Genomic DNA, 224,418 nt, shown 5'->3' with positions numbered 1-224,418 from the left:
AGCAGCGCGGGTTCGTCGCCGCGCCGGGTGGCGAGCGTCATCGCCAGCGTCAGCCCGCGGCGCTCGACCATGCCCCCCCGCCAGCGGAACAGCAGCACCGCGAGACGCCGCGCCGCGGCCGGCGGGGCGAGCGTGCGCGCGGCCAGATCGGTCTCGATCGTGCCGAGCGTGGCCGCGGCGCGCTGTTCGGGATCGCCGGTGCGTGCGGCCAGATCGAACCAGCGACGGCTCGTCGCGGCGGCGCCGAGCGCACGGTCCGCCTCGCCGTGCAACAGCGCGGCCGCCGCGTCGGTCGCCGGGATTCGATCGAGCCAGTCGCGCGCCGGGCCGGGCCTCCCTGCGTCGATCGCCGCGCGCGCGGCGGCGAGGATGAAGGGGCGGCGCGCCTTGGCGCCACGCGCGTTCAGCGCGGGCATCGCACAGCCGAGCACGCCCAGCGCCGGCGCCGCACGACCCGCCTCCGCCAGGATCCGCATCCGCCACAGACAGGTCTCGGGATCGGTCGCGAGCGCAGGGTCGTCGAGCGCCGCGATCGCCGGATCGGTCCGCCCGAGGCGCCCGAGCGCGACGCCGCGCGCGCGCCGCCACGCGGCGACCTTTGCAAGCCCGATATCGTCGGCTGCCATCACGTCGAGCACGCCGAGCGCCTCGCCGGCGCGGTCGCGCGCGATCAGCGCGACCGCATAGCGCCAGCGTGTCGCCTGCCGCGTCGCGGGCGTGGCGGTCGCGAGCGCCGCCCAGGCCGCCTGCTCGCTCATCGCGGTCCAGGCGGTGCGCGCCGGCGGCAGCGGCTGCGCGGCGAGCTCGGCGGCAAAGGGTACAGGCGCCGGGCGGGCGGGGGCGGGTGGCGACGGTTGCGCGGGCGTCGGCGTGCCCGGGTGGGGCGTGCTCGGGTGCGGCGCGCTCGGATGCGACGGTTCGGCAGCGCGCGCGGGATGCGGTCCGGCCAGCCCCGCGCCGATCGCCAGCGCGATGGCGAGGCGGATCATGCGAAGGCCAAGGTCACCGCGACCGCGGCGGCGGCGGCGGCGCCAAGGAACAGCAGCGCGAACACGATCGTCGCGACCCTGTTGCCTGCAGCGGCATGATGACCATCGCCCGGTCCGGCCGCGGGCATCGGCGCGATCGCCGTTGCATCGCCGCGCCGGCGGGCGTCCGTCTCGGCACCGTTCGCGACGATCCTGACGCGCGCGGGTTTCTGATCGTGGCTCACTTGCGCTCCATCCCTCCGCTATCCTCCTATTATAGAGGCAAAGACCTGCGGATCGTCGGCATCGGCCGGCATTCGGGGCGACGTCCCGACGAAACCACAAACCGGAGCCCGAGCGATGCGCACCCGCCCTTCCCCCAAGCAGATCGCGCTGCTGATCGCGGCGCTGCTGACCGCGCCGGTCATGGCACCGGGCGCCGCGGCGTCCGAAGGGGGCGGGGCGGAAGGAGGGGGGGCGGAAGGTGAACCCGTACGGCCGTCGCCGCTGTTCGTGATGCTCGATCCACTCGACGTGCCGATCGTCGAAGGCGATCGCGCGGACGGACGGCTGAAGGTCAAGCTCGTGCTCCAGGCTGCGGATGTCGCGGGCGCGGGGGCGATCGAGACGCGTCGGCCCGAACTGCGCGAGGCGGCGCTGGTCGCGTCGATCGAATTCGCGCGGTTGCATGCCTCCGCGTCGACGCCGGTCGATGCACGGCGACTGGCGCAGGACGTCTCCACGGCACTGCGCCGGGTCGATCCGACGATCGCGGCGGTGTTGCTGGTCGAGGTGGCGGCGCGCCGCGCCTGATCGCGCTCAAGTCCGCGCGCTGCGCCGAACCCCGGCCCGGCGTGTCTCAGGCGTTGGCGTTCAGCCCGTGCCGCGTCGCGCGGGGGCGGGTCGGCAACGGGGTGACGTCGGCCACGAGCTCGGGCCGGCCGGCGCGACGGCAGGCGAAGTCTTCGATTCGCGCGCCGGTGATCCGCGGCGACAGCAGCAGCAGCGCGATGCAGTCGGCGATGTCGGGATCATGCTCGCTGCCGATCGTCTCGACGACGTCGTCGAGCGTCATGCCCGGCGCGGTCAGCGCACAGGCCGCCGCGGCGGACCACAGCGCATGCGGGTCGGTGACCGAGAGCGACAGCGAAACGCGGTAGTCCATGACCTCATCCTCTCCGGCCGTTCGTGGCTGGCCCGCCCGCCGGTTCGCCCGCCGGTTCGCTCGACCCTAGTCGAACCGGGCCGCACGGCTATTAAGGGATTACCCGTATCCAGGCGCGCCGCCTCCTGAAAACAGGCATGAAAAAACCGGGATGGCCGATCGGCCACCCCGGTTTCCACGACCCCCCGCCGATGTGCTTGGGGGACTTGGCGGGATCGTGTCTCGTACCGGCTTACCGGAACAGCGAGGTGATCGTCTGCGGTGCCTGGTTGGCGATCGACAGCGCCTGAACGCCAAGCTGCTGCTTGACCTGCAGTGCCTGCAGCTTCGCCGATTCCTTGGCCAGATCCGCGTCGACCAGCTTGCCGACGCCGCTTTCGATCGCGTCCGACAGCTTGCTGGTGAACGTCATCTGTGCGTCGATCTTGCGCGACCCCGAGCCGAGATCGCTCAGCTTGGTGTTGAGCGAGCTGCCCAGCGTGTCCAGGGTATCGACCATCGCCTTGGCCTTGGCAGCCGTGTCGATTTCCGAATCCTGGCCGAGCACGCCGGTACCCACGCCCGCGGACGCGGTTTCCGTCGCCGGCAGGTCGATTTCCTGGTTGGCGATGGAGAGCGTATCGGGATCGTAGGTGTCGGTGCCGGTTGCCTTGTTGGTCAGCGACTGCAACGCACTCACGGTGCCGCCGCCGGTCTTGAGCAGGTTCGTACCGTTGAACTCGGACGAATCGACGATCGTGCTGATCTGGTCGCGAAGGGCGGTGAAGTCCTTGTTGTACGCAGCGCGGCTCTCGTCGCTGATGCCATCGTCCGACGCCTGCTTGGCGAGCGTCTTCATCTGGTTGACGACGTCCGAGATCTGCTCTGCGCCTGCGACCGCAACGTCGGCCACGCTCTTCGCCCGGCTGAGCGAGGAGTTGACCGCCTTGAGGCCACCCAGATCGCCGCGAAGGCCCTGGGCAATCGTGAAGGCTGCCGAATCGTCCTTGGTCGATGCGACGTTCAGGCCGCTGTTGATGCGGCTCTGGACGACGGACAGACCCTTGCTGGTCTCGTTGAGGGCCTGGAGGGCCGCCATCGCGCCAACATTGGTGTTAACGGACATTCCCATGATATTCTTCCTTCTGGAATAGTCGGTCGCTTCTGCGTCCTTGAGCCGTACGGCGGCTCGCCGACGGAGCGGTCAGATCCGACCCGCTCCTTATTCTGGGAAGAAATCCGGGTAGTTGGTCGCGCTGCGCGGATTATTTGCAGCGTGGGCACGCGCCTCAGAACGGAAAGAGGGCGTCGTAGATCTGCTGGCCCCAGCGTGCCTGCTGCGCCTGCGTCAGCTGGCCGCGGCCGCCATAGCTGATCCGTGCCTCGGCGATCTGCGTGTGGCGGATGCTGTTGTCGCGGCTGATATCCTGCGGGCGGACCATGCCGGTCACGATCAGCTCGCGCAGCTCGTAATTGACGCGGATCTCCTGGCGGCCGCGGATCATCAGATTGCCGTTGGGCAGCACGTCGGTGACGATCGCCGACATCGTCATGCTGATTGTTTCCGACCGGCTGATATTGCCCGATCCGTTGAACTGCGACTTCGAATTGCCGGCGATCAGCGGATCGGGCGTCGCGACGCCGAGCCCGAGTGCTGCGGTCAGCCCCGCATTCTCGGAGCCGCCGCGCGTGCGTGCGGTCGTGTTGCCGACCTCGGCGCGGTCCTGAACGTTGATCCGCACGGTCAGGATGTCGCCCTTGCGCGCGGCGCGCTGGTCGCCGAGAAACGCACCAGCGCCCGCGCGGAACAGCGATGCGTCGGGGGGCGCCAGCGCCAGCGGCGGCGCGGCCGGGCGACGGCTCGGCTGGCCGAGCGAATCCTCGGTCAGCGGGGTGTCGACCGCAGTCATCTCGCTGAGTTTCGGCGCCTTGCCGATCGTCTTGAGCTGGCCGATCGTGCCGCAACCCGACAGGGCGGTCGCGCCGGCGAGGATCAGGAACATCGTCGCGGGTCTGGTCATCGCATGTCTCCTCATTGCGCAGCGACGCGGACGCTGCCCGCGCCCGTGACGACGCCATCGACGCTGTGGTTGGTGGACAGCGCGACGACGCGGACGACATCGCCCATGCCGCCCGCCGCCAGCGCCCGCGCCGCGGTGGTGATCGCAAACCCGCGACCCTGGAGCGACAGCGTCACCGCCTCGCCGCGGCGCACCAGCCGGGGCGCGACGAGATCGCCGGCGCGGACCATCGTGCCGGCGGGCAGCGCGCGCACCGCTTCGCGTCCGCTCGCCGCATCCGCCGCCAGCACGCCGCGCGCGGCGACTGCGGCCCGCGGCTGGAGTTCGAAATCGGCCGCGCTCAGGATGTCGCCGCGCGCGATCGCGCGGGTGAGCACCGCGACGGGCGTCTCGGCGGGATCCGCCGCGTGTGCCGGGAGCGCGATCCCCGATGCGAGGAGGAGCGCCAGGGCGATTGCCAGGCGGCTCACCGGAGCTGGCTCGAGGTCGCGAGCATCTCGTCCGCGGTCTTCACCACGCGGCTGTTCATCTCATAGGCGCGCTGCGCGGTGATCAGCGCGGTGATCTCGGACACCGGGTTGACGTTCGACGCCTCGACAAAGCCCTGCAGCGTGTCGCCAAAGCCCGGCTGGCCCGGCGCGGCGACGGTTGGCTGCCCCGACGAGGCGGTTTCGAGGAAGAGGTTGCCGCCCTGCGCCTCCAGCCCCGCCTCGTTGACGAAGGTCGCGAGCTGGATCTGGCCGACGGTCTGCAGCGCGGGATCGTTGGCGAGCTTGACCTGAACCTCGCCGGTCTTCGAGATCGCGACGTCGACCGCCTCGGGCGGGATGACGATCGCGGGTTCGACGCGGAAGCCGTCCGCGGTGACCAGCTCGCCCTGTTCGGATAGCTGGAACGATCCGTCGCGGGTGAAGCCGATCTGCCCCGAGGGCAACGTCACCTGGAAATAGCCGCGCCCCTGGATCGCGATGTCATAGCGGTTGCCGGTCTGGTTGGGCGCACCCTGTTCGGTGATGCGGTAGACGCCACCGGTCTTCACGCCCGCGCCGATCTGGATCCCGGTCGGCACCTTGGCCTGGCCGTCGCCGCCTGCCGCCGAACCCGGGCGCGTCTCCTGCTGATAGAGCAGGTCCTGGAACGCCGCGCGCTGGCGCTTGAACCCGGTGGTGTTCATGTTGGCGATGTTGTTCGAGATGACGTCGACGTTCGTCTGCTGGGCGAGCATGCCCGTGCTGGCGATGGAAAGCGTGCGCATCGGTCGCGGCCTTTCTTGGAGAAGTTGTGGGAAGCGTCAGCTGATCCGGCCGAGCCGGTCGATTGCGCGGCGGCGCATGTCCTCGATGTCCTGCGACATTTTCATGCTCGACTGATAGGCGCGCAGGATGTCGACCATCGACGTCGTCTCGACGATCGCCTCGACGTTCGAGCCCTCGACCCCGCCGGTCTTGAAGCTGGTTTCCGCGGCGGCGAGCTCGCGTCCGCCGGTCGCGGCCATCAGCCCGTCGCCGCGCGGTGACACGCCGCGCTCGTCGTCGAACACCGTCACCGCGATCCGGCCGAGCGGGCCGTCCTTGGCGGTCACCGTGCCGTCGGGCCCGATCGACAGCGTATCGAGCTGTTCGATCGGCACCGCGATCGGCGCGCCGCCCTCGCCGCGCAGACGCAGCCCGCCCGCGGTGGTCAGCTCGCCGTCCTGGTTGATCTTGATGAAGCCCGCGCGCGTATAGGCGGTGCCGCCGCCCGGCGCCTCGACCGCCAGATAGCCGGGGCCGTCGATCATCAGGTCGAGCGGGTTGCCGGTCGACTGGAAGCCGCCGGCCACCGTGTCGTGCATCGCGCCGTAATCGAGCACATAGGACGTCGTGCGCGCTTGGGCGATCGTCCGCGCGGCGGGCGTCTCGTCGCGCGCGACATATTCGCGGAACACCGGGCGTTCGCGACGAAAGCCCGTGGTGTTCATGTTCGCGATATTGTTCGCCGCAACGTCCAGACGCCGCTTGAGCGCCTGTTCGTGACTGAGCAGCACATAGGAGGAGATGTCCATGCCGGGCCGTTTCCGAAAAATCGTTTTCCTGGGCCGCTAGGCAAAAACTGCCTGCCGCCCGTCCTATAATAGGCGGGAAAGCAGGTGCCCGGTGCGCCGCCGCCGCGAAAACACACGGAGCGGCGGCGAGGCGGAAGGGCCCTGGCGACACGAGAAAAGGGGCCAGCGTGGCAGAGGACAGCAGCATCGAGCCGGTCGAGGGCGAAGCGCCCGTCGCGACACCGGCCAAGCGCAAGATCACGCGCAAGACCGCGATCCTCGCCGCGGTTGGGGGCGTGGTGCTGCTCGGCGGCGGCGGCGGTGCGTATATGATGCTCGCGGGGGGCGCGCCTGCCGAGACCGAGGCTGCGGCGGAAGGTCATGGCGGCGGCGGCGGCGAGGCGCATGCCAAGGGCGGCGGGGAAGAGGGCGGCGAGGGCGGCGCGCACGAACCGTTCGACGTGCCGCCGATCATGGTCAATCTGCGCTCGGCGGACGGCGCACCGCATTTCCTCAAGGTCCATGTCATGCTGCTCCCCGGGCCCAAGGCGACCGAGGAGAGCCTGAAGGCGAAGCTGCCGCTCGTGCTCGACGCGTATCAGCCGTTCCTGCGCGAGCTTCGGCCCGAGGATCTGGCCGGCTCGGCGGCGGTGTTCCGGATCAAGGAGGAACTGCTGCTGCGGACGCGCGAGGCGGTCGGCGAGGGCGAGGTGGCGGGCGTCCTCATCCAGGACCTGATCCAGCAATGAGCGGCGATTTCATGGAATTCGACGATTTCGCGCTGCCCGATCCGCCCGCGCCGGGGGTGGTCGGCGGCGCGCTCGACCAGGCCGGGATCGACGCGCTGTTCGGCGATGTCGGCCCGGAGCGGGCGCGCACCGGATTGAAGGCGGTCATCGAATCCGACGTCATCAGCTATGAACGGCTGCCCATGCTCGAGGTCGCCTATGACCGCATGGTGCGGCAGTTCGCGACCTCGATGCGCAACCTGACCTCGGACGCGATCGACGTCAGCCTCGAGGAGGTGACCTCGATCCGCTTCGGCGATTTCATGGGGCATGTCGCGCTGCCCGCGATGATCGGCGTGTTCCGCGTCGAGGAATGGCGCAACTACGGGCTGATCACGGTCGAATCGGGCCTGATCTACGCGGTCGTCGACGCGCTGCTCGGCGGGCGGCGCAGCGGTGCGCGGCCGGTGATCGACGGGCGCGGCTTTACCGGCATCGAGACCGGGCTGGTCGCGCGGATGCTCAATCTGGCGCTCGACGATCTCGGCGCGGCGATGCGGCCGATCACGCCGGCAACGATGACGCTCGAACGGATCGAGACCAGCCCGCGGTTCGCGTCGATCGCCGGGCCGACCAATGTCTGCACCATGGCCACGCTGCGCGTCGACATGGACGGGCGCGGCGGCTGCTTCAATGTGCTGCTGCCCTATGCGACGATCGAACCCGTGCGCTATCTGCTCGCGCAGCGCTTCATGGGCGAGGCGCTCGGCCCCGAGAACATCTGGGGCGCGCACATGGCCGCCGAGATCCGCAACACCGAAGTCGCGATCGACGTCGTGCTGGGCGAGACGCTGATGACGCTGGGCGATGTCCGCGCGCTCGCGCCCGGACAGACGCTGACGCTCGGCCGGCGCCCCGACGATCCGCTCGAGGTGCATGTCGGCGGCGTGCCGCTCGCGCGCGCGACGATCGGCCAGCGCCGCAACAATATCGCCGTCAGGCTTGCCACCGATGTCGCCAGAGGACCCCTGAAATGAGTTTCGCCACCGTCGCCAACCTCGCCACGATCATCCTGTGTGCCGCCGTCCTCGTGCAGAGCGTGCGGATGATGCGCTCGCTCCACGCGGTCCGCAGCAGCGGCATCGCCGAGATGGTCGCCGCGCTCGACACCGCCACCGGCGAAGCGCGCGCGGTGCTGTCCGAGCTCAAGGCCGCGCTCGGCGCCTGCGCGGACACCACGCGACCGCTGGTGGAGAGCCGTGCGATCGCCGAGGAACTCGCGGTCATGATCGGCATCGCCAACGCGTCCGCGGACCGGATCTCGGAGGTCGCCAACGCCGCGCACCGGCGCGGGACGCCGGCGCCGAAGCGCGGTGCCGCCGCGCCTGCCGCGCGCCGGGTGGAGGATGCCGCGTGATCGGCCGCCCCTCACTGCTCGTGCTGACCGCGGCGTCGGCCGCGCTGGCGGGCGTTGCCAATGCGGTCGGGATGGCGGGCGCGGACGCGCCGGTGCCGCCGTCGCGGCTGGGCGTCGCGATCGCCGAGGACGGCAATGCGCGCGACAAGGCCGCGACGCGCCGCGGCCGCACGCTCGACCTGCGCGAACAGGCGGTGCGTGCGGCGGAGATGCGGCTGAAGGCGAGCGCGGATGCGGCTGCGGCACCGCCGGCGTCTGCCGCCAACGCCGCCCCGGTGCCCGACCAGTTCGACGAGCTCGCGCGAATCTACCAGGCGATGAAGCCCGCGGCGGCGGCGCTGGTCATGGAACAGCTCGAGCTCGACGTGCAGATGCGCGTCGCGCAGCGGATGCGCGAACGTTCGACCGCGATGATCATGGCGGCGATGACGCCGAAGGGGGCAGCGGCGCTGACGATGGCGCTTGCCCGGCGCCAGGCGGCGCGGCCGGCAAAGACCGCGGCGGCCGCCGCCACGGGCGGCGCGTCGCCGGCGTTGCCGCGCACGCGCTAGCGGCCGCTAGCAGCGGCGTTCCGATGGGGCCAGCCGGCGATGTCGGCAAATGAGAGCAGCGTGTGAAACGCATAGCCCGCCTGGTCGTCGCGCACCCAACGCACCGTCGCGTTGCGCGGCGGCAGGCCGGGAATCGCGATCCGGACCAGGGTGCCGGGCGCGGGCGGGCGGGCATGGATCAGCCGACAGCCCGATTGCGACAGGTCGTGCAGCCGGTGGACGCAGGGCCGTCCCCCCGCCCAGACCAGCGCGGTGCCGGTCGCGGGAAGCCGCGGTGCGCGCGGTTGCAGCCGAAGGTCGCCGCCATTGTGGCGCAGCACCGCGCCGACGTCGATCGGCGCATCGAATTTCACGCCCAGCTTCGTGCCGTTGCTCCAAGCGACCCGCCCGGCGATACGGATGAAGTTGCGCAGCTCGATCGTGACCGCGTCGCCGGGGGCGAGCGCTGCGGTACAGTCGACCCCCAGGCCGCTGGCTGAGATATTGCGCGCGCGACAGACATGCTCGCCCGTCGCCGCGATCAGCCGCCCGAGCAGCAGGATCCGCGTCAGCCGGTGTTCACGCGCGACGTAGCTGTTGGCCAGTGCGTCGCGAGGCTCGGTCACGCCGGCTCGGCCTTGGTGATCGCCACCTTCCGAACTGCACCGCGCCCGAACACCTCGATCGCGGCGGCCTGGACGACGCGCTGGAGCCCGGCGACGTCGGGCAGCATCCCGTCGCGCCCGGCGGCGAGCGGCGCGCGATAGGTGCGCATGTTGATCGCATGGCGCAGCAGCGGCAGGCGTTCGCCGATCTCGGCCGCCTTTTCGGTCGCGACCTCGAGCCCCGCATCGAACCGGACATAGCCCGCCAGCCGCCCGTCGCTAAGCACCAGCGGCGCCAGCACCTGATCGACGGGGACGAACTGCGTCTCGACCGGGGCCGGCGCGGCCGCCGCGCTGCCGGACTTGGGCGGATGCGGCACGACGAACCGCGTGGTCGCGATCGCGGCCGCACCGCCGACGCCCGCGCCGGCGAGGATGAGGAGCAGGGCAAGGACAAGACGCTTCATCATCGACGGCTCAGAACCTGAAGCTGGAATCGGTCGGCAGCGCCGATGCGCTGGCCTTGGCGACGATGGTGATGCGGCGATTTTCGGGGCGATCGGGCTGGTCGGGATAGACCGGCCGGGTGTCCGCCATCGCCACCATCTCGGCGAACCGGCCGGCGGGCAGTCCCGCGGCGATCATCGTGGTGCGCGCGGCGAGCGCGCGCTCGCCCGACAGCCGCCAGTTGCCCTCGCCCCCGCTCGCATCGGTATGCCCCTCGATCGCGATCGGCGCGGCCGACGTCGCCAGCTTGCCCGCGACCCGCGCGAGCATCGTGCGCGCAAAGTCGTTCAGCTCGGCGGTACCCGGGCGGAACATCGAATGCCCCGCCGTGTCCATCAGGCTGATCCGCAGCCCGTCGCGATCGGGCTCGAAGCGCGTCGCGATCCGGGCGCGTTCGGCGGGGGGCAGCGTGTCGATCGCGATCCGCATCTCCTGCGCCAGCACGCGCAGCGACGCGTCGGGGATTGCCGCGGTGCCGCCGCGCGCGACCACCGCGACCGTGTTCGGGGTATCGCCGCCATGCGCCGGCCGCGCCCCCGCGCTTGCCCCGCTGCCCGATCCGCTCGCGCCGCCAGCGCCGCCTTCGGGGCCGCCGCTGCTCGGCGTGAAATATTCCGCCAGCCCCTTCAGCCGCGCCTTGTCGGGACTGCTGATCAGCCAGAGCAGCATGAAGAACGCCATCATCGCGGTCACGAAATCGGCATAGGCGACCTTCCACGCGCCGCCGTGATGCCCGCCGCCGACGCGCTTGATCTTGCGGACGATGACGATCGGCCGGTCATTGGCGGGACGCGCAGCCACCGGGTCAGGCGCCCTGGTCGAGCGCGGCGCGCAGCCGGGTCTGGATCGCGCTCAGCCGCACGGGCGCGACCGCATCATGCGAGCCGAGGCCTGCGGCGAGCCGGTCGAGCACCGCCGCGCTCTCGTCGGTATGTTGCGCGAGCAGGTCGAACGCCTGAAGCTGGTCGACATAGTTGGCGGCGAAATGTTCGTCGCAGACCAGCAGTTCGGCGAGCTGTTCGATCAGCTTGCGGACGTGGCGCAGCTCTTCGGCGAGGGCCGCTTGCAGCAATGCCGCGAGGAGGTCGGGATTGGCCATGATGTTTCGCAAACCGTCAGAGGGAGGGGAGCAGCGCCGTTCAGAACAACTCGAGTTCGCCGCCCGCGAGCGCCATCGGCGCGGCGAGGGTGGGCACCGGTTCGGCGACGAAGATTGTCCGGCTCTTGCCTTCGAACGGCAGGAACTCGATCCGCCGTGCGCGCGTGCCGCCGACGTCGACATGGCCGATGGCGATGCCTTCGGTCTCGATGAAGCGGCGGGCGAACCGCGCGTTGCTCGATCCGATATTGCCGAGCCCGGCGATGATGTTCGCGCCGCCATAGATGTGCGCGCGCAGATTGCGCCGCGTCGACCCCGCCTGCATCATCGCGTTGATGAGCAGTTCCATCGCATGGATGCCGTAACGTTGCAGATCGCTGGGTGCGAGCTGCTGGTCGACGCCGGGTTCGCCGAGCAGGAAATGGTTCATGCCGCCGACCTGCGCCACCGCATCGTGCAGGCACACCGCGATACACGAGCCGAGCAGCGTCGTGATGATCGTGCCGGGCCGTGAGACCGCGATATGCTCGCCCTGGATGATGGTGATCCGCTGCATCAGGACAGCGCGCCGAACACGCGCTCGATCTTGTCCTTGAGCGACGCCGGGGCGAACGGCTTGACCAGATAGTTGTTGACGCCCAGCGCCGCCGCCTTCTGCACGATCTCGCGGTCCGAAGAGCCGGTGAGCATGATGAAGACGGTCTTGCCGATCACCGGATCGGTGCGCACCGCCTCGAGCAGCTGCAGGCCGTCCATGTCGGGCATGTTGAAGTCGGAAATGATGAGGTGGACGCGGTCGGCGCGGACCGCGGCGAGCGCCTCGGCCGCATCGCCCTTGTCGCGCACGTCGCGGAAGCCGAGGTCCTGGAGCGAGCGACGAATCATCGCGCGCATGCTCGCCTGGTCGTCGACCACCATCACTTTGATCTGGGATGCAGCAGGCATCGTTAGGTTCCGTTTCTACTTGCCGCACGCCGCGAGGATCGCCTCGGGCAGTGCCGCCAAACTGAGTTCACGCTCGATCGCGCCGAGCGCCGCCGCGGCCCGCGGCATGCCGTAGACAACGCAGCTGTCCTTCGACTGGCCGAAGGTGCGCGCGCCGGCGTGGCGCATCGCGAGCAGCCCCTGCGCCCCGTCGCAGCCCATGCCGGTCAGGATCACGCCGATCGCGCCGGGACAGCGTTGCGCCACCGACTGGAACAGCACGTCCGCGGCGGGCCGGTGACCGCCGACAGGATCGGCCGCGAACAGCCGGATGCTGCGCGTCGTCGTCCCCGCCAGCTCCATGTGCATGTCGCTGCCCGGTGCAATATAGACGGTGCCCGGGACGACCGGGCTGTTGTGCGTCGCTTCCGTCACGGTCAGCCGGCATTCGCGATTGAGCCGATCGGCAAAGCTCGCGGTGAACGTGCCCGGCATATGCTGGACGACCAGGATCGGCGGGCAGTCGGGCGGCAGCGCGCCGAGCAGCGAGAACAGCGCCTCGACGCCACCGGTGGAGGCACCGATCGCGATTACCGCATCGCTGCGGGTGCGCGCGGCGGCGGGCATCGCGACCGGACGCGACGGGGTGCTCGCCCGGACCGAGGATCGCGCCGCGGCCTTGACCGTGTCGCGCAGCAGCTGGGCATTGCGCGCCAGGTCGGCGGGATCGCCGGTCGGCTTGGCGATGCAGTCGACCGCGCCGAGCCGCAACGCCTCGATCGTCACCGCCGCCCCGCGCGCGGTCAGCGTCGAGCACATCACGACCGGCATCGGCCGCAGCCGCATGATCCGTTCAAGGAAGGACAGGCCGTCCATCCCCGGCATCTCGACGTCGAGCGTCAGCACATCGGGTTCGAGATCCTTGATCATCGCGCGCGCGACATTGGGTTCGGGCGCCATGCCGACGACCTCGATCTCCGGATCGGCGGACAGGATCCGCGCCAGCGCGACGCGGATCGCGGCGCTGTCGTCGACGATGAGGGTGCGGACGCGCGCCATCACGCCGCCCCGCCGGGCTTGACGTAGATCGTCTGGCCACAGCTTTCCATCACCGTGGTGGCAGGGCCGACCAGCCGCTCCGAATGGCCGATATACAGATGCCCGCCCGGCAGCAGCATCTCGACCAGCCGGTGCTCGAGCTCGGCCTTCGCCCGATCGTCGAAATAGATCATCACGTTGCGACAGAAGATTGCGTCGTAGCGCTGGCGCATCGGCCAGGCCTCGAACAGGTTGAGCACCCGCGCGGTCACCATCTCGCGCGCTTCGGGCGCGATCTCGAAATCATTGCCCGCGGGCCGGACCCACGCGCGGCGATAGGCGTCGGGGATCGGCGCGACGACCGAGTCGCTGTAGACGCCGCGCTTCACGCTCTCGACCACATGCGGGGCGAGATCGGTCGCGAGCAGCTTCACGTCCGCGCCGCGCAGCCATCCCGCGCTCGCCCGGTCGGTCCCGAGCAGGCACATCGCGATCGAATAGACCTCCTCGCCGCTCGAACAGCCGGCCGACCAGATCCGTACCGGGCGCGTGCGCGCGGCGGTCTTGATCGCGGGCATCGCGACGTTGCGGAAATGCTCGAAATGGTGGTTTTCGCGGAAGAAATGCGTGTGGTTGGTCGTCAGCGCGACGACCATCGCGGCGCGCTCCGCCGGATCCTGCCCGACGAGCCGGACATAGTCGCGGAACGTCTCGAGCCCGTGCATCCGCAACCGCCGCGACAGCCGCCCATGGACGAGCGTCTTCTTGGCGATCACCAGATGGATGCGCGCATCGCTCTGCATGATCGCGGCGATCGCGTCGAATTCGGCGTCGCCCAGCGGCGGACCGCCGGGCAGATCCGGGTTCGGCGTGGCCAGGGGGGCGAGCATCGTCGTCACGCGGCGAGATCCAGGTGGCGGGTCAGGCTCAGCGCGTCGAGATCGAGCAGCAGCACCATCACGCTGTCGCCGTCACCCGCGCTGCTCGCCTCGCCGGTGCGCGTCTGCGTCTTGACCAGCCCGGCGATGACGCTGGCCTCGCCGATCTCGACCTCGGGCGCGGGGCGGATGTCGCTGTCCTTGATCAGGACGATGTCGGCGACCTCGTCGACCAGGAAGCCGGCCTGCTTGCCCGCGATGTTGACGACCAGGATGCACGAGCGCGCATGGATCACGCTCGGCGCCCAGCCCAGCCGCTCGGCCAGGCCGACCACGGGCACGACCGTGCCGCGCAGGTTGGTGACGCCCTTCACGAAGCTGGGCACGCCCGGCAGCGGGGTCGGCTCGTCCCATTCGCGGATCTCGATCAGCGACGCCATGTCGATGCCGAAGGTCTGCTGACCGAGCGAAAAGGTGACGATCTTGCGTTCGCCCGGGGTGTCGATCGTGCTCATGCGGCCAGTCCTTTCGTGACATAGCGGTTGGGGGTCTGCGCGGCCGGTCCGACCAGCGCTTCGATATCGAGGATCAGGGCGATCGAACCGTCGCCTAGGATAGTGGCACCGCCCAGCCCGCGGATCGGGTGGAGATTGCGGTCGAGGCTCTTGATGACGACCTCGCGGCGATCGTCGATCGTGTCGACGAGCAGCCCGACATGCCCCGCCGTCTCGGTCTCGACGATGATGACCAGCGACTCCTCGGGCTCGCGCGTGTCATTGGCACCGAGCCCGAAGGTGCGGGCCAGTCGCCGCACGGGGACGTAGTTGCCGCGCAGTTCGATGACCTCGCCGGTCGTCGTGGTCGGCTTGACCTGGCCACGCTCGGGCTGGACCGTCTCGACCACATTGGCGAGCGGCAGCACGAAGCGCTGGCCCGCCAGCCGCACGATCATCCCTTCGAGGATCGCCAGCGTCAGCGGCAGGATCATCGTGAAGGTCGTGCCCTTGCCGGGGGTCGAGCTGATCTCGACCCGGCCGCCCAGCGCCTCGACGTTCGAACGGACCACGTCCATGCCGACGCCGCGGCCCGAGATGTTCGAGATGGTGTCCGCGGTCGAGAAGCCCGGCGCGCAGATCAGCTGGTCGATCTCCTCGTCGGTCATCACCGCATCGGCGGCGACCACGCCCTTTTCGACCGCCTTGGCGAAGACGCGCGCGCGGTCGATGCCGCCGCCATCGTCGGCGACGCGGACCAGGATCCGCGCGCCGCGCTGCTCGGCGGACAGGCGGATCAGCCCCTCGGCGGGCTTGCCGTTGGCGAGCCGGACCGCGGCGCTTTCGATCCCGTGGTCGACCGCGTTGCGGATCATGTGGGTCAGCGGGTCGCCGATCTTCTCGATCACGCCCTTGTCGATCTCGGTCGTCTCGCCGCTGGTCTCGAGCCGGACCTGCTTGCCGGTCTCGGCGGACAGGTCGCGCAGCATTCGCGGCACACGGCTGAACGCCTGGCGGATCGGCTGCGCGCGCAGCGACATGACCGTATCCTGGATCTCGCGCGTCAGGCGGCTGAGCTGCGGCAGCTCGACCCGCTCCTGGTCCTTGGGGCTCAGCCGGTCGGCGAGGATTGACCCGCGGATCACGAGCTCGCCGACCAGATTGAGCAGCATGTCGAGCTTGACCAGTTCGACGCGAATGCTCTGCTGCGGCGGCTCCGCGGTCCGGGTGGGCTCGGGCTTGTCCTCGGTCGTCCGTGCCGGCGCGATCGTCGCCACGGGCGCCGGGGCCGGCGTCTGCGCGGGGGCGGGCGCAGGGGCGGGAGCGGGGGCACTCGTCGCGAGCGCGGGCGGTGCCTCGACCGCCGCGGGGGCCGCGGGCACCTGTTGGTGCGGGGCGACCTCGACGATCGATCCGGGCGCGACGAAATCGAACGAGTCGAGGATCGCTTCCTCGGTGACGCCGGCGGGCACACGGATCGTCCAGCCGAAATAGCTGCGCTCCGGATCCAGATCGCGCAGCGGCGGAAGCGCGGTCTGATCGACCGTCTCGACCACGCCGCCCATCATCTCGAGCTCACGGATGATCAGCAGCGGCTCGCTGCCGTTCGCCAGCGCGGCGTCGGAGGGGACGAACCGAACGATCCAGTCGGCGGGCGCCATGAGCTCGGCCGATGCCGCATCGTCGATCGCGACGGGCTCGAACCCGAACGGATCGAGCGGCTCGAGCGCGACGGTGACGGGCTCGAAGCCGAACGGATCGACGTCCGCCACCGGCGCGGGTTCGACCGGCGCGGTCGCGACCGGCGCGGGCGCGGCGTCGGTCTGCGCATCGGGCGCGCCGCCATTGGCGAGGATCGCATCGAGCGCCTCGAGCACCGCGGCGTCGTTGGGCAGCCCGGCATGACCCTGGGCGAAGGCGACGTGATCGGACAGCACGTCGAACGCCGCCAGCATGACGCGCGTCACGCCCGCAGTCGGCGCGATCCGGCCGGCGCGCACTTCGTCGAGCACGTTTTCGAAGCGGTGCGAAAAGGCGGTCAGCGCGACATGCCCGAATGCGCCGGCGCCACCCTTGATCGAATGGACCGCGCGGAACACGCCCGCGATCGTCGGTGCGGAGACGTCGCCCGCATCCATCGCCGACAGTCCCGCTTCCGCGGTCGCCAGCCCCTCGGCGCATTCCTCGAAGAAGATCGCCTGGATATCGTCGAGATCGTCGCTCATGGGCACACCCGACGGATCGCGGTGCCGAGCTTGGTCGCGTCGAATGGCTTGGTGATCCAGCCGGTCGCGCCCGCCGCGCGCGCACGCGCCTTCTTGTCCTCGGAGAATTCGGTCGAGAGTACCAGGATCGGCACGCCGCGGAACTCGGGTTTCGCGCGCACCGCCTCGATCAGCTCGAAGCCGTCCATCTCGGGCATGTTGATGTCGGTGATGAGCAGGTCGGGCTTGACCTCGCCCATGCGCTCCAGCCCGTGACGGCCGTCATTGGCCGCCTCGATCGTGTAGCCCTGCGCGGTCAGCGATGCCTTGAGCAGCATGCGCATGCTCGCGGAATCATCGACGGTAAGGATCGTCTTGCTCACAATTGGTCGTCCTTCTGGGTGTCGTCCGTCTCGATAAGGCCGATCGCCCCGGCCAGCTGACAGCGCCTGACGCGGTCGACAAAGGCGGGGCTGGGATCGGTGATCGTGAAGCACTGGCCGTTGCCGAGCGCCTCGTGGCGCGCGGCGACCAGGATCTGCAGCACCGCCTGGCCGACGCTGTCGACGCCGCTCGCGTCGACCTCGATGCTGCCGTCGAGATCCGCCGCGAGCACGAGGCGGACGCGGATGTCCTCCGCCGCGACCGTGCCGCAATGCGCGGGCAGGCACAGACCGCGCCCGGGGGCGGGGGGAGGCTGCACGTCCGACTCCAGGGGGGCGTCAGGCAGTAGCTGGGGCATGTTGGGCCTCTTCGAGAGCTGTCTCGAGTTGCTGGAAGGTCGGCGCCTTGGCCGACGGGGTCATGCGGCGGCCGATCTCGACCGCGATCTGCGTCGGCAGGCCCTGGGCATGGGCGACGATCGCGCTCTTCACGATCAGGAACGGCTTGCCATCGGCGTCGATCGTCTCGAGCAGCTTCGCCGCGAGCGGACCGACCAGGCAATAGGCGAGCAGCACGCCGAGGAAGGTGCCGACCAGCGCGCCGCCGATCATCGCGCCGAGGATCTCGGTGGGCTGGTCGATCGACCCCATGGTCTTGATCACGCCCAGCACCGCGGCGACGATGCCGATCGCGGGCAGGCCGTCGGCCATCTGCTGCAGCGCGTGCTGCGGCGCGAGCTCCTCGTGGTGATGCTTCTCGATATCGTTGTCCATCGCCTCGGCGATCTGGTGTGGATCCTCGAAGCTGACGGTCATCATCCGCAGGTAATCGCAGATGAAATCGGTCAGGTGATGGTCGGCGAGGACGCGCGGGAAGCGCGAGAAGATCGCGCTGTCGCCCGGCGCATCGAGATGCGGCTCGATCGCGGTCGGCCCGCCCTTGCGGAAGGTCGAGAGCAGGGTGAACAACAGGGTCAGCAGGTCGCGGTAATCCGCTTCCTTCCACCGGTCGCCCTTGAACGACCGCATCAGGCCCTTGCCGGCCAGCTTCACCGTCGGCATCGAATTGGACACCAGGAACGCGCCGATCGCCGCGCCGGCGATCGCCAGCATCTCGTGCGGAAGCGCGTGCAGGATGATGTCCATCTTGCCGCCCGACCAGATGAAACTGCCGAACACGCAAGCGAGGATCACGATAAGGCCGACGCCGTTTAGCATAGGTGCGATCACTCTTTCGTGGGGGACGACGTACCCGGTCTTATAGGATGCGGGGGGGACGCCCGGTCCGGGGCGGGCGGCTTTTCTCCGGGTCGTGCGCGAATGCTTATGCCGCCGCGCGGCGACCACGGAGCGCGCGCGCGTCCTACTATGGCGTCATGTTCCTAAGCGGAGTTCCCATGTCCCTGACCGCCTATCACCGCGCGCGCACCATCACGGAGACGCCGCGCGCCGCCGAATATCGCCTGATGCAGCAGGTGACTGGTGACCTGATCCGCGCGCGCGAAGCCGGGCTCAGCGGCGTGACGCTGACGCCAGCGCTGTTCCGCAACCGCGAGGTGTGGAGCGTGCTGTCGAGCGCCTGCGCGGCGCGCGGCAATGCGCTGCCCGAGGGCCTTCGCGCGTCGATCGTGTCGCTCGGCCTGTGGGTCGACCGCTATACCAGCGACGTGGTGGCCGGGCGTGACGGCGTCGACGCGCTGATCGAGGTGAATTGCGCGATCATCGAGGGGCTGCAGCACGCCGTGACGCCGGCCTGACGCCCCACTGCCAATTCCGACGAAAACACGACAGAGCCCGTGTCCACCATCGCGGCGGACACGGGCTCTGTCGTTTTGCGCCCGGGACACGCCGGCGTCCGGGGTTGCTCATGGAACCGGGAACGAGGCCCGGTCCAAACGCGCGCGCCGTGAATGATCGGGGCGCGCGCGTCTGGTTCGTAAAATCAGAAACTGTTCCAGTCGTCGTCGCCGCCCGCATAGGCGGCCAGCGGGGTCGACGGCAGTGGTGCGACCGGCGAGCTGTACGGCGCAGGCGCGCCATGGGGGGCAGCGGCCACCGGTCCTGTATCGACCGCGCGGTCGTATGCAGGCGCCGCCGCAACGGGCGCGGCACTGGCCCGGGCTGGCGTCGCCATGCGCTGCGTCCGCGCGCCATCGCGGCCGTCGATGCGGAACTGGGCCGCCTGTTCGGTCAGCCCGCCGACCTCGCGCGCCAGATTGCGCGCGGCGGCGGAGGTTTCCTCGACCATCGCCGCATTCTGCTGCGTCGCCTGGTCCATCGTCCCGATCGCTGCCGAGATCTGCGTGATCGCGGCGGACTGCGCCTGATTGTCGGTCGCCATCGTGCCGAGCAGTTCATGCACCTGGCCGACATCGTCGGAGATCGCGGACAGCGCGCCATCGACCTTCTGCACCGCCTCGACCGCGGTGACGATATCGGTCTGCGTCGTGGTCAGCTGGTCGCGCGCGCGCTTCGCCTCTTCCTCCGAGCGCATCGCAAGCGCCGAGACGAGATCGGCGACGACCGCGAAACCGCGCCCGGCATCGCCCGCGCGGCCCGCCTCGACCGCGGCGTTCATCGCCAGCACGCGCGTCTGGAAGGCGATCTTGTCGAGCCCTTCGATCACGCTGTCGATCCCCTTGGCGCTGTCGGCAACGCGGCCCATCGCCTGGACCGCCTCGTCGGCGACGGTGCGGCCGCCGCCGACCGTGGCGATCGCCTGGTCCGCGCGCGCGACCGTGCTGGCGGCGGCGATGGCGGAGGCCTTGAGCCGGCTGTCGATCTGCGTGACCGACGCGGCGGTTTCCTCGAGCGACGCGGCACTCCCTTCGGTCCGCCGTGCGAGATCCTCCGACGCCTGCGCGATCTCGCCCGACCCCGTCCGGATCGTCCGCGCGGTTTCGGACACCGCGCCGATCAGGTCGCGCAACTTGCCCAGCGCGTCGTTGAAATTGGTCTTGAGCGTGGCGAATTCCGGCGGGAAGTCGGCGGTGATCGACGCGGTCAGATCGCCCCGCGACAGCCCGGAAAGATGCTCCGACACGGTCTCGACGACCTGCTTCTGCGCCGCCTCGACCCGCGCCTTTTCGGCATCGGCGGCGATCTTGGCGATGCCGGCCTCGCGGAAGGTCTGGACCGACCGCGCCATGCCGCCGATCTCGTCGCCGCGCGCCTGGCCCTCGACCTCGCGCGAGAAATCGCCGCCCGCCATCTGCGCCATCGCCTCCTGAAGCCGCACCAGCGGCCCGGTGATCCCCGACCGCGTGACGACGATCGACAGCATGATACCCGCGATCACGCTGCCGATCGCGGTGATCAGCAGCGTTCGCGAGGTCGACGTGGCGTCCGCGGTCAGCGCCGCGGCCTGCGCCTTTGCGATGCCGGTGCGGGTATCGGTCAGCTGCCGGTTGGTCGCGATCAGCGCAGCGACCTTCGGGTTGGCGGCGTTGAGGACGCGCATCGCGTCGTCGTTGCGATTGGCGAGGCCGAAGGCGACCGCCTGTGCGGTCAGCCGGTGGAGGTCGTCGATCGCGTCCGCCAGCGCCGCGACCCTAGGCGCGAGTTCGAGTTCGCGCGCTGCCACGCCCGCCAGCCGGGTTCTGGCGGACCGGTACGACGCCTCGGCATCCGCCGCCGCGGCGCGCGCGTCTGCGCTGCGCCCGTCGAACGACACGGTGCGATAGGCGGCATAGACCATTTCGGTCGCCTCGCGCGATACCCGCGCCAGTTCGACCGCGCCGGGCAGCGTCCTGGTCACCAGCCCGGTCGTCGCGCGATCCGCCGCGCGAAGCCGCTGCGACCCGTTCCAGGCGAGGAACAGGCTGACCGCGCTGATCACGAGCAGCAGCGTGATGATCTTGGTCGAGATCCTGAAGTTATTCAGAAACGTCATCGAAGGTCTCCGGAATTGGTCCCCGTCGGCCCGCCGCGGCGGCGCGCGGGGTCACAAGCTGTTGTTGAGCGCGATCGGGGTGGGCTGGTCGGCGTGCGACAGCGTGCCGGACGCGCGATAGACCATGCTGCGCCCGCCCGAGAGGCGCTTGGCCTCCGCGGTGATCGCCGCCATCAGGTCGTCGCACAGCGCGATCCGTCGCTCGAGCAGCGTCGCGTTGAGCGTCAGCTTGTCGAGCACGCCCGCGAGCAGCATCGCGCTGCGCTCGCAGTCCGCGTCGTCCGGCCGCACCCTGTCGGCGGCGCGGTCGCGCAGCAGCCGACCCTGTTCCGCCTCGATCAGGCCGACCATCCGCATCTTGGCGGCGACGAGTTCGGGCGGCAGCAGGTCGAAGCCCGGCGTGCCGAGCCGGTCATTCTCCTCGTCGAGGATGAGGTCGAGCGAGAGCAATGCTTCGTCGAGGTCGTGGGTCACGCGGCGGATCCTTCCTGCAGGGCGATGATCTGTCTGAGGACCGCGGGGGCCAGGCCGACGCCGCCCGCCGCAGCGATCGCGGTGCCGAGCTTTTCGGCCAGCACGCCGCGGAACATCTCCTCGCCATGCCCACCGGAAAATGCGCCGTCGGTCTCCACCGTCGCCATCATCATCTGCGTCATCTGGCCGAGGAACACCGCCTCGAAGCTCTTCGCGGTCTGCGCCGCCTTCGAGTCCGGGACGGCCGACGATGCGGGTGATGCGGGAATGGGTGCGATCATTGTACGGCGATCTCGGCCTGGAGGGCACCTGCCGACTTGACCGTCTGCAGGATGGTGATGAGGTCGCGGGGCGACACGCCGAGCGTGTTGAGTCCTGCGACCAGCGATTGCAGCGAGGCGCCCTCGACGATCGCGAGCGAGGCGCCACCGCCGTCGTCGACGCCGATCCGGGTGCGCGGCAGGACCGCGGTCTGGCCTTGCGACAGCGGCGCGGGCTGCGACGCGACCGGCGTCTCGCTGACGGTGATGGTCAGCCCGCCCTGCGCGATCGCGACCGGGCTGATCCGGACGTCGGCGCTCATCACCACCGTACCCGACGCCTCGTTGATCACGATCCGCGCGGGCTGGTCGACATTGACGGGCAAATTCTCGATCTCGCCGAGCAGGTCGACGACATCGCCGGCAAAGCCGCCCGCCGCCGCGATCTCGACCGTGCCGGGGTCGAGCACGTGCGCGGTCCCGGCAAACCGGCCGTTGATGACGCCCGCGATATGCCGTGCGGTGGTGAAATCGGGGTTCTTGAGCGCGAGCTTGAGGCTGGTCGCCGAGCGCAGCGCATAGGGCACCTCGCGTTCGACGATCGCCCCGCCGGCGATCCGCGCGGAGGTCGACACGCCGCGGCTGATGCTCGCGCCCGCGCCCTGCGCCTTGAAGCCGGAGACCGCGACGGGCCCCTGCGCGACCGCATAGATATTGCCGTCGAGTGCGCGCAGCGACGATACCAGCAGCGTCCCGCCCTGCAGGCTGCTCGCATCGCCGATCGCCGACACCTGGACGTCGATCGTCGAGCCGGCGCGTGCGAAGGGCGGCATCGTCGCGGTGACCGAAACCGCGGCGACATTGGCGGGCTTCATCTTGGCGTCGCGCACGTTGACGCCCATCCGCTCGAGCATCGCCTGCAGCGTTTCCTCGGTGAAGGGCGCGTTGTTGGTGCGGTCGCCGGTGCCCGGCAGGCCGACGACCAGGCCATAGCCGACCAGCTGGTTGGTGCGGACATTCTGGATGTCGACGATGTCCTTCACGCGCGACGACGCGGACGCCGCGGTCGTCGCGGCACAGGCCAGCACGACCGACAGGATCGCCCGGGCATGTCGCCGGGCATATCGCCCGACATATCGAGCGCGCGAAAGGGGCATGCGGCGGGACCTCGACACCGTTGAACTCTGCCAGACTTATAGGATAGGCTGCGCCGTCACGGGCTGGCCGGGGATGAAATGAGGATCGACACGCTCCCCGTTCTGCTGCGGCAGGCGCTGCTGGCGACTTTGGCTGGCCGAAGCGCTGCGGACGGTACGGGGTTCTCCGCCACCGCCGCGACGGGCTCCGATCCGGTCGGCGGCCCCGCGCCGCGGCCGGTCGCCGCGATGCCGCAGCCGGCGACCTCGGTGCAGATGCTGGTCGCGCTCGCGGCGATCGATCCCGCGGTCGAACGGCGGCGCCGGCAGGCGGTCGCCGCGGAGCGGGGGCTGACGCTGCTCGACCAGCTCGATCGCGAGGTCGCGCAAGGGGCGGCGGCCCCCGAGGCGCTCGTCGCGCTGGCGGCCTGGACGCGCGATTTCACGCTGCCCGAGGATCCGCAGCTTGCCGATATCGCGCGCGCGGTCGAGCTGCGCGTCCGCGTCGAGCTCGCCCGCCATGACGTGATCGCCTGACCCTCAGGCGCGGGCGCGGGCGATCCGCATGACATAGCCGATGATCTCGGCGACCGCGGCATAATGCTCGGCGGGGATCGGCTGCTCTATCTCGACCGACGCATGGAGTGCGCGGGCGAGCGGGCGGTTCTCGACGATCGGCACGCCCGCCTTGGTCGCCACCTCGCGGATGCGCAGCGCGACCGCGTCGACGCCCTTGGCGACGACGACCGGTGCGCCGCCCTGGGCATGGTCATAGCGCAGCGCGATCGCATAATGGGTGGGGTTGGTGATGATCACGCTCGCGTCCGGCACCGCGCTCATCATCCGGCGCCGCGCGCGCTGCATCGCGATCTGGCGGATCTTCGCCTTGATCTTCGGGTCGCCCTCGCTGTCCTTATACTCGTCCTTCAGCTCCTGGAGCGACATCTTGAGCTTGTTGAACCAGCTGCGACGTTGATAGACGAAGTCGAACAGCGCGAGCGCGACGACCGGAATCGCGACGCTCTTGACCAGGATCACGACCAGCCCGCCCGCGACGCCGCCAAGCTCGGCCGGATCGATCCCGACCAGCGTGTCGAGCGCGGCGGCATGCGGCCACAGCACCGTCACCGCGATCGCGACGATCACCGACAGCTTGGCGAGCGTCTTGGCGAATTCGATCAGCGCGCGCAGGCCGAACAGCCGCTTGGCCCCCGATACGGGCGACAGCTTGCTCAATTTGGGTGCGACGCGCGACCAGGACAGGCTCGGGCGGCCCTGGACCAGCCCGCCGAGCAGCGCGAATGCGACCAGCGCGGCGAAGACGGGGGCGAACACCGTCGCCAGCTGGCTGAACAGCCCGGTCGCGAGCGCCTGTGAGCCCTGCGGATCGATGCGGAAATCGTCCGCGCGACCCCATAGCCGCACCAGCATCGTCGCAAGCCGCGCGAAACCGTCGACGCCGAGCCCGCCCAGCACGACCAGCATCGCGGCGAAGATCGCGGCATGGCGCATTTCGGGTGCGCTCGGCGTGTCGCCCTTCTTGCGTGCATCGGCGAGCCGTTTTTCGCTCGGGTCATGCGTCTTCTGGTCCTTGTCGGCCATGCGGTCAGCCCCAGCCCGTCTGGATCCACTGCGTCATCGCCTCGGCAAAGCCCGTCAGCATCGCACCGAGCAGCGTCGCGAGCAGCGCGAGCCCGAACAGCAGGTTGACCGGCTGGGCGACGAAGAAGATCTGGATCGCGGGCGCAAGTCGCGCGGCGAGCCCCAGCGCGACGTTGAAGACGATCCCGTAGACGATCATCGGCGCCGACAGCGCGACCGCCAGCGCCAGCGACCGGCCCGCGGTCGCAACCGCCAGCGCGGAGAAATCGCCGGCGGCGGGGACGCCGCCGATCGGGAAGCTCGCATAGGAGCGGACCAGCGCGGCGATCCACAGGTGATGGACGAGCAGGCCCATGCACACCACGCTCGCGGCGACGCCGACCAGCTTGGAGACCACGCTCGCCTGGCCGCCCTGCGCGGGATCCGCGACGATCGCGGAGGTCAGGCCGATCTGGAGGCTGACGATCGACCCTGCGGTCGCCATCGCCAGGAACATCATCCGGACCAGCGCGCCGAGCCCGAGCCCGGTGGCGAGCTCGACCAGGATCAGCCCCGGTAATGCGGTCGTGTCCTTCGCGGCGGGCAGTGCGTAGGGTGACAACAGGCCCCACAGCCCGAGTGTCAGGCCGAACGCGATCATCAGCCGGATCCGGCCGGGAACAGCCTCTTCCGAAAAGACGGGCAGTAGCATCAGCACCGCACCGACGCGCGCGAACAGCAGCAGGAACGCGCTCGCCTCGATCGGCAGGCCCTGGAGGTCGGGCATCAGCCGGCGACGATGCGATCGGCGACGAGCGCGGTGAAGCCCGCCAGCGCATGGCCGATCATCGGCAGCGTCAGCAGCAGCGCGATGCCCGCCGCGACCAGCTTCGGCACGAAGGTCAGCGTCTGTTCCTGCACCTGGGTCAGCGCCTGGACCAGGCTGATGACGACGCCGACGATCATCGACACCAGCAGCAGCGGGCCGCAGATGGTGAGGAGCAGCATCATCCCCGCGCGGGCGATGTCGATCGCGACGGCCGGCGTCATGTCAGATCTGCAGCCGCATGATTTCGGAATAGGCGCTGACCATCCGGTCGCGCACCGCGACGACGGTGTCGAGCGCAGTCTCGGCCGCGCCCATCGCGGTCACGACGTCGATCAGGTCGCCCTTGCCCGCGACCTGCTTCACGCCCGCACTCTCGGCGGTGCGCAGCGCGGCCGCGGTGGTGCTGACGAGCGATTCGACCATGGTGCCGAACCCGCCCGCGCCCTTGGGCGTCGCGGCGGCGGCAGTCTCGCCGAGCCCGCCAATCCCCTGTTCCGCGCCGACACCCAGCGCGCGACCATAGGCCGTCATCGCGTCCAAAGCTCCGATAGACATCGCGTTTCCTTATTTCAGCAGGTCGATGGTGCGCATCGTCAGCCCCTTGGCGGCCTCGATCGCGTTGAGATTGGCTTCGTAGGAGCGCTGCGCCGCCTTCATGTCGGCCGCCTCGACCAGCGCGTTGACGTTGGGGGTCAGGACATAGCCGGTCGCATCGGCGGCGGGGTTGCCCGGCTGGTAGCTGCGCGCGAACGCGGTCTTGTCGGTGTCGATCGCCTGGACCTTGACGCCCGTCGCGCCGGTGGCACGGTCGACATCGGCGCGGAAGCTCGCGACCTTGCGGCGATAGGGATCGCCGCCCGCGGTCGATGCGACCGAATCCGCATTGGCGAGATTCTCCGCGATCACCCGCATCCGCCGCGCCTGCGCCTTCAGCCCCGATGCGGACACCCGCAACGACGTATCGAGATCCATGATCCGTGTTCCCCGGGGCGCGGCCGGCATGGCGGCGGCGCCGTTGTTCGCTGTTGGGTATTCGCTGTTCGCAATCATCATAGGCAGAACTTGCCGCCCCCGGTCGCCACCCGGCATTTTCTTCCGGGTGCGCCGCACGAAAACCGCGTCCGGCGCCGGCACCCGGCAAGATTTTCCTATCATGGGGGCAGGAGGAGCGACCCCATGTCCGTGCTCGAAGATATCCAGATCGAGGTTTCGATCGTGCTGGGATCGGCCAAGGTGCCGATCCGCCAGATCCTGAACATGAGCCGCGGGGCGATGATCCCGCTCGATTGCGGCCATGACGAGCCGACCCAGGTGTTCGTTAACGGCAAGGCGGTCGCGACGGGCAAGATCTATGTCCATGAGGACGTGATGTCGCTCGAGGTGACCGAAGTGCTGCGCAGCGGGCGCGCCTGATGGAGATCGTCGCGGTGCTGCGCACGCTGGGCGGGCTGGGGATCGTCCTCGGGCTGCTCGCGGGGGCGCTATGGGCGGTCCGCCGCTATGATATCGCGCTGCCCGGCCGGATCGGCCGCGCGGTCCCCGACCGGCGGCTGGCGCTGGTCGAGCGCGTGGCGATCGACGCGCGGCGCTCGCTCGTGCTGGTCCGCCGCGACGGCTGCGAACATCTGTTCGTGCTGCTGCCCGACCGGGTCGCGGTGCTCGAGACGGGGATCGTCCGTGACGCGCCGCTGTCGTTCGCGGCCCAGGTCGAAAAGGTCGCGGCCGATGCGTAGGCGCCTGCTCCTGCTGCCCGCGCTCGTCCTCCTGTCCCTGCCGTCGCCTGCGATCGCGCAGACGGTGGCGGGCGCGCTCGGCGACGGGCCGCTCTCGGCGCGCGCGATCCAGCTCGTGCTGATGCTGACGGTGCTCAGCCTCGCGCCCGGCATCCTGATGACGGTGACGTCGTTCACGCGGATCGTCGTCGCGCTGTCGCTGTTGCGCAGCGGGCTCGGCGCGCAGGGCGTGCCGCCCAACCCGGTGATGATCAGCCTCGCGCTGTTCCTGTCGATGTTCGTGATGGCGCCGACCTTCGAGACCGCGTGGCAGCAGGGCGTGCAGCCCTATACCGCGGGCCGGATCACCGAGACGCAGGCCTTTGCCAAGACCGCCGAGCCGTTCCGCGTCTTCATGCTCTCGCAAGTCCGCGACGACGATCTCGCGCTGTTCAACCGGCTGGGCAAGACCGCGGCGGCGCCGCGCGCGCAGACCGGTCTGGCGACGCTGGTCCCCGCCTTCATGATCTCCGAACTGCGGCGCGCGTTCGAGATCGGGTTTCTGCTGCTGCTGCCGTTCCTCGTCATCGATCTGGCGGTGGCGGCGGTGCTGATGGCGATGGGGATGATGATGCTGCCGCCGCCGACGATCTCGCTGCCGATGAAGATCATCTTCTTCGTGCTCGTCGACGGCTGGGCGCTGGTCTGCGGGTCGCTGGTGCGCAGCTTCGGGACCTGAACGCCGCCGCCGGATTACCCGGCGGACTGGAGCTTCGTCAGCAATGCGATCGGGATCTGCGCGCCGTTGACGCCGAGCGTCAGATTGCCGTTCTCGGCGATCACTTCGCTGATCGTCCCGCTGGTGGTGACCGACACCGGCACGTCCGCGCCCGACGCATCGACGGCGGCGATCGACAGCGAATAGGGGCCGTTGGCCGCGCGCGATCCGTCCGCCAGCCCGCCATTCCACGTCACGCTACCGCTGGTGGCGGGGTCGAGCGCCATCGTCGCGACGGTCTTGCCCGATCCGTCGGTGATCGTCGCGGTCAGCGCGGTGACGCCGCGCGGCGCCGAATAGGTCCAGCTCGCCCCCGTCTCCGCGCTCAGCCCGGCGACCGTCGAGTTGAACTGCCCGACATGGCCGATGAAACCCGACGCCTGCGCCATGTTCTGCGTGGTGAGCTGCGCCAGGATGTCGTTCAGCTTGCTGGTCTGCTGGATCGTCTGCTCGACCTGCGAGAATTGCGCGAGCTGCTGCGTATATTCGGTCGAATCCATCGGCTTGAGCGGATCCTGGTTCTGCATCTGCGTGGTCAGCAGCTTCAGGAACATGCTGTAGTCGGCGGACGCGCCGCCCAGCGTCGGCCGGGTCACGCTGGCGCCGAGCGCGGACGTCGTCGAAAGGCTCATGATCATAGTCCTCAGGCGGTGAGATCGACGCGCCCGCTGGTCCGCAGCGGGCGATAGATCGGGGTTTCGGCAAAGCCTTGATACTCGGTGTCGGCACGCCGCTGCCGCGTCTGGGGCTGGCGCGGGTCGGCGCCGGGCTGGCGCTGGCCGGGATCGTTGCCGCCGGGCGTGCGTGTGTCGAACCGCAGGCTCTGCGCGTCCGACCGGAGTCCGGCATCGGCCAGCGCGCGGCCCAGATCGCCGCTCTCGCGGCGCAGCATCTCGAGCGCGCCCGGCGTGTCGGCGGTGACGACCGCGCGCAGCGTACCCGCACCGTCGAACGACAGCCGGACCTCGATCCGGCCGAGGTCCTTGGGGTCGAGCCGGACGGTGATCGTCTCGGGCTTGCCCGCGACCGCATGGTGCGCGATCGCGACGCCCATCTCGGCCCCGAACCGGCCCGGTCGGGCTGCGACGATGGTCGGTGCAGCAGGCTGGTCGTCGCGACCGGATGGCATGAAACCCGCGTTCAGGACGCCAGCCGTGCCGGCGGGCTGTTGGGATGAAGCGCCCGGATCCGGCGGGCGGACGGCTGCGTCCGGCACGGCGGCGGACGGCGGGGCCGTGACGACCGGCTCGCGACCGGGCTGGGCGGTGTCGGCGCCAAGATGCGGGCGGGGTACGGCGCCCGCCGCTTCCGGTACCGCCGCCCCCGGTCCCGCCGACACGCCGATCACGTCCACCGGGTCGGTGGTGGTCGAGGACCCCGGGGGGCCATGGTCGCGCGTGGCGGCGAGTGGGTTTTGCGGCGCTGCCGACGGAGCGGCAGCCACGGCCGGGTTCGGCGCGCCGTGCCGCGCGGCCGACGGGTCGATGGGACTTGCCGGGGCGGGAGCAGGGGCAGCCAGGGGGGCCGCAGGTGTGGCAAGGGATAGGGCAGCGGTCGTTGCGATCTTCTCGCGTCGCGCGACCGGTCGCGGACGCGTCGCGGCCGGCCGGAGCGTCCCGGTATCGCGCGCAGGCGTCGTCGCGGTCGTCGTCTCCGCGCGCGCGACCGCGGGGCGTGCATCCGGGGTGATGGCCGGCGCTGTCGGCTGGGCCGTCTGGAGCGGTGGCGCGTCCGTCCGCGCCGATGATGGGTCCGGCGTGGGCGGCGCGACGAGCGGCTCCCCGGGCGGCTCTGGTTTCTCGTGCGCGGAGGCCTCGCCCAGCGGGTCGACAGGCAACGGCTCAGGATCAGCGGATTGCGTGGTCGGCGCGCTCGCCGCGACCGGAGGCGGGGTGTCGAGGAGCACGGGATCGAGCGAAGCGGGGGCAGGCGGTTCAAGCGCCGCCGCTGCGACCGGGATCATCGCTGCGGGCACGGGCGCCGCGCCCGGCGGTGTCGGCGCAGGGGCGATCGTCACGACCGGAGCGGGCAGGGGGGCGGGACCGGGCCGCGCCATGCCGGGCTCGACGATCGCGCCGGCGGCCGCGTCGATGCGCGCCAGCACGTCCGCGAAGCCCGGTGACCCGGCAAGCTCGAGCGATCCCGGCGCACCCAGACCGGGCGCACCCAGACCGGACGCGGTCGGACCCGCCGGGGTAACACCCGTTGAGGGCAGGCTCGTTGGAGCCAGGCTCGGCGTCAGCGGCCAGCCAGATGTCGCGATCATCGGCATCGTCGTCCTTCCGGCCCATTACCGGCCATCAGCGCATTATAGACGGCCCGCGGCCTCACCCGACGGTGCCGAGCGAGCGAATTCGCGCGCGGGCATGGATTTCGTTCTGCGACAGCACGACGGTCGCCGGGCGGACGCGCTCGATGATCGAGCGGACGAACGGGCGGATCGACGGCGTCGTCAGCAGGCAGGGGATCTCGCCGTCGCCCGCCAGCCGGTCAAACGTCTCGCGGATCGCGCCGAGAAACGCCTGGAGGCTCGACGGCGCCATCACCAGCTGGCGGTCGTCGCCCTGGCCGACGATGCTGTCGGCGAACGCCGCGTCCCATGCGCTCGACAGCGTGACGATCGGGATCGCCCCGTCGCGCGACTGCTGCGCGGAAATCTGCCGGGCGAGCCGGCCGCGGACATGCTCGGTCATCTGGGTGATGTTCGCGGTCAGCGGCGCGGCCTCGGCGATCCCCTCGAGGATCGTCGGCACGTCGCGGATCGAGATCCCCTCGGACAGCAGGTTCTGCAGGATCCGCTGCACGCCCGAGATCGAGATGCGGCCGGGCACGATGTCTGCAACCAGGCTCTTCGACTCCGCGTGCACCTCGTTCAGCAGCTTCTGCGTCTCGGTATAGCTCAGCAGGTCGGCGATGTTGTCCTTGACCAGCTCGGTCAGGTGGGTGGTGATGATCGTCCCGCAATCGACCACGGTCAGCCCGCGCAGGCCCGCCTCGTCGCGCAGCTCGCGGTCGATCCACAGCGCGGGCAGGTCGAACACCGGCTCGCGCGTCGGTTCGCCCGGCAGCGCGAGTGCGCCGCCGCCGGGATTGATCACCAGCAGCCGGTCGAGCCGGATATCGCCGCGCGCCGCCTCGGTCTCCTTGATGAACACGACATATTGGTTAGGCTGCAGCGCCATGTTGTCGATGATCCGCACCGCGGGCAGCACGAAGCCATACTCCGCCGCCATCTGCCGGCGCAGCGCGCGGACCTGGTCGTCGAGCCGCGGTTCGCGCTGCGCATCGTTGATGATCGGCAGCAGGCCATAGCCGATCTCGATCCGCACCGCGTCGATCGCCAGCGTACGCGAGATCGGTTCCTCGACCGCGCGCTCCTCCGCACTCGCGAGCGCCTCTTCCGCACGCAGCCGGGCCTGCTCGGCATCGGCCTTGCGCGACAAGGCCCAGCCCGCCCAGCCGCTCAGCCCCGCGAAAATCGCGAACGGCACGAACGGCAGGCCGGGCAGCAGCGCGAGCGCGCCCATCAGCGCCGCGACCATCCCGAACGCCTTGGGGAAGCGCCCGAGCTGATCGCCGAGCGCGGCGCCGGTCTTGCCCGCGACGCCGCCCTTCGACACCAGCAGGCCGGCGGCGATCGACACGATCAGCGCGGGGATCTGGCTGACCAGCCCGTCGCCGACGGTCAGCAGCGTATAGCTGTGGAACGCCTCGCCGAACGGCACGCCGTGCACGCCGACGCCGATGATCAGCCCGACTAGCACGTTGATCGCGGTGATCAGCAGGGCTGCGACCGCATCGCCCTTCACGAATTTCGACGCACCATCCATCGCGCCGTAAAAGCCGCTTTCGGCCTCGACCTCGGTCCGGCGTTCGCGCGCCTGGCGTTCGTCGATCGTGCCGGCGTTGAGATCGGCGTCGATCGCCATCTGCTTGCCGGGCATCGAGTCGAGGCTGAACCGCGCAGCGACCTCGGCGATGCGGCCGGCGCCCTTGGTGATGACGACGAAGTTGATGACGATGAGGATCGCGAAGATCGTCAGGCCGATGATCGTGTCGCCGCCGATCAGCAGGTCGCCGAACGCCGCGATCACCCCGCCCGCCGCCTCCGGCCCCTCATGGCCATGCGCCAGGATCAGCCGCGTCGAGGCGAGGTTGAGCCCGAGGCGCAGCATCGTCGCGATCAGCAGGATGGTCGGGAAGGCCGACAGCTGGAGCGGTTTCTCGATGAACAGCGCGGTCATCAGGATCATCACCGACAGCGTGATCGACAGCGCGAGGCCGAGGTCGAGCATCCAGCCGGGCATCGGCAGGATCAGCATGCCGATGATCGCGATCACCCCGACTGCCAGCGCCATGTCGCGGTTCGCGCCGATCCGCTGGACCAGCCCGGCCAGGCCTGCCGAACCCCCGCCCGTGCCGCCGCGAGTACCCCCGGCTGCGCGCATTTCGCCCGCCCGGCTCATTGTGCGGGGGCGACGGCGATGCCCGCCTCGATGAAGGTCTTGAGCTTGTTGCGCATCGTCCGCACCGAAATGCCGAGGATGCCCGAGGCGGAGGTGCGATTGCCGTGACAGCGTTCGAGCGTGCGCAGGATCAGCGCGCGCTCGACCTCCTCGACGGTCCGCCCGACCAGGCTCGCGACCTCGACATTGGCGACCGCGGTCAGCCGTTCGCCATTGGCGAGCACGAGGTCGGCCGGGCCGATGGCGGCGCCGCGCGACAGGATCAGCGCGCGCTGCACCACGTCTTCCAGCTCGCGGACATTGCCGGGCCAGGCATAGCCGTCGAGCAGCGCGAGCGCGTCGGGATCGACGCCGCCGGCAGACCCCTGCGCTGCGCCGCGCGCGAAATGCGCCGCGAGCAGCGCGGCGTCGCCCGGGCGTTCGCGCAGCGGCGGCACGCGGATCTCCGCCCCGGCCAGCCGCGCGAGCAGGTCGCCGCGAAACGCGCCCGCGGCGACACGGTCGGGCAGGTCGGCGGCGCTCGTCGCGACGAGGCGGACATCGTCGGCGCGGCGCAACCGCTCGACCAGCCGCGCCTGCGCCACGGGGGCGAGCCGGTCGACGTCGCGCAGCACCAAGGTACCGGTGCGCGCCTGGTCGATGCCGCCGATCCGCCCCGGATCGGCCTCCGTCGCCACGCCCGGCTCGCGGCCGAACAGCGTGGTCTCGACGATCTCGCGCGCGTCGTCGCCGCAGCCGATCGACAGGAAGGGCAGGCGGGCGTCATGTGCAGTATGCAGCGCCCGCGCGAGATGCGCCTTGCCGCTGCCGCGTTCGCCCAGAATCAGGACGGACGTGCGCGCCGGCGCCAGCGCGGCAAGCGCCGCAGTCGCGCGCAGGAACGCCGGCGCCTTGCCGATCAGCGTCGTGTCGGGCGCTGCGGCGACCAGCGCGAGCGCGGCGGCGATCAGCTCGCGCTGCGGCGGCATCGGCACATAGTCGCACGCGCCCGCGCGGATCGCGGCGACCGCGCGTTCGGCGGGCGCATCGATCCCGCACGCCAGCACGGGCAGCGCGAAGCGTTCGTGGCGCAGCCGCGACAGGAACCCCGCGACATCGGTCTCGACGTCGATCATCACCAGCGCGCGATGTTCGCGGCGCAACCGGACGAGCGCGAGATCCGGCGTGTCGGCCATCGCGACATCCGCGCCCGCCTCGCGCGCCATCTCGGCGGCCAGCCGCAATTCGGTTCCCGGCGCGCCGATCAGCAACAGCCCCACGTTCAACAGCGGCTCCATCGCGCTCAACGGTCCTGCCGGACGATTTCGGTCAGCGTGATGCCGAGCGAATCGTCGATCAGCACGACCTCGCCGCGCGCGATCAGCCGGTCGTTGACGAAGATGTCGACCGGCTCGCCGACCTTGCGGTCGAGCTCGATCACCATCCCGACCTTCAGCCGCAGCAGCTCGCCGATCGGGATGCGCGACCGGCCGAGCACCGCCTGGACGCGCACTGGAACGTCGAACACCGCATGGAGCTCGGGTTCGTCCGCGCTCGCGCTCGCGCTTGGCGTGGCCGCGGCGGCAGGTGCGCCCGGCAGCTGCATCGTCGGCGCGCCGTCGGGCAGGATGTCGTCGAACTCGTCGAGGAACGCGACCGGATCACCGGGGGCGATCAGGGTCGGCGTATCGGTGGCGGGCGTATCGCTCATGCGCGGCTCCATCATGCGTTCATCCACTGGCGGATCACCGAGGCGGATTCGGGGGTGGACGTTGAAATCGTGTCGCCGACGCGTTGCAGGATCGACAGCTTGACCCGGCCATCGACCTGGTCGAGCGCGATTTCCTGATCGAGCGCGGCGACCGGCTCGCCGCCGGGGCCCTCTGCGTCGATCGGCGTGCCGTCGGGTCCGGTCAGCGCGGCGGGCTGCGGCGTCTGGCCGCGCAACAGGATATCGGCCTTGGCGAGATCGCCCGCGTCGCCCGCGCCGGGTTTCGACTTGAGCATGCGCAGCGCGACCAGCCCGACCGCGGCGATCAGCAGCAGTTTGACGAAATCGGCGATCCCGCCCGCGGGCAGCATCGCCAGCCAGCCCTCGTCCGTGTCCGCAAGCGCCGGGTCGCCCGCAAACGCCATGCTTTCGATCACCACGCTGTCGCCGCGCGCGCTGTCGGCGCCGACCGCGGTCTCGACCAGCCGGGTCAGCCGCTGAATCTGCGCGGCGGGCAGGCCCTTGGCGCCGCCGTCGATCATCACCGCGACGTTCAGCCGCTTGATCCGGCCCGGCGCGCGCAGCACCACGCTGTGCGTCTTGCTGTTCTCGTAGGTGATGTCCTCGGACGTCTCGTCATGCGCCTCCTGGCGACCGCCGCTCGTCCCTGCGGCGGGGGGAGCGTTCTGCGCCTCGGGCAGCTGCTGGCCGACGCTGGCGAGCGACGTGGCGGGATTGGTCTCGGCATTCTGGTCCTTGCCGTTGACCGTGACCTGGTGCGCGACGACCTGCTTGTCGGGATCGAACATGTCCGATTCCTCGCGCGTCTGGTCGCGGTCGATCTCCGCCGACACTTCCGCGCGGACCTTGCCGTCGCCGACGATCGGCTTGAGCAGCGCCTCGACCTCGTCGCGCAGCTTGCCCTCGACCTGCGCCTGGCGTTCGTCGGCCGCGCCCGATCCCATCACCCCCGCCTCGCCCGCGCGCGCCAGCAGCGCGCCGGTCTGGTCGACCACCGAGATCGCCTCGGGGGTCAGTTCCGCGACCGAGGACGCGACCAGATGGCGGATCGACTGGACCGCCTCGGCGGACAGCCGGCCGCGCGTCTTGACCGTGACCGCGGCGCTCGCCTTGCTCGTCGACGTCGCGAACATCGCGCGTTCGGGCATGACGATGTGCACGCGCGCGCGCGTCACGCTCTGCAGCGTCTCGATCGAGCGGGCGAGCTCGCCCTCGATCGCGCGCGTCTCGTTCATCTTGGCGCGGCTCGCGGAGACGCCGAACGGCTCTTCCTGGTCGAGCACGTCATAGCCGATCTTGCCGCCGAGTTTCTCGCCCGCCATGCTCATGCGCAGCGCCGCCAGCCGGTCCTCGGGCGCGAGCACCGCGGTGCCGTCGGCGGACAGCGCGAAGGGCACGTTCTGCGCCTTCAGCTTGTCCGCCATCGCCTGCGCGGCGGCGGGATCAAGATCGGTGTAGAGGAACGCCATCCGGCTCTCGCCGCCGCGCAGCGCGACGAAGGCGAGCGCGGCCAGCAACGCGATTGCCACCCCGCCCATCATCATCAGGCGCTGGCGCCCCAATTGTGCCAGTCCGGCGCGAAGCTGCTCCAAGCGATCCCCCATGGTTCTCGCGTTCATTATAGGCGGCGCGAGGGGCGGACATTTTTGCCGGGCGGACAAATTTGCCTAGTGGCGTGCAGGCTCAGTCCGGTTGGGTCGGAGCAGCCGCAGTTTGCGCCTGCGCGAACGCCGCGCGGACGGCGTCGGCGCGCTGCGCGGCGTCGAGGACGACCCCGCCCTGGTCCCAGTGGATATGACTGTCGCCGATCGGCAGAGTCGGATCGGCGACGATGCTGATCGCCAGCCGGCGGCGGTCGCCCGCCTGACGGACCGCGACCCGCCGCGTCATCTCGTCGACCAGCTCGGGGTGGACCGCGACCTCGATCTCCTGACCGCGCACGACCTGGCGCAGCACGCGGCCGATCGCGTCGTCGATCGCCAGCGCGGGCGGCACGGATGCCGCGAGCAGTTCGGCGGCGGTGGCCGCGATCGACGCCGCGGCCTGCGCCGCCTCGTCGGCGAGCCCCTCCAGCTGCGCGTCGATCTCCTCGATCGCGCCGTGCAGCGCGTCGGTCGCGGCGAGCAGCCCGGCCTCGCGGTCCGCCCGCGCCGCGGCAAGCCCTTGCGCAAAGCCCGCGTCGTGCGCCTGCGCGGTGGCCGCGGCGCGCTCGGCGGCGGCCAGCGCGCATTCGGCCTCGAGCGTCGCGATACGCAGGCGCAGCGTGACCGGATCGTCCGAATCGCTCGGCGTCTCGACTGCGGGAAACACCCGGTCGAACGCGAACGGGCGGATGTGGAAGGCGGCGTCCATCGGTCCTGCCTCAGACGATCATCGTGTCGTCGCTCTTGGGATCGACGAGCATGATCTCGCCGCGATCCGCCAGCGACTTGGCCAGCCGGACGAGCGCCGCCTGCGCCGCGTCGCAATCGCGCGCGCGGACCGGGCCCATCGCTGCCATGTCCTCGCGCATCAGCTTGGCGGAGCGTTCGGTCATCGTGCTGAGGAACAGCGTGCGGATCGTCTCGGGCGCGCCCTTCAGCGCCAGCGCCATCTCGCGCTTGTCCGCCTGGCGGACGATCGTCCCGATCGCGGCGGGCAACAGGCTGCCGAGATCCTCGAAGGTGAACATCAGCGCGCGGATCCGTTCGGCGGAATCGGGCGCGGATTCGTCGAGCGCGGACAGCATTGCCTCCTCGGTCGACCGGTCCATCGCGTTGAACACCTCCGCCATCGCCTCGTGCGGGTCGCGGCGCTGCGCGCGCGACAGGTTGTTCATGAATTCGTTGCGCAGCGTCTGCTCGACCTGCTGCAGCACCTCCTTCTGCACCGTCTCCATCCGCAGCATCCGCTGGACGACGTCGATCGCGACGTCCTTGGGCAGTTCGCCGAGCACGCGCGCGGCGTGATCCGATTTCAGCTTCGACAGGATCACCGCGACCGTCTGCGGATATTCGTTGCGCAGATAGGCGGCGAGCACCGCCTCGCTCACGTTCGACAGCTTGTCCCACATCGTCCGCCCGGCGGGACCGCGAATATCCTCCATGATCTCGCGCACGCGGTCATTGGGAAGGATCCCCGCGAGCAGCCGCTCGGTGGTCTCGAACGATCCGTGCAGCCGGTTCATGCTGCCGACCTCGCCCGAAAACGTGACCAGCAGATGTTCGGCGACGGTCGCGGGCACGCGGCCGAGCTGTGCCATCGCGGACGACAGGTCCTTGATCTCCTCGACCGACAGATGTTCCCAGATCGGCGCGCCATGTTCCTTGCCGAGCACGAGCATCAGCGCGGCGGCGCGTTGCGACCCGGTATAGCGCTTCATCTCGATCGGCTCGGACGGGGCCACCATCATGTTCATCCTCGGGTCTGCTCCAGCCTGTGCATGCGATGGGCGATCGGCACCGCCGCCGCCATGGTCGTCCTATTATAGGAGGAACGACACCCGGAGCGGACGACACGCATGGCGGATCTATCGAGCGGACTGATCGGTCTGGGCCTGCTGACCGGGACCAGCATGGCCGACGTGGCGTCGTCGGCGGTGACGATCGAGACGCGCGCGCAGCGCCGGGCGCGGCTGCAATTCACCACGCCTGCGACCACCCCGCCGTGGAAGATCAGCGCGACGCCGCCCCCGGTGCGCAGCCAGGTCGCAGCGATCACCGCGCTCCGGTCGATCATCGACCGCGCCGCGCCGGGCGGCAGCGGCCCGCTTCCCGCAGACGTCCAGACCAGCTTCATCAGCTACAAGGCACTCGACCGGCTCCGCATCCTTGCCGAGACCGCAGCGGGCACGACCACCGGCAGCCGCGACCGCGCCGCGTTGCAGAAGACGTTCGACCGCGGGCTGGCCGATCTCCAGACCTATCTCGGCTCCGCCCCCTCCGATCTGGTCGACCTGTCCTTCGGCAGCATCGCCCGCCAGGTACAGAGCGTCGCGGTCGCCGCGCCGGCATCGCTCAGCGCGACGACGATTGCGGGCAAGGGCATCGTCGCGGCGCGCGATGCGGTCCTTCCCGGGGTCGCGGGGACCGAGACGCTGCGCATCGGGCTGTCGACGACGACGAGCGCGGACAGCATCCTCGTCGCGCTCGACGGGGCGACGACGCTCGACGGCATCGCCGACCGGATCAACGCCGCGATCGCCGCGGTCCCGCGCCGCGATGCCGCAGGCGCGGTCGAACTCGACGCGCAGGGCGCGCCGGTGCCGCGCTGGGAGGTGCGGATCGAACCCGCCAAGACCGGCGATCGCTGGGGGCTGTCGATCACCCGCGGCGGGTTCGAGACGGTGGCGATCGATCAGGTCGGGGCGGGCGACGCGCTGATGATCGCGCGCGGCGTCGCGACGCCGGTGACCGCCAGGCCGCCCGTCGCGCCCGCCACGGCCGCGCCCGCCCCGGTCGTGAGCGTGGCGATCGGCCGGATCGACGACCCCGCGGGCACGATGACGCGGCGCAGCTTCGCCACCATCGCCGCAGTCGACACGGCGGCGACCGAGCGGCTGAAGATCGCTGCCGACGCGGACAAGACGGGCAAGACGAAGGCCACCACGATCGCCGCCTCGGTCGGTACCGCGGCGATGGCGACCGACGCGCAGGGCTTCAGCTATATCGTCGGCACCAGCGCGGGCGATCTGGGGGCGAACCGTGCGGACGGCGCGGACGATCTGCTGCTGACCAAGGTCGACAGCGAGGGCGCGGTGGTCTGGACGCGGATGCTCGGCACCACAGGCAGCGCGCGCGGTGCGGCGGTGACGATCGGTCCCGATGGCGGCATCGTCGTCGCGGGCACCGTCGCGGGCGGCTTCGACGGCGGCACCAGCGACGGCGACATGCTGGTCGCGAAATATGATGCGCAGGGCGACGAACGCTTCGCGACGCTCGTCCGCGCGACCGGCCCGCAACAGGCGGCGGCGGTCGCGGTGGCGTCCGACGGCACGATCTATGTCGGCGGGCAAAACGGCGCGGCGGACGGGGAGGCGGTGATCACCCGGATCGACGCGACCGGCCGCGTCGGCGAACGGCGGGTGATCGACGATGCGGGGAGCGTGCGCGGCCTGGCGGTCGCCGCCGATGGCGCGCTGCTCGCGCTGACCGCCGAGGCGGGGCGCGCGGTGCTGCGACGGATCGACGGTGCCGCGCTGTCGAGCGATCTCGCCCGGCTCGATCTCGGGCGCGGCGATGCGCGCGCGCTCGCGGTCGCGGCGGATGGCGGAATCGCGGTCGTCGGCGCGGCGGACGCGGCGCTCGACGGCGTGCAGGTCAATGCCCGCACCGGCGGCCGCGACGCGTTCGTCGCGCGCGTCGATCCCGCACTGCAGACCGCGGCGATCACCTATCTCGGTACCAGCGCGGAAGATCAGGCGGACAGCGTCGCCTGGCTCGGCGGCGCGATCCATGTCGGCGGCCGGACCGCGGGCGTGCTCGACACCGCCCGCACCGGCGACGTCGACGCGTTCGTCGCTAGGATCGATGCGGCGACGGGGGCGATCGCCGCGGTCCGCCAGTTCGGCACCGCGGGCACCCGCGCCGACGCGGTCCAGGTCAGCGCCGCGCCGGGCGGCAACAGCGTGCTCGGCGCGCTCGGGCTCCACCGCGGCACGCTGACCCCGACCGACTCGGTCACGCTCGAGGCGCAGACCGCGCTGCGTGCGGGCGATTCGTTCGCGATCCGCGTCAATGGCGGGCCGCCGACCGCGATTCTCCTCACCGATACCGACACACTGACGACGCTCGCCGACCGGGTCCGCCGGCTGGTCGGTCGTCGCGTCGGCAGCGTGACGACGCCGACCGCGAAGGACGGCCGGTCGCTGCGGGTCGACCTGAAGCCCGGCAATGCGGTCGAGTTCGTCGCCGGGCCCGTCGGGCGCGATGCGCTGGCCAAGCTCGGCCTGCCCGCGCGCCGGATCACCGCACCCGCCGCCGCCGATCCGGCCGCGCCGCGGATCCGGCCGGGCGGCAGCTTTGGGCTCGACCTGACCGCCACGCTGCGGATCGATACGCGCGCCGACGCCGCTGCGGCGCTCGCGCGGATCAAGCAGGCGATCTCGTTCACCCAGTCCGCCTATCGCTCGCTCTACTGGGACGACACCAAGGCGCTGCTCGCGAACGACACGCCCAAAAGCGGCCGCAAGCCCGGCTCGACCGCGATCGAGCAGAAACAGACCGCCAATTACCAGGCCGCGCTCTCGCGGCTGTCCAGCCCCTCGACCAGCTACGGATTCTGATCATGCCCCAAGGCCCCTCGATCCTCGCCGGGATCACCCGCGAGATGAAGCATCTCGCCGAACGCCAGCGCGTGATCGCGCAGAACATCGCGAACAGCGAGACGGTCGGGTTCAAGGCGCGTGAGGTCACCGCCCCCGACTTCGCCGACCTGCTCGCCGCGCAGGGCGAGGGGGGCCGGCGCGCGTCGATTGCGCGGCCCCGGGTCCAGCTTACCAGCGGCATGACCGCGCTCGGCGCGCGCCCGCCGCGCACCGGCAGCAGCATCGTCGTCGACTCCGACGTCAGCGAGATCAAGCCCGACGGCAACAGCGTCACGCTCGAGGATCAGTTGCTCAAGCTGGGCAAGATCCAGGCAGATTTCGCGACGATGACCAATCTCTACCGCAAGCAGCAGGGGTTGCTGAAGGCGGCGCTGGGTCGCGGCGGCTGATCCCACGCGCGCCCGGTCAGGGGAAACAGGCGGCGACGATTGCGCAGACGTCCGCGGCCGGCAGGCTGTCCAGCGCCACGTCATAGGCAGGGTTGAGGCTGTAGCCCTGCAGCGCGCCGGCCCGGTCGACCGCCACCGACAGCACGCGGTACGCCTCGACTCCCTCGGGCACGTCGCCCGTGCCGTCGCGGACCAGCGCAAGGCCGCCCGCCAGCGCCGGCCGGTCGGGATCGGCGATGACGATCGATTGCCCGGGCAGCCCCCCGCCGAGCGTCGCGGCGCCGGTGCGCAGCGCAAACGCCCTGGGGCCGACGGTCACGGGCGCGGGAATCGTCGTGCCGGTCGGCGTCCGCGCGATCCGCCCGCCGCCGATCGGCGTACCATAGACCGCAAGCACGGGCGGGGGCACCTGGGGTGGCGCGGTGGCGGTGGCGTCGCGCAGGTCGCGATCGAGCGCGGCGATCCGCTGCCGTGTCCGCGCGATCCGCTGCGCCTCGCCCGGGATCGCCGCGAGGAATTGGTCGAGCCGCCCGCTCGCATGCTCGGCGACCAGATAGGCGCGCAACGCCGCCTCGTCCGCGACGCCGAACAGCCTGCAGAGCGCGGCGACGGTCGGGGCATTCCAGCGCGCCAGCCCCTTTTGCGCGTTTTCGAGCCGCGACAGGATGACCGGGGGAATGCCGTGGCGCGTATCGATCAGCCCCGCGGTCAGCGCGGGGTCGGCGGCACGGCGCGCCCGGACTGCGGCGGCGAGCAGCAGCGCGCCGCGCGCCTCGTCCGCGTCGTCGAGCGCGGCGCCCTCGGCAAAGGGCGCGAACCACTGCGCCATGTCGAAACCGGGCGCGTCGACGTCGATAAGCAGCGACCCCGCCTCGACGTCGAGCGCGGCGGCGATCCGGACCAGCTCGTCGGCACGCGGCCAGACCTCGCCCCGCTCGATCTTCGACAGGCGGATATAGGATATTTCGGGTATCGTGGCGGCGAATGGCAGCAGCGCGAGCGCGCTGTGACGCACGCGCATCTCGCGCAGGCGATTGGGAAACACGATGTGGCGATAGCGGTCGACGATGACCGGGTGAGGGGACTCGTCACGCTGCGGCCGTGCGTCCCCGCCGATCGGAGGCGTACCGCGTCGACCGTCCTTGCTCATCCCGACCCTTCCTATGTGGAGCGTGCCGGATCCTGTAGAGCGATTGGCGCGGCGATCAATCCGTCGCGGGCGCCTGCAATGGGGTCAGTGATCACCGGCACCCGCACCGCGCCGGGCGCTGAGCAGCGCCCAGGGCCCGTGCGCGGCGAAGTCGAGGATCGGTGCGGCACGCGGCGTTCCGCGAGGGGAATGCCCGCGCGCCGCCGTTGCGCCCCCCGCCAGGTCGAGCAGCCAGGCGCCGCCATCGTCGCCGCGAGGCGGCGGGGACGCGCTCAGCGCCACGCCGACGCCATCGGTGACGATACAGGCGCCGGTCAGATCGGGCGTGCACAGCCCGGCCGCGGTCAGCATGCCGAACAGCGCGTCGGCGGCGATGCAGACCGCGTCCATCGCCGGACCGCAGATCGCGCTCTGCCACAGCTCGCGGGTACGCGCCGCGCATTGCCGCAGGCGGTGGTCCCAGACCAGCACCGGCGCGCGCCCGCCCCAGCCGTCGCTCGGGATCGCGATCGCGAGCAGCGCGGTGTCACTGAGCTGGAGCAGCCCGGCCGCGATCGTGGCAATGTCATGCGCCGCCAGCGGATCAAGTCCCGCTGCAGCGGTGACGGGTTCGATCCGCGTGCGGTCTGCCGGACTCGTCCGGGGGAGCGCGGCGATGGGCGGCGGGGCAAGCTTTCGAACCAGCGTCACGGGCGTACCTTTAGCGAGGATAGCCTATTCTAGGACGAATCTCTGGCCCGCCATTATCGAAATGGTCATAAATTCATTCAGCCCGCATGGTCGGCGAGGCCGGTGGCGCCACCGGCGCGGCGCCAGCGCGAGGTGATCGCCCCGGCACCCATGCCGGCACAGGCCTCGTCGGCGAAGCTCGGCATCGCGCGGGCGAGATCGGCGATCGTCCCCGCGGCGCGCTTGGCGAGCTGGCGCGAGCGTTCGCGGATGACCGCGTCCTCGCTCTCTTCGCGCACGCTGCCGCCCAGCCGCCGCTCGATCGCGTCGCGATGTTCGGCGATCTTCTCCTCGAGCGCGGCGAGCTCGGCGGGATCGATCGGATAGAGCGCAGAGCGTAGGCGAGGCTGGCCGGGCAGCGCGGCGCGCCGCGGCTCGGCGGCGCGCGCGCGACGCCGCAGCTGTTCCATCCCCGTGCTGCGCAGGTGATCGAGATATTGCGTGATCAGCACCGTGCGCGTCTTGTCGGCGAGATAGGCGGCGGCGGCGGACTCGGTGCGGTCGAGCGCCTCCTCGTCGACGAGCAGCGATTCCATCGCCACGTCCTCGCCATCGGTGTTGCGCGCGGGCGCGCTCAGCGACACGGTGACCGCGGAAACCTTGCGCGCCGACGGCCGCTGGTCGGTCATCACGCGGAAGCGCAGGCCCTGCAGCTCGCCGCGCAGCTGCCAGTTCACGAACGTGGTGAACTGCGCCTTGGCGGGGTCATAGGCCTGGATCGCGCGGTGCACGCCGATCGCGCAGCATTGCTCGGCATCGTCCCAATGCTGCGTCAGTCCATATTGGCGGATGAAGTGGCGGATGCGCGGTGCGATCAGCTTGAGGATGGTTGCGAAGGCCCGGTCGGCATGGACACGCTGGCGGTTGGTCTGCGGCGCGCCCTCGGCGGGCGTGTTCGCGATGACGAGGGCAACGGCGTCTTCCAGTGCGGCGGTAATCTTCGACATCAACAGTCCCCCAAGGAAAACCGGCGGCGATGAGAAGCGCGTCCGGTGATCGCATTTTGGGACTGGGCGGTTTAATATCCTGTAACCCATCCTATACGCAAAACTACCTATCCTATGGATTGCGGGGTCGGGCGCGCGAACCGTTCGGGGCGCACCTGCCGGTCGAGATAGACCAGCATCCAGTCGCGATGCGCGGCGGTCGCGTCGCCGGTCTGCGCGATCCTGCGCCCGCTCGCATGGCTGCCGATCTGCGCGTCGAGCAGCGTCTTGGCGCGCGTCTGGCACAGCCCTCCGTCGCGCATGAACCGGATCGCGTCGCCCAGCCCCAGATGATGGCCGAGATAGGCGAGCCGCGCGATGCCGCGCGTGTCGTCCGCACCGATCCCGGCTCGCTGAAGCCCGTCGAGATTGCGCCGGGCATAATCGGCGACGCCGTTGATCGCCGCGGTCGCGTCATAGCGCAGCGCGAGCAGCGCGCCGCGCGCCTCCGCCTGGACCCGACCGCCACGCAGCCATCCGCGCGCCTGCGCCTCGCCGTGCAGCCAGGTCCCGGGGGTCTCGGCCATGCCCTGCCAGGTGCGGGTCAGGAACTGGCCTAGTCCCGCCGCGCTCGATCGGGGGTTGCGCGAATAGAGTTTCCAGCCGCCGTCGCTGGTCTTGGCGGCCTCCGCATCGACGATCGCGGCCAGCGCGGCGGGCGGGATCCCGGTCCGCGCCGCCGCGGCATCGATGCAGTCGCCATAGCGCGCATTCGCCCCGAAGCTGCATGGCGCCCGCGTATCGGAGGATACCGAGCGGGGGGCAGGGTCGCTCCGCCACGACTGCGGCGCGCGCGGCGCGACCGCGGACGGTGGCGATACGGCGGGCGGCCCGGGCCGGGCGGCAGCGGCGGCAGTGCCGCGCGCCGCATGTTCACGGGCGAGCAGAGTCAGCAGCGCGTTCAGCTCGCTGTCCTGATCGCGCGACTCGGCGGACGAATGGCGGTCCGGCGCGAATGCCGCCGCGTCGCTCCGCGGCGACGACGCATCTGCGCCGAGCGCGGCCTGCCACAGCCGCTGCGACAGCTCGGCCTGTGCCGCGCCATACAGGATCGACGCGCGGCGGGACGGGGGCAGCGCCTCCAGCGCCGAGGCGGGGATCATCGCGCGGCGGCGGCGATCGCCGCGCGGCGACGGCCCTGCGTGCCGGCCGCGTGCCGTGCGCCGGTCCGGTCGTCGAGCACCGCCTGCTCGGCCGCATCGCGCGCACGCGCGGCGTCGGCATGGAACGTCGCCACCGCGCCGTCGAGCGCCATCTGCGCACCATAATGCTCGACCGCCTTGCGCCGAAGCGCCTCGAGCTGGACATGCGCGGCGGCACGCGCCGCCGCCAGGCTCAGCTGCTGGTCGCGCGCGCGCGCGAAGAAGGGTTCGGTGCCCAGCCGGTGGTCGTGCGCGACGATCGCGCTCTCGCGCATCACGGCGCATTCGATCGCGATCCGCGCCTGCTCGATCCGCTCGAGCTCGGCGACGATCGCGCCGATCGCGGTGCGCACCGCATCGAGCCGGCGCTCGGCGATCCGCAGCGCGGTGTCATAGGGGGTCATGCGGCATCCTCCATCGCATCCTGTGTGGCATCCGCGGCGAGCAGGGCGGCGAGCCGGGCGAACCCGTCCTCGGCGCCGCCGCGATCGCGCTTGCCCTGCGTCAGCAGCGTCTCGATTCCGGGGGCGATCCGGATCGCCGCATCGACCTCCGCGCTGCTGCCCGCGGCATAGGCGCCGAGCCGGACCATCTCCTCCATGTCGCCATAGGTCGACAGGATCCGGCGCGCGGCGAGCCGGACCGTCTCCTGCGCCGGCGCATGGCAATGCGGCAGCGTGCGCGACACCGACTTCAGGATGTCGATCGCCGGATAGCGACCGCGCTCGGCGATCCTGCGGGTGATGACGACATGCCCGTCAAGGATCCCGCGCACCGCGTCGGCAACCGGTTCGTTGTGATCGTCGCCATCGACCAGCACCGTGAACAGCCCGGTGATCGACCCCTGGCCCTCTATCCCCGGCCCCGCGCGTTCGAGCAGCCGGGGCAGCTCGGCGAAGACCGACGGGGTATAGCCCTTGGTCGCGGGCGGCTCGCCGCTCGCCAGCCCGATCTCGCGCTGCGCCATCGCGAACCGCGTGACCGAATCCATCAGGCACAGCACGCGCAGACCCTGGTCGCGGAAATGCTCGGCGATCGCCAGCGTCGTCCACGCCGCCTGGCGTCGCATCAGCGCGGGTTCGTCCGATGTCGCGACGACGACGACGCTACGCGCGCGGCCGTCGGGCCCCAGATCGTCCTCGACGAATTCCTGCACCTCGCGGCCGCGCTCGCCGATCAGCCCGATCACCGCGACGTCGCAGTCGGTCCAGCGCGCGAGCATCGACAGCAGCACCGACTTGCCCACCCCCGATCCGGCGAACAGCCCAAGCCTTTGCCCCTGGCAAAGCGGGACGAACACGTCGAGCGCGTGGACGCCGGTTTCCAGCTTGGCGCCGACCCGCGCGCGGTGCGCAGCGGCGGGGGGCGCGGCGCGGATCGGCCGTCGCTGCAGTCCGTCGGGCAACGCGCCGCGTCCGTCGATCGGCCGGCCGAGCCCGTCGACCATCCGCCCGAGCCAGGCGTGATCGGGGCTGAGCGAGACCTGTTGCGCCGCGAGCACCGCGCGCGCGCCGGTGGCCAGCCCCTGCGGATCGCTGAACGGCAGGCAGTGCGCGACCCCGGCGTCGAGCGCGGTGACCTCCGCATCGAGCGGACCGCCCGGCAGCATGATGCGCAGCCGCGATCCGATCTGCGCCGCGCCGGCCAGCCCCGCCACCTCGATCAGCGCGCCGCGGACCGACGTGACCCGGCCATAACGCTGCTCGATCGCGACATCGCCGAGCGCGGCGAGCGTCGCGGCGCGCATCCGGCGGGGGGCATCCGCCGCCGCTCCCGCGCCGGCCGCCGTCACGCGGCGGCGGCCTGCAGCCGGCCGAGCGCCTCGGCCTCATAGGTGATGAGCGTCCGGCACGTCGCGAGCGCGCGGTAATAGTCGCCGGTCGCGACCAGCCGGGCAAAGCTCGCACAGGCCTGTTGCGCGGCCTCCGCCTCGAACGCGTCGAACAGTTCGGCGAGCCGCGCGACCACGTCGTCATGATGCGCGGGGCGATGCCGCTCGTCGATATAGGCCATCATGCAGGCGAGATAGAGCCGCCGCGCGGGCGTGGTCGCCGCGTTCGGGGTCATGATCTCGCGTTCGCGCAGGATCGACACCGGATTCTCGATGATCAGCTCGCACCGCTTCGCCGCGCGCATCACCGCGCCGTTGACCACCAACCGCTCGCCGTCCCGTACCGTGATCCGCAACGTCATCGCGCCGCTCCCTGTCGCTGTTTCGATAGTTATAGGATGGATGCGGGGCGGCAGGGCGCGCCCGGCAGTTTTTGCCGCCGCCGCGGCTCCGGCTGCAACCTCGAGGCACGGCATGACAAATTCCCGCGGGCCGCGACCGGGAGGGGGTGGCGCACGCCTATAATCCGTGACGAGGGGGCCGTGCGCCCCGCCCGACGGGAGATTACCCACCGTGAGTCTATATTCCGCTTTGTTCGCCGGCGTGTCCGGTCTGAGCGCCGAGTCCAGCGCGATGGCATCGGTCGCCGACAACATTACCAACATCAACACGGTCGGCTACAAGGCGGTCGACAGCCAGTTCAGCACGCTGGTCGGCGATGGCCGCAAGGGCAGCGTCTATGCCGCCGGCGGTGTCGCCGCGCAGCCGCGCGCGCTGATCTCGAAACAGGGTCTGCTCCAGGCCTCGGCGAGCTCGACCGATCTGGGCATCGACGGCCAGGGCTTCTTCGTCACCCGTACCGGGATCGATGGCGGAACCAGCGTCGCACTGACACGCGCAGGCTCGTTCGCGCCCGACAAGGACGGCTATCTGCGCAACACCGCGGGGCTGTACCTGCAGGGCTGGCGGCTCGACGCGACGGGGGGATATACGAACACCGGCACGGTCGCCTCGCTCGAACCCGTGCGGGTCAGCGACCTGACCGGATCGGCGGCAGCGACCAGCCGGCTCCAGGTCCGCGCCAATTTCCAGGCGACCACGACGCCGCGCCCGGGTCATGTCACCGGCACGATGGCGACCGGTGCCGAGACGCCCGACTTCAGCCGCGCGTTCGACGTCTATGATCAGCAGGGCAATGCGCACCGCGTCACGCTGGGCGTGGTCAAGACGGCCGCGAACCGCTGGGCGGGCGAGCTCTACGTCACCCCCGCGAGCGATGTCACCGCCGCGAACGGCCTGCTCAGCTCGGGCGCGATCGCCTTCAACCCCGATGGCAGCCTCGACCTCGCGAACAGCGATGCCGCCTTCTTCGCGCCGCTCGCGCCGAGCTGGACCAATGGCGCGGGCGCGCAGCCGATCGCGCTCGATTTCGGTGCGGATGGCGGGCTGACCGGGTTCACGCAGTTTTCCAGCCCGTCCTCGGTGATGAGCTCGACCGTCGATGGCGGGCTGCTCGGCAACGTCTCGTCGATCAGCGTGACGCGGGCCGGCGAGGTCAGCGCGCTGTTCGAGGACGGGACGAGCCGCGCGATCTTCCAGCTGCCGATCGCGACCGTGCCCAATCCCGACGGGCTCAGCCGGACGACGGGCAACGGCTTTGCCCTGTCCGACGATTCGGGCGGCATCGCGATCAACCCGCCGGGTGTGCTCGGCGCGGGGTCGATCGATTCGTTCAAGCTCGAGGCCTCGACCTCGGACCTGGCGCTGGAGTTCACCAACATGATCCGCTTCCAGCGTGCCTACAGCGCGTCTTCGAAGATCATCACGACGGTCGACGACATGCTCCAGGAAGTCAGCAACCTGAAGCGATGACGACGGCCGTGCGTGAAGGAACATCGGCATGTCGCTGAGCGAAATCCTGTCCTCCGCCCTGTCGGGGCTCGGCGCGTCGCAGGCGGGCATCCGCACGGTCTCGAACAACATCGCGAACGTCAACACGCCGGGCTATGCGCGCGAAACGGTCGCGTTGCAGACGGGGGTCACCGCGGGCCGCGTCAACGGCGTGGTGGTCGGCGAACCCGGCCGCGTCGCGGACAAGTTCCTCGAAGCGACCGTCTATGGCCGCAGCGGCGATGCGGGCCGCGCCGAGGTCGAGGCTGGCTATCTCGACCGGTTGCAGTCGCTGCTCGGCGCGACCGGGTCCGAATCCGCGCTGCCCGCGCGGCTCGACGCGATCGCCGCGACCGCGACCGCGATGGCCGGCGCCAATGGCGGGTCCGCGGTCACCGCGCCCTTTGTCGGCATGGTCGAGGACGCGATCGGATCGATGCGCCAGCTCGGTCGCGACGTCGACGTGCTGCGCGGCGATATCGAGGGCGAGGTCGGTGACACGGTCGAGCGGGTCAACGCGCTGCTGCGCACGGTCGACACGCTCAACGATTCGATCTTGCGGCTGCAGGGGCTGGGGCGCAGCGCGTCGGGCCCCGCCGACCGCCGCACGACCGCGCTCGAGGAGCTCAGCGCGCTGATCGGCATCACCGCGCGCGAACAGCCGAGCGGGCGGGTGACGATCGATACCGCCTCGGGCGTCCCGCTGCTCGACCAGCGGCTGCGTCAACTCTCCTATCCGGCGAGCGGGGTCGGCAGCGCGCAGCCGGTCTATCCGACAATCGACGTCCGGTTCGCCGAGGCGGACGGAACGCTCGGCGCGGCGACCGGGACGACGCTCGACACGCCGGCCATGGGCGGGCGGCTCGGTGGGCTGCTCGACCTGCGCGACCGGCAGTTGCCGGCGTTCTCGGCGCGGGTCGAGACGCTGTTCGCGGGGCTCGCGCGGACGATCAACGCCGCGTCCAACACCGGGTCGGCGGTGCCGCCGCCGGCGATACTCACCGGCCGCGCGACCGCGCTGACCGGTGGCGACCGGCTGGGGTTCACCGGCGCGGCGCTGATCGCTGTGACGCGCTCGGACGGCACGATGGTCGCCGGCACCACGCTCGACTTCGACGCGCTCGGCGCGGCCGCGACGGTCGACGATGCGATCGCGGCGATCAATACCGGCCTGGGCGGTGCGGCGACCGCGTCGTTCGCCAACGGCACGCTCACCATCGCCGCGACCGGCCCAGGCACCAGCGTCGCGGTCGCGCAGGACACCGCGCGGCCGAGCGCGCGTGCCGGCATCGGCCTGTCGCACTATTTCGGGCTGAACGACATCGTCCGCAGCGACACGAGCATGCTCGTGCCGTCGGGCTTCACCACCGCCGATCCGCATCGCTTCGCCGCCGGCGAGGCGGTCGATTTCGCGTTGCGCGATTCGTCGGGCCGGCTGGTCGCGCGCTATGGGCTGACGGGGGCGACGGGGCCGACCTATGGCGACCTGATCGACGAGCTCAACGCCAGTCCGCTCGGCGGCTATGGCCAGTTCGCGCTCGACGATGTCGGACGCCTGCGGTTCTCGGCCACCCGCGCCGAATCGGGGGCAATGCTCTCGGTCCTGTCCGACACGACCGACCGCGGCGGCACCGGACGCGGTTTTGCAGCGATCACCGGGCTGGGCGCGGCGGGGGCGGGGCTCGACAGCGCCGGGGTCCGCCGCGACGTGCTCGCCGACCCGACCCGCCTGCCGCTCGCCCGGCTCCAGCCCGTCGCGGTGGGAACGAAGGCGCTGGGGCCGAGCGACCGGCGCGGCGCGACCGCGCTGGTCGATGCGCTGGCGGGCGCGGTCGATCTCGGCGATGCGGGGACGATGACGATCGCGCGTTTCTCCGCGGTCGTGCTGGGCGATGCGGGATCCGCCGCGTCGCGCGCCACCGATCGTGCGGACCAGATGGGCGCACGCCGCGACGACGCGATCAACCGCCGCGACAGCGTCTCGGGCGTCAATATCGACGAGGAGCTCGGCCAGATGGTCGTGCTCCAGAACAGCTATGCCGCCGCCGCGCGCGTCATGACCACCGCGAGCGAGATGTACGACACGCTCCTCGGCATGATCAGATAGGACCAGCATCGATGACCCGCATCGCCACCATCCCGCTCCAGCGGACGCTGACCGACGCGGTCCAGAAGGCGCAGCAGCGGCTCGCGCAGACGCAGCTGCAGCTCAATTCGGGCAAGAAGGCGAAGGACCTCGCCGATCTCGGCAGCGCCGCGGTCCGCACTTTGTCCGCGCGCAGTGCGCTGTCGATGCAGGCGGCGCAGAGCGCGGCGACGACCCGGCTCGGCACGACCTTGTCGCTGTACGAGGCCAATATCACCGCGATCGACACGATCGCCGGCGATCTGCGGACACAGCTGATGACCGCGGTCGGCACCGGCGCGACGCCCGCGCTCGGCAGCGCGATCGAAAGCGCCTTCAGCCAGTTCCGCTCGGCGCTCAACGCGACCGACGGCAGCGAGCCGCTGTTCGCAGGCGCGCAGGGCGACGCGATCCCGTTCAAGCCCGCGACGCTCGCCGAGACCGCGGGCACGACGACGCAGGCCGCATTCGGCAATGACGACGTCCGCGCCTCGGCGTCGATCGGCGGCGGCGCGACGCTGACCTACGGCGTCACCGCGAGCGAGCTCGGCGACGGCGTGCTCGCTGCGTTCCGGACGCTGGCCGAGGCCGGGCCGATCGGCGCCAGCCCCAGCGCGGGCCAGGCCGCGGCGCTCAAGACCGCGATCGCGCAGCTTGACGCCGCCTTGCCGCAGATCCGCGGGCTCAACGCCGCCAACGGCCTTCGCCAGGCGCAGATCGAGACGCTCGGCGCGCGCGCGGCCGATCGCGCCGCGCTGCTCGAGAAGATCGTCTCGGACAATGAGGATGCGGATTACGGCCAGATCTCGATGGATCTGATGCAGCGCAAGACGATGCTCGAGGCGAGCTATTCGGTGTTCGGCAAGGTCGCCGGCCTCAGCCTCGTCGCCTATCTGCGCTGACGCCGGCGGCTCGGGCACCCGGCGCCGCAGCGGTTGCGCCTGCCGCCCGCGCGAATTACGGCGAGCTTTTCCCGTTCGGTCTGGAGACCTCCCCTTGAGCACGCCTACCTATGACGTCGTCGCGATCGGCAATGCCATCGTCGACATTCTGAGCAGCGCCGACGACGCCTTCATCGCCGAGATCGGTGTCGCCAAGGGCTCGATGCAGCTGATGTTCTCGTCGGAAGAAGCCGATGCGCTCTACGCCAAGATGGGGCCGGGCATGGAAATCTCGGGCGGGTCGGCCGCCAACACCGTCGCCGGCGTCGCCGCGCTCGGCGGCAAGTGCGGTTTCATCGGCCAGGTCGCCGACGACCAGCTCGGCCAGGTCTTCGCGCATGACGTGCGCAGCATCGGCATCGAGTTCGCGACCCCGGTCCGCGCCGGCGACCCGACCACCGGCCGCTGCCTGATCTTCGTGACGCCCGATGGCCAGCGGACGATGAACACCTTCCTCGGCGCGGGCCAGTATCTGCCCGCCGCGGCGATCGACACCGCGATGATCGCCGACAGCGCGATCCTGTATCTCGAGGGCTATCTCTGGGATCCCGAAGAGCCGCGCGCCGCGATGCGCGCCGCGATCGATTGCGCGCGTGGCGCCGGCCGCAAGGTCGCGTTCACGCTCAGCGACGTGTTCTGCATCTCGCGCCATGGCGGCGATTTCCGCCAGCTCCTGTCGGACGGGCTGATCGACATCCTGTTCGCCAATGAGAGCGAACTCGCGGCGCTTGCCGAGACCGAGGATTTCGACGCGGCAGTCGCGAAGATCTCGGCCCAGGTCCCGACCCTGGTCGTCACGCGCGGCGAACACGGTGCCTGCGCGATCCAGAACGGCACGCGCGCCGAAGTGAAGGCCGAGCCGATCGCCAAGGTCGTCGACACGACCGGCGCGGGCGACCTGTTCGCGGCGGGCTTCCTCCACGGCCAGGCACAGGGCCACGACCTCCACGCCTCGCTGAAGCTCGGTGCGGTCTGCGCGGCCGAGATCATCAGCCATGTCGGCGCCCGCCCGATGGTCGACCTGAAGGCGCTCGCCGCCAAGCATATCGGCTGACGAACCGAACCGTCATTCCCGCGGAGGCGGGAACCCATATTGGCCGGCCGCGCGATAGACCCGCAACCGCTGGAGGATAGGGATCCCCGCCTTCGCGGGGATGACGCCTTTGGAACTAGGCACAAAAAAAGGGCCGCGGGAGTTTCCTCCCGCGGCCCTTTTTGCTGCGTCCCGGATCAGTGGCTGCCCGGGGGCGCCATGTCGATCGGCTCGCCGCCGTCGGCCATGCCGCGCCCGAGATAGCTCTTGCGGTAGCCATAGAGGAAATAGATCACGAGGCCGACCGCGCCCCAGATCGGCAGTACCGCCATCGCCTCATAGGGAAGCGAGAAGTACAGCCCGATGCAGCCGACGATCGTCAGCGGCGCGACGATCCAGGCCGCCGGCGTGCGGAACGGACGATGCCGGTTCGGCTCGCGCTTGCGCAGGATCAGCAGCGCGATCGCGACCATCATGAACGCGTAGAGCGTGCCCGCATTGGCGATGTCCGCGAGCTGCCCGACCGGCAGGAACGCGGCGGCGAACGCGACGAACACGCCGGTGATCGCGGTGACGATGTGCGGCGTCTTCCACTTGGGATGCACGCGGCTCAGCACTTCTGGCAGCAGGCCATCACGGCTCATCACGAAGAAGATGCGCGTCTGGCCGAACATCAGGATCAGGATCACCGACGGCAGCGCGAGACCGGCGGCATAGCCCATCCAGTTGCCGACATTGGCATAGCCGACCTGACGCAGGACATGCGCCAGCGCCTCGTTCGAACAGACCAGCGCCTGCGCGTTGGCGGGGATCAGGCAGGCGCGGGCGAGCTCGGCCGACCCGGTGGTGAACGGCACGCCGTCGGCGCCGAACAGCGGCTGCCCGCCGATCGTGCCGATCGCGCCCGCTGCGACCAGCATGTAGAACACGGTGCAGATGCCGAGCGAGGCGATCAGCCCGATCGGCACGTTGCGCTGCGGATCCTTGGTCTCCTCGGCCGCGGTCGAGACCGCGTCGAAGCCGACATAGGCGAAGAAGATCGTCGCCGCCGCGCCGACCACGCCCAGCCCGTTGCTGCCGAGGATGCCGGTGGGGAGGAACGGCTCGAAATTGGCGCCATGCGTCTTGGGCAGCGTCAGCGCGACGAACGCGGTCAGCGCGACGACCTTGATCGTCACCAGCACCGCATTGACACGCGCGCTCTCGGTCGTGCCGATCATCAGCAGCCAGGTGATCAGCAGCGAGATGACGACCGCGGGCAGGTTGATGAACCCGCCCGGCATGTACGGCCCGTGCGACAGCCAGGTCGGGAGTGTTATCCCGAACGTCTCGTGCAATATCGAGCCCGCGAAATAGCCGGACCAGCCGACCGACACGGCGCTCGCGGCCACCGCATATTCGAGGATCAGCGCCCAGCCGACCGTCCAGGCGAGCAGCTCGCCCATGACCGAATAGGTGTAGGTATAGGCGGAGCCCGCGACCGGGGCCATCGCCGCGATCTCGGCATAGCAGAGGGCGGCGACGACGCAGACCGCGCCGGCGACGACGAAGCTCAGGATCATGCCCGGCCCGGCCTTCTGCGCGGCGGCGGAGGTCAGCACGAAGATGCCCGTGCCGATCACGCAACCGATGCCGAGCATGGTTAGCTGGAACGCGCCCAGCGATCGGTGGAGCGATTTCTTCTCCGCCGTCGCCAGAATGGCGTCCAGTGACTTAACGCGACCAAAAATCAATTCGGTTCCCCCCGGGGGTTGTGAGGGCCGGTTCACTGGCCCCCTTGCTCAATCCGGGAAGCCTAATGGCAATTTTATTACGCGCAATCCTTTAGTGGCGGAAAGCCGCTATCCGGCCAGCATCGGGCCAAGCGGACGTCCGCCGAAGACATGAACGTGCAGATGCGGCACCTCCTGATGCCCGTGCTGGCCGATGTTCGCGAGCAGGCGATAGCCCGGTTCGACCAGCCCCGCGGCGCGCGCGACCGTCCCGACCGCGCGGATGAACCCGGCAATCTCCGCATCGCTTGCACGCGCGGAGAAATCGTCCCACGAGACATAGGCGCCCTTGGGGATCACCAGCAGATGCGTCGGCGCCTGTGGGTTGATGTCGTGGAACGCGATCGCGAAGTCGTCGTCATAGACGCGGTTCGACGGAATCTCGCCGCGCAGGATCTTCGCGAAGATATTCTGGTCGTCATAGGGCTGGGTGGCGTCGATCGGCATGGGGCTTGCTCCTTTCGGGGCATCCTACCAACCTTCGTCATCCCCGCGAAGGCGGGGATCCATATCCTCGGCGGATCACGATCAACGCGCGCGGCCCGCCGGTCTGGGTTCCCGCCTGCGCGGGAATGACGAAGCTGCCAGGTCAGCCGGTCCGCGCGGCCTTCTCGACCAACCCGCCGACCCCTTCGCGCCGCTCCAGCTCGGCCCGCACATCGTCGAGGCTCAGGCCGGCGTCCGCCAGCAGCACCGCGAGATGGAACATCAGGTCGGCGGCCTCGGGGACGATGCTCGCCTCGTCGCCCGAACAGGCCGCGATCACCGTCTCGACCGCTTCCTCGCCGAGCTTCTGCGCGATCTTGGGGCGGCCGCGCGCGAACAGGCTGGCGGTGTAGGAGGTGTCGGCGGGCGAATCGCGGCGCGCGCGTATGGTCGCCTCCAGGCGATCGAAAACGGGGTCTGCCATGCCGCGCGTGCTGACGCAGGCGCGCGGGCGGGTCAATCCTTTGCGCGCGGCGGCCGCTTCAGGAACCGCTTGCGCAGCGCGCGGCGGACCAGCCAGACGCCGATCGCGGCGACCGCGAACAGCGCGATGTCCGACGCTTCGGGGCCGGTGCGCGGATGCACCACGCCGCTATGCCCCGACTGCACCGCGACCAGCGGCAGCGTCGCCATGCCGGTCAGGCCGACCGCAGGGGGGTCCGCACCGGGATCCCCGCAGCCGCCAGCGCGGCGTGCGCGTCGCCGATCGACGCCTGGCCGAAATGGAAGATCGATGCGGCGAGCACCGCGCTCGCATGCCCGTCGCGGATCCCGGCGACCAGATCGTCGAGCCCGCCGACCCCGCCGCTCGCCACGACGGGCACCGCCACGCGGTCGGCGATCGCGCGGATCAGGTCGAGGTCATAGCCGCTGCGCGTGCCGTCGCGGTCCATCGAGGTGACGAGCAGTTCCCCCGCGCCGAGCTCGGCGAGCTTCACCGCATGCGCGATCGCGTCGATCCCGGTCGCGCGCCGGCCGCCATGCGTGAACACTTCCCAACCTTCGCCCGAGCGCCGCGCATCGACGCTCGCGACGCAGCACTGGCTGCCGAAGCGCTCGGCGATATCGGCGACGAGCTCCGGCCGCTCGACCGCGGCGGAGTTGACCGCGACCTTGTCCGCGCCCGCCAGCAACAGCGCGCGCGCATCGTCCGCGGTCCGAACGCCGCCGCCGACCGTCAGCGGCATGAAGCACACCGCCGCGGTCCGCCGCACGACGTCGAGGATCGTGCCCCGGCCCTCATGGCTCGCGCCGATATCGAGAAAGCACAATTCGTCCGCCCCGGCGGCGTCATAGGCGCGCGCCTGCTCGACCGGATCGCCCGCGTCGCGCAGCTCGACGAAGTTCACGCCCTTCACGACGCGGCCATCGGCGACGTCGAGACACGGGATCACGCGCGCGCGGACGGTCATGGGTGTGCTCGAAGAATCTGTTCACGCGGAGACGCGGAGACGCGGAGACGCGGCGAAGCCGCTAAGATTGGTTCACGCGAAGGCACAAAGGCGCGAAGAGGGAGAAGGGCAGAGCAGGACTTCTGCTTGCTCTTTGCGCCTTCGCGCCTTCGCGTGAACCCATATCTGCCTGCGGCGCCAAAAGACTCTCCGCGTCTCCGCGTCTCCGCGTGAACCCTCATGCCGCCTTCGCCACGCTCAACGCCGCCGCAAGATCGAGCCGCCCGTCGTACAACGCCCGCCCCGTGATAACGCCCTCGACGCCATCACGGACATGCAGCGCCAGCACGTGGATCTCGGCGATCCCCTTCACCCCGCCGCTCGCGATCACCGGAATGTCGACCGACCGCGCGAGGTCGACCGTCGCCTCGACGTTGCACCCCTTCAGCATCCCGTCGCGCCCGACATCGGTGAACAGCAGCGACGCCACGCCCGCGTCCTCGAACCGCCGCGCGAGATCGACCGCGCTGGTGGTCGAGACATCGGCCCAGCCCTTGGTCGCGACCATGCCGTCCTTCGCATCGACCGCGACGACGATCCCGCCGGGGAAATCCTTCGCCACGCCGCGCACGAAGTCGGGATCCTCGAGCGCCGCGGTGCCGATCACGACCCGCGACACGCCCAGATCGAACCAGCCCTCGACATTGGCACGCGTCCGGATCCCGCCGCCGAGCTGCACATGCCCCGGAAATTGCGAAACGATCGCGCGCACCGCGTCGCCATTGACCGAAGCCCCTGCAAACGCGCCGTCGAGATCGACGACGTGCAGATGCTCGGCGCCTGCGTTCGCGAACAGCATCGCCTGCGCCGCGGGATCGTCGCCATAGACGGTCGCGCGGTCCATATCGCCCTCGGCGAGGCGGACGACTTGCCCTGCCTTGAGGTCGATCGCGGGGAAAACGATAAGGCTCACGGCCGCCACTCCAGAAAACGTTCGAGCAAGGCCAGACCGTAGCGCTGGCTCTTCTCAGGATGAAATTGCACGCCGATCATCGTGTCGCGGCCGATCGCCGCGGTGACGGGGCCGGCGTGATCGGTGGTTGCGAGCACGTCGGCGCCTTCAAACGCGAAGCTGTGCAGGAAATATGCCTCGCCCGGTTCGATCAGCGGATGCGCGGTGGCCGGCACGACGTCGTTCCAGCCCATATGCGGCACCTTCGCGTCCATCGTCCCCGGCTCGAGCCGCCGCACGCGCCCCGGCACCCAGCCGAGCCCGGCATGCGTCCCCATTTCCTCGCCGGCCTCGGCCATCAGCTGCATGCCGACGCAGATGCCGAGGAACGGAGCGCCCTCGTCGCGCACGCGCCGGTTCAGCGCCTCGACCATCCCCGGCACCGCGCGCAACGCGGCGGCGCACGCCCCGTAAGCGCCGACGCCGGGCAGCACGATCCGCTCGGCCTTCGCGACGACGTCCGCGTCGGCGGTGACGATCAGGTCACTACAGCCCGCGGTGCGCAGCGCGTTCTCGACCGAATGCAGGTTCCCCGCGCCGTAATCGATCAGCGCGAGCGTCACAGCATCCCCTTGGTCGACGGGATCGCGTCGGCCTTGCGCGGGTCGATCTCGATCGCGGTGCGCAGTGCGCGCGCGACGCCCTTGAACGCGGCCTCGGCGATATGGTGGTTGTTGGTGCCGTACAGCGTCTCGACGTGCAGCGTGATGCCCGCCGCCTGCGCGAAGCTGTGGAAGAAATGCTCGAACATCTCGGTGTCCATGCCGCCCAGCCGGCTCTGCGAGAACAGGTCCTTCCAGACGAGCCAGGGCCGGCCGGAGATATCGAGCGCCACCCGCGTGAGAGTCTCGTCCATCGGCGACAGCGCGTCGCCGTACCGCGCGATGCCGCGCTTGTCGCCGAGCGCCTGCGCGAACGCCTGGCCGATCGCGATGCCGGTATCCTCGACGGTGTGATGCTCGTCGATATGCAGGTCGCCCTTGGTGCGGACGTGCAGGTCGATCAGCGAATGGCGCGAGAGCTGTTCGAGCATGTGGTCGAAGAAGCCGACGCCGGTCTCGACGTCGTAAACGCCGGTCCCGTCGAGGTTGATGGTGACGTCGATCGCCGTCTCGGCGGTGGAGCGGGAAATCGTGGCGGTGCGCATGCCACCTCCCATAACGTGCGCCACGACGCATGCAATCTTGACCGCCATCCGAATACCGCTACCCAAGGGGAATGAGTGATGGACTGCCCGATAGCCTGATTCCGTACGACGAGATCGTGCAAGAAGCCCTGCGTGCCGTCGTCGGCCGCGTGCTCGGTTCCGTGTCGGAGGCCGGCGGGCTTCCCGGCGAGCATCATTTCTACATCACCTTCAAGACGCAGGCGCCCGGCGTCGACATCCCCAAGCGGCTGATCGAACGTTTCCCGGACGAGATGACGATCGTCATGCAGAACCGCTACTGGGATCTCGTCGTCGACGACGAGCGCTTCTCGATCGGCCTGTCGTTCAACCAGGTCCCGTCGAAGCTGGTCATCCCCTATTCGGCGATCACCGCATTCCAGGATCCCGCGGTCAGCTTCGAACTGCGCTTCCAGGCGCAGGAGGGCGCGGACGATTCGCTCGGCGAGCATGACCCGGCCGAGAATGACGGCCCGACCGCGGTGCCGATCGAAGACGGCTCGAACGTCGTCGCCGTGGATTTCAAGCGGAAGAAGTGAGCTGGAGCGAGGCGATCAGGCAAAGCTGATCGCCGGTCGCACAGCGACGCGAACGGCCGGCCGACGCGCACCGCGCGGTCGACGACATGGGATTTACTCCCATGTCGGCCTTCTGCTCTACGCCGCCATACCGGAACAAGCCCGGCATGACGGCGTAGGTAGGTTATGACCAACACCCGCACAGAAACCGACTCGATCGGCCCGATCCAAGTTCCCGCCCAGGCCTATTGGGGCGCGCAGACCGAGCGATCGGTCGAGAATTTCCCGTTCGGCACCCGCGAACGCATGCCGATCGAGATCGTCCACGCATTGGCGCTCGTCAAACAGGCCGCCGCCCGCGTGAACCGCACGCACGGCCTCGACGCCACAATCGCCGACGCAATCGACGCCGCCGCGCAGGAAGTCATCGACGGCACGCTCGACGACCAGTTCCCGCTCGTCATCTGGCAGACCGGCAGCGGCACCCAGTCGAACATGAACGTCAACGAGGTCATCGCCGGCCGCGCCAACGAGGTCCTCACCGGCACGCGCGGCGGCAAGTCGCCGGTCCACCCCAATGACCATGTCAACATGAGCCAGTCGTCGAACGACAGCTTCCCGACCGCGCTCCACATCGCCGCCTCGCTCGCCGTGACACGCCGGCTCTTTCCCGCGCTCGACCGGCTGCGGACCGCGCTGCAGGCGAAGGCGGATGCGTGGACCGACATCGTCAAGATCGGCCGCACGCACCTGCAGGACGCGACCCCGCTGACGCTCGGGCAGGAATTCGGTGCGTATGCCAATCAGGTCTATCGCTGCGGCCGCCGGATCGAGCCGGGCGTCACCAACGGCACCAACCGGCTCGCGCAGGGCGGCACCGCGGTCGGCACCGGGCTCAACGCGCCCAGGGGGTTCGCCGAGGATTTCTGCAAGGCGGTCTCCGACCTGACCGGCCATCCGTTCATCCCCGCCGAGAACAGCTTCGAGGCGCTCGCCTCGAACGACCCGCTCGTCCATCTGTCGGGCACGCTCAACACGCTCGCGGTCGCGCTGACCAAGATCGCCAACGACATCCGCCTGCTGGGCAGCGGCCCGCGCTGCGGCTTTGGCGAGATCGACCTGCCCGCCAACGAGCCCGGCAGCTCGATCATGCCCGGCAAGGTTAATCCCACCCAGTGCGAGATGCTGACGATGGTCGCCGGCCAGGTGATGGGCAATCACGTCGCGGCCACCATCGGCGGGATGCAGGGCCATCTCGAACTCAACGTCTTCAAGCCGCTGATCGGCGCGAACGTGCTCCGCTCGATCGACCTGCTCGCGACCGCGATGGAGGGCTTTGCGGAACGCTGCGTCGACGGCATCGAACCCAATCGCGACCGCATCGCCGACCTGCTCGACCGCTCGCTAATGCTCGTCACCGCGCTCGCCCCCGAGATCGGCTATGACGCCGCGGCGAAGATCGCCAAGCACGCGCATGCCGAGGGGCTGACGCTGAAGGAAGCCGGCCTCGCACTCGGGCTGGTCGATGCGGAAACCTTCGACCGTGTCGTGCGGCCCGAGTCGATGCTCGGCCGCTAACGCCTCCCCCGACCCCGTTCGTGCTGAGCGAAGTCGAAGCACCGTCGCTTGCGGCACGCCCTTCGACGTCGCTCAGGGCGAACGGGGGGAGAAGGGGCGCACCTGCGGGAACCCAAACGCGGTTCGCGCGCTAACCCGCCACACGCGAAGGAGAAATTACGTGGGCGCAACGACCATAGGCGCACTGATCGGCGCAGGCATCGACTCGCTCAGCGGCGATGACGGCAATGCGGACGGCGCGATCATCGGTGCGGTCACCGCCAACGTGCTCAAGATCGTCGTGCCGCTGGCCGTGACCTACGCGATCGGCTGGGCGGTGCTGCGCGGTACAGCGGAACTCAAGGACCAGGTTTTCGGAGAGGTTAAGTCATGATCGGACGTATCATCAGTGCATTGGTTGGCCGCGAAATGGGTCGGCGCAGCGGCGGCAGCGGCGGCACCTCGGGTGCGGTTAAGGGCGTGGTCGCGATGAGCGTGCTGCGTCGCATGGGGCCGCTCGGCATGATCCTCGGCGGAGGCTATGCGGCCAAGAAGGCCTATGACCGCAACCGGGCGCGCAAGTCGGGCTACTGATCCGCCGCCAGAATGACACGCGCGGGCTGTGCATGGGTTGACGCCCATGCGCAGTCCGCGGCAAGGGCGCGCATGCCCCATACACTTCCGTCCGACCCGCATGGTTTTCGTCGCCGCGGCGTCCTGTTCGTCCTGTCCTCGCCATCGGGCGCCGGCAAGTCGACGATCGCGCGCCGATTGCTCGCCGACGAGCATGAGCTGGAGATGTCGGTCTCGGTGACGACCCGTGCGATGCGACCGGGCGAAGTCGACGGCAAGGACTATCATTTCACCGATCTCGAGGGCTTTCGCGACATGGTCGCGAAGGACGAGTTCCTCGAATGGGCGCATGTCTTCAACCACCGCTACGGCACCCCGCGCGCGCAGGTCGAGGAGATGCTGGCGGCCGGCAAGGACGTGCTGTTCGACATCGACTGGCAGGGCGCGCAGCAGCTGTTCCAGATCGCGGGCGGCGACGTAGTCCGCGTCTTCATCTTCCCGCCGTCGATGGAGGAACTCCACCGCCGCCTCACCAGCCGTGGCACCGACTCGACCGAAGTGATCGACGCCCGCATGTCGCGCGCCGCGAACGAGGTCAGCCACTGGGACGGCTATGATTACGTCCTGGTCAATGACGACGTCGACAGCTGCATCCGCGGCGTGAAGACGATCCTCGCCGCCGAGCGCCTCAAGCGCTCGCGCCAGACCGGCCTGATCGGCTTCATCCGCCGCCTGACGCGCTGACCCCCCGTCATCCTGGATCGGGTCCAGGATGACGAAAGCCTACAGCATTCCCAGAAACGCCACGCCGCGCGCGAATTCCTGGCGCTTGAGCTCGCGCAGCTGCGCCGCCTGCCAGTCCTCGCCCCACATCTCGATCGACCAGTCCTCGTCGATCCCCGCCGCCGCCCAGGCCGCATCGCCGTCGATCTCCCCCTCGACCAGCGCCAGCCCGATCACCAGCGACCCCGTCAGCGTGACGACCGGCGACAGCCCGGCAAGGTGGAAATCGTCATGCGCCGCGACCGCCTCGTGCAGCCGCGCGATCGTCGCGGGAGCCTGTGCGACGTGCATCACCCCCGCCGTCACCGCGAACGTCACGTCGTACCGCGCGCGCGCCCAGTCGAGCAGCGGGTCCCAGCGCGCTGCCTGCCGCTCGACCAGCGGCGGCGGCCCGTCCGCGCGGTAGCAGAGCAGGTCGCTCTCGCCATAGGCCGCCAGCCGTGCGGCGAACTGCGCCGGATCGTTCGCGATCGGATCGGTCGCGGCATTGGCGAGGCCGGTCAGCGGCATCGTCCGCGGATCGATCGTCTCGCCGACGCTGCGCCATTCCTCCGCGACCGCCTGCGCCAGCGCATCGGTCGGCAGCGCGAGCGGCCGTCGCCCGGGGGTGCGGACCGGCTTGCCGTCGAGCGTCACCACGCGATCCGCATCGATCGCGACGTCTGTCCAGAATCTCTTCATGCGTCCTGTCCGGTCATTCGGTGGGCGTGCGCCAGCGCTGCGCCAGGCTGCGCGGCACGATCGCGATCATCGCCATCGCCGACAGCACGATCGCGGTGCCGAGGATCTTCGGCCCCCAGCTATAGGCGCGCGCGATCAGCACCAGCCCGAGCACCGCGCCCGCCACGCCAGCGAGCCGCACGCCGACCAGCACGAACCAGCGCCGCTGCGCCAGGCGATCGGCCTCCGTCACGATGCGCTCACCAGATGACGCAGCGCCGGCACCGTCTCGGCAACGACGTCCGCGCCGGCCTCCGCCAGTTCGTCGACCGCGTGATAGCCCCAGGTGACGCCGACCGCCCGTGCGCCTGCCGCGCGTGCCATCGCCATGTCATAGCTCGTATCGCCGATCATCGCGGTCGTCGCCGGGGTCGCGCCCGCCTCCTTGATCGCCGCGAACAGCATCGCCGGATCGGGTTTCGACGGATGCCGGTCCGCGGTCTGCAGCGTCACGAACCGGTCGGCGATGCCGTGCGCGGCAAGGACATGCGCGAGCCCGCGGTCCGACTTGCCCGTCGCGACGCCCAGCATCCAGCCATCATCGGCAAGCGTCGCCAGCACGTCGGCGATCCCCTCGAACAGCGGCTCCTCGATCAGCTCGCCGCTCGTCCGCATCGCATGGAAGGCGGCCTTGTAGTCCGTCGCGAGCGTGCGGTGCAGCGCCTCGTCGCCCTGCGGCACCAGGATCTGCATCGCCTCGACCAGGCTGAGCCCGACGATCCGCCGAATCGCGGCGCGCGGCGGCGGGACGAGCCCGGCCGTCTCGAACGCCCGCTCGCACGCGACGCAGATATTCGCCTGACTGTCGACGAGCGTCCCGTCGCAATCGAACACGGCGAGGCGGATCATGAGATTTTCCAGCACATCCCCGTCTCGTAGATCAGCCGGGCGAACGAGGGAACGCCAAACCGGAACGCGCATCGTCAAGTTCCCCCGCAAGGCGGGGGCTCGGACCCAAGCGGAACTGCCGATCATGCCCCCTGGACCCCCGCCCCCGCGGGGGAACGAGTAGGCGGGCAGAGCCCCACCGTAATAACCACCCCGGCGAAGGCCGGGGTCCAGTTGGGCGACGTTGCTAACGAAGCGCAGCACCCGGCTACTGCAACCTCCCCAACTGGACCTCGGCCTTCGCCGGGGTGGTATTCGGTATGGGGCGAGGTTGGTCCGCGAGATGACCGCGACCCCCGCCTCCGCGGGGGAACGAGTAGGCGGGCAGAGCCCCACCATAATAACCACCCCGGCGAAGGCCGGGGTCCAGTTGGGGGACGGTGCTAACGGCGCGCAGCACCCGGTTACTACAACCTCCCCAATTGGACCCCGGCCTTCGCCGGGGTGGTGTTGGAGTCGGGCGAGGTCGACCCGCTAGATCACCGCGACGCCGGCCCGCTGCAGGGCCAACTCGGCTCGCCCGCCGCGTTCCTGTCCTCGACCACATCGCACATCTGGTGCTCGGCACGATGACCGGAGGCGTTCGACGGCTGTTGCGGTAACGCTCGCGCTGATCCGTTCCCCCGCGGAGGCGGGGGCCCAGGACTCAAGCAGCGCTGCCGATCATGGCCCCTTGACCCCCGCCCCCGCGGGGGAACGGGTAGAGGGGCACCCAACAATCACCACCACCCCGGCGAAGGCCGGGGCCCAGTTGGGGGACGGTGCTAACGGCGCGCAGCACCCGGTTACTGCAACCTCTCCAACGGGACCCCGGCCTGCGCCGGGGTGGTAGTGGATATGGGCGAGGCCAACCCGCTAGATCACCGCGCCCCAGGCCCACTCCTAGGCCCACTCGGCTTCCCCCCCGGGCGCCCCCGGCCACCAGGCTTTGCACCCTCGACCCGCGGCCCACTCCGCGGCGCGCCGAACTTCGACCCCGCGCCCGTCCGCGAACCACCCGTCTTCGGCCCCGCAGGCTTGCCCCCCGCGGTCTTCTCCTCGACCACACCGCGCCCGCGACGTTCGCCGCGGCGTTCTTTGCGGACCGACTTCGCATGCGCCCTGGCGCGCGACTTGATCTCCTCGCGCGACGGCGCGGTCTTCTCGTCGAGCACCAGTGCATCGCCGAGCGACTCCTCGAAGCCCAGCTGCTTCAGGCTTTCCGCGAAATGCGTCGGCAGGTCGGCGGTCACGTCGATCGAGCCGCCATCGGGATGGTCCACCTTGATGCGGCGCGCATGCAGATGCATCTTGCGCGAGATGCCGCCGGTCAGGAACGCCGCCGCGCCGCCATATTTGCCGTCGCCGACGATCGGATGGCCGATCGCCGCCATGTGGACGCGCAGCTGGTGGGTGCGGCCGGTAAAGGGCTGCAGCTCGACCCAGGCGGCGCGGTTGCCCGCGCGCTCGATCACGCGGTACCGGGTCCGCGCGGGCGCGCCCTCGGCTTCGTCGACATGCATCTTCTCGCCGCCGGTGCCGGGCTGCTTGCCGATCGGCAGCTCGATCATGCCGTCCTCGATCGACGGCACGTCGACCACCAGCGCCCAATAGACTTTCCGAGCAGTCCGCCCCGAAAACGCCTTGGCGAAGAACGCCGCCGCGCGGCTCGTCCGCGCCACCAGCAGTGCGCCCGACGTATCCTTGTCGAGCCGGTGGACCAGCTTCGGCCGGCCCTCATTGTCATATTGGAGCGCATCGAGCAGCCCGTCGACATGCTGCGTCGTCTTGGTGCCGCCCTGCGTCGCCAGGCCCGGCGGCTTGTTCAGCACGAAGGCTTGGAAATCCTTGTGGATGACCATCGCCTGCGCGGCTTCGGTCTCCTCGTCCGACAGGATCACGCGCTCGCGCACGCGCCGCGGCGCGTCGACGTCGGCGGTGGCCTTGTCGGCTTCGGGCGGCGGCACGCGCAGCATCTGGCCCGCCGCGATCCGGTCGCCCGGCGTCGCGCGCGCGCCGTCGACGCGCAGCTGGCCGGTCCGCGCCCACATCGCCACCGTCGTGAAGCTCGTTTCGGGCAGGTGCCGCTTGAACCACCGGTCCAGCCGGATGCCGTCATCGTCGAACCCGACGTTGAACTCGCGGAAATTCGTATCGCTATCGTGTTTGCCCGCAGTCATGCGACGGCCCTTACTGCGGAGAGACCCGCGAACAACGCGGCGATCGAACCGATCACCGACACCAGAACATAGCCGAGCGCGAGGCCCGGCGCGCCACGCTCGATCATCGTGACGACGTCGAGCGAGAAGGAGGAAAAGGTCGTGAACCCGCCGAGCACGCCGACGCCGAGCAGCAGTCGCCAGCCCTCGGGCGCCGAATGGCGCGCGAGCACGCCGACGAGCACGCCCATCAGCAGCCCGCCGACAAGGTTCACCGCCAGCGTGCCGAACGGATAGCCGGCACCGAGCAGCGCGGTCATCGCGCGCCCGGTCAGATAGCGCGCGCCGGATCCGACCGCGCCACCGACCATGACATAGAGAAGGGGAGACATGCCCGCGCCCTAGCGCGAATCGCGGAAAACGGAAAGCCGCGCTTGACGGGCATGCGCGGCGCTCGCCCTTGGACACGGCGGCGTCGCTCAGTGCCCGGCGTTGGAGACCAGATCGACGTCGCTGACGCCCCCCACGCGCGGCGTGACATACACCCTATAGGCATCGCCGCCGCGCATACCGCCGAGCACGTGCCGGCGGCCATCGCTGCGGTGGTCGGCCGAATAGCCCGTGTCGGCGGTGCGGGTATAATAGAAGTCGAGCAGCCGCTGCGGCGTCGCCCGACTCGAAAAATGCACGACGCGCAGCCGGCAGCCGGCCTGGTCGGAACCTGCCGCCTCCGACAGCTGTGCATCGGGATAGAGCGGCAGGTCGGCGGGCAGGCGATTCGCCCAAAGCGCGGAATAGCCGATCGTCCGCGCGCACGCCGCTGCGTTCGGAAACGTCTGCCGCTCGGCCAGCGCGCCCAGCGTCAGCGCCGCGTCGGCCTGGCGGCAGGCGGGACAGTCACCGGCAGCAGCGGGCGCGCGTTTCAGCGTGCGCGGATCGACCGTATCGGCGCGGCGGCCCGCTTCCTCGGGTGGCATCGCCCCGCCCATCGGTTCGGGCGGCGGGCGGATCGCGTCGTCGTTCGACGACTGGGTCAGCGTTGGGTCGACGATGATCTGACCCGCGAGCGCGGCGTTCAGCGCCGGGTCGCCCGCATTGCCGTTGCTGAGGGCCGCTTCGAGGCTCGTCGGGTCCTGCTGATCGACCGCGGGCTCGCCGCACGCGATCAGCGCGAGCGGCAGGGCAAACGCTAGGGCGGGCAGGCGGATCGTGCGGGCGGAACGGGTCATCACCCGCCATCAATGCCGGAGCGCGAGTGAAGAAAGCGTTGTCGCGGTACGCTTGGTCGGCCGGCCCGCGATCTTGCCTGCGACCCGTCGAGACGCCATGTTTGGGTCATGCTCAACCTCGTCTCGATCCTCATCGGCCTCGTCACCCTTGCGCTGGGTCTCGTTGCCTTCTTCCCGCTGCTCGGCTGGATGAACTGGCTGGTCATCCCGATCGGCATCGTCGGCGCTGCGGTGGGTGCGCTGTCGTCGAGCAATGCCGGGCGTAATCTGAACATCGTGCTGATCATCATCTTCACGCTGCGGCTGATGCTCGGTGGCGGAATCATCTGATCTCAGGAGTCTTGGGGTCAGCGGCAGCGGATCCGGCCGCGATCGACCGACCGGCCGGGCAGCGCACCGCCGCGGGTATCGACCAGCGTGCCGATCAGCCGTGACTCACCGCGTGCGATAATATTGCCGAGCACGCCGCCGGCCAGCCCGCCGGTAATCAGCCCGGTCGTCCCGTCCTCGCGGCGGCAATAATAGCGGCCGTCGGCGCCGCGATACAGGCGATCCGCGCGGCTCAGCCGGCGCACCGCATAATAGCGGCCATCGCGAAAATACCGGTCCGCGAAATAGCCGCGCTGCCCTGGTTCGGGGCGATCATGATCATAGGCGCGGTACCGCTGCCAGTCGCCGGCGTCGCGTCGTGCGCCGCCGGCGATCGTCTGTCCACCAGCCGCGGCGGCACCGACGACCCCCGCCTCAAGCCCCGCACCGAGCAGGACGAGGGCGATGGTCGCGGCGATCCGCATGCCGGCGCGTCGATCAGGCAAGCGTGTGGTCGAGCGTGATGTCGGCGTTCAAGACCTTCGACACCGGGCAGTTCGCCTTGGCATCCGCCGCGATCGTCGCCAACTCGTCGGCCGAGATGCCCTCGACCTTCGCGTTCAGCGTCAGCGCCGACTTGGTGATCTTGAACCCGTCGCCATCCTTGTCGAGCGTCACCTTCGCGCTCGTCTCGAGCGTGCCCGCCTCATAACCCTTGGCCGCGAGCGCGAAGCTCAGCGCCATGGTGAAGCAGCTCGCATGCGCGGCGGCGATCAGTTCTTCGGGGTTGGTGCCGGGCTCGTTCTCGAACCTTGTGTTGAAGCCGTACGGCGAGTCGGACAAAACGCCCGACTGCGTCGAGACATGGCCCTTGCCGCTCTTGCCGAGGCCTTCATAGCTGGCCGAACCGCTGCGTGTCGTCATTTTCGGATCCTTCGAAACATGAAAAAGGGCGCCGCGGTTTCCCGCGACGCCCCCCTTCAACGCATCAGTCCGCAATGCGGTGCGTGGTTTAGCGGCAACGACGATTATTGTTGCTCGTGCCCTTGTCGATCGCGCGACCGGCCAGGCCACCCAGGACCGCGCCGCCGAGCGTGCCGACCGTGCGGTCGCCGCGCGTGTCGACCGTGCGGCCGAGGAGCGCGCCACCGACGCCGCCGATGATCGTGCCGGTCGTGCCATTGCTCTTCTTGCAATAGGTCCGGCCGTCGCGACCGCGCCATTCGCGCTTGCCGCGCTGCGCATCGGCGGCCGAGATCGGCACCGCGAGCGTCGGCAGGACGAGGGCGGTCGCGCTGAGTGCCATGATCAACTTACGCATAAAATCTACTCCCGTTTGTAATGATCTGTGTCCGTAACGGCCGGCGTTTACCCCCGGTTGCATGAACCCAAAACAACGTCGCGTTCATCTTCGCTCCGGGCATCCTGGGTCGTGCAGGGCACGCAATCTGTCCCCGTTATCCACAGCAAGTTATCCACAGGCTGTGCACAAAAGGATAAGAACCGGCAAAATTGTGCCTCGCACACGGGCTGTCCGGGCACTTTTCCCCGTTATCCACAAAGAATTATCCCCGCCTGTGGATAAGTTCGTCCTCAGCCGGGAAATCGCGCAAAATCCGGTCGCGGCTGCACCCTCGCTTGTGTCGTGCGCCACAGCGGCTAGGCCGGGGGGATGCTGCCCGTTACGATCCTGTCGCCCGACGTCCTTCCCGCCGCCGCGCGCTGGCTCGATCTCGCCGGGCTCGCGGTGTTCGCCGCCTCGGGCGCGCTCGCCGCGGCCAAGCGGGGGCAGACCGTCGTCACCGCGATCTTCTTCGGGCTGATCACCGGGGTCGGCGGGGGCACGGTGCGCGACCTGCTGATCGACGCGCCGGTCTTCTGGGTGCACGACGCGCGCGCCGCCAGCATGTGCCTGATCGTCGCGCTGGTGATCTGGATCACGCCCGAACGCTGGTGGCGCGACGAGGCGCTGGGCTGGTTCGATGCGATCGGGCTCGCCGCCTATGCGGTGTTCGGTGCGGCCAAGGCGCTGGGCTATGGCGTGCCGCCCGTGCCCGCGGTGCTGATGGGGGTGATGAGCGCCTGCTTCGGCGGGATCATCCGTGACGTGCTCGCGGGCGAACCCTCGATCCTGATGCGCCCCGAACTCTATGTCACCGCGGCGGCGCTCGCCGCGGCGAGCTATGTCGGCCTCGTACTGCTGGGCGTGCCGATCGGCTGGTCCGCGGTCGTCGCGGCGAGCGCGGGGTTCAGCCTGCGCGCCGCCGCGATCCGCTTCCACCTCGCGCTGCCCGCCTATCGCGCGCGCCGCTAGTCCGCAGTCAGCCCCGCACGACGCCGACCTCGGCAAAGCGGCGCGGCTCGACCGGTGGCACCGCCGCGTCGTTCAGCGCGCATTGCCAATGGCCGACATCGATCCACTGGCCGTTCTTGTACCCGACCGCGCGGTAGACGCCCGCGCGGCGGAACCCGACCGATTCGTGCAGCCGGATCGACCCGTCATTGGGCAGCGCGATCACCCCGATCGCCTGGGTGAAGCCTTGCGCGCGCAGCGTGTCGATCAACGCCTCGTACAACAGCCGCCCCGCACCCTGGCGCTGCGCCGCATCCGCGACATAGACTGTGGTCTCGACGACGAAGCGATAGGCGGCGCGCTCGCGGAACCGTCCGGCATAGCCGAACGCGATCACCCCGCCCGCATCCCCCACCGTCGCGACCAGCCAGGGATAGAGCCCGTCCGACGCCGCCATCCGCGTCCGCATCTGCCGCGCGTCGGGCGCGTCCGTCTCGAACGAGACCGTCCCCACCAGCACGTGCGGCGCATAGATCGCGGCGATCGCGGCGGCGTCCTCGGGCCGCGCCGCCCGGATCGTGATGGCCCCGGCCGTCCCGATCGCGGGCGACGCGCCCGGCATTACAGGCCGATCCGCGCGAGCAGCAGGTCGAGCAGCCGCGCGTCGCCGCCATCGCCGGCACTCGGGCCGATGCCGCCGCATTCGAGGCAGCGTGCCTGGATCGAGCCCGACGTCGCCAGCCGCTTCATGTCGCCGACCGCACGCGCGACCATCTGGCGGCGGTCGAGCGCGATCCGGCCGAACGCGTCGCTGCCGGTCGTGGTGTCGTCGTCGCCCGTGTCGAAACCGGCGGCGAGCTGGGCAAGCACGCCCGGTGGCTTTTCGAGATATTCGGCATGGATCTTGGCGGGATCGAGCTTGGCGCGGCGGGCGGCCTCGGCGATCGCGTCCTTCAGCGTGCCGAACCGGTCGACCAGCCCGATCTGGCGTGCGGTGCCGCCGTCCCAGACCCGGCCCTGGCCGATCGCGTCGACCCGCGCCGGGCTCAGCTTGCGCGACGCGGCGACGCGCGCGATGAACTGGCGATAGCCATTCTCGATCCCCGCCTGGATCAGCGTGTCGAACATCGGCGTCGTGCCGGCGGTGATGTCGGGCTGCCCCGACAGCGGCGTCGTCTTCACGCCGTCGGTGGTGACGCCGATCTTGGCGAGTGCGGTTTCGAACGTCGGGATGATCCCGAAGATGCCGATCGACCCGGTGATCGTGCCGGGTTCGGCGAAGATCACGTCGGCGGGCGTCGACACCCAGTATCCGCCCGACGCGGCGAGCCCGCCCATCGACACGACCACCGGCAGGCCCTTCTTCTTGGCCTCGAGGATCGCGAGCCGGATCCGTTCGGACGCGAGCACCGACCCGCCCGGCGAATCGACGCGCACGACCAGCGCCTTGAGGTTCTTCTTGGCGAGCCCGTCGAGCATCGCCTTCTCGATCGTCTTGCCCGCCGCGGTGCCAGGGCCGCCTTCGCCGTCGACGATATCGCCCGCCACGGTCAGTACGCCGATCGCGTCGCCGCCGGTCGGCAGGGGATTGGCCTTGACCCAGGAATCATAGGTGATGGTGTTGAAACTGCCCGCAGGCTTGCTCGTATCGGCGCCCGCGATCGCGGCGACGCGCTTGCCGAACGCGGTACGGTCGCCGAGCTTGTCGACGATCCCTGCGCGCAGGTTCGCGGTCGCGATGTCGCCATTGGCGGCGAGCACGAGTGCGTCGGGACGCGCGAGGAACTGCGCGATCTGCGCCTTGGGGCGGGCCTTGGCGACCGCTTCGCGCCACTGGTCGTACAGCGTACCGTACAGCGCCTGGCTCGCCGCGCGCGCATCGTCGCTCTGGTCGGTGCGCGTATAGGGCTCGACGAACGACTTGTAGCGGCCGACGCGGTAGACATGCGTCGTGATGCCCAGCTTGTCGATCAGCCCCTTATAGTAAAGCTGGTTGCCGCCCGGTCCCATGAACAGCGTGCCGCCCAGCGGATTGACCCAGACCTCGCTCGCATTGGCCGCCAGCCGGTAGCTGCCGTCGGTATAGGCGGTCGCATAGGCGAGCACGGGCTTCTTGGCGGCGCGGACGCGCGCGATCGCGTCGCCGATCTCGCCCAGCGCGGCGGGATAGGCCCCGGTAAAGCCGTCGAGATCGAGCACCAGCGCCTTCACCCGGCCATCGGTCCGCGCGGTATCGATCGCGCGCACCACGTCGCGCAGGCGGAACTGCTTCGGCGTATTCTGTCCCGACAGCGCGGCAAAGGCGGCGGGCTCGGCGGGCTGCTCGACGATCGAGCCGTTCAGGTCGAGCACCAGCGCGCCGTCCTTGATCGCCTTGGTCCCCGGCCGCGCATTGAGCGCCGCGAAGACCAGACCGAAGAACAGCAGCATCGCGATCAGGACGAGTGCGTCCTTGATCCCGACCAACAGCTTCCATGCGCCGCGTACCAGCTTCACCTGCGTCTCCTCATACCGGCACGGCCGGTTGGTGCGATGCCGGCAACGCCGGTTCACCGTCGACGATAGCCGCGTGTGTCATGCGGGAGCAATACGCTTATCTTTGGCACGGCGGTCGCCCGCCGGCACCGGCCCCGCTCCCCCCGGCCCCGCACGCCCCGGCCCACGCGCCCCGCCACCCCAATCCCGTCATCCTGACGAAAGTCAGGACCCAGCCCAGCAGGACAGCGCCCCGTAACCCTGGATCCTGACTTTCGTCAGGATGACGAACGGGGAAGGGCAGGGCCGCCAACCCCGCCGCAACGCTCTCCAAACAACCCGCCGCCCCGATCACACCGCACCCCCACCTCAATCCCGTCATCGTGACGAAAGTCAGGATCCAGAGCCAAGCAGGACAGCGCGCCGCAACCCTGGGTCCTGACTTTCGTCAGGATGACGGAGGCGGGGCGGATGGCGGGGGTGGAGACGCTCAACCCCGATCCTTCCCAAGACGACCAAGGCATCGGCCAGTCAGCCCCGCCAGCCCGCCCGCGCCCCGCCGCGCCCCCGCACACCACCCGCACAGATCCCAGGTGTCCCACGCCGCAAATCCCGCTAGGGGCGGCCGGGTGATCGAACCCGTTCCCATCGCCACCGGCCCGGCGCCCGCCGATGCCCGCGCCGAGTTTCGTGCGCTGCTGCGGCTCGCCACGCCGCTGGTCGGGGCGAACCTGATCCAGATGGCGGTGTCCGCGGTCGACGTGATCTTCGTCGCGCGGCTCGGCACGGTCGATCTTGCCGCCGCGACGCTCGGCGTGTTCGTCTTCAACCTGCTGATGTTCGCGCTGATCGGGCTGACCAGCGCGGCGGCGCCGCTGATCGCCGCCGAACTCGGCCGCCGCGCGCATGCCGTGCGCGAGGTCCGGCGCAGCGTGCGGATGGCGCTGTGGCTCGGGATCCTCGGCTCGCTCCCCGTCATCCTAGTCCTCACGCAGGGCGAAACGCTGATGCGGCTCGCCGGCCAGGACCCGGAGGTCGCGCGCCGCGCCGGCCGGTTCATGACGATCATCGCCTTTGCGCTGCTGCCCGGCGTGCTCGCGGGCGTTATGCGCACCGCGGCGGCGGCGCTCGGCCGGCCGGGCTGGGCGTTTCTCGTCACCGGGCTTTCGCTGCTCGTCGGCATCGCGGGCAACTGGCTGCTGGTGTTCGGCAATCTCGGCTTCCCCGCGCTCGGGCTGGAGGGCTCGGCGCTCGCCAGCGTCGCCAGCCTCGGCGTGATGATGATCGCGTATGGCGTGATCCTGACGACCGACCGGCGGCTGCGGCGCTTCCACCTGTTCGGCCGCTGGTGGCGGACCGAATGGTCGCGCTTCCACGAGATCGTCCGGCTCGGCACGCCGATCATGCTGACCTGGATCTTCGAAGGCGCGCTGTTCGGCGGCGCGGCGCTGCTGATGGGGCTGATCGGCGTCGCGGAGGTCGCGGCGCATGCGATCGCGCTCAACATTGCCGCGGTCGCGTTCCAGGTGCCGTTCGGCGTCGCGCAGGCGGCGACGATCCGCGTCGGCATGGCGTACGGCGCGCAGGACCGGGTCTGGATCACCCGCGCGGGCAATGTCGCGCTGGTCGTCGGGATCGGCTTCATGGCGGCCAGCGCGCTGCTGATCTGGGCGGTGCCGCGGCTGATGATCGGCGTCTATGTCGATCCCGACTTGCCGCAGAACGCGGTCGTCGTCGCGCTCGCGCTGCGGTTCCTCGGCGTGGCCGCGGTGTTCCAGCTCGTCGACGGCGCGCAGGCGGTCGCGGCAGGCGTGCTGCGCGGGTTGCAGGACACCCGGACGCCGATGCTGATCGCGCTGTTCGGCTATTGGGTGATCGGCTTCGGCACCGCGATCCTGCTCGGCTTCCGCACGCCGCTTGCGGGCGAGGGGGTGTGGTGGGGGCTGTTCGCAGGGCTCGCGGTCGTGTCGGTGCTGCTGCTGTGGCGCTGGTCGCGGCGTGATCGGCTGGGGCTCGTCCTGACCCGCGGAATGTAACGATTGACGCGATTTTCGATTGGACGCCCGTTGACGATGCCGGGGACGCGGCACATATGACGGCTGTTGGCACTCGATATCGTCGAGTGCCAGAAATCTGTCACAAACCTAAAGGACATGGATCCCATGAACTTTCGTCCGTTGCACGACCGCGTGCTGGTGAAGCGCCTCGAAGCCGAAGAGAAGACGGCTGGCGGCATCATCATCCCCGACACCGCCAAGGAAAAGCCGCAGGAAGGCGAAGTCGTCGCCATCGGCACCGGGACCCGCGCCGAGAACGGCACGATCACCCCGCTCGACGTCAAGGCTGGCGACAAGATCCTGTTCGGCAAGTGGTCGGGCACCGAGGTCAAGGTCGACGGCGAAGATCTGCTGATCATGAAGGAATCGGACATTCTGGGCATCGTCGGCTGACGCCGACGTGGCCTGGACCGCCCCTTAGGGCTGGTCCGGACCGCGCTCAAAAATACCGTTTTCGTCTCAACATTCACAACATTCGTTTGAAAGGGTAGCTGACATGGCTTCCAAGGACGTAAAATTCGGTCGTGACGCGCGCGAGCGCATCCTCCGCGGCGTCGACATCCTCGCCGACGCGGTCAAGGTGACCCTGGGGCCCAAGGGCCGCAACGTCGTCATCGACAAGAGCTTCGGCGCACCGCGCATCACCAAGGACGGCGTCACCGTCGCCAAGGAGATCGAGCTCAAGGACAAGTTCGAGAACATGGGCGCGCAGATGCTGCGCGAAGTGGCCTCGAAGACCAACGACATCGCCGGTGACGGCACGACCACCGCGACGGTTCTGGCACAGGCCATCGTCCGCGAGGGCATGAAGTCGGTCGCAGCGGGCATGAACCCGATGGATCTGAAGCGCGGCATCGATCTCGCCGTCGTCAAGGTCGTCGAGGACGTCAAGGCGCGTTCGAAGCCGGTTTCGGGTTCAAAGGAAGTGGCGCAGGTCGGGATCATCTCGGCCAACGGCGACCGTGAAGTCGGCGAGAAGATCGCCGAAGCCATGGAGAAGGTCGGCAAGGAAGGCGTGATCACCGTCGAGGAAGCCAAGGGTCTCGAATTCGAGCTCGACGTCGTCGAAGGCATGCAGTTCGACCGCGGCTATCTCTCGCCCTACTTCATCACCAACCCCGAGAAGATGACCGTCGAGCTTCAGGATCCCTACATCCTGATCCACGAGAAGAAGCTGTCGAACCTGCAGGCGATGCTCCCGATCCTGGAAGCCGTCGTTCAGTCCGGTCGTCCGCTCCTGATCATCGCCGAGGACATCGAGGGTGAGGCACTCGCCACGCTCGTCGTCAACAAGCTGCGCGGCGGCCTGAAGGTCGCAGCGGTCAAGGCACCCGGCTTCGGCGATCGCCGCAAGGCGATGCTCGAGGACATCGCGATCCTGACCAAGGGCGAGATGATCTCGGAAGACCTCGGCATCAAGCTCGAGACCGTCACGCTCGGCATGCTCGGCACCGCCAAGCGCGTCACGATCGACAAGGACAACACCGTCATCGTCGACGGTGCCGGCGATCACGAGACGATCAAGGGCCGTACCGAAGCGATCCGTCGCCAGATCGAGAACACCACCAGCGACTATGACAAGGAGAAGCTCCAGGAGCGTCTTGCCAAGCTCGCCGGCGGCGTTGCCGTGATCAAGGTCGGCGGTTCGTCGGAAGTCGAAGTCAAGGAGCGCAAGGACCGCGTCGACGACGCGCTGCACGCAACCCGCGCAGCCGTCGAAGAGGGCATCGTCCCCGGTGGTGGTACGGCGCTGCTGTACGCGACCAAGGTGCTCGACGGCCTGACCGGTGCGAACGAGGACCAGACTCGCGGTATCGACATCGTTCGCAAGTCGCTGACCGCTCTGGTTCGCCAGATCGCGCAGAATGCGGGTCATGACGGTGCGGTGGTTTCGGGCAAGCTGCTCGACGGCAACGACTCGAACATCGGCTTCAACGCCGCGACCGACACCTACGAGAACTTGGTGGAAGCCGGCGTGATCGATCCGACCAAAGTCGTCCGCACCGCGCTGCAGAACGCGGCATCGGTCGCAGGCCTCCTGATCACGACCGAAGCGGCCGTGAGCGAAATGGCCGAAGACAAGCCCGCCATGCCCATGGGCGGCGGCGGCGGCATGGGCGGCATGGGCGGCATGGACTTCTGATTTCGAACGGGAGGAGCGACGCTCCTCCCGACACGAAATCAGAACGGCCGGCGGGCTGGACGGCGAAAGCCTCCAGTCCCGTCCGACGAAAAGGGCCGGCTTTGCCGGTCCTCCGTTCCGACCAAGACGACCCAAAGCAAAAGGGCCGGGGAGCGATCCCCGGCCCTTTGTCCGTCCTCACTATTGCCGAAAAAGCCTCAGCGGTTCTTCATCGCCGCGATCAGCTTCTTCACTTCCTGGCTGCGACCCCGCGGCATGATCAGCACGTCGTTGCCGCTCGCCACCACGATCAGGTCCTCGACCCCGACCAGCGCGACCTTGACGCCGTCGCTGCGCACCAGACAGTTCTTCGTGTCGATCGCCAGCACGCTGCCGTCGCCATCGCCGCGATGCGCATTGCCGTCCTCGTCGCGCGCGCTGATCGCATGCAACGCGTCCCAGCTGCCGACGTCGTTCCAGCCCATCGCCACCGGCACCACCGCGACGCGGTCGGCCTTTTCCATGACCGCATAGTCGATCGAATCATCGGGCGACGCGGCAAAGGCCTCGGCATCGGGATAGACCCGCGTGCCTTCGCGGCGGGCGAGCTTCATCGCATCGGTCGTCGCGACCAGGATGCCGGGATCATGCTGCGCCAGCGCGGCGAGATAAGCATCGGCGCGGAACAGGAAGATGCCGCCATTCCAGGCATGATCGCCCGAAGCCAGCATCGCCTCCGCCTTGTCGAGCGGCGGCTTCTCGACGAAGCGCGCGACGCGGTGGACACCCGCGGCCAGCTCCTCGCCGACCTGGATCCAGCCATAGCCGGTTTCAGGCGCGTCGGGGGCGATGCCGAACGTCACCAGCCAGCCCTGCGCGACCATCGGCAACGCCGCGGCGATCGCGGCGTGGAAGGCGGGCAGGTCGGCGATGACGTGATCGGACGGCATGACGAGCATCGCGTCGCCGCTGCCGGCACCGGTCTCGCCCGCGGCGATCGCCGCCAGTGCGATCGCGGGTGCGGTGTTGCGGCCCATCGGCTCGAGGATCAGCGCCTGTGCCTCGGCGCCCGCGTCTGCCAGCTGCGCTTCGACCAGATCGGCGTGCGCGGCGTTGGCGACGACGATCGGCGCGGCGAAACGTTCGCCCTGCGCGCGGCCTGCGGTCAGCTGCAACATGGTCTGGTCCGCGGTCAGCGCGAGCATCTGCTTGGGCATTTCGGGACGCGACATCGGCCACAGCCGGGTGCCGGAACCGCCGGACAGAATCACGGGTATAATCGTTCGAACTGTCATGCGACCTCCACTCGGGAGACCGTATAACGACCAATCCGGGACTTCCAATCGCAAACCACCCCGCCAGCGCGCGGTCTTCAGCCTTTGTTTGCGAATTGGTGCAAAGAGACAGCTAGGTGTCGGGTGCGTTTACAGTCACCCTGTCGGGATCCCGCCGAACGATGATCAGGCTCTTCAAACACTACGTCCCCTATGCGGTGCTGCTGCTCGGCATCGTCGACGCCGTGTTGCTGGTCGTGGCGGGGGAGATCGGCTGGGTGGTCCGCGCGCATCAGATCGGCATGGCGGTCGAGCCGATCCACACGCGCGTGCTCCAGCTTGCGACCTTTGCCGCGGCGTTGCAGATCGCGCTGGTCGCGGTCGGTGCCTATGGCGTCGCCTCGTTCCTGTCGCTGCGGTTCGCCGCCGCGCGGCTCGCGGTCGCCTTCTCGCTCGGCGTGATCTTCCAGTCGCTGATCTTCTTCCTGGTCCCCGCGCTCACCTTCTGGCGGTCGAACCTGCTCTATGCGACACTGATCGCCGCAGTCCTGCTGGTGACGGTCCGCGCGGTGCTCGGCCGCGCTCTAGGCGGCGACACGTTCAAGCGACGGATCGTCGTGCTCGGCGCGGGCCATCGTGCCGCACGCATCCTCGCTCTGTCGCAACAGCCTGGGATCAACTTCGTCGCAGCGGGCTTCGTCGCGATGGGCGAGGCGGAGGCCGTGGTCGACGGTGCGATTCCGCGCGCCGACATCCCGAACCTGGCGGCGCATATCGTCGACCTGAACGCAGGCGAAGTTGTCCTCGCGCTCGAAGAGCGGCGCAACGCGCTGCCACTCAAGGATCTGCTCCGTGTCCGCACGACCGGCGTCCAGGTCATCGAGATTTCGACCTTTCTCGAACGCGAGACCGGGCGGATCGATCTCAACAGCGTGAACCCGTCCTGGCTGATCTTTTCCGACGGTTTCGCCAGCGGCCGGATGCTGTCGAGCGTGTTCAAACGCGCGTTCGACATTGTCGCCAGCCTGATCCTGCTGGCGGCCACGCTGCCGGTCATCCTGGTCACCGCGCTTGCGATCAAGCTCGAGTCACGCGGCCCCGCCTTCTACCGCCAGCGGCGCGTCGGCCTGTACAATCAGGGGTTCGACATCCTGAAACTCCGTTCGATGCGGCAGGATGCCGAGATTGCGGGCAAGGCGGTCTGGGCGGCGGAGGACGATCCCCGGATCACGCGGATCGGCCGCTTCATCCGCAAGGTCCGCATCGACGAACTGCCTCAGACCTGGACCGTGCTCCGCGGCGAGATGAGCTTTGTCGGCCCGCGCCCCGAACGGCCGCAATTCGTCGACGAACTTGAAACCCAGCTGCCTTATTACGCCGAGCGTCACATGGTGAAGCCGGGCATCACGGGCTGGGCGCAGATCAATTATCCTTACGGCGCATCGATCGAGGATGCGCGGCACAAGCTCGAATATGATCTGTATTACGCCAAGAATTATTCGCCCTTTCTCGACATGCTGATCCTTTTGCAGACGCTCCGGGTCGTCCTGTGGCCGACCGGCGCGCGCTGAACGTGGCATGATTGCGCTGCTGATCCTGTGGACGCATGCGCTGGCCGCGCTGCTGTTCGGCGCGCTCGTGTTCAGGCAGGCGCAGCGGCCGGCCGGCAGCTGGTCGAACGCGGCTTTTGTCGGCCCGCTCGTCCTGACGACGCTCTGGGCGCTCGCAGTCTCGGGCATCGACTTTCGCGACGTCAGCACCCGGATCGCCGAGAGCGCGCGCTCCATCGCCTGGCTCGGATTCATGTTCGCGCTCGTACGCCGGGAACGCACCGGCAACCGCGCGCTGGGTGCGGTCTATGGGACCGTCGTGGCGATCGCGGTGATCGGCGCGCTGCTCGCAGTCGTCGAACTGGTGCCGATGGATGCCGATGCGCAGGCCCAGACCGAGTCGGCACGGCTCGTGTTCGGGATGATGGTGGCGATCAGCGCGCTGGTGCTGGTCCATCATCTGCATCAGGCAGCACGGGCCTCGCCCGACGCGGCGTGGCACGGCGGGCGTCTGGTCGTGGTCGCGGTCACGATCATGTGGAGCGTCGATCTGCTGCTGGCTGTCAGCGCCTATGTCGCGCCGCGCTGGACGCCTGTGATCGTTGCCGCACGCGGTGTCGCGATGATCGGCATGGCGCTGCTCCTGCTCGTCGCGGTCACCCGTCGCGGCGACTGGACGTTCGCGGTGTCGCGGCGCGTCGCCACCCGGTCCCTCGGCGCGATCGCGGTGATTAGCTATGTCGGGATCACCGCCGTCGCGACCAGCGTCGCCGACGCCTATGGCGGCGATCATGCGCGGCTGATCCAGACCGCGATCATCTGCGGTGCGACCGCCGCGCTGTTCGGGCTGTTGGCTACGTCGTGGCTGCGCGCATGGGCGAAGGTGAAGATCGCCAAGCACCTGTTTCGCCATCGCTATGATTATCGCGCGGAGTGGCAGCGTTTCACCGAGACGCTGGGCGCACCGGGCGACGGCGCCGCGCCGCTCGACGGACGGATCGTGAAGGCGGTGGCGGACCTGACCGACAGCCCGGGCGGTCTCTTGCTCGTCCCCGACGGCCTCGGCATGAGCAGCGCCGCCGCCTGGAACTGGGAGATGGCGACGGCGCCGGCACCGATGTCGGATCGGGCGCTGGCCGTGCGTCTTCGTCTCAGCCCGCGGATCATCGAACTCGACCCCGTACGACACGGCACGGCCCCGGCGGAGGAAATTGCGAGCGTGCCGCACTGGCTCAGCGCGTGTCCCGCCGCCTGGGCGATCGTCCCTCTGGTGCATGGCGGTGCACTGGTTGGCGCGATCATCCTCGCCCGTCCGCCGGTCGATCGCGCGCTGGACTGGGAGGATTTCGACCTGTTGCGCGTCGCGGGCCGGCAGGCGGCGAGCTACCTTGCCGAGGACCGCGCGCATGCCGCGCTCGCGGACGCGCAGCGGTTCGACGAGTTCAACCGCCGCTTCGCGTTCATCCTGCACGACATCAAGAATCTCGTCAGCCAGTTGACGCTGGTCGCGCGCAACGCAGAGCGTCACGCCGACAATCCGGCGTTCCGCGTCGACATGGTTGCCACTCTTCAGGACTCAGCCGATCGCATGAACGCGCTGCTCGCCCGGCTTTCACAAACGCACGCGGCCCCCAGCGAGCCGTTCCAGCCTGTGGATGTCGCAGCACTGGTCAACCGCGTCGTCGGCGCGCGTCGCGCACAGCATCCGATCGCGGCACAGGCGACCGGACAGGTGGTCGCCCGTGCGCAGGCGGCACGGCTCGAACAGGTGCTGGGCCACCTGATCCAGAATGCGATCGAAGCGAGCGACCGCGACGCTCCGATCGTCGTCGCGGTTGCGGCGAACGGCGCGACCATCGCGATCGACGTGATCGACCAGGGGTGCGGGATGAGCCCGGGCTTCGTCCGCCATCAGCTGTTCCGGCCGTTCGCTTCGTCCAAGCCGCTGGGGTTCGGGATCGGCGCGTTCGAGGCACTGCAACTGGTCGAGGCGATGGGCGGGTCGCTCGATGTCTTCAGCCGGGAAGGTGAGGGGACGCGGTTCCGCATATCGTTGCCGGCGGCCGATGCGATGGAGGCGGCGGCATGAGCGCATCGGCATCCCCTGTGGAGGCGCGCCCGGTGCTTCTGATCGTCGAGGACGATCTCGGGCTGCAGCGACAGCTGCGCTGGGCGTATGAGGGCTATGAGATCGTCGTCGCCAGCGACCGCGCCACCGCGATCGAAGCGGTTCGTGCGCACGAACCCGCCGTCGTCACGCTCGATCTCGGCCTGCCGCCCGATCCCGACGGCGTCACCGAAGGCTTTGCGACGCTGCGCGAAATCCTCGCGCTGAAACCCGATACCAAGGTGATTATCGCGTCCGGGCACGGTGCACGCGAAAGCGCGCTGACCGCGATCGCGGAGGGGGCGTGGGATTTCTATGCCAAACCGATCGATATCGACGTGCTCGGGATGATCGTCGCACGTGCGTTCCACGTCCATGGCCTCGAGGCGGAGAACCGGCGGCTTGCGGCGCGGGTGGCAGCGAGCGGGACGGGATTTGGCGGCGTGATCGCCGCCTCGCCCGAAATGGCGCTGGTGACGCGGACGCTCGAACGGGTCGCGCCCGCCAATGTGGCGGTGATGCTGCTGGGCGCGAGCGGAACGGGCAAGGAAGTGCTCGCGCGCGGTATCCATGATGCGTCGCCGCGCGCGCGGGGCAGGTTCGTCGCGATCAACTGCGCGGCGATTCCCGAGACGTTGCTCGAAAGCGAGCTGTTCGGTCATGAAAAGGGGGCGTTCACCGGCGCGATCAAGACCACCGAGGGCAAGATCGAACAGGCGGCGGGTGGCACGCTGTTCCTCGACGAGATCGGCGACGTGCCGCTGACGCTGCAGGTCAAACTGTTGCGGTTCCTGCAGGAACGGGTGATCGAGCGGGTCGGCGGCCGCAAGGCGATCCCGGTCGACACGCGGATCGTCTGCGCGACGCATCAGGATGTCGACGCGATGGTCGCGACGGGCCGCTTCCGCGAGGATCTCTATTACCGGCTGGCGGAAATCGTCGTGCGGATCCCTTCGCTGGCCGAGCGCAGCGGCGACGCGGCGCTGCTCGCGCGGCATTTTCTGGCCAGATATGCCAAGACGATGAATGCCGGCGTGACCGGCCTCGCCCCCGATGCGCGCGCGGCGATCGATGGCTGGAGCTGGCCGGGCAATGTCCGCGAGCTCGAAAACCGGATCAAGCGCGCGGTGATCATGGCCGACGGCAAGCTGATTACCGCTGCCGATCTCGACCTCGGCGGTACCGCCGACACGGCCGATGGGCTCAACCTGCGGGCGGCGAGGGAGGTGGCAGATCGCAAGGCCATCCGTCGTGCGCTGAGCCGTGCCGGGGGCAATATCTCGAGCGCGTCCCGGCTGCTCGGGATCAGCCGGCCGACGCTGTACGATCTGCTGAAAAGCTATGATCTCCATGCGTGACCCGCGATATCCGCTGTTGCGCCGCAGACGCGCACCGCGGCGACGGCGTGTGTTCACGCGGAGCCATGCCCGTCTGCTGGCGATCGCGCTGCTCGTGGTGGCGGTCGCGGGGACGGCGACGCTGCTGACGCTGCGGCGCGATCCCCCCGATGCGCGACGCTTGCTCCGCGACGCGCGGATCACGCTGCAGTCGGGCAATTACAGCGCGGCCCGGTCCAATGCGCAGGCGGCGATCGCGGCGGCGCCGTCGAACGGGCCTGCGCATGTGGTCCTTGCACGCGCCCTGCTCGAACTGGGAGACGGGCTCGCAGCCGAGGCCGAACTGACCCGCGCGCGCGATGCAGGCATCGCGATCGCCACGCTCTACCCGTTCCAGGCGCAGGCGCGGCTGCTCCAGAATGACCCGGTCGGTGCGATCGAGGCGGCCGACCGCGCCGCACCGCGCCAGGCCGCCTATGCTCGCCGCATCCGCGCCGCCGCGCTGGCACTGCTCGGCAACGGCGCTGCAGCCCGCGTTGATCTTGGCCGCCTGGTGGCAGAGCAGCCTCGCGACGGGCGCAACTGGACTGCGCTCGGTCGCGTGGCGCTGGCTATCGGCGATGTCGGTACCGCCGCGGATGCTGCGACGCGCGCGGTCGCGCTGTTGCCGGATGAGCCCGCGGCGCTGACGTTGCAGGGCGAAATTGTCCGCCGGCGGTACGGCCTGGTCGCAGCACTCCCCTGGTTCGAGCGCGCGCTTGCACGCGATGCCTATTATCATCCGGCGCTGATCGAATATGCCGCCACGCTCGGTGATGCCGGGCGGTATCGCGCCATGCTGGCGGCGACGCGACGCGCGCAGCGGGCGCGACCCGGCAGCCCGCAGGCGCTGTATCTCCAGGCGGTGCTCGCGGCGCGCGCGGGCCGGACCGAACTCGCGCGCGGGTTGCTCCAGAAGACTGGCGGGGCGATCGACAGCATGCCCGGTGCGATCCTGCTCAGCGGTGTGCTCGACTATGCCGAGGGGCGGTTCGAACAGGCCGGCGCGATGTGGCGCGGTCTCGCGCGGCAACAGCCGCTCAACGTCAGCGTGCGCCGGCTGTTGGGCGCCGCGTTGCTGCGGTCGGATGATCCGCGCGGGGCGCGGGAGGTGCTGAGGCCGATCGTCACCCGTGCGGACGCCGACAGCTATGCGCTCGTGCTTTTCGCGCGTGCGGCAGCCGCCACCGCAACGACGGACCGTGAGCGCGAGGGTGTGGCGCAGGATCTCGATCGCGCAAACCGCGGTGCCACCGGGATGGCGACGGCCTTCGCGATCGACGATCAGGTCGGCACGCTCGACGCGGCGATCCTGCAGGTTCCGGGGGATCCGGGCGCTCTGCTGGCGGCGATTCGCGGCCGGATTCAAGCGCGCGCGCCGGGTGATGCGCTTGCCCGCGCCCGCAACCTTGCGCGGGCAAGCCCCGGCGCGCCCGCCGCCCAGTCGACGCTGGGCGACACCTTCGCGGTGGCGGGGCGTTACGCGGACGCTGCACCGCTCTATGCGCATGCCGCGGATCTCAGCTTCGACGAACCGACGATGCTGCGCCTGGTCGACGCGCTGAGCCGGGTCTCGCGCCAACGCGAGGCATCGACCGCGCTGGCCCTGTATCTTTCGCAAAATCCGCAAAGCCTGACCGGCCAGCGAATCCTTGGCCATTGGCACGTGATGGCAGGCAACTGGACCGCGGCGATCGAGACGCTCGAAGCGGTGCGCCGGCGGATCGGCAATCGTGACGCGGGGCTGCTGACAGATCTCGCGCGCGCCTATGCCGGGGCGGCGCCGCGTGACGGCGCAGATACGGCAGCGCTTCGCTATGCGCGCGCCGCCCATGCGCTTGCGCCGATGAATGCAGCGGCGACCGACGCCTATGGCATCGCGCTGGCGGGCGTCGGCAAGCTGGACGGTGCGCGGCAGGTGCTGACCAAGGCGGTAGCGCTGGCCCCCGGGGATCGCGCCATCGCCAGCCATCTCGCCCAGCTCCGTTAGACCTTGTCGCACGGCGGCGGTGCCGTCATGACCGCGCGATGACCGACCCGCTCGACAGGATCGCCGCCGCGCTCGAACGCCTCTCGCCGCCGCTGCCGCCAGTAGCGGACTGTCTGGCGTTTCCCGCCTATGTGTGGCGCAACCAGTCGCTCGTTCCGATCCGCGGTTTCGCCCCGCTGCCGCTCGATCTGCTTATCGGCATCAATCGGCAGAAGCACCTGCTGCTGGACATGGTCCGGCGGGTCGCCCGCGGCCACGCAGCGCATGACGTGCTGCTATGGGGCGCGCGCGGCACCGGTAAATCGGCGCTGGTGAAAAGCGTCGTCGCCGCGGTCCAGGCCGAACAGGGCAATGTCGCGCTGATCGAGATCGCCGACATGACCGCGCTGCCGGACCTGTTTGCGATGCTGGCACCCGTGGACCGCGCTTTCATCGTCTTCGTCGACGATCTCGGCATCGATACTTCGTCTGAGGCGCGTGTGCTGAGATCCGTGCTCGAAGGCGGTGCAGAGCCACGTCCCGCCAATGTGCGTCTGGCCGTGACGGCGAACCGCCGGCATCTGGCGCCACGCGATATCGCCGAACAGGAAAGTGCCATCAATCCACGCGATTCGATCGACGACCAGCTGGCGCTGGCGGATCGGTTCGGACTCAGTCTGGGGTTTCATGCCGTCGATCAGGACGGCTATCTGGCGATCGTCGCGGGCTATGCGGCGCTACACGACCTGCCATTTCAGCCCGACGAGGCCCTGACATGGGCAACGCAGCGGGGAAGTCGTTCCGGGCGTGTTGCCTGGCAGTATATCGTTGACTTGGCGGGGCGGTCCGGGCGCGCGATCAGCAAATAACGTAAAAAGGGCCGGCGCCTAAGCGCCGACCCTCAGAACAGCTTAGTTGCTGTCCGAATCGTTGTCGTTGTCGTCCTTGACGATGGCGACAACGCCGATCGCAACGACGCCAGCTGCGATCAGGCCGGCGATCACGCCAGCGCCTGCAGCCTTGTTCTTGCCGGTCGTTGCCGAACCGATGCGTGCCTTCGAAACCGACAGGCTCGACGCAGGGTTGGCAGGCGCAGCAACGGCTGCAACCGACGTGGACATCATAGCGATAGCGAGCGCGCTACCGGTCAGGTTCTTCAGCTTCATAAGACTCTCCAAAACGTACAATGGCGGGATGCTGCAACGCGGTAACATGTGTCAAGTTCCAAATGGTTCGGAACGGTTTAGCTGCCGCTATTCGCCAACCTGCTCCGCCAGTTCGAGCCAGCGGAGTTCCGCAGCCTCCTTTTCGGCGCGCGCCGCCTCGATCGCGGCGGTCAGCCTGGCGAAGGTCGCATTGTCGCGCATGTACAGGTTCGGCGCGGCAAGCTTTGCGGCATCGCTCGCGATCTGAGCGTCGAGCGCCTCGATCCGCTTGGGGAGCAACTCATAGTCGCGCTGATCCTTGTAGGTCAGTTTCGCGCGGGGCGCGGGGGCCGGCGGCGCGGTCGCGGCGACCTTCTTGGAGGCCCGCTTGCCGCTGGTCTGGGTCGCACGGCGCTTTTCCCAATCCTCATATCCGCCGGCGACGACATCGACGGTCCCGGACCCGTCGAGCCCGAGCGTGATCGTCACGGTCCGGTCGAGAAAGTCGCGATCATGGCTGACGATCAGGACGGTGCCGTCATAATCGCCGATCACCTCCTGCAACAGGTCGAGCGTTTCGAGGTCGAGATCGTTGGTCGGCTCGTCGAGCACGAGCAGGTTCGACGGCTTGGCGAATTCGCGCGCGAGCAGCAGCCGCGATCGCTCGCCACCCGATAGCGACCCGATCTTGGCGTCGACCATGTTCGGGTCGAACAGGAACTCCTTCAGATAACCGTGGATATGCTTGCGGACGCCGAGCACGTCGATCCAGTCGCCGCCATCGGCAACGACTTCGCGCACCGTCTTCTCGGGCGCCATCAGGCTGCGCTGCTGATCAATGACGACCGCATCGAGCGTCTTGGCGAGCTTGATCGTCCCGCCATCGGGTTCGATCTCGCCGGTCAGCAGCTTCAGCAGCGTCGACTTGCCCGCGCCGTTGCGGCCGACAATGCCGATCCGGTCGCCGCGCGTGACGCGCAACGTCAGGTCGCCGATGATCGTCCGGTCGCCATACGCCTTGGTGACGTGCTTCGCGTCGATCACGACCTTCGACTTGGTGTCATCGCTGCTGGTGACGAGGTTGGCCGAACCCTGCGGCCCGATCATCGAGGCGCGTTCGGCGCGCATCTCGTGCAGCTTGGTCAAGCGTCCCTGGTTGCGCTTGCGCCGCCCGGTGACGCCGCGAAGCAGCCAATGCTCTTCCAGCTTCAGGCGTGCGTCGAGCTTCTCGGCCTGGCGCTGTTCCTCGGCATAGACCTGTTCGGTCCACGCCTCGAATCCGCCGAAACCGATCTCCGCACGCCGGATCGCGCCGCGGTCGAGCCACAGGGTCTGCTTGGTGAGACGCGTCAGGAAGGTACGGTCATGGCTGATCACGACAAACGCGCCGCGGAAGCGCTTGAGCCAGTCCTCGATCCATTCGATTGCGCCGATGTCGAGATGGTTGGTCGGCTCGTCGAGCAGCAGCACGTCGGGGTCCTGCCCCAGCGCACGGACGATCGCCGCGCGGCGGCGCTCGCCACCCGAGGCGGATGCGGCTTCGCGCGACAGATCGATGCCGAGCTGATCGGCGATCGAGTCGGCTTCGTAGCTGACCGGCGCATCGTCGCCGCCCATCACGTAATCGCGCAGGGTCGCAAAGCCGCGCAGGTCGGGCTCCTGCTCGAGGATGACGACCCGCGTGCCTGGGACGATCGTCCGGCGGCCCTCATCGCCCTCGATGCTGCCGCCGAGCAGCTTGAGCAAGGTCGTCTTGCCCGCGCCGTTGCGCCCGATCAGCGCGAGGCGATCGCGCGGACCGATATGGATGTCGAGGTTGCGAAAAAGCCATCCAGAACCCTGGACAAGGCCGAGGCCTTCGAATGCGAGAATAGGTGCTGCCATGTCCGGGTCACCTAGGGTCGCCGGGTGATGCAGGCAAGTTACACTATGCTGTCGTCCTGCTGTCGCCCTCATTCACAGGCTGTTCAATGCGCCGGGCCTATGCCACCTCCATGAAGATGCTGCTGTTCCTGACAACTCTTGCTGCTTTCCCGATGCTGACGCCGTTGGCGGCGGGCGTTGCGGTGGCGCAGGCTCCCGATCAGCGACATGGCGACCAGCGTTCCGCCTTCGAAGCGCGCAGGACCGGCCGGTCGCTGTCGCTGCGCGAGATCGAGGCGCGGGTGATGCCGATGATGCAGGGCGCGCAGTATCTTGGCTTCGACTATGATGCGGGCAGCGGCATTTACACGCTGAAGTTCCTGCGCAATGGCAATGTGATCTGGGTCGACGTCGATGGCCGGACTGGCCAGATCATCGGCCGCACCGGCCAGTAGCCTGGCCGCGAGCAATTCAAGCGAGAGGATTATCATGCGCGTTCTGATCGTCGAGGACGAGCCGAATCTCGGGGCTCAGCTCAAGAATACCCTCGAGGGCGCCGGCTATGCGATCGACCTCGCAGTCGATGGCGAGGAGGGGCATTTCCTGGGTTCGACCGAGAATTACGACGCCGTCGTGCTCGACCTCGGTCTGCCCGAGATCGACGGCCTCACCGTGCTCGACCGCTGGCGCAAGGAGGGCAAGGTCATGCCCGTCCTCGTGCTGACCGCGCGCGACAGCTGGTCCGACAAGGTCGCCGGGCTCGATGCGGGCGCCGATGACTATGTGGCAAAGCCGTTCCAGAGCGAGGAACTCATCGCGCGCCTGCGGGCCTTGATCCGCCGTGCGAGCGGTAACGCCTCCTCCGAACTGACCGCCGGCGACATCCGCCTCGATACGCGCAGCGGCAAGGTGACGCGTGCGGGTGAGCCGGTGAAGCTGACCGCGCAGGAATATAAGCTGCTGAGCTATCTGTTGCATCACAAGGGCAAGGTCGTCAGCCGCACCGAATTGATCGAGCATATCTACGACCAGGATTTCGATCGCGATTCGAACACGATCGAGGTGTTCGTGACGCGTATCCGCAAGAAGCTGGGTCAGGACGTGATCACGACGATCCGCGGGCTTGGCTACAGCCTCGAAGATCCCGACGCCTGACCGACATGATTGCGCCGGACGCCTGATGAACACGCCCCCGCTGGCTGCCGACCTGCCGCTTCACGTGCAGGCCCGGGCGAAGGGATCGCTGTCGGGACGCATGATCCTGATCGCGGCGGTGTGGATCACGGTGCTGCTGGGGGCGGGCGGGTTTGCGCTCGACCGTGTCTTGTCGAGCGCGGTGACGCGCAATTTCGACGACCAGCTGGAGTATGTCCTCCGCTCGCTGCTGAGTTCGTCCGAGATCGGGCCCGAGGGCGAGGTGATCTTCACGCGCGAAGCCGCCGCCGACCAGCGGTTCCTTGAGCCCGGTTCCGGGCTGTACTGGCAGGTATCGGGCCGGGGGCGCGAGGATTTCCCATCACGCTCGCTCTGGGACCGCCGGCTGGCGTTCGGGTCGTCGCATGACGATCTGAACGTGCATTTCTACGACAGCAAACAGTTTCGCGACGAATCGCTGCGGGTCGTCGAACGTGACGTCGTCCTGCCCGGATCGAAGATCCACTGGCGCTTCCAGGTCGCGCAGGCTCGCGAAGGGCTCGATGCGCAGATCACGACGCTGCGGCGCACGCTGGTCCGCAGCTTCGCGCTGCTTGGCCTCGGCCTGATCATCATGGCCGCGATGCAGACCTTCTACGGGCTCTGGCCGCTGCGCCGTGTCCGCGAAGAGATTGCTCGGATGCGCGCCGGCCAGTCCAACCGGGTGGGCAGCGCGATGCCGATCGAGGTCGCGCCGATGGTCGAGGAACTGAACGCGTTGATCGAACATAACGAACGACAGGCCGAGGAAGCGCGACGGCATGCGGGCAATCTCGCGCATGCGCTGAAGACCCCGCTGACCGTGATCATGAACGCCGCGACCGCGCAATCGGACGATCTGGCCGATACCGTCATTCGTGAAGCGCGGACGATGCGGCGCCAGGTCGATCATCACCTCGCGCGTGCGCGTGCGGTCGGCCGGCGCGGCTCGGCGCATAGTCGTGCCGATGTCTGGCCAAGCCTCGAATCGGTCGAACGTGCGGTCGCCCGTCTGTATCGGCATGTCCGCATCGACATTACCGGCGACAAGACGCTCAAGGTTCATGTCGAACGCCAGGACCTCGACGAGATGCTCGGCAACCTGATCGAGAACGCCGCGAAATATGGCGGTGGCAGCGTCTTCGTGACGGTCGGCGCGCAGGCCGGGTTCGTCGAGTTCCTGGTCGAAGACGACGGCGTCGGGATCCCCGAGGAACAGCGCGTCCGCATCTTCGATCGCGGCGTGCGGCTCGATACGGGCAAGCCGGGAACGGGGCTGGGGCTCGCGATCGTCCGCGACGTCGCCGAGATCTACGAGGGCACGGTCGGGCTCGAGGAGAGTGAGGACCTCGGCGGACTCATGGTCCGCCTGAGACTGCCCGCCGCGAGCTGATCAGGCCGCGATCTTCAACTCCTGCATCGCGTCGGCGGTGATCGACAGGCTCCGCTTGCGCGCTTCGTGGTCGAAGATCGCACTCGTCACCATCACCTCGTCGACGCCGGTACGCTCGACGAACGCGGCGATCCCGCGCGCGACCTTGGCCGGACTGCCGACGGCCGAGCATTGCAGGACATGGTCGAGAATCTGGTTGCCTTGCGCGCCGAGCGAGTCGCGATAGCCCGCGACCGGCGGCGGCAACTGACGCGGATTACCGGTACGCAGCGCAACGAACGACTGTTGCTGCGAACTTGCAAGTAGTTCGGCCTCGGCATCGGTATCCGCGGCAAAGACGTTGAACCCTGCCATGACGTGCGGCTTTGCCAGTCGTGCCGAAGGGCGGAAATCGCGACGATAGATGGCGATTGCCGCATCAAGCGCATCAGGCGCGAAGTGCGACGCAAAGGCATAGGGCAGGCCGAGTGCGGCGGCGAGCTGCGCACCGAAGGTGCTCGAGCCAAGGATCCACATCTCGACATCCGCGCCCGCGCCCGGCGTCGCGACGATGCCGGTCTGGCCGTCATTGGCAAAATAGCTCTGCAGCTCCATCACGTCCTGCGGAAAGGCGTTGGCGTCGGTTTCGAGCGTGCGGCGCATCGCGCGGGCCACCCGCTGGTCCGAGCCGGGCGCGCGGCCGAGACCCAGGTCGATCCGGCCGGGGAACAGCGCGTCGAGCGTCCCGAACTGCTCGGCGATCACCAGCGGGGCGTGGTTCGGGAGCATGATGCCGCCCGATCCGACGCGGATCGTACTGGTCGCGGCGGCGATATGCGCGATCACGACCGCAGTCGCAGCAGAGGCGATACCGGTCATGCCGTGATGTTCGGCGACCCAGTAACGCTGGAATCCGACGCTCTCGGCATGGCGCGCGAGATCGGCCGCATTGGCGAGCGACTGTGAAACGGTGCCGCCTTGGACGACGGGGACGAGATCGAGCATGGAATAGCGTGTCATGCATCGGATATAGGTACCGAGCGGTAGCTTATCCAGTGTCCGCCAAATTTGCTGCGTAGCGCTTGGCGTGACCTGACCGCGCCGGCTTGTCCCTGCGCGCCGCGGTGCCTAGAGGTTCGCTCCGATGCTTGCCCGACTTGACCATGTCCGCAACTGGATCTTCGATCTGGACAACACGCTGTATCCGGCGAGCGCCGATCTGTTTTCGCAGGTCGACGCACGGATGACCGGGTTCATCCAGGACCTGCTCGGGCTCGAGCATGACGAGGCGCGGCGCGTGCAGAAGGGCTATTTCCACAATCACGGCACGACGCTGTCGGGGTTGATGACCGAGCATCACGTCGATCCGCACGCGTTCCTCGCGCATGTCCATGACATCGAGATGGACGTGCTGGAGCATGATGCGCCGCTGGTCGCGGCGATCGCCAAGCTGCCCGGGCGCAAGCTGATCTTCACCAACGGCGACACGCCCTATGCGCTGAAGATCCTCGACCGTCTCGGGCTTGGCGCGAGTTTCGAGGCGATCCACGACATCCATGCGATGGACCTGATGCCCAAGCCGCATGCATCGGCCTATGCAGGCTTTTGTACCGCGTTCGACATCGACCCCGCCCAATCTCTGTTCGTCGACGACATGGTCCGCAATCTGCTGCCCGCCAAGGCGATCGGCATGACGACGGTGTGGGTCGACAACGGGTCCGAACAGTCGCCGGGCGCGGAACGCGATCATATCGATTTCACCATCCCGGTGCTCGCGCCGTGGCTGGAAACCATCCTGGAGACATCATGAGCAGCCTGCAGACGATCATCGACGCCGCCTGGGACGACCGGGCAAATCTCGGTCTGGAGACGAAGGGCGAGATCCGCGATGCAGTCGACAGCGCGCTGGCGATGCTCGATGCGGGCACCGCACGGGTCGCGGAGCCCGTCGGCGACGGGTGGCAGGTCAATCAATGGCTGAAGAAGGCCGTACTGCTGTCGTTCCGCCTCAACGACAATGTCGTGATCGACGGCGGATCGGGCGGCGCACCCGCGTTCGACAAGGTGCCGTCGAAGTTCGCGGGCTGGGGCGAGGCCGAGTTCCGCGCGGCCGGCATCCGCGTCGTTCCCGGCGCGGTCGCGCGCCGCGGCAGCTTCATCGCCAAGGGCGCGATCCTGATGCCGAGCTTCGTCAATATCGGCGCCTATGTCGGTGAGGGCACGATGGTCGACGCCTGGGCGACCGTCGGATCCTGCGCGCAGATCGGCAAGAACGTCCATCTGTCGGGCGGTGCCGGCATCGGCGGCGTGCTCGAGCCGCTTCAGGCCGACCCCGTGATCATCGGCGACGGCGCATTCATCGGCGCGCGTGCCGAGGTCGCCGAGGGCGTTCGCGTCGGTGAGGGCGCGGTGCTGTCGATGGGCGTGTATCTGGGCGCGTCGACCAAGATCATCGACCGCGCGACCGGCGAAGTCTTCAAGGGCGAAGTGCCGCCCTATGCGGTCGTCGTGCCGGGTTCGATCGGCGGCGGGGACGGCAAGCCCGCGCTCTACTGCGCCGTGATCGTCAAGCGGGTCGACGCGCAGACGCGGTCGAAGACGAGCATCAACGACCTGTTGCGCGACTAATCCGGCCGCGGTGATGGTCGCGCAGACACTGCTCGCGATCGTCGCCGTCTACGTATTGGCGATCCTGTGGCGGGGGCGGACGTTCCGCGCTCGCCTGCCAACACGATCAGGGAGCGGCCCTGCAAAGCGTATGACGGCCTGGGCGGTCGGGTTGGCGGTGTCGTTCGGTCTGCCCGCTCTGATTGGCCTCGTACTGCTCGGCCAAAATCCGCTCGCGGCGGCGCAGCCGGCGGCAATCGCGCTGGTGCCGGACGACTGGCCGCGCCTGCCGATCGCGCCACTGATCCTCGGCATGGCGCTCGGCACGCTCGCGAACGCGGCGATCACGCATGCCTTGTGGCGCCGCGGCCGCCGCGCGTTCCAGATCGGCACCTTCCCCGATGTCCTGCCGAAGACGCGCAAGGACATTCTCCCGGCCATCGCCCTCGCGATCAGTGCCGGGGTCAGCGAAGAGCTGTTCTTCCGCCTGTTCCTCCCGCTGCTGATCGCGCTGGTGTCCGGCAGCGCGCTGGCCGGGACGATCATCGCCGCCCTCTGCTTCGGCGGGGTGCACCGCTATCAGGGGTGGCGCGGCGTCGTTGCGACGACGCTGTCGGGGGTCGCGCTGTCCGTGCTCTACGGCCTGACGAACAGCGTGTGGATGGCAATCGCGTTTCACATCGCAATCGACATCAACGCGCTGGTCGTGCGGCCGATGGCGCGCGGGGCGTGGCGCGCCTAGTTCTTCATCCGCCAGCCGGTCTTGAAGATCAACGCGATCACGATGAGGCAGGCGACGAGGAACGCCGCGGTCACCGCGAGGCTGATGCCGACCGCGACATCACCTTGCCCGAAGAAGCTCCAGCGAAACCCGCTGATCAAATAGACGACCGGGTTGGCCAGGCTGAGCGTGCGCCAGGGCTGGGGCAGCATGTCGATTGAGTAGAAGGCGCCACCGAGAAACGTCAGCGGCGTGATCAGCAGCGCGGGGACGAAGTTCAGCTGTTCGAAGCCGTTCGCCCAGACGCCGATGATGAAGCCGAACAGGCTGAACGCGACGGCCGTTAGGATCAGGAAGGCGAACATCGCGAACGGATGCGCGATATGCAGCGGTACGAAACAGGCGGCGGTCGCCAGGATGATCAGGCCGATGATCACCGACTTGGTGGTCGCCGCCCCGACATAGCCGATCACCATCTCCATCGCGGATACGGGCGCGGAGAGCAGTTCGTAGATCGTGCCGGTGAATTTGGGGAAGTAGATCCCGATCGATGCATTCGCGATGCTCTGCGTCAGCAGCGACAGCATGATGAGGCCGGGGACGATGAAGCTGCCATAGCCGACACCGCCGACCTCCTGCATCCGGCTGCCGATCGCACCGCCGAAGACAATGAAATAGAGCGACGTCGTGAGGACGGGGGTGACGAGGCTCTGCCACAGCGTGCGCAAGGCCCGCGCCATTTCGAACCGATAGATCGCCCAGACGCCGTGCCAGTTGAGGAAGGGGGTGTTCATGCGCGCTCTCCGACGAGATCGACGAAGATGTCCTCGAGGCTCGACTTGCTGGTTTCGAGATCCTTGAAGCCGATGCCGAGTTCGGCGAGCTTGCGCAGGAGCGAGGGGATGCCGGTATGGTCCGCCTGTGCGTCGAATACATAGCGCAGGCGCTTGCCGTCGTCCTGCAGCGACACGTCCCATTCGGCAAGCTCGGGCGGGATCGCGGTCATCGGCTCCTGCAACGCCAGATCGAGTTCGCGCTTGCCGAGCTGTTTCATCAGCGATGCCTTGTCGTCGACGAGCAGCAGTCTGCCCTTGTTGATCACGCCGACGCGGTCGGCCATTTCTTCGGCCTCCTCGATATAATGCGTGGTCAGGATGATCGTCGTGCCACCCTCGCGCAGGCGGTGGACGAGCTTCCACATGTCGCGGCGCAGCGCGACGTCGACGCCCGCGGTGGGTTCGTCGAGGAACAGGATCTCGGGCTCGTGGCTCAGCGCCTTGGCGATCAGGACGCGGCGCTTCATCCCGCCCGACAATTCCATGATCTTGGCATGGCGCTTGTCCCAGAGCGACAGGTCGCGCAGCACCTGTTCGATATAGGCGCTGTGGCCCGAGCGACCGAACAGGCGGCGGCTGAAGGTGACGGTGGCGAGCACCGTCTCGAACATGTCGACGTTCAGCTCCTGCGGGACCAGTCCGATGCGGCTGCGCGCCTGCTTATAGTCGTGGATCGCGTCGAAGCCCGCGACGGTAATCGTTCCAGCGCTGGGCGTGACGATTCCGCAGATGATGCTGATCAGCGTCGTCTTCCCCGCCCCATTGGGCCCGAGCAGCGCGAAGATCTCGCCCTTGCGGATGTCCAGGTCGACGGGGTGGAGTGCGGTGGTGCCGCTTTTGTAGGTCTTCGTGACGCCCGCAACGGACAGGATCGGTTCGGTCATTGGGGCCCCTTTTAAGTGAGGGGAAGATGGGGGCGGTGGGGTGTGAAAGTAAGGCCTGACGCGACCCCATCGTAATCCCCGCGGAGGCGGGGATCCATAAACTCGGACGTTCGCCAATATGGGTCCCCGCCTCCGCGGGGATGACGAAATGGGGATTTGCGAGGTCGGCCTATCCGGCGCGGGCGGCGGCGACCGCCTTTTGCAGGTCCTCGAGCGGCAGTGCACCGGACAGGATGCGGTCGCCAACCACCCAGCTCGGCGTGCCCGTCATGCCGAGCTTGGCCGCGGTCTCCATGTTCTTGCCGATCTCGGCATCGGCGGTCTTGGTGAAGCCTGCCGGATTGATGTCGACCCCGGCCTTCGCCGCTGCCGCCGCGATCGTCGCGTCGCTGACCTGACCGCCGGCGTAGAGCGCGTCGTGGAAGGCCGCGAATTTGCCCTGTTGGGCGGCCGCGAGGCTCGCGCGGGCAGCGACGCGGCTTTCCGCGCTGAGGATCGGCAATTCGCGAAAGACGACGCGGACCTTGGGGTCTGCGGCGATCAGCTTTGCGATCATCGGCAGGCTAGCGCGGCAATACCCGCAATTATAGTCGAAATATTCGACCAATGTGACGTCGCCCTTGGGATTGCCCGCCCAGGCGCTGCCGAACGGCGTGACGATCGCGTCGCGGTTGGCGGCGACCGTCTTGCCCGACTCGCGGTCGCGCAGTTTCTCCATCGCTTCGGGCAGGATCTCGGGATGCGCGAGCATGTAGTCGTGGACGATCGACTCGACCTGTGCGCGCTCGACGCCACCGCCCTGGCGATCATAGCCCCACACCGCGAATCCTCCCAGGACCGCCCCGACCGCCGCGATGGCGGGCAACATCATCTTGTTCATCGGCGCCGCTTATACTGCTTGGGATTGTCGTCCATCTCGTTCTGCGCGGCCATCGCGATATCCTGCGCGCGGATCCAGTCGGGGGTGTTTGCCGGGATGTTGGCAAGCGCATATTGCGCGCTGGCCGACGCGGTCCGCATGTCGCCGCCCATGCTTGCGCGCTCGGCGGTAGCGAGCGCCGCGCGAGCCGTATCACCGGTCAGCTCGTAGACGGTGCCCAGCTGCATCCAGGCGAACGGATTCTGATCGTCGCGACCGACCGCGGTGCGCAGGACCTTCGTCGCCTCGGGATAATTCGCCTTGTTCTCGGTCGCGATCAGCGCGTGGCCGAAGGTCGTGGCGATCAGCGGGTTGTTGCGCGAGCCCTCGGTCGCCTCGCGCAGCGGGACGAGCGACTCGACCGGCCTGCCCGCCTCGAGCAGGATCTGGCCCTTGATCTCGAGGAAATAGGGATCGTCGGGCTTCGCCTTGACCAGCGCATCCGCCTCGGCATCGGCTTTGTCGGGATAGCCCGATTTATGATAGGCATAAGCCCGGGCGTAATGCGCGTAGATCGACTGGTCGCTCGGCGGATAGCTTTGCAGCGTGCGCGGCGCGGGCAGGACATACCCGGCTAGCTTGGCCTTCACGCGGCGGAAGCGTTCCTCGAGCGCAGCATCGGGCTTGTTCGCCCAGGCGGGCGACGCCTGGAGATCCGCAGTCAGCGCCGAGACACGCTCGCCAGACAGCGGATGCGACTGCATGAACGGGTCGATATTGGCGGTGCCGAAGCGATATTCCTGCTGCTGCAGCTTCTTGAAAAAGCTCAGCATGCCGCGGCCCGTGACGTTCGCTTCCCGCAGATATTTCGCGCCGCTCGCATCCGCGGTGGATTCCTGCGTGCGGCTGAACGCCAGGTAATTGCCCATCGCGGCCTGTTGTCCGGCCGCCATGATCCCCGCGCCCGCCTCGCCGCTGCCCGCCGCCATCGCCGCCAGGCCGAGCACCATCGAGAGCAGGTACATGCCCATCGCGGGTTTGGTACCGCGATCGGAGAGCACGACATGCCCGTCGGCGATGTGGCCAAGTTCGTGCGCGATCACGCCCTGAACTTCGTTCGCATTGTCCGCCGCCTGCAGCAGACCCGAATGGACATAGACGGTCTGGCCGCCCGCGACGAACGCATTGATCGAGTCGTCGTTGATCAGCACGACCTTGACGTCGCGCGGCGACAGGCCCGCCGCGGTGATCAACGGGCCGGACATTTCGGCGAACATCGTTTCGGTTTCCGCATCGCGGAGGATCGACTGCGCCTGTGCGGGTTGCGCCCAGAGCAGGAGGGTGGCGGTCAGGGCCGCGACGAAGCGCTTCATATCGCGCAGTATCGTCGATCGGCGGCGGGGGAGCAATGGCGGGGACGACGACGTGGGCGGGTCCGACGCCCGATGGTGAGCCGCAGGACGTAGCACGACCCAAGCGGCCGATCGCCGGAACCAATTGGTCCGCGCGCCGAAATGAAAACGGGCGCGACCTTTCGATCGCGCCCGTCTCATCGGCTATGCTTCGGCGTCAGCCGAAGGTGCGCTGCCACCAGCCACGGCGCGGCGCGCCATCGGGGTCGTCGTTCGTGCCCGGCGCGTCGGCGTCCTGCGGCTGGACCTCGACCTGCGGCGGCGTGGTCTCGACCGGCGCGGCAAGCACCTCGCTGGTCGGGGCGGCATCGCCGGCCTCGATCACCGCGGCCTTGCGCGGCCGACCACGCGGCTTGGCGACCTTGGCAGGGGCCTCCTCGACGACTGCGGGCTCGACCACCGTATCGCTCGCCTTGCGACGGGCGCGCTTGGGCTTAGGTGCGGACGCCTCCAGTGTCTCGGCCGGCGTGGCGCCGACCTCGTCCATCGTCGCCTCGGCAACCGCCTCGCGACGACGCCGTGCAGGCTTGCGCGCGGGCTCCGCCGCGGCCGGTTCGGGAGCGGCCTGTTCCTGCGGCTCGGGCGTGACGGGCACTTCGGATACGACCGGTTCTGGTGCCATGGTCGTCTCGTCGGCCGTCTCGACCGGACGCGGCTTGCGACCCCGACGCGACTTGGGCGCAGTATCGGCGACCGGGTCGGCGTTGATCGTCGCGGCGGCCGCACGCGCGCGCGGGCGACGACGCATCTTGGGGGCCTCGGCGACCGGCGCGGACGGCGTCTCCTCGAACACCGGCTCGGCCTCGGACGTCTCGACCGGCGCAAACGCTTCCGGCTCGGGTGCCTCGGCGATCAGTGCCGCGGTGTCGATGCTGCTGACGGCAATCGACTCGCCCGTCTCGGTGCCGGTCTGCTCGCCGCCCTGCTCGTTGCGCCGACCACCGCGACGTCCGCGACGTCCGCGACGACGACGGCCTTCGCCTTCGACGCCGTTGGCCTGCTCGGCCGGAGTCGTACCCTCGATCTCCTCGCCACCGCCGACTTCGACGATCTCGCCGACGCCTTCGTCGATTTCCTCGACATTGGTGTCGACGTCCTCGAACGTGCCATCCTCGTTCGTACCACCGACGGCGCCGTCCTCACCTGGGCGTGCCCGGCCCCGACGACCGCGGCGGCGACGGCGCTTCTTGCCGCCCTCGCCATCGGCATCGCGGCCTTCACGCGGCGCGGCCTGTTCGCGTCCGCCTTCGCGGCCCCCCTCACGACGGCGCGGCTGCTCTGCCTCGGCCTCCTCGACCTCGTCCTCCTCGATCTCGTCCTCGATCTCCTCGGGAAGATCGTCCTCGTCCTCTTCGATGATCTGGACGAATTTCGGCGGGTGCGCGGGCGGCGGGCCGCTGGCCTCGACCGTCATGTGCGCGCCTTCCTCGTCCTGGCCGGGGATGATCTCGACGATCACGCCGTAGCGATCCTCGATCTCGGCGATGTCGGCACGCTTGCGGTTGAGGATGTAGACGGCCGCTTCCTGGCTCGCGCGCAGCGTCAGCAGCGAGCCGCGACCGCGGGCGGCCTCGTCCTCGATGAGGCGGAGCGCGGAGATGCCCGACGACGACGCGGTGCGGACGAGCCCGGTGCCCTCGCAATGCGGGCAGGCGCGGGTCGACGCTTCCAGCACGCCGGTGCGCAGCCGCTGGCGGCTCATTTCCATGAGGCCGAACGACGAGATGCGACCGATCTGGATGCGCGCGCGATCGTTCTTCAGCGCCTCCTTCATCGCCTTCTCGACCTTACGGACGTTGGAATTGTTATCCATGTCGATGAAGTCGATGACGACGAGCCCGGCCATGTCGCGCAGGCGCAGCTGGCGACCGATTTCCTGTGCGGCCTCGAGGTTGGTCGCGGTCGCGGTCTGCTCGATGCTGTGTTCGCGCGTCGAGCGGCCCGAGTTGATGTCGATCGAGACGAGCGCCTCGGTCGGGTTGATGACCAGATAGCCGCCCGATTTCAGCTGGACGACCGGATGGTACATCGCCGACAGCTGATCCTCGACGCCCGCGCGCTGGAACAGCGGCACGGGGTCGGCGTAATGCTTGATGCGCCGGGCGTGCGTCGGCATCAGCAGGCGCATGAACTCGCGCGCCTGGCGATAGCCGTCCTCGCCCTCGACGATGACCTCTTCGATTTCCTTGTTGTAGATGTCGCGGATCGCGCGCTTGATGAGGTCGCTGTCGCCGTAGACGAGCGCGGGCGCCGACGCCTTCAGCGTCGCTTCGCGGATCCCGTCCCACAGACGGGCGAGGTAATCGAAGTCGCGCTTGATCTCGACCTTGCTGCGCTGCAGCCCGGCGGTGCGGACGATGCAGCCCATCGAGGGCGGCAGCTGCATGTCGGCCATGATCGACTTCAGGCGCTTGCGGTCGCCCGCGTTGCTGATCTTGCGCGAGATGCCGCCGCCGTGGCTCGTATTGGGCATCAGCACGCAGTAGCGGCCCGCCAGTGACAGGTACGTGGTCAGGGCTGCGCCCTTGTTGCCGCGCTCTTCCTTGACGACCTGGACGAGCAGCACCTGACGGCGATGGATCACGTCCTGGATCTTGTAGCGGCGGCGCAGGTTCATGCGACGCTCGCGCAGATCCTCGACCGCGGCCTCGTCGCCGTTCGGCTTGCGCTTGCGACGCGGGGCTTCGCCGGTCTCTTCGCCGCCTTCGAGCTCCTCGGCGACGTCGGGATCTACCCCGCCATCGTCCTCGAAGCGCTCGATATCGTCCTCGTCGTCACCCTCTTCGTCGTCCGCGTCATAGTCGGCGCGCAGGGCGGCCTCCTCGGCGGCATGCTCGGCCTCTTCGCGGAGCAGCGCGTCGCGGTCTTCCTTGGGGATCTGGTAGTAATCGGGATGGATCTCGCTGAACGCGAGGAAGCCGTGGCGATTGCCGCCGTAATCGATGAACGCCGCCTGGAGCGACGGCTCGACCCGCGTGACCTTGGCGAGGTAGATGTTGCCCTTGAGCTGCTTGCGCTCGGCGCTTTCGAAATCGAATTCCTCGATCCGGTTACCCTTGACGACGGCGATCCGGGTTTCTTCCCGGTGGCGTGCGTCGATCAGCATACGCGTTGTCATAATAGATTCTCCGCGCGCGCGCCGGGCCTGATGGCAGCCGTCGCGCGCTTGATGGTGGTGCGGTCGGACACGGACGCCCGGACTCGCGGAAGGTATGCGAAACTGCCTCTGCTCGACGCGCATGCCGCGGGAACTCACCCTGCGGCGCCCGCACGACCGCGATCCCGTCGGCGAAGGCCGATCGGTGAGCGGGGCGGGGGGAATGCGTCATTCGAGCGTCAACCTGAAATTGCCGCGCCGTCGAGGATCCGAAGGCGGGCGTTGAGACCGGCGCGTCGCTGGCAAACTCTAGCGACGCACGGGTGCACGGCAGGACTAGCACCGCATTGCAGATCCCGCAACTGGCCCGGCGCGGGGCCGTCCGAAGCCTTGAAACCTGCCATTTTCACAGGCTGAATTTCCGGGCGGCGATCTGTCCGGCAGCCGCGCCGGCAGCCACGGATATGGGAAAACCAAGGCAAACAGGCTATTAACCCTGCTCCGCAAGATCCTCTTGCGGGGGCGTGGCGTAGGCGTCTCGTTTCGGTCGGGCTCGACCGATCCAGGGAGTGTAGAATGGCTTTTCGCTGGACCGGCAGCGCGGTCGCACGGCATGGACGCAGGATGGTTGCGATCATCGCTCTGCTGCTCGGCTGGCTGTCCGGCGTTCCGGCGCTGGCGGCGTCCGTACAGAGCATCGCGATCGGCCGGACGCAGATCGTTATCCGCTTCGATGCACCGGTCGGCAGCGGCGCGAGCCAGATCCTGACCGGCCGACGGCAGATCGCGGTCGATATCGCGAACGCGACGCCCGGCGGAACCGCGAAGCCGGGCGGCGTCGTGACCCGCATCACGCAGCGCCGGCATGGCGGGTCCGGGCTGCGGATGCTGTTCGACCTGTCCGAGCCGGTGATCGTGGCCGATGGCGGGTTCGATTCGCAGGGACGCGAGCTGACGCTGGCCTTGCGCCGCGTCGACGATGCGGCCTTTACGCAGGCCAGTATCGCCGGCCCGCTGAATTTCTTCCCGGTCACTTTCGCCGCGCGGGCGGCGCCGCGGTACAAGGTGTCGATCCCGGTGCCGCCGCGCGCGCGCGGGATCACGCTGCCGCGGGTCGAGGGCGACGACATGCGTCCGCTGGTGGTGATCGACGCCGGACATGGCGGTGTCGATCCCGGCGCGATCGGGCCTGACGGGCTGCGCGAGAAGGACGTGACCCTCAAGGTCGCCAAGGCGATCCGTGACGCGCTGCTTGCTTCGGGCCGGGTGCGCGTCGCGCTGACGCGGAGCGACGACCGGTTCCTCGTGCTGCGCGAACGGTACGGCGTCGCACGACGGTTGAAGGGGGACCTGTTCATCTCGGTCCACTGCGACAGTACCGGATCCGAAGGCGCGAGCGGCGCGACTGCCTATACGCTGTCCGAGGTGGCGTCCGACAAGGAGGCGGCGCGGCTAGCCGCGCGCGAGAACAAGGCGGATGTGATCTCCGGGGTGAATCTCGGCGAGGCGCCTGCCGACGTGTCGTCGATCCTGATCGACCTGACGCAGCGCGAGACGATGAACGCGTCCGCCACGTTCGCGCGGTTGTTGGGACGCGAGGCCAAGCCGCTGATGCCGCTCAAGCCGAATTTCCACCGCATGGCGTCGCTGATGGTGCTCAAAGCGCCCGACATGCCCTCTATCCTGTTCGAGACGGGCTATATTTCGAACCCGCAGGACGCGGCGTTTCTCGACAGCGATGAGGGGCGGCAGCGGATTGCGGAGAGCGTGACGCGCGCGGTCACGGTGCATTTCGCGCGGCGGATGGTAGCGCGCTGATCCGGCCGGTTGCGCTCACGGCAAGAGCGCGGCATCCTGACGGCTAGGACCCCGGCGGAGGCCGAGGCCCGGTTGGAGGACGTTCCGACTGGGACTCGGCCTCCGCCGGGGCACGTGTTTCTGGTTAGGACAATCTGATGACCGACGCGACGCGGGGCGTATCCAAGACCGGGCCCGAGACGAGCATGCGCGAGCTTACCTTTCGCGGGGTCGTGCTCGGCGCGATCATCACGCTGCTGTTCACCGCGGCCAATGTGTATCTCGGACTGAAGATCGGGCTGACCTTCGCGACGTCGATCCCCGCCGCGGTGATCTCGATGGCCGTGCTGCGGCTGTTCAAGGATTCGACGATCCTCGAGAACAACATCGTCCAGACGATCGCGTCCGCCGCGGGCACGCTCGCGGCGATCATCTTCGTGTTGCCCGGCCTCGTCATGATCGGCTGGTGGCAGGGGTTCCCGTTCTTCACCACCGCGGCGATCACGATGTTCGGCGGCGTGCTCGGCGTGCTGTTCTCGGTCCCGCTGCGCCGTGCACTCGTCGTCGACACGGTGCTGCCCTATCCGGAGGGCCGCGCGGCCGCCGAAGTGCTGAAAGTCGGCGCGGGCAGCCGTGAGGGCGGCGAGGAGAGCGCACGCGGGCTCGGCATCATCGTCGTCAACGCGCTGGTGTCGGCCGGGTTCGCGATCCTGACGCAGACCAAGCTGGTCGCTGCCGAGGCCGCGACGTGGTTCCGCGTTGGCGCAGGCGCGACCGGGATTTCGGGTGGACTGTCGTTCGCGCTGCTGGGCGCGGGGCATCTGGTCGGAATCTCGGTCGGGATGGCAATGTTTACGGGCGTGGTGATCGGCTGGTGGATCCTGCTGCCAATCCTGACCTCGGCGGGAAGCGTAACCGGCACCGCGGAGGTGATCGCGACGACCGTGTTCCGGTCGGACGTGCGGTTCTTCGGTGCGGGCGTGATCGGCGTCGCGGCGATCTGGACCTTGCTCAAGATCGCAGGACCCGTGGTCGGCGGCGTGCGATCGGCGCTGGCGGCGTCGGCAGCCAAGCGCGGCGGCGAAGTGCTGGCACTCGAGGAGCGCGACATCCCGATCGGGATCGTCGGGATTGCATCGCTGGCGATGCTCGTCCCGATCGGGATCCTGCTGTGGACGGTCCTCCAGGGCGGGCCGCTCGAGGCGTCGGCGGTCGGGCTGATCGCGGGGAGTCTCGCGTTCATTCTGGTCATCGGCCTCGTGATCGCGGCGGTGTGCGGCTATATGGCGGGGCTGATCGGCGCGTCGAATTCTCCTGTGTCGGGCATCGGCATCCTCGCGATCCTCTCCGCATCGATCCTGCTGGTGTCGTGGTTCGGCCGCGCGGTCGAGCCGGGGACGACGCAGGCGCTGGTCGCCTACGGCCTGATCGTGACGGGCGTGGTGTTCGGCATCGCGACGATCTCGAACGACAATCTCCAGGATCTGAAGACCGGGCAGTTGGTCGGCGCGACGCCGTGGAAGCAGCAGGTCGCGCTGCTGATCGGCGTGGTGTTCGGGTCGATCGTCGTGCCGCCGGTGCTCAACCTGCTCGGCAGCACGCTTGGCTTTGCCGGCGCGCCGGGGGCCGGGCCCAATGCGCTGGCGGCGCCGCAGGCGGCGCTGATCTCGGCGCTCGCCAAGGGCGTGCTGGGGGGCAATCTCAACTGGGCGATGATCGGCTATGGCGCGATGACCGGTGTTGCGGTGATCGCGCTCGACGAACTGCTGGGCAAGGCGGGCAAGCTGCGGTTGCCGCCGCTGGGCGTCGGGCTGGGCGTGTATCTGCCGATGGCGGTGACGTTGCCGGTCACGATCGGCGCGGTGGTCGGCTATGCCTATGACCGCTGGGCCGACCGCGCGCGCGATCCCGAGCTCGCCAGGCGGATGGGCGTGCTGACCGCGACGGGGATGATCGTCGGCGAGTCGCTGTGGGGCGTGGGGTTTGCCGGGATCGTCTATCTCACCAACCAGGAGACGCCGCTGGCGCTGGTCGGGGAGGGGTTCGTACCCTTTGCGCTGGTCGGAGGGACCCTGCTGTTCGCGCTGCTGACCTGGGTGATGTACCGGCGGACGATGGCGGCATCGCGGTAGCGAGTGTTTCCCCGCGAAGGCGGGGACCCAGGCTGGGCTCCCGCCTTCGCGGGAGGCCGGGGAGGGGAACGGCCTACCTGGTTAAGCGCACTTCCCCGGCGAAGGCCGGGGCCCAGTTGGGAAGGTCGACGTTACGAAGCGCGGTCCGCCATTATCTCCGTCGCCCAACTGGGCCCCGGCCTTCGCCGGGGTGGAGTCCTAAGGAGGGAGCGACCGTCCTTCACTTCATCGCGGCGAGCATGTCCGTGATCTTGACGAAGGCGAAGCCGATCGAGCTGTCCGCGATGCCGTAAGGCAGGAACAGCGCATCGCCGTGGCGCAGCGCGCCGCAGCTGTAGACGACGTTGGGGACATAGCCCTCGCGATCCTGATCCTTGGCGGCGAGGATCGGCTGCTGCGTGCGGCCGATCACCTTTGACGGGTCGTCCTTGTCGAGCAGCACTGCACCGATCGAATATTTGCGCATCGCGCCGACGCCGTGCGTGAGCAGCAACCAGCCCTCGTCGAGCTCGATCGGCGGGCCGCAATTGCCGATCTGGACGAGTTCCCACGGATAGAGCGGGGTCAGGATCTTCTCGCCGTCGTCCCAGTCGGTCAGCGTGTCCGACTTCAGCAGGAACAGGTTCTCGCCGTCCTGCCGGCCGATCATCATATACTGGCCGTTCACCTTGCGCGGGAACAGCGCCATGCCCTTGTTGCGCGCGGCGGGGCCAGTCATCGGGACGAGATCGAACGCGCGGAAATCGCGCGTTCGCATCAGTTCGGACTGGATGACCGAACCGTTATAGGCGGTGTAGGTGCCGATCCATTCATAGTCGCCATTGTCGTGCTGGAAGCGGACGATGCGTAAATCCTCCAGCCCCTTCGACTGCGCCTGCGTGATCGGGAAGATCACGGTGCCGCTGAGCGTGCTGTCGCGGTGGCGATAGACGGTGACGGGGCCCTGCGGCATCTCGTCCTCGCCGCTGCCGACCGCGTCGGTCGCGGTCGCGAAAGGCGGCTCGGGCGCGAGCTTCATCAGATTCTGGTCGGTGATGATGCCTTCGCGGAACGCGACCGACGAGATGTGACCTTCGCCCACCGCGCGCATCGACATCAGGATGCGCAGGCTGCCCGGGGGCATGCCCGACTGGTCGAAATGCGGCACCGCGCTGGGGTTCATCAGCGCGGCAGCGGCATAACTGTATTCATGACAGAAATAGGCGCCGATCAGCTGGCGCTTCTCGTCGCCGATATCCGCGCCGTTAAGCCCGAGCATGTCCTCGATCTGGTCGTAGCGCGTCATGAAGACGCGCCGCGTCTGCCAGTGCCGCGCCTCGAAATCCTTCAGCACCACCTCGAGCTGGATCCGCGCCTCAGCGCTCGTCATCTCGAGGACTTCGCCGACCAGTCGCTCGGTACGACTGGGTGCACCGGCATTGCCGGCCCAGGCGATATGAAAGGGCCGGACGACGACCCGTGACGGGTCGGCGTGCAACCGCAGCTGGTGGGTAAACAGGTCCATCGTGCTTATGCCTCGCGTGCCGTTCCACCTTGGGACGCCGACGCTAGCGAGGCTATGCGACGACGCGCGAGGCTCCTGCCACGCTTTGGGCTGCGTTTGATACCCCCGAAATCGCACAATTGGCCAATTGCAGCGCCAAAATCGACTCTGCACCCTGGTTGCGGTTCAATCCCGTCGGCATCAATCCATCGAAACAGCCACCATCGGCGATGCTCGCGAGCGGCAGATTGAGGTCATTCCCGCCCAGGAACCAGCGATAGGCACGCTCGGCCTCGTCACGCCAGCGCAGGTCGCCGGTGGCCTCGAACGCCGCCATGCAGGCATCGACGGTGGCCTGTGCCTCCAGCGGCTGCTGGTCGAACTGCAGCGGATCTTCATAGGAGCGTCCGAAGCTTTCGGTGCCAACCGCACGGAAGCGACCCTCGGGCGATGTCTGCTTGGCGACGATCCATTCGAGTGTCGCCAGACCGCAATCGATCAGGTCCTGGCGACCGAGCGCCTGGCCCGCACGGATGAGCGCCTGTGGCAGGCGCGCATTGTCATAGGCGAGGACGATCTCGAACCACTGCCATTCGGGACGTCGCGTCTTCTCGAGCAGTGCCAGATGGACATCCGGGAACTTTGCCAGGATCGACAGCGAGAGCTGATGCCCGGGGCTGGCCTCGAGCATCGCCGCCGCGCCGAGCATCGCAAAGGCCTGAGCGCGCAGGCTGCCGAGCTCGAGTGCACAGGATGCGGTCGAGTCATACATCGCCGTCGCCCAGTCGCGATGCTTGGCCAGCTGCGCATCGCGTGCGGTGATGCCGAGCGCCCAGACGGTGCGACCGTTCGAATCCTCGGACCCGACATCCTCGCACCAAGTTCGGTCGAAGCTCATGAAGTTGCGGAAGCGACGCTCGTCGGGGTTCCAGGCATATTGCACGAACGACGCATAGATCGTCGTCCACTTGTCGCGCTGGACCTCGTCCATGTCCGGCATCGCGCTCATCAGCATGAGCGCACGGCAATTGTCGTCGATGCAATAGCCATGCCGGCGATCGGGGATCGAGTAGATCGAATGCTGGAGCATGCCCGTCGAATCACTCATCCGTTCGACGGCCGCGAAGTCAGGCGCAAGCGGCTTCAACGGGGGCGAAGGTTTTGCCAGACGAAAAGGGCGTGCCGCGACCACCGCGCGGATCTCTGCCATCGATGTTTCGGCAAGCTGTGGCCAGATCATCGTACGACCGCGCGCATAGGCGCGTTCGGCCAGGCGATGACGGTCGCGATCGCTCGACAGCAGCATGTCGATTTCGCGCGCGAAGGCGGCGACATCGCCGAACGGGACGAGGACGCCATGCCCATCGGCGAGGATCTCCGTCGCATGGACGTACGGGGTCGAGATGACGGGCTTGCCGACGCCGATGGCGTAGCTGAGCGTGCCCGAAGTGATCTGCGCCGGATTGGTGTAGGGCGTCACATAGATATCGGCCGCCTGCAGATAGCTCAGCAGCTCGTCATGTTCGACGAACGCGTCGATGAAGGCGACATTGCCCGCCACGCCACGGGCTTCGGTCAGCGCCTTGAGACGATCACGATAGGCCTCGCCCTGATGCGCGACGAGATTGGGGTGCGTCGCGCCGAGCACGACGTAGAGCAGATTGGGATGGCGTTCGATGACCGCGGGCAGCGCCTCGATCACTGTTTCGATGCCCTTGTTCGGCGCAAGCAGTCCGAAGGTCAGCACGACGTTGCGGCCTTCCCAGCCGAATTGCGCCTTCAGCGTGTCGGGTTCGACGAGGTCACGATCGGGCACGCCGTGCGGGATCATCACGATCTGCCGCGGGCTGGCGCCATAGACGCGCTGGAGGATATCGCGGCCACGCTCCGCCATCACGATGACGCGCGCGGCACGGCGCAACAGGCCCTCCATGACGCGGCGTTCGTCGGGATTGGGGCGTTCGAGGATTGTGTGCAACGCAACGACGACCGGCAGCGTCGTACGGTCGAGCAGCGCGAGCAGATAGTCCCCGGCCGGGCCACCATAGATGCCGTATTCGTGCTGCACCCAGATTGCCTGGGCGCCGCTCGCATCGATCTTGCGCGCGGCATCCAGATAAGCGGTCAGGTCGGTTTCGGGGATCGTTCCAACGACTTCCGGCGGATACTCGTACAGACCAGGATGATCATCCATCGCATAGACGTCGACCGCGACCTCGGGAAAGCGCGCCCGCATCGCCGTGAACACGTCCGTCGTATAGGTCGCGATACCGCACCGCCTCGGCAAAAAATTGCCAATGAGTGCCAGCCGCGTGATCTTGGTCCCGTCCGCCGGTAACGCCATACCCTGTCCTTTGTCTGAGCGCGCATAACAGGCTAACCCGGCATCGCGTTCACCCCCAACGGCTGACAAGGTATGAAAGTTGCATTAATATTGCACTGCAACACACGCTTTGATGTTAAACTTTATTAACATCACTGCATGCGACGACGGCGTCAGCCACGCCCGCGATACGGGGCGACGCCCTGATCGGGCAGCCAGAGATCGGCAGGGGGCGCCGAAGACTGCCAGAAGACATCGATCGGGATCCCGCCGCGAGGATACCAATAGCCGCCGATCCGCAGCCAGACCGGCTTCATTTCGTCGAACAGCCGCTCGCCGATGCCGACCGTGCAGTCCTCATGGAAGCCGGCATGGTTGCGAAAGCTGCCGAGGAACAGCTTGAGCGACTTGGATTCGACGATGGTCTCGCCGGGAACATAGTCGATGACGAGATGCGCGAAATCGGGCTGGCCGGTGACCGGACAGAGCGAGGTGAATTCGGGGGCGGCAAACCGCACCAGATAGGTCCGGCCGACGCGCGGGTTGGGCACGTAATCGAGCACGGCCTCTTCGGGCGAGGCGGGGAGGGCGCTGTTCTGGCCCAGATATAACGGGTTTGTAGGAGCGGTCATGGTCCGCCATGTAGGATGCGATGCGCTCCAAGAAAACCACGCTCGTGCCGATCCTCGGCGACCAGCTCTCGCTGCAGATCGCCTCGCTCAACGGGGCCGACCCGGCGGCGACGATCGTGCTGATGATGGAGGTCGCCGACGAGACGACCTATGTCCGCCACCATCGCCGCAAGATCGCCTATATCCTGTCGGCGATGCGGCATCACGCCGAGGCACTGCGCGAGGCGGGCTGGACCGTCGACTACGTCACGCTCGACGATCCGGAGTCGACCGGCAGCTTCACCGGCGAGGTCGCGCGCGCGATCGGGCGGCATCATCCGGCGCGAATCATCGTCACCGAGGCGGGCGAGTGGCGCGTTGCGGGGATGCTCGACGCGTGGGAAACGCTGTTCGGCCTGCCGGTCGAAATCCGCGCCGACGACCGTTTCCTCGCCAGCCATGCCGAGTTCGAGGCTTGGGCGGAGGGGCGCAAGCAGTTGCGGATGGAGTATTTCTACCGCGAGATGCGCCGCCGCACCGGGTTGCTGATGGACGGCGACAAGCCCGAGGGGGGCGAGTGGAATTACGATGCGGATAATCGCAAGCCCGCCAAGGCCGACCTGCTGATGCCGCGCCCGCTCTCCTTTGCCCCCGATGCGATCACGACCGAGGTGCTCGCGATGGTCGCGGCGCGGTTCGGCGAGCATCCCGGCAGCCTCGATGCCTTCGACTTCGCGACGACGCGCGAGGACGCGCTGAAGCAGCAGCGGCATTTCCTGAAGCACGCGCTGCCGCGGTTCGGGGATTATCAGGATGCGATGCTGACCGACCAGCCGTTCCTGTGGCACGCGGTGCTGTCGCCCTATATCAATTCGGGGCTGCTCGATCCGGTCGACCTGTGTCGCGCGGTCGAGGCGGAATATGCCGCCGGGCGCGTGCCGCTCAACTGCGCCGAAGGGTTCATCCGCCAGATCATCGGCTGGCGCGAATATATGCGCGGCATCTATTGGCGCGAGGGGCCGGATTATGTCGAGCGCAACTTCCTGGATGCTAGGCGCGACCTGCCCGGCTTTTACTGGACCGGCGAGACCGACATGCACTGCCTCTCGCAAGCGATTGGGCAGACGCTCGACCATGCCTATGCGCACCATATCCAGCGGCTGATGGTGACGGGCAATTTCGCGCTGCTGATCGGCGCGGACCCGAAGCAGGTCCATGAATGGTATCTGGAGGTCTATGCCGATGCGTATGAATGGGTCGAGCTGCCCAATACGCTGGGGATGAGCCAGTTCGCCGATGGTGGCCTGCTCGGGTCGAAGCCCTATGCGGCGTCGGGCGCGTATATCAACCGGATGTCGGATTATTGCGGGCATTGCCGCTATGACGTGAAGCAGCGCGTCGGCCCCGACGCCTGCCCGTTCAACGCGCTCTACTGGGATTTCCTGGTGCGCAACGCGGACAAGCTCGATCGCAACCCGCGACTGGCGATGCCGTATCGCAACTGGGCGAAGATGAAGCCGGCGGACCGGGACGCGACGCTGGCGCAGGCAAAGGAATTTCTGGCGCGGCTCGACGGCTGAGCGCTACATTCGCCGCCAGGACGGGTGTAACGCCGTCGATAGGAGCAGGCGGATGCCGCATTTCGGCGATTACCAGAACGCGATCTACAACGCCGGTCTGAGCGGCGTGATCCCGAAGCTGCCGGTCGATTACGCGACGCTCGAACAGCGCGCGAGCGCGGCGATGCCGCCATCGGTGCTGGGCTATGTCCAGGGTGGCTGCGGCGACGAATTCACGCAAAACAACAATGCCGACGCGTTCCGGCACTGGGGCATGACGCCGCGGATGATGGTCGATTGCAGCAGGCGCGACCTGTCGATCGACCTGTTCGGGATGCGGCTGCCGAGCCCGATCTTCATGGCGCCGGTCGGGGTGATCGGGATCTGCACGCAGGACGGTCACGGCGATCTCGCCGCCGCGCGCGCCTCGGCCGAAACGGGGGTGCCGCTGATGGCCTCGACGCTGTCGAACGATCCGCTCGAAAGCGTGGCGGGTGCGCTGGGCGATACCCCTGGGTTTTTCCAGCTCTATACACCCAAGGACAAGGCGCTGGCCGAGAGCCTGGTGCGTAGGGCCGAGGCGGCGGGGTATAAGGGGATCGTCGTTACGCTCGACACCTGGGTGACGGGCTGGCGGCCGCGCGACCTGAACGTCGCGAACTTCCCGCAGCTGCGCGGCGCGGTGCTGATGAACTATTTTTCGGACCCGGTCTTTCGCGCGATGCTCGCCAGGCCGCCCGAGGAGGATGGCGCGGCGGCGGTGCGGCAATGGGCAGGCGTGTTCGGCAAGGTGCTGACCTGGGACGACATGGCGTGGCTGCGCTCGCTGACGACATTGCCGCTGATCCTGAAGGGGATCTGCCATCCCGACGATGCGCGCCGCGCGATCGATGCGGGAGCGGATGCGATCTATTGTTCGAACCATGGCGGGCGGCAGGCCAATGGCGGGATCGCGGCGATCGACATGCTGCCGGACGTGGTCGCGGCGGCGGGCGACGTGCCCGTGCTGTTCGATTCAGGGATCCGGTCGGGGAGCGACGTGGTGAAGGCGATCGCGCTCGGCGCGCGTGCGGTCGGGGTCGGGCGGCCCTATGCGTATGGCCTCGCGCTCGATGGGGCGGCGGGGGCGGCGCATGTGATGCGGTGCCTGCTGGCGGAGGCGGATCTGCTGATGGCGGTGAATGGCTGGCCGACGATTGCCGATGTGCGTGCGGCCGGCGCGGTGCGGATCTAGCGCGGCCCGGCGAGGAAGGGGGCGAGCGCGTCCCAGGCGGGCTGCTTGGCGGCGCGGCCGATCGTGTGGAGCGGGCTGCTCGACGGCAGCGCGACGATCTGCGGGCCGAGCGTTCCGAGCCCCTGTCTTAGGCCGAGCTTCAACGCGGTGGCGCCGTTGAACGCGATCGCGCGGAGGTCGGGCAGGCGCGCGACCAGCTCGGCGACCGCATTGTCCTGCGCATCGAGGATCGCGGCGTCGGTGCTGCCGACGCGGTGCGCCGATCCGATCACGTCCCACAGCGCCACGCCCGCATCGCGCAACGCGACCAGCCGCTCGTCATAGGCCAGCGCGACCAGATCGCGCGCCACGACCCCCGACATCAGCGCCCAGAATTGGTTCTGCGGATGCGCATAATAGCGAGCTTCGGCGAGCGAACGGTCGCCGGGCAGGCTGCCGAGCACGAGCAGCCGCGCATCGTCGGCGGCCACGGGCGGGAAGGAGGATTTACGCGTCATCGTGCGCGACGACGTGGCGATTGCGCGCGATCGTGCAAGCATTCTATGCAGACGCGCATGAAGATCCTGCTGTCCGCAAGCCTCGCCGTGCTCGCTCTTGCAAGCGCCCCCGCCACCGCCCGCCAGCTGACCATCGACGATGTCGTCAAGCTGTCGCGCGTGTCCTCGCCCGCCGTGTCGAAGGACGGCCGCTGGCTGGTGTGGGAGCAGCGCGAGACCGATCTCGCCGCTGATCGCGGGCGGTTCGACCTTTGGCGGCTCGACCTGACACGCAAGGGTGCGAAACCCGAGCCGCTGATCGCCGAAGCCGATGTGAACGAGACCGGCGCGCAATTCTCCGCCGATGGCGCAACCGTCTATTACCAGTCGGACAAGGGCGGCAGCGACGCGGTCTGGTCGATCGGGATCGCCGGCGGCACGCCGCGCAAGCTGACAAGCTTCGAGGGCGGTTTCGGCGGGTTCAAGGTCGCACCGACCGGCGACAAGCTCGTGGTGTGGGCCGATCGCAAGCCCGGCGCGCCGAGTCTTGCGCCGGCAATGGTCAAGAAGGACCCGAATGCCGGGGCGGGGCGGACCTATAATCAGCTGTTCGTGCGGCACTGGGACACATGGTCGAATGGCGACCGATCGCAGCTGTTCGTGCTGCCGCTGACGGCCGCTGGCGCGCAGGGAGACGGCGTCGCGGTGACTGGCGGTCTGATCGGCGATGCTCCGTCAAAGCCGTTCGGCGGCGGCGAGGAAGTGTCGTGGAGCGCGGACGGCAAGACGCTGTATTTCGCACTGCGTGAGGCGGGGCGGATCGAAGCGACCTCGACCAATCTCGACATCTTCTCGGTCCCCGCGGACGGCTCCGCGGCACCGGTCAACCTGACCGCTGCGAATACCGGCATGGACAATCTGCCGACGGTGTCGCCCGATGGCCGCACGCTCGCCTGGTTCGCGATGGCGCGCGCGGGATTCGAGGCGGATCGCCAGGTGCTGATGACGCGCGATCTGGCCAGCGGTCAGGTGCGCGCGGTGACGCAAGGGTGGGATCGTTCGGTTGCGTCGATCGCGTGGAGCCCCGACAGCAAGCGCCTCTACGTCACCGCCGACGACACGCAGGAGACGCCGGTGTTCGCGGTCGACCCTGCCACGGGCGCGGTGACGCGACTGACGCAGGAGGGCCATGTCGGCGCGGTCGTGCCGACGCCCAGGGGCGTGGTAGTCGCGATCAGCAGCCTGACCGCGCCCGACGACTTCTATGCGCTCGCGGTGAAGGGCAAGCGGATGCCGAAGCCCGAGCGGTTGACGTCGGTCAACGCGACCAAGCTCGCGGGCATCGACATGCCGACCGTCACGCGGTTCAACTTCAAGGGCGCGAACGACGACACCGTCTGGGGTTATGCGGTGAAGCCGTATGGCACCACGGGCAAGGTCCCGGTCGCCTATATGGTGCACGGTGGCCCGCAGGGGTCGAGCAACAACAGCTGGTCCTATCGCTGGAACCCGGCGGTGTTCGCGGGTGCGGGCTACGGGCTGGTCGCGGTCGATTTCCACGGGTCGACGGGGTACGGCCAGGCCTTCACCGACGCAATCAGCAACAATTGGGGCGGCTGGCCGCTCGAGGATCTGCAAAAGGGGCTGGCGGCGGCGACCGCCAAGTTCGGCTGGCTCGACGGCGACCGCGCCTGTGCGCTCGGCGCGTCCTATGGCGGCTATATGATGAACTGGATCGAGGGGAAGTGGCCCGACCGGTTCAAGTGCATCGTCCAGCATGACGGCGTCTTCGATGCGCGCGCGATGGCGTACGAGACCGAGGAGCTGTGGTTCGACGAGTGGGAGCATGGCGGCAAGACCTATTACGAGGATCCCGCCGCGTTTGAGAAATGGAACCCGGTCAACTACGTCGCCAACTGGAAGACGCCGATGCTGGTGATCACCGGCGAAAAGGATTTCCGCATTCCCTACACGCAGGGGCTCGCGAGCTTCACCGCGTTGCAGCGGCGCGGGATTCCGTCACGGTTGCTGGTCAACCCGAACGAAAATCACTGGGTGCTGAAGCCGAAGAACAGCCTGCAATGGTATGGCGAGGTGATCGGCTGGATGGACAAGTGGACGGTGCAATAGGGACGCGCTGATGACGAAGTTGAGGGGCGCGAGGGCCGCTAGCCGCTCAGTGCGCCTTGGGCTTCTTCACCGCGTGGAGGCCGAGTGCGATCGCGCCACCGAGGATCAGGCCGACCACGCCCGACAATGCGGCGTTGACCACCCAGTTCACCACGCCCTTGGCCACCGGCACCGCGGCGGCGGCGCCCGCGGCGGCATCGTGAATGAAATGCGGGATCGTCGTCAGTCCGAAATCCTCGATTCCGTGGACGATGATCTGCCCGCCGACCCAGACCATCGCCGCGGTGCCGACCACCGACAACACCGACATGACGACCGGCATGCCCTTGACCAGGCCGCGTCCGAACGCCTGGACCGCGGGGCTTTTCCGCTCGGTCAGGTGCAGGCCGATATCGTCCATCTTCACGATCAGCGCGACGACACCGTAGACGAGGATCGTGATCGCGACGCCGACCAGCGCAAGCACGATCGCCTGTTCCCAGATCGGTTCGGCGGCGACGTCCGACAGCGCGATGACCATGATCTCCGCCGACAGGATGAAGTCGGTGCGGATCGCGCCCGACACCTTCTGGTCCTCGAGCGTCTTCGGATCGATCGGCGCGGTGGCTTCGGCTTCGGCATGGCCGCCGCCGAGCGCTTCGAGGATCTTTTCCGCACCCTCGAAGCAGAGATAGGTCCCGCCGATCATCAGCAACGGGGTCAGCGCCCAAGGTGCGAACGCGCTGAGCGCGAGCGCTGCGGGGAGGATGAAGAGCAGCTTGTTGCGGAACGAGCCGAGCGCGATTTTGCCGATCATCGGCAATTCGCGCTTCGGCGAGAACCCGACCATGTAGCGCGGCGTGACCGCGGCATCGTCGACCACCACGCCGATCGCCTTGCTGCCCGCCTTGCCGGTCGCAGCACCGATATCGTCGAGGCTGGCCGCGGCCAGCTTGGTGATCCCGGCAATGTCGTCGAGCAGTGCGACCAGTCCTGTGGGCATCGATGGGTCCTTCGCGTGATCGGTAAGAGGCGGCAATAGCCGGTCCGCGGTAACGTGACAGCGATGTCATGCAACGGGTTTCGACCTTGCGCAAAGTGCCTGACGCGCGGAATGGTTGCGCGGTGACGCACATCACGACGGGATCGAGCATGACAGACGACTTCATCACCAACCTGCCCAAGGCCGAACTGCATCTGCATATCGAGGGCAGCCTCGAGCCCGAGCTGATGTTCGCGCTCGCCGAACGCAACAAGGTCGCGATCCCGTTCAAGAGCGTCGAGGACGTGCGCGCGGCCTACAGCTTCACCAACCTTCAGACCTTTCTCGATATCTATTATGCGGGCGCGGCCGTGCTGAAGACCGAGGAGGATTTCCACGATCTGGCGCTCGCCTATTTCGACCGGGTCGCCCAGGACGGCGTGGTCCATGCCGAGATCTTCTTCGATCCGCAGACGCACACGCATCGCGGAATCCCGTTCGACGTCGTCGCCAACGGCCTGTTCGCAGGCATCGATGCGGCGCGGGCGAAGCACGGGATGAGCATCGGGCTGATCATGAGCTATCTGCGGCATCTCGACGAGGAGGATGCATTCAGGACGTTCGAACAGGCACAGCCCTGGCTCGACCAGATGATCGGCGTCGGGCTCGATTCGTCCGAGATGGGGCATCCGCCATCGAAGTTCGCGCGCGTGTTCGAAGCATCGGCGGAAGCCGGGCTGCTGCTGTGCGCGCATGCCGGCGAGGAAGGCCCGCCCGCCTATATCCACGAAGCGCTCGACATCCTGCGCGTCGACCGGATCGATCACGGCAATCGTGCGCTCGAGGATCCGGTGCTGGTCGCGCGGCTTGCCCGCGAGGCGATGACGCTGACCGTGTGCCCGCTGTCGAACGTCGCGCTGCGCAACGTCGACCGGATCGAGGACCATCCGATCGACAGGATGCTCGATCTCGGCCTGCGCGCGACGATCCATTCGGACGACCCGGCCTATTTCGGCGGCTATATTGGCGAGAACTACCGCCAGACCGCGCGCGCGCGCAATTTGTCGCGCGGGCAGATCGTGACGCTGGCGCGCAACAGCTTCCTCGGCAGCTTCCTCGATGACGAGGCGATCGCCGGGCATCTGGCGACCCTCGAGGCCTATGTGACCCCGCATCCGTGATCCGGCGCTTTCTATCGATCTTCGAGCCGTTCATCCTGATGCTGCTCGGCACCGTCGTGCTGGCGAGCCTGTTGCCGGCGCGGGGACAGGCGGCGACGATCGTCGGCTATGTCGCCGACGTCGCAATCTTCCTGCTATTCTTCCTGCACGGCGCGAAATTGTCGCGCGCGGCGATCTGGGACGGGTTGCGCAACTGGCCGCTCCACCTCGCCGTACTGGGGGTGACGTTCGTCGCCTTTCCCGCGTTCGGGCTTGGGCTGACCGCGTTGCCCTTCGTCGACGAGCGGATGGCGACGGGCGTGCTGTTCCTGACCCTGCTGCCCTCGACGGTCCAGTCGTCGATCGCCTTTACCGCGATCGCGCGCGGCAATGTCGCGGCGGCGGTGTGCAGCGCGTCCTTTTCCAACCTGCTCGGCATACTGATCACACCAGCGCTGGTCGCGCTGCTGATGCGGAACGCAGGCAATGCCGGCGGGATGTCGATCGAAAGCGTCGAGACGATCATCGTCCAGCTGCTCGTGCCGTTCGTGGCGGGGCATGTGCTGCGGCCCTGGATCGGTGCATGGGTGACGCGGCGCAAGGCGATGCTGACGATCGTCGATCGCGGGTCAATCCTGCTTGTCGTCTATGGCGCGTTCGGCGCGGCGGTGGTCGAGGGGCTGTGGAGCCGGGTGTCGCTCGGCGACCTGCTCCTGATCGGGCTGCTCTCCTGTGCCCTGCTGGCCATCGTGCTGGCGCTGACGCTGACCATCGCGCGGCTGATGCGGCTGCCGCGCGAGGATGCGATCGTGTTGCTGTTCTGTGGGTCGAAGAAGAGCCTGGCGTCGGGGGTGCCGATGGCCGGCGTGCTGTTCCCCGCGGCGCAGGTCGGCGTGATCCTGTTGCCGCTGATGCTGTTCCACCAGATCCAGCTGATCGCCTGTGCGGTTATTGCGCGCCGCTATGCAGACCGGGCTGATGCGCGCGTGGAGGCGATGGCACCGGTGGCGTAACTGCCTTGGCTTATTTGCTTTTCCACGCGCGAAACGACATGGTCGCGGCTTGACGGAAAGGCCCAGCATCTGTGACTGATACCGCGTTGGACCTTACGGCCTGCGATCGGGAGCCCATACACATTCCCGGCGCGATCCAGCCGCACGGGCTGTTGCTCGTCGCCGATGCGGCGAGCCTGCGCGTCGTTGCGGGCGCGGGCGATATCGAGACGCGGCTGACCCCCGACTGGCTGGGCGCAGACCTCGCGACGCTGATCGGCCAGGACGTTGCCGCGCTGCTGGCGGAGCGATCGGGGCGCGGCAGCATGATCGGCGCTGCCGTCGGCACGCTGGTCGCGGGTACCAGCGAGCAGTTCCACATGGTCCTGCATGCGAGCGAGGAACACGTCCTCGTCGAGCTCGAGCCCGCCACGACGGCGCCGTCGAGCGCCGCGACTGTGCTCGGCTGGCTGGATTCGATGGCGACCGCGTTCGAGCGGTCGGGCAATCTCCAGGCGCTGTGCGAGCAGGCGGCGGTCGCGTTCCGGACTCTGACCGGGTTCGATCGCGTCATGGTCTATCGCTTTCTCGACGATGAATCAGGGCGCGTGATGGCGGAAGATCGCGATCCCGCGTTGCACAGCTTCCTCAACCATCATTTTCCTGCGACCGACATCCCGAAACAGGCGCGCGCGCTGTATGTCCGTAACCGGACGCGCGCGATCCCGCATGCGGTCTATACACCCGCGATCCTGCGCCCCGCCGGGTTCGAGAGGCTCGACCTGAGCGACGTCGCGCTGCGCAGTGTGTCGCCGATCCATCTGCGCTACATGACCAACATGGGCGTCGCGGCGTCCGCGTCGATCTCGATCGTCAAGGACGGGCTGTTGTGGGGGATGATCGCCTGCCACAGCATGACGCCGCGGACGCTGGCGCCCGATATCCGCGCGACCGCGAGCACGCTGGCGAGCAGCCTCGCCCGACAGATCCGCGCGAAGGAGGAGGCCGAGGGATACCGCGAACGCCTGCGGCTGCGGTCGGTGGAAGACGTCGTCGTGCTCAAGATGGCCACCGAGGGCAGCGCACAGCGGACCGCGGCGGCGGTCGGCGACGACCTGCGCCGGATGCTGGCGAGCGACGGCTTCGCGCTCGTCCAGCACGGCGCGGTGCAGCGCGACGGCCAGTGTCCGGACGACAGAGACGTACTGGACCTGGTCGAGTGGATCCGCAGCCGCGGGACAGGCGACATCGTTGCGACGCATGCGCTGTCGACGCTCTACCCGCCTGCGGAACGCTATCGGTCGAAGGCGAGCGGGCTGCTTGCGATGCCGCTGATCGACGAGGGCGCGGTGCTGTTGTGGTTCCGCGCCGAGCGGATCACCGAGATCGAATGGGCAGGCAATCCGCATAAGGCGACGTCGGGCGATCCCGCTGAACAGCTGACGCCGCGCACGTCGTTCGCGTCATGGACCGAAGAGGTGCGCGGCGAATCGCGGCGCTGGTCGCTCGAGGAGATCGAGGCCGGCTATCGCCTGCGTCGGATGTTCCACGACAGCTATGCGAGCAACCGGATGCGCGCGCTCAACCGCGAATTGCAGCGGACGCTGGCCGAAAAGGACGTGCTGATCGAGCAGAAGGACGTCCTGATGAAGGAGGTCAATCACCGTGTGCAGAACAGCCTGCAGATGGTCTCCGCGTTTCTCGCACTGCAGGCCAAGGCGGCGGGCGACGCCAACGTCACCGCGCATCTTGCCGAGGCGCAGGCACGGCTGTCTGCGGTCGCGCTGGTGCATCGGCGCCTGTACCGCGACGACCAGGTCCAGTCGGTCGACCTCGCGCGCTATCTTGAGGAACTGGCGGGCGACATGAAGGGGACGCTGGGGCAGGAATGGGGCGCGCAGATGCGGCTCGACCTGGCACCGGTGCTGATGCCGACCGACCGTGCGGTCAATGTCGGGCTGATCCTGACCGAGCTCGTCATCAATGCCAGCAAATATGCTTATGGCGGACAGCCCGGGCCGATCCTGATCGCGCTCGAGCAATATCGCAACCAGATCCGGCTGATCGTCGCGGACAAGGGAGTCGGTCAGACCGGCACGCGCGTCGGGTTCGGCAGCCGGATGATGAACGCGGTGGTCGGACGTCTGTCGGGATCGATCGCGCAGCATGACAACATGCCCGGGCTACGCGTGATCATGACCGCCCCGATCGAGGACTGAGGCTCAGCGCGCGGCGGCGGCGCGGCGGTACAGGTCGAAGGTCGCGCGCGCGCCGGTGATCGCCTCGTCGATCCACGTGTCTGTTCCAGCGAGTGTAGCGGCGCGGTCGAGTGCACCGAGCAGCTCGCGCCATTCGCCCGACAGATGCCGCGCGCCAAGATAGGCGGTCGGCAGCCCGTCGGGCACGGTACGCGCGAGCATGATGCCGCCAAGCCGTGATCCCTCCACGACATAGAGCGCGCCCCAGGCGGCGGCGTCGCCCGCGGGCAGTGCGAAGGGCAGCGGTGACGGCATTGCCTCGTCCAGCGCCGCGAGGTCGGCGGCGAGGAGGGGCGTGCGGGCGCGGAAGTGGGGCAGGCCCGGGACGGCGGCGAGCGCGTCCTCGGCTGCAGGAAGCGCGAGCGCGTGCGCATGGAGGAACGCGCGGTAGCTGTCGGGCGCGGCGAGGTCGAAGTTGCCATAAGCGGTGTCGACGCGGTCGTGATCGCCGCCGGTCGCGCCGCGCAGCGCGGCGACGATCGAGCGCGGCGGGTCGTTCAGCAGCATCGGCCACCGCCCTTGCCGCCGTAGCGCGCCTGCTCGCGGTCACGGAAGAACGCCGCGTGATCCATCGCCGCATGGCCGGGGTGATGCTCGGCCATGTGGCGCAGATAGGCGGCGTAGGAGGGCTGGCCGACCATCATCAGCGCGGTCTCCCGCGCGCGTGCCAGCAGGTGGCGGATGCGCGGCGTCATTCGGCCGGGACCAGCATGGGCGGAACCTCGGTCACCGTCGGGCGATCGACCTTCAGCGCCGCGCGGCAGCTGCGGATGCCGAAGGCGAGGATCGACACGACGACGCCGAGGAACAGCGCGATCAGCGCCGCGTCGATCCGGTCGTTGAAGATGATCCGCTGCATCTCCGCCATCGTCTTGGCGGGCGCGAGGATCTCGCCGCGCGCCGCCGCGTCCGCGAACTTGGACGCATGCGCGAGGAAGCCGACCTTCGGATCGCTCGAGAACAGCTTCAGCAGCCCCGCGGTGATCGTGCACAGGCACAGCCATGCGGCGGGCAGGATCGTCACCCAGGCATAACGCTGGCGCTTCATCCGGAACAGCACGACCGTCGCCAGGATCAGCGCGACCGCGGCGAGCATCTGGTTCGAGATGCCGAACAGCGGCCACAAGGTGTTCACCCCGCCGAGTGGATCGGTGACGCCCTGATAGAGGAAGAAGCCCCAGGCGGTCACGCACAGCGCGGTCGCGACGATGCCCGGGCCGATCGCCGAGGCATTGCGGAACGACGGCACCACGAGCCCGATCAGGTCCTGCAGCATGAAGCGCCCGGCGCGCGTGCCGGCATCGACCGCGGTCAGGATGAACAGCGCCTCGAACAGGATCGCGAAATGATACCAGAACGCCTTCATCGCCTGACCACCGATCAGGTTACTGAAGATCTCTGCCATCGCGACCGCGAGCGTCGGGGCGCCGCCGGTGCGGCTGATGATGGTGGTCTCGCCGACGTCACGCGCGGCCTGCGCCAGCGCCTCTGGGGTGATCGCAAAGCCCATATTGGTGACCGCGGCCGCCGCCGACGCTGCGTCCGTACCGAGCACCGCGGCGGGGCTGTTCATCGCGAAATAGATGCCGGGATCGAGGATCGTCGCACCGACCAGCGCCATAATCGCGACGAAGCTTTCCATCAGCATCGCGCCATAGCCGATAAAGGGTGCGTCGCCCTCGCTGGCGATCAGCTTGGGGGTGGTGCCGCTGGCGATCAGCGCGTGGAAGCCCGACACTGCACCACAGGCGATCGTGATGAACAGGAACGGGAACAGCCCGCCCGACCAGACCGGACCGCTGCCGTCGATGAACTTGGTGAGCGCGGGCATGCGTAGCGGCGGTGCAACGACCGCGATCCCGATCGCCAGCGCGACGATCGCGCCGATCTTGAGAAAGGTCGACAGATAGTCACGCGGCGCGAGCAGCAGCCAGACCGGCAGAACCGACGCGACCGCGCCATAGCCGACCATCAGGATGCACAGCTGAACCGGGGTCAGCGTGAAGACCGGGCCCCAGAAGGCGGACTCGGCGACCTGGCCGCCATAGACGATCGCGAGCAGCAGCCCGATGACGCCGAGGATCGAGACCTCGCCGATGCGGCCCGGGCGGATCCAGCGCGTGTAGATCCCCATCGCGAAGGCGAGCGGGATCGTCGCCGCGACGGTGAACAGCCCCCACGGGCTGCCCGCGAGCGCGCGGACGACGATCAGCGCGAGCACCGCGAGGATGATGACCATGATCGCAAAGGCGCCGATCAGCGCGATCGTGCCTGCCACCGCACCCATTTCCATGCGGATCAGCTCGCCGAGCGAGCGGCCGTCGCGGCGCATCGAGATGAACAGGATCATGAAGTCCTGCACCGCGCCCGCCAGCACGACGCCGGCGAGGATCCAGAGCGTGCCGGGGAGATAGCCCATCTGCGCCGCGAGCACCGGCCCGACCAGCGGTCCGGCGCCGGCGATCGCCGCGAAATGGTGGCCGAACAGGACGTTGCGGTCGGTCGCGACATAATCGAGCCCGTCCGCGCGGCGGATCGCCGGGGTCGGGCGCGTCGCATCGAGCTGCATGACGTTGCGCGCGATATAGCGGGCGTAGAAGCGATAGGCGATCAGGTTGACCGAGACCGACGCGGCGACAATCCACAGCGCGTTGACATGCTCGCCGCGCTGGAACGCGACCACCGCTAGAGCGCACGCCCCGAGCAGGCTCATCGCACCCCAGCCGATCTTTTCGCGTAACGTCATGCGGTTGCTCCCCCGTCCGGTCCTTGTACCAGCCATCGCGGATTTGGCCGAGGAGCGCTAGGGGGGAGCGCTAGGGGGAGCCGCCTCAGACCTGTGAGTGGTGGCCCTTCAGCTCGTCGCCGACGATCCGGACGACATGCAGCACGTTGGTCGAGCCCGGCGTCCGGAACGGCACGCCCGCGAGCACGATCACGCGGTCGCCCGCCTTCGCCATGCCGTGGCGCAGCGCCATGCGCTTCGACTTGGCGACCATATCCTCGAACGACTCGACGTCGCGGGTGTGAACTGCATGCGTGCCCCACAACAGGCCGAGGCGGCGCGCGGTGTCCTGGCTCGGCGTCAGCACCAGCAGCGGCACCGAAGGCCGCTCGCGCGCGATCCGCCGTGCGGTCGAGCCCGAGGTGGTGAAGCAGATGATCGCGACCGCGGATACCGTCGCGGCGATGTTCTTCGCCGCCTCGGCCAGCGCGTCGGCGGTCGTCGGATCGGGCTTCATCACGGTGAAGTGCATGCGGTCGCCATGCTCGGGGTCGGCCTCGACCGACACGCCGATCGCGTCCATCATCGCGACCGATTCGACCGGCCATGCGCCCGCGGCGCTTTCCGCCGAGAGCATGATCGCATCGGCGCCGTCATAGACTGCGGTCGCGACGTCGGAGACCTCGGCGCGCGTCGGCGAGGGCGAGGTGATCATCGATTCGAGCATCTGAGTCGCGACCACCACCGGGCGGCCCATGCGGCGCGACACCTCGACGATGCGCTTCTGCAGCGGCGGCACCGCCTGCGGGGGCATTTCGACACCGAGATCGCCGCGCGCGACCATCACGCCGTCGCACGCCTCGACGATCTCCTCGAGCCGCTCGATCGCGGCGGGCTTCTCGATCTTGGCGAGCAGCGCGGCCTTGCCGCCGATCAGCTTGCGCGCCTCCCACAGATCCTCGGGGCGCTGGACGAACGACAGCGCGATCCAGTCGACGCCCTGGTCGACCGCGAAGTCGAGATCGCTGCGATCCTTCTCGGTCAGCGCGGCCATCGGCAGGACGACGTCGGGAACGTTCAGCCCCTTGTTGTTCGACAGTGCGCCGCCGACCTCGACCCTGGTCGTGATTTCGCGCGGGCTGTGCGAGACGACGCGCAGCACCAGCTTGCCGTCGTCGAGCAGCAGGCGCGCGCCCGGCTCGATCGCGGCGAAGATCTCGTCATGCGGCAGCTCGACGCGGGTCGCATCGCCCGGCGTCGTGTCGCGGTCGAGCACGAAGGTCGAGCCGGTTTCGAGCACGGTGCGGCCGCCGTCGAACTTGCCGACGCGCAGCTTGGGCCCCTGGAGATCGGCGAGGATCGTCGAGGGACGACGATATTGCTTCTCCAGCGCGCGAATCGCCTGGATCACCGCGATCTTCGACTGCTGGTCGCCGTGACTCATGTTGATGCGGAACGCGTCGGCGCCGGTGCGGAACAGCGTCGCGATCATCTCGGGCGTGCTGCTGGCAGGGCCTAGCGTCGCGAGGATGCGGACTTTGCGCGAGCGGGGTGCGATGGCCATGGTCATGCGTTGCGTTTCCTGGGGGAGGTCTTTGCCGCCACGGGCCTTAAACCCTATCTCGGTGGGATCAACTACGGAGCATACGAATGAACCACGATAGCGACACGCTGGACACACTCGACGATGCCGTAGCGGCGCAGGCCTTTCGCCGGCTGATCCGCCACCTGCGCCACCGCGACGATGCGCAGAATATCGACCTGATGGGTCTGGCGGGATTTTGCCGCAACTGCCTGTCCGACTGGGTCGAGGAGGCTGGTGGTCTCGACAAGGATGCAGCGCGCGAGGCGGTGTACGGCATGCCCTATTCGCAGTGGAAAGCGCAGCATCAGGGCGACGCCACGCCCGAGCAGCTCGAGCGGATGAAGGCCAGCGTCGCCAAGAATGCGGTCGTCTGACCCGGGGTCGCTTGAGCCGCGAACGGTTACCGCCTAGACGCGGCGCCGCACTTGCAGCGGCGCGATTCATCGGCGGTCCTTGGGACCCCGGTCGCCGCATGCGGGTCTGTGTTTCGAGCGAATGGGGACGAGTATCATGACGGACGAACGCCAACACGGCATGGGCGGCGGCGCGGTCGCAGCGGACGAACTGCGCCTGCTGATCGAGCGCGCCGAGCGTCTCGAAGAAGAGAAGAAGGGTATTGCGGACGACATCAAGGATGTGATGGCCGAGGCCAAGGGGCGTGGCTACGACCCCAAGGCGATCCGCAAGATCCTGTCGATCCGCAAGAAGAAGAAGGAAGAATATCAGGAGGAGGAGGCGATCCTCGAGGTGTACCTCCAGGCTCTGGGGATGATCTGACGATCGGTCTCTGCGCGGTGTCTCCCTCGCGATGCGTCATCGACGCCGGGGTGGACGCCGCGTCAACGTCGACGCGGTACCGGTGAGCCATGCTCGTATCGATCGCGGCGGCGTCATTTCTGTTTCTGGTGATCAACGCGGTCACGGTCGCTGCGTTCGCGTTGGATAAGCGCCGATCGCTGGGTGGCGCATGGCGCATCCCCGAATCCCGTTTGCTCTGGTTCGCAGCGCTCGGTGGCAGCCCCGGCGCCTTCTGGGCGCGCCGTCGATTTCGCCACAAGACCCGCAAGCAGCCGTTCGTCGGCCGGCTGCAGATGATCGCGATCGTGCAGATCGGCGTGGTCGCCGGACTGGTCTTCGCTTTCGCGTTCTAGTTAAGCCGCCTCTGCCGGCAGCGTCGTCCAGCCGAGTCCCGGAATCGTGATCGAGCGCTTGCCCGCCAGGTCTGTGCGGCAGACGATCAGGTTGCGGCTTTCGATATAGCCGATCAGGCGCTTCACGCGGCCGAGCGAGCTGGTGCCGTAGGTTGCGGCGATGCGCGCGTCGGAGGGGCAGGGTTCGCCCTCACGCGCGGCGCGGGCGACCAGCAGGAACGCGCCGAGCATGTCGTCGGGCAGCCCGCTCGCGACGTCGAGCGCGGCGGTCCACGCCTCGTCGGTCATGTCGAAGATCCCGGCGCGTGCGCAGCTCAGCCGGCGGACGAAGCCCGGCAGATCGAGCGGGGGCTTGGCGAGGCCGCCCATCCGGCATCGCACCTGGAAATCCTGGAACAGCACCGAGGGCGGGCGCAGCGTCGATTCGGGATCCTCGACGATCGCGCGGAACACGTCGGCATAGACCGCCTCGACCTCGTCGTCGGTCTTCTCGGGCGGCGGGGGCGCGGCGGTGCGCGGCTCGGGCGGGCGGGCGATACCGTCGAGCAGTTCTTCCGCCGGCACGCGCCGCGGCCGCGAATCGAAGAGCAGGCCGAGTTCGGGCGCGTCGACCACGGGCTCGGAGAGCAGGTCCTGCAGGTCCATCGGCGCGGCGCTGGGGAGCGGGGTCAGCTTGGGGCTGCCGCTGCGCGCCGAGGTGGCGACGTCGCCGATCTTCACGGTGATGGGGCGGCGCGAGACCGCGGGGCCGAGCGCCATGAAGGTGCCGCGCTGGAGGTCGCGGATCGCCTCCGCCTGACGCCGCTCCATGCCGAGTAGATCGGCGGCGCGTGCCATGTCGATGTCGAGGAAGGTGCGGCCCATGAGGAAGTTCGACGCTTCCGCTGCGACGTTCTTCGCGAGCTTCGCCAGACGCTGGGTCGCGATCACGCCGGCGAGACCACGCTTGCGGCCGCGACACATCAGGTTGGTCATCGCCGCGAGCGAGGCACGGCGTACCTCTTCGGACACTTCGCCGCCGGTGACGGGCGCGAACATCTGCGCTTCGTCGACGACCACGAGCACCGGATACCAATGCTCGCGCGGCGCATCGAACAGCGCGGAGAGGAACGATGCGGCACAGCGCATCTGCCCTTCGACCTCGAGCCCCTCGAGGCTGAGCACCGCGGACGTCCGGTGTTCGCGCAGGCGGGTGGCGATGCGCGCGATCTCGCGTTCGCTATAATCGCCCGCCTCGATCACGACATGGCCGTGCGGGCCCGCGAGCGTCACGAAATCGCCCTCCGGATCGATCACGATCTGCTGGACATGCCCCGCCGACCGTTCGAGCAAGCGGCGCAGCAGATGCGATTTTCCCGATCCCGAATTGCCCTGCACCAGCAGGCGCGTGGCGAGAAGTTCCTCCAGGTCGACGCCGACGGCCGTACCATTGCCGTCGGTGCCCATATTCACGCTAACCGTCATGCCGCGCGTTTGGCAGGTGCGGGCGCATCGGGGCAAGGAGTCTTTCGCGGGTCTCGTCGCAAGCGCGGTTTTGCGCGCTGGCTTAATCCGCAATCGCGGTTACGCCTTTCGCCATGGCTGCATCCTCTTCGCTCGACGATCTCTCGCACCGCCTGCTCGGCAAGTCCCCCGGCGAGCTCAACGACGAGCAGCGCCGCGTGCTCGCGGGGATCGAGGCGGGGACCACGGTCAGTCGCGACGCCGCCGACCTCGCCGACGAACGCGCGACGTTCGGCGAGCGGCTCTCGGACCGGGTTGCGGCGGTCGGTGGGTCGTGGGGGTTCATCATCGCGTTCACGGCGGTGCTGCTCGGCTGGATGATCCTCAATTCGGACATCCTCACGCATTTCAACGCGGCGTTCGATCCCTATCCCTACATCTTCCTCAACCTGCTGCTGTCGACGGTCGCGGCGATCCAGGCGCCGATCATCATGATGAGCCAGAACCGGCAATCGGCGAAGGACCGGCTCGCCGCGAGCCTCGATTACGAGACCAATCTGCGCGCCGAGCTCGACATTTTGCGCGTGCATCACAAGATCGACCATCTGGTGCTCGCGCGGCTCGACGCGATTGAGGGAAAAATCGATGCTCTGGCGAAATCGGGTGCCGGAGCCTAAGAGCGGCGCATCAGCTATAGAGGCACAGATGGCAGGCCATTCCAAATATAAGAACATCATGCATCGCAAGGGTGCGCAGGACAAGAAGCGCTCGTCGGCGTTCAGCAAGCTCAGCCGGGAAATCACGGTCGCGGCCAAGATGGGCCTGCCCGATGTTGACATGAACCCGCGCCTGCGCGCGGCGGTGAATGCGGCCAAGGCGGCGTCGCTGCCCAAGGAGAACATCCAGCGCTCGATCGACAAGGCGAGCCGCGGCGACGCCGAGAACTACGAAGAGATCCGCTATGAGGGCTTCGGGCCGGGCGGCGTGTCGCTGATCATCGAGGCACTGACCGACAACCGCAACCGTACCGCAACCAACGTGCGCGTTGCGGTCGGCAAGAATGGCGGTAACCTGGGTGCCGGCGGGTCGGTCAGCCATGCGTTCGACCGCGTCGGGCTCATTTCCTATCCGGCGAGCGCGGGCGATGCCGACACGGTGTTCGAGGCTGCGCTTGAGGCGGGGGCCGAGGACGTGACGTCGAGCGAGGACGGGCACGAGGTCTGGACCGCGCAGGGCGATCTGCACGAAGTCGCCAAGGCGCTCGAGGCGAAGCTTGGCGAGGCCGAGGGCGCGAAGCTCGCCTGGCGGCCGCAGACCATGGTCGCGGTCGATGCGGACGATGCGGCGACGTTGTTCAAGCTGATCGACGCGCTCGACGATGACGACGACGTGCAGACGGTGTGGGGCAATTACGAGATCTCGGACGAGATCATGGAGACGCTGGGTTGAGCCAGTGAGAAGAAGGATTGGTTCGCGCGGAGACGCGGAGGCGCGGAGAGAGGTGCTTCGCGCACGCGTCTTCCGCGCCAGCGGCGTCACACCTGCAGGCAAGCCCGATGGCGTGAAAGTTGCGCTAACGCGCGACGAGAGCCGAGTGCGCACCCCCTCCGCGCCTCCGCGCCTCCGCGCGAACCAGTCTTCCTTCTTCGCATGATCATCCTCGGACTCGACCCTGGCCTCGGCACCACGGGCTGGGGTGTCATCCGTGCGGACGGTAACCGGCTGAGCCATATCGCCAATGGCCAGATCCGGACCGATCCCTCGATGGCGTTGCCGCGGCGGCTGACGGCGCTCTACTCTGCACTCCTCGACGTCATCCGCGCCGAGCGGCCCGATGGAGCCGCGGTCGAGGAGGTGCTCGGCAACACCAATGCGCAGTCGACGCTGAAGCTGGGGCAGGCGCGCGGCGTGGTGCTGCTCGCGGCGGCGGGGGCGGGGCTGCATATCGGCGAATACCACCCCTCGACCGTCAAGAAAGGCGTCGTCGGCACCGGCGGCGCGGACAAGAAACAGATTCAGGCGATGATGGCGGTGTTGCTGCCTGGCGCGAAACTCGCCGGCCCCGATGCCGCCGACGCGCTGGCGGTGGCGATCACGCACGCGCATCATGTCGCGAGCGCGGCGGCGCTGTCGCGACGTACGGGAGTAGGCGCATGATCGTCCATCTGAAGGGCCGGCTCGACTCGACCGGGATCGACCATGCGGTGATCGATGTCGGCGGCGTCGGCTATCTGGTCGGCGCGTCGGCACGCACGCTGTCGGCCCTCGGGCCGATCGGCGAGGCCTGCACCGTCTTCACCGAATTGCTGGTCGGCGAGGATTTCCAGCGGCTCGTCGGATTTTCGAGTGCGGACGAGCGCGACTGGTTCCGGTTGCTGACCGCGGTGCAGGGCGTCGGCGCGCGGGTTGCGCTCGCGATCCTGTCCGCGCTCGAACCCGTCGACCTGTCGCGCGCGATCGCCAGCGGCGACAAGGCGATGGTCGCGCGCGCGAACGGCGTCGGGCCGAAGCTCGCCCAGCGCATCGTCATGGAATTGAAGGACAAGGTCGGCGGGATCGCGCTCGGGCTCGGGCCCGCGGTGGTCAATGCGGCGCCGGGCGCGTCGGCGGACGCCGTGTCGGCGATGCTCAACCTGGGGTTCCGGCCCGCCGAGGCGAGCGTCGCGGTGGCGGCGGCGGACGAGGAACTGGGGCCGGGCGCGACGCTCGACGCGCTCGTCCGGCTGGCGCTGCGCAAGGCGTCGAAGCCCTAGTCTCAGTCGGTCTTCGGCCGTTTGGCGGACCGGCGGGGCGCGGGGCCGGGGCCGAACGCGTCGAGCGCATCGGCATTGGTGCGGCCCCAGTCGTAGAGCAGATTGACCGGCTCGACGAACCGCCTGCCGAGCGGCGTCAGACTATATTCGACCGCGGGGGGCATCGTCGCGAGCACGTCGCGCAGGATCAGCCCGCTGGTTTCCATGTCGCGCAGCGTCTGCGTCAGCATCTTCTTCGAAATGCCGGGCAGGCTGCGGTGGAGGACGCCGGTGCGCGCGCCGCCCTCGTGCCGCGCGTCGAGCGTGTGGAGGACCATGCTCGTCCATTTGGTCGCAAACAGGTCGAGCACCCGGCGCGGTGCGCAGTCCTCGCGCCAGTCGTCGGTCACGGGGGCAGGATCGGGGGCGAGATCAGAGTTGGGGGGCGTTGTCATACTGGGTTCCTGAACGTCGCTGGATCCCGAAAGGTGCCCGGGGCCCCGAATGGTGCCGTCTAGAACGCGTCGCTGGCGATGCCTAGCTACTGCGTTCAAGCGAAACGGAGAATGACGATGGCCCGGACGGCATTGGTGGTTGGCACGAGCGGTATTGTCGGCAGCGCGACGGCGGCGCTGCTGATCGAACAGGGATGGACGGTCCATGGCCTCGCGCGGCGTCCGTCCGACCAGCCCGGCGTGCACCCGGTCGCTGCCGACCTGACCGACGCGGCAGGCACCGCCGCCGCGCTGAAGGATCTTGCGCCCGACGCGGTGTTCGTCTCGACCTGGTCGCGCCAGGCGACCGAGGCGGAGAATATCCGCGTCAACGGCGCGATGGTCCGCAACCTGCTCGACGGCCTGCGTCCCGCCAAGTCGGTGCGGCATGTCGCGCTGGTGACAGGCCTGAAGCATTATCTCGGGCCATTCGAGGCATATGGTAAGGGCGTGCTGCCGCAGACGCCGTTCCGCGAGGAGCAGGGCCGGCTCGAGGTCGAGAATTTCTATTATGCGCAGGAGGACGAGGTGTTCGCGGCTGCCGAGCGCGACGGCTTCAGCTGGAGCGTGCACCGTCCGCATACGGTGATCGGCAAGGCGGTTGGCAATGCGATGAACATGGGGACGACGCTGGCGGCCTATGCGACGCTCTGCCGCGAGACCGGGCGGCCGTTCCGCTTTCCGGGATCGGCGGCGCAGTGGAACGGGCTGACCGACATGACCGACGCGCGTCAGCTCGCGGCACAGCTCGTCTGGGCAACGACGACGCCCGAGGCGGCGAACCAGGACTTCAACATCGTCAATGGCGACGTGTTCCGCTGGAGCTGGATGTGGTCGCGGATCGCCGACTGGTTCGGGATCGAGGCGGCGCCGTTCGACGGCACGATCGTCCCGCTTGAGGAACAGATGGCGGATGACGCGGTCGTGTGGCAGCGGATCGCCGAGCGCGAGGGGCTGGTCGAGGCCGATCTCACGCGTCTCGCCTCCCCGTGGCACACCGATGCCGATCTTGGTCGGCCGATCGAGGTCGTCACCGACATGGGCAAGAGCCGGCGGATGGGCTTTACGCGCTACCAGCCGACCGACGATGCGTTCTTCGACCTGTTCGCACAGCTCCGCGCGGACCGACTGATCCCGTGAATTCGGTAGGCCGGTCGGGCGGGACGCGCGCGACGGGGTGACAGGGGCGGGCGTGAACGGGTAGGGAACGGGCTTGATGACCGATGCCGAACGCCTGCTCACGCCAGCCCGCCGCCCCGAGGACGTGGATGCGGCGCTGCGCCCCAAGAATCTCGACGAATTTGTCGGGCAGAAGGCCGCGCGCGAGAATCTGCGGATCTTCATCCAGGCGGCCAAGGCACGCGGCGATGCGCTCGACCATGTGCTGTTCTTCGGGCCGCCGGGGCTCGGCAAGACCACGCTCGCACAAATCGTCGCGCGCGAGATGGGGGTGGGGTTCCGCGCCACCTCGGGGCCGGTGATCGCGAAGTCGGGCGACCTTGCCGCGCTGCTGACCAATCTCGAGGATGGCGACGTGCTGTTCATCGACGAGATCCACCGGCTGCAGCCCGCGGTCGAGGAGGTGCTGTATCCAGCGATGGAGGACCGCGCGCTCGATCTGATGATCGGCGAGGGGCCCTCGGCACGCAGTGTGCGGATCGACCTGCCGCGCTTTACTTTGGTCGGTGCGACGACGCGGCAGGGGCTGCTGACGACGCCGCTGCGCGATCGCTTCGGCATCCCGGTGCGGCTGCAATTCTATACCGTCGACGAGCTCGAGCGGGTGGTGACGCGCGCGGCTGGGTTGCTCGGGCTCGCGATTTCGAAGGACGGGGCGATGGAGGTGGCGCGGCGCGCACGCGGCACGCCGCGCATCGCCGGGCGGCTGCTCCGCCGGGTTCGCGACTTTGCCGATGTCGCGGGCGCCGAGATCGTCGATGCGCGCACCGCCGACGCCGCGCTCAACCGGCTCGAGGTCGATGCGCTGGGGCTCGACGCGATGGACCGGCGCTATCTGATGATGATCGCCGACATCTATCGCGGCGGGCCGGTCGGGGTCGAGACGCTGGCAGCGGGCCTCAGCGAACCGCGCGACACCATCGAAGAGGTGATCGAGCCCTATCTGATCCAGCTCGGCCTCGTCGCGCGGACCGCGCGCGGGCGGTGCATGAATGCGGGCGGGTGGAAGCATCTGGGCCTCAATCCGCCGGTCGGGAGCCAGGACGGGTTGTTCGACGTTTGAGGCAGGGCACGCAGCAATGACGATAGACCGGGCTTGCGCAGAAGAATACTTTTGTTGCGTGGCACCCAAGCGCTTGATCTGGTAGCTCCTCCCCATGCCCGTTTCGGCCGCCGCCTCCGCCCGCGAGATCCTCACCAGCCTTCACGACGTGATGGCCGCGCGCACGACCGCGCAAGCCAAGCTCAATTCGGTCGTCGGCATCATCGCCGCGGCGATCGATAGCGAGGTCTGTTCGATCTACCTCCTGCGCGAGGGCGTGCTCGAGCTGTTCGCGACGCGCGGCCTTGCACAGGAGGCGGTGCATGTCACCAAGCTGGCGCTGGGCGAGGGGCTGGTCGGCACGATCGCGCAGCAGGTCGAGGTGCTCAATCTCGACGAGGCGGCGAGCCATCCCGATTTCGCCTACAAGCCCGAGACCGGCGAGGAGCGCTATCACAGCTTTGCCGGGGTTCCGATCATCCGGCGCGAACGCGCGGTCGGCGTTCTTGCAGTGCAGCATGCCGAAACGCGCAAATATCAGGACGTCGAGATCGAGGCGCTGCAGACCGTCGCGATGGTGCTGAGCGAGCTGATCGCCAATGCCGGGCTGATCGACACCGCGGGCGGCGGATCGGATCGCCCGCAATCGACCGCGGCGATGCGGATCCCGGGGCAGAAGCTGGTGGACGGGATGGGCGCGGGCTTTGCCGTGTTCCACCAGCCGCGCATCCATATCGAGCATACCGTCGCCGAGGACACCGATGCCGAGCGGCACCGCGTCTATGCCGCGTTCGACAAGATGCGCGAAGGCATCGAGCGGATGACGCGCGAGGCCGAGTTCGGCGTCGGCGGCGAGCATGAGGAGGTCCTCGAGACCTACAAGATGTTCGCCTATGACGAGGGCTGGGCGCGGCGGATCAACGAGGCGATCGATTCCGGCCTGACTGCGGAGGCGGCGATCGAGCGCGTCCAGCAGCGTACCCGCCAGCGGATGCGGCAGATCGACGATCCGCTGCTCGCCGACCGGATGCACGATCTCGAGGATCTGGCGAACCGCCTGCTGCGGATCGTGTCGGGCCAGATGGGTACCGCCGCGCAGATGGGGCTCAGGCAGGACACGATCCTGATCGCGCGCAATCTGGGGCCGGCCGAATTGCTCGAGTATGACAAGCGCCGGTTGAAGGGCGTGATCCTCGAGGAAGGGTCGCTGACCGCGCACGTGACGATCGTCGCGCGGGCAATGGGCGTGCCGGTGCTCGGCCGTGTCCGCGACGTCCGGCGGTTGATCGCCGAGGGCGATCTGCTGCTGCTCGACAGTGCCGACGCCAATGTGTTCGCGCGACCCTCCGCGGCGATGGAGGAGGCGTTCGAGGCGCGACTTGCGCTGCGGCAGAAGCGCAGGGCGGCGTTTGCGGCGCTGCGCGACGTGCCGCCGATCACGAAGGATGGCCATCGGCTGACGCTGATGGTCAATGCCGGGTTGCGGGACGATGCGGCCGCGCTCGACATCACCGGTGCGGACGGGATCGGCCTGTTCAGGACCGAATTCCAGTTTCTCGTATCCGCGACGCTGCCGCAGCGCGAGCGCCAGCAGCGGCTGTACCGCGAGGTGCTGGAGGTGGCGGGCGATCGGCCGGTGATCTTCCGGACCGTCGATATCGGCGGCGACAAGGCGCTGCCCTATCTCAACAAGGCCGCCGCGGATGAGGAAAATCCGGCGATGGGCTGGCGCGCGCTGCGGCTGGGGCTCGAACGCGACGGGCTGATGAAGGTGCAGGCGCGCGCGCTATTGGAAGCAGCGGCGGGGCGCACGCTCAACGTCATGTTCCCGATGGTCAGCGAGCCCTGGGAGTTCGACGAGGCCAAGGCGCTGTTCGAGGCGCAGCGGAGCTGGCTGGCGGGGCGCGGGCGCAAGCTGCCGACGACGATCCGCTACGGCGCGATGCTCGAGGTGCCGGCACTTGCCGAGATGCTCGACATCCTGCTGCCCAAGATCCAGTTCCTGTCGGTCGGCACCAATGACCTGACACAGTTCCTGTTTGCCGCCGACCGCGCCAATCCCAAGCTCGCCGAGCGCTATGACTGGCTGAGCCCGTCGATTTTGCGGTTCCTTGCCCGGCTCGTCGAGCCTGCGCGCGCGGCCGGTGTCGATCTCGGCGTGTGCGGCGAGATGGGCGGGCGGCCGCTCGAGGCGATGGCGCTGGCGGGGATCGGGATCGACCGGCTGTCGATCACCCCGGCGGCGGTCGGGCCGATCAAGGCGATGGCGCGCTCGCTCGATCTGGCGGCGATCACCGCGAAGATGACGGCCCTGCTCGCCGATCCCCCGCGCGACATGCGTGCCGTGCTGACCGACTGGGCAACGGAAAACGGGGTCGAGCTGGCCTGACGCGCGGGTTTCGCTAGGGCCTTCGCGTTGACATGGGTTATTGGCTCTGGAACATGACCCGCCTTGATGGGCGCGCGCTACAGCCCATAATCGGAGACAAGAATGGACGACGTCGCAACCGGGCAGATCCCTCCGCCCGCCTCGCCCGAACGGGCCGGCGATATCCTGCGTGCAACGCGCGAGGCACAGGGGCTGACGATCGCCGATGTCGGGGGCCGGACGCGCGTGCCGCTGCGGCATCTCGAGGCGATCGAGGCGTCTGATTACGCGACTTTGCCGTCGTCGACCTATGCGGTCGGGTTCGCCAAGGCCTATGCCCGCGCGGTCGGCGCGGACGAGGTGCGGGTGGCCAATCTCGTGCGCGCCGAGCTCGGCAAGATCGTGCGCCGCACGCCCGAATACGAACCCTATGAAATGTCCGATCCGTCGCGCGTACCCTCGCGCGGCGTTGCGGTGATCGCGCTCGGCATCGCGCTGGCCGTGCTGATCCTGGTCGGCATCTGGTACGGGACCGACCTGTTCCGTGGCGGCGCGACCACGTCCGGGTCTGCGGCGGAATCGGTGGCGACGGTCGCCGAAGTGCCCAGCCCGACGCCGGCCTCCCCCGCAGCGGTGCCCGCGGCGCCGGCGCTGGAGACCGGGCAGGTCACGCTTGCCGCGACCGACGAGGTGTGGATGCGCGTCTATGATGCCGACAACAAGACGCTGTATCTGGGGACGATGAAGGCCGGCGACCGGTTCGACGTGCCGCGCGACGCGAAGGATCCGATGATCAACGTCGGTCGCCCGGACAAGCTGACGGTCACGCTCAACGGCTCGAACGTGCCGCCGCTGGGAACCGGCGAACGCGCGATCAAGGACGTCCGCGTCGGCGCCCCGGCGATTGCCGCACGGCTGAACGGCGCGCCTGCCGCGAGCGGTGGCGATGCCGTCGCCGAGGGGGCACCGGGCAATGCATCGGGAACGCCTTAAGGCTGGCGACAGGAATGATGTTGCAGCTATATCGCTCGTCTTATCCAGTGCCCCGGGGGGTATAGCCCATGCATAAGTCCATCATCGTCGGCATTCTGCTTGCCGGTGCATCGCTGCCCGTCGCGGCATCCGCACAGTCGAACGTCGAAGGTCGTGTCGGCAAGCTCGAAAGCGAGATGCGCGCGGTCCAGCGCAAGGTGTTCCCGGGCGGGGCAGGGCAGCTGCTGCAGCCCGAGGTGACGGGTCCGCAGACGACCGCAGGCCCCGGTCCTGGCACGCCCGCCACCAGCGCGGTCGCCGATCTGGCGCAGCGCGTGACCTCGCTCGAACAGCAGATTGCGTCGATGACCGGGCAGGTCGAGCAGACCGAGTACAAGATCCGCCAGCTGCAGGAGCAGTTCGACGCGTATCGGCGTGCAACCGACGACCGGATGAAGCTGATCGAGGCCGCCCGGACGAACAGCGCGCCCGGTGCAGCCGGAACGGCCGTCGAGGGCACGGGGGGGCCGGACGAGGACGCCGGGCCGCCGGCGCGGCCATCGGGGGCCACCGCCGCCGCGCGGCCAGCAAACGCAGTCGAGAAGCCGTCGACCGGCAATCCGGCCGAGGACGAGTATCTCTACGGCTATCGGCTGTGGGCGGCCAAGAGCTATGCCGAGGCGCAGACGCAGCTGAAGAAGGTGGTCGCGACCTATCCGAAGGACCGGCGCGCGAGCTATGCACAGAATCTGCTCGGCCGCGCCTATCTCGACGAGGGCAAGCCGAGCCTCGCGTCGATGGCATTCTACGACAATTACAAGAAGATGCCCGATGGTGAGCGGGCGTCCGAAAGCCTCTATTATCTCGGCCAGTCGCTGACCAAGCTGAACAAGTCCGCCGATGCGTGCAAGGTGTATGACGAGCTCAACGACGTCTATGGCGCCAAGCTCTCACGCGACATGACCGCCAAGGTCGCTGCCGGACGAGCCACCGCCAAGTGCAAGTGAGCGCAGATCGCGGCGTGTGGTGGCCGGCAGGATGAGCGATCCTGTCCTCACCGAGGAGGCCCAGCGTTTTGCAGCGGAGGTTGCAAGGCTTGGCGCGGGGCTGACATCGCCCGTGCTCGCGGTGTCGGGCGGACCCGACAGCATGGCGATGCTGACGCTCGCGCAGGAATCGCTCGGGACTGGTTTCACCGTGGCCAGCGTCGACCATCGTCTGCGCCCCGAAGCCGCGGGCGAATCGGCGATGGTGGCGGCGCATTGCGCGACGTTCGGCATCCGCCACGCGACGCTGGCACCGACCGAGCCGATCACCGGGGCGAGCATTCAGGCGCAGGCGCGCACCGTCCGCTATGCGCTGCTCGCGGACCATGCGCGCGCGATCGGTGCGGGATGCGTGCTCACCGCGCACCATGCCGACGACCAGGCCGAGACGTTCCTGATGCGCGCCGCGCGCGGGTCGGGACTGGCGGGGCTGGCAGGTGTGCGCGCCCGGACCGAGGTCGCGGGCATCCCCGTCATCCGGCCGCTGCTCGACTGGCGCCGGGCGGAGCTTCGCGCGATCGTCCGCCGCGCCGAGGTGCCGTTCTTCGACGATCCGTCGAACCACGACGATCGGCATGACCGCACGCGGTTTCGTCGGTTGCTCGGCGCGAACGAATGGCTGGGCACCCCCAATCTGGCGCGCGCGGCCGCGGCACTGGCGGAGGCGGATGCCGATGTCCGCGCTGCGGTCGAATGGCTCTGGGCCGACCGTGCGAAAGTCGCGGCGGGCGAGGTCCGGCTGACCGTCGGCGACGTGCCGCGCGAGCTTTTGCGCCGCATGGTCCGGCGCGCGATCGGCGTGGTGCGCGACGCGGTGACGGAGGCTGCGCGCGATGGCGCCGAGCCGGACGCGGTTGCGGCGATCGAGGGCGACTGGAGCGCGGCGGTCAATATCGAACGGCTGCTCGATGCGTTGATCGCGGGCAAGCGCGCGACTCAGGCGGGGGTGATCGCATCGCCGCGCGCGGGCGTCTGGCGCTTCCGTCCCGCGCCGCCACGTCGCTCGGTGTAGATTCGTCCCGCGCGGACACATTGATTGCTGCCAAGTCGCGGCTTGTTCCATTGCCATTAACCTGCGCGCGCTTATCTTGTAGGTTCGAAAGGTATCCGGCACCCATGAACGACAATGACAATCGAGGGGACAACCGCGGCAACAAGCCACAGGGCCCCGAAAATGGCAGCCCGTGGATGAAGAGCCTGCTCATATGGGTCGGCATTCTTGTCGCGCTGGCGCTGTTCGTGACCATGTTCGACGGCCGCACCGCGACCTCGGGCGGCAACACGATCGCCTATTCGGCGTTCCTCGACAAGGTCGACGAGGGCACCGTCAAGGACGTGAACATCTCGCGCGACATCATCTCGGGTACGTTGTCGAGCGGCGAGAAGTTCAAGGCCTATCCGATCCAGGACGCGACGCTGGTTCCAAAGCTGCGCGAAAAGGGCGTGGCCATCAGCGCGAAGCCTGAGGAAGGGCCGTCGATGCTGGCGCTGCTCCTCTATCAGTCGCTGCCGTTCCTGCTGTTCCTCGGCATCGCCTTTTTCGTCTTGAAGCAGATGCAGAAGAATTCCGGGTCTGGCGCGATGGGCTTTGGCAAGAGCCGCGCGAAGATGCTGACGCAGAAGGAAGGCAAGGTCACCTTTGCCGACGTCGCGGGCATCGACGAAGCGCGTGAGGAGCTGGAGGAGATCGTCGAGTTCCTGAAGGACCCGACCAAGTTCGCCCGCCTCGGCGGCAAGATCCCCAAGGGCGCATTGCTGGTCGGCTCGCCGGGTACCGGCAAGACGCTGCTCGCCCGTGCGATCGCTGGCGAGGCGGGGGTGCCGTTCTTCACGATCTCGGGCTCCGACTTCGTCGAGATGTTCGTCGGCGTCGGCGCGAGCCGCGTGCGCGACATGTTCGAGCAGGCCAAGAAGTCCGCGCCGTGCATCGTCTTCATCGACGAGATCGACGCGGTCGGTCGCCACCGCGGTGCAGGCTTGGGCAACGGCAATGATGAGCGCGAGCAAACGCTGAACCAGCTGCTGGTCGAGATGGACGGCTTCGAGGCCAACGAAGGCATCATCATCATCGCCGCGACCAACCGTCCCGACGTGCTCGACCCTGCGCTGCTGCGTCCGGGCCGCTTCGATCGCCAGGTCGTCGTGCCGCGGCCGGATATCGAGGGCCGGATCAAGATTCTCGAAGTGCACATGAAGAAGGTGCCGCTGGCACCCGACGTCGATGCCCGCGTCATCGCACGTGGTACGCCGGGCTTCTCGGGTGCCGATCTCGCCAACCTCGTCAACGAGGCGGCGCTGCATGCGGCGCGCAAGGGCAAGCGCCTGGTGGCGATGGCCGAGTTCGAGGAGGCCAAGGACAAGGTCATGATGGGCGCCGAGCGTCGCTCCATGGTCATGACCGACGACGAGAAGCGGATGACCGCGTATCACGAGGCCGGCCATGCCGTCGTCGCGATGCACGAGGCCGCGTCGGATCCGATCCACAAGGCGACGATCATCCCGCGCGGTCGTGCGCTGGGCATGGTCATGCGTCTGCCCGAGCGTGACAGCTACAGCTATCACCGCGACAAGATGTACGCGAACCTCGCGGTGTCGATGGGTGGTCGTGTCGCCGAGGAGGTCATCTTCGGCTACGACAAGGTCTCGTCGGGCGCGAGCGGCGACATCCAGTACGCCACGGGTCTGGCACGCGACATGGTCACGCGTTGGGGCATGTCGGACAAGGTCGGGCCACTCGAATATGGCGAGCCCGAGGGTGAATCGTTCCTCGGTTACTCGTCGAGCCGTCCGTCGCGCATGTCGAACCAGACCGCGCAGCTGATCGACGACGAGATCAAGCGGATCGTCGAAGGCGGTCTCGATCGTGCCAAGCAGGTGCTGAGCGATCATGTCGACCAGCTCCACACGGTCGCGGGCGCGCTGCTCGAATATGAGACGCTGACGGGTGACGAGATCAAGCAGCTGATCGCTGGCGAAGATCTCGACCGGCCGGACCCGGGTGCGAAGGCAAGCCTCGTACCAAAGGCGGGGACGTCGATCCCCAAGACCCGGCGACCCAATGGGCCGTTCGGAACGCCGACCCCGCTAGGCGCCTGATCCGGTTCAGCGGCTAGTCAGCTAAATGCCTCCATGGGCGGTCTTTTCTTCGGAAAGGCCGCCCATGTCGTATGTGCTTCCCAAGGCCGTGATTGCCGCGATGCTCGTGGGCGGGATGGCGATGCCCGCGTCCGCGGCGATGACCGTGGGGACGTTTCTCGCCCGCGCCAATGCGTTGCGCGATCAGGGGCCGATGGCGCTGATGTCGCCCGACTTCCCGGCACTTAAGGCCGAGGCGAAGGCCGCGACGACGCAGCTGAAGGCCGAACGTGCAACGCGCGCCGCGGCAGGCAAGCCGCCGATCGCCTGCGTCCCCGAGGGGGAGTCGGTAGGAATCATGGACATGCTCGACGGCCTGTCGGACTTGCCGGCGAGTTATCAGAAGCGGCCGTTGAAGGACGGCTATGCGCGCGTGCTGGCAAACTTATACCCGTGTCGGTGAGCGCGTGAGCCGGACGCGGAGAGGGGCTCGTCGAGGCGAGGCCAAGCAATCGCTGGCGGCCAGGTCTACTCCGTCAGGCCGTGCAGCAGGATCAGCACGACGAACGCGATCAGCACGGTGAACGCGAAGGTGAGCAGCGCGACGGTGCGCCATCCCGCCGAAACCTTGCCGAGCGCATAGGCACCACGGAGCTGCGCGAACATGTGGACCGGCGGGACGAGCAACCCCGCCATCACGATCCACCCGCTCGCCAGCCCCGCCATGCCGCCGAGCATCAGCGCGATCACCAGCAGCATCATGAACGCCAGCGAATAGGTCACGAAGATCGCGTGATCGTAGAGATGGTGCTTGCGGCGCCACAGGAACAGCAGTGCCATGAACGGCACCGAGAGCGGGATCAGCCCCCAGCTATATTTATAAGCGCTCGACTGAAGCTTGTAGATCATCAGGCGGGGATTGGCGTTCGCCTTGGCGATGCCATGGTCAAGCAGTGGCCAGCCGGTCTTCTTCACGTCGGTGAAGGTAAAATCGTCCGTGTCGCGTCTGGTCGTGCCGCTTGCGCTCGTCAGCGCGCGGATGCTGCCGCGCAGGACGAGTGCCTGCGTATCGAGATCGGTGGTCGATTGACCCGCGCGCACCGCGATCGCGCGGTCCCGCTCGATGCGGGCGAGCTCGCCACGGGCCTCGTCCAGCCCGCGTGCGAGTTCGGCGCGGTCGCGCGTCGTGGGGGCGGCGATCTGCTCGGTTATCTCGCCACCGACCACACCGATCGTCGCGAACATCAGGAAGACGGTAAACAGGAACAGCGCGAGCGGCGAGACGAACCGCGCGCGCTCGCCATTGACGTAGCGCCGGGTGAGCGTGCCGGGATGCAAGACGAGCAGCGGCAGCGTGCGCCAGATCTTGCCCTCGAAATGGAACACGCCATGCGCAATCTCATGCCCGATCGCGCCGAGCGACCGGTGGACATGCGCGGCCTGACCACAGGCATGGCAGTGCGCGCCGATCAGCGCGGTGCCGCAATTGAGACAGAGCGCGCCCGTTGCATGCGCCCTGCCGATTGCGGTCGATTCGCCCGCACATGGTTCGAACGCGCGTCCGACCAATGCCCCCGTGGCGATGTCCGCCGCTGCCCCCATGTCCCCGTTCATAACGCAAGCGTAACGCAGCCCGGGCGTTGGCGCGAGTCGGTTTGGCGTGATAGTCGGATGGCATGACCGACCTTCCCGACGCCGAGACGCACTCTGAAACCCTGATCGCCGACATGGGCGCGCGCGCGCGCGTCGCATCAGGCGTGCTCGCGGCGCTGCCGACTCCGCGCAAGGCCGCGGCGCTGGTGTCTGCGGCGGCGGCGCTGCGCGACGCAGCGGCGGCGATCGAGGCGGCGAACCGTGAGGATATGGCGCGCGCGGCCGCCGCGGGGCTGTCGGGGGCGCTGCTCGATCGGTTGCGGCTCGATCCCGGGCGGATCGCGGCGATGGCGGACGGCGTCGCCGCGGTTGCCGCGCTCGCCGATCCGGTCGGCCAGATCATGGATTCGCGCGCACGTCCCAATGGCCTCGTCCTCAGCCGGGTCCGCGTACCGATCGGCGTGATCGGGATCATCTATGAAAGCCGGCCGAACGTGACCGCCGACGCCGCGGCGTTGTGCGTAATGGCAGGCAATGCCGCGATCCTGCGCGGCGGATCGGAAGCCGTGGCGAGCAATCGCGCGATCCACGCCGCGTTGATCGAGGGCTTGGCCGCGGGCGGGGTCCCCGCGGACGCGGTGCAGCTGGTCCCGACCACCGACCGCGCGGCGGTCGGCGCGATGCTCAAGGCAGACGGCGCGATCGACCTGATCATCCCGCGCGGCGGCAAGAGCCTGGTCGCGCGCGTCCAGGCCGAGGCGCGCGTGCCGGTGCTCGCGCATCTCGACGGGATCAACCATGTCTATGTCGATGCGTCCGCGGACCCCGCGATGGCGGCGGCGGTGGTGGTCGATGCGAAGATGCGCCGGACCGGCATTTGCGGCGCGATGGAGACGCTGCTGATCGACCGCGGCTATGCTGGCGCGGCGTCGCTGATCCGCCATCTGGCCGATACAGGCTGTGTCGTGCGGGGCGATGCGGCTGCGATCGCGCTCGTGCCCGAAATCGCGGCGGCGGACGCGGCGGACTGGGATACCGAATATCTCGACGCGATCGCCGCGGTCGCGATCGTCGACGGACTGGACGGCGCGGTCGCGCATATCGCGCGGCACGGGTCGCACCATACCGATGCGATCGTCGCGGCCGATGCGGACGTCGCCGAGCGGTTTCTCGCGCAGGTCGACAGCGCGATCGTGCTGTGGAACGCCTCGACCCAGTTTGCCGATGGCGGCGAATTCGGGCTGGGTGCTGAGATCGGCATCGCCACCGGGCGGCTCCACGCGCGCGGCCCGGTCGCTCTCGAGGGGCTGACGACCTACAAGTGGATCGGGCGTGGCACGGGGCAGGTGCGCGGGTGAGGTGTCGGGCCGATCGGCGTCGCGCGTGACGCCATGACCCGCGTCGGCATTCTCGGCGGATCGTTCAACCCGGCGCACCGGGGGCACCGCGCGATCACGCTGTCGGCGATCGAGGCGCTCGCGCTCGACGAGGCGTGGTGGCTCGTCTCGCCGGGCAATCCGCTGAAAGAGGCGGCGCGCGACATGGCGCCGCTGTCCGCGCGGCTCGCCTCGGCGCGACGGATGGCGCGGCGCGCGCCGATCCGCGCCACCGATATCGAGACCCGGCTCCACACCCGCTACACGCTCGACACGATCCGCAAGCTCAGGCGGCGCCATCCGAAAATCCGCTTCATCTGGCTGATGGGTGCGGACAATCTCGCCGACTTCCACCGGTGGAAGAACTGGCGCGCGATCGCCCGCGAGGTTCCGATTGCGGTAATCGCTCGGCCGGGATATGACGGGCGCGCCCTCGCGGCCCCCGCGATGGGTTGGCTGCGGCGCTTCCAACGGCGCACAGACCATGCGAAGAGCTGGACGACGTGGAGATTGCCGGCCCTTGTGCTGTTGCGCTTCCGACCCGACCCGACCTCCGCAACCGGCCTGCGCGCCGAAAATCCCGACTGGTTCCAGCATGTTGCCGGGCCGGTAACCTGACCCAGGAGCTGACTTGGCCACTTCCCCTACTGCCCCTCGCGCGACCGACCCCGAAGAGGTTGAGGCGCTGCATCGCCTGATCCTCGCGTCGCTCGATGACGACCAGGCGGTCGAGACCATCTCGATCCCGCTCGCGGGCAAGACGAGCATCGCCGATTACATGGTGATCGCCAGCGGCCGTTCGACCCGCCAGGTCGCCTCGATGGCACAGAAGCTGGCCGAGCGTATCAAGGCCGAGTTCAAGCGTCCGGTGAAGATCGAGGGGCTGCCGACCGCGGACTGGGTCCTGATCGACGCCACCGACATCATCGTCCACCTGTTCCGCCCCGAAGTCCGCAGCTTCTACAATCTCGAGCGGATGTGGGCGTTCGGCGATGCGCCGACGCCACCGACCGCTCCGTTCGCCGACCTGTCCGACCAAGACTGATCCGGGTGCGCGGGCGATGCTGCTGCATATCGTCGCCCGCGGCCGGATCGGGCGATCGCCCGAAGCCGAACTCGTTGATCGCTATCTGAAGCGGATCGCCTGGCCGACCAAGGTGTCCGAGCTGCCCGACACGGGGGGGCGGATTCCCCCGGTTGGCGACCAGACTAGGCGGATCCTGCTCGACGAAAAGGGCGACGTGTTGTCGTCCATGGCGTTCGCGCGCGTGCTCGAGCGGTGGCGCGACGACGGCGTGCGCGAGGCGCGGTTCATGATCGGTGCGGCCGACGGGTTCGACGATGCCGCGCGCGACGAGGCCGACCTGCTGGTCTCCTTCGGCCGCGCGACCTGGCCGCATCTGCTCGCGCGGGCGATGCTCGCCGAACAGCTCTTCCGTGCGACGAGCATCCTGGCCAACCACCCGTATCACCGCGAAGGCTGATCGTGCGGATCACCGCGTCATCGCGCCTGTCATCGGCGGCGCTGTTGCTGTTCGCAGCGCTCGCCCTTGGTCTTGCAGCCACCCCGCGCGCGAGTGCGGCGGCGACACCGCAGCAGCGACTGATCGAGGCAAGGCGCGGCGCGCGGATCGCGGCGATACGCGCCGAGCGTCTGGCCGCCGCCGCGTCGCAGGAGCGCGACGCTGCCGAGCGCGCCAAGGCTGAGGCGCGCGCAATGGCGGCAAGGATCGACGCGACCCGCGCCGATATCGCCGCCGCGCGGATCCGCCTCGCGATCCTCGAACAGCTGCTCACCGAACAGCGCGCGGCTCTGGGGGTCGTTCAGTCGCCGATCGCGCGGTTGCTGGCGGCGCTGCAATCGCTCGCGCGGCGGCCGACGATCGTTGCGGTCGCGCAGCCCGGATCGGTCGACGATCTCGTCCATGTGCGTGCGGTTCTGGGTACCGCCCTGCCTGCGGTCCGGCTGCGGGCGGACGCGGTGCGCACCGCGCTCCGGCGGACCCGGCGCCTGCAGACGGGCGCAGCGCAGGCGGCACGCGCGCTGCGTGACGGACGGATCCGGCTCGAGGCACAGCGCGTCGCGCTCGCCAAACTCGAAGCGACGCATCGCCGTCGCAGCCAGGCCCTGGGGCGCGGCGCGATCGGCGAATCCGATCGCGCCATCGCGCTGGGCGAACGCGCGCGCGACCTGGTCGACAGCCTCGCCGAGTCGGGCAGTGCGGAGGCGACCGCGATCGACCTGGCGGCGCTGGCGGGGCCGGTGCCGCGCCCGCTTGCCCCCGGCAGCATCCCCGCCGCCCGTGTCCGCGGCGCCTATCGCCTGCCCGTACGCGGTCGGCTTGTCACCGGCTTCGACGCGGTGTCCGATGTGGGCGTGCGATCGCGCGGGCTGACCTTCGCGGTCGCGCCGGACGCGCGCGTGGTGGCGCCGGCGGCGGGCATCGTCCGTTACGCCCGGGCGTTTCGCGGTTATGGCCGGATCGTGATCCTCGATCACGGTGATGGCTGGACGACGCTGTTGACCGGGCTTGCCGACACCGGGGTGAAACCGGGCGTCCACGTCGCCGCCGGATCGCGGATCGGGACCGCGCCGGGGGGCGAGGATCCGCTGATCACCGTCGAGCTTCGGCGGCGCGGGCGACCCGTCGACGCGGCCGCATTGATCGGCTAATCAACCGAGAACCGGTCCGGCGTCCATTCGCCGGACCGCGAAGACCGTCGCGGCTTTGCTCCGCGCGCACTATACCGCTACGCTGTGCCTTCCCCCGGTTTCAGGACCTTAGATGCCACGTCCGATCCTTACCGCTACCGCCATCCTCGGCGCGCTGACCCTCGTGCCGCTGGCCACCTCGGCGATGGCGGCGGTCGACACCGACACGTATCGCGAGTTCGACCAGTTTCTCGACGTCTTCAACCGCGTGAAGGCGGAATATGTCGACAAGGTCGATGACAAGACGCTGATCAAGGGCGCGATCCAGGGGATGCTCGCAAGCCTCGACCCGCATTCGAGCTATGTCGATGCGCTGGATTACGAGAATTTGCGGATCATGACCGAGGGCAATTATGGCGGCCTCGGCCTGACGGTGCAGATGGAGGACGGCGCGATCAAGGTCGTGACCCCGCAGGAAGACTCGCCCGCCGCGCGCGCGGGCGTCAAGTCGGGCGATTACATCACGCATATCAATGGCAAGCTGATCTACGGCGATTCGCTCGACGAGGCGGTCGCACAGATGCGCGGCAAGCCCGGCAGCAAGATCACGCTGGGGCTCGTCCGGCCGGGTCGCGACAAGCCGCTCGACGTGTCGATGCTGCGCGAGATCATCGTCCAGAAGCCGGTGAAATGGGAGGTGCGCGGCGATGTCGGTTATATCAACATCAACACCTTCAGCGAGAATACCGGCGCGGACACGCGCGCGGCGATCATGGCGATCGACAAGTCGCTGGGGCATCGTCCGCTCGGCTATGTCGTCGACCTACGCCAGAATGGCGGCGGGCTGCTGACCCAGGCGATCGCGGTCAGCGACGCGTTCCTCGATCACGGTGAGATCGTGTCGCAGCGTGGCCGCGAGAAGACGGATATCGAGCGCTATTATGCCAAGCCCGGCGACGACGCGCATGGCCTGCCGGTCGTCGTGCTGACCGATCCGGGGACCGCATCGGCCTCCGAGATCGTCGCCGGCGCGCTGCAGGACCACCACCGCGCGCTGATCATGGGCGAACGCACGTTCGGCAAGGGATCGGTCCAGACCGTGCTCCAGCTCGGCCCCGAGACCGCGTTGCGCCTGACGACCGCGCGCTACTTCACGCCGTCGGGCCGGTCGGTCCAGGAGGGTGGGATCGAACCCGATATCCGCGTGCCGCAGATCAGCGACCCCGATCACAAGGCGCGCCCGGTGTTCCGCGAAGCCGACCTGCGTCGTCACCTGATCAACGAGGTGAAGGCCGACAATGCGGTTCTCGAGGAAGATACGAAGGACGATCCGCGCTTCTCGGCGACGCCCGAGGCGCTGAAGAAGCAGGGGGTCGAGGACTTCCAGCTTTATTATGCGCTGAAGACGGTCGCCCGGCTCGGCGGCGCCGCGCAGGTCGCCGCCGCGACCAAGGCACCCGTCAAGTGAGCGTACGCCGCGGGCTGGGGATGACGAAGAACGAGGAGATCGCCCGGTCGATCGCGCTTGTGCTGCCGCTGCTGCTGCTGCTGGGGGCGCTCGGGTCGCAATATCTGGGCGGGCTCTATCCATGCGAGATGTGCCATTGGCAGCGCTGGCCGCATTATTCGGCGGTGTTGCTCGCGGCGGCGACGTTCGTGGTGCCGCAGCGCTCGCTGCGCGCCTCGCTGGTGCTCGTCGCGGCGTTGCTGATCGGGATCAGCGGCGCGATCGGGCTGTTCCATGCCGGGGTCGAATATCACTGGTGGAACGGCATCACCGCCTGCACCACGACGGTGTCGATGGCGGGCACGACGCCGGCCGAACGGCTCGCCGCGATCATGAACGCGCCGATGGTGCGCTGTGATTCGGCGCAGTGGTCGCTGGCGGGGATTTCGCTCGCCGGGTTCAACGCGATCTTTTCCCTGGGCGGCGCGATCACCATCTTCGTGCTGATGAGGAAGACACGATGACCACCGCGACTCCGATCCCGACCGTCCCGCGCGGCACCGGCTGGAAGCCGGGCGATCGCAAGCATCCGAGCGAGGCAATGGTCCGCGTCGACCAGGCCGGCGAATATGGCGCGATCCGCATCTATGCGGGGCAGCTCGCGGTGCTGGGCGACCGGCACCCATCATCGCGCCTGATCCATCACATGGCGCAGCAGGAGGAGCGCCACCGCGCCTTCTTCGACCGGATGATCGTCGAGCGGCGCGTGCGGCCGACCGTGCTGCAGCCGATCTGGAAGGTCGCGGGCTTCGCGCTCGGCGCTGTCACGGCCGCGATCAGCCCGCGTGCCGCGATGGCCTGCACCGCGGCGGTCGAGACCGAGATCGACAAGCATTATGCCGAGCAGCTCGTCGCGCTGGGCGACAGCGATCCCGAACTGAGCGCGGCGATTCTCGATTTCCAGGCCGAGGAGCTGGAGCACAAGGCGACCGCGATCGCTGCCGGGGCGGAGGAAACCCCCGGCTATCCGGTGATGAGCGCGCTGATCCGGCTGGGGTGCAAGGTCGCGATCGCGACCGCAAAACGGATCTGACCGCGGCGCCGGCCGTTGGGACTGAAACGCGTGGCCTTGCGGCGTTCAGCCTAGGGCCACCGACGATCGCCGATCCTGTCGGCCAACAGATACGGATTATGGGAGTGGTGCGTATGAGGATGATGATGGCGGCGGCCTTGCTGGTCGCCGGCCCGGTGGCGGCGCAGACGGTGACGTCGGGTGCGGCTATTCCGGCCAAGCCCGGTGCACCCGCAGCCAAGCCCGCCTCCGCGCCGGGTGAGGTGTCGCGCAGCGCCCCGGTCAACGGCGTGCTCACGCTGTTCGGCAACGAGCGCTGCCCGACCAATGCACAGGGCGAGGAAATCGTCATCTGCGTGCGTCGCAGCGCGCAGGAGCAATATCGCGTCCCCAAGGAGCTGCGCGAGTTTGCCGTGACGCCCGAAAATGAGAGCTGGGCGGCCAAGGCGCAGGGCACGCTCGGCACCGGTGTCGGTGCGAACAGCATCGGCAGCTGCTCGACCGTCGGCCCTGGCGGCGCAACCGGATGTTTCGGGCAGCGCGTTCGCGAAGCGCGCCGCGAAAACAAGGAGCGCGCAGCCGAGGTGCCCATTCTCCCATAGGCTGCCGCGACCGGTTTGCGTTCAGCGCGCGAACCCGTCGATGCTGTTGCGTCGTCAAAGACAACCGCATAGCGTTGGCGCGTCCGCGTGACTGGCGCCGAGTGGATCACCACGGGGAAGCGCGGACGGTTCCGCCGCGCGCCTGGGCAGCCCCTCTGGACGGAGCTTGTGCCATGCGCGACCCTTTTCGTATCGCCTTCCTACTGTTTCCCAACGTCACCCAGCTCGACCTCACCGGTCCTGCCCAGATCCTGTCGCGGCTTGGCGAGGCGCAGGTCGATCTCGTCTGGAAGACGCGCGATCCGGTGCCAACCGACGCCGGGTTTTCGATCCTTCCGACCGCGATCTTTGCCGAGGTGCCGTACGCGGACATCCTTTGCGTCCCGGGAGGCTTCGGACTCAACGACGTCATCGCCGACGACGAAGCGATGGCATGGGTGGGGGCCATCGGGGCGGGCGCGACATGGGTCACCAGTGTCTGCACCGGCTCGTTGATCCTGGGTGCCGCGGGATTGCTCGACGGGTACCGCGCGGGGTGCCACTGGGCTCAGCGTGACATGTTGCCACTCTTCGGTGCGATCCCCGTCGACGCGCGCACCGTGGTCGATCGGAACCGGGTCACCGGCGGCGGTGTGACGGCGGGCATCGACTTTGCGCTGACGCTGATCGCGCTGATCCGCGGCGAGGCGCATGCACGCATGGTGCAATTGGCACTCGAATATGATCCCCAGCCACCGTTTGACAGCGGTTCACCCGCACAGGCCGGGCCGGAGATCGTCGCCGCGTACCAGCGGCGCGTGCAGGCGCTGGCACCGACGCGTGACGAAGACCTGCGCGCGCTTGCCCGGCGTCGTGGTTACGGGTGACGCTTCAGCCCGCGGACGCGGTGCCAGATGTAGAAGCCGACCAGCGCGATCAGAACGATGCCGATCAGCAGGTCCGCGCTGTGGAAGGCGGCCTTTACGCGCGGATCGCTGTCCCATTTGTCGCCGAGCTTCATGCCGACCCAGGCAAGCCCGAAGCACCACGGCCAGGAGCCGATGAAGGTGTAGAGGTGGAAGGGCACGAGCTTCATCCGCGCGACACCCGCCGGAAAGGCGATGAACGATCGGATGACGGGGAGCAGACGCCCGATCAGCACCGCCATGCTGCCCCAGCGCGCGAAGAACCGGTCCGCCGTATCAAGCTCGCCCGGCCCGATCAGGACATAGCGACCCCAGCGCTCGGCCATCGGTCGACCGCCACGCTTGCCGACCTCATAGGCGACGATCGAGCCGAGATTGCACCCGATCGCGCCCGCGGTGGCCGCGAGATACAGGTCGAACCGGCCGGTCGACACCAGATAACCGGCGAACGGCATGATGATCTCGGATGGAAGCGGAATACACGCGCTTTCGATCGCCATGAGGATCGCGATGCCGACATAGCCGCCGGACGAGATCACCCAGATCGTGAAGGTGGCCAGCACGGCCAGAATCTTTTCGAACATGGCGCGGGGATTTGCGCGATGCGGCGCGCGAAGGGAAGGGCCAATCGGTTCGCCTAAGCCAGCCGCGCGCCGGCCATTCGCAGATCCTCGACGAATCGCGCATATTCCTCGTCGGCCTGGACCTTGTCCGGCAGGCGCAGCAGGTAGCTGGGATGGACGGTGATCCATGCCTCGCCGCCGCCGGGAAGCTGCAGCGCGCGGCCGCGTTCCTTGCCGATCGTCATCACCTTGCCGAACAGCGAGCGGGCCGCGGTGGCGCCGAGCGCGACCGTCACCTTGGGCGCGACAAGCATCTGCTCCTGCTCGATCCACCACCGGCAGGCCTCGATCTCGCCGGCGCCGGGCTTGGCGTGGATGCGTCGCTTGCCGCGCTGTTCGAACTTGAAATGCTTGACCGCGTTGGTGACATAGGCGCGGCTGCGGTCGAGTCCCGCCTCCGCCATCGCGCGGTCGAACATCTGACCGGCGGGGCCGACGAACGGCCGCCCGGCAAGATCCTCCTGGTCGCCTGGCTGTTCGCCGACGAACATCAGTGGCGCGTCGATCGGCCCCTCGCCGAACACGGTCTGGGTCGCGGGCTTGTAGAGCGGGCAGCGGGTGCAGCCCGCGGCCTCGTCGCGCAGCGCCGCCCAGGCGATCATGCTGTTGCCGCCGACGACGTCGCGAGCGCGCTCGATCATCCCGCTCTCGCGTGCCTGTGCGGTGGCAATCATGCCGGGGACGAGATCGGTTTCAGGCATGTTCTTCCAGTATTTGCGGGGCATCTCCTTCAACATCGCGCCGATTTTCACGCGCGCGGGGTTGAAGGTGCTGGCGTAATAGGTCTTCCAGACCTCTTCGGTCGGATCGCCCTCGGGTGCGTCGGTCTTCTTGGCGCCCGGTCCTTCGCTGAGCATCGTCCCGTCCCAGTGGATCGAGACGTCGGGGGTCAGGATCGACCAGCGCATGCTCGCGAAGCGGTTGACGAAGAAGGCGGCGTTGGCGCGGACGATGTGGTGATCGGGTTCGAACCAGGCGACGAACCGGGTTGCGCCCTCCTCCTCGACCTCGCGGAAGCGCAGGAACGCGCGCATCTTGTGGATGTCACGGCGGACATCCTTGGCGATCCGGTCGAGCCGTCGCACGAGAGGATCGGCCCGATCCTCGATCAGCTTGGGTTCCCGGCGCAGGCGGTGGAGCAGCGTGTAAAGCAACGCGAACCGCTCCGGATCGCTCCCGAGGATGACGCTGCGGGCAAGATCGAGGAACGCGCGCGGGACCGAGACGGTCGCGGAGGCAGCCCGCGGCGCGGATGCTGCAGGAGGATCCGATGGCACCGTCCCGAACAGGTCGGCGGGGGCACTGCCCACCTGCCACACCACGTCGTCGGGGGGCACGTTATCGGCCATCAGGCCGCGCGCTGCATCGCGCCAGCCATCGAAATCGTCCGGTTCGGCAAGGGGCACGACGCGCATCGCCGGTTCTACGCCGGGTAGCGGCGCTTGTTCCGCCGCGCTTGTATCTCGACCCCGGCGGATCGCCGTCCTATTTTATGGCGATGACCCAACAGACCTCAGCCCCGGAACCCGCTCGTCCGCTGATCGGGCGGGATACCCGCTTGTGCATGTCCTTGTCCGCGCGACCGGGCAATTTCGGGACCCGGTTCCATAATCGGCTCTATGCGCTGACCGGACTCGACTATGTCTACAAGGCGTTCTCGACCCGCGACTTGGAGGGCGCGGTGCGCGGTATCCGGGCGCTCGACATCCGCGGCTGCGCGATCTCGATGCCGTTCAAGGAGGCGGTGATCGCGCTGCTCGATGGACTCGCGCCCTCGGCCGCGGCGATCGACAGCGTCAACACGATCGTGAACGACGAAGGCGTGCTGACCGGGCACAACACGGATTATGCCGCGGTCGCAGCGCTGATCGCGGATATCGATCCGGCAACGCGGTTCATGCTGCGCGGGTCGGGCGGGATGGCAAAGGCGGTCGCCGCGGCGTTGCGCGACACGGGCTTTCGCGACGGCGTGATCGTCGCGCGCAACGAACCCGCCGGTCGTGCGCTCGCCGATCTCTATGGCTTTGCATGGGCCACGGATCTTCACACGGAAGAGCAGGCGGACCTGCTGATCAACGTCACGCCGATGGGGATGACGGGTGCCGATGCGGACGCGCTCGCTTTTCCGCCGGCGATGATCGCGGCGAGCGCCATTGCGTTCGACGTCGTGCAATATCCCCCGGAAACGCCGTTCCTGCGCGCCGCGGCAGCGGCGGGGAAACGCTGCATCACCGGCACCGAGGTCGCGATCCTTCAGGCGCTCGAGCAGTTCGTGCTCTACACCGGCGTCCGCCCGAGCGACGCACAGGTCGCCGACGCTGCCGCCTTCGCGCGGTCGCACGGCTGAGGTCCGGCGGCGATTTACCCTTGTGATCGGGCAGGGGCGGCACAAGATATGCTGCACTGCACCATTCACGGGGCCGGGCGTCAAGGCGTCGGGCGCGCATGACGGGACGATCGATGGCCAGGCTTTCGGAAACACTCGCGCAACTGGCGAAGGCGCAACGCGCCGCGGCGGCGCGCTTCGCCGAGCAGCCGGAGGGCGAGGACTCGCGCCTGCGTCCGCTCGAATCGTTCGGCGCGAATCCCGGCGCGTTGCGTGCGTTGACCTATGTGCCCGAGGCGACGTCCGACCGGCGGATGCCATTGGTCGTGGTCCTCCATGGCTGCACGCAGACCGCCACGGGGTATGACCGGGGGGCGGGCTGGTCCGATCTTGCCGACCGGCACGGGTTCGCCGTGCTCTATCCCGAGCAGCAGCGCGCGAATAACGGCAATCTCTGCTTCAACTGGTTCGACGCCGAGGATATCCGCCGCGGTGGCGGTGAGGCGCAGTCGATCCGGTCGATGATCGCGACGATGGTCCGCGACGTCGCGATCGATCCCGACCGCATCTATGTAACGGGATTGTCGGCCGGCGGCGCGATGGCTGGCGTGATGCTCGCCACCTATCCCGAGCTGTTCGCTGCCGGGGCGATTATCGCAGGTCTTCCCTATGGCACCGCGACCTCGATGTCGCAGGCGCTCGACCGGATGCGCGGGCGGGGCCTGCCCGCCGATCCCGCGCTGGCCGCGCTGGTCGACGGCGCGGCGCCGGCCGGCGGACGTGTGCCACGCGTCTCGGTCTGGCACGGCGATGCCGATGCGACCGTGGTGCCCGCCAATGCCGATGCGATCGTCGCACAGTGGCGCGGCGTGCACGGGCTCGCCTACGCACCCGACGAGGTCGAACAGGTTGAAGGCCATGCCCATCGCCTCTGGCGCGACGCGCAGGGCCGTGCCGCGGTCGAGGAGTATCGGATCCGCGGGCTGGGCCATGGCACACCGCTGGCCACGACGGGCGCCGACGGCCTCGGCCAGCCGGGTCCGCACATGCTGGAGGCGGGGATCTCGTCGACGTTGCACAGCGCCGCGTTCTTCGGGCTGATCGAGCGCCCATCGGCGCGCGCGGCGGCGACCCGCGCGAAGCCGAAGCCCGCATCGCCGCGTCCGCACCCATGGAGCCACAGTCCGGGCCGATCGCAGGTCGGCGACATGATCAACGGTGCGCTCCGCGCTGCGGGGCTGCTGCGCTAGCCACGGGAGCGGATCCGGCAATGGTACGGGCGGGCGGCGCAGGTCGTGACGCCAAGGATCGATCGAGATCCACGCCAACCGCGAAGGCGGCAGCTTGCGGGGCGGCAATCCACTGTTATACCTTGGTATAACAGTCGTCGTATCCCGGGGGAAAATCCATGTCGTTGAAGCTCTTGGCCCTAGCTGGCGTCGCCACCGCCGCGCTTGTCGCGCCGGTTGGCGCGCAGGTCGCAAAGCCTGCACCGGTCGCCACGCTCGTCACCTCGGTCGATATTCCCTATCAGCAGTTCACGCTGAAGAACGGGTTGCGCGTGATCGTGCACACCGACCGCAAGGCGCCGGTCGTCGCGGTGTCGGTCTGGTATGACGTCGGGTCGAAGCACGAGCCGCAGGGCCGCACGGGCTTTGCGCATCTGTTCGAGCATCTGATGTTCAACGGCAGCGAGAATGCGCCGGGCGATTTCTTCGCGCCGCTGAAGGAGGTCGGGGCGACCGACTTTAACGGCACGACCTCGTTCGACCGGACCAACTATTTCGAGACGGTCCCCGCCGCTGCGCTCGAGCGCGCGCTGTTCCTCGAGAGCGACCGGATGGGGCATCTGACCGGCGCGATCACGCAGGGCGTGCTCGACGAGCAGCGCGGCGTCGTCCAGAACGAGAAGCGCCAGGGCGACAACCAGCCATACGGCCTCGTCCAGTACAAGCTGTTCGGCGGGCTGTTCCCCGCGGACACGCCCTATGGCCACACCCCGATCGGGTCGATGGCGGATCTCGACCGCGCCAGCCTTGCCGATGTGAAGGACTGGTTCCGCTCGCATTACGGCCCCAACAATGCGGTGCTGGTGCTCGCGGGCGATGTCGATGCGGCGACCGCAAAGCCGCTGGTCGAGAAATATTTCGGCGATATCAAGACGGGCCCAAAGTCGGTCCTGCCGACCGTCACCGTGCCGACGCTCGCCGCGCCGGTGAACGAGGTGATGAAGGACCGTGTCGCAGCGGTGATGATCAGCAAGAACTGGGCGGTGCCGGGGATGCTCGATCCCGATGCCGCGGCGCTCGACGTCGGCGGTACGGTGCTGGGTGGGCTCGCTTCGTCGCGGCTCGACAATGCATTGGTCCGCAAGGAGAAGCTCGCGGTCAATGTGTCCGCCGGCTATAGCGACATGGCGCAGATCGGCATGTTCACGATCCGCGCGATCGTGCGGCCGGGCGTCGATCCCGCGGTGGTGTCGAAGCGGCTCGACGAGATCCTTGCCGACTTCCTGAAGACCGGACCGACCGCGGACGAGATCCAGCGCGTCCAGACCCAGGCGGTCGCGGGTCGGATCCGCGGCTATGAATCGGTCGGCGGGTTCGGCGGCAAGGCGGTCGCGCTGGCGGGCGGCGCGCTTTATGCGAACGACCCGGGCCACTACAAGAAGGAGCTGGCGGCGATCGCGGCGCAGACGCCGGCGAGCGTCAAGGCCGCCGCGACGCGCTGGCTGACGCGCCCCGCCTATACGCTGACCGTGGTCGACGGCGAGCGCGACAAATATGAGGAGGCGGTCGTGCCGCCCGCGGTCGCGGTGAAGCCCGCTGCCGAGACGCCGGTCAAAGGCACGCGCGCCGGCGGTATCCCCGCGGTCGGCACGCTGACCGGGCTTGCCTTCCCTGCGGTCGAGCGCGCGCGGCTGTCGAACGGAATCGAGCTCATCTATGCGCGTCGCGATGCGGTGCCGATCACGCAGGCGGTGCTGAGCTTCGACGCGGGCTATGCCGCCGATGTCGCGGACAAGCTCGGCACGCAGCAGCTGACGCTGAGCGTGATGGACGAGGGGACGCGGACGCTCGACGGGATCGCGCTGGCCGAGGCGCGCGAGCGGCTGGGCGCGTCGATCGGGACGGGCACCTCGCTCGACCGGACGACGCTGTCGATGAGCGTGCCGAGCGCAAACCTGACGCCCGCGGTCGCGCTGTTCGCGGATATCGCCCGCAATCCGGCCTTCGCGGACGAGGAGGTCGGCCGGGTCCGCAACCAGCAGCTGGCCGGCATCCAGCAGGAACTGACCAGCCCTCAAGGGCTGGGCAACCGCGTGATCGGCAAGCTGATCAACGGCGACACCCCTTACGGCAAGGCACAGGGTGGTGGTGATCCAAAGGCGGTCGCCGCGCTGACGCGCGCCGACCTGGTCGCGTTCCAGCAGGCGTGGCTGCGCCCCGACAAGGCGAAGATCTTCGTCGTCAGCGACCGCCCGCTCGCCGAGGTCAGGGCGGTGCTCGACCGCGGGTTCGGCGACTGGACGGCGCAGGGGCCGGCGGGGGTCAAGAGCTTCCCGACGACGCGTACCCCGCTGACGCCCAAGATCGTGCTGGTCGACCGGCCGAACAGCCCGCAGTCGCTGATTCTCGCGGGCCAGCGGACCGGGTTGAAGGGCAGCGACGACATGCTCGTGTTCAACACCGCGAACGATGCGCTGGGTGGCAGCTTCCTCAGCCGGATCAACATGGACCTGCGCGAGGAGAAGCACTGGTCCTATGGCGCGGGCGGGCGGTTCCAGACGGCCGCGTTCGATGCGCCCTATGGCATTTCGGCCGGGGTGCAGGCGGACAAGACCGGCCCGTCGATCACCGCGCTGCAACAGGACGTGACGCAGTTCGTGACGACCAAGCCGATGACCCAGACCGAATTCGGGCTGGCGATCGACGGCGGGATTCGCGCGTTGCCCGGCAGCTTCGAGACGTCGGTCGCGGTGCTCGGCGCAATGCAGCAGAATGATTTGTTGAAGCGCCCCGACGATTATTACGCGACGATCACGCGACGCTACGGCGCGCTGACCTTGCCGCAGCTGAACACCGCGATCGCGGGAGTGATCGACGTGAAGAAATTCACCTGGGTGGTCGTCGGCGATGCCAAGACGGTCAAGCCGCAGCTTGACAGCCTGGGGTTGCCGGTCGAGGTCGTGAGCGCGGCTTCGGTCGCGGGGCTGCCGGTGGTTCCGGTGACGCCGCTTGCGGCCAAGGCCAAGTAATCGAAGGAGAGAATAGCATGGCAAATGTCGATGGCAGCTGGGATTGCGTCGTGAAATCGCCGCTGGGCGATCAGAAGATGACGCTGACTGTGAACAGCGCGGACACCAGCTTTTCGGGCGCGGTGTCGGGTGCGATGGGCGGCATGGATGTGACCGGCGAGGTCGATGGCGACACGCTGAGCTGGAAGCAGGCGATGACCGTGCCGATGCCGATGACGCTCGACTGCAAGGCGACCGTCGATGGCGACACGATGACCGGCACCGTCGGTGCAGGCGCCTTCGGCAGCTTCCCGCTGTCGGGAACGCGCACCGCTTGATCGCCTCTGGCGTCATGACGTGACGAAGAACGGCCCGTCTTCCCGGTGGAAGGCGGGCCGTTTGCATTTCGGAGAGTGGGATGAGCTTGAAGATCCATCGCCGTGCGGTGCTCGCCGGCACGATGCTGGGCGGCGCGGCGTCGCTGGTACCGGCGCTCGCGCAGGCGGCCGAGGCGCCCGCGACGCCGCTGTCGCGACTGTTCGACCAGCTCGTCCAGGCGCAGTTGCGGCGCAGTCCCGAGAGTGCGACCTCGCTCGGGCTCGACACCGGCGCCAATGCCGATCTGCGCGCGAAGCTGTCGGATCCGTCGGCGGCGGGGATCGCCGCGGCGAAGGCACAGACCAGGGCCGAGCTGGCGCAGCTTGCAGCGATCGACCGCGCCGGGCTGTCGCCGGCGGAGCGGATCGACCTCGACTGCGTGATCTATACGCGGCGGTCGGCGGCGGCGGTGCAGGCGTTCGATTTCGGCGGCACGTCCTATGGCCCCAGCCCCTATGTCGTGTCGCAGCTGTCGGGTGCGTATCAGTCGGTGCCCGATTTCCTCGACACCAAGCACCGGATCGAGACGAAGGGCGACGCCGACGCCTATCTGCAGCGGCTCCAGGCGTTTGCTGGACAGATCGACGCGAACACCGCGCGCATGCGGCATGACGCGGGCGTCGGCGTTGTCGCCCCCGACTTCATCCTCGACCTCGCGCTCGACCAGATGACCAAGACGCGCCAGCCCGCAAGCGAGGCGCTGGTCGTGCAGAGTCTCGTCCGGCGCGCGGCGGCCAAGGGGCTGGGCGAAAGCTATGGCCGCGATGCCGCGCGGATTTATGACGCGGCGGTGCTGCCCGCTCTCGACCGGCAGATTGCGGCGACCCGCGACCTCCGCCGGACGGCCACGCATGACGCCGGCGTGTGGAAGCTGAAGGAGGGCGCCGCCTTCTATCCCGCCGCGTTGCACGCAACGACGACGACCAATTTGTCACCCGACGAGGTGCACAGGTTCGGGCTCGACCAGGCGAAGATGCTGTCGGCGCAGCTCGACACGCTGTTGCGCAAACAGGGGTACAGCAAGGGCAGCATCGGCGCGCGGATGGCCGCGCTCTACAAGAATCCCGACCAGCTCTATCCCAACACCGATGCGGGCAAGCGCGAGGCGATCGCCTATTGCAACGACCGGCTGGCGGCGATCCGCGCGAAATTGCCTAGCGTGTTCGAGCGGATGCCGCCTTACGGGTTCGAGGTGCGGCGCGTGCCTGCGCAGACCGAAGCCGGTGCCGCCGCGGCGTTCGCACAACCACCGGCGATCGACGGCTCGCGGCCGGGGCTGGTCTATTTCAACCTGAAGGACAGCGCCGACTGGCCCAAATTCTGCCTCGCGACGACGGTCTATCATGAGGGACTGCCGGGGCATCAGATGGAGAGCGGGCTTGCGCTGTCGAACACGCGGCTGCCGCTGATCCGCAAGATGACGAGCTTTTCGGGCTATGGCGAGGGCTGGGCGCTCTATGCCGAACAGCTTGCGGACGAGATCGGTATGTATGACGACGATCCGCTCGGGCGGCTCGGCTATCTGAAATTCCAGCTGTTCCGCGCGAACCGCTGCGTCGTCGATACCGGCATCCATCACCTGCGCTGGATCCGCGAACAGGCGATCCGCCATTTCATCGACGCGGAAGGCGAGGCGGAGGGCTTCGCGACGCGCGAGGTCGAGCGCTATTGCGTCAACCCGGGCCAGGCGGCGAGCTACAAGCTTGGCCATTCGGTGTTCGTTGATATCCGCGAACGCGCCAAGGCGAAGGTGGGCACGGCGTTCGACCTCAAGGCCTATCATGCGGCGGTGCTCGCTTATGGTCGCGTACCGCTCGATATGCTGCGCGAGATCGGCGATGCCTGGATCGCGAAGGGCTGAGCGAAGGGCGCGCTGAGCGGCGGGCCGCGTAACTCTACGTAATCGCCCGTTAAAGCCTGACCGTGCAAGGGGAGGGGGATGCCGAGTGCTCCCCCTCGATGACGCGTGCCGTCCGCCCAAGGCCCGATCCGGTCATCAGCGTCGTCATGCCGGTGTATAATGGCGCAGCCTTGTTGCCCGCCACGCTCGACAGCCTCGCCGCGCAGTCTTTCATCGATTTCGAGGTGATCGTCGTCGACGACTGCTCGACCGACGCGACCCGCGCCTGCGTTGCGGGCTGGTCCGATCCGCGCGTCAAGCTGGTGGCGATGCCGGTCAATGGCGGCCCCGTGCTGGCGCGCAACGCCGGGGTCGCTGCAGCGCGGGGCCGCTATATCGCCGCACTCGATGCCGATGATCTGTGTCGCCCCGACCGCTTCGCCCGCCAGGTCGCGTATCTGGAGGCGAACCCGGCGACCGTGCTGCTCGGGACGGCGGCGGACCTGCTCGTCGACGGCGTGATCAGGCCGTCCGACCATGCCGCGATCACCACGCCCATGCTCATCGACTGGCTGACGGGAATCGAGAACCCGCTGATCTGGTCATCGGTCATGATTCGCGGCGACGCGGCGCGGCGGCTCGATCCGTTCATGCGGCCCGAGCGGCTCTATGCGGAGGATTTCGACCTGTATCAGCGGATCGGCCGGTTCGGCGCGATCGGACGCCTCGACGAGCCGCTGATGGTGTACCGGGTGCACGCGGGCGGGGTCTCGAAGCGGTTCACCGAGCGGATGGAGACCGTGGCCGCGGCGATTCTGGCCGAGCGGCATGCGGATCTGTTCGGTGAACGGGTGGACCGGATCGCAGCGCTGATCGTGGCGCACATCCTGGCACGGCGCGCGGTGCGCGATCGTGCTGCGTTGACGGCGCTGGGCAGCGCACTGGGGGTGATCCAGGCCGAGTTTCTCGCACGGCATCGCTGTTCGGGGGAGGATCGCCGGCTGATCCGGTGGGAAACCGCGCGGCGCTGGCGCGGTGTCGGGCGGGCCGGCCTGCGTGCGGGGACGCTCGGGGTCGCCGACCTGCTTGCCGCACGGCCGGCGCATCTCGGGCTTGGCTATGCCGGGCTGCCCGCGCTGCTATGGTCCGGGGCGATCGGCGGCGTACGCCGCGCGATGCGCCAACCGGCGTGTGCGCCTTAGACCTTCGCGGCGAAGATCATACGGCCCTGGCCGAGGCGTGCAAACACCTGGTCTAGGTCCTTCTCGCCGACCGCGAAGCAGCCTTGGCTGCGGCCGAGCATGCCGTGCGACGCGATCATGTCCTTGTTCGCATACCAGGCCGAATGGACGACGATCGCCCGACCGAGTGCGTTGTTGTTGGTGCGATCGAGCCCGATCAGCCGCTGCGACCGACCATGTTTGCCGACATAATAATCGTCGGTCACGAAGGCGCCTTCCGACGACGCATTCGAGCCGAACGCGTTCGAGAAGCGCTCGAGATAGCCGGTATGCGCGGGGTCCGAGCCGCTGCCGTGCGACACGAGCAGCGACGTGCTGCGGCCGCTGGCGAGGTCGACGAAGTGGAACCGCGGCTGCGACGACGAGGCGGTGAAATCGGCGATCGCGATCCGGTCGTGATGCGGGATCCGGCTGCCGTTGCGACCCAGCGCGGCCATCGCCTGGCGCAGCAATTCGGGGCGCACGACGCGCGACGACGAAATCGGCATCGCCGGCGAACGCGGCAATGGTGGCTGAGTCATCGGCTTCAAATCGCGTGCCGTAAGACGTTGTGTTGCAGATACCGCACTCGGAACTGCAAGTGCACCGGCCAATACTAGACCGTTCTTTAGAATGGCACGACGATCTCGCCGTGCGCCCTGTTCATCGTACATCGAAATTCCCGAAAAACCCCAATCCCGTGACCCTCTCTATAGCGTAGAAATGATGAACATTCCTCAACCATTTCCACCAGTTGTCGTGATGTTCCTTCTGTCCGCCCCGGGAAGGAGGCGGTTCGTCGTAGGCGCGTGCGCGGCGAGGTGACTCTCCGGCTGGCCAGCGGCGTCGGAGTGGGTTGCCATATCAGGCGACACGATCGGTCCTGACGCGGCACATCCGATGCGCGGTCTTCGGGCGTTTCTATTGGAAGTACGGGCGCGCATCGTCGTGCGCGCACGGTTCAGCGCGGGGGCGTTTCGCCCGTAGCGGCAATCGGCAGGCCAAGCTCGATGAGTCGCGAGCGGAAGCTGGCGGCATCGGTGAAGAGCACCGATTCGATCTCTAGCGCGCGTGCGGCGGCGATATTGGCCGGATTGTCGTCGACGAACACCGTCTCGTCCGCACGCACGCCGAATTGATCGAGCGCGAGCCGATAGATGGCGGGGTCGGGCTTCACGATCTTCTCGTCGCCCGACACGACGATGTCGCGGAAGCGGTCGAACATCGCCGATTCGCGGGCGCGAAACGGCGGCCAGAATTCGTGGCTGAAATTGGTGATCGCGAACAGCGGTACGTCGGCGGCGTCGAGATCGCGGACGAGCTCGTGCATCCCCGCAATCGCCGGGCCGATACTCTCGTTGAAGCGCGGGCCCCAGACGGCGATCAGATCGGCATGCTGCGGATGCAACGCCGCAAGCTCCGCCGAGGTGTCGGCGAAGTCGCGGCCAGCATCATGCTGGAAATGCCAATCGATCGTGACGACATCGCGCAGGAACGCGTCGAGCGCCCGATCGTCATCGATCAGGCGCTCGTACAGGATCCGGGGATCCCAATCGTACAGGACACGACCGACGTCAAAAATGACGCTGGTCTTCAGGGGTTTAGCCCTGGCGTGCCTTGAAGCGACGGTTGGTCTTGTTGATGACGTAGGTACGGCCACGACGACGGATCACGCGGTTATCGCGGTGACGATCCTTGAGCGACTTCAGGGAATTGCGGATCTTCATGATCGATTCGCTTCTTTTCAAATCTAGGTGTGCGGAAAGACGAGATCGCCTAATGGCGGGGTGTGTCCAAGTCAAGCAACAGACGCACTCGTTCCGGCCGGGAACCCTCCCGGCTGGTCCAAGCGTTACTGTAGCGCAACATTCTAAGGAAGTCCCGATGGCGGTTCGTTCGATCATGGTTCTCGCGCTGGCGGGCGCATCCCTCACGGCCTGCGCGACCGGTCCGTCGCTGCCGCCGACCGAGGTCTTGCGCTATCACCTCGGCGAGCCGCTCGACCGCGGCACGATCGCGGTCCAGCCGCTGACCGCGGGCGCGCCTGCAAGCCTCGAGTTCAAGAGCTATGCCGCCGCCGTGCAGGGCCAGCTGATCAAGGTCGGGTACAACCCGCCCGCGCCGGGTGCCAAGCCGATGCTGATCGCGACCGTCGCCTTTACGCGCACCACGCAGGCAGGGCCGCCCAAGCGGTCGCCGTTCAGCGTCGGGATCGGCGGCGGTGGCTTCAGCGGCGGCCGGGGCGGCGGCGGTGTGGGGCTTGGCGGCGGGGTCGGCTTCCCAATTGGTGGGGGCGGCCGCGACGCGATCCTGGTCACCGAGATGGCGGTGACGATCAAGCGGTCGCTCGACCAGTCGCCGGTCTGGGAGGGGCGCGCGCAGACCTTCGCCGACGCAAGGAAGCCCGATGCGACGAGCCAGATCCAGGCCGAAAAGCTCGCCAGCGCGCTGTTCGCGGGGTTCCCCGGCGAGTCCGGTCGCACTATCCAGGTGAAATGAACGATCGCCCGATGACCGCCGCCGCCACCACGCCTCTCGCCATCAATGCCGCCTTCGATGGCGGCAATATCCGCCTCGTGCGGGTCGATGGCGACCGGATCGACCTGGAAATCGTCAAGGACCGCGACTCCGACTATTTCCAGTGGTTCTACTTCCGCGTGGCGGGGGCGGCGGGCCGGACGCTGACCTACCGGATCCTGAATGCCGGTCGTTCGGCCTATCCGTTCGGCTGGCCCGGCTACAAGGCGCGGGCGAGCACCGATCGGCAGGCGTGGCGGATGATCGAAACGCGCTACGCCGATGGCGTGCTCGAATTCGACTTCACCGCCGAGACCGACCTCGCTTGGTTCGCCTATTTCGCGCCGTACACGATGGAGATGCATGCGGCGCTGGTCGCGCGGACCGCCCTGCTGCCGGGCGTCACGCACCGCGAGCTCGGTCAGTCGCTCGACGGCCAAGCGATCGATGCCTTCACGATCGGCACCGGGCCCAAGCAGGTCTGGATCTATGGCCGCCAGCATCCCGGCGAATCGATGACCGAATGGTGGATGGAAGGCGCGCTGGAGCGGCTGACCGATTCGGCCGACCCGGTGACCGCGACGCTGCTGGAAAAGGCGACGTTCCACGTCGTGCCAAACATGAACCCCGACGGCACGTATCGCGGGCATCTGCGCACCAATGCGGCCGGGGTGAACCTCAACCGCGAATGGGCGACGCCGAGCGCGGAAAAGAGCCCCGAGGTCCTGTGCGTCCGCAACGCGATGGACGTGACCGGCGTCGACATAGCGATGGACATTCATGGCGACGAGGCGATCCCGGCGAACTTCATCGCGGGCTATGAGGGCATCCCGTCCTGGACCGATGCGCATGGCGAGAAATTCTACGATTATGGCCGCCGTCTCGCGGCGCACACGCCCGACTTCCAGACCGAGAAGGGCTATCCCAAGTCCGCGCCGGGCACCGCCAACCTGTCGATGTCGACCAACCAGCTTGCCGAGCGCTTCGGCGCGGTATCGATGACGCTCGAGATGCCGTTCAAGGATCACGACGCGAATCCCGATGCCGAATATGGCTGGTCGCCGGAGCGGTCGAAGCAGCTCGCGCACGCGATGCTCGAGACGCTCGCGGATGTAATCGACGCGATCTGATCCCTAACCGTCAGCCTGACTTTCGTCAGGATGACGGTTAGGGGGCGATCGCCGCATTTCCATTTCGTCCCTCGCCATTGCAGGAGCCCGCATGCCCAAACTCGTCCTGATCCGCCACGGCCAGTCCAGCTGGAACCTCGAAAACCGTTTCACCGGCTGGTGGGACGTCGACATGACCGCCAAGGGCGAGGCCGAGGCCAAGGCGGCAGGCGAGCTGATGGCGGCCAAGGGTCTCGATTTCGACCAGACCTTCGTCAGCCTGCAGACGCGTGCGATCAAGACGCTGAACATCGCGCTCGAGGCGATGGGGCGGCTGTGGCTGCCGGTCGAGAAGGACTGGCGGCTGAACGAGCGGCATTATGGCGGGCTCACCGGGCTCGACAAGGCCGAGACCGCGGCCAAGCATGGCGACGCGCAGGTCCATATCTGGCGCCGCAGCTTCGACGTGCCGCCGCCCCCGCTCGAAGATGGCAGCGAGTTCGACCTGTCCAGGGACCGCCGGTATGACGGCATCGCGATTCCGAAGGCCGAAAGCCTGAAGGACACGATCGATCGCGTGCTGCCCTATTGGGACGCCCGGATCGCGCCGGCGCTCAAGGACGGGCAGCGCGTCCTGATCTCGGCACACGGCAATTCGCTGCGCGCGCTGGTCAAGCACCTGTCGAACATCCCGGACGACGAGATCACGAGCCTCGAGATCCCGACGGGTCAGCCGATCGTGTACGATCTGGACGCGAACCTAAATGCGACCGATCGTTACTATCTAAGCGAGCGGTAAGCCTTTCTTCTCGAAGGCCGGGGCCCAGTTGGAAAAGTAGCAGTGACGAGGCGCCGTGCTTCGTTAACGGCATCCCCCAGACCCCGGCCTCCGCCGGGGAGGTGCGGTCGGAAATGGTGGCAATCGCGTTTGCCGGTCGATCCGTACGATGCCACCAACAGCGTTGCCCTCGTCCCCCCGCGTCGCTAGGCACGGCGCTTCCTGAAGCGGGGGGCGAAATTGGCTCTAGTCGGCATCATCATGGGCAGCACCTCCGACTGGGAGACGATGCGCCACACCGCCGAGACGCTCGATGCGCTCGGTGTCGCGTACGAGACCAGGGTCGTGTCCGCGCATCGGACCCCGCAGCGGCTCTACGACTATGCGACGACCGCCGCCGATCGGGGCCTGAAGGTCGTGATCGCCGGCGCGGGCGGCGCAGCGCATCTGCCCGGCATGGCGGCCGCGATGACGCACCTGCCAGTGCTCGGCGTGCCGGTCGAATCCAAGGCGCTGAAGGGCATGGATAGCCTGCTGTCGATCGTCCAGATGCCCGGCGGCATCCCGGTGGGCACGCTGGCGATCGGCAAGCCCGGCGCGATCAACGCGGGGCTGCTCGCCGCGGCGATCCTCGCGACCGCCGACGACGCGCTGGCCGAGCGGCTGAAAGCCTGGCGCGCCGCGCAGACCGATTCCGTCGCCACCGACCCAGCCTGAAAGACGCCGACATGACGCCGCTTCCCCCCGGATCGACCATCGGCATTCTCGGTGGCGGACAGCTCGGCCGGATGCTTGCCACCGCCGCGGCGCAGCTCGGCTATCACACGCATGTGCTCGCCCCCGACCAGGAAAGCGTCGCCGCGCAGTCCGCCTCGACGATGACGCGCGCCGATTATCACAACCGGATCGTGCTCGCTGACTTCGCCGACGCCTGCGACGTGGTGACCTACGAATTCGAGAATATCGCAGTCGAGCCGGTCGAATGGCTCGCCGATCGCGTCCCCGTGCATCCGAGCCCGCGCGCCTTGCGGGTCGCACAGGAGCGGATCGGCGAGAAGCGCTTCGTCGAGAGCGTCGGTGGCCGGCCCGCGAAATGGGCGGCGGTCGACAGCCTCGCGAGCCTGCGCGAGGGGCTGGCGCGCGTCGGGACGCCCGCCGTGCTCAAGACCGCGCGGTTCGGCTATGACGGCAAGGGGCAGGTGAAGATCGACGCGCCCGAGGGTGCACAGGACGCCTGGGATGCGATCGGCGGACCCGCGGTGCTCGAGGCGTTCGTGCCGTTCGAGCATGAATTCTCGATCCTGATCGCGCGCGGGCTGGATGGCAGCATCGTCCGCTACGCTCCGCCGCTCAACCTCCACCGCGATGCGATCCTGCGGCACTCTACCGTGCCCGCGCCCGCCGCCGTGCTGGCGCAGGCGGACGAGGCGGCGGCGCTCGCCGAGCGGATCGCGACCGAGCTCGACTATGTCGGCGTGCTGGCCTGCGAGTTCTTTGTCGGCGCGGACGGCCCGGTGTTCAACGAGATGGCGCCGCGCGTGCACAATTCGGGGCACTGGACGATCGAGGGCGCCGAATGCTCGCAGTTCGAGAATCATATCCGCGCGATCTGCGGTTTGCCGCTCGGCGCGCCGACGCTGACCGGGCGCGAGGCGACGATGGAGAACCTGATCGGCAGTGACGTGGATCGCTGGCGGGATCTGCTCGCCGAACCGGGCGCGCATCTGCACCTCTACGGCAAGGGGACGGCGCGGCCCGGCCGTAAGATGGGTCACGTCACGCGGGTGCGGCGCTAGGCGCGGCACCCGCTGCGCGTCACTTCGCCGGGGGCTTGCCCGCAAGATCCTGCATTGCGTGCGCCAGTTCGATCCACATCGCGCCTTCGGGGATGACATATTCGTTTTCGCCCCAGAAGAACGGCCAGTCCTCGTGATTTTCGGGGAAATCGGGTTTCACGATCAGGACACCCGGCACCACGCCGCCGGCGATGAACGAGAAGTCGGCGCGGTTGTTGCCGTAGGCGACCTCCTTGGATCGTGTCCCGACGCCCGACACGAACGAGATGTCCGAACCGGGGTGATGCCCCAGCAGGAACTCCGCACCGCGGAACACCGGATCGGCGGGCATGATGTCCGGAAACGCCTTGTGCAGCGCATAGGCGTTCAGCGCACCGGCGATCACCGTGCCGCTTCCGGCCCAGCCGCCCGTCGTGATCGGCACGCCGAACGGGTTTGCTGCGGCCGCTTTGACCGTCGCGGCCGCATAGGCGCGGACCGCGGGGATCATGCCCTCGCGATAGCTTTGCGGCATGAGCGGGATCGCGGCGACGGCGTCGCGCAGGTTGAACGCGAAGCGCCGCTCCATCGCCGGCCATAACGCTTGGACCGCGGTGGCATAGCGCGGGTCGCGGGTCGTGCGCAGCAATTCGACGGCGGCGGCGAACCGCTCCGAGTCGAGCGGGCCACCGGTGGTGTTGCCATGCTGGTACAGGTCGGGGGCATGCGTCTGCTCTTCCGCCCAGATGCGCGTCGCGATCCCCAGCGCCGTCCTGGCCAGCGCCGGATCGGCCTCGCCAAGTGAGCGCGATGCGGCGGCAAGCGCGGCGATCGAGCCATAGTTGAGCGCCGAAGCCTTGGTCGTGAAGGCCCAGCGATCGTCGGGCGTCCCGCTGCGGCCACCGCGTTCCTCGCCGAGCTTCAGCGCCGGATCGTGGATCAGTCCGTCGGTCTTGGTCGATGCGTCGCCGAGATGCGTATATTGCGCGACGTCGGGCTCGACGATGCCGTGGATGGCATGACCGACCGCATCGAACTGGGCAACCAGCTGCAGCGTGCCGTGGCGGATCTGCTGGAGCAGATCGGGCGTGCCGTCGGGGACGTGGATCTCCGTCCGGCGACGGGTCCAATCGACCGCGGTCGTGTCGCGCGTCGGGCGCCATTTCTCCCAGGTGTCGACCAGCGACCGGACGACCTGATATTGCGACTGGGTGCGGATGTCGAAATCGCCCGCGTCGAACCAGCCGCCGACCGCGAGACCGGGGATATGCTCCCCCGGCTTGTACTTGGTGTCGGTGGTCGGCCCCTGCGCGTAGAGATCGATATGTTCGTGGTTCAGCGGCGCCTGACGCGCATCGTCGCGGTGCGCGTCGCCATGCCAGACGCGATAGCCCTCGTTCACGTACATGTGATCCATTGCGACGGGGAAGTAAACGTCGAGCGTCGGATGCCATGCGCCCGCATAGACGTCGTCCGCGATGCGGAACGGCGCGGTGCGCGTCGCGCCATATTCGAGCATGTAGAGGCCGGGCTGGCGGACGTCGCTGAAATCGAGCTGGTGATAGCTGTAGCGCAAATAATCGCCCCAGCGGGTCGCCGGTGCGGTCTTGACCGTTGTCGTGCTGCCATCGGCGCCGACCCGCAGCAGGCGCGCCGGTGCCGTCGTGCGATCGTTGCGGTCGAGCTCGATTGTCGCGACCTTGCGTGCGCCGGGGGCATAGCCGAGCTGCGAATGCGCGATCACGGGCGCGCGCAGCCAGCCCGGGACGCTGTTCGGCTGAACCTCCCATTCGAGCACGGTCCCGATCCGCCCGGCAGGCAGGAGCGAGCGGAGCACGAACCAGCCATTCTGCGCCTGATTACGACCGTCGAACAGCTGCACCGGCGCGCTCGAGCGGATCGTCACGCGGCGGGCGGGATCCTCGGGCGCGAGGACGAAGCGGGTGCCCTGCGCAATGGCGTTCGGCTCTGCGCCCGGCCCCTCGGCGCGACCGCTCGCCGCATTGCGCTGTGGCGTCGCGGTCATCGTGTCGGCGGGGTGCAGCGGGAAGACGCCGCTGCGATCGTCCGCGATATAGCCGTGGTGAAAATAGGCGGCGGGGAGGAATTCGAGGTTGAATCCCGCCTTGCCCGCAAGCGCCGCGGGAACGGGCGCGTCGAGGATCACCGCCAGCGCGACGGCCGCGCCCTTGGTCGAGGAGCGGATCCGGTATCGCCAGTTATAGTCGGGATATTCGAGCGTGACGGTGACGGTGCCGGCCGCGCGATCGACCTGCCGGTCGACGAATCGCGCGGTCGCATCCCATTGCCCCGGCGTGGCGGACAGGCGCACGTCGCCATTGGTCGCGATCCGTTCGCCCTGCTGGATGATCTCGACGCCGCTGATCTTCGAATCGGCGAACAGCCCGTCATACCAGTTCGAGAAGACCAGCACGTTGACGGCCGGTGCCTCGTAATAGCCCGCCTCGCCAAGCGTCGGTGCAACCGCGTCCGGGCGCGCGGCCCGACCTGTGCGGGCAGGGGCGATGCGTGGTCGTGCGGTGGCATCCTGCGGGGCTGCGGCATCGCGCGGCAGCGCGCGCGCGACCCCGGGTATCGCGGTCGAAACCAGTGTCCCCAGCAGGCAAAACCAAGCCGTTCCCGTCATATACCCTCTCCCAAGTCCCAATGTCGCCGATCGCTGACCGGTCATTCTTACTCCGACTATAGCGCTAACTTTCGGCGGCGCTACCATGTGATCAGGACCTGGAATGCCAGCCGATACGCGGCTGGACATGATAGCGGTATCGACTTACGTTCGCGCCTTACGAGCAGGGCAGGCATCGGGCGAAGGCGCCGGTGGATCGACCCGATGCCGTGGCGGAGGGAGAGAGATGACGGGGCTCATCACCGATCGAAGTCGTGCACCGCGGGGATCGCTTGTGCACTGGTCATGCATGCTGTTGCTGGCAGGCCTGTCGCCCGGCACGGCGGCGCAGCCTTTGGCGACGCCGGGTTCGAACGCAATCACCGCCGTGGCGGATCCCCAGACTGCGGCCAGACCGATACCGCCCGAGCTAGCGCCCTATTTCACGGCGGTGTCGGAGGCGACGACGACGCCCGACCGCGACGGCTTTCTGCGCCGCTGGTTGTTGCTCGAACCGATCGCCAAACCCAATCGCACGAACACCGGCTTTACCGCCACCTATGTCCGGCAGGCCCTGACCGCATCCCAGCCGGGGTCGCCGGCCGCAATCCCGAGGGACGGGCAGGTTGAAAAGGCCGCCGCGCCACTGCGCTGGCATGCACTTGATTCGAAAGGGTTCGACGTCAAGCTGTTCGACTTCGCCAAGGCACTGGGGGCGCCGACCTATGGCGTGATATTCTGGGCGGTGACGATCGTCGACAGCCCCCGCGAGCAGCGCAACGTCCGCCTGGCGGTCGGTTCGAACGCGGCATCGATCTGGTGGCTGAACGGCACCGAGGCGGTCGGGCTGTTCAACGACCGTCGCATGGTGATGGACGACGTGCTGTCGGATCGCCTGACGCTGCGCAAGGGACGCAACGTCATCCGCGGCGCGGTGATCAACGGCCCCGGGCTGAGCAGCTTCTGCGTCCGCTTCGTCGACGAAGCCGGCCGCCCGATCACCGATCTGACGACCCATGTTCGATAGCCCCCGTCGCGATACCGCGGTTCGGCAACAGCGAGGTCTCCGGATGCGGTGCGGACTGATCGCGGTGTGCCTCGGGTTTGCGGGCGCAGCGCCCGCCGCCGCGCAATTGGCGGGCGAACCCTTCATTCACGATCCCTCGACCGTCACGCTGTCGGACGGGAAATACTACACGTTCGGCACCCGCGGCGGCGGGCTGGTGTCCGAAGACGGCTGGACCTGGCATGGCGGCCCCGAGCGGCCGGGCGGCGGGGTGGCGCCCGACGTCATCAGGATCGGCGACCGCTATTACGTCGCCTATGCGGTCGGCGGCGGGGGCATGGGGGGCGGCCATGCCAGCCAGGTCAAGATGATGTGGACGCTGTCGCTCGATCCGGCATCGCCGCGCTTCAAGTTCCACGACATCGGCGTCGTCGCGTCGAGTGACGGGGTCGAGACCGCGGATGCGATCGATCCTGCGTTTCTCTACGCCGAGGGTCGGTTGTGGCTGACCTACGGCACCTATTTCGGCCCGATCCGGATGATCGAACTCGACCCGAAGACGGGACTGCGCATGGCGGGCAACGTGCCCGTCGACGTGGCGATCGACATGGAGGCCACCGCGATGCTGTATCGCGACGGCTATTACTATCTGCTGGGCACGCACGGCACGTGCTGCGACGGGCCCAATTCGACCTATCACATTCGCGCAGGCCGGGCGCGCAGCCCGCTTGGCCCCTATCTCGACCATATGGGGATCCCGCTGCTGCGGGGCGGCGGCAAGATGGTCGTCAGCGCGCGCGGTCGCCGCATCGGACCGGGGCATTTCGGACGGATCGCGCTCGCCGGCGGGGTCGAGAAGCTGTCGCTCCATTATGAGGCCGACATGGATCGCAGCGGCCGGAGTGTCCTTGCGATCGAACCCCTGCGGTGGACCGACGGCTGGCCGGTCGTGGGCGAGACGGTGGCGCCGGGCACCTATGAGATCGCCTCCGAGCGCAGCGGCTATGCCTTGAGTCTGGCGACCGATATCGTCCGCATTCCGTTCGACGTTCGCCGCAGTTTCATGGCGGCCGCGACCGATCCGGTCGGGCCGATTCCCGACCAGACGCTGGCACAGGATTCTGCCGACTGGCCACGCGGGCGGATCCGGGTGGATCTGGCGGACTATCTGGTGCGCCCGCATCAGTTGTGGACGATCACGCCGGTGCCCGCGGCGGGGGGCTATTTCGGCGCCCCCTATTACCGGATCGCGATCGCAGGCACGTCGCGCATGCTTGCCGCCACCCCGAACGGGGAGGTCGAGACGATCACCGCCGCCACCGCAGGCGCCGAGCCCCTATGGCAGATCGATCAGCTCACCGACGGCAGTTACCGGATCAAACCGAAGGTCGTGCCCGGGGACGGGCGGGATCTCGCGCTGGTCGCGATCGGTGCGAGCACGCCGACCCTTGCGGCATTCGATCCGGCAAGCCCGGCGGGACGGTGGACGTTCAAGCGACCCTGACACGGCCATCGGTCACCAACCGCGGTTGACGGACGCGTAGAGTCGACTACTCCTACTATTAACTTCAAAAGACGGGGCCTCGCCAAGGGGCCGAAAGGGAGAGCATGAACCGGATCAGTCCTCGCCTCGCACGGTCGTGCGCCATCCGCCCTCGTAGCATGGGACGCATGACCGCAGCGTCGTTGCTCGCGCCGCTGATCCTTGCGGGCACGGCGCTGTCCGGCGGCGCCGCAGCGCAGACCCTGTCGGCGGAGACGGCCAGTGCGACCTTGCAGGCCGACAAGCCCGGCCCGCAGATCCACCGCGACGTGTTCGGGCAGTTCGCCGAGCATCTCGGTCATGGCATCTATGGCGGCATCTGGGTCGGCAAGAATTCGCGAATCCCCAATGACGGCGGCTACCGGCGCGACGTGCTCGCGGCGATGAAGGCGATCAACGTGCCGATGGTGCGCTGGCCGGGCGGCTGTTTTGCCGACGAATATCACTGGCGTGACGGGATCGGCGCGACCAAGGCGCGGCCGACCAAGGTCAATACCAACTGGGGCGGCGTCAACGAGGATAACAGTTTCGGCACGCACGAATATTTCGGGCTGATGGACCGGCTGGGCGGCAGCACCTATGTCTCGGCCAATGTCGGCAGCGCACCGCCCGCCGAGACCGCGCAATGGGTCGAATACATGACCGCGCCGCAGGGTACCACGGTGCTGGCGAAGGAGCGCGAGCGCAACGGCCACGCCGCGCCGTGGAAGATCCAGTATCTCGGCATCGGCAACGAACTATGGGGCTGTGGCGGCAACATGCGTGCGGAATATGCCGCCGATCTGACCAACCGCTATGCCCAGTTCGCCAAGTCCGCGAACGGCCCGATGCTCAAGATCGCGAGCGGCCCGAGCGATTCCAACTATGAATGGACCGAGGCGATGATGCGCATCGCCGGCAAGAATATCGACGGGCTCGCGCTGCATTATTACACGCGTCCGCGCGACAAGAACTGGGCCGACAAGGGGCCGGCGCTGGGCTTTGCCGAGCGCGAATGGGCAAGCACCATGGCGCACACGCTGCAGATGGAGGAGTTCATCACCAAGCATTCGGCGATCATGGACAAATATGATCCTGCCAAGCGCGTGATGCTTGCGGTTGACGAATGGGGGACATGGTACGATCCGACGCCGGGCAGCAACCCGGGCTTTCTCGAACAGCAGAATTCGGTGCGCGATGCGGTCGTCGCGGGGCTCAACATCAACATCTTCGCGCGCCATGCCGACCGGGTGAAGATGGCGGCGATCGCGCAGATGGTGAACGTCCTGCAGGCGATGCTGCTGACCGACGGCGCCAGGATGGTGAAGACGCCGACCTATTGGGTGTTCGACCTGTACAAGCCGTGGCAGGGCGCGACCTCGCTGCCGATCACGCTGACTTCGCCTTGGTATCACAAGGACGAGGTGGCGGTGCCCGCGGTCAGCGCGTCGGCGGTGCGTGACGCGGCGGGGCAGGTGCATGTCGCGCTGGTCAACCTCGACCCCAATCGGGCGATGCCGGTCTCGGTCGCGATGACGGGGTTGCAGGCGACCCAGGCGAGCGGCCGGATCGTCACCGGTCCGACGATGGACGCGCATAACAGCTTCGATTCGCCGGATGCGGTGACCCCGCAGCCCTTTGCCGATGCCCGGATCGCGGGCGGGACGCTCAGCGTGACCGTCCCGGCAAAGTCGGTGCTGGTGCTCGATCTGCGCTGACCGGCCGGCCGGGCATGACGTGTTCGGCAGTGACGATGGATGGGGGATGCGATGCGGAGTCGTGGTGGAACGTGGCTGCTGGGTGCGGCGCTGGGGCTGGCATCGATCGGGAGTACGGGCGCGCAGGTGAAGACCCCGGCGCCCGCGGTCGTGGCAGGCGCGAAGGCCGTCACGGTCGAGCGCATCACCGTCCATTCCCCCGCCATCACCGGCAATCTGGAGGGGAATAGTCCCGACCGCGCGGTCATCGTCATCCTCCCGCCCGGCTACCGGACCAGTCCGGGCAAACGCTATCCCGTGGTCTATGCGCTGCACGGCTATTCGATCGGCGTGGAGCAATGGATCGGCGAGATCCATGTGCCGCAGACCATCGAGGGGGCGTTCGCCAGGGGCGTCCGCGAAATGATCGTCGTGCTGCCCGACAGCAAGACGGTGCACAACGGCTCCTTCTATTCGCGGTCAGTGACGGTGGGCGATTTCGAGCGCTTCGTCGCGCACGACCTGGTGGCCTATGTCGACGCACATTACCGGACGATCGCGGATCGGCGCAGTCGCGGCCTCGCGGGGCATTCGATGGGCGGCTATGGCACCGCACGGATCGGGATGAAGCATGCCGATATTTTCGGCGCGCTTTACATGATGAGCCCCTGCTGCCTGTCGACGCGCGCGCTGGGCACCCCCGATGCGGCGATCGAGGCCACGATCCGGGCGCTGAAGTCGCCTGCGGACGGCGCGACGCTGCCCTGGGGCGTACGGGCGCAACTCGCGACCGCCGCCGCCTGGTCGCCCAATCCCAAGGCCCCGCCGCTCTATCTCGACCTGCCGGTCAAGGACGGCCAGCCCCAGCCCGACGTGACCGCGCGCTGGGCCGCCAACGCCCCGCTCGCCATGCTCGACCAATATGCCGGCGACCTGCGCCGCTATGCCGCGATCGGGATCGACGTGGGCGACCGCGACGGATTGAAGGACGACGCGGTCAAATTCCACGAGGCGCTCGACCGCTACGGCATCGCCAACCGCTTCGCCCTCTATCCGGGCGATCATACCAGTGGCGTCGCGGGACGCGTGCAGGACCAGATGATGCCGTTCTTCGCGCGCGCGCTGGCGTTCGGCAAATGAAGGCGGGATCGGCAATCGCCGCAGCCCTGCTCTTCGCGACCGCGGCCTCGGCGCAGGTCTGGCGATCGGATCAGGGCGATGGCAGCTACCGCAACCCGGTGCTCTATGCGGACTATCCGGATCCCGACATCATCCGCGTCGGCCGCGACTATTATTTCGCGTCGACGACCTTTGCGAACACGCCGGGGATCACGATCCTGCACAGTCGCGACCTGGTGAACTGGACGATCACGTCGCATCTGGTGGCGCGTCTCGAGGGTCGGCCGCAATATGACCTGGTCGGCGGCAACGCCTATCGCAAGGGGCTCTATGCCTCGAGCCTGCGCTATCACGCGGGCACCTATTATCTGGCGAACACGCCGGTCGGGCAGAATACGCGGATCTGGTATGCCAGGGACGTGCGCGGCCCGTGGCGCTACCACGAGCTCGATCGCCAGGCGTTCGATCCCGGCCTGTTCATCGAGCCCGACGGCCGCGCCTATCTCGCCACCGCGAGCACCGCCGACGGGACGATCACGCTGTTGACGCTCGACCGCGCGCTCGCGCACGTCACGGCATCACGCAAGATCCATTATATCAAGGGGGCCGAAGGGTCGAAGCTGCTGCGGCGTGGCGACTATTATTATCTGTTCAACGCGCTGCCGCCCCGGCTCGCACTCTCCGTATCGCGGTCGCGCAGCCTGTTCGGGCCGTGGGAAACCCGCGACCAGATCGACGACACGACCGGTGGGCATCAGGGTGCGCTGGTCGATCTGCCGGACGGGCGCTGGTTCGGGTTCGTGATGGAGGATAGCGGCGCGATCGGGCGGATGACCAATATCAGCCCGGTCTTCTGGCGCGACGACTGGCCGATCTGGGGGACGCCCGCCGCGCCAGGCCGCGTGCCGCGTCAGGCGGCCAAGCCGATCGCGGGCCATCGCTTTGCCGAGCCCGCGACGTCGGACGATTTCGGCGGGCGGCGGCTCGGGCTGCAATGGCAGTGGAATCATAATCCCGACCCGGACCGCTGGTCGCTTGCCGCACGCCCCGGCTGGCTGCGATTGCGCCCGACCGTGGCGAAACGCTTCTGGTCCGCGCGCAACACGCTGACGCAAAAGGGGCAGGGGCCCGCGAGCCGCGGCGAGGTGAAGCTTGATATCGCTCGTCTCGCGCCCGGCGATCGTTGTGGTTTCGGCACGCTGGGGCAGATCAGCGCGAACCTGACCGTGACACGCGACGCGAACCGCCGCGCCCGGATCGCGATGGAGGTGACGACGGACCGGGTCGAGGGGGCGCAGACCGAAACCCGTGCCACCACCGACCTGCCGCCGGGCGATACGGTGTGGCTGCGCACCGACATGGATTTCACGACGAGCCGGGGCCGGGTTGCCTATAGCGCGGACGGTGTTCGCTGGACCGGGCTCGGCGGTGACTTCCCGCTCGCCTTCGCATGGCAGACCGGCACGTTCCAGGGCGAGCAGTTCGCGCTGTTCTGCTACGCGCCCGCCCGCAGCACCGGCTGGATCGACATCGACAGCTTCCGCCTATCGCGACTGGCACCGGCTAGCGGCGCGCCACGATAGGCGAAGGCGGGTCGCGGTTTATCGCAGCAGCGCCGCCTCCGCCCAAGCGACGGGCTGCGCCGCGGTCGCGATGCTGCTGCGGGCGACCAGTTCGACGATCCGCACCCCCTTGATGTCCGCGCGCAGCGGCGCGGCGGCCATGCCGAACGCCATCGCCGGGGAGGTCGCGAGCAGGCGCCCGTCCCCCCAGACCTCGAACGTGACCGTGCCTGCCTTGGGGGTGCCGGAATCGTTGACGCCGACCTTCGTTGCGAAGCGCGTGAACCCGGTATTGCGCACCTCGAGACGCGACTGGCCGAGCACGCCGAGCCCCGTGTCGAAGTCCGTCCCGGCGATCCGCAACAGCTTGCCATAGGGTGCCCGGTCCGCCTCGGCCCCGCCCCAGCCGCCATATTGCGGATGCTCGCCCGGCCCGTGCGTGCCGATCCAGGGGGTGATCGAATGGTGGATGGTTGGATCGGCCTGGGGCGACGCCACCCCGTCGACCGCTGGATTGACGCGTCCGGTCTGTTCGGAAAGATAGAGCCCGTCGGCAAGGCGCCGGGTGCCCGCGGCGCGGAACACGCGCGTCTCGTGCGGGGCCAGCGACAGGGCCATATCCTTGCGGAAGCTGCTGTCCGCCTTGCTCCACAGGTCGCGCAACCGGACCTCGATATCGGGGCGCAGCTTGAGATGCTCGGCGGTCAGCGTCGCCTTGGCGGGCTGCGCGGTCCGGTTGACGACCGCGACGCCCTTGCTGCCGTCGGCCAGCGTCTTGACGAGGATCTGCGCCTCGTCCGAGTCATAGGCGAGCACCGCCTGGTTGCCGGCCGGGTCCTGGTTCAGCGCGACGATGTCGGCATTGCCGAAGATCGCGAGCAGATCGGGCGTCAGCTTGCGCAGGTCATAGCCGATGATCAGCGGCGAGTTCAGCATTGCCCAGAGCGTGAAATGCGCCCGCGCCTCGACGAGATGGCTGCGATCGAAATCACCCGACCCGATGAACAGCATGTCCGCATCGTTCCACGACCCGGGATGCGCATAGAGCGCGCGGTGCGTGACGGTGTCCATGTTGGTCAGCATGCGCGGCCAGAGCGGCTGGATGTCGTCGCTGGTGCGCGAGGTGTTGCCGACGTCCTTGCCCCAGGCCCGCACGTCGCCCGCGCCCCAGAGGCACAGCGAATAGACATAGGGACGTCCCGCCGCCTCGGCGCGGATCGCCGCCCCGACATCTTCGTAGAGGCGGCGGATACCCGCCACGTCGGACCGGCCGAGCGACTGCATGTCGACCAGCGGCGGCAGCGCGCGATACAGGCCCGATCGCACGCGCGGCGCATCCGCGGGCAGCCCCCGGATACCGCAGGCATCGACCTTGATGAAATCGAAATTCCAGTCGCGGAAATAGGTCTTCATGTCCTGATCGACATGGCCGTAGAGCCCGACTTCGCGTTCGGCGACGCTGCCTTCGGGCTGGTTCTTGAAATCGGGGGTGTAGATCTGTCCGCAGCTGTTGCGGCCGATGTCCGAATAGATCCCGGCCTTCAGCCCCATCGAGTGGAGCCGGTCGGTGAGCGGGCGGAAGCTCGTGTCGGGGCCGGTCGCCGCAGACGGGAAGTGGCTGGTACGGATGATCATCCGTCCGTCGGGCTGGCGGCGCTTGAGCCACCAGCCGTCGTCGATATTGACGTAGCGATAGCCGAGCGTCACCAGCTTCGTGTCGACCAGCGCCTGCGCGGAGGCGAGCACCTTCTCCTCGTCGACATCGCTGTTGAACGCGTTCCACGAATTCCAGCCCATCGGCGGGACGGGGGCGTGGCCATCGGCGTTCGCGCTCCACCGGCCGGTCGCCGCAAGCGGATCGCGCGGGGCGGCGTGGGCGGCCGAGGCGGCGGCACCGGCGAATGCGAGCGCGGTGCCGAGCAGCAGGATCGAGCGGGCGATCATAGCGGCAGCGCTGCGGAAGCGCGCGCGGTGAAGCGTGTCGTCGCGCCCGGAACGCCGGTGCCGGGCTGGCCCGACCCCAGCGTCACGCGGTACGTGCCGGCGGCGACCGATCGCGTGCCGTCGAGTGCGACCGAACTCAGGTCGCGCGGCGACAGGTCGAAGCTGAGCATGCGGGTTTCTCCCGGGTTGAGGTCGACGCGGCGAAATCCGCGCAGCGCGATCCGCGGCGTGCCCGGCCGGTCGGGAAAATCGAGGTAGAGCTGCGCAACTTCGGCGCCCGCACGCTTGCCGATATTGCGGAGCCGCGCGGTGACGCGGATGCCGGTCTCCGCCCCGCCCGGCGCGGGTTCGACCCGGATCGCATCATAGGCGAAGCGCGTGTAGCTGAGCCCCGCCCCGAACGGATAGACCGGCGTGCCGGTGAAATAGCGATAGGTGCGTCCGGCCATCGCATAGTCGCCGAACGGCGGCAGATCGGCGACGCTGCGGTAGAAGGTCAGCGGCAGCCGGCCCGACGGATTGGTCCGGCCGGTCAGGATATTCGCCGCGGCGAGCCCGCCCTGTTCGCCCGGGTACCAGGCCTCGAGGATGGCGGCGGCGTGATCCTTGGCCCAGGCGAGGTTGATCGGGCTGCCGTTCATCGCGACCAGCAGGATCGGCTTGCCCGCGGCGCGCGCCTGTTCGAGCATCGCGATCTGGTCGGCGGGAAGGTCGAGTGTGGTCTTGTCGCCGCCGGCGAAGCCCGGGACGCTGACGCCGGTTTCCTCGGCTTCGAGATCGGAGGTGAGGCCGACGACCGCGACGACGATGTCGGCCGCCGCGGCGGCGCGTTTCAGCGCGGCGCTCGGATCGTCCGATACGCGTTTCCAGACGAGATCGCCGCCACCGCCGTCGACCTCGATGCGGTAGCGTCGCCCGGCGGTGAGCGTGAGCGTCTTCATCCCGGGCAGATCGTTCCAGCGCGCCTTGCGACGGTCCGACACGACCACCCCGTCGACCGCCAGCACGCCGCCCGCCCCCGACAGGCCGAGGCGATAGGTGCCGGTTTCGGGGGGGATGAGGAATCCGGTCCGGATCGTACGGTGCACTTCGGCGACCCCGGCCAGCGCGAGCTGACGGTCACCGACATCGGGCTCGATCCGGGTCACGACGGGGGTGTCCCGATAGCGCACCGCCGCGACGATCGCGTCACGCGTGCCGGGGGCAAAGGCGGCGGGCAGCGGGGTGACCGGGTTGTAATAGCGTGCGAGCACGCCCGGCTTGCCGTCGGGGGTCTGCAGCGCGGTGGTCGGAACGCGGTCGCCATCGGTCACCGATTCGCCGAACGGGACCAGCGTGATCCGCTCGGCGCCCAGCGTCGTGCGCAGACCCTCGACGATCGAGACGGGCGGTCCCGACAAGGGCGATGCGTAATTGCCGCGCAACACGCGCGTCGCGTCGCCCAGCGGCCCGATCACCGCGACCTTCGTCCCGGCGCGCAGCGGCAGGACGCCATCATTCTTCAGCAACACCATCGACCGTTCGGCGGCGGTCAGCGCGAGCCGGCGATGCTCGGCGGCACCGACCGCGTCGACCGGCACCGCCGCGGGCGCGCCGGCCAGACCGGGCAGATCGCCGGTGCGGTATCGCGCCGCGAACAGGCGGACGAGGCTGCGGTCGATGTCGGCCTGGGTGACGAGGTCGCGCTGCAACGCGGTGCGATAGCGGGCGTCGAGCCCCGCCGTGTCGCTCAGCGTATCCCCGCTGCACTCATTGTCGACACCCGCGCGCAGTGCCGCGGCGACCGCGGCCGCGCCGTCAGGGGCATATTTGTGGTTGTCGGCAATGTCCTTCACCGCGTCGCAATCGGATACGACATAGCCCGAAAACCCCCAGGCGCTGCGCAGATGCGTCTTGAGCAGCGGGTCGCTGGCACAGGCGGGCTGACCGTTGATTCGGTTATACGCGCACATGACCGACCCCGCCTGTCCGTCGACGATCGCTGCGCGGAACGCCGGCAGGAACGTATCCTCGAGATCGTGCGCAGAGACATAGACATTGGCCTGGTGCCGGGTGGCTTCCGGCCCGCTATGGACGGCGAAATGCTTCGGCGTGGCGATGACCTGCGGGCGCTCGGGATCGGGGCCCTGCAGGCCGCGGACGAAGGCGACGCCCATCGCCGCGGTCAGGACGGGATCCTCGCCATAGGTTTCCTGGCCGCGTCCCCAGCGCGGATCGCGGAAGATGTTGATGTTGGGGGACCAGCTGTCGAGCCCGGTTCCGATATGCCCGACCCGCCCGGTTTCGCGCGCGAGCGTGTGGAGCCCGCGGACCTCGGTGCTGATCGCGCCTGCTACCGCCTGGACGAGCGGCGCATCGAAGCTGGCGGCCAGACCGATCGGCTCGGGGAAATTGGTCGTCGCGATCGGCCCCAGCGCGCCGTGGAGCGATTCCGTCCACCAGTTATAGGCCGGAATGTCGAGCCGCGGGATTGCGGGCGCGACGTTGAGCAGTTGGGGCAGCTTCTCGTCCGCGCGAAGCTGCGCGACGAGCGCGGTGGCCATGACCGTGGCCTGGTCGGGCGCGTTCGGGCTGGTCTGCGCAGCGACCGGGGCCGCGACGAGCACCATCGCAAGCGCGAGCGACGGGCCGATTGCCGCGCGCCGGGTGGGCATCATAGTCTTGCGCATCATCGTCTCCCCCATGCTCGCCGGACGTCGCCGCCGGCGCGTCACGATAGCGGCGTTTCGAACGGGCCGACGGGCAGCCCCGCATCGTCGACCAGGTTGATCGCGGGCGCGTCCGACCAGGCATAGCGGACCCGCGTGACGGGCTGGCCGTCGCCGGGCAGCGTCACCTGCGTGCCGACGACCGTGCCGGATGCGTAGCGACAGCTTGCAGCGGCGGCGCCGCACATCTCGAACCCGATCGCCTCGCGCGCGCTTTTCGCGTGCAGCGCGCCGGTCACGCCGGAAAAGTCGAGCGCGACGCCACCACCGGCGGCACGCTGCGCACGGGCGAGGGCCGGGCCCGAGGGTGCGATCCGTTCGCCATAGACCGTCGCCCGCATGACCTGGGCAAGGCGTTGCCCCACCGCATGCTTTTCGCCCGGATGGATGTCGAGCGCATCGCCGATGTCGAGCGTGACCGCGACGCCGGCGTGGCGGTCCGCGGCGGCGACGCGACGTTGCGCATCGCGCACGGTGGCCCAGCCGCTCTCGCCCGGCGCAAAGGACGGTGCGCCGTAGCCGGCGAGCTGAGCGATCGCGAAGCCGGCCTGCGGGCTGCCGAGACGCGTGCGCCAGTCGGCGATCAGCGCGGTGAGGCGCTGATCATAGCCCGGAATGCCGGTGTCGGACTCGCCCTGATACCAGGCGATCCCGGCGACGCGCGTCCGGCCAAGCGGTGCGATCATCGCATTGTAGAGCGTCCCGGCGCCGTTGATGTCGTCCCACGGCACCCGGGGGGCGGAACCCGCGATCCGCTGTGCCTTCGCATAGCGCCAGCCGTCGCCGAGCGGCACGCTGCTCCCGTCCCCGAAGGTGATCCGCATCGTGTCCGCAGGACCGGTCATCCCGCCATAGGCATAGACGTCGTCGTCGTTGACGGTGATGACGTTGCGCCCGGCCTTCAGCGTGCCGACGGGCAGCGCATAGACGCGCGATTGTGCGGCGAGGCTGCTGCCGCCGACACCGATCCCGTTGACCCAGGTCCGGTCGGCATCGTCGATCGTCCCCAGCACGAGCGTGGCGGGACCGCGCGCCTGTTCGGCGGTGATCTCGACGCTGCGCTGATACCACAGCATGCCGTTGTAGCTGGCGAGGTCGGCGATGCCCCAGGTCTCGAAATTGGTCATCGCGGGCACCGCCTGCCAGTCGAGCGCGGCGCCGGGTTGCCACGGCTCGCGGCCGACGGCGTCGCCCGATCCGGTCCGCCACCATGCCTCCCACAGCGTCATCGCACGCCGGTTCGCCGCCCCGGGATCGCGCGCATAGAGCGCCAGCAGATCCGCCTGGTCGCGGAGCCCCGCCTGGCGCAGCGCGGGGTCGCTCATCCACGCGCTGATCCGCGATCCGCCCCAGCTCGCATGGATCGCACCGATCGGCACGGCCGCGCTCCGCCGGAGCGCCTGCGCCATGTAGAAGCAGGCCGCGGAGAAGGCGGGCTGGCTCGCCGGGCCGGCGACGGTCCAGCGTACCGCATCGTCGAGCCGCGCGACGGGCGTCGCGGCGGCGCGCTTCGGGATGGTCAGCAGGCGCAGGCCGGCGTCGACGGGGGCATGCGCGTCGGGGATCAGGTCCTGCGCCTCGCTGACCGCCAGTTCCATGTTGCTCTGGCCCGAGCAGAGATAGACATCGCCGATCAGTACATCGTGCAGCACCGCCGCACCGCTCTGCGCCGCAATCGTCAGATCATAGGGACCGCCGGCGTCGAGCGCGGGCAGCTCCGCGGCGAAGCGGCCTGCTCGGTCCGCCTTTGCCGTGACCGAACGCCCCGCCAGCGTGATCATCACCGTCTCCCCCGCCGCAGCGTCGCCGGTCAGCGCGATCGGCTGACCCCGCTGGATCACCGCGTGATCGGTCAGTACGCCGTCAAGACGCGGGGCCGCGAGCGCGGCCGACGCGCTGCTGGCAAGAAGGACGGCAATGGCAAGACGGGCGGGCAGGCGTGGCATGATTCGATGGGTCCTCTGGCAGGTCAGACGGGCTGGAGCCCGGAGCGAACGAAACGGTGGATACGATCGCGGTGGTGAGGCGGGCTGGCCACCAGACGGCGTGTCGGGGCGTCGTTTTCGATCGAGCCGGGCATCACCGCCGTGCGTGCGCGGAGGCTGACGACTATGTCGTTACCAGCGCCGTCTATCGCGGGCAGGGGTAGCGTGTTGCTCTGAATGGCAGTGTCGTGCGCGAAGGCGGGCAGCGCGCACGTCAGTGCGGCAACGCTGATCACGTGCGCGACTGCAGGGCCACGGCGGGCGAGCGTCGGGCTTTGGGCCGCAACGGTGGAAGCAGCAGACGTCGTCGAGCCCATCCTTGCCTCCCCTCATGGGTCGCATTGCCTCATCGTGCGTGAGGCATGGGCGACCGAATTGCATGTCTCCGACTTCAGACGGAGATGCGCAATTTAGCATTTGCGATAGCGCTCACACTAACCCGGATGTCGGGCTTTGCAAGTATTTGTCGGAGTGAATCCAAAACAGCTCTCAAATGCCAGAGCGCCATGCGATGTGGAGCACAATTGACAAGACTATGGGCTGGATGGCCGCCCGGGCGAGGCTGGACCATGAACGGCATGATGCGGCGGCTGAACGCACGTGAACGCCTGCCGCAAAGTACGGTTCGGCGTTGCAATATCAGAAGAAAAATGGTGCCCGGAGACGGGGTCGAACCGCCGACACTGCGATTTTCAGTCGCATGCTCTACCAACTGAGCTATCCGGGCATCGTCCGATCGGGATCGGATGAAGGGCCGATCGTGCGATCGGAAGGGCGCGTTTAGTCGGGCTCTTCACCGCTGTCTAGCCCCGTTTGCGATATTGCGCGGCCGGGGATGCGATAGCCCTCTCCGAGCCATTGCAGCAGGTCGCGGTCGCGGTGCCGACTCGAGCAAAAGGGGGCGTAGCCGGGGACGGCGGGCTGGCCGCAGATCGGGCATTTCACGGCGGGCATCAACGGCTCTCCAGATCGTGGACGACGCCCGTACGACGGGCGAGCGTCGCCAGCCAGTCGGGGTGCGCCATGAGGCGGGCATGGACCGCGGCGGGCAGCGCATGGCGCCGCGGGGCGGTCGGCGGGGTGCGCTCGAGCGTGCGCAACGCCGCGCGGGCGGCGGCGCCGACGGGATCGGCGCGGAGGATCTCGGGGATCGACGCGCGGGCGCGCGGGCGGATGATCTGCAGGAAGCCGAAGCCGTTGACCGCGGTGCGCTCGAACGGGGGCGGCAACGACGCGTCGATCGCGGCGGCGACGGCGCTGCGCTGCGCCTTGCCGGCGATGGTGGGGAAGTCGACGCCGATCGAGCCGCCGATCCCGTGGCGGCGGATCGCGCGCGCGACGGCGTGCGCGGCGGCGACCGCCAGCGCGTCGAGCGGCGGCGCGCCGTCGACATCGAACAGCGTCATCGCCGGCGTCGGGGACAGCCGCAGCGCGCCGAGCAGGAAGACGATCTCGCCGCTCATCGCCTCGTCGAGCAGTTCGGACCAGCCCGCGGCTTCCAGCGCGTCGGGCTCGTGCGCGCGCGGGGCATGGATCGGCAGGCCGGTCGCGACGAGACGGTCGTACAGCGTCAGCGCGGCGCAGTGCGACCGGTCGGTGGCGTTCGCCTTGGCGAGCTTGGCGCGGCCGGCCTCGGGCAGGGCCTCGCGGACGATCTCGACGGTCAGGCTGGCGCCCTGCGTGATGCCGGGCGGCAGATGGCTGACCAGCGCCTCGCCGCCGTCGAGCGCGACGCGGCCGCGCCCGCCGCCCAGCGCCTCGACGAGGCGTGCGCGCGCGACATGGCCGACGCGTAGCGCCACGTCGTCGCGCTCGATCAGTGCCTCGACGATCTGGTCATTCTCGACCAGCGCGGCGCGGTCTTCGCCGATGCCGGCTTCGTAGAGCCAGACGGGACCGGGTTCAGGCAAGCGCGAGACCGGCGGTCTTCAGCAGCGCGCGGGTTTCGAACAGCGGGAGCCCCACGACTCCCGAATGGCTGCCCGAGAGAAAGCGCACGAACGCCTCCGCGCGGCCCTGGATCGCATAGCCGCCCGCCTTGCCGAGCCCTTCGCCGCACGCGATGTAGTCGTCGATCTCGGCGCTCGAGAGCGGCTTGAACGCGACGATCGTGTCGGCGAGGCGGGTGCGGACGGTGCCGGCGGCGTCGATCACGCAGACCGCGGACAGGCAGTGATGACGTCGCCCGGACAATTTGCCGAGCAGGTCGCGCTGGATGTCGGGCGTATCGGCGGGCGGCAGGATGCGGCGGCCGAGCGCGATGGTGGTGTCGCCGGCGATGACGATCTCACCCGCCGCGCGATCGACCGCGCATGCCTTCTCGACCGCGAGACGCAGCGCATAGGCGCGCGGCACTTCGGCCCGGTGCGGGCTTTCGTCGATATCGGGGGACGCCACGCGCGACGGCACGACGCCGAGCCGCGCCAGCAGGTCGCGGCGGCGGGGCGAGGAGGAGGCTAGGACGAGCACAATTGCCTCGATCTTGCTGCACGACCGCGGACGACCCGCGGCCAGCGCTTATTTGAAGCGGTAGGTGATGCGACCCTTGGTCAGATCATACGGGGTGAGCTCACACAGCACCTCGTCGCCGACCAGCACGCGGATGCGGTTCTTGCGCATCTTGCCGGCGGTGTGACCGAGAATCTCGTGGTCGTTTTCGAGCTGTACCCGGAACATCGCGTTGGGGAGGAGTTCCACCACGCGGCCGCGCATCTCGAGCAGTTCTTCCTTGGCCAAATATAATCTCTGAATTGGGGGAATTTCGGGACGAGCGCCCTTACCGCAGCTTGGCGAAAAAGGAAAGCACGCCCGAAAGGCGCGCATGGCCCTTATGCCCATACGCGCCCCTCAGACCTGGATGTCGGTGTTCGCCGCGTCCGAAACAAGGGCGCGTCACAGCAGCCCGGGCTGTGTGCCCGTGGCTTCGCGCGCGGCACGGCGGAAGGCGGCGCGGTCGACATTGGGGATCCGCGGCCGCTTGCCCTGGAACAGGTCGGCGAGCGTGAGGATCTGAAGCCGCGGGAACGTCTCGTCGACGCCGGCGCGGTAGATGCCGACCGCGGCGGCGCGGCGCTCCATCTCGCGCGTGGGCCTGGCGTTCATGATCAGCACGCCGATCGGCGCCTTTTCGCGCGCGATCGTCGCGGCGAGCGTCTCGACCATCGCGACATCGGGATTGAGCCCGCCCTTGACCGAGACGATCGCGCGGTGCGTGACCATCTTTCCTGCGGCGACATCGTGATCGTTGAAATAGATGAGCCCGTCGATCCCGCCATCCGCCCCCTTCTTGCGGCCGCCGAAGGGGAGCGCGTCGACCAGCGATACCGCCCACCACTGGAACTGGTATTTGTCGCGCAGCGCCAGATCGCGTGCGGAGGCGAGGTCCTTGGGGGTGCCTTCGACCGTGAAGGTGACGCGGGGAAACGCGTCCTTCATGCGCTTTTCGATCAGCGAAATGGCGAGATGCGTGATGTCGATCCCAATCCATTGCCGGCCCATTTTCTGCGCGGCATGGACCGCCGTGCCGCATCCACAGAACGGATCAAGCACCACGTCGCCTTCGTTCGACGACGCGCCGATGATGCGTTCGAGCAGGGCCACCGGCTTCTGGGTCGGATAGCCGAGACGCTCCCGCGACACCGGGGCGATGATAGGAATGTCCCATACGTCGTTCATCGCGACGCCTGGCGACGTGCCGCTCTCCTGCGTGGGATTGCGGGTTCCGTCGGGAGCGAAGGTCACTTTCTGCATCGCCCCGCGCCAACGTTTGATCGAACTCGCCGACGGGGGCATCGTCAGAACGTTGAACAGATTGCCCGTTTCGGTCTTACTGTAGAACAGCAGGCAGTCGTGCATCCGTTGAAAGCGGTGGGAGACCGTCGGCCAGCGCCGATAGCTCCAGATGATCTCGTTCTGAAACTGCCGTTTGCCGAACGTCGCGTCGAGAAGAAGTTTCAGATAGTGGCTCGCGGTCGGGTCGCAGTGGAGATAGAGGCTGCCGGTCGGTTTCAGGACGCGGTGCAGTTCGAGCAGCCGCACTGCCATCATCGCCAGATACGCCATCATGTCATTGTCGCCGAGAAACCCGCGCATCGCGTTGAGCAGGTCGAATGCCTTGGTGTTGCCGCTGCGCGCGACCTGGTCGAAGGCTTCCTCGGCGCTGTCGTTCCAGTGCCAGCTGTCCTCGAACGCCTCGATCTGCGCGTTCGAGGCGCGGCCGTCGGGTTCCTTGAACAGGATGCCGTAGGTGGCGTTCGAATTGAACGGCGGGTCGAGATAGATCAGGTCGACGCTCTCGTCGGCGATCTCCTTGCGGAGGACGGCGAGATTGTCGCCATAGAAGAGGTGGTTTTCGGGGCGGTTGCGCATCGGGGCAGGATGCGGGGGCAAAAGCCGGTCCGTCCAAGCCAGATGCATCCGCGGACGGTCTATCGGGTCCGTTACGGCGGTATTGGCGGGGGGGTGTTACGGAGGGGGCAGCGCGTGCCGCCCCCTCCGTCAGGCTGCACCTGCTACCTCCCCCTTGCGGGGGAGGATCGTCGGGTCAGCCCACCCCGCCGCCCGCGAGTGCGGCGAGCAGCAGCAGCGCGACGATGTTGGTGATCTTGATCATCGGGTTCACCGCCGGGCCGGCGGTGTCCTTGTAGGGATCGCCGACGGTGTCGCCGGTCACCGCGGCCTTGTGCGCCTCGGATCCCTTGCCGCCGTGGTTGCCGTCCTCGATATATTTCTTGGCATTGTCCCAGGCGCCGCCGCCGCTCGTCATCGAGATTGCGACGAACAGACCCGAGACGATCACGCCGAGCAGCATCGCGCCGAGCGCGGCGAAGCCCGAGGCCTGGCCGGCGACCGCGGTGATGATGAAATACACCGCGATCGGCGACAGCACCGGCAGCAGCGAGGGCACAATCATCTCGCGGATCGCCGCCTTCGTCACGAGATCGACGGTGCGCGCATAATTGGGGCGGCTGGTGCCGAGCATGATGCCGGGATTGTCGCGGAACTGCGCGCGGACCTCCTCGACGACCGCGCCCGCCGCGCGACCGACCGCGGTCATCCCGAACGCGCCGAACAGATAGGGGAGCAGCGCACCGAGCAGCAGCCCGACGATGACGTACGGATTGCTGAGGCTGAAATCGACCGTGACCTGCGGGAAATAGGTCGCGAGGTCGGTGGTATAGGCGCCGAACAGGACGAGTGCGGCAAGCCCGGCCGAGCCGATCGCATAGCCCTTGGTCACCGCCTTGGTGGTGTTGCCGACCGCGTCGAGCGCATCGGTCTTCTGCCGGACGTCATCGGGCAGGCCCGCCATCTCGGCGATCCCGCCGGCATTGTCGGTGACCGGGCCATAGGCGTCGAGCGCGACGACCATGCCCGCCTGGGCGAGCATCGCGGTGGCGGCAAAGGCGATGCCGATGATCCCGGCGAGCTGGTAGGCGACGATCACCGCGACGACGATGACAAGGGTGGGCAGCGCGGTGGATTCGAGGCTGATCGCGAGCCCCTGGATGACGTTGGTGCCGTGGCCGGTCTCGGATGCCCTGGCGATCGACTGGACCGGGCGGTGGTTGGTGCCGGTATAATATTCGGTGATCCACACGATCAGCCCGGTGACGACCAGCCCGATCATCATCGACCAGAACAGGTCCATGCCGGTGAAGCTCTGCGTCAGCGACGGCGCGGCCTGGGTGGTCAGGTCGTCGGTCGCGGGATCGAGATAGCCTGCACCGCCGATCACGCGGTGAAGGTCGCCGAGCACATATTGCGTGGCGAGGTAGATGGCGGGAATCGACAGGATCGTCGAGGTGAAGAAGCCCTTGTAGAGCGCGCCCATGATGCTGCCGCCGCCGAGCCGGACCATGTAGGTGCCGATGATCGAGGTGACGATGCACACGCCGCCGACGAGCAGCGGGAGCGTCATCAGCCGCATCAGCTCGGCGCCGCTGGCCTGGATCAGCAGCGCGATCGAGATCATCGTGACGCCCAGGGTGACGACGTAGGTCTCGAACAGATCGGCGGCCATGCCCGCGCAGTCGCCGACATTGTCGCCGACATTATCGGCGATGACCGCGGGGTTGCGGGGATCGTCCTCGGGAATGCCCGCCTCGACCTTGCCGACCAGATCCGCGCCGACGTCCGCCGCCTTGGTGAAGATGCCGCCGCCGAGCCGCGCGAAGATCGAGATCAGCGAGGCCCCGAACGCGAGCGCGGTCAGTGCCTCGACGATGATCCGGTCGTTGGGCGCGTGACCCGCGGGACCGGTCAGGTACCAGAAGAAGGCGCTGATCGCGAGCAGCCCGAGCCCTGCGACGAGCATGCCGGTGACCGCGCCAGAGCGGAACGCCATGGTCAGCCCGGCCTGGAGCGAGGTGCGCGCGGCCTCTGCGGTGCGGACGTTCGCACGGACCGAGATGTTCATGCCGACATAGCCCGCGACCCCCGACAGCACCGCGCCGATGACGAAGCCGATCGTCGAGATGACACCGAGCGTGGCGAGCAGGATGACGGCGACGATGACGCCGACGATCGCGATGGTCGTGTACTGGCGGCCGAGATAGGCCTTTGCGCCCTCCTGGATGGCGGCGGCGATGTCCTGCATCTTCGCATTGCCGGGGGAGGCGGCGAGCACCTGCCGACTGGTGACGAAGCCATATAGGACGGCGATGACGCCGCAGATCATGGCCAGATAGACGGTCGTCATACGGCACTATCCCTTTTTTCAGTTCCTCCCCGGTCTCGGCTTTGCCGAGTCCCGTCCAAGGAACCTATCAGTGCAGGGGTATTGCGCAAGCGACCGTCAGGCGCGGTGCTCATAGCCTAGACTTGGCGGCAGCGGGACGGGCGTGCCGGCATCGTGAAGGACCAGCCCCGATCCCGTCAAGAACGCCCCTATTCGGGTGGCATCGGTGGCGAAATCTTCGGGCGCGGCGAACAGCAGCTGATAGTCGTCGCCCGCGATCGCCGCCGCGACCCGATCGCCCGAAACCCTGAGATAGGCGGCGGAGAGGGGGATGGCGGCGAGATCGATCGCGACAGCGAGGCCGCTCGCCAGCGCCATCCGCGCGGCGTCGATGAGCAGCCCGTCGGACACGTCCATCATCGCATGGACGTGGCGGGCGAGGCGGCGGCCATCGGCAAGCCGGGGCTGCGGGCGGCGGTACGCGGCGAGGAGTTCGGCCGGGCCATTCCTGCCGAGCGCGATAGCCAGTCCCGCGCCCGCATCGCCGATCGTGCCGGTGACGTAGAGCGCGTCCCCCGGCTTTGCGCCGGCGCGGGCGGGGGCGGCGGCGTCGCTGCCGAACGCGGTGACGGTGAGGATGCGGGGTGCTCCCGGGGGGAGGGTGACCGTGTCGCCGCCGATCAGCCGCGTGTCATGGGCCGTAAGGACGTCGGCGAGGCCTTCGAGAAACGCGCGGTCCCATGCGTCGTCGCCGAGCGGGTAGTTGAGCAGGATGCCCTCGGGGACCGCGCCCTTGGCGGCGAGATCGGACAGGTTGGTCGCGACGAGCTTCCACGCGACATCCTGCGCGGGGTCGGTGGGGAGGAAATGCACGCCCTCGACCAGCGTGTCGGTGGTGACGACGAGCGGCCCTGCGTCGAGCAGCGCGGTGTCGTCGTTCAGGCCGCGCGCTGCGGGGTGGAGCGGGAGGCGGCGCAGGGCTGCAATGAACTCGGCTTCGGTCATGTCCTCCGCCAATACAGCAGCGTCATCCTGACGAAAGTCAGGACCCAGAGTAACGAACGCTCCGTCCTGTTACTCTGGGTCCTGGGTCAAGCCCAGGATGACGATAGATTACGCCCGGACCTCTTTCGCGATGCCGTCGAGCAGGCCGTTGACGAAGCCCGATTCGCGCTTGTCGTAAAAGGCGTGCGCGACGTCGACATATTCGCTGATCACCGCGGCGACCGGCACGTCCTTGCGCGCCAGCAGTTCGTAGGTGCCGACGCGGATGATCGCCTTCATCGGCTTGTCGAGGCGGGCGAGCGTCCAGCCCTTGGCGAGCTTGCCCTCGATCAGCAGATCGATCTCGCCGCTGCGGGCATTCGCACCGGTCACGAGGTCGTCGAAGAAATCGACGTCCGCCTCGGCATATTCGACGTCTTCGATCGTCGCGCCGAGCCGGTGCTGATGGAATTCGTTGAGCAGGACGGGCATCGCGGTGCCCTCCATCTCATGCTGGTAGGTCGCCTGGACGGCGGCGAGTCGCGCGGCGGCGCGTGCCTTGGTGCGGGGAGCGGTTCTGGACATAAGCGGTTGCCTGTACGCGCGGGGGGGCTGCGTGTCAGCCCTTCGCGTTTCGGGCGTGTCTAAGCGAAGAAGATTGGTTCGCGCGGAGACGCGGAGACGCGGAGGTGTCGAACTTGCCGCGCAGCGGCCCTCCAATCACCTGCTGGTGATGATCGGAGCGGCTGCGCCGCATACAACATCTCCGCGCCTCCGCGCCTCCGCGCGAACAAAAATCAGTGGTTGAGGCGAAGCCGCAACGCCACCGATTTTGCGTGGGCCGGCAAACCCTCTGCATTGGCGAGCGCAACGGTGGCGGGGCCGAGTTCGCGCAGCGCGGCTTCGTCGAGCGCGAGGAAGCTGGTGCGCTTCATGAAGTCGAGCACCGACAAGCCGCTGGCGAACCGCGCGCGGCGGCCGGTCGGCAGGACGTGGTTCGGACCGGCGACGTAATCGCCGATCGCCTCGGGGGTGTAGCGGCCGAGGAACACCGAGCCCGCGTGACGGATGCGGTCGAAGAACCCTTGCGGGTCGGGGATGGCGAGCTGAAGATGCTCCGCGGCGAGCCGGTCGACCAGCGGGATCGCGTCCGCCAGCGTGTCGACGACGATGATCGCGCCGTTCGCATCCCAGGCGACGCGCGCGACCGCCTCGGTGGCGAGTTCGCTGAGCTGGCGATCGACCGCGTCGGCGACCTTGTCGGCGAACGCCGCGTCGTCGGTGAACAGGATCGACTGCGTCGTGGTGTCGTGCTCGGCCTGGCTGAGCAGATCGGCGGCGGTCCATTCGGGGTCGTTCAGCGCATCCGCGACGACGACGATTTCGGAGGGCCCTGCGACCATGTCGATGCCGACGACGCCGTAAACCTGGCGCTTGGCCTCCGCGACCCAGGCGTTGCCGGGGCCGGTGATGACGTCGACGGGCGCGACCCGGCCGGCGCCGTAAGCGAGCGCGGCGACGGCCTGCGCGCCACCGACGCGCCAGACCTCGTCGACGCCCGCGAGATGCGCGGCGGCGAGAACGAGCGGGTTGATCTGGCCATCCGGCGTCGGCGTGACCATGGCGAGACGGCCGACGCCTGCGACCTTGGCGGGGATCGCGTTCATCAGCAACGACGAGGGGTAGGCCGCACGGCCGCCGGGGACATAGATGCCCGCCGCGTCGACCGGCAGCCAGCGGGCGCCGAGCCGGACACCCGCCGAATCGACCGAGTCGCTGTCGAGCGGCCGCTGCTTCTCATGATAGGCGCGGATGCGCGTGGCGGCGAGTTCGAGCGCGGTGCGCAGCTCGGGCTCGAGCGCGTCGAATGCGGCCTTGCAATTGGCGGCGTCGATCTGCCAGCCGGTCGTCTCGAGGTCGTGGCGGTCGTGCTTCTGCGTCAGGTCGCGCAGCGCGGTCTCGCCGTCGCGGCGGACCGCGGCGATGATCGCGGCGACGTCCTGCGTGACGCCGGCGTCCGATTCGCGGCGATCCTCGACAAGCGCGGTGAAGCGGTCGGCGAAGTCGGCGTCGGTGGCGGAAAGGCGGATCATGCGGCCTGCTCCTGCTCGACGGCACGACGGAACGCCTCGACCAGCGGCACCACCCGAGCGCGCGTCTTCATCGCGGCGCGGTTGACGACCAGACGGCTGGTGACGTCCATGATCCGCTCGACCTCGACCAGGCCGTTTTCCTTGAGCGTGCGGCCCGACGAGACGAGGTCGACGATACGCGGCGCGAGGCCGAGCGTCGGGGCGAGCTCCATCGCGCCGTTCAGTTTCACGCATTCGGCCTGGACGCCGCGGGCGGCGAAATGCGCGGCGGTGACGTGCGGATATTTGGTCGCGACGCGGACATGGCTCCAGCCGCGCGGATCGTCCTTCGCCGCCATCTCGGTGGGCTCGGCGACCGACAGGCGGCAATGACCGATGCCGAGATCGACCGGGGCATAAAGTTCGGAATAGCCGAATTCGGCGATCACGTCCGAGCCGACGATGCCGAGCTGCGCCGCGCCGTGCGCAACGAACGTCGCGACATCGAACGCGCGGACACGGATCAGCGAGATGTCCGGGTCGTTGGTCGCGAAGCGGAGCGCGCGGCTGTCCTCGTCCGAAAACGCCGCTTCGGGATGGATGCCGGCGCGGGCGAGCAGCGGCAAAGCCTCGGCGAGGATACGTCCCTTGGGGACGGCGATGATGATCTGGGAGTCTGGCACGCGCCGGGCTTTACGATCGGGCTGGGGAGGGTGCAACCGGATCGCCCCGATCGCCACAACAATACGGCCCGGGATCGCTCCCGGGCCGTCGTGGCGCCTTAGTAGAAGAAGCCGTTGTTGACCTGTGCGACGCGACCGTTGCGCGTGTCGACCAGGACGACGTCGCGGCCATAGCGGACCCAGCGCTGATAGCCGAAGCCTGGGCGCGGCAGGCGATAGGTCTGGTAGTCGTTGATCCAGTAGTTGCGGCCATAATATTGCGGCGCGAACCGGTGGCCGACGTTGATCGGGCGATAACGATAGCCGCGCGGGCCGACATAGGCCGGACGACGATAGACGTTGGCGTGGCTGCGGCGATAGTCACGCCAGTCCTCGCGGCGCTCCTGACGGTCTTCGCGCAGCTCGCGGCGGGCATCGCGGACGTCGCCGCGGTCGCCGAAACGGCGCGCCTGCTGAAGTTCGCGCTGGCTCTGACGCACTTCACGGTCGCTGCGACGGACTTCGCCATAGCTCTGCGCGCTGGCAAACGTGGGGACCAAGGTTGCGGCGGCTACAGCCGCGAGGATGATCTTACGCATAATGCTCTCCTGTCTTCGACGCCGTATCAAACGGCATGACAGGGGATTTGCTCCCCGGCCGCTGAACGGTTTCAGAATGTGCTGGTCAGGATTCAGACAGGTGGCGGCTACGCCTTCCACCACTTTCGTCATCGTGACAAAAGTCAGGATCCAGGTTTACTGAAGACAGTCTCCTGCGACTCTGGATCCTGACTTTCGTCAGGAGGACGAGGAGTGGGCGGTCAGATCCCCCAGCGGCGCATCGCGGCGATCACTGCGTCGGGTTTTTCCCAGGGCACGAAATGCCCTGCATCGACCTTCTCGATCGTCAGTTCGGGGACATAGTCGGCGAGGTCGAGCTGGCTCGGCAGCAGCGCGGTGTCGCGCATGCCCCAGATCACTAGGACCGGCATCTTCATCGGCGGGAAGGGTGCGTCGAGAAAGGCGGGGCGGGGCGGTGTCTCGTCCATCGCGGGGACGACGATCGCGCTGGCGCGGTACCAGTTGAGCATCGCGGTCATCGCGCCGGGCTGTGACCATTCGTCGAGATAGGCGGCCTTGTCCTTGCCCGCGATCGCCTGCGTCACGTGATGCGCGAAAGTCGAGCCTAGGAACTTCTCGAGGCCCGCGCCGGTGAGGCCCTGGTCGATGCTCGTGTCGCGGAAGCGGCGGATATACTGGCTCGCCTTGCGCTGTTCGGGATCGTCGAAGATCGTCCGCTGGAAGACGAGCGGGTGGGGGGCGTTGACGATCACCAGCCGTTCGATGCGGTCGGGATGCTGGAGCGCGGCCATCCAGGCGACCGCGCCGCCCCAGTCATGCCCGACCAGCGTGAAGCGGTCGATCTTAAGCTGATCGGCGAGTGCGAGCAGATCGGCGACGATCTTGTCGGGGGTGTAATTGGCGACGCCCTCGGGCTTCGACGAGCGCGCATAGCCGCGCTGGTCGGGGGCGATGACATAATGGTCGCGCGCGAGGTCGGGGGCGATGTGGCGCCAGGTGCGGTGCGATTCGGGGAAGCCGTGGAGGAGGATGACGGGCGGGTTGGCGGGATCGCCGCTGATCGCGACGTCGAGGTCGACGCCGGTGGATAGTCGGAGGCTCTGCAGCTCGGTCATGTCTCTCTCCCGCATGGTGCCCCGGATCTGGTCGGGGGTCGATATGGTCTGCACCGATAAGGGGAGTGTGCGGTACCGCGCGGGGCGGGACAAGGGTCGGATCCATTTTGCGATCCTCCCCCTGGCGGGGGAGGATTTATCCGGGGGTCAGGGGTAGCTGACCGTCTTGGGTATCGCCGGGATCTCGATCCGTTCCTTCTCGTCGCCGGGGACCTTGGGGAAATTGCCCGCATTCCAATCGCGTTTCGCCTGTTCGATCCGGTCGCGGTTCGAGCTGACGAAGTTCCACCAGACGTGGCGCGGCGTTGTGAACGCATCGCCGCCGCACAGCATCGCCCGTCCGCCGGTCGCCGAGCGCAGCGTTGCCGCGATGCCGGGGCGCAGGACGTAGAGCACCTGCGGCTCGAGCGGCACGCCCTCCAGCGTCGCCTCGCCCATGGCGAGATAGACCGCGCGCTCCTCCGCGGCCGCGTCGATCGGCACGCTCGCGCCGGGATCGAGCGCGATGTCGGCGTAGATCGTGCCCGAATAGGTCGTGGTCGGCGCGTTCTGGCCCCAGAGACTCCCCATGATGATCCGCGAGCGGGCGCCATGCGCCTCGATCACCGGCAATTGCGCCTTGGTGACGTGTTCGAACGCGGGATCGATCTCCTCGACCGCCTCGGGCAGCGCCAGCCAGGTCTGGATACCCGACAGGTTCGGCCCGCCGGCGCGCTCGTCGCCGGGCGAGCGTTCGGAATGGACGATGCCGTGGCCCGCGGTCATCAGATTGACCGCGCCGGGCTCGATCCGTGCCTTCGTGCCGAGCGAGTCGCGGTGGTCGATCGCGCCGTCGAACAGATAGGTGACGGTCGACAGGTTGATGTGCGGGTGCGGGCGCACGTCGATGCCCGTACCGACCTCGAGATGCGCGGGGCCCATCTGGTCGAAGAACAGGAACGGGCCGACCATCGTCCGGTCCTTGTTCGGCAAGGTGCGGTGGACCTTGAAGCCGCCCAGATCATGCGTCGAGGGCAGGATGGTCTGGAGGACGAAATCATCCAGCATGGCGTGTCTCCGTGGCGTCGAGGAGTTCGACGAGGTCCGCTGGATAGAGGACTTCGTCATGCCCCGCGATGTCGTTTCGGGAAAACCAGCGGTGACCGACGAGCAGCTTGCGCTCCTGATCGGTGAGCCCGCCCGCCGCGACGTCGCACGTATCCACGTCGACGCGGAAATAGCGTTCGTCGGCGGTCACCTCGACGCCCTCGAAGGTGCGGAAGTCGACGACGCGACGCGCGACCTCGGGGCCGCAGTCCATGTCGAGCCCGACCTCTTCCCAAAGCTCGCGGCGGGCGGCGGCGGCATAGCTCTCGCCCGGATCTACCGCGCCACCCGGCGTGCACCAGAGCGGCGGGCGATCATCGGGCGTGAAGCGGAACATCAGCACGCGGTCCTGCGCGTCGACGAGCAGGATGCGCGCGGCGGGGCGCGGGGTTCTCACAGCCCGATGCACCTCCCCGGCGAAGGCCGGGGTCCAGTTGGAGAGGTCGATATGGCAACGGACCGCCCATCGTTATGCCTGTCCCCCAACTGGACCCCGGCCTTCGCCGGGGAGGTGTTGGATGTCGGGAAGCGACCAAGGCTCATGCGGCGTCGAGTTCGGGATAGTGGCGGAAGATGCCGTCGGTGTTGAACGCGATCCGCCGGTCGCTGTTCAGATAGGCCCTGATCGCGGGAATTTCGGCGACCTGGTCGCGGATGCGGATCAGGTTGGGATAGTCGGGTTCGAGCGTGCGCATCCGCTGCGGAAACATGTAACGAAGCCCCTCGACGATCTGGAACAGCGAGGTGTCGGCATAGGTCCAGCGATGGTCGATCAGCCATTCGCCCGGATTGGCCTGTGCCGCATCGTCGAAGTGACCGAGGAATTTTGGGAGCCGCTCGTCACGGAACTGCTTCGCGGCGCGCGCGGCCTCGGGCTTCTGGTCGGCGTAATAGTCCATCATCGCGACCGGGTGGTGGACGTTGTGGACCTCCGCGACGAGATCGGCGATCGTCAGCTGCAGCTGGTTGAGCCACAGCCGATCGGCCATGTTCGACGGCGCGAGGTCGTGGCGTTCGCCCAGATACATCAGGATGTTGGCGACCTGTGCGATCACCAGACCATTGAGTTCGAGATAGGGCGGGGCGAAGGGCGTGCGGCCGGTGCGGTCGTTCAGATCGGCCATCAGCGCCTCGGCGCCGCGATCGTGCGCCGCATCCGTATAGGGGATCTCGCCGCCCTCGAGCGCGAGCCGGACGAATTCGCCGCGGCCCTGAAGGCCGGGCCAGTACCAGAGCGTATAGGCCATCATGCCTCTCCAGGCGCGCGCGCCTTGATCGCGAGCGCGTGGATCTGCGTGCTGAGCAGTTCGGCGAGCGCGTGGTTCACGAGGCGCTGCCGGGCGACGCGGTTAAGCCCTTGGAACGCCGGTGCTTCCACCTCGACACGAAAATGCGTCTCGCCGGTGCCGTCGTCCCCCATATGTCCGGCATGCAGCGCGCTCTCGTTGACGACGGTCAGATGGGTCGGGGCGAGCGCGGCGGTGAGGCGCGCGGTGATCTGGTCCTGTACGGAGCCGGTGGCGAGGTCTGTCATCCGACCTATATAGCCCGTTTTGGATAGACGGGGAGCCGGTGACGCAAGACGCGAGAAAAGAGCGCAAGGACCGGCCCAGCCCCCGTTTCCACGGGCGCGTGGAGGGCAGCGGGCGTGTGTGCATGTGGCCGGGCTGTGCCGAACCCGGCGAATTCCGCGCGCCGCCGCTCGAGGGGCCGAGCGATGGCGGGCCGCCGCAATTCCGCTGGTTCTGCCTCGAGCATGTCCGCGCGTTCAACGCAGGCTATAATTATTTCGACGGGATGACCGCGGACGAGATCCACCATGCGCAGCGGCCGATGGCGGGATGGGAACGCGAGACGCGGGCCTTTGCGCATGGCGGCGGCGACACGCCGCCCAAATGGGCAGACTTTGCTGACCCAATCGACGCGATCGGCGCGCGGTTCGGCGAGCGGATGGCGGCTGCGCGCAAGGATGGTCGCGTGCTGTCCGATGGCGAGCGGCGGTCGCTGCGCGTGCTGGGGCTGGGGACCGACACCGACCGCACCGCGCTGCGCAAACGCTATAGCGAGCTGGTGCGGCGCTATCATCCCGATCGCAACGGCGGGGACCGGGCGCATGAATCGGAGTTGCAGAAGGTCATCGCCGCCTATCAGCATCTGAAGGGTGCCGCGGCGTTCGCCTGACGGGTCAGGAGGCGGGGAAGCTTGCCCCGTCCTTGGTGCCATGCTCCGTCTCGCGGTCATAGGCGATCTGATAGGCGTCGAGCCGGGCCAGCGCTGCCCGTGCGGCGGCGTCCGCGGTCCGGCAGGTCGCCCGCCTGATCGTGGCCAGGATGTCGCCGCGGTGGCGATAGGTGTAGCGGACATGCCCCGCTTCGTGCCGGGCGAGCGCCGCGACGTAGCGGTCCCAATCGGCGCGCTCGGCGGCGGTCAGCCGGGCGGTCGCGGCGAGTTGCGGCATGCGCACCGTTGCCTTGTATCGGATCGTCGTCGCCGCAAGATCGCAGCCGCCGTGTCTGGTTCGCGGCCAGGACCAGCGCAGGTCCCAGCTGCTCAGCGCATCGACCCGGCGGCCGTCATGCGCATCGGTCGGTCGGGCGGCGTCGATCGCCCGGCGGACCGCCATCGCATCGCCGCCATCGACCGGGTAATAGTCGATCGTCACGTCCGGTATTCCGGCAAACGCGGCGTTAGCCTGCGCGCTCGACTGGCTGGTGAGCCCCGCGATCGCGAGCAGCGCGACGAGGGGCCGGATCGGCAGGGCGTGGTCACGCATCGGCCCAGCGACGGAGCAGATTGTGATAGACGCCGGTCAGCCGGATCGTCGCCGGGTCGCCCATCCCTTGCGCCGCGGCGACCGCCTGCACGCCCTGGTCGAGATCGAACAGGATCCGGCGCGCGCCGTCGTCGCGGACCATCGACTGAAGCCAGAAGAACGACGCGGTCCGCACGCCGCGCGTCACCGGCGTCACCCGGTGCAGGCTGGAGGCGGGATAGACGACCATGTGCCCGACGGGCAGCTTGACCGATTGCGGCCCGAACTGATCCTCGATCACCAGTTCGCCGCCGTCATAGTCGGCGGGGTCCTCGAGAAAGAGCGTTGCCGACAGGTCGCTGCGGATCCGGAAATCGCTGCCGCGGCGGATACGGATCGCGGTGTCGACGTGCAGCCCGAAATCCTGCCCGCCGGCATAGCGGTTGAACAGCGGCGGGAAGACCTTCAGCGGCAGTGCGGCGGCGATGAACAGCGCCGACTGCCCCAGCGCGTCGAGGATCATGCCGCCGGCGTCCTTCGCCGCGGCCGACTCCTCGGGCAATTGCTCGTTGCGCTTGGCGAGCGCGCTTTGCACGCCCGAGGTCGCGTTGCCGTCGACCCACTCGGCCGCGTCGATCAACGTACGGACCCGCGCGACGCCGGCGGGATCGAGCACGTCTGGAATCGCGATCAGCACTGCGTGCCCTCCCGCAACGCCGCGACGCCGCGCGTGCGGAACGCCGCGATGTCGCTGGCCGCGAGAAACGCCTGCGCCTTCGTCACGAACGCGGCGTTGCCCCGCGCGCCGGCCTGTTCGAGCCAGCCGAGCGCGGCGTCGATCTCGCCCGCCGCACCGAGCATCCGCGCATGGTTGAAACAGCCGCGGAAATCGCCGCCCTCTGCCGCACTGGCATAGCAGGCCGCGGCACGCGCGAGGTCGCGGGGGCAGGCCCAGCCATCCTCGGCAAAGCTGCCGACGAAGTTGATCGCTTTCGCGCTTGCAAGCCCTGTGTTCATCGCGGCAACCTTCTCCAGCAGGGCGAGCGCGGCCGGCCTGTCCTCGGGCACGCCGTCACCCAGCGCCAGCAGCGTCGCGTAATTGTACATCGCCCAGTCGAGCCCGCGCGCAGCCGCGACCCGGTAGCATTCGGCCGCACGCGCCTTGTCGACCGGCGTGCCCCAGCCGAGATCGTAGCAGCGCCCGACCATGTTGAGCGCCATCACGTGATGCTGCGCCGCCGCCTTGACGAACCAGGCCAGGGCGGCAGCCGGATCGGCCGCGACGCCGGTCCCGTCGAGCAGCATCTGCCCGTAGACCGCCTGTGCCTCCGCCACGCCGGCGTCCGCCGCCTCGCGCACGAACGCCGCGCGGTCCTCCGGAGTGCCGGAGAGGCGCGCGGCGATGGCGTCGGGCGAAAGTGTGTCTAGCGCCGTCACGCTGGCCCTCAGAACCGCAGGTTGACCGTGCCGAACACCGTACGGCCCGCGGCGAGCGTGGCATAGTGGCTGGCATAGGTCTGCGAGAAATAGGTCTTGTTGGTCAGGTTCTGCGCGTTGACGCTGAGGTCGATCATGTCGGTCAGCTTGTAGCTGGCCCGCGCATCGAACCGCCAGTAACCGGGCGTGCTGCGGGTGAGGACCTTGGTCGCGGGGGTTACCGTGACGACGCCCGCCGCAGTCTGTCGCGCGGCGCGATTGTCGGCATAGCCGCCGATCTGTTCGTCCATGTACAGTGCCGTGCCACCGATCTGCAGCCGGCGCGTCACGTCGATATTGGTCGTCGCGGTGAAGCTGTTCTTCGCGGTCTGCGGTACCTGCTTGCCGGTGTTGACCGACACGACGCCGGTGGTCCGCGCAGGCTGGACGACGGTCGTCACCCCGTTCGCGGTGGTCGTGATCGCGGGGGCGGTCAGCGTCGTGAAGCCACCGTCGATGATCTTCGGATCGAGATGCGTGAACCCGCCGAACACCGTCCAGCCGGGGAGGATCGTCCCGCTGACGTTGAACTCGAACCCGCGGATCCGCGTCTCGCCGATGAACGATGCGGTGTTCGTGTCGTCGAGCACGCGCGCGTTGGAAATCTCCGTCTGGAACACCGCCGCGCCGATCTGCAGCTTCTCGGCGAACAGGCTCGCCTTGGCGCCGACCTCGTAGGACTTGGTCTTTTGCGGCTTCAACAGCCCGAGCACTGCGACGGTGATCGCGTTATCCTCGCGGCCTTCGCCGAGCAGGCTGTTCGGCGGCGTCGCGGCGGTCGCGTAGCTCGCATAGAGGCTGGTCTCGGGCGTCGGCTTGAAGACGAGCCCTGCCTGCCAGTTGAAGAGGTTGTCGACGCGCGTGAGCTTCGTCTGCGTTGCGCCCGGCAGCGTGATCGTCGATTCGAACCGGTCGTAACGCGCACCCAGGTTCAGGATCAGCGCCGGGATCAGCGTGATCGAATCGAACGCGTAGACCGCCTTGGTATTGGCGTCGTTCTGCGTTTCGGTGGACAGCGCGCCCCGTGCGATCGGAGTCTGCGTCGTCGACGTGTCGCTCGCGTAATTGACCCAGGGCGCATAGGGATCCGGATCGAACAGGCTGACGCAATAGGAGCGCGCGATCGTCGCCGTGTTGCAGCGTGGCGAGATCGTCGAGCCGTTCGCCGACACGAACGTGCCGCGCCGCGTCTTTTCCCATGAAAGCTCGGTGCCGAGCGAGAAGCTGTGCTCGATGCCGCCGGTATTGAATTTGCCGTACAGGTCGGTCTGGTCGACGATGCTCTCGCTATAGCCGTAGCGCGTGTTGCCGCGCGTCCAGACATAGCCGCCATTGGTCACGTTCGCGCCCGTATTGGTCGCGGTGGTGCCATAGACATTGCCCTGGCTGTCGTCGGGGAGGGTGAAGATGAAGCTTTGCGTGCTGTGCGTGTAGCGTGCGGTGTTGCGCAGCGTGATGCCGCCGAAATCATGCTCGACGCGGATCGTCGCCTGGTTGGTGTCGGCGTCGCGGAAGTCGCGCGCCGCCAGCCCGTAGAAGTTTTTCCGGGAGACAAAGCCGGTCTGGCCGCCCGCGGTCGTCACGGTCCCGAGCGCGGGCCGTGTCGTGACGCTGCCGGTGCCGGGGTGATTGTTGATCGTGTAGAGATAGGGGATGCCGCTGTCGGGCAGTTCGCTGCTTTCCATGTGATAGAAGCTCGCGGTCAGCCGGGTCGGCGTGCCGAGCCCGATCGCGACGGAGGGCGCCACGCCCCAGCGCTTCTGCCAGATCGCATCGCGGCCCGCGACGTCCTGGTCGTGCCACATGCCCTGGATCCGGAACGCCGCGGTGTCGGAGATCTTGAGGTTCACGTCGCCGGTGACCCGCTTATAGTCCGCCTCGCCATAGCTGCCGCTGAGCGATCCGAACGTGTCGAGCACGGGCAGCCGTGACAGAATGTTGATCGTGCCGCCCGCCGAGCCGCGGCCGCCGAGCGTCGAATCGGACCCGCGGACGATCTGGACCGATTCGACCGCGAACACCTCGCGCGTCTGCGAGGCGAGGTCGCGGACACCGTCGACGAAGATGCTGCCCTGGCTGTCGAACCCGCGGATGAAGGGGCGGTCGCCGATCGGATTGCCGCCCTCCGCGGCGCCGAAGGTGATGCCGGGCACGGTGCGCAGCGCATCCGCGAGGCTGTTCGATCCAGTCTGCTCGATCACCTCCTTGGGCAGGACGATGACCGAGCGCGGGGTATCGACCAGCGGCGCGACCTGTTTCGGGCCGGCATCGCGTTCGCGGTGGCCGTTGACCAGGATCTCGTCACGGTGCTGCACGTCGGCCGTGTCCGTCGGGGTGGCCTTGGGCGTCGCCGTCGTCCGGTCGGCATCGGCGGCGAGCGCCGGCGCGGTCGTGAAGGCACCGATGCAGGACAGGGCCAGGAAGGCGGGCATCGTGGCAGGACGCGGCGCGACGCCCCGCGGCGAAACAGTCGACATAGTGAAACCCCTTTTGCTCTTGGAGTATCGCTATTGAGAGTCGTTCGCACTGTCAATGCTAATGCGACTGGTTCTCAAGTCGACGAGGCGAACAGCCAGCTCCGCAAGGCGCTGGCGAGGTTCGGGGGTGCGTCCGCGACGATGCGCAGCGCGTCGATCTCTGCGACCAGCGCGGACAAGGGCAGGCCGAGCCGAACCGCCTCCCGCTCGAGCGCCTGCCAGAAGATCGGTTCGAGGCTGATCGACGTCTGGTGACCGGCGATCGTGATCGACCGCTTCACGGGGCCTGCAAACCCGCCGCGCGGGGGGGCGATCACGCGCGCGGTGGCCGAATGGCCGTCACTCGGTGTCGAAGAGCGATGCGAGCTGTTCGATGATCGTCCCGCCGAGCTGTTCGACGTCCATGATCGTCACCGCGCGCGCATAATAGCGCGTCACGTCGTGGCCGATGCCGATCGCGACGAGCTCGACCGGCGACCTGGTCTCGATCCAGCCGATCACCTGACGCAGATGGCGTTCGAGATAGGATCCCGAATTCACGCTGAGCGTCGAATCGTCGACCGGCGCACCGTCGCTGATCACCATCAGGATGCGGCGTTCCTCGGGCCGCGCGACGAGCCGGGCATGCGCCCACATCAGCGCCTCGCCGTCGATATTCTCCTTCAGCAACCCCTCGCGCATCATCAGCCCGAGCGAGTTGCGTGCGCGCCGCCATGGCTCGTCGGCACGCTTGTAGACGATGTGACGGATGTCGTTGAGCCGGCCAGGCTGGGGCGGGCGGCCGGCGGCGAGCCACGTCTCACGCGACTGGCCGCCCTTCCAGGCGCGCGTGGTGAAGCCGAGGATCTCGGTCTTCACGCCGCAGCGTTCGAGCGTACGCGCGAGGATGTCCGCGCTGATCGCCGCGATCGAGATCGGACGTCCGCGCATCGACCCCGAATTGTCGATCAGCAACGTGACGACGGTGTCGCGGAAATCGGTCTCGCGCTCGGCCTTGTAGCTGAGCGACAGCGTCGGGTTGACGATGACGCGGGCGAGCCGCGCAGCGTCGAGAATGCCCTCCTCCTGGTCGAAATCCCACGAGCGCGACTGCTGCGCCATCAGCCGGCGCTGCAGCCGGTTGGCGAGCTTCGACACGGCGGACTGGAGATGGACAAGCTGCTGGTCGAGATAGCCGCGCAGTCGTGCCAGTTCCTCGGCATCGCACAGCTCGGTCGCGGCGATCACCTCGTCGAACTGCGTCGTCCATGGCTTGTAGTCGAACGCAGTGCCCATGTCCGCCATCGGGCGGTTAGGGCGGACGGGCTGCATGCCCTCCTCGCCGTCATCGCCGGGCTCGCCGTCGATGTCGTCCATCGACTCGTCACTCTGCTCCTGGCCGTCGCTTTCCTCGTTCTGCTGCTCGGACTGTTCGCCGCGCGCCTCGACTTCGCCCTGGCCGTCCTCGCCCTGGTCGTCGCCTTCGTCGCCCTCGTCCTGCTGCTGCTCGTCGGTGCCCTCATCCTCGGAGCCGCCCTCTTCGCTCTCCTCGGGGACCTGGTCCGCCTGGACGAGCTCGAGCTCGGCGAGCATCTTGCGCGCCAGGCCCTGGAACGTCTTCTGGTCGTCGATCGCATAGGCCAGCGCGTCGAGATCGGTCTTCTGCTCGATCCACTCACGCACCAGCGCGAGACCGGGTGCAGCAACCGCGGGCGATTCCTGCCCGGTGAGCCGCTCGCGCACCATCAGCCCGAGCGCGGTCGACAACGGCACCTCGTCGCGGTTGCGCGCGCGCGTGATCGGGTCGGCGCGCAGCCGGACGTCGAGCGCCATGGCGAGGTTGTCGCTGATCCCGGCATAGCCGCGCGACCCCAGCGCCTCGACGCGCGCGGTCTCGACCGCGTCGAACACCGCACGCGCGACCGCCTCGACCGGCGCGGCACGGTTGTGCAGCGCGATGTCGTGATGCTTCAGCTGGAGCGCGAATCCATCGGCGAACCCGCGCGCTTCCGCGACCTGTTCGGGCGGCAGCGCGCGCGCGGGCATCGGCACCTTGATGTGCTTGCCCGACTGCGCCGGCGCGTCCGCGGTGAAGGCGAGCTCGACCTCAGGCTCCTCCGCGATCGCACGCGCGGTGCCGGCGAGAACCGCCTTGAACCGGTCGAGGGGCGTTTCGTTCGCCAAGGCCTCAGGCCTTGCCCATCACGCTCTCGGGCAGGTCCTTGCCGAACACGCGCTGGTAATATTCCGCGACCAGCGACCGCTCTGCTTCGTCGCACTTGTTGAGGAACGACAGGCGGAACGCGAAGCCGACGTCACCGAAGATCAGCGCGTTCTGCGCCCAGGTGATCACGGTACGCGGGCTCATCACGGTCGAGATGTCGCCGTTGACGAAGCCCTTGCGGGTCATGTCGGCGACGCGGACCATGTTCTCGACGACCTTCTTGCCGTCGGGCTTGTCATATTCACCCGATTTCGCGAGCACGATCTGCGCCTCGACCTTGGCGGGGAGGTAGTTGAGCGTGACGACGATGTTCCAGCGGTCCATCTGACCCTGGTTGATCTGCTGCGTGCCGTGATACAGCCCGCTGGTGTCGCCGAGGCCGACCGTGTTGGCGGTCGCGAACAGGCGGAACCAGGGGTTCGGGCGGATCACGCGGTTCTGGTCGAGCAGCGTCAGCTTGCCCTCGGTCTCGAGCACGCGCTGGATCACGAACATCACGTCGGGACGCCCTGCGTCATATTCGTCGAACACGAGCGCGGTCGGGGTCTGCAGCGCCCAGGGGAGCAGGCCTTCGCGGAACTCGGTGATCTGCTGGCCGTCCTTCAGGACGATCGCGTCGCGGCCGATCAGGTCGATGCGGCTGATATGCGCATCGAGATTGATGCGGATGCACGGCCATTTCAGGCGTGCCGCGACCTGTTCGATATGGGTCGACTTGCCGGTGCCGTGATAGCCCTGGACCATCACGCGGCGGTTGTGCGCAAAGCCCGCGAGGACCGCGAGCGTGGTGTCCGCGTCGAAGACATAGGCGGGGTCGAGATCGGGGACGCGCTCGTCCGCCTCGGAGAAGGCGGGCACCTCCATGTCGGAATCGATCCCGAACATCTCGCGCACCTTCACCATGCGGTCGGGGGCGTCGAGAATCGTCGTCTCGCGGCTGTCGGGTTGGGTATTGGGGATATCGGTCATGCTGGCCTCGTGTTCCCGGTAGCTCTAGGCCAAGCGCGGGTGAATACTCAACCGCGACGTACGCGATTGTCGGGAAGACATCATCGAACCGCCGGACGCGCGATGGGTTCCCGCCCCGCCGGGAATGTGGCGGGGCAGGGCTTCGGTTTGCGCCTATCGGCCGAGCAGGACGCGCGCCTGGCTGGCGATCTGCGCGAGCATCGCGGCGTTCGGGACGGCGGCGTGGCGTGCGCGGTCGATCACCGCCTTGAACTGCGCGACGCGGGTGGCATTGCTCGCCAGCCACGTGTCGACCGCGCCTTGCGGATCCTTGGCTCCGCACCGTGCGAGGAACTCCAGCCGCAACTGCTGGAAATCGCGGGCAAGTCCGGCGATCAACAGGCGTTCCCAGGGATCCGACGGCGTGATCCGCGCGGCATTGGCCTGTGCCCAGTCGAGCCCGAGCGCCTGTCCCAGATGCGTGAAGGCGCGGGTCAGCACCGCCTCGTCGAGCGCAAGGCGCTCGCCGAGATCGGCAAGCCCGACCGCACCGTCGAGCTCGAACAGCCGGACCACCTTGATCGCGAGGTCGTGCGGGGCACCCGCGGTTTCGAGCTGCGCGGCGATGCGGTCGCTCTGCGCGCTCGCCTCCTCGAGCAGCAGCGCCTTGGTCTGGCCATCGAGATGCGTGATCCCCTTGGCGAGCCGCGCGAGCACGGCACCCGGCATCGTGCCGGGCGCGGACACGCGCAGCAGATCCGCGATCTGCGACCGCGTCGCCACCGCCACTTCGTCGAACAGCGCGATGCGTGCGGCTTCGGGCATCGGTCGTGATTCGATGTCCGCCCAGAGCGAGGGCAGGTCGAACAGCCGTTCGGCGACGACGAACATCGCCGCGATATCGCCCATCGCCGCGCCTTCCTCCTCGGCCAGCTCGAACGGGTGGAGCACGCCGAGCCGGTTGACGATGCGGTTGGCAAGCTTGGTCGCGACGATCTGGCCGCGCAGCCGGTGGTCGTCGATCGCCTGCGCGAAATGCTCGCGCATCGCGGCCGGGAAGGCGGCGTGAAGATCGGGCTTGAGCGCGGGGTCGTCGCCGAGCCCGGCGTGCTCGATCGAATCCTGCAGCGCGAGCTTCGCGGTGGCGAGCAGCACGGCGAGTTCCGGTCGCGTCAGGCCATGGCCGTCGAGCCCGCGGCGAAGCAGGTCGTCATTGGCGGCCAGCCCCTCGACCGCGCGATCGAGCCGTCCGCTGCCCTCGAAGATCTCGATGACGCGGACATAGCTGGGCATCGAGCCCGGCCCGCCGCCGCCGCCGGTCGCACCGCCAAGACCGCCGGGTCCCGCCAGCGCGCCCGCGCCTTCGGCGATCGACAGCGCGAGCGTCTGGAGCCGGTTGTCCTCGAGCACGAGATGCGCGACGTCGTCGGTCATGCTGGCGAGCAGCGCGTTGCGGTCCTCATAGCCCAGGCGCCCCTCGATCATCTCGCGGTTGAGCGCGATCTTGATGTTGACCTCGTTATCCGAGCAGTCGACGCCCGCCGAATTGTCGATGAAGTCGGTGTTGATCCGCCCGCCGCGCTCGGAAAACGCGATGCGCGCGGCCTGCGTGACACCGAGATTGGCGCCTTCACCGATCGCGGTGACGCGCAGATCCTCGGCGTTCACGCGAAGCCGGTCGTTGGCGGGATCGCCGACCTGGACGTTGTTCTCGGATGCCGCCTTCACATAGGTGCCGATGCCACCGAACCAGAGCAGGTCCGCGGGCGCCTTCAGGATCGCGGAGATCAGCGCGCCGGGTTCGATCTCGTCGACCGCGATGCCGAGCACGGCCTGCGCCTCGGGCGAGAGACGGATGACCTTGGCGGTGCGCGGATAGACGCCGCCGCCTTCGGAGATCAGCGCGGTGTCGTAATCCGCCCAGCTCGACCGGGGGAGGGCGAACATGCGCGCGCGCTCGTCCCAGCTTGCGGCGGGATCGGGGTTCGGATCGATGAAGATGTGGCGATGGTCGAACGCCGCGACGATCTTGAGCGACTTCGACAGCAGCATGCCGTTGCCGAACACGTCGCCCGACATGTCGCCGCAGCCGACGACGGTGATCGAATCGCTCTGCACGTCGATGCCGCGCTCGGCGAAGTGACGCTGGACCGAGACCCAGGCGCCCTTGGCGGTGATGCCCATAGCCTTGTGATCATAGCCGACCGAGCCGCCGCTCGCGAACGCGTCGCCCAGCCAGAAGTCACGCTCGAGCGCGAGCGCGTTGGCGACGTCGCTGAACGTCGCGGTGCCCTTGTCCGCGGCGACGACGAAATAGGGATCCTCGCCGTCGAGGATCGCGACGCCCGCCGGATGGACGACCTTGCCCTCGACGATGTTGTCGGTGATCGACAGCAGCGTGCGGATGAAGATCCGGTAGCTCTCGGTCCCTTCCGCCAGCCACGCGTCGCGGTTGGACGGGGCGGGGAGCTGTTTGGGATAAAAGCCGCCCTTCGCGCCGGTCGGCACGATCACCGCGTTCTTGACGCGCTGCGCCTTCATCAGCCCGAGAATCTCGGTGCGGAAATCGTCGCGGCGGTCGGACCAGCGCAGGCCACCGCGCGCGACCGGGCCGGCGCGCAGATGGATGCCCTCGATCCGCGGGCTGTACACCCAGATCTCGCGCCATGGCACGGGCGCGGGGAGGCCGGGGATCAGGTGGCTGTCGAGCTTGAACGCGAGCGCTTCGGCCGCGGCGGGCGTGAAGGCGTTGGTGCGCAGCGTCGCGCCGACCAGGCTGTGATAGGCGCGCAGGATGCGGTCGTCGTCGATCGCGGTCACCGCGTCGAGCCCGGCCTCGATCGTCGCGTCGGCATCGGCGGGATGCCCGGCATCGGCCGGATCATGCGCGGCGGCGAAGCGCGCGATCAGCGCGGTCGCGACTCTCGGCGCGCGGCGCAGCGCGTCGACCACCGTCGTCAGGCCGTAGGGCAGCCCCGCCTGGCGCAGATAGCGGAACCAGGCGCGGAACAGCACGACCGCCTGCGGGCTCATCCCGACCTCGACGATCAGCCGGTTGAACGCGTCGTTCTCCGCCGCGCCTTCGAGCACCGCGGCGATCGCGCGCTCGAGCGTCGCGGCGTCGGCCTGCGCGACCGCATCGTTCGCCTCGAGCACGAAGTCGTGCACGAAGGGATCGCTGTCCTCCTGCAGCCGGGTCGGCAATTCGCCGATCACGCGGAAACCGAAATTCTCGAGCACCGGCACGGCATCGGACAGCGGCAGCGCGCCGCCCAGCTTGTAGATCTTGAGCTGGCGGTCTTCGCCGGGCGCGCTGGAGATCAGGCGCACCCCGCGCGACCCCGGCCCGTCGAGCGCGGCGAGCCGCTGGATGTCCTCGGCCGCTTCGGCGGGGCTGCTGAGGTTGCGATAGTTTTGCGGGAAGGCGGCGGCCCAGCGCAGCGCGAGGCGGGCGGCGCGCGGCGAGGGCAAGGTCTCGACCAGCGCGGCCTCGACGTCGGACACCCAGCCGCGGACCATCCGCTGCAGCCTGAGCGCGAGCGGCGCGACGTCGGGCACGCGGCCTTCGCCGCGCAGGTCGAGCGTGTAGCGCAGCATCGCGGTCTCGCCGTCCTCGAGCGCGATCGACCAGTTCAGCACGGTGGCATTCGCGGCCTCGGCGAGCATCTCGCCGATCGCGGCGCGGCGGCCGGTCGTGACGTCGTCGCGCGGCAGCCAGACGAAGCCGAACAGATGGCGGCCGAGCGGCGATGCGACCAGCACCAGCGCGGGACGCGGCCGGTCGGCCAGGCTCATCGCGGTCAGTGCGAGTTCCTCGAGCGCGTCGGGCGCGAACGCGATCACCAGATCATGGGGCAGGGCGGTGAATGCGTGGGTCAGCGCCTTGCCCGCATGGCCGCGCGGATCGAAGCCGAATTTCGCCTTCATCGCGGCGAGCCGCGTGCGCAGGATCGGCACGTCGCGCGGCATCGTCGCCAGCGCCGCGCTGGTCCACAGACCGCTGTAGATCGACAGTCCCGCGATCGTCTCGCCCTCGATCACCGGGACCACGACCAGATCGAGCGGGACGGCGCGGTGGACGGTCGAGATCAGGTTCGACTTCAGCAGCAGGGGGGCGAGATTGCCCGCCTCGAACCACTGGATCGCGAGCGCGCGTGAGGCCTCCGCCAGGATCGGCACGGCATGCGGATTGCGCGCGATGCCGAGCGCGGCGCCGCCGCTGCCGTCGCGGTGCCAGACCTGATGCCCGAGCAACGTCAGATGCCCGTCGAGGAACCAGCGCAGCAGCGCGGCGCCTTCCGCATCGGGGCCATCGCTGTGGAGCAGCGCGATATCGGTCGCCATCGCGCCCTGCATCGCGCGCCAGTCCTTCACCGCCGCGCGCACATCGGCGAGCACGCCGGTCAGTTCCTCGATCAGCCCGCGCCGATCGCGGGCATCCGCGCGCTCCATCTCGAGATAGATCATCGATTCGGCGGGGCCGGTGTCGCCGATCGCCTGGAGCACGCCGTCGGGGCTGCGCGTCGTGTGAACGACCGGGTGGATGATGCGATCGATCGCGATGTCCTGCGCGGCGATCGCGGCGGAAATCGAATCGACCAGGAACGGCATGTCGTCGTTGACGATCGCCAGCCGCATGCGGCGGCGCGTGTCGTCGGCGCTGATCGGTTCGAGCGCGATGGCGGGCGCGCCATCGTCGCGGCGAAGCGCCGTGGCGACGACGAAAGCCGCGGCGTGCGCCGCCTCCGTCGTGCCGAAGTCCTTGAGTTCGCCCGGAAGCGCGCGTTCAGTCAACCGGGCGGCCAGCGCGTCGGTCAGCGTCGTGGAAAGATCAGCCATGACCGCGCCTATGCGCCGGGTAGCATACGACCTCAAGGCTTGTGGCAGGTGCGAACACCGCTGTTGCGGTGCAGCATTCGGATGCGCGACGGCGCGGCGCGAACACGGTTTTCGCCTACCCGATCGCGGCCATCGCCTGCGCGGTGAGGGCCGCGTCGTCGGTGATCGTGCCGATGATGTCGAGCCCGCCATCCACCCCCGCGCGGGCGACGAGCAGGACGATCGCGCCGGGCTCCGCATCGGTCCGGAGCACGACATGCGCCAGCGTGTCGGGTGTCGGGCCATCGGTCGGGCCGGTCGCCGCTATGGGGTCGGCGAATTCGGCACTCGGCCCGTCGGCCCAGATCGGCGCGCCCGGCGAGGTGGCGGGCGCGTGCCCGGTCGAGGCCAGCGACGCGCCGAGCCCCGGCATCATCGGCGCGTGGCGGGCATAGGCGGTGAGCCCGGACGCGGACGGCACCGGCGCCGCGCGAACCGCCGCCTCGAGCTCGGCGGCGAGCGTGGCCTGCATCCGGTCGTCGGCGAGTTCCTTCCAGTTGATCACGCCATACAGGAAATCGATGCCCGCGTCGCTCGACGAGAATGGCATGAGGATGCCGCGGTACAGCGTCGTCCGCCCGCGGCTGTTGACGAATTCGGCCTCGAACCCGATCGGCGCGCGATTCGCGATGATCTGCAGATAATGATCGGTCAGCCGCGACAGCAGCGACCGGCTGGGCACGTCGGCGATCGACGTGATCGGCCCGACCAGTCCGCATTCCTCGCGCAGCTTGGCGCCGAGATAGGCGATTCGCGGATCGTCGATCGTCATCACCGCTGCGGCATCCCGATCCGCACCCGTGCCCGGATCGGTGCGGAAGTCGAGCAGCACGCTGTGCGGGCCGAAATCGGCGATCGAGCCGGGATCGAGGTCCGCGATCGTCGGATAGGGGCGTCCCCTCAGCAGTGACACCCAGTGGTTATAGGCGCGGACATGCATCCGGCGTTCGTCCCCGCCCAGATCGAACATCACGTCGTTGACGCCCGCGTCGGTCGCCCCGCCGGGAAGCCCCGTGCCGGCCTCGTCGATCTCGCCGTATTCGCCGTCCGGCTCGCGTCGCATGCCCATACCGAAAACTTCCCCGTTCACTTACGGCTGCTTGTGCACGCTGCTTGGTAAACGGCACGTAAATGCGGGTTAGCGCTTGTCACGGCAAATTTCCCCTGTTAAGCGCCGCCCCCTCGACCGGAGATATCCGTCATCGGGCCGCTTTAGCTCAGCTGGTAGAGCATCGCATTCGTAATGCGGGGGTCACAGGTTCGAGTCCTGTAAGCGGCACCATACTACAGAAGCGCGGTTGAGCAGGGCGAATTTCAAGATTTGCTCGCGTTGCGCGCTGACTCGTAGGATAATGTTGCTCAGATGTTCTCACCGCAGCAATAGGCGGGGGATGGCATGGTCCAGACATCAGGCATCCGTAAGCGGACCGCATTTTCACGGTGGCTACGGACGGGCATGGTGCCATCGGCGCTAGGTCCTGACGGTCTCGAACTCAAATCAATCCATGGCATGATCCGGCGGACGGCCGGTTTACATTTGCAGGCGCGGGGCGCCGTGATGGACCGACCCAAACCGATACGACGAGCGCCAGAAACGATCGTGCGCGTTCTGGGAGCGGTCGCGCTCCAAGCCTAGGGGATAGTTATACATCGCGGACCGCAAAACCGCCAAAGGCTGAAACGCCCCGCGCCCGATCGCTCACGGGCGACGACCCGAAATCGGTAGAACGCAGGTCGGCCAAGGTGCAGTCCACGCGGATCCCGGGAGCGCGGCCCGGTGGTCAGCCGAACCCCGTCGCCGAATTCGTTGATGGCGTCGGTCAGGGACTTATGATGTTGGGGAAGGAACCGTGGCGGGAGTCCATGCTGCGCTAACAACAAATCCGGTAACGACTGTTCGCAACGCCGGCCGTGGCATCGCGGCCATGATCGACACCGCAATCACTGCTGAGGATACCCCGGCCCATATCCAGGCCTCCCGCGCGGCAAGCGCCGTTGCCAACGCCTCGGCGCGGGACATCGGTCGCGCCGCAGGAAAGGTTGCTGGGAACGTCGCGCTGGCGGTAGCGCCGGGGGCGGCGCTCTCCAAGGCTGCCGCATTGCGCCGACTCGCTATCGCGAGGCCGCGTATAACCTTTGACCCGCCGCAAATCGGCTGGGTCAAGGAGACGACCACGTCAAAAAAGGCATGGAAACCCTATAACGATTCGGCGCCCGGCGCGCGCGCCGGTCAGGCGCCAACGTTGATGCGGACGATGCCCAACGGTTCTAAGCGGCCGGTGAAGTTTGACGGCATTCAGGGCGATTTTATGGTCGACCGAAAATGGGCTGTCGTAAACAGGCCTCGTTCGCGGGCCCAGATTTTGCGGCAGTCGGAGGTATTGGTACAACACCGTCTGATCGGGACGTGGGAGGTCCCTACGCCTGTCGAGAAAACCAAGGCACTGAAACTGCTCAAGCAGATGAGCATCACGAACATTCACGTAAAGGTTGTGAAGCCATGATCGCTATGCAGGTTGCAGAAATTATCGCGGAGTATGCCGTGTTCCTCGAACTGACCGACGACGAGGAACTTAACCCTGATACCGCCGTGAAAATGATGGAAGCCTTAGCTAGCCATCTTCAAGAGATGGACAAGGGATTTCTCCGTGAGCTCGTGAATGCGTTTCCGATCATAGCGGAAGAATATAGTGGCGAGGCGCAAGAGGTGGTGCGCAACATATCTTATGGCTACTATCTTGAAGAGGCTCTTGCAGTTGAAGACCCGGTCAAGATGGCTACATTGGATGCGTTGCGCGACGCGAGGGGCTGAACGGCCGTCGCTGTGACCCATGAAACCTTCTAAATCCCACTTCGTAGCGCCGCGGTTGCGCGCGAGCGTCGTGAGGCTGTGGCGCAATAGGTACGAGCGCCACTCGCGGCCCATCGGCAGTCCGAGCTTCGTAAGCATGGTGTCCCAGGCCCGGTCGACATTCTGCACCGCTCGCCCGCGATAATTGACCAGCCAGCCGCGGCCGGCGCGGTCCCTCAATTTGATTTACGTGAGGTCGCGTATTCGGCCCATAGCCAGCGATCGAGCGTCAGAAGGACGGGCAGCAAAGCTCGATGCTTCTTGTTTTGCGTCCCGCCCTGCAGGTTCAGGTCGATCGTTCGTACACCTGGCCACCACTGCAGACTGCCGCGTTGCCATAGCGGAGTGGTGACGTTAGGAGACAACATATCATCGCATATGAGGAAGTCTCTTGGCACGCTGGACGATGCGGACTGTGACACGATTATCGGGCGGGGCTGTGCCGCTTCGGCTGCGGCACACGCTTGGCGCGATCGGCATGATGGCAGGGTCGCCGGCGGTTGCGCAGGCCGTGGAGGAACCGGCGGAGCGGAACGAGATCGTCGTGCTGGGGACCCGGACATCGCGGGACGCGACGCTTTCCTCCGATCGCGCGACCGAAGTCATGTCGCAATCAAGCCGGTCACTCGAACAGGACATCCTGCGTGCGGCGGGGACGTACCGGTTGAGCGACGCGCTGGAATTGGTGAGCGGCAGCAGCCAGCAGAATAATCGCGGGGGCTTTGCCGATAATTTCGCGATCCGCGGCTTCCTGAGCACCGCCGATGGCGGCGGCGAATATTATACCGATGGCTTCATCGCCAATCGCGGCAGCGCCCCTGCGCGGGACCCCGCGACGATCGAGCGTATCGAGATCCTCAAGGGCCCTGCCGGCGCCGTCTTTGGCGATATCGATCCCGCCGGACGGGTCAATATGGTCAGCAAGACGCCGCGTTTTGCATCACAGGCGTCGGCGACGCTGCACTATGGTTCGTTCGACACGCGTCGCATCGAACTCGACGCGACGGGGCCGCTGACCGGGACGCTGGCCGCGCGGATCGTGGTCGCGACCGAAGACAGCGACGGCTACCGCGATTTCGTGACGGTGAAGCGCCGCGTCGTGTCCCCATCGCTGACCTTCCGGCCGAGCGACGCCGTACAGCTCACCTATCTCGCCCAGCATATCGTCTATGACGCGCCGTTCGACCGCGGTGTGGCGGCGGTCGATGGCGATCCGCTCGCGCTGCCGGCGTCGCGGTTTCTCGGCGAACCCTCGAACGGGCCGACGCGCGCGCGCGACACCCGCCACCAGCTGACCGGCGAAGCGCGGCTGGGTGGGACATGGTCGCTCGTCGGCGGCGTCGCCTATCGGACCGGCACGTTGCGGGGCTTTTCGGCGGATCCGTCGCGCGTCGTCGACGGACACACGCTGTGGCGGCAGCGTCGCGAACGGGGTTACGAAGTCGAGGATCTGTCCGCGCGTCTCGAAGTGCGCGGCGAAGTGCAGGCGCTCGGGCTTCATCGTCCGAGCCTGGGCATCAAGGGCAACACGCTCGACTATCTCGAACTGCTGAACCGGCGAAATCCGACAGCAGACAATCCCTATGCGATCGACGTCTTCAACCCCGTCTATGGCGAGACGCAGGCCCTGCCGCTCCTGCCCAGTATCGATCAGCGCGAAACGCGGCGCGTGGTGTCGCTCTACGCGCAGGACGCCTGGGCGGTGACCGATCGGCTCGATCTCGTCGGGGGCATCCGCCTCGACGCCTATCGGCAGCAGCTCGCGCGCAATCTCGTCAAGGCGACGACCGTGTCCAGGGGGCGCCCGGTCAATTTCCGCCTCGGCGCGCGCTATGCCGTCAGCGACGCGCTCTCGGTCCACACCAACTGGGGTGAGTCGTTCCAGCTGAATTCCGGCAGTGGCGCGGGGGGTGTCGCGTTCGCCCCCGAACAGGGGCATGGCTACGAAATCGGCGCGGCGGGCCGCTGGCGCGGTATCGATGTCGGCCTGACCTGGTTTGATATCAAAAAGAGCAACGTCCTCACGACGGATCCGAACGACGCCAATTTCCTGGCGCCGGTGGGATCGCTGACGAGCCGCGGCGTCGAATTCGATGCGTCGCTGCGGCTTGCCGCGCGGTGGCAGGCAGTGGTGAACTATGCCTGGACCCGGGCGCGCACCGACGATCGGTCGTTCGCCACGCCGCTCGCGCTGAACGTCCCCGATCATTCGGCGACCGCCTTTATCGTGCACCGCTTCGATCCCGGCACCGGCCGGGACTGGCAGATCAGCGGCGGTGTCGCCTATGTCGGCAAGCGGTCCGGCGCGACCGACGCCAGCGGGCTCATGCTGCCCGACTATGTGAAGGTGAAGGCGTCCGCCGACATCCCGCTATCGAGTTCGCTGACGGTCCGCGCCGAGGTCGATAACCTGTTCGACGAGCGCTACGCGCAAAGCTCGTACAATTCGGTCTGGATCTATCCAGGCGCGCCACGCACCGTGCGCGCGTCGTTGCGAGCGGAATTCTGAATGGCGATCACGACGGACCAGACGCGCGCTGCCGCACCCGATCGCGATATCCCGCGCAGGCGACTGGAGAGCATCGACGCGGTGCGCGGGATCGTGATGATCCTGATGCTGCTCGACCATCTGCGCGAGACATGGCTTGTCCTTGTTCCCATGCCCGATCCGGTGGATGCCAACACGGTCATGCCGGCACTCGCGATCGCGCGCTTCGCCGCCAGCTTCTGCGCGCCGATCTTCGTCGCGCTGACCGGCCTTTCCGCCTATCTCTTCGGCGTCAGCCACACGCCGCGCGAAACCGCCGCGTTCCTGGCAAAGCGCGGGTTGCTGCTGATGGCGATCGACGTGCTGTACCTGTCGCCACTCTATTGGGGGATCGTGCCTCAGCCGACCTTCTGGCTGCAGGTGATCTGGTGCCTCGGCCTGTGCATGATCCTGCTCGCCGGGCTGATACGGCTCCCCCGGCCGGCACGGATCGCTCTGGGACTGGTGCTGGTGTGTGGCCACAATCTGCTCGATCCCGTTCGGCTGCACCAGGGGGACACGCTGTTTCCGGTCTGGGCGTTGCTGCACCAGCGTGACGTGATCGCCCTGCCGTTCGGGTTCCTGGCCAGGACGACCTATCCGATCCTTCCGTGGCTGGGGGTCATGCTGCTCGGTCACGCGATCGGGCCGTGGTTTGACCGCATGGTCGAATCCGCGCAGCGCAGGCGATATCTGACGCGGCTCGGCATCGGGATGATCGTTGGCTTCATCACGCTGCGCGCGTTCAACCTCTATGGCGACGCGCCCTGGCATGTGGTCGATAACAGCCCGCTGCGGACGGCGATCAGCTTCCTGTCGATGACGAAATATCCGCCGTCGCTCCTGTTCCTGCTGCCGACCCTGGGCGGCGGAGCGCTGCTGCTGGCGCAATGCGAGCGACTGGCGAGCTCACGGCTCGTGTCCGGTCTGGCCGTCTTCGGTGCCGCACCGATGTTCTTCTATCTGTTTCATCTCACCATGCTGCGCATCCTCTATCACGCGGCGCTGGCGTGGTGGGGGCCGACCGATGGTGCGGTCTTCATGGTCGACGGCTATGCCTGGGTGCTCATCTGGTACGTCGTCCTGATCATACCCTTCTCGCTCCCGACGATGTGGTTCGCGCGGTTGAAGCAGCGTCGTCGGGATATCGCTTGGCTGCGCTTTTTCTGATGGCAGGTCCGCATCGGCGCGGTGACGACGCGATCACGCGGCCCCCGCCGGGCATGCCGCAGCTCAGGCGGCGTGTCTGACGGCCATCGCGACGATATGCTCGATCACCTGTTCGGGGATCGGGTTGGCGACCTCCAGCCCGAATCCCCCGAGATAGGACCACGCCACCCAACCGGGATATTGGGCGAGCCCGGGTATGTCGAGCGAGAGAAACCGGCCGATCGTGACGCCATATTCGGACTGGATATTGAAACCCCGGGACGAGACATTCTGAACGATCGCCGCGTGTGTGTCGCCGAAGCCGGTGACGATCGTCACGGGGAGGCTGATCGCACGCCGCGTGCAATTGCGTCGATCGAGCAGATCGTGGCTGATGTCGCTGGCGAGGCGGCGGTAGGTCTTCATACGCCACATCTAGGCCATCAACCCTAATGCCGCGTTAAGCACGCGTCGCTCGCGTCAAAAGGCGGCGAACCCGTAATCCGCGTCCTCGTCGATACCAACCGGGGCGGGGGGCGTGGTGGTCGCCGATCGAGACGAGCGCAGGCGCGTGTCGCGCTGTAGGTCCGGTTGTTCGGTCATCTGCCGAATTGCCCCGGCGCCACGCTGCGCGCCTTCGATGCGGAATTTCGCCGCCTGGTCCGACAGCGCTGCGACTTCGGCGGTCAGGTTGCGCGCCGCCGCGGAGGTCTGTTCGACCATCGCCGCATTCTGCTGCGTTGCCTGGTCCATCGCGCCGACCGCCATGCTGACCTCGGTAATCGCGCTCGACTGCGCACGATTGTCGTCCGCGATCCCGGCGAGCAGCGTGTGCACGCCGCGCACATCCGTCGAGATCGCCGACAGCGCACCATCGACCCGCTGCACGCGTTCCACCGCGGTGCCGATATCGGCCTGCGTCGCGGTCAGCTGGTCGCGCGCGCGTCCGGCCTCCTCCTCGGCGCGCATCGCCAGCGCGGAGACGAGATCGGCGACCACCGCAAACCCGCGACCCGCCTCGCCCGCACGCCCTGCCTCGACCGCGGCGTTCATCGCCAGCACGCGCGTCTGGAACGCGATCTTGTCGAGTCCTTCGATCACGCTGTCGATCCCCGTCGCGCTTTCGCTGACCCGGGTCATCGCCTGGACCGCCTCGTCCGCGATCCTGCGCCCGTCCGCCACGGTGGTGATCGCGCCGTCCGCCCGCTCGACGGTCTGGCCCGCGGCGACCGCGGTAGCCCTGAGGCGCTGATCCATCTGCGCGATCGCCGCCGCGGTCTGCTCGAGGCTGGCCGCGTTGCTTTCGGTGCGCCGGGCGAGATCCTCGCTCGCCTGCGCGATCTCCTGTGATCCGGTCCGGATCATCATCGCCCCTTGCGCGACCGATCCGATCAGCCCGCGCAGGCTGGCGAGCGCGCTGTTGAAGTTGCTCTTGAGCCCGGTGAACGGCGCGTGCAGATCGGCGACTACCTCGGCGGTCAGATCGCCCTGCGCCAGTGCGGTGAGGCCGGTACCCAGGCTGTCGACGATCAGTGCCGCCTGGGCCTGTTTCGCTGCCTCGGCCGCCTGGAGTTGGTTCCGGAACGCCAGCATCGCCTTCGCCATGTCGCCCAGTTCATCGCCGCGATCCGCGCCGGTCACCTCGGCGGCGAGATTGCCGTCGCCGAGTGCGCGCATCGTGCCGGCGAGGACCACGATCGGCCGGACGACCCGGCGCTGTGCGACCATCACGAATGCCAGCGTTCCGGCAATGCCGACCGCCAGCGTGATGGCGAGCAGGATCATCGCGATCGTGCCGAGCTGCTCCGCTTTCTCGGCGGACCGTGTCGAATTCGTCTCGATCGCATCCGACGCCGCGCCCATCGACACTTCCAGCACGCGGAACTGATCGAAGAACCCGGGCAGCATCGCACGCGCGGCGACCGGATCGCGGCCGACGCGATCGATGACCTGCGTCGCAGCGCGGACATAGGCCTCCATCGGCGCCGCCAGCCTGGAAGTTACCGCGGCGACCGCAGCATCGCCGGTGTACGCCGAATCCGCTGCGATCCCCTCGCGCAGGGCGACGAGATGCTCGCGGAAATCCTTCTGGATATCATCCGGCTTGATCGCGCTGCCGGGCTCCGCTGCCTGGAATGTCGCGAGCACGTCGCTGCGGATCGCGTCGTGCATCATGTCCGCGCCCTGGTGATTGGAAAGCAGCGTCGTCGCATCGGTCAGACGGTGCAGCGCGGCGCTCTGCATCCACGCCGCGCCGATGCCGGTCGCACCGCAGAGCAGCATCAGTCCGAACAGGACCACGCCCGCCATCCGGATCATACGGGTCAGCGACATCGCATCACGCGACCGGGACTTCGTCATCATCATGTTTTGCTGGCCTGTTCCGTACTGGGACACGTTTCGATTTCTATAATAGGCGGGAATGCAGTGCTCGGAGGTGGCGCGTGGATATTATGACGGTGCCTCGACTGGTCGGACCCGCCCTATTACTCTCCGCGGCCTGGACGTTACCTGCCTGGGGGCAGTCCGGCCCGCCAGAAGTCGTGCAAGACCCCCCGCCACGTGCCGTCGCGATCACGGGACGCTATGTCGTCGATCTCATGGGCAACGTCGCTGGCGGCGACGCGCGGGGCGCGCGGGTGCTCGACAATCTCGAGGTCACGGCCGATGGCGACCTCGACCGGCTGGCCGGCTGGCGCGGCGCGCGCGCGCATCTCCATGTGCTGAGCAATCAGGGGGGATCGATCAATGCGCTGGCGGGGACGGTGCAGGGCGTCGACAATATCGAGGTCGCTGACGGCCGCGTGAAGCTGTACGAGGCGTGGGTCGAACAGGATCTTGCGGGTGGACGCGCCGCGCTGCTGGTCGGGCTGTCCGATCTGAACGTCGACTTCTACCAGAATGACTCCGCGGGCATGCTGGTCGCGCCGGCGTTCGGCATCGGCTCGGAGCTCGCGGCGACGGGGCCCAACGGGCCTTCGATCTTCCCCTCGACCGCGCTGACGATGCGACTGAAGACGTCGATCGGCACATCTGGCTATTTCCACGCTGCCGTCGTGAATGCGCGGGCAGGGGTGTTGGGCGATACGACGGGGATCGACCTCGGAATGCACGACGGCGCGCTTCTGATCGCGGAGGCCGGGACACGCGCCAACGGCAAGCTGGCGTTCGGTGCGTGGCGCTACACGCGGCGTCAGGACGACATGCGGGCGTGCGACGGCAACGGCGATCCGGTCAAACGAACGGCGATCGGTGCCTATGTACTGGTCGATCAGCGGCTGGTCGGTGACGACGGCCGGGGCATCGATCTGTTCCTGCGCGCGGGCATATCGGACGGGAAGACGACGCCGTTTCGCGGCGGTTTTCAAACCGGGCTGCTCGCACGCGGCCTCGTTCCCGGACGGCCCGACGGGCAATTCTCGATCGGCGTCGCGCAGGGCCTGTTATCGCAGGCTCTGCGTCAGACGGTGCGCGATGCCGGCGATCACGCCGACGCCGCGGAGACGGGGATCGAGATCACCTATCAGGATCGGGCGGCGCCCTTCCTCGCGGTCCAGCCCGACGTGCAATATGTTCGCCGCGCCTATGCCGGCGCAGGCCGCCGGTCGGCGTTCGTGGTCGGGCTGCGGCTGATAGCCGAATTTTCACGTCGCTGACGGTCAGCCTCATCGCGGCTCCTGCGGATCCCCGAGGACTGGCGTTGCCGTGAGCAACGGCCAGCCGCGTCCGATCCGCGCACCCGGCTCAGGCGGCCTGTGACTGAAGCGCGTGCATGCGAGAGACGAAGGGAAGCGTTTCGACGAACGGCACGGGGCGGCTGAAATAATAGCCCTGCGCGCTGTCGCACTTCTCTGCGACCAGGATATTCAGCTGATCGAGCGTCTCGACCCCCTCGGCGGTCGACAGGATCCCGAGGCTCCCGCAGAGCCCCGTCACCGCACGCACGATCGCCAGGCTGTCGCTGTTGGTGCCGAGATCGCGGACGAACGATTGATCGATCTTGACCCGGTCGAACGGGAAATTGCGGATATGGCTCAGCGACGAATAGCCCGTGCCGAAATCATCGAGCGAGATGAGCACGCCCAGTTGCTTGATGTCACGCAACTGTTTCAGGACGCTCGCCGTGTCGTCGAGCATCGCGCTTTCGGTGATCTCCAGTTCGAGGCGGCGCGGATCGAGGCCGCTGACACGCAGCGCGTGGGCGACGACGGCCGGCAGCGTCCCCGACTTGAACTGCAGCGCGGAGAGATTGACCGCGATCTTGACGCTGTCCGGCCAGCATGCCGCATCCCGACAGGCGCGCGTCAGGACGAATTCGCCAACCGCGCCGATCAGCCCGATCTCCTCGCACACGCTGATGAATTCGTTCGGGGGGATGATGCCGCGCTCGGGATGATACCAGCGTGCGAGTGCCTCAAAGCCGACCACCGCATGCGTGCCGATCGCGACCTGCGGCTGGTAGTGAACCTCGAACTCTTCCGATTTCAGTGCACGGCGCAGTTCGATCTCGAGCTCGCGCCGGCGGGTTGCGAAGACGTGCATGTCGGGCGTGTAGAAACAATAATTGCCGCGCCCGCCCGCCTTGGCGCTGTACAGCGCGAGATCGGCATTGCGGAGCATCACGTTGGGGTCGAGCGCGTCGACCTCGACCATGGCGACGCCGATGCTCGCGCCGATCTGGATATGGTGACCGCCAATCTCGAAGGGTTGCGTCAGTGCCTCGATGATGCGGCGGCACAGTTGCTCGATCGCATGGTCCGACGTGACATGCTGGACGAGGACCGAGAATTCGTCGCCACCCAGCCGGGTCACGACGTCATGATGCCGGACCAGCGTGACCAGTCGCGATGCCACCGCGACGAGCAGCGCGTCGCCGACCGGGTGGCCGAGCGTGTCGTTGACGAGCTTGAACCGGTCGAGGTCGAGACACAGCATCGCGCAACGATCGCCGCTGCGGGCGTTGCGCATCATCTCGTCGAGCCGTTCGCGCAGCATGGTTCGGTTGGGAAGATCGGTCAGGGCATCGTGCCGCGCCAGATGCGCGAGGCGCGCGGACGCGTTGCGCGCTTCGGTGACGTCGGCAACGGTGTCGAGAAAACCGCCATCGACCAGCCGGGTGCGCTCGATCGTAATGGTCCGTCCATCCGGCCAGCGCTGTTCGATCCTCGCGCCATAGGCGGAGGCCGCGCCGTCATATTCCTCGACCAGTCGACGATGCTCGTCGGCCGTACTGACCGACAGACAGGGACTGTTGCTGAGCAGCTGGTCGAGCGTCAGGCCCGGGACGGCATGATCGAGCCCGTATATGTCGAGGAACCGCTGATTGGTCAGCACCAGCCGCCGGGACGCATCGAACAGAGCGAGCCCCTGGTTCATGTTGTCGAGCGCGGCCTTGAACCGCAGGTTCTGAAGCGCGCTTTCCGCCAGCGCGACCTCCAGCTCCTGCGCCATCAGGCGGTTCGCGCGATCCGATCGCCGCCGGTCGACATCGGTTTCGGCATAGGTCGCCGACACCAGCGCGAGCAGGCGATCCGTGTCGATCCCGCCGTCGGGCCGTCGCGCGCGTTCCGCCTGGCGTGCCGCGATCCGGTGGAGCACCGGCGGCTCGGTAGTGATCGGGGGCGGGGGCTTCACGCACATTCCCCGATCAGCGTGATCGTCATCGTCTGATTGTGGAGGCACGGCACCGCGGTCTGATTTTGCGGCGCGATCTCGCCATAGGAATAGAAGCCCGCCAGCGCGATGTCCGGGCCGAGCGCGGTGGCGACCGCGGCGATTTCCTCTTCGGTGCGCTGGCCCATCAGCAGCCTCCGCCCGACACAGCTGATCGCGAGGCACGCTGAGGGTAAAGTCCCCCACGCGGTCGTCTGGTCGAGCGCATGGTGCACCGCGGTCGACGCGCCGTTGATCAGCTCGTCGAACATCCCGCGCATCAGCCGTGCCTTCCACCCCTGCGGCATGTCGCCGGCAAAGGTCAGCGTCCCGGCGTCACGGTCGATGGCGAGCAATGTGCGCACGACGCGAACATCGGGGTGGGCGGGATCCCAGATCTCGAGCGGATAGAGCAGCCCCGATGCAGGCAGATCCACCGCCTCCTCACCGAGATAGCGCTCGTACAGCGCGAGAGCCGGCTCATGGTCGAGTCCGCGCAGTGTCGATCCCGCCGCATCGTTGATCGTGCGTACGGGGCCGAACGGCTGCCAGCCGCCCGCGCTGCCATGCGCGAACCGGACATGGTCGCCGTAGAAGCCGATGGCGGCGACGACGTCTGCGTGGTGTTCGCCGCGTGCCAGGATCCGCGTGTCCGCAAACCGCGCGCCATCGCCTGCCAGCCCGCCGCTCAGCGCGACGCGATCGCCGATCACCGTGCGCAGACCGGCGACGAGGGCGCTGCCATTGACGTTCAGGCCGTTCGACAGGACGAATATCCCCGACAGCCCGTCGGCTGAGAGGTCCTTGCCAAGCGCGGCACCGGCCGAAAACGACAGGTCGGACGATGGCAGCGGCTGGACCGCGAGGCGCAGCTCGGTCCGGTCGAATCCCATGCCGAGGATGACGACCCCGTCGTCGTCGAGCCGATCACCTTCGACCATCGTCCCCGAACTGCAGCCGACGATCATCGCGGTGTCGTAGCGGTGCGCGAGACGGTCGATGAGCGTGCGATCGGCAAGGCGGTCGGTCGGGCCGAACACGATCACCAGATCGGGGGCCGCTGGGAACATCGCCGATTCGCTGTTCGCGTTGATTTGCTTCGACCACATGAGCGCCGTCCCGGAAATGGCAGTGAACGCTGCTTGTGCCGGTGGACTGGTTTCCGGCCTGTTGCCGGCGACCTAAGGGAAACCCCTTAGTCAGCGCGTCGATTCCTCCCCCGCCGAAGCGGACGGCTCGCACATGAACGGCCTAAGCCCATTGAGAACGAAACGGGAACAGGATAGAAGTGCCGTCATCGAGTCGGCAGGAGGATCAGGTGATGGGCAGGGACGATGACGGGGTTGAAACGACGCGTGAGACATTCGGCAGGTGGCTGCTGAAACAGCGCGATCGCGGCGACTGGATCGATCCGGTCGCGGATGCAGCACGCGCCGATCGTCAGTTTCCGAAGGACGGCGACCCGGAAGCCGTACGCAAGCGCCTGCGCGAGATGTCGGCGGATGGCGATGCGTTCGCGGCGATCGACGATGCCGAACTGGACTGGATGGTGCAGTAATGGGCGCGAGACTTCGCCTGGCGCTGGTGCCGGCAGATCCGCGCCAGGCGTTGCGCCAGCTGGCCGACGAACGCGGAGAGAGCCTTTCCGCCCTGTCGCGCATGATCGACCGGTCGCCCGGCTATTTGGCGCGCTTCATCAACGAGGGGCGTCCGGCGGCCCTGACCTGCGACAATCACCAGCAGCTCTGCACGTATCTCGGCGCGGGGGAGTTCGGGCTCGGGATTCGCGACATCTGGGTCCCGCGCACATGACGCGGCGCTGCATCGGGCGCCGTGCGTGACCAATGTCCGATCCTGCAAAACCGCCCACGCGTGCGCGGCTGATCTACACCGCGCTGTGCGTGCTCGACCAGACGATCGACGATTGCTGTCCGCACCCGGTGAGGCCAAATCCGGGGCTGCGGCTGGCGTTGGCCTTGCTGCATTTCTGGGGTGAGGGCGACCGGTCGCCGTTCGACCAGTTCTGGCGGGTGGTCACCGCGGCACCCAATGCGATCACGCGGACGCCGGACACGCGGGCGACCTATGCCCGGACCTATCTTAGCGCGATCTGCCGGCAGGTCGGAATGCCGCTCAGCGTCGATATGCTGATCGGCCTGCGCAAGGCGCGCGGCCTGCCGACCTATGAACGGCCGCCCGCCGCTTGCCTGTGCCCGGTGATGGCAGAAGCGCCACAAGACGACGGCGGCGACCCGATAAAGGCCGTTGGACGCTCGCCCGATCGCGATGCTGCCGTTGGAAAAGGAGGGCAGGGCGCGTGACGGGGCGCTGTCTGTCTCGATCCGGGATTCGCGGACGACATGAGGCTTGTCCGCCGCGGCCATATTTGAGACGCTCGTCGCAGAGCTTACTGCTCCAAGACGGTAAGAGCTCGGCATCCCGCCCGCGACATCGACGGTGTCACACGGAGCGGGCGGGATGCTTCACACATTATCAACTAGTTGATCCTAATCAAGCACTCGAGGCTCTCGCCTCCAGTGACGAGTACCCTCAGCGCCCCGCCATGATCTTTCACACGGACATGCGGGGCGCTTTTCTCGTCTTTGGCCAAGACACGGGATCCATGCCGTAGCGGACAGCTGGGCGGGTCTGGCAAACGCTCCACGACTCCAGCGAGCATATACTCCCAGAGCAGCGGTTCCCGACCCGCGCTATCGATCCTG

Annotated in this window: 219 protein-coding genes, 2 tRNA genes, 1 pseudogene and 1 riboswitch (2 of these 223 only partly in view); of the genes and pseudogenes, 96 read left to right on the top strand and 126 right to left on the bottom strand. The window is 68.3% G+C overall.

The features are described from left to right. Together SOM18_RS17215 and SOM18_RS17210 are read right to left on the bottom strand one after the other, a co-directional pair. Positions 1 to 989: the 5' portion of a hypothetical protein gene (locus tag SOM18_RS17215; RefSeq protein ID WP_320482059.1), read on the bottom strand. The gene continues 871 nt to the left of window position 1, outside the view; 989 of the gene's 1,860 nt are visible here — the first part of the coding sequence; the start codon lies at positions 987 to 989; its stop codon lies off the left edge, out of view. Then, positions 986 to 1,213 carry a hypothetical protein gene (locus tag SOM18_RS17210; RefSeq protein ID WP_056678896.1) on the bottom strand — a complete coding sequence of 76 codons (228 nt, stop codon included), beginning with the start codon at positions 1,211 to 1,213 and terminating at the stop codon, positions 986 to 988. Before SOM18_RS17210 ends, SOM18_RS17215 begins: the two co-directional genes overlap by 4 nt. Before the next feature lie 115 nt (positions 1,214 to 1,328). On the opposite strand from SOM18_RS17210, the gene SOM18_RS17205 reads away from it, so the two are divergent. After that, positions 1,329 to 1,781 (top strand): hypothetical protein, encoded by a 453-nt coding sequence (locus SOM18_RS17205; RefSeq protein ID WP_052149371.1) that lies wholly within the window; start codon positions 1,329 to 1,331, stop codon positions 1,779 to 1,781. Between the two features lie 46 nt (positions 1,782 to 1,827). Here SOM18_RS17205 and SOM18_RS17200 read toward each other — a convergent pair whose 3' ends face one another. The 6 genes from SOM18_RS17200 to SOM18_RS17175 form a co-directional block, all read right to left on the bottom strand. Beyond that, a complete protein-coding gene (locus SOM18_RS17200; RefSeq protein ID WP_159511090.1) occupies positions 1,828 to 2,133 on the bottom strand; it encodes a hypothetical protein in 306 nt (101 codons plus the stop codon). Between the two features lie 232 nt (positions 2,134 to 2,365). After that, positions 2,366 to 3,244: a flagellin gene (locus SOM18_RS17195; RefSeq protein ID WP_031395278.1), complete on the bottom strand. Its 879-nt coding sequence runs from the start codon at positions 3,242 to 3,244 to the stop codon at positions 2,366 to 2,368. 157 nt (positions 3,245 to 3,401) lie between these two features. Beyond that, positions 3,402 to 4,133 (bottom strand): flagellar basal body L-ring protein FlgH, encoded by a 732-nt coding sequence (gene flgH / locus SOM18_RS17190; RefSeq protein WP_031439640.1) that lies wholly within the window; start codon positions 4,131 to 4,133, stop codon positions 3,402 to 3,404. 11 nt (positions 4,134 to 4,144) lie between these two features. Continuing rightward, on the bottom strand, positions 4,145 to 4,603 hold the full coding sequence (gene flgA / locus SOM18_RS17185; protein ID WP_320482058.1) for a flagellar basal body P-ring formation chaperone FlgA: 459 nt from the start codon (positions 4,601 to 4,603) through the stop codon (positions 4,145 to 4,147). Beyond that, positions 4,600 to 5,388, bottom strand: a complete 789-nt coding sequence (gene flgG / locus SOM18_RS17180) for a flagellar basal-body rod protein FlgG (protein WP_320482057.1) — start codon at positions 5,386 to 5,388, stop codon at positions 4,600 to 4,602. Before flgG ends, flgA begins: the two co-directional genes overlap by 4 nt. 36 nt (positions 5,389 to 5,424) lie before the next feature. After that, positions 5,425 to 6,177, bottom strand: a complete 753-nt coding sequence (locus tag SOM18_RS17175) for a flagellar hook-basal body complex protein (RefSeq protein ID WP_320482056.1) — start codon at positions 6,175 to 6,177, stop codon at positions 5,425 to 5,427. Positions 6,178 to 6,344: 167 nt separating this feature from the next. On the opposite strand from SOM18_RS17175, the gene SOM18_RS17170 reads away from it, so the two are divergent. The 4 genes from SOM18_RS17170 to SOM18_RS17155 are packed head-to-tail and all read left to right on the top strand — an operon-like array spanning position 6,345 to position 8,852. Beyond that, positions 6,345 to 6,905, top strand: coding sequence for a flagellar basal body-associated FliL family protein (locus SOM18_RS17170; RefSeq protein ID WP_320482055.1), 561 nt, complete (start codon positions 6,345 to 6,347; stop codon positions 6,903 to 6,905). Then, positions 6,902 to 7,921, top strand: coding sequence for a flagellar motor switch protein FliM (fliM, locus tag SOM18_RS17165; RefSeq protein ID WP_320482054.1), 1,020 nt, complete (start codon positions 6,902 to 6,904; stop codon positions 7,919 to 7,921). Before SOM18_RS17170 ends, fliM begins: the two co-directional genes overlap by 4 nt. After that, a complete protein-coding gene (locus tag SOM18_RS17160) occupies positions 7,918 to 8,301 on the top strand; it encodes a DUF6468 domain-containing protein (protein WP_320482053.1) in 384 nt (127 codons plus the stop codon). The genes fliM and SOM18_RS17160 overlap by 4 nt, the downstream gene beginning before the upstream one ends. Next, a complete protein-coding gene (locus SOM18_RS17155; protein WP_320482052.1) occupies positions 8,298 to 8,852 on the top strand; it encodes a hypothetical protein in 555 nt (184 codons plus the stop codon). Before SOM18_RS17160 ends, SOM18_RS17155 begins: the two co-directional genes overlap by 4 nt. Here SOM18_RS17155 and SOM18_RS17150 read toward each other — a convergent pair. The 13 genes from SOM18_RS17150 to motA are packed head-to-tail and all read right to left on the bottom strand — an operon-like array spanning position 8,849 to position 18,181. Next, positions 8,849 to 9,457, bottom strand: a complete 609-nt coding sequence (locus SOM18_RS17150; RefSeq protein WP_320482051.1) for a PilZ domain-containing protein — start codon at positions 9,455 to 9,457, stop codon at positions 8,849 to 8,851. The two genes, SOM18_RS17155 and SOM18_RS17150, sit on opposite strands and share 4 nt — an antisense overlap. After that, positions 9,454 to 9,906, bottom strand: coding sequence for a flagellar basal body-associated FliL family protein (locus SOM18_RS17145; RefSeq protein WP_320482050.1), 453 nt, complete (start codon positions 9,904 to 9,906; stop codon positions 9,454 to 9,456). Before SOM18_RS17145 ends, SOM18_RS17150 begins: the two co-directional genes overlap by 4 nt. Positions 9,907 to 9,913: 7 nt before the next feature. Then, the gene (locus SOM18_RS17140; protein ID WP_320482049.1) at positions 9,914 to 10,744 is read right to left on the bottom strand and encodes a flagellar motor protein MotB; all 831 of its coding nucleotides are present in this window, start codon (positions 10,742 to 10,744) and stop codon (positions 9,914 to 9,916) included. Positions 10,745 to 10,748: 4 nt separating this feature from the next. Then, complete coding sequence (locus SOM18_RS17135; RefSeq protein WP_320482048.1) at positions 10,749 to 11,042, bottom strand: hypothetical protein; 294 nt, start codon at positions 11,040 to 11,042, stop codon at positions 10,749 to 10,751. A 40-nt stretch (positions 11,043 to 11,082) separates the two neighbouring features. Further along, positions 11,083 to 11,598, bottom strand: coding sequence for a chemotaxis protein CheD (locus tag SOM18_RS17130; RefSeq protein WP_320482047.1), 516 nt, complete (start codon positions 11,596 to 11,598; stop codon positions 11,083 to 11,085). Further along, positions 11,598 to 11,987 (bottom strand): response regulator, encoded by a 390-nt coding sequence (locus SOM18_RS17125; RefSeq protein WP_320482046.1) that lies wholly within the window; start codon positions 11,985 to 11,987, stop codon positions 11,598 to 11,600. The genes SOM18_RS17130 and SOM18_RS17125 overlap by 1 nt, the downstream gene beginning before the upstream one ends. Positions 11,988 to 12,002: 15 nt before the next feature. Continuing rightward, entirely contained in the window at positions 12,003 to 13,025 is a 1,023-nt protein-coding gene (locus tag SOM18_RS17120) for a chemotaxis response regulator protein-glutamate methylesterase (RefSeq protein ID WP_320482045.1), read from the bottom strand. Continuing rightward, on the bottom strand, positions 13,025 to 13,894 hold the full coding sequence (locus SOM18_RS17115) for a protein-glutamate O-methyltransferase CheR (protein ID WP_320482072.1): 870 nt from the start codon (positions 13,892 to 13,894) through the stop codon (positions 13,025 to 13,027). The genes SOM18_RS17120 and SOM18_RS17115 overlap by 1 nt, the downstream gene beginning before the upstream one ends. 5 nt (positions 13,895 to 13,899) lie before the next feature. Then, positions 13,900 to 14,397, bottom strand: coding sequence for a chemotaxis protein CheW (locus tag SOM18_RS17110; RefSeq protein ID WP_320482044.1), 498 nt, complete (start codon positions 14,395 to 14,397; stop codon positions 13,900 to 13,902). Further along, positions 14,394 to 16,601 (bottom strand): chemotaxis protein CheA, encoded by a 2,208-nt coding sequence (locus SOM18_RS17105; RefSeq protein WP_320482043.1) that lies wholly within the window; start codon positions 16,599 to 16,601, stop codon positions 14,394 to 14,396. The genes SOM18_RS17110 and SOM18_RS17105 overlap by 4 nt, the downstream gene beginning before the upstream one ends. Then, positions 16,598 to 16,963, bottom strand: a complete 366-nt coding sequence (locus SOM18_RS17100) for a response regulator (RefSeq protein WP_320482042.1) — start codon at positions 16,961 to 16,963, stop codon at positions 16,598 to 16,600. The genes SOM18_RS17105 and SOM18_RS17100 overlap by 4 nt, the downstream gene beginning before the upstream one ends. Next, positions 16,960 to 17,283, bottom strand: coding sequence for an STAS domain-containing protein (locus SOM18_RS17095; protein WP_320482041.1), 324 nt, complete (start codon positions 17,281 to 17,283; stop codon positions 16,960 to 16,962). Before SOM18_RS17095 ends, SOM18_RS17100 begins: the two co-directional genes overlap by 4 nt. A gap of 19 nt (positions 17,284 to 17,302) precedes the next feature. Then, positions 17,303 to 18,181 (bottom strand): flagellar motor stator protein MotA, encoded by an 879-nt coding sequence (gene motA, locus SOM18_RS17090; RefSeq protein ID WP_320482040.1) that lies wholly within the window; start codon positions 18,179 to 18,181, stop codon positions 17,303 to 17,305. A 179-nt stretch (positions 18,182 to 18,360) separates the two neighbouring features. On the opposite strand from motA, the gene flaF reads away from it, so the two are divergent. Continuing rightward, positions 18,361 to 18,720 carry a flagellar biosynthesis regulator FlaF gene (flaF, locus tag SOM18_RS17085; protein ID WP_320482039.1) on the top strand — a complete coding sequence of 120 codons (360 nt, stop codon included), beginning with the start codon at positions 18,361 to 18,363 and terminating at the stop codon, positions 18,718 to 18,720. A 185-nt stretch (positions 18,721 to 18,905) separates the two neighbouring features. On the opposite strand, the gene SOM18_RS17080 is transcribed toward flaF, so the two are convergent. Genes SOM18_RS17080 through SOM18_RS17065 form a run of 4 tightly spaced genes read right to left on the bottom strand, consistent with a single transcriptional unit; the run spans position 18,906 to position 22,746 of the window. Then, positions 18,906 to 20,855 (bottom strand): methyl-accepting chemotaxis protein, encoded by a 1,950-nt coding sequence (locus SOM18_RS17080; RefSeq protein ID WP_320482038.1) that lies wholly within the window; start codon positions 20,853 to 20,855, stop codon positions 18,906 to 18,908. Positions 20,856 to 20,906: 51 nt separating this feature from the next. Continuing rightward, positions 20,907 to 21,329, bottom strand: a complete 423-nt coding sequence (locus SOM18_RS17075) for a flagellar biosynthesis protein FlgN (RefSeq protein ID WP_320482037.1) — start codon at positions 21,327 to 21,329, stop codon at positions 20,907 to 20,909. Then, the gene (locus SOM18_RS17070) at positions 21,326 to 21,610 is read right to left on the bottom strand and encodes a rod-binding protein (RefSeq protein ID WP_320482036.1); all 285 of its coding nucleotides are present in this window, start codon (positions 21,608 to 21,610) and stop codon (positions 21,326 to 21,328) included. The genes SOM18_RS17075 and SOM18_RS17070 overlap by 4 nt, the downstream gene beginning before the upstream one ends. After that, positions 21,607 to 22,746: a flagellar basal body P-ring protein FlgI gene (locus tag SOM18_RS17065; protein ID WP_320482034.1), complete on the bottom strand. Its 1,140-nt coding sequence runs from the start codon at positions 22,744 to 22,746 to the stop codon at positions 21,607 to 21,609. The genes SOM18_RS17070 and SOM18_RS17065 overlap by 4 nt, the downstream gene beginning before the upstream one ends. A 78-nt stretch (positions 22,747 to 22,824) precedes the next feature. On the opposite strand from SOM18_RS17065, the gene SOM18_RS17060 reads away from it, so the two are divergent. Beyond that, complete coding sequence (locus SOM18_RS17060) at positions 22,825 to 23,262, top strand: flagellar assembly protein FliX (RefSeq protein ID WP_320482033.1); 438 nt, start codon at positions 22,825 to 22,827, stop codon at positions 23,260 to 23,262. Positions 23,263 to 23,265: 3 nt separating this feature from the next. Here the strand turns inward: SOM18_RS17060 and flhB are convergent, their stop codons facing one another. The 5 genes from flhB to flgC are packed head-to-tail and all read right to left on the bottom strand — an operon-like array spanning position 23,266 to position 26,107. After that, positions 23,266 to 24,327, bottom strand: a complete 1,062-nt coding sequence (gene flhB / locus SOM18_RS17055) for a flagellar biosynthesis protein FlhB (RefSeq protein WP_320482032.1) — start codon at positions 24,325 to 24,327, stop codon at positions 23,266 to 23,268. A 4-nt stretch (positions 24,328 to 24,331) separates the two neighbouring features. Beyond that, positions 24,332 to 25,093 (bottom strand): flagellar biosynthetic protein FliR, encoded by a 762-nt coding sequence (locus SOM18_RS17050; RefSeq protein ID WP_320482031.1) that lies wholly within the window; start codon positions 25,091 to 25,093, stop codon positions 24,332 to 24,334. Then, the gene (locus SOM18_RS17045) at positions 25,093 to 25,356 is read right to left on the bottom strand and encodes a flagellar biosynthetic protein FliQ (RefSeq protein WP_320482030.1); all 264 of its coding nucleotides are present in this window, start codon (positions 25,354 to 25,356) and stop codon (positions 25,093 to 25,095) included. Before SOM18_RS17045 ends, SOM18_RS17050 begins: the two co-directional genes overlap by 1 nt. Before the next feature lies 1 nt (position 25,357). After that, the gene (locus tag SOM18_RS17040; RefSeq protein WP_320482029.1) at positions 25,358 to 25,690 is read right to left on the bottom strand and encodes a flagellar hook-basal body complex protein FliE; all 333 of its coding nucleotides are present in this window, start codon (positions 25,688 to 25,690) and stop codon (positions 25,358 to 25,360) included. A gap of 9 nt (positions 25,691 to 25,699) precedes the next feature. Next, a complete protein-coding gene (flgC, locus tag SOM18_RS17035) occupies positions 25,700 to 26,107 on the bottom strand; it encodes a flagellar basal body rod protein FlgC (RefSeq protein WP_320482028.1) in 408 nt (135 codons plus the stop codon). A 204-nt stretch (positions 26,108 to 26,311) separates the two neighbouring features. On the opposite strand from flgC, the gene SOM18_RS17030 reads away from it, so the two are divergent. Genes SOM18_RS17030 through fliP form a run of 3 tightly spaced genes read left to right on the top strand, consistent with a single transcriptional unit; the run spans position 26,312 to position 27,586 of the window. Next, positions 26,312 to 26,548, top strand: coding sequence for a FliM/FliN family flagellar motor switch protein (locus tag SOM18_RS17030; protein WP_320482026.1), 237 nt, complete (start codon positions 26,312 to 26,314; stop codon positions 26,546 to 26,548). Further along, positions 26,548 to 26,868 carry a flagellar biosynthetic protein FliO gene (locus SOM18_RS17025; protein ID WP_320482025.1) on the top strand — a complete coding sequence of 107 codons (321 nt, stop codon included), beginning with the start codon at positions 26,548 to 26,550 and terminating at the stop codon, positions 26,866 to 26,868. The genes SOM18_RS17030 and SOM18_RS17025 overlap by 1 nt, the downstream gene beginning before the upstream one ends. Next, positions 26,861 to 27,586: a flagellar type III secretion system pore protein FliP gene (fliP, locus tag SOM18_RS17020; protein WP_320482024.1), complete on the top strand. Its 726-nt coding sequence runs from the start codon at positions 26,861 to 26,863 to the stop codon at positions 27,584 to 27,586. Before SOM18_RS17025 ends, fliP begins: the two co-directional genes overlap by 8 nt. Before the next feature lie 14 nt (positions 27,587 to 27,600). Here fliP and SOM18_RS17015 read toward each other — a convergent pair whose 3' ends face one another. From SOM18_RS17015 to SOM18_RS16980, 8 genes are all read right to left on the bottom strand, one after another. Beyond that, complete coding sequence (locus SOM18_RS17015; RefSeq protein WP_320482023.1) at positions 27,601 to 28,257, bottom strand: flagellar hook assembly protein FlgD; 657 nt, start codon at positions 28,255 to 28,257, stop codon at positions 27,601 to 27,603. A gap of 11 nt (positions 28,258 to 28,268) precedes the next feature. After that, entirely contained in the window at positions 28,269 to 29,891 is a 1,623-nt protein-coding gene (locus tag SOM18_RS17010; protein WP_320482022.1) for a flagellar hook-length control protein FliK, read from the bottom strand. Positions 29,892 to 29,952: 61 nt separating this feature from the next. Beyond that, entirely contained in the window at positions 29,953 to 31,983 is a 2,031-nt protein-coding gene (gene flhA, locus SOM18_RS17005; RefSeq protein WP_414712138.1) for a flagellar biosynthesis protein FlhA, read from the bottom strand. A gap of 104 nt (positions 31,984 to 32,087) precedes the next feature. After that, the gene (locus SOM18_RS17000) at positions 32,088 to 33,368 is read right to left on the bottom strand and encodes a sigma-54-dependent transcriptional regulator (protein ID WP_320482020.1); all 1,281 of its coding nucleotides are present in this window, start codon (positions 33,366 to 33,368) and stop codon (positions 32,088 to 32,090) included. A gap of 5 nt (positions 33,369 to 33,373) precedes the next feature. Then, positions 33,374 to 33,676 (bottom strand): flagellar motor switch protein FliN, encoded by a 303-nt coding sequence (gene fliN / locus SOM18_RS16995; RefSeq protein WP_414712137.1) that lies wholly within the window; start codon positions 33,674 to 33,676, stop codon positions 33,374 to 33,376. A 116-nt stretch (positions 33,677 to 33,792) separates the two neighbouring features. Further along, on the bottom strand, positions 33,793 to 35,406 hold the full coding sequence (gene fliF, locus SOM18_RS16990; protein WP_320482018.1) for a flagellar basal-body MS-ring/collar protein FliF: 1,614 nt from the start codon (positions 35,404 to 35,406) through the stop codon (positions 33,793 to 33,795). Positions 35,407 to 35,485: 79 nt separating this feature from the next. Beyond that, positions 35,486 to 36,154 (bottom strand): FliH/SctL family protein, encoded by a 669-nt coding sequence (locus SOM18_RS16985; protein WP_320482017.1) that lies wholly within the window; start codon positions 36,152 to 36,154, stop codon positions 35,486 to 35,488. 10 nt (positions 36,155 to 36,164) lie between these two features. Beyond that, entirely contained in the window at positions 36,165 to 37,199 is a 1,035-nt protein-coding gene (locus SOM18_RS16980) for a flagellar motor switch protein FliG (RefSeq protein WP_320482016.1), read from the bottom strand. Between the two features lie 102 nt (positions 37,200 to 37,301). On the opposite strand from SOM18_RS16980, the gene SOM18_RS16975 reads away from it, so the two are divergent. After that, entirely contained in the window at positions 37,302 to 40,064 is a 2,763-nt protein-coding gene (locus tag SOM18_RS16975; RefSeq protein ID WP_320482015.1) for a hypothetical protein, read from the top strand. Positions 40,065 to 40,066: 2 nt separating this feature from the next. Next, complete coding sequence (locus SOM18_RS16970; protein WP_320482014.1) at positions 40,067 to 40,495, top strand: flagellar basal body protein; 429 nt, start codon at positions 40,067 to 40,069, stop codon at positions 40,493 to 40,495. 16 nt (positions 40,496 to 40,511) lie between these two features. On the opposite strand, the gene SOM18_RS16965 is transcribed toward SOM18_RS16970, so the two are convergent. The 7 genes from SOM18_RS16965 to SOM18_RS16935 all read right to left on the bottom strand — a co-directional run bounded on the left by SOM18_RS16965 (position 40,512) and on the right by SOM18_RS16935 (position 46,695). Next, positions 40,512 to 41,645: a helix-turn-helix transcriptional regulator gene (locus SOM18_RS16965; RefSeq protein ID WP_320482013.1), complete on the bottom strand. Its 1,134-nt coding sequence runs from the start codon at positions 41,643 to 41,645 to the stop codon at positions 40,512 to 40,514. 84 nt (positions 41,646 to 41,729) lie between these two features. Next, entirely contained in the window at positions 41,730 to 42,335 is a 606-nt protein-coding gene (locus SOM18_RS16960) for a hypothetical protein (RefSeq protein ID WP_320482012.1), read from the bottom strand. A 77-nt stretch (positions 42,336 to 42,412) separates the two neighbouring features. Beyond that, positions 42,413 to 43,321: a sigma-70 family RNA polymerase sigma factor gene (locus SOM18_RS16955; protein WP_320482011.1), complete on the bottom strand. Its 909-nt coding sequence runs from the start codon at positions 43,319 to 43,321 to the stop codon at positions 42,413 to 42,415. Between the two features lie 107 nt (positions 43,322 to 43,428). Further along, positions 43,429 to 44,463 carry a peptidoglycan-binding protein gene (locus SOM18_RS16950; protein ID WP_320482010.1) on the bottom strand — a complete coding sequence of 345 codons (1,035 nt, stop codon included), beginning with the start codon at positions 44,461 to 44,463 and terminating at the stop codon, positions 43,429 to 43,431. Beyond that, the gene (locus SOM18_RS16945; protein ID WP_320482009.1) at positions 44,460 to 44,906 is read right to left on the bottom strand and encodes a hypothetical protein; all 447 of its coding nucleotides are present in this window, start codon (positions 44,904 to 44,906) and stop codon (positions 44,460 to 44,462) included. Before SOM18_RS16945 ends, SOM18_RS16950 begins: the two co-directional genes overlap by 4 nt. Continuing rightward, positions 44,903 to 46,249 (bottom strand): flagellar protein export ATPase FliI, encoded by a 1,347-nt coding sequence (gene fliI, locus SOM18_RS16940; protein ID WP_320482071.1) that lies wholly within the window; start codon positions 46,247 to 46,249, stop codon positions 44,903 to 44,905. The genes SOM18_RS16945 and fliI overlap by 4 nt, the downstream gene beginning before the upstream one ends. A 41-nt stretch (positions 46,250 to 46,290) precedes the next feature. Further along, complete coding sequence (locus SOM18_RS16935; protein WP_320482008.1) at positions 46,291 to 46,695, bottom strand: flagellar biosynthesis repressor FlbT; 405 nt, start codon at positions 46,693 to 46,695, stop codon at positions 46,291 to 46,293. Between the two features lie 211 nt (positions 46,696 to 46,906). Here SOM18_RS16935 and SOM18_RS16930 point away from each other — a divergent pair, with 211 nt between their 5' ends. From SOM18_RS16930 to SOM18_RS16915, 4 genes are all read left to right on the top strand, one after another. Then, positions 46,907 to 48,205 carry a flagellar hook protein FlgE gene (locus SOM18_RS16930; RefSeq protein WP_320482007.1) on the top strand — a complete coding sequence of 433 codons (1,299 nt, stop codon included), beginning with the start codon at positions 46,907 to 46,909 and terminating at the stop codon, positions 48,203 to 48,205. A 28-nt stretch (positions 48,206 to 48,233) separates the two neighbouring features. Further along, the gene (locus SOM18_RS16925) at positions 48,234 to 50,330 is read left to right on the top strand and encodes a FlgK family flagellar hook-associated protein (protein WP_320482006.1); all 2,097 of its coding nucleotides are present in this window, start codon (positions 48,234 to 48,236) and stop codon (positions 50,328 to 50,330) included. 11 nt (positions 50,331 to 50,341) lie between these two features. Further along, positions 50,342 to 51,250 carry a flagellin gene (locus SOM18_RS16920; protein WP_320482005.1) on the top strand — a complete coding sequence of 303 codons (909 nt, stop codon included), beginning with the start codon at positions 50,342 to 50,344 and terminating at the stop codon, positions 51,248 to 51,250. Positions 51,251 to 51,344: 94 nt separating this feature from the next. Beyond that, positions 51,345 to 52,343, top strand: coding sequence for an adenosine kinase (locus SOM18_RS16915; protein WP_031440931.1), 999 nt, complete (start codon positions 51,345 to 51,347; stop codon positions 52,341 to 52,343). Between the two features lie 176 nt (positions 52,344 to 52,519). On the opposite strand, the gene SOM18_RS16910 is transcribed toward SOM18_RS16915, so the two are convergent. The 8 genes from SOM18_RS16910 to hisB form a co-directional block, all read right to left on the bottom strand. Further along, a complete protein-coding gene (locus tag SOM18_RS16910; RefSeq protein WP_107931517.1) occupies positions 52,520 to 54,055 on the bottom strand; it encodes an amino acid permease in 1,536 nt (511 codons plus the stop codon). 108 nt (positions 54,056 to 54,163) lie between these two features. Then, a complete protein-coding gene (locus SOM18_RS16905; RefSeq protein ID WP_031440933.1) occupies positions 54,164 to 54,541 on the bottom strand; it encodes a histidine triad nucleotide-binding protein in 378 nt (125 codons plus the stop codon). 142 nt (positions 54,542 to 54,683) lie between these two features. After that, a complete protein-coding gene (locus SOM18_RS16900; RefSeq protein WP_031394257.1) occupies positions 54,684 to 55,004 on the bottom strand; it encodes a phosphoribosyl-ATP diphosphatase in 321 nt (106 codons plus the stop codon). A gap of 32 nt (positions 55,005 to 55,036) precedes the next feature. Then, complete coding sequence (locus SOM18_RS16895) at positions 55,037 to 55,213, bottom strand: hypothetical protein (protein WP_166747134.1); 177 nt, start codon at positions 55,211 to 55,213, stop codon at positions 55,037 to 55,039. A 5-nt stretch (positions 55,214 to 55,218) separates the two neighbouring features. Continuing rightward, the gene (gene hisF / locus SOM18_RS16890) at positions 55,219 to 55,992 is read right to left on the bottom strand and encodes an imidazole glycerol phosphate synthase subunit HisF (RefSeq protein ID WP_159511084.1); all 774 of its coding nucleotides are present in this window, start codon (positions 55,990 to 55,992) and stop codon (positions 55,219 to 55,221) included. Positions 55,993 to 56,209: 217 nt separating this feature from the next. Next, positions 56,210 to 56,944 (bottom strand): 1-(5-phosphoribosyl)-5-[(5-phosphoribosylamino)methylideneamino]imidazole-4-carboxamide isomerase, encoded by a 735-nt coding sequence (gene hisA / locus SOM18_RS16885; RefSeq protein WP_056409225.1) that lies wholly within the window; start codon positions 56,942 to 56,944, stop codon positions 56,210 to 56,212. Beyond that, the gene (hisH, locus tag SOM18_RS16880; protein WP_031440276.1) at positions 56,941 to 57,546 is read right to left on the bottom strand and encodes an imidazole glycerol phosphate synthase subunit HisH; all 606 of its coding nucleotides are present in this window, start codon (positions 57,544 to 57,546) and stop codon (positions 56,941 to 56,943) included. Before hisH ends, hisA begins: the two co-directional genes overlap by 4 nt. Beyond that, positions 57,543 to 58,130: an imidazoleglycerol-phosphate dehydratase HisB gene (gene hisB / locus SOM18_RS16875; protein WP_031440275.1), complete on the bottom strand. Its 588-nt coding sequence runs from the start codon at positions 58,128 to 58,130 to the stop codon at positions 57,543 to 57,545. Before hisB ends, hisH begins: the two co-directional genes overlap by 4 nt. 71 nt (positions 58,131 to 58,201) lie before the next feature. Between hisB and SOM18_RS16870 the strand changes: the two genes are divergently transcribed. The 5 genes from SOM18_RS16870 (at position 58,202) to gmk (ending at position 61,540) form a co-directional block, all read left to right on the top strand. Continuing rightward, entirely contained in the window at positions 58,202 to 58,687 is a 486-nt protein-coding gene (locus SOM18_RS16870) for an SspB family protein (RefSeq protein WP_031440274.1), read from the top strand. A 165-nt stretch (positions 58,688 to 58,852) separates the two neighbouring features. Continuing rightward, positions 58,853 to 60,244, top strand: a complete 1,392-nt coding sequence (gene fumC, locus SOM18_RS16865) for a class II fumarate hydratase (RefSeq protein WP_031440273.1) — start codon at positions 58,853 to 58,855, stop codon at positions 60,242 to 60,244. A 160-nt stretch (positions 60,245 to 60,404) separates the two neighbouring features. Further along, complete coding sequence (locus SOM18_RS16860; RefSeq protein ID WP_031440272.1) at positions 60,405 to 60,617, top strand: hypothetical protein; 213 nt, start codon at positions 60,405 to 60,407, stop codon at positions 60,615 to 60,617. Continuing rightward, complete coding sequence (locus SOM18_RS16855; RefSeq protein WP_031440271.1) at positions 60,614 to 60,817, top strand: hypothetical protein; 204 nt, start codon at positions 60,614 to 60,616, stop codon at positions 60,815 to 60,817. Before SOM18_RS16860 ends, SOM18_RS16855 begins: the two co-directional genes overlap by 4 nt. Positions 60,818 to 60,889: 72 nt before the next feature. Continuing rightward, positions 60,890 to 61,540 carry a guanylate kinase gene (gene gmk, locus SOM18_RS16850; protein WP_031394372.1) on the top strand — a complete coding sequence of 217 codons (651 nt, stop codon included), beginning with the start codon at positions 60,890 to 60,892 and terminating at the stop codon, positions 61,538 to 61,540. 39 nt (positions 61,541 to 61,579) lie between these two features. On the opposite strand, the gene SOM18_RS16845 is transcribed toward gmk, so the two are convergent. From SOM18_RS16845 to SOM18_RS16820, 6 genes are all read right to left on the bottom strand, one after another. After that, positions 61,580 to 62,260, bottom strand: coding sequence for an ATP12 family chaperone protein (locus SOM18_RS16845; protein ID WP_320482004.1), 681 nt, complete (start codon positions 62,258 to 62,260; stop codon positions 61,580 to 61,582). Positions 62,261 to 62,273: 13 nt separating this feature from the next. Continuing rightward, the gene (locus tag SOM18_RS16840) at positions 62,274 to 62,492 is read right to left on the bottom strand and encodes a hypothetical protein (RefSeq protein WP_037532554.1); all 219 of its coding nucleotides are present in this window, start codon (positions 62,490 to 62,492) and stop codon (positions 62,274 to 62,276) included. After that, on the bottom strand, positions 62,489 to 63,148 hold the full coding sequence (locus SOM18_RS16835) for an HAD-IA family hydrolase (protein ID WP_031440844.1): 660 nt from the start codon (positions 63,146 to 63,148) through the stop codon (positions 62,489 to 62,491). The genes SOM18_RS16840 and SOM18_RS16835 overlap by 4 nt, the downstream gene beginning before the upstream one ends. Positions 63,149 to 64,047: 899 nt before the next feature. Further along, positions 64,048 to 65,346 carry an RluA family pseudouridine synthase gene (locus SOM18_RS16830; RefSeq protein ID WP_320482003.1) on the bottom strand — a complete coding sequence of 433 codons (1,299 nt, stop codon included), beginning with the start codon at positions 65,344 to 65,346 and terminating at the stop codon, positions 64,048 to 64,050. After that, positions 65,343 to 65,717: a fluoride efflux transporter CrcB gene (gene crcB, locus SOM18_RS16825; RefSeq protein WP_031441014.1), complete on the bottom strand. Its 375-nt coding sequence runs from the start codon at positions 65,715 to 65,717 to the stop codon at positions 65,343 to 65,345. Before crcB ends, SOM18_RS16830 begins: the two co-directional genes overlap by 4 nt. 87 nt (positions 65,718 to 65,804) lie before the next feature. Next, positions 65,805 to 66,554 carry a hypothetical protein gene (locus tag SOM18_RS16820; RefSeq protein ID WP_320482002.1) on the bottom strand — a complete coding sequence of 250 codons (750 nt, stop codon included), beginning with the start codon at positions 66,552 to 66,554 and terminating at the stop codon, positions 65,805 to 65,807. Positions 66,555 to 66,662: 108 nt separating this feature from the next. On the opposite strand from SOM18_RS16820, the gene SOM18_RS16815 reads away from it, so the two are divergent. Beyond that, entirely contained in the window at positions 66,663 to 66,884 is a 222-nt protein-coding gene (locus SOM18_RS16815) for a hypothetical protein (protein WP_031395999.1), read from the top strand. Between the two features lie 17 nt (positions 66,885 to 66,901). Here SOM18_RS16815 and SOM18_RS16810 read toward each other — a convergent pair whose 3' ends face one another. The 3 genes from SOM18_RS16810 to SOM18_RS16800 all read right to left on the bottom strand — a co-directional run bounded on the left by SOM18_RS16810 (position 66,902) and on the right by SOM18_RS16800 (position 68,184). Beyond that, a complete protein-coding gene (locus tag SOM18_RS16810; protein WP_320482001.1) occupies positions 66,902 to 67,369 on the bottom strand; it encodes a hypothetical protein in 468 nt (155 codons plus the stop codon). Further along, positions 67,362 to 67,787, bottom strand: coding sequence for an OsmC family protein (locus SOM18_RS16805; RefSeq protein WP_031441012.1), 426 nt, complete (start codon positions 67,785 to 67,787; stop codon positions 67,362 to 67,364). Before SOM18_RS16805 ends, SOM18_RS16810 begins: the two co-directional genes overlap by 8 nt. 88 nt (positions 67,788 to 67,875) lie before the next feature. After that, positions 67,876 to 68,184 (bottom strand): glycine zipper 2TM domain-containing protein, encoded by a 309-nt coding sequence (locus tag SOM18_RS16800; RefSeq protein ID WP_037532560.1) that lies wholly within the window; start codon positions 68,182 to 68,184, stop codon positions 67,876 to 67,878. A 351-nt stretch (positions 68,185 to 68,535) separates the two neighbouring features. Between SOM18_RS16800 and SOM18_RS16795 the strand changes: the two genes are divergently transcribed. Further along, entirely contained in the window at positions 68,536 to 69,177 is a 642-nt protein-coding gene (locus SOM18_RS16795; protein ID WP_107045759.1) for a trimeric intracellular cation channel family protein, read from the top strand. A 7-nt stretch (positions 69,178 to 69,184) separates the two neighbouring features. On the opposite strand, the gene SOM18_RS16790 is transcribed toward SOM18_RS16795, so the two are convergent. Together SOM18_RS16790 and sppA are read right to left on the bottom strand one after the other, a co-directional pair. Further along, entirely contained in the window at positions 69,185 to 69,778 is a 594-nt protein-coding gene (locus SOM18_RS16790) for a GNAT family N-acetyltransferase (protein ID WP_042466732.1), read from the bottom strand. Further along, positions 69,778 to 71,652: a signal peptide peptidase SppA gene (gene sppA / locus SOM18_RS16785; RefSeq protein ID WP_192142600.1), complete on the bottom strand. Its 1,875-nt coding sequence runs from the start codon at positions 71,650 to 71,652 to the stop codon at positions 69,778 to 69,780. Before sppA ends, SOM18_RS16790 begins: the two co-directional genes overlap by 1 nt. A 608-nt stretch (positions 71,653 to 72,260) precedes the next feature. On the opposite strand from sppA, the gene SOM18_RS16780 reads away from it, so the two are divergent. The 3 genes from SOM18_RS16780 (at position 72,261) to groL (ending at position 75,831) form a co-directional block, all read left to right on the top strand. Beyond that, positions 72,261 to 73,667 carry an MATE family efflux transporter gene (locus SOM18_RS16780; protein WP_320482000.1) on the top strand — a complete coding sequence of 469 codons (1,407 nt, stop codon included), beginning with the start codon at positions 72,261 to 72,263 and terminating at the stop codon, positions 73,665 to 73,667. A 126-nt stretch (positions 73,668 to 73,793) separates the two neighbouring features. Continuing rightward, positions 73,794 to 74,081: a co-chaperone GroES gene (groES, locus tag SOM18_RS16775; protein WP_031394281.1), complete on the top strand. Its 288-nt coding sequence runs from the start codon at positions 73,794 to 73,796 to the stop codon at positions 74,079 to 74,081. Between the two features lie 103 nt (positions 74,082 to 74,184). After that, positions 74,185 to 75,831 (top strand): chaperonin GroEL, encoded by a 1,647-nt coding sequence (groL, locus tag SOM18_RS16770; protein ID WP_031394280.1) that lies wholly within the window; start codon positions 74,185 to 74,187, stop codon positions 75,829 to 75,831. A 197-nt stretch (positions 75,832 to 76,028) separates the two neighbouring features. Here the strand turns inward: groL and SOM18_RS16765 are convergent, their stop codons facing one another. Next, a complete protein-coding gene (locus tag SOM18_RS16765) occupies positions 76,029 to 77,105 on the bottom strand; it encodes a mannose-1-phosphate guanylyltransferase/mannose-6-phosphate isomerase (RefSeq protein WP_081874210.1) in 1,077 nt (358 codons plus the stop codon). 161 nt (positions 77,106 to 77,266) lie between these two features. On the opposite strand from SOM18_RS16765, the gene SOM18_RS16760 reads away from it, so the two are divergent. The 5 genes from SOM18_RS16760 to SOM18_RS16740 are packed head-to-tail and all read left to right on the top strand — an operon-like array spanning position 77,267 to position 84,955. Next, positions 77,267 to 78,655: a TIGR03013 family XrtA/PEP-CTERM system glycosyltransferase gene (locus SOM18_RS16760; RefSeq protein ID WP_037530057.1), complete on the top strand. Its 1,389-nt coding sequence runs from the start codon at positions 77,267 to 77,269 to the stop codon at positions 78,653 to 78,655. A gap of 7 nt (positions 78,656 to 78,662) precedes the next feature. Beyond that, positions 78,663 to 80,723 (top strand): XrtA/PEP-CTERM system histidine kinase PrsK, encoded by a 2,061-nt coding sequence (gene prsK / locus SOM18_RS16755; RefSeq protein WP_031440093.1) that lies wholly within the window; start codon positions 78,663 to 78,665, stop codon positions 80,721 to 80,723. Beyond that, positions 80,720 to 82,099, top strand: coding sequence for a PEP-CTERM-box response regulator transcription factor (prsR, locus tag SOM18_RS16750; RefSeq protein WP_031440092.1), 1,380 nt, complete (start codon positions 80,720 to 80,722; stop codon positions 82,097 to 82,099). Before prsK ends, prsR begins: the two co-directional genes overlap by 4 nt. Further along, the gene (locus tag SOM18_RS16745; RefSeq protein ID WP_320481999.1) at positions 82,092 to 84,107 is read left to right on the top strand and encodes a tetratricopeptide repeat protein; all 2,016 of its coding nucleotides are present in this window, start codon (positions 82,092 to 82,094) and stop codon (positions 84,105 to 84,107) included. Before prsR ends, SOM18_RS16745 begins: the two co-directional genes overlap by 8 nt. A gap of 38 nt (positions 84,108 to 84,145) precedes the next feature. Then, entirely contained in the window at positions 84,146 to 84,955 is an 810-nt protein-coding gene (locus SOM18_RS16740) for an ATP-binding protein (protein ID WP_320481998.1), read from the top strand. Between the two features lie 42 nt (positions 84,956 to 84,997). Here SOM18_RS16740 and SOM18_RS16735 read toward each other — a convergent pair whose 3' ends face one another. Both SOM18_RS16735 and SOM18_RS16730 read right to left on the bottom strand, forming a co-directional pair. Beyond that, positions 84,998 to 85,252: a hypothetical protein gene (locus SOM18_RS16735; protein WP_031440089.1), complete on the bottom strand. Its 255-nt coding sequence runs from the start codon at positions 85,250 to 85,252 to the stop codon at positions 84,998 to 85,000. Between the two features lie 87 nt (positions 85,253 to 85,339). Next, a complete protein-coding gene (locus SOM18_RS16730) occupies positions 85,340 to 87,115 on the bottom strand; it encodes an ABC-F family ATP-binding cassette domain-containing protein (RefSeq protein ID WP_031440088.1) in 1,776 nt (591 codons plus the stop codon). Between the two features lie 110 nt (positions 87,116 to 87,225). On the opposite strand from SOM18_RS16730, the gene SOM18_RS16725 reads away from it, so the two are divergent. The 3 genes from SOM18_RS16725 (at position 87,226) to SOM18_RS16715 (ending at position 89,660) form a co-directional block, all read left to right on the top strand. Next, complete coding sequence (locus SOM18_RS16725) at positions 87,226 to 87,549, top strand: hypothetical protein (protein WP_031440087.1); 324 nt, start codon at positions 87,226 to 87,228, stop codon at positions 87,547 to 87,549. 34 nt (positions 87,550 to 87,583) lie between these two features. Beyond that, the gene (locus SOM18_RS16720) at positions 87,584 to 88,249 is read left to right on the top strand and encodes a response regulator transcription factor (protein ID WP_031393490.1); all 666 of its coding nucleotides are present in this window, start codon (positions 87,584 to 87,586) and stop codon (positions 88,247 to 88,249) included. Positions 88,250 to 88,349: 100 nt separating this feature from the next. Further along, positions 88,350 to 89,660, top strand: coding sequence for an ATP-binding protein (locus SOM18_RS16715; RefSeq protein ID WP_031440086.1), 1,311 nt, complete (start codon positions 88,350 to 88,352; stop codon positions 89,658 to 89,660). Here SOM18_RS16715 and SOM18_RS16710 read toward each other — a convergent pair whose 3' ends face one another. Next, positions 89,661 to 90,659 carry an LLM class flavin-dependent oxidoreductase gene (locus SOM18_RS16710; protein WP_031440085.1) on the bottom strand — a complete coding sequence of 333 codons (999 nt, stop codon included), beginning with the start codon at positions 90,657 to 90,659 and terminating at the stop codon, positions 89,661 to 89,663. It lies immediately after the preceding gene. Positions 90,660 to 90,783: 124 nt separating this feature from the next. Here SOM18_RS16710 and SOM18_RS16705 point away from each other — a divergent pair, with 124 nt between their 5' ends. From SOM18_RS16705 to SOM18_RS16695, 3 genes are read left to right on the top strand one after another with little or no spacing between them, the layout of a single operon-like run. Beyond that, positions 90,784 to 91,449, top strand: coding sequence for a pyrimidine 5'-nucleotidase (locus tag SOM18_RS16705; protein WP_031393493.1), 666 nt, complete (start codon positions 90,784 to 90,786; stop codon positions 91,447 to 91,449). Then, positions 91,446 to 92,267 carry a 2,3,4,5-tetrahydropyridine-2,6-dicarboxylate N-succinyltransferase gene (dapD, locus tag SOM18_RS16700; RefSeq protein WP_031440084.1) on the top strand — a complete coding sequence of 274 codons (822 nt, stop codon included), beginning with the start codon at positions 91,446 to 91,448 and terminating at the stop codon, positions 92,265 to 92,267. The genes SOM18_RS16705 and dapD overlap by 4 nt, the downstream gene beginning before the upstream one ends. 13 nt (positions 92,268 to 92,280) lie before the next feature. Then, positions 92,281 to 92,988, top strand: coding sequence for a CPBP family intramembrane glutamic endopeptidase (locus SOM18_RS16695; RefSeq protein WP_081874208.1), 708 nt, complete (start codon positions 92,281 to 92,283; stop codon positions 92,986 to 92,988). On the opposite strand, the gene SOM18_RS16690 is transcribed toward SOM18_RS16695, so the two are convergent. The 5 genes from SOM18_RS16690 to SOM18_RS16670 all read right to left on the bottom strand — a co-directional run bounded on the left by SOM18_RS16690 (position 92,985) and on the right by SOM18_RS16670 (position 100,064). Next, positions 92,985 to 93,761 (bottom strand): ABC transporter permease, encoded by a 777-nt coding sequence (locus tag SOM18_RS16690; protein WP_031440082.1) that lies wholly within the window; start codon positions 93,759 to 93,761, stop codon positions 92,985 to 92,987. The genes SOM18_RS16695 and SOM18_RS16690 overlap by 4 nt on opposite strands. Then, complete coding sequence (locus SOM18_RS16685) at positions 93,758 to 94,687, bottom strand: ABC transporter ATP-binding protein (RefSeq protein WP_031440081.1); 930 nt, start codon at positions 94,685 to 94,687, stop codon at positions 93,758 to 93,760. Before SOM18_RS16685 ends, SOM18_RS16690 begins: the two co-directional genes overlap by 4 nt. 169 nt (positions 94,688 to 94,856) lie before the next feature. After that, positions 94,857 to 95,567 (bottom strand): DsbA family protein, encoded by a 711-nt coding sequence (locus SOM18_RS16680; RefSeq protein WP_031440080.1) that lies wholly within the window; start codon positions 95,565 to 95,567, stop codon positions 94,857 to 94,859. Further along, complete coding sequence (locus SOM18_RS16675; protein WP_031440079.1) at positions 95,564 to 96,919, bottom strand: M48 family metalloprotease; 1,356 nt, start codon at positions 96,917 to 96,919, stop codon at positions 95,564 to 95,566. The genes SOM18_RS16680 and SOM18_RS16675 overlap by 4 nt, the downstream gene beginning before the upstream one ends. Before the next feature lie 196 nt (positions 96,920 to 97,115). Continuing rightward, the gene (locus SOM18_RS16670) at positions 97,116 to 100,064 is read right to left on the bottom strand and encodes a ribonuclease E/G (protein WP_414712136.1); all 2,949 of its coding nucleotides are present in this window, start codon (positions 100,062 to 100,064) and stop codon (positions 97,116 to 97,118) included. A gap of 567 nt (positions 100,065 to 100,631) precedes the next feature. Between SOM18_RS16670 and SOM18_RS16665 the strand changes: the two genes are divergently transcribed. Beyond that, complete coding sequence (locus SOM18_RS16665) at positions 100,632 to 101,873, top strand: N-acetylmuramoyl-L-alanine amidase family protein (protein ID WP_031440077.1); 1,242 nt, start codon at positions 100,632 to 100,634, stop codon at positions 101,871 to 101,873. A gap of 137 nt (positions 101,874 to 102,010) precedes the next feature. Further along, positions 102,011 to 103,984 (top strand): OPT family oligopeptide transporter, encoded by a 1,974-nt coding sequence (locus SOM18_RS16660; protein WP_042466782.1) that lies wholly within the window; start codon positions 102,011 to 102,013, stop codon positions 103,982 to 103,984. 220 nt (positions 103,985 to 104,204) lie between these two features. Here the strand turns inward: SOM18_RS16660 and SOM18_RS16655 are convergent, their stop codons facing one another. From SOM18_RS16655 to queF, 3 genes are all read right to left on the bottom strand, one after another. After that, complete coding sequence (locus SOM18_RS16655) at positions 104,205 to 105,488, bottom strand: glycoside hydrolase family 130 protein (RefSeq protein ID WP_031440075.1); 1,284 nt, start codon at positions 105,486 to 105,488, stop codon at positions 104,205 to 104,207. Between the two features lie 52 nt (positions 105,489 to 105,540). After that, positions 105,541 to 107,811: a glycosyltransferase family 4 protein gene (locus tag SOM18_RS16650; RefSeq protein ID WP_031440074.1), complete on the bottom strand. Its 2,271-nt coding sequence runs from the start codon at positions 107,809 to 107,811 to the stop codon at positions 105,541 to 105,543. Between the two features lie 152 nt (positions 107,812 to 107,963). Further along, positions 107,964 to 108,422: a preQ(1) synthase gene (gene queF / locus SOM18_RS16645; protein ID WP_031440073.1), complete on the bottom strand. Its 459-nt coding sequence runs from the start codon at positions 108,420 to 108,422 to the stop codon at positions 107,964 to 107,966. 20 nt (positions 108,423 to 108,442) lie between these two features. Between queF and SOM18_RS16640 the strand changes: the two genes are divergently transcribed. Beyond that, complete coding sequence (locus SOM18_RS16640; protein ID WP_031440072.1) at positions 108,443 to 109,981, top strand: cryptochrome/photolyase family protein; 1,539 nt, start codon at positions 108,443 to 108,445, stop codon at positions 109,979 to 109,981. 52 nt (positions 109,982 to 110,033) lie between these two features. Continuing rightward, a complete protein-coding gene (locus tag SOM18_RS16635) occupies positions 110,034 to 111,194 on the top strand; it encodes an alpha-hydroxy-acid oxidizing protein (protein WP_320481996.1) in 1,161 nt (386 codons plus the stop codon). Here the strand turns inward: SOM18_RS16635 and SOM18_RS16630 are convergent. Continuing rightward, a complete protein-coding gene (locus tag SOM18_RS16630; protein WP_107932678.1) occupies positions 111,191 to 111,691 on the bottom strand; it encodes a DNA-deoxyinosine glycosylase in 501 nt (166 codons plus the stop codon). The two genes, SOM18_RS16635 and SOM18_RS16630, sit on opposite strands and share 4 nt — an antisense overlap. A gap of 57 nt (positions 111,692 to 111,748) precedes the next feature. On the opposite strand from SOM18_RS16630, the gene SOM18_RS16625 reads away from it, so the two are divergent. Next, the gene (locus SOM18_RS16625) at positions 111,749 to 113,800 is read left to right on the top strand and encodes an alpha/beta hydrolase family protein (RefSeq protein WP_031440330.1); all 2,052 of its coding nucleotides are present in this window, start codon (positions 111,749 to 111,751) and stop codon (positions 113,798 to 113,800) included. Between the two features lie 46 nt (positions 113,801 to 113,846). Here the strand turns inward: SOM18_RS16625 and SOM18_RS16620 are convergent, their stop codons facing one another. Then, positions 113,847 to 114,782 carry a DUF808 domain-containing protein gene (locus SOM18_RS16620; RefSeq protein ID WP_031395057.1) on the bottom strand — a complete coding sequence of 312 codons (936 nt, stop codon included), beginning with the start codon at positions 114,780 to 114,782 and terminating at the stop codon, positions 113,847 to 113,849. Positions 114,783 to 114,931: 149 nt separating this feature from the next. Here SOM18_RS16620 and SOM18_RS16615 point away from each other — a divergent pair, with 149 nt between their 5' ends. The 3 genes from SOM18_RS16615 (at position 114,932) to SOM18_RS16605 (ending at position 119,132) form a co-directional block, all read left to right on the top strand. Then, positions 114,932 to 115,942 (top strand): adenosine deaminase, encoded by a 1,011-nt coding sequence (locus tag SOM18_RS16615; RefSeq protein ID WP_031440329.1) that lies wholly within the window; start codon positions 114,932 to 114,934, stop codon positions 115,940 to 115,942. Then, positions 115,942 to 116,934 (top strand): bile acid:sodium symporter family protein, encoded by a 993-nt coding sequence (locus SOM18_RS16610; protein ID WP_031440328.1) that lies wholly within the window; start codon positions 115,942 to 115,944, stop codon positions 116,932 to 116,934. Before SOM18_RS16615 ends, SOM18_RS16610 begins: the two co-directional genes overlap by 1 nt. A 71-nt stretch (positions 116,935 to 117,005) precedes the next feature. Further along, positions 117,006 to 119,132 carry a histidine kinase dimerization/phosphoacceptor domain -containing protein gene (locus tag SOM18_RS16605; RefSeq protein ID WP_031440327.1) on the top strand — a complete coding sequence of 709 codons (2,127 nt, stop codon included), beginning with the start codon at positions 117,006 to 117,008 and terminating at the stop codon, positions 119,130 to 119,132. Positions 119,133 to 119,135: 3 nt separating this feature from the next. On the opposite strand, the gene SOM18_RS16600 is transcribed toward SOM18_RS16605, so the two are convergent. The 4 genes from SOM18_RS16600 to pyk form a co-directional block, all read right to left on the bottom strand. Then, complete coding sequence (locus SOM18_RS16600; protein WP_042466966.1) at positions 119,136 to 119,678, bottom strand: biliverdin-producing heme oxygenase; 543 nt, start codon at positions 119,676 to 119,678, stop codon at positions 119,136 to 119,138. Beyond that, positions 119,669 to 119,866, bottom strand: a complete 198-nt coding sequence (locus SOM18_RS16595) for a YbdD/YjiX family protein (RefSeq protein WP_320481995.1) — start codon at positions 119,864 to 119,866, stop codon at positions 119,669 to 119,671. Before SOM18_RS16595 ends, SOM18_RS16600 begins: the two co-directional genes overlap by 10 nt. Beyond that, positions 119,863 to 121,917, bottom strand: coding sequence for a carbon starvation CstA family protein (locus tag SOM18_RS16590; protein ID WP_042466965.1), 2,055 nt, complete (start codon positions 121,915 to 121,917; stop codon positions 119,863 to 119,865). The genes SOM18_RS16595 and SOM18_RS16590 overlap by 4 nt, the downstream gene beginning before the upstream one ends. 85 nt (positions 121,918 to 122,002) lie before the next feature. Next, on the bottom strand, positions 122,003 to 123,466 hold the full coding sequence (gene pyk, locus SOM18_RS16585; RefSeq protein WP_056408891.1) for a pyruvate kinase: 1,464 nt from the start codon (positions 123,464 to 123,466) through the stop codon (positions 122,003 to 122,005). Positions 123,467 to 123,546: 80 nt separating this feature from the next. Between pyk and SOM18_RS16580 the strand changes: the two genes are divergently transcribed. From SOM18_RS16580 to SOM18_RS16570, 3 genes are all read left to right on the top strand, one after another. Beyond that, on the top strand, positions 123,547 to 123,855 hold the full coding sequence (locus SOM18_RS16580; RefSeq protein WP_031440324.1) for a DUF1244 domain-containing protein: 309 nt from the start codon (positions 123,547 to 123,549) through the stop codon (positions 123,853 to 123,855). A 136-nt stretch (positions 123,856 to 123,991) separates the two neighbouring features. Continuing rightward, on the top strand, positions 123,992 to 124,258 hold the full coding sequence (locus SOM18_RS16575; RefSeq protein ID WP_031395220.1) for a DUF2312 domain-containing protein: 267 nt from the start codon (positions 123,992 to 123,994) through the stop codon (positions 124,256 to 124,258). An 89-nt stretch (positions 124,259 to 124,347) separates the two neighbouring features. After that, positions 124,348 to 124,632 carry a DUF1294 domain-containing protein gene (locus tag SOM18_RS16570; RefSeq protein ID WP_031440323.1) on the top strand — a complete coding sequence of 95 codons (285 nt, stop codon included), beginning with the start codon at positions 124,348 to 124,350 and terminating at the stop codon, positions 124,630 to 124,632. Here the strand turns inward: SOM18_RS16570 and SOM18_RS16565 are convergent, their stop codons facing one another. Next, positions 124,633 to 126,096, bottom strand: coding sequence for an ATP-binding protein (locus SOM18_RS16565; RefSeq protein WP_107045068.1), 1,464 nt, complete (start codon positions 126,094 to 126,096; stop codon positions 124,633 to 124,635). It lies immediately after the preceding gene. A 113-nt stretch (positions 126,097 to 126,209) separates the two neighbouring features. Between SOM18_RS16565 and SOM18_RS16560 the strand changes: the two genes are divergently transcribed. The 4 genes from SOM18_RS16560 to ruvA all read left to right on the top strand — a co-directional run bounded on the left by SOM18_RS16560 (position 126,210) and on the right by ruvA (position 128,828). After that, a complete protein-coding gene (locus tag SOM18_RS16560; protein WP_320481994.1) occupies positions 126,210 to 126,752 on the top strand; it encodes a DUF1003 domain-containing protein in 543 nt (180 codons plus the stop codon). Positions 126,753 to 126,780: 28 nt separating this feature from the next. Next, positions 126,781 to 127,524, top strand: coding sequence for a YebC/PmpR family DNA-binding transcriptional regulator (locus SOM18_RS16555; protein ID WP_031395214.1), 744 nt, complete (start codon positions 126,781 to 126,783; stop codon positions 127,522 to 127,524). Positions 127,525 to 127,725: 201 nt separating this feature from the next. After that, positions 127,726 to 128,232 (top strand): crossover junction endodeoxyribonuclease RuvC, encoded by a 507-nt coding sequence (ruvC, locus tag SOM18_RS16550; RefSeq protein WP_031395213.1) that lies wholly within the window; start codon positions 127,726 to 127,728, stop codon positions 128,230 to 128,232. After that, on the top strand, positions 128,229 to 128,828 hold the full coding sequence (gene ruvA / locus SOM18_RS16545) for a Holliday junction branch migration protein RuvA (protein WP_031440320.1): 600 nt from the start codon (positions 128,229 to 128,231) through the stop codon (positions 128,826 to 128,828). The genes ruvC and ruvA overlap by 4 nt, the downstream gene beginning before the upstream one ends. A 2-nt stretch (positions 128,829 to 128,830) precedes the next feature. Here the strand turns inward: ruvA and SOM18_RS16540 are convergent, their stop codons facing one another. Further along, a complete protein-coding gene (locus tag SOM18_RS16540) occupies positions 128,831 to 129,262 on the bottom strand; it encodes a winged helix-turn-helix transcriptional regulator (protein ID WP_042466957.1) in 432 nt (143 codons plus the stop codon). Between the two features lie 117 nt (positions 129,263 to 129,379). Between SOM18_RS16540 and SOM18_RS16535 the strand changes: the two genes are divergently transcribed. The 8 genes from SOM18_RS16535 (at position 129,380) to SOM18_RS16500 (ending at position 139,446) form a co-directional block, all read left to right on the top strand. Then, positions 129,380 to 130,441 carry an SDR family oxidoreductase gene (locus SOM18_RS16535; protein WP_031440318.1) on the top strand — a complete coding sequence of 354 codons (1,062 nt, stop codon included), beginning with the start codon at positions 129,380 to 129,382 and terminating at the stop codon, positions 130,439 to 130,441. Between the two features lie 76 nt (positions 130,442 to 130,517). Beyond that, entirely contained in the window at positions 130,518 to 131,543 is a 1,026-nt protein-coding gene (gene ruvB / locus SOM18_RS16530) for a Holliday junction branch migration DNA helicase RuvB (RefSeq protein ID WP_031440317.1), read from the top strand. A gap of 94 nt (positions 131,544 to 131,637) precedes the next feature. Beyond that, positions 131,638 to 133,911 carry a phosphoenolpyruvate--protein phosphotransferase gene (gene ptsP / locus SOM18_RS16525; RefSeq protein ID WP_031396191.1) on the top strand — a complete coding sequence of 758 codons (2,274 nt, stop codon included), beginning with the start codon at positions 131,638 to 131,640 and terminating at the stop codon, positions 133,909 to 133,911. A 102-nt stretch (positions 133,912 to 134,013) separates the two neighbouring features. Then, positions 134,014 to 134,883 (top strand): helix-turn-helix domain-containing protein, encoded by an 870-nt coding sequence (locus SOM18_RS16520; RefSeq protein ID WP_042466955.1) that lies wholly within the window; start codon positions 134,014 to 134,016, stop codon positions 134,881 to 134,883. 68 nt (positions 134,884 to 134,951) lie between these two features. Then, complete coding sequence (locus SOM18_RS16515) at positions 134,952 to 135,869, top strand: YbgF trimerization domain-containing protein (RefSeq protein WP_031440315.1); 918 nt, start codon at positions 134,952 to 134,954, stop codon at positions 135,867 to 135,869. 31 nt (positions 135,870 to 135,900) lie between these two features. Beyond that, on the top strand, positions 135,901 to 136,920 hold the full coding sequence (gene tilS / locus SOM18_RS16510; protein WP_320481993.1) for a tRNA lysidine(34) synthetase TilS: 1,020 nt from the start codon (positions 135,901 to 135,903) through the stop codon (positions 136,918 to 136,920). Positions 136,921 to 137,024: 104 nt separating this feature from the next. Then, the gene (gene ftsH, locus SOM18_RS16505) at positions 137,025 to 139,004 is read left to right on the top strand and encodes an ATP-dependent zinc metalloprotease FtsH (protein WP_031440313.1); all 1,980 of its coding nucleotides are present in this window, start codon (positions 137,025 to 137,027) and stop codon (positions 139,002 to 139,004) included. 64 nt (positions 139,005 to 139,068) lie between these two features. Then, positions 139,069 to 139,446 (top strand): hypothetical protein, encoded by a 378-nt coding sequence (locus SOM18_RS16500; RefSeq protein ID WP_235188337.1) that lies wholly within the window; start codon positions 139,069 to 139,071, stop codon positions 139,444 to 139,446. A gap of 65 nt (positions 139,447 to 139,511) precedes the next feature. Here the strand turns inward: SOM18_RS16500 and SOM18_RS16495 are convergent, their stop codons facing one another. Further along, positions 139,512 to 140,585, bottom strand: a complete 1,074-nt coding sequence (locus SOM18_RS16495; protein ID WP_320481992.1) for a DUF3667 domain-containing protein — start codon at positions 140,583 to 140,585, stop codon at positions 139,512 to 139,514. Between the two features lie 74 nt (positions 140,586 to 140,659). On the opposite strand from SOM18_RS16495, the gene SOM18_RS16490 reads away from it, so the two are divergent. The 10 genes from SOM18_RS16490 (at position 140,660) to SOM18_RS16445 (ending at position 148,592) form a co-directional block, all read left to right on the top strand. Then, the gene (locus tag SOM18_RS16490; RefSeq protein WP_192191210.1) at positions 140,660 to 141,934 is read left to right on the top strand and encodes a glutamate-5-semialdehyde dehydrogenase; all 1,275 of its coding nucleotides are present in this window, start codon (positions 140,660 to 140,662) and stop codon (positions 141,932 to 141,934) included. A 33-nt stretch (positions 141,935 to 141,967) separates the two neighbouring features. Beyond that, positions 141,968 to 142,570, top strand: coding sequence for a nicotinate-nucleotide adenylyltransferase (locus tag SOM18_RS16485; protein ID WP_031441652.1), 603 nt, complete (start codon positions 141,968 to 141,970; stop codon positions 142,568 to 142,570). Positions 142,571 to 142,583: 13 nt separating this feature from the next. Continuing rightward, positions 142,584 to 142,997, top strand: a complete 414-nt coding sequence (gene rsfS / locus SOM18_RS16480) for a ribosome silencing factor (RefSeq protein ID WP_031395980.1) — start codon at positions 142,584 to 142,586, stop codon at positions 142,995 to 142,997. 16 nt (positions 142,998 to 143,013) lie between these two features. Next, on the top strand, positions 143,014 to 143,436 hold the full coding sequence (locus SOM18_RS16475; protein WP_031395979.1) for a 23S rRNA (pseudouridine(1915)-N(3))-methyltransferase RlmH: 423 nt from the start codon (positions 143,014 to 143,016) through the stop codon (positions 143,434 to 143,436). 2 nt (positions 143,437 to 143,438) lie between these two features. Further along, positions 143,439 to 144,626, top strand: coding sequence for a murein hydrolase activator EnvC family protein (locus tag SOM18_RS16470; protein ID WP_320481991.1), 1,188 nt, complete (start codon positions 143,439 to 143,441; stop codon positions 144,624 to 144,626). A gap of 112 nt (positions 144,627 to 144,738) precedes the next feature. Next, complete coding sequence (locus SOM18_RS16465; protein ID WP_031439957.1) at positions 144,739 to 146,073, top strand: S41 family peptidase; 1,335 nt, start codon at positions 144,739 to 144,741, stop codon at positions 146,071 to 146,073. A gap of 20 nt (positions 146,074 to 146,093) precedes the next feature. Beyond that, positions 146,094 to 146,576: a disulfide bond formation protein B gene (locus SOM18_RS16460; protein WP_031395676.1), complete on the top strand. Its 483-nt coding sequence runs from the start codon at positions 146,094 to 146,096 to the stop codon at positions 146,574 to 146,576. Further along, the gene (locus SOM18_RS16455; RefSeq protein WP_042466726.1) at positions 146,573 to 147,145 is read left to right on the top strand and encodes a demethoxyubiquinone hydroxylase family protein; all 573 of its coding nucleotides are present in this window, start codon (positions 146,573 to 146,575) and stop codon (positions 147,143 to 147,145) included. The genes SOM18_RS16460 and SOM18_RS16455 overlap by 4 nt, the downstream gene beginning before the upstream one ends. Before the next feature lie 113 nt (positions 147,146 to 147,258). Continuing rightward, positions 147,259 to 147,726 carry a hypothetical protein gene (locus tag SOM18_RS16450; RefSeq protein ID WP_031439959.1) on the top strand — a complete coding sequence of 156 codons (468 nt, stop codon included), beginning with the start codon at positions 147,259 to 147,261 and terminating at the stop codon, positions 147,724 to 147,726. A 77-nt stretch (positions 147,727 to 147,803) separates the two neighbouring features. Next, a riboswitch (ZMP/ZTP riboswitch) is annotated at positions 147,804 to 147,881 on the top strand. A gap of 18 nt (positions 147,882 to 147,899) precedes the next feature. Then, positions 147,900 to 148,592 (top strand): DJ-1/PfpI family protein, encoded by a 693-nt coding sequence (locus SOM18_RS16445; protein ID WP_031439960.1) that lies wholly within the window; start codon positions 147,900 to 147,902, stop codon positions 148,590 to 148,592. Here the strand turns inward: SOM18_RS16445 and SOM18_RS16440 are convergent. Then, positions 148,583 to 149,215, bottom strand: coding sequence for a DedA family protein (locus SOM18_RS16440; protein ID WP_031439961.1), 633 nt, complete (start codon positions 149,213 to 149,215; stop codon positions 148,583 to 148,585). The genes SOM18_RS16445 and SOM18_RS16440 overlap by 10 nt on opposite strands. 53 nt (positions 149,216 to 149,268) lie before the next feature. After that, on the bottom strand, positions 149,269 to 150,669 hold the full coding sequence (locus SOM18_RS16435) for a UdgX family uracil-DNA binding protein (RefSeq protein WP_320481990.1): 1,401 nt from the start codon (positions 150,667 to 150,669) through the stop codon (positions 149,269 to 149,271). 83 nt (positions 150,670 to 150,752) lie between these two features. Here SOM18_RS16435 and SOM18_RS16430 point away from each other — a divergent pair, with 83 nt between their 5' ends. The 6 genes from SOM18_RS16430 (at position 150,753) to SOM18_RS16405 (ending at position 159,237) form a co-directional block, all read left to right on the top strand. Beyond that, the gene (locus SOM18_RS16430) at positions 150,753 to 151,601 is read left to right on the top strand and encodes a shikimate 5-dehydrogenase (RefSeq protein ID WP_031439962.1); all 849 of its coding nucleotides are present in this window, start codon (positions 150,753 to 150,755) and stop codon (positions 151,599 to 151,601) included. 113 nt (positions 151,602 to 151,714) lie between these two features. Next, positions 151,715 to 152,830 carry a PHB depolymerase family esterase gene (locus SOM18_RS16425; protein WP_320481989.1) on the top strand — a complete coding sequence of 372 codons (1,116 nt, stop codon included), beginning with the start codon at positions 151,715 to 151,717 and terminating at the stop codon, positions 152,828 to 152,830. 158 nt (positions 152,831 to 152,988) lie between these two features. Continuing rightward, the gene (locus SOM18_RS16420; protein WP_320481988.1) at positions 152,989 to 155,838 is read left to right on the top strand and encodes a pitrilysin family protein; all 2,850 of its coding nucleotides are present in this window, start codon (positions 152,989 to 152,991) and stop codon (positions 155,836 to 155,838) included. A 17-nt stretch (positions 155,839 to 155,855) separates the two neighbouring features. Then, positions 155,856 to 156,155, top strand: coding sequence for a hypothetical protein (locus tag SOM18_RS16415; RefSeq protein WP_031439525.1), 300 nt, complete (start codon positions 155,856 to 155,858; stop codon positions 156,153 to 156,155). Between the two features lie 80 nt (positions 156,156 to 156,235). After that, the gene (locus SOM18_RS16410) at positions 156,236 to 158,056 is read left to right on the top strand and encodes a DUF885 domain-containing protein (RefSeq protein ID WP_031439526.1); all 1,821 of its coding nucleotides are present in this window, start codon (positions 156,236 to 156,238) and stop codon (positions 158,054 to 158,056) included. Between the two features lie 98 nt (positions 158,057 to 158,154). Beyond that, positions 158,155 to 159,237, top strand: a complete 1,083-nt coding sequence (locus SOM18_RS16405; protein WP_031439527.1) for a glycosyltransferase family 2 protein — start codon at positions 158,155 to 158,157, stop codon at positions 159,235 to 159,237. Here SOM18_RS16405 and SOM18_RS16400 read toward each other — a convergent pair. The 3 genes from SOM18_RS16400 to ykgO all read right to left on the bottom strand — a co-directional run bounded on the left by SOM18_RS16400 (position 159,234) and on the right by ykgO (position 160,982). Further along, positions 159,234 to 159,929, bottom strand: a complete 696-nt coding sequence (locus SOM18_RS16400; RefSeq protein ID WP_031439528.1) for a murein L,D-transpeptidase catalytic domain family protein — start codon at positions 159,927 to 159,929, stop codon at positions 159,234 to 159,236. The two genes, SOM18_RS16405 and SOM18_RS16400, sit on opposite strands and share 4 nt — an antisense overlap. Positions 159,930 to 160,216: 287 nt before the next feature. Further along, positions 160,217 to 160,852, bottom strand: coding sequence for an HAD family phosphatase (locus SOM18_RS16395; RefSeq protein ID WP_320482070.1), 636 nt, complete (start codon positions 160,850 to 160,852; stop codon positions 160,217 to 160,219). Positions 160,853 to 160,856: 4 nt separating this feature from the next. Continuing rightward, complete coding sequence (ykgO, locus tag SOM18_RS16390; RefSeq protein ID WP_003046794.1) at positions 160,857 to 160,982, bottom strand: type B 50S ribosomal protein L36; 126 nt, start codon at positions 160,980 to 160,982, stop codon at positions 160,857 to 160,859. Between the two features lie 157 nt (positions 160,983 to 161,139). On the opposite strand from ykgO, the gene SOM18_RS16385 reads away from it, so the two are divergent. The 5 genes from SOM18_RS16385 (at position 161,140) to SOM18_RS16365 (ending at position 165,455) form a co-directional block, all read left to right on the top strand. After that, positions 161,140 to 161,754, top strand: a complete 615-nt coding sequence (locus SOM18_RS16385; protein WP_031395071.1) for a hypothetical protein — start codon at positions 161,140 to 161,142, stop codon at positions 161,752 to 161,754. 11 nt (positions 161,755 to 161,765) lie between these two features. Beyond that, a complete protein-coding gene (locus SOM18_RS16380; RefSeq protein WP_031439530.1) occupies positions 161,766 to 162,902 on the top strand; it encodes a M14 family metallopeptidase in 1,137 nt (378 codons plus the stop codon). 91 nt (positions 162,903 to 162,993) lie between these two features. After that, a complete protein-coding gene (gpmA, locus tag SOM18_RS16375) occupies positions 162,994 to 163,680 on the top strand; it encodes a 2,3-diphosphoglycerate-dependent phosphoglycerate mutase (RefSeq protein WP_031439531.1) in 687 nt (228 codons plus the stop codon). A 240-nt stretch (positions 163,681 to 163,920) separates the two neighbouring features. Further along, positions 163,921 to 164,376 (top strand): 5-(carboxyamino)imidazole ribonucleotide mutase, encoded by a 456-nt coding sequence (gene purE, locus SOM18_RS16370; RefSeq protein ID WP_031395074.1) that lies wholly within the window; start codon positions 163,921 to 163,923, stop codon positions 164,374 to 164,376. Between the two features lie 11 nt (positions 164,377 to 164,387). Further along, entirely contained in the window at positions 164,388 to 165,455 is a 1,068-nt protein-coding gene (locus SOM18_RS16365; RefSeq protein ID WP_031439532.1) for a 5-(carboxyamino)imidazole ribonucleotide synthase, read from the top strand. A 19-nt stretch (positions 165,456 to 165,474) separates the two neighbouring features. On the opposite strand, the gene SOM18_RS16360 is transcribed toward SOM18_RS16365, so the two are convergent. After that, complete coding sequence (locus SOM18_RS16360; RefSeq protein ID WP_192191204.1) at positions 165,475 to 168,081, bottom strand: glycoside hydrolase family 9 protein; 2,607 nt, start codon at positions 168,079 to 168,081, stop codon at positions 165,475 to 165,477. Positions 168,082 to 168,370: 289 nt separating this feature from the next. On the opposite strand from SOM18_RS16360, the gene SOM18_RS16355 reads away from it, so the two are divergent. The 5 genes from SOM18_RS16355 (at position 168,371) to SOM18_RS16335 (ending at position 174,987) form a co-directional block, all read left to right on the top strand. Continuing rightward, on the top strand, positions 168,371 to 169,087 hold the full coding sequence (locus tag SOM18_RS16355) for a hypothetical protein (RefSeq protein ID WP_052149131.1): 717 nt from the start codon (positions 168,371 to 168,373) through the stop codon (positions 169,085 to 169,087). A gap of 43 nt (positions 169,088 to 169,130) precedes the next feature. After that, positions 169,131 to 170,570: a family 43 glycosylhydrolase gene (locus SOM18_RS16350; protein WP_042467246.1), complete on the top strand. Its 1,440-nt coding sequence runs from the start codon at positions 169,131 to 169,133 to the stop codon at positions 170,568 to 170,570. Between the two features lie 167 nt (positions 170,571 to 170,737). Continuing rightward, positions 170,738 to 172,306, top strand: a complete 1,569-nt coding sequence (locus SOM18_RS16345; RefSeq protein WP_031440984.1) for an alpha-N-arabinofuranosidase — start codon at positions 170,738 to 170,740, stop codon at positions 172,304 to 172,306. Between the two features lie 51 nt (positions 172,307 to 172,357). Next, positions 172,358 to 173,425 carry an alpha/beta hydrolase gene (locus SOM18_RS16340; protein ID WP_031440985.1) on the top strand — a complete coding sequence of 356 codons (1,068 nt, stop codon included), beginning with the start codon at positions 172,358 to 172,360 and terminating at the stop codon, positions 173,423 to 173,425. Next, complete coding sequence (locus SOM18_RS16335) at positions 173,422 to 174,987, top strand: glycoside hydrolase 43 family protein (RefSeq protein ID WP_320481987.1); 1,566 nt, start codon at positions 173,422 to 173,424, stop codon at positions 174,985 to 174,987. Before SOM18_RS16340 ends, SOM18_RS16335 begins: the two co-directional genes overlap by 4 nt. A gap of 18 nt (positions 174,988 to 175,005) precedes the next feature. On the opposite strand, the gene SOM18_RS16330 is transcribed toward SOM18_RS16335, so the two are convergent. The 21 genes from SOM18_RS16330 to SOM18_RS16230 form a co-directional block, all read right to left on the bottom strand. After that, positions 175,006 to 176,910 (bottom strand): NPCBM/NEW2 domain-containing protein, encoded by a 1,905-nt coding sequence (locus SOM18_RS16330; RefSeq protein ID WP_320481986.1) that lies wholly within the window; start codon positions 176,908 to 176,910, stop codon positions 175,006 to 175,008. Beyond that, entirely contained in the window at positions 176,907 to 179,579 is a 2,673-nt protein-coding gene (locus SOM18_RS16325) for a glycoside hydrolase family 3 C-terminal domain-containing protein (RefSeq protein WP_414712133.1), read from the bottom strand. The genes SOM18_RS16330 and SOM18_RS16325 overlap by 4 nt, the downstream gene beginning before the upstream one ends. A 41-nt stretch (positions 179,580 to 179,620) precedes the next feature. Beyond that, positions 179,621 to 181,564: a sialate O-acetylesterase gene (locus SOM18_RS16320; RefSeq protein WP_031440991.1), complete on the bottom strand. Its 1,944-nt coding sequence runs from the start codon at positions 181,562 to 181,564 to the stop codon at positions 179,621 to 179,623. Positions 181,565 to 181,587: 23 nt separating this feature from the next. Continuing rightward, positions 181,588 to 181,920, bottom strand: a complete 333-nt coding sequence (locus SOM18_RS16315) for a hypothetical protein (protein WP_031440992.1) — start codon at positions 181,918 to 181,920, stop codon at positions 181,588 to 181,590. A 334-nt stretch (positions 181,921 to 182,254) separates the two neighbouring features. After that, positions 182,255 to 182,330 (bottom strand) — tRNA-Phe (locus tag SOM18_RS16310). 53 nt (positions 182,331 to 182,383) lie between these two features. After that, a complete protein-coding gene (locus SOM18_RS16305) occupies positions 182,384 to 182,557 on the bottom strand; it encodes a DNA gyrase inhibitor YacG (protein ID WP_081874320.1) in 174 nt (57 codons plus the stop codon). Further along, a complete protein-coding gene (locus tag SOM18_RS16300) occupies positions 182,557 to 183,513 on the bottom strand; it encodes a ribonuclease (RefSeq protein WP_320481985.1) in 957 nt (318 codons plus the stop codon). The genes SOM18_RS16305 and SOM18_RS16300 overlap by 1 nt, the downstream gene beginning before the upstream one ends. After that, the gene (locus tag SOM18_RS16295) at positions 183,506 to 184,075 is read right to left on the bottom strand and encodes a Maf family protein (protein ID WP_031441080.1); all 570 of its coding nucleotides are present in this window, start codon (positions 184,073 to 184,075) and stop codon (positions 183,506 to 183,508) included. Before SOM18_RS16295 ends, SOM18_RS16300 begins: the two co-directional genes overlap by 8 nt. Positions 184,076 to 184,120: 45 nt before the next feature. Then, positions 184,121 to 184,339, bottom strand: coding sequence for a translation initiation factor IF-1 (gene infA / locus SOM18_RS16290; protein WP_031441079.1), 219 nt, complete (start codon positions 184,337 to 184,339; stop codon positions 184,121 to 184,123). A gap of 156 nt (positions 184,340 to 184,495) precedes the next feature. Continuing rightward, on the bottom strand, positions 184,496 to 185,971 hold the full coding sequence (locus tag SOM18_RS16285; protein WP_320481984.1) for a DNA methyltransferase: 1,476 nt from the start codon (positions 185,969 to 185,971) through the stop codon (positions 184,496 to 184,498). 175 nt (positions 185,972 to 186,146) lie between these two features. Further along, positions 186,147 to 188,303, bottom strand: a complete 2,157-nt coding sequence (locus SOM18_RS16280; RefSeq protein ID WP_031441077.1) for a sodium-translocating pyrophosphatase — start codon at positions 188,301 to 188,303, stop codon at positions 186,147 to 186,149. 96 nt (positions 188,304 to 188,399) lie between these two features. Further along, on the bottom strand, positions 188,400 to 189,287 hold the full coding sequence (gene thiL / locus SOM18_RS16275) for a thiamine-phosphate kinase (RefSeq protein ID WP_031441076.1): 888 nt from the start codon (positions 189,285 to 189,287) through the stop codon (positions 188,400 to 188,402). Positions 189,288 to 189,395: 108 nt separating this feature from the next. Continuing rightward, the gene (nusB, locus tag SOM18_RS16270; RefSeq protein WP_031396492.1) at positions 189,396 to 189,851 is read right to left on the bottom strand and encodes a transcription antitermination factor NusB; all 456 of its coding nucleotides are present in this window, start codon (positions 189,849 to 189,851) and stop codon (positions 189,396 to 189,398) included. Positions 189,852 to 190,063: 212 nt separating this feature from the next. Continuing rightward, on the bottom strand, positions 190,064 to 191,359 hold the full coding sequence (gene hisD, locus SOM18_RS16265; protein ID WP_031441075.1) for a histidinol dehydrogenase: 1,296 nt from the start codon (positions 191,357 to 191,359) through the stop codon (positions 190,064 to 190,066). Then, positions 191,356 to 192,021 (bottom strand): ATP phosphoribosyltransferase, encoded by a 666-nt coding sequence (gene hisG / locus SOM18_RS16260; RefSeq protein ID WP_031441074.1) that lies wholly within the window; start codon positions 192,019 to 192,021, stop codon positions 191,356 to 191,358. The genes hisD and hisG overlap by 4 nt, the downstream gene beginning before the upstream one ends. A 98-nt stretch (positions 192,022 to 192,119) precedes the next feature. Next, positions 192,120 to 192,599 (bottom strand): RcnB family protein, encoded by a 480-nt coding sequence (locus SOM18_RS16255; protein ID WP_031441073.1) that lies wholly within the window; start codon positions 192,597 to 192,599, stop codon positions 192,120 to 192,122. A 221-nt stretch (positions 192,600 to 192,820) separates the two neighbouring features. Beyond that, complete coding sequence (locus tag SOM18_RS16250; protein ID WP_031441072.1) at positions 192,821 to 193,696, bottom strand: alpha/beta fold hydrolase; 876 nt, start codon at positions 193,694 to 193,696, stop codon at positions 192,821 to 192,823. 147 nt (positions 193,697 to 193,843) lie between these two features. Further along, positions 193,844 to 194,743: a pirin family protein gene (locus SOM18_RS16245; protein ID WP_320481983.1), complete on the bottom strand. Its 900-nt coding sequence runs from the start codon at positions 194,741 to 194,743 to the stop codon at positions 193,844 to 193,846. Further along, positions 194,733 to 195,179, bottom strand: a complete 447-nt coding sequence (locus tag SOM18_RS16240; protein WP_056408949.1) for an NUDIX hydrolase — start codon at positions 195,177 to 195,179, stop codon at positions 194,733 to 194,735. Before SOM18_RS16240 ends, SOM18_RS16245 begins: the two co-directional genes overlap by 11 nt. Positions 195,180 to 195,321: 142 nt before the next feature. After that, positions 195,322 to 196,029 (bottom strand): glutathione S-transferase, encoded by a 708-nt coding sequence (locus SOM18_RS16235; RefSeq protein WP_031441070.1) that lies wholly within the window; start codon positions 196,027 to 196,029, stop codon positions 195,322 to 195,324. Beyond that, complete coding sequence (locus SOM18_RS16230) at positions 196,029 to 196,316, bottom strand: BolA family protein (RefSeq protein ID WP_031396501.1); 288 nt, start codon at positions 196,314 to 196,316, stop codon at positions 196,029 to 196,031. The genes SOM18_RS16235 and SOM18_RS16230 overlap by 1 nt, the downstream gene beginning before the upstream one ends. A 122-nt stretch (positions 196,317 to 196,438) precedes the next feature. Between SOM18_RS16230 and SOM18_RS16225 the strand changes: the two genes are divergently transcribed. Further along, a complete protein-coding gene (locus SOM18_RS16225; RefSeq protein WP_081877806.1) occupies positions 196,439 to 196,963 on the top strand; it encodes a J domain-containing protein in 525 nt (174 codons plus the stop codon). Between the two features lie 4 nt (positions 196,964 to 196,967). Here SOM18_RS16225 and SOM18_RS16220 read toward each other — a convergent pair whose 3' ends face one another. The 9 genes and pseudogenes from SOM18_RS16220 to SOM18_RS16180 all read right to left on the bottom strand — a co-directional run. Beyond that, positions 196,968 to 197,555, bottom strand: coding sequence for a DUF922 domain-containing protein (locus SOM18_RS16220; protein ID WP_031441068.1), 588 nt, complete (start codon positions 197,553 to 197,555; stop codon positions 196,968 to 196,970). After that, entirely contained in the window at positions 197,548 to 198,231 is a 684-nt protein-coding gene (locus SOM18_RS16215) for a Fe2+-dependent dioxygenase (RefSeq protein ID WP_320481982.1), read from the bottom strand. Before SOM18_RS16215 ends, SOM18_RS16220 begins: the two co-directional genes overlap by 8 nt. After that, entirely contained in the window at positions 198,225 to 198,971 is a 747-nt protein-coding gene (locus tag SOM18_RS16210; protein WP_042467318.1) for a tetratricopeptide repeat protein, read from the bottom strand. The genes SOM18_RS16215 and SOM18_RS16210 overlap by 7 nt, the downstream gene beginning before the upstream one ends. A gap of 8 nt (positions 198,972 to 198,979) precedes the next feature. Continuing rightward, positions 198,980 to 201,487 (bottom strand): TonB-dependent receptor, encoded by a 2,508-nt coding sequence (locus SOM18_RS16205; RefSeq protein WP_320481981.1) that lies wholly within the window; start codon positions 201,485 to 201,487, stop codon positions 198,980 to 198,982. Positions 201,488 to 201,561: 74 nt separating this feature from the next. Beyond that, positions 201,562 to 201,804 (bottom strand): ribbon-helix-helix domain-containing protein, encoded by a 243-nt coding sequence (locus SOM18_RS16200; protein WP_031441063.1) that lies wholly within the window; start codon positions 201,802 to 201,804, stop codon positions 201,562 to 201,564. A gap of 22 nt (positions 201,805 to 201,826) precedes the next feature. Continuing rightward, entirely contained in the window at positions 201,827 to 203,650 is a 1,824-nt protein-coding gene (gene cobT, locus SOM18_RS16195; RefSeq protein WP_031393923.1) for a cobaltochelatase subunit CobT, read from the bottom strand. A gap of 4 nt (positions 203,651 to 203,654) precedes the next feature. Further along, the gene (gene cobS / locus SOM18_RS16190; protein WP_031393922.1) at positions 203,655 to 204,659 is read right to left on the bottom strand and encodes a cobaltochelatase subunit CobS; all 1,005 of its coding nucleotides are present in this window, start codon (positions 204,657 to 204,659) and stop codon (positions 203,655 to 203,657) included. Between the two features lie 153 nt (positions 204,660 to 204,812). Then, positions 204,813 to 209,477, bottom strand: coding sequence for an NAD-glutamate dehydrogenase domain-containing protein (locus SOM18_RS16185; protein ID WP_320481980.1), 4,665 nt, complete (start codon positions 209,475 to 209,477; stop codon positions 204,813 to 204,815). A gap of 292 nt (positions 209,478 to 209,769) precedes the next feature. Continuing rightward, positions 209,770 to 210,579 (bottom strand): annotated as a pseudogene (locus SOM18_RS16180) (PAS domain-containing protein); the annotation flags it as partial. Positions 210,580 to 210,722: 143 nt separating this feature from the next. Between SOM18_RS16180 and SOM18_RS16175 the strand changes: the two are divergent. The 5 genes from SOM18_RS16175 (at position 210,723) to SOM18_RS16155 (ending at position 216,064) form a co-directional block, all read left to right on the top strand. After that, a tRNA-Thr gene (locus SOM18_RS16175) sits at positions 210,723 to 210,798 on the top strand. Positions 210,799 to 211,441: 643 nt separating this feature from the next. Beyond that, positions 211,442 to 212,020 carry a hypothetical protein gene (locus tag SOM18_RS16170; protein ID WP_031440214.1) on the top strand — a complete coding sequence of 193 codons (579 nt, stop codon included), beginning with the start codon at positions 211,442 to 211,444 and terminating at the stop codon, positions 212,018 to 212,020. Further along, positions 212,017 to 212,328 carry a hypothetical protein gene (locus SOM18_RS16165; RefSeq protein ID WP_031440215.1) on the top strand — a complete coding sequence of 104 codons (312 nt, stop codon included), beginning with the start codon at positions 212,017 to 212,019 and terminating at the stop codon, positions 212,326 to 212,328. The genes SOM18_RS16170 and SOM18_RS16165 overlap by 4 nt, the downstream gene beginning before the upstream one ends. Positions 212,329 to 212,782: 454 nt before the next feature. Beyond that, the gene (locus tag SOM18_RS16160) at positions 212,783 to 214,876 is read left to right on the top strand and encodes a TonB-dependent siderophore receptor (RefSeq protein WP_320481979.1); all 2,094 of its coding nucleotides are present in this window, start codon (positions 212,783 to 212,785) and stop codon (positions 214,874 to 214,876) included. Further along, complete coding sequence (locus SOM18_RS16155; protein WP_042466873.1) at positions 214,877 to 216,064, top strand: DUF1624 domain-containing protein; 1,188 nt, start codon at positions 214,877 to 214,879, stop codon at positions 216,062 to 216,064. 63 nt (positions 216,065 to 216,127) lie between these two features. Here the strand turns inward: SOM18_RS16155 and SOM18_RS16150 are convergent, their stop codons facing one another. Together SOM18_RS16150 and SOM18_RS16145 are read right to left on the bottom strand one after the other, a co-directional pair. Further along, positions 216,128 to 216,469, bottom strand: coding sequence for a PilZ domain-containing protein (locus tag SOM18_RS16150; RefSeq protein ID WP_031395616.1), 342 nt, complete (start codon positions 216,467 to 216,469; stop codon positions 216,128 to 216,130). 54 nt (positions 216,470 to 216,523) lie between these two features. Continuing rightward, the gene (locus tag SOM18_RS16145; RefSeq protein WP_414712132.1) at positions 216,524 to 218,407 is read right to left on the bottom strand and encodes a methyl-accepting chemotaxis protein; all 1,884 of its coding nucleotides are present in this window, start codon (positions 218,405 to 218,407) and stop codon (positions 216,524 to 216,526) included. 179 nt (positions 218,408 to 218,586) lie between these two features. Between SOM18_RS16145 and SOM18_RS16140 the strand changes: the two genes are divergently transcribed. Next, a complete protein-coding gene (locus SOM18_RS16140; RefSeq protein WP_042466875.1) occupies positions 218,587 to 219,699 on the top strand; it encodes a carbohydrate porin in 1,113 nt (370 codons plus the stop codon). 88 nt (positions 219,700 to 219,787) lie between these two features. Here the strand turns inward: SOM18_RS16140 and SOM18_RS16135 are convergent, their stop codons facing one another. Both SOM18_RS16135 and SOM18_RS16130 read right to left on the bottom strand, forming a co-directional pair. Beyond that, positions 219,788 to 221,677: a putative bifunctional diguanylate cyclase/phosphodiesterase gene (locus SOM18_RS16135; RefSeq protein ID WP_198527060.1), complete on the bottom strand. Its 1,890-nt coding sequence runs from the start codon at positions 221,675 to 221,677 to the stop codon at positions 219,788 to 219,790. Beyond that, positions 221,674 to 222,804, bottom strand: coding sequence for an FIST signal transduction protein (locus SOM18_RS16130; protein WP_052149301.1), 1,131 nt, complete (start codon positions 222,802 to 222,804; stop codon positions 221,674 to 221,676). The genes SOM18_RS16135 and SOM18_RS16130 overlap by 4 nt, the downstream gene beginning before the upstream one ends. 212 nt (positions 222,805 to 223,016) lie before the next feature. On the opposite strand from SOM18_RS16130, the gene SOM18_RS16125 reads away from it, so the two are divergent. The 3 genes from SOM18_RS16125 to SOM18_RS16115 are packed head-to-tail and all read left to right on the top strand — an operon-like array spanning position 223,017 to position 224,016. Then, complete coding sequence (locus tag SOM18_RS16125; protein WP_031440221.1) at positions 223,017 to 223,253, top strand: hypothetical protein; 237 nt, start codon at positions 223,017 to 223,019, stop codon at positions 223,251 to 223,253. Further along, positions 223,253 to 223,507 carry a transcriptional regulator gene (locus tag SOM18_RS16120; RefSeq protein ID WP_052149302.1) on the top strand — a complete coding sequence of 85 codons (255 nt, stop codon included), beginning with the start codon at positions 223,253 to 223,255 and terminating at the stop codon, positions 223,505 to 223,507. The genes SOM18_RS16125 and SOM18_RS16120 overlap by 1 nt, the downstream gene beginning before the upstream one ends. 32 nt (positions 223,508 to 223,539) lie before the next feature. Next, entirely contained in the window at positions 223,540 to 224,016 is a 477-nt protein-coding gene (locus SOM18_RS16115) for a hypothetical protein (RefSeq protein WP_031440223.1), read from the top strand. Positions 224,017 to 224,406: 390 nt separating this feature from the next. On the opposite strand, the gene SOM18_RS16110 is transcribed toward SOM18_RS16115, so the two are convergent. After that, positions 224,407 to 224,418: the final stretch of an SRPBCC domain-containing protein gene (locus SOM18_RS16110; RefSeq protein ID WP_031440224.1), read on the bottom strand. 468 nt of this gene lie beyond the right edge of the window; 12 of the gene's 480 nt are visible here — the last part of the coding sequence; its start codon lies off the right edge, out of view; its stop codon occupies positions 224,407 to 224,409.

This window comes from Sphingomonas sp. CFBP9019, assembly GCF_034045155.1.
Classification (GTDB): Bacteria; Pseudomonadota; Alphaproteobacteria; order Sphingomonadales; family Sphingomonadaceae; genus Sphingomonas; species Sphingomonas aerolata.
This window is presented reverse-complemented; position numbering and strand designations above follow the sequence as displayed.

Bases quoted from the DNA above. Each gene is read 5' to 3' on its own strand.
- SOM18_RS17205 (WP_052149371.1), top strand. From the start codon at position 1,329: ATGCGCACCCGCCCTTCCCCCAAGCAGATCGCGCTGCTGATCGCGGCG.
- SOM18_RS17200 (WP_159511090.1), bottom strand. From the start codon at position 2,133: ATGGACTACCGCGTTTCGCTGTCGCTCTCGGTCACCGACCCGCATGCG.
- SOM18_RS17195 (WP_031395278.1), bottom strand. From the start codon at position 3,244: ATGGGAATGTCCGTTAACACCAATGTTGGCGCGATGGCGGCCCTCCAG.
- flgH (WP_031439640.1), bottom strand. From the start codon at position 4,133: ATGACCAGACCCGCGACGATGTTCCTGATCCTCGCCGGCGCGACCGCC.
- flgG (WP_320482057.1), bottom strand. From the start codon at position 5,388: ATGCGCACGCTTTCCATCGCCAGCACGGGCATGCTCGCCCAGCAGACG.
- SOM18_RS17175 (WP_320482056.1), bottom strand. From the start codon at position 6,177: ATGGACATCTCCTCCTATGTGCTGCTCAGTCACGAACAGGCGCTCAAG.
- fliM (WP_320482054.1), top strand. From the start codon at position 6,902: ATGAGCGGCGATTTCATGGAATTCGACGATTTCGCGCTGCCCGATCCG.
- SOM18_RS17160 (WP_320482053.1), top strand. From the start codon at position 7,918: ATGAGTTTCGCCACCGTCGCCAACCTCGCCACGATCATCCTGTGTGCC.
- SOM18_RS17145 (WP_320482050.1), bottom strand. From the start codon at position 9,906: ATGATGAAGCGTCTTGTCCTTGCCCTGCTCCTCATCCTCGCCGGCGCG.
- SOM18_RS17135 (WP_320482048.1), bottom strand. From the start codon at position 11,042: ATGGCCAATCCCGACCTCCTCGCGGCATTGCTGCAAGCGGCCCTCGCC.
- SOM18_RS17130 (WP_320482047.1), bottom strand. From the start codon at position 11,598: ATGCAGCGGATCACCATCATCCAGGGCGAGCATATCGCGGTCTCACGG.
- SOM18_RS17125 (WP_320482046.1), bottom strand. From the start codon at position 11,987: ATGCCTGCTGCATCCCAGATCAAAGTGATGGTGGTCGACGACCAGGCG.
- SOM18_RS17120 (WP_320482045.1), bottom strand. From the start codon at position 13,025: ATGGCGCGCGTCCGCACCCTCATCGTCGACGACAGCGCCGCGATCCGC.
- SOM18_RS17115 (WP_320482072.1), bottom strand. From the start codon at position 13,894: ATGCTCGCCCCCCTGGCCACGCCGAACCCGGATCTGCCCGGCGGTCCG.
- SOM18_RS17110 (WP_320482044.1), bottom strand. From the start codon at position 14,397: ATGAGCACGATCGACACCCCGGGCGAACGCAAGATCGTCACCTTTTCG.
- SOM18_RS17105 (WP_320482043.1), bottom strand. From the start codon at position 16,601: ATGAGCGACGATCTCGACGATATCCAGGCGATCTTCTTCGAGGAATGC.
- motA (WP_320482040.1), bottom strand. From the start codon at position 18,181: ATGCTAAACGGCGTCGGCCTTATCGTGATCCTCGCTTGCGTGTTCGGC.
- flaF (WP_320482039.1), top strand. From the start codon at position 18,361: ATGTCCCTGACCGCCTATCACCGCGCGCGCACCATCACGGAGACGCCG.
- SOM18_RS17080 (WP_320482038.1), bottom strand. From the start codon at position 20,855: ATGACGTTTCTGAATAACTTCAGGATCTCGACCAAGATCATCACGCTG.
- SOM18_RS17070 (WP_320482036.1), bottom strand. From the start codon at position 21,610: ATGATCGCACCCATTCCCGCATCACCCGCATCGTCGGCCGTCCCGGAC.
- SOM18_RS17065 (WP_320482034.1), bottom strand. From the start codon at position 22,746: ATGCCCCTTTCGCGCGCTCGATATGTCGGGCGATATGCCCGGCGACAT.
- SOM18_RS17060 (WP_320482033.1), top strand. From the start codon at position 22,825: ATGAGGATCGACACGCTCCCCGTTCTGCTGCGGCAGGCGCTGCTGGCG.
- flhB (WP_320482032.1), bottom strand. From the start codon at position 24,327: ATGGCCGACAAGGACCAGAAGACGCATGACCCGAGCGAAAAACGGCTC.
- SOM18_RS17050 (WP_320482031.1), bottom strand. From the start codon at position 25,093: ATGCCCGACCTCCAGGGCCTGCCGATCGAGGCGAGCGCGTTCCTGCTG.
- SOM18_RS17045 (WP_320482030.1), bottom strand. From the start codon at position 25,356: ATGACGCCGGCCGTCGCGATCGACATCGCCCGCGCGGGGATGATGCTG.
- SOM18_RS17040 (WP_320482029.1), bottom strand. From the start codon at position 25,690: ATGTCTATCGGAGCTTTGGACGCGATGACGGCCTATGGTCGCGCGCTG.
- flgC (WP_320482028.1), bottom strand. From the start codon at position 26,107: ATGGATCTCGATACGTCGTTGCGGGTGTCCGCATCGGGGCTGAAGGCG.
- SOM18_RS17030 (WP_320482026.1), top strand. From the start codon at position 26,312: ATGTCCGTGCTCGAAGATATCCAGATCGAGGTTTCGATCGTGCTGGGA.
- SOM18_RS17025 (WP_320482025.1), top strand. From the start codon at position 26,548: ATGGAGATCGTCGCGGTGCTGCGCACGCTGGGCGGGCTGGGGATCGTC.
- fliP (WP_320482024.1), top strand. From the start codon at position 26,861: ATGCGTAGGCGCCTGCTCCTGCTGCCCGCGCTCGTCCTCCTGTCCCTG.
- SOM18_RS17015 (WP_320482023.1), bottom strand. From the start codon at position 28,257: ATGAGCCTTTCGACGACGTCCGCGCTCGGCGCCAGCGTGACCCGGCCG.
- SOM18_RS17010 (WP_320482022.1), bottom strand. From the start codon at position 29,891: ATGATCGCGACATCTGGCTGGCCGCTGACGCCGAGCCTGGCTCCAACG.
- flhA (WP_414712138.1), bottom strand. From the start codon at position 31,983: ATGGCGCTGGCAGTCGGGGTGATCGCGATCATCGGCATGCTGATCCTG.
- SOM18_RS17000 (WP_320482020.1), bottom strand. From the start codon at position 33,368: ATGGAGCCGCTGTTGAACGTGGGGCTGTTGCTGATCGGCGCGCCGGGA.
- fliN (WP_414712137.1), bottom strand. From the start codon at position 33,676: ATGCAGCTGCCGGGCGCACCTGCCGCCGCGGCCACGCCAAGCGCGAGC.
- fliF (WP_320482018.1), bottom strand. From the start codon at position 35,406: ATGGGGGATCGCTTGGAGCAGCTTCGCGCCGGACTGGCACAATTGGGG.
- SOM18_RS16985 (WP_320482017.1), bottom strand. From the start codon at position 36,154: ATGGACGCCGCCTTCCACATCCGCCCGTTCGCGTTCGACCGGGTGTTT.
- SOM18_RS16980 (WP_320482016.1), bottom strand. From the start codon at position 37,199: ATGAACATGATGGTGGCCCCGTCCGAGCCGATCGAGATGAAGCGCTAT.
- SOM18_RS16975 (WP_320482015.1), top strand. From the start codon at position 37,302: ATGGCGGATCTATCGAGCGGACTGATCGGTCTGGGCCTGCTGACCGGG.
- SOM18_RS16970 (WP_320482014.1), top strand. From the start codon at position 40,067: ATGCCCCAAGGCCCCTCGATCCTCGCCGGGATCACCCGCGAGATGAAG.
- SOM18_RS16965 (WP_320482013.1), bottom strand. From the start codon at position 41,645: ATGAGCAAGGACGGTCGACGCGGTACGCCTCCGATCGGCGGGGACGCA.
- SOM18_RS16955 (WP_320482011.1), bottom strand. From the start codon at position 43,321: ATGTCGAAGATTACCGCCGCACTGGAAGACGCCGTTGCCCTCGTCATC.
- SOM18_RS16950 (WP_320482010.1), bottom strand. From the start codon at position 44,463: ATGATCCCCGCCTCGGCGCTGGAGGCGCTGCCCCCGTCCCGCCGCGCG.
- SOM18_RS16945 (WP_320482009.1), bottom strand. From the start codon at position 44,906: ATGACCCCCTATGACACCGCGCTGCGGATCGCCGAGCGCCGGCTCGAT.
- fliI (WP_320482071.1), bottom strand. From the start codon at position 46,249: ATGCGCGCCGCGACGCTCGCCGCGCTCGGCGATGTCGCGATCGAGCAG.
- SOM18_RS16935 (WP_320482008.1), bottom strand. From the start codon at position 46,695: ATGACGTTGCGGATCACGGTACGGGACGGCGAGCGGTTGGTGGTCAAC.
- SOM18_RS16925 (WP_320482006.1), top strand. From the start codon at position 48,234: ATGTCGCTGAGCGAAATCCTGTCCTCCGCCCTGTCGGGGCTCGGCGCG.
- SOM18_RS16920 (WP_320482005.1), top strand. From the start codon at position 50,342: ATGACCCGCATCGCCACCATCCCGCTCCAGCGGACGCTGACCGACGCG.
- SOM18_RS16905 (WP_031440933.1), bottom strand. From the start codon at position 54,541: ATGCCGATCGACGCCACCCAGCCCTATGACGACCAGAATATCTTCGCG.
- SOM18_RS16900 (WP_031394257.1), bottom strand. From the start codon at position 55,004: ATGGCAGACCCCGTTTTCGATCGCCTGGAGGCGACCATACGCGCGCGC.
- SOM18_RS16895 (WP_166747134.1), bottom strand. From the start codon at position 55,213: ATGGCGACGCTGCCGCTGGTCGCGGTGCAGTCGGGGCATAGCGGCGTG.
- hisF (WP_159511084.1), bottom strand. From the start codon at position 55,992: ATGACCGTCCGCGCGCGCGTGATCCCGTGTCTCGACGTCGCCGATGGC.
- hisB (WP_031440275.1), bottom strand. From the start codon at position 58,130: ATGCGCACCGCCACGATTTCCCGCTCCACCGCCGAGACGGCGATCGAC.
- SOM18_RS16870 (WP_031440274.1), top strand. From the start codon at position 58,202: ATGAGTGATGGACTGCCCGATAGCCTGATTCCGTACGACGAGATCGTG.
- fumC (WP_031440273.1), top strand. From the start codon at position 58,853: ATGACCAACACCCGCACAGAAACCGACTCGATCGGCCCGATCCAAGTT.
- SOM18_RS16855 (WP_031440271.1), top strand. From the start codon at position 60,614: ATGATCGGACGTATCATCAGTGCATTGGTTGGCCGCGAAATGGGTCGG.
- gmk (WP_031394372.1), top strand. From the start codon at position 60,890: ATGCCCCATACACTTCCGTCCGACCCGCATGGTTTTCGTCGCCGCGGC.
- SOM18_RS16845 (WP_320482004.1), bottom strand. From the start codon at position 62,260: ATGAAGAGATTCTGGACAGACGTCGCGATCGATGCGGATCGCGTGGTG.
- SOM18_RS16835 (WP_031440844.1), bottom strand. From the start codon at position 63,148: ATGATCCGCCTCGCCGTGTTCGATTGCGACGGGACGCTCGTCGACAGT.
- SOM18_RS16830 (WP_320482003.1), bottom strand. From the start codon at position 65,346: ATGACTGCGGGCAAACACGATAGCGATACGAATTTCCGCGAGTTCAAC.
- crcB (WP_031441014.1), bottom strand. From the start codon at position 65,717: ATGTCTCCCCTTCTCTATGTCATGGTCGGTGGCGCGGTCGGATCCGGC.
- SOM18_RS16820 (WP_320482002.1), bottom strand. From the start codon at position 66,554: ATGACCCGTTCCGCCCGCACGATCCGCCTGCCCGCCCTAGCGTTTGCC.
- SOM18_RS16815 (WP_031395999.1), top strand. From the start codon at position 66,663: ATGCTCAACCTCGTCTCGATCCTCATCGGCCTCGTCACCCTTGCGCTG.
- SOM18_RS16805 (WP_031441012.1), bottom strand. From the start codon at position 67,787: ATGACGACACGCAGCGGTTCGGCCAGCTATGAAGGCCTCGGCAAGAGC.
- SOM18_RS16800 (WP_037532560.1), bottom strand. From the start codon at position 68,184: ATGCGTAAGTTGATCATGGCACTCAGCGCGACCGCCCTCGTCCTGCCG.
- SOM18_RS16795 (WP_107045759.1), top strand. From the start codon at position 68,536: ATGCTGCCCGTTACGATCCTGTCGCCCGACGTCCTTCCCGCCGCCGCG.
- SOM18_RS16790 (WP_042466732.1), bottom strand. From the start codon at position 69,778: ATGCCGGGCGCGTCGCCCGCGATCGGGACGGCCGGGGCCATCACGATC.
- groES (WP_031394281.1), top strand. From the start codon at position 73,794: ATGAACTTTCGTCCGTTGCACGACCGCGTGCTGGTGAAGCGCCTCGAA.
- groL (WP_031394280.1), top strand. From the start codon at position 74,185: ATGGCTTCCAAGGACGTAAAATTCGGTCGTGACGCGCGCGAGCGCATC.
- SOM18_RS16765 (WP_081874210.1), bottom strand. From the start codon at position 77,105: ATGACAGTTCGAACGATTATACCCGTGATTCTGTCCGGCGGTTCCGGC.
- SOM18_RS16760 (WP_037530057.1), top strand. From the start codon at position 77,267: ATGATCAGGCTCTTCAAACACTACGTCCCCTATGCGGTGCTGCTGCTC.
- prsK (WP_031440093.1), top strand. From the start codon at position 78,663: ATGATTGCGCTGCTGATCCTGTGGACGCATGCGCTGGCCGCGCTGCTG.
- prsR (WP_031440092.1), top strand. From the start codon at position 80,720: ATGAGCGCATCGGCATCCCCTGTGGAGGCGCGCCCGGTGCTTCTGATC.
- SOM18_RS16745 (WP_320481999.1), top strand. From the start codon at position 82,092: ATGCGTGACCCGCGATATCCGCTGTTGCGCCGCAGACGCGCACCGCGG.
- SOM18_RS16740 (WP_320481998.1), top strand. From the start codon at position 84,146: ATGACCGACCCGCTCGACAGGATCGCCGCCGCGCTCGAACGCCTCTCG.
- SOM18_RS16735 (WP_031440089.1), bottom strand. From the start codon at position 85,252: ATGAAGCTGAAGAACCTGACCGGTAGCGCGCTCGCTATCGCTATGATG.
- SOM18_RS16730 (WP_031440088.1), bottom strand. From the start codon at position 87,115: ATGGCAGCACCTATTCTCGCATTCGAAGGCCTCGGCCTTGTCCAGGGT.
- SOM18_RS16725 (WP_031440087.1), top strand. From the start codon at position 87,226: ATGAAGATGCTGCTGTTCCTGACAACTCTTGCTGCTTTCCCGATGCTG.
- SOM18_RS16720 (WP_031393490.1), top strand. From the start codon at position 87,584: ATGCGCGTTCTGATCGTCGAGGACGAGCCGAATCTCGGGGCTCAGCTC.
- SOM18_RS16715 (WP_031440086.1), top strand. From the start codon at position 88,350: ATGATCCTGATCGCGGCGGTGTGGATCACGGTGCTGCTGGGGGCGGGC.
- SOM18_RS16710 (WP_031440085.1), bottom strand. From the start codon at position 90,659: ATGACACGCTATTCCATGCTCGATCTCGTCCCCGTCGTCCAAGGCGGC.
- SOM18_RS16705 (WP_031393493.1), top strand. From the start codon at position 90,784: ATGCTTGCCCGACTTGACCATGTCCGCAACTGGATCTTCGATCTGGAC.
- dapD (WP_031440084.1), top strand. From the start codon at position 91,446: ATGAGCAGCCTGCAGACGATCATCGACGCCGCCTGGGACGACCGGGCA.
- SOM18_RS16695 (WP_081874208.1), top strand. From the start codon at position 92,281: ATGGTCGCGCAGACACTGCTCGCGATCGTCGCCGTCTACGTATTGGCG.
- SOM18_RS16690 (WP_031440082.1), bottom strand. From the start codon at position 93,761: ATGAACACCCCCTTCCTCAACTGGCACGGCGTCTGGGCGATCTATCGG.
- SOM18_RS16685 (WP_031440081.1), bottom strand. From the start codon at position 94,687: ATGACCGAACCGATCCTGTCCGTTGCGGGCGTCACGAAGACCTACAAA.
- SOM18_RS16680 (WP_031440080.1), bottom strand. From the start codon at position 95,567: ATGAACAAGATGATGTTGCCCGCCATCGCGGCGGTCGGGGCGGTCCTG.
- SOM18_RS16675 (WP_031440079.1), bottom strand. From the start codon at position 96,919: ATGAAGCGCTTCGTCGCGGCCCTGACCGCCACCCTCCTGCTCTGGGCG.
- SOM18_RS16670 (WP_414712136.1), bottom strand. From the start codon at position 100,064: ATGCTGATCGACGCACGCCACCGGGAAGAAACCCGGATCGCCGTCGTC.
- SOM18_RS16665 (WP_031440077.1), top strand. From the start codon at position 100,632: ATGGCTTTTCGCTGGACCGGCAGCGCGGTCGCACGGCATGGACGCAGG.
- SOM18_RS16660 (WP_042466782.1), top strand. From the start codon at position 102,011: ATGACCGACGCGACGCGGGGCGTATCCAAGACCGGGCCCGAGACGAGC.
- SOM18_RS16655 (WP_031440075.1), bottom strand. From the start codon at position 105,488: ATGGACCTGTTTACCCACCAGCTGCGGTTGCACGCCGACCCGTCACGG.
- SOM18_RS16650 (WP_031440074.1), bottom strand. From the start codon at position 107,811: ATGGCGTTACCGGCGGACGGGACCAAGATCACGCGGCTGGCACTCATT.
- queF (WP_031440073.1), bottom strand. From the start codon at position 108,422: ATGACCGCTCCTACAAACCCGTTATATCTGGGCCAGAACAGCGCCCTC.
- SOM18_RS16640 (WP_031440072.1), top strand. From the start codon at position 108,443: ATGCGCTCCAAGAAAACCACGCTCGTGCCGATCCTCGGCGACCAGCTC.
- SOM18_RS16635 (WP_320481996.1), top strand. From the start codon at position 110,034: ATGCCGCATTTCGGCGATTACCAGAACGCGATCTACAACGCCGGTCTG.
- SOM18_RS16630 (WP_107932678.1), bottom strand. From the start codon at position 111,691: ATGACGCGTAAATCCTCCTTCCCGCCCGTGGCCGCCGACGATGCGCGG.
- SOM18_RS16625 (WP_031440330.1), top strand. From the start codon at position 111,749: ATGAAGATCCTGCTGTCCGCAAGCCTCGCCGTGCTCGCTCTTGCAAGC.
- SOM18_RS16620 (WP_031395057.1), bottom strand. From the start codon at position 114,782: ATGCCCACAGGACTGGTCGCACTGCTCGACGACATTGCCGGGATCACC.
- SOM18_RS16615 (WP_031440329.1), top strand. From the start codon at position 114,932: ATGACAGACGACTTCATCACCAACCTGCCCAAGGCCGAACTGCATCTG.
- SOM18_RS16600 (WP_042466966.1), bottom strand. From the start codon at position 119,678: ATGCTGCTGAACGACCCGCCGCGCTCGATCGTCGCCGCGCTGCGCGGC.
- SOM18_RS16595 (WP_320481995.1), bottom strand. From the start codon at position 119,866: ATGACGCCGCGCATCCGCCACCTGCTGGCACGCGCGCGGGAGACCGCG.
- SOM18_RS16590 (WP_042466965.1), bottom strand. From the start codon at position 121,917: ATGACGTTACGCGAAAAGATCGGCTGGGGTGCGATGAGCCTGCTCGGG.
- pyk (WP_056408891.1), bottom strand. From the start codon at position 123,466: ATGACCATGGCCATCGCACCCCGCTCGCGCAAAGTCCGCATCCTCGCG.
- SOM18_RS16580 (WP_031440324.1), top strand. From the start codon at position 123,547: ATGAACCACGATAGCGACACGCTGGACACACTCGACGATGCCGTAGCG.
- SOM18_RS16575 (WP_031395220.1), top strand. From the start codon at position 123,992: ATGACGGACGAACGCCAACACGGCATGGGCGGCGGCGCGGTCGCAGCG.
- SOM18_RS16570 (WP_031440323.1), top strand. From the start codon at position 124,348: ATGCTCGTATCGATCGCGGCGGCGTCATTTCTGTTTCTGGTGATCAAC.
- SOM18_RS16565 (WP_107045068.1), bottom strand. From the start codon at position 126,096: ATGACGGTTAGCGTGAATATGGGCACCGACGGCAATGGTACGGCCGTC.
- SOM18_RS16560 (WP_320481994.1), top strand. From the start codon at position 126,210: ATGGCTGCATCCTCTTCGCTCGACGATCTCTCGCACCGCCTGCTCGGC.
- SOM18_RS16555 (WP_031395214.1), top strand. From the start codon at position 126,781: ATGGCAGGCCATTCCAAATATAAGAACATCATGCATCGCAAGGGTGCG.
- ruvC (WP_031395213.1), top strand. From the start codon at position 127,726: ATGATCATCCTCGGACTCGACCCTGGCCTCGGCACCACGGGCTGGGGT.
- ruvA (WP_031440320.1), top strand. From the start codon at position 128,229: ATGATCGTCCATCTGAAGGGCCGGCTCGACTCGACCGGGATCGACCAT.
- SOM18_RS16540 (WP_042466957.1), bottom strand. From the start codon at position 129,262: ATGACAACGCCCCCCAACTCTGATCTCGCCCCCGATCCTGCCCCCGTG.
- SOM18_RS16535 (WP_031440318.1), top strand. From the start codon at position 129,380: ATGGCCCGGACGGCATTGGTGGTTGGCACGAGCGGTATTGTCGGCAGC.
- ruvB (WP_031440317.1), top strand. From the start codon at position 130,518: ATGACCGATGCCGAACGCCTGCTCACGCCAGCCCGCCGCCCCGAGGAC.
- ptsP (WP_031396191.1), top strand. From the start codon at position 131,638: ATGCCCGTTTCGGCCGCCGCCTCCGCCCGCGAGATCCTCACCAGCCTT.
- SOM18_RS16520 (WP_042466955.1), top strand. From the start codon at position 134,014: ATGGACGACGTCGCAACCGGGCAGATCCCTCCGCCCGCCTCGCCCGAA.
- SOM18_RS16515 (WP_031440315.1), top strand. From the start codon at position 134,952: ATGCATAAGTCCATCATCGTCGGCATTCTGCTTGCCGGTGCATCGCTG.
- tilS (WP_320481993.1), top strand. From the start codon at position 135,901: ATGAGCGATCCTGTCCTCACCGAGGAGGCCCAGCGTTTTGCAGCGGAG.
- ftsH (WP_031440313.1), top strand. From the start codon at position 137,025: ATGAACGACAATGACAATCGAGGGGACAACCGCGGCAACAAGCCACAG.
- SOM18_RS16500 (WP_235188337.1), top strand. From the start codon at position 139,069: ATGTCGTATGTGCTTCCCAAGGCCGTGATTGCCGCGATGCTCGTGGGC.
- SOM18_RS16495 (WP_320481992.1), bottom strand. From the start codon at position 140,585: ATGGGGGCAGCGGCGGACATCGCCACGGGGGCATTGGTCGGACGCGCG.
- SOM18_RS16490 (WP_192191210.1), top strand. From the start codon at position 140,660: ATGACCGACCTTCCCGACGCCGAGACGCACTCTGAAACCCTGATCGCC.
- SOM18_RS16485 (WP_031441652.1), top strand. From the start codon at position 141,968: ATGACCCGCGTCGGCATTCTCGGCGGATCGTTCAACCCGGCGCACCGG.
- SOM18_RS16475 (WP_031395979.1), top strand. From the start codon at position 143,014: ATGCTGCTGCATATCGTCGCCCGCGGCCGGATCGGGCGATCGCCCGAA.
- SOM18_RS16465 (WP_031439957.1), top strand. From the start codon at position 144,739: ATGCCACGTCCGATCCTTACCGCTACCGCCATCCTCGGCGCGCTGACC.
- SOM18_RS16460 (WP_031395676.1), top strand. From the start codon at position 146,094: ATGACGAAGAACGAGGAGATCGCCCGGTCGATCGCGCTTGTGCTGCCG.
- SOM18_RS16455 (WP_042466726.1), top strand. From the start codon at position 146,573: ATGACCACCGCGACTCCGATCCCGACCGTCCCGCGCGGCACCGGCTGG.
- SOM18_RS16450 (WP_031439959.1), top strand. From the start codon at position 147,259: ATGAGGATGATGATGGCGGCGGCCTTGCTGGTCGCCGGCCCGGTGGCG.
- SOM18_RS16445 (WP_031439960.1), top strand. From the start codon at position 147,900: ATGCGCGACCCTTTTCGTATCGCCTTCCTACTGTTTCCCAACGTCACC.
- SOM18_RS16440 (WP_031439961.1), bottom strand. From the start codon at position 149,215: ATGTTCGAAAAGATTCTGGCCGTGCTGGCCACCTTCACGATCTGGGTG.
- SOM18_RS16435 (WP_320481990.1), bottom strand. From the start codon at position 150,669: ATGCGCGTCGTGCCCCTTGCCGAACCGGACGATTTCGATGGCTGGCGC.
- SOM18_RS16430 (WP_031439962.1), top strand. From the start codon at position 150,753: ATGACCCAACAGACCTCAGCCCCGGAACCCGCTCGTCCGCTGATCGGG.
- SOM18_RS16425 (WP_320481989.1), top strand. From the start codon at position 151,715: ATGGCCAGGCTTTCGGAAACACTCGCGCAACTGGCGAAGGCGCAACGC.
- SOM18_RS16420 (WP_320481988.1), top strand. From the start codon at position 152,989: ATGTCGTTGAAGCTCTTGGCCCTAGCTGGCGTCGCCACCGCCGCGCTT.
- SOM18_RS16415 (WP_031439525.1), top strand. From the start codon at position 155,856: ATGGCAAATGTCGATGGCAGCTGGGATTGCGTCGTGAAATCGCCGCTG.
- SOM18_RS16410 (WP_031439526.1), top strand. From the start codon at position 156,236: ATGAGCTTGAAGATCCATCGCCGTGCGGTGCTCGCCGGCACGATGCTG.
- SOM18_RS16405 (WP_031439527.1), top strand. From the start codon at position 158,155: ATGACGCGTGCCGTCCGCCCAAGGCCCGATCCGGTCATCAGCGTCGTC.
- SOM18_RS16400 (WP_031439528.1), bottom strand. From the start codon at position 159,929: ATGTACGATGAACAGGGCGCACGGCGAGATCGTCGTGCCATTCTAAAG.
- ykgO (WP_003046794.1), bottom strand. From the start codon at position 160,982: ATGAAGATCCGCAATTCCCTGAAGTCGCTCAAGGATCGTCACCGCGAT.
- SOM18_RS16385 (WP_031395071.1), top strand. From the start codon at position 161,140: ATGGCGGTTCGTTCGATCATGGTTCTCGCGCTGGCGGGCGCATCCCTC.
- SOM18_RS16380 (WP_031439530.1), top strand. From the start codon at position 161,766: ATGACCGCCGCCGCCACCACGCCTCTCGCCATCAATGCCGCCTTCGAT.
- gpmA (WP_031439531.1), top strand. From the start codon at position 162,994: ATGCCCAAACTCGTCCTGATCCGCCACGGCCAGTCCAGCTGGAACCTC.
- purE (WP_031395074.1), top strand. From the start codon at position 163,921: ATGGGCAGCACCTCCGACTGGGAGACGATGCGCCACACCGCCGAGACG.
- SOM18_RS16365 (WP_031439532.1), top strand. From the start codon at position 164,388: ATGACGCCGCTTCCCCCCGGATCGACCATCGGCATTCTCGGTGGCGGA.
- SOM18_RS16360 (WP_192191204.1), bottom strand. From the start codon at position 168,081: ATGACGGGAACGGCTTGGTTTTGCCTGCTGGGGACACTGGTTTCGACC.
- SOM18_RS16355 (WP_052149131.1), top strand. From the start codon at position 168,371: ATGCTGTTGCTGGCAGGCCTGTCGCCCGGCACGGCGGCGCAGCCTTTG.
- SOM18_RS16350 (WP_042467246.1), top strand. From the start codon at position 169,131: ATGCGGTGCGGACTGATCGCGGTGTGCCTCGGGTTTGCGGGCGCAGCG.
- SOM18_RS16345 (WP_031440984.1), top strand. From the start codon at position 170,738: ATGACCGCAGCGTCGTTGCTCGCGCCGCTGATCCTTGCGGGCACGGCG.
- SOM18_RS16340 (WP_031440985.1), top strand. From the start codon at position 172,358: ATGCGGAGTCGTGGTGGAACGTGGCTGCTGGGTGCGGCGCTGGGGCTG.
- SOM18_RS16335 (WP_320481987.1), top strand. From the start codon at position 173,422: ATGAAGGCGGGATCGGCAATCGCCGCAGCCCTGCTCTTCGCGACCGCG.
- SOM18_RS16330 (WP_320481986.1), bottom strand. From the start codon at position 176,910: ATGATCGCCCGCTCGATCCTGCTGCTCGGCACCGCGCTCGCATTCGCC.
- SOM18_RS16325 (WP_414712133.1), bottom strand. From the start codon at position 179,579: ATGCGCAAGACTATGATGCCCACCCGGCGCGCGGCAATCGGCCCGTCG.
- SOM18_RS16320 (WP_031440991.1), bottom strand. From the start codon at position 181,564: ATGCCACGCCTGCCCGCCCGTCTTGCCATTGCCGTCCTTCTTGCCAGC.
- SOM18_RS16315 (WP_031440992.1), bottom strand. From the start codon at position 181,920: ATGGGCTCGACGACGTCTGCTGCTTCCACCGTTGCGGCCCAAAGCCCG.
- SOM18_RS16305 (WP_081874320.1), bottom strand. From the start codon at position 182,557: ATGCCCGCCGTGAAATGCCCGATCTGCGGCCAGCCCGCCGTCCCCGGC.
- SOM18_RS16285 (WP_320481984.1), bottom strand. From the start codon at position 185,971: ATGCGCAACCGCCCCGAAAACCACCTCTTCTATGGCGACAATCTCGCC.
- SOM18_RS16280 (WP_031441077.1), bottom strand. From the start codon at position 188,303: ATGACGACCGTCTATCTGGCCATGATCTGCGGCGTCATCGCCGTCCTA.
- thiL (WP_031441076.1), bottom strand. From the start codon at position 189,287: ATGACCGAAGCCGAGTTCATTGCAGCCCTGCGCCGCCTCCCGCTCCAC.
- nusB (WP_031396492.1), bottom strand. From the start codon at position 189,851: ATGTCCAGAACCGCTCCCCGCACCAAGGCACGCGCCGCCGCGCGACTC.
- hisD (WP_031441075.1), bottom strand. From the start codon at position 191,359: ATGATCCGCCTTTCCGCCACCGACGCCGACTTCGCCGACCGCTTCACC.
- SOM18_RS16255 (WP_031441073.1), bottom strand. From the start codon at position 192,599: ATGCGTAAGATCATCCTCGCGGCTGTAGCCGCCGCAACCTTGGTCCCC.
- SOM18_RS16250 (WP_031441072.1), bottom strand. From the start codon at position 193,696: ATGACCGAGCTGCAGAGCCTCCGACTATCCACCGGCGTCGACCTCGAC.
- SOM18_RS16245 (WP_320481983.1), bottom strand. From the start codon at position 194,743: ATGCTGGATGATTTCGTCCTCCAGACCATCCTGCCCTCGACGCATGAT.
- SOM18_RS16235 (WP_031441070.1), bottom strand. From the start codon at position 196,029: ATGGCCTATACGCTCTGGTACTGGCCCGGCCTTCAGGGCCGCGGCGAA.
- SOM18_RS16230 (WP_031396501.1), bottom strand. From the start codon at position 196,316: ATGACAGACCTCGCCACCGGCTCCGTACAGGACCAGATCACCGCGCGC.
- SOM18_RS16225 (WP_081877806.1), top strand. From the start codon at position 196,439: ATGTGGCCGGGCTGTGCCGAACCCGGCGAATTCCGCGCGCCGCCGCTC.
- SOM18_RS16220 (WP_031441068.1), bottom strand. From the start codon at position 197,555: ATGCGTGACCACGCCCTGCCGATCCGGCCCCTCGTCGCGCTGCTCGCG.
- SOM18_RS16205 (WP_320481981.1), bottom strand. From the start codon at position 201,487: ATGTCGACTGTTTCGCCGCGGGGCGTCGCGCCGCGTCCTGCCACGATG.
- cobS (WP_031393922.1), bottom strand. From the start codon at position 204,659: ATGACCGATATCCCCAATACCCAACCCGACAGCCGCGAGACGACGATT.
- SOM18_RS16185 (WP_320481980.1), bottom strand. From the start codon at position 209,477: ATGGCTGATCTTTCCACGACGCTGACCGACGCGCTGGCCGCCCGGTTG.
- SOM18_RS16170 (WP_031440214.1), top strand. From the start codon at position 211,442: ATGATCGACACCGCAATCACTGCTGAGGATACCCCGGCCCATATCCAG.
- SOM18_RS16165 (WP_031440215.1), top strand. From the start codon at position 212,017: ATGATCGCTATGCAGGTTGCAGAAATTATCGCGGAGTATGCCGTGTTC.
- SOM18_RS16155 (WP_042466873.1), top strand. From the start codon at position 214,877: ATGGCGATCACGACGGACCAGACGCGCGCTGCCGCACCCGATCGCGAT.
- SOM18_RS16150 (WP_031395616.1), bottom strand. From the start codon at position 216,469: ATGAAGACCTACCGCCGCCTCGCCAGCGACATCAGCCACGATCTGCTC.
- SOM18_RS16145 (WP_414712132.1), bottom strand. From the start codon at position 218,407: ATGATGACGAAGTCCCGGTCGCGTGATGCGATGTCGCTGACCCGTATG.
- SOM18_RS16130 (WP_052149301.1), bottom strand. From the start codon at position 222,804: ATGTGGTCGAAGCAAATCAACGCGAACAGCGAATCGGCGATGTTCCCA.
- SOM18_RS16125 (WP_031440221.1), top strand. From the start codon at position 223,017: ATGGGCAGGGACGATGACGGGGTTGAAACGACGCGTGAGACATTCGGC.
- SOM18_RS16120 (WP_052149302.1), top strand. From the start codon at position 223,253: ATGGGCGCGAGACTTCGCCTGGCGCTGGTGCCGGCAGATCCGCGCCAG.
- SOM18_RS16115 (WP_031440223.1), top strand. From the start codon at position 223,540: ATGTCCGATCCTGCAAAACCGCCCACGCGTGCGCGGCTGATCTACACC.